This window comes from Sphingomonas sp. CFBP 13720, from assembly GCF_014842075.1.
Taxonomy (GTDB): Bacteria; Pseudomonadota; Alphaproteobacteria; order Sphingomonadales; family Sphingomonadaceae; genus Sphingomonas.
This window is the reverse complement of the sequence record NZ_JACYVA010000002.1, coordinates 338,611-553,911: the sequence shown is the minus strand read 5'-3', so window position 1 is coordinate 553,911 and position 215,301 is coordinate 338,611. Positions and strand designations below refer to the sequence as shown.

The window sequence follows — 215,301 nt, the reverse complement described above, 5'->3', positions numbered from 1 at the left end:
CGCTAGAGTGGGATAGCAGGTGGCGAGGCGTAATTGATCGCGTCGCGGCATCGGCGGTGAAGGCGAAATGCTCGGCCACCGGTTGGTCGAGGTCGATCAGGCCCTCCCGCACCATGTCATGGATTGCGACCGCCAGAACTACCTTGGACAGCGATGCGGCTTCGAACAGAGTATCAGGTATCGCAGGCTCGGCATTGGCCTTTGCATAGCCGATCGCACCGGATGAGATTGCGCCGAAGCTGTCCAGCATTGCCCAGCTCGCGCCCGGGACGGACGCCAAGTCCATCCAGGTTGACAGGTTGGCAAGGGCGCCGGGCGTCGTCGCGGTTGCTGCACCTGCCGCCACGGCTATGGCGAGCGTTCCAAGACACGGGGCAGCGAGCATTGTCCGCCTGGACACCAAATCCATTATCAATTCCTGTCAGCGACCTGCTTACGGACATACAGGTTCGACGCGACGAGGCTAGCCGAGACCACTACAACGGAAGACCCCAACCGATCCGCGAGAGCGACGACCCACAGTCGGACATTCAGACCACCCTACTCGCTTCCCGATTGCGGACCCTTGTTCATGTCACGCGTCGCGGCCGCACAGCGCTTTGAGCATCTCTAACGGCAGGCGACGGGCGATGCGGTTATCTGCAGGCGGAATGCGTTTAAGGCCTGCGCGCCGAGTGGCTAAGCGCGAACAGCGTCGTCCCTGCTCGCTTCATCACGACCCTGCGAGCGCACCGTTTCAGAAAATAATTCCTTTGTAACTTAGTTGGTTGAGCAGGAATCACAGCCGGAGGTATTCGGGTGTGGGGCGGGCGCAGAGACTCGGGAGAGCGCGCATGAAAGCTCTAGTCTGGCACGGTAAGGAAGACGTCCGCTACGACACGGTGTCCGATCCAGAGATCGAGGACGACCGCGACGCCATCATCAAGGTAACGAGCTGCGCGATCTGCGGCTCCGATCTCCACCTGTTTCACAACCTCATCCCGGCGATGCTGCCGGGCGACATCCTCGGCCACGAGACGATGGGCGAGGTGGTCGAGGTGGGTAGCGCAGCCAAGGGTTCGTTGAAGAAGGGCGACCGCGTCGTCATCCCCTTTACCATCCAGTGCGGCGAGTGCGACCAGTGCCGTCGCGGCAACTTTTCGGTGTGCGAGCGGACCAACCGCAAGAAGGAGCTCGCCGACAAGGCGTTCGGCCACGCGACTGCGGGCCTGTTCGGCTATTCGCACCTGACCGGCGGCTATCCCGGTGGACAGGCGGAATATCTGCGCGTCCCCTTCGCTGACACCACGCACGTCAAGGTGCCCGACGGCATCGACGACGAGAAGCTGCTGTTCCTGTCGGACATCCTGCCGACCGGCTGGCAGGCGGCGGTGCAGGCCGACATCCAGCCCGGCGACACCGTCGCGATCTGGGGCTGTGGCCCCGTGGGACAGATGGCAATCCGCTCGGCGATCCTGCTGGGTGCCGAACAGGTGGTCGCGATCGACCACTTGCCCGAGCGGCTGTCGATGGCTGCCGCGGCCGGCGCGATCACGATCGACTTCACGCACGAGAGCGTGGTCGAGCGGTTGAATGAGCTCACCGGCGGCAAAGGCCCGCACAAGTGCATCGACGCGATCGGAACCGAAAGCCACGTCAATTTCGGCCAGCCCGATACGATCCTCGACCGCGCCAAGCAGATGCTGTTGGTGGAGAACGACCGGCCGCACGTGTTGCGCGAGATGATCTATGTCTGCCGCCCGGCGGGTGTCATCTCGATCGTCGGCGTCTACACCGGTCTCGCCGACAAGATCCCGATGGGTCAGGCGATGAACAAGGGCCTGACTTTCCGCATGGCGCAAACGCACGTGCCGCGCTGGACCGGCGACCTGTTGCGGCGGATCGAGGACGGGCAGATCGATCCGTCGTTCGTCATCACGCACAAGGTCGATCTGTCCCAGGGACCCGAGATGTACCGCACGTTCCGCGACAAGGCGGACGCCTGCATCAAGGTCATGCTCCGGCCCTGAACAGGTCCCCCGCATCCGAATTCCGGAAAGGTGTCACCATGTCTCTCACCAATCTGACGCATATCACCCGCTCCGAAGGCGACCCGCGGGTAGAGCGCAAGGGCCCAAGCTCGATGACCGGCGCCGACCGGCTGGCGCGCGCGCTCGGCTGGTTCTCGGTCGGGCTCGGTGTCGCCGAACTGGTCGCGCCGGGCCGGATCGCCCGCACGCTGGGGCTCGACGACAAGCAGAGCCTGATCCGTGCCTATGGCGCCCGTGAACTGGCAAGCGCAGTGCCGACGCTGTCGATCGACAAGCCGATCGGCCTTGCTTCCCGTATCGTCGGCGACGCACTCGATCTCGGTACGCTCGCCACGGGGTTGAAGCGAGACAATCCCCAACGTCGTAACGCGGCGATCGCAACGGTGCTGGTGGCGGGGATCACGCTGCTCGACCTCACCGCCTTCTTCGGCGTCAGGACCGCGCACAAGCGCGAACCGGCAAGCGGACGCGACTATTCGGATCGCAGCGGACTGCCGCGCGGCCCGCAGGCTTCACGCGGATTGGCGCGGCAGGACTTCGAGACGCCCGCCGATTACCGGGCGGAAGGAACGGTGGCGGACGCCGTGCCCGCGCTCGCCGGCTGAGTACGGAGTGTTCGGCCATGACGCTCGAACAGATCGGCGGGGCGGCGCTGATGGCGCTGTTCCTCGCCGACATCTTCCTGACGATCCTCTACGCCCGCGCCGGCACCGGGCTGCTCGCGCCGCGCTGGAACCGGCTGGTCTGGACGATCGTCAGCGCACTTTGCCGCTTCGCCGGCCGTTACCGGCCAACGGTGCTGTCGTTCGCAGGGCCGCTGATCGTCGTTTCGCTGATCGCCTTCTGGGCGCTTGGCCTGACGCTCGCGGCGGCCCTCATCATCCGCCCCGAACTTGGCACAGCGATCCGGCCGAGCAGCGGCGACACGCCCACTGATCTGATCACCGCGTTGCTGGTGGCGGGCAACAGCCTCTCGATCGTCGGCGGCGGAGATTACGCGCCGCATACCACCGGCACCCGGATGCTGTTCCTGCTGAACTCGCTGATCGGCGCATCGGTGCTGTCGCTGGTGCTAAGCTATCTCGTCCAGGTCTATTCCGCGCTGCACGAGCGCAACGCGCTGGCGCTGACCGTCGACCTGATGACGGGAGAGACGGGGGATGCTGCCGAGATGCTGGCGCGCCTCGGTCCCGGCGGGGACTTCAGCGATGCCACCAGCGCGCTCGACAACCTCGTGCGGCCGCTCGCGATGACCAAGGAAGCGCATCATTTCTATCCGCTGCTCTTCCACTTCCGGTTCCGCGAGCCACGCTATGCGGTGTCGCGGATCTGCTTCGTCCTGCTCGACCTCACCGCGCTGATCGAAACCGGGCTCGATCGCGGCAAGTACCAGTCCCTGGTGGATTCGGCGCCGGTGGAGTCGCTGCGCCGCTGCGCCCTGCTGCTCCTGGAAACGCTCGATCGGCATTTTCCGACACGGACAGCACCCGCACCGATGCAATGCCAGCATTTCGAGGAGAGCTATGCCGCGGGCACCCTTACGTTGGCGCGCGTGGGCATCGAGGCACTGCCGGTGTCTGCCGGCTACGCGGAGCATCGCAGCCGATGGGACCCGCTCCTCCGCCGCGTCGGCCCGGCACTGGGCTACACCATCGACGAGATCGAAGCCCGACGGAGCACGCCACTTACTCTCACCTGACGAAACCGTCCTGTCATCAGAAAGGAGCTTTCCATGGAGACTGCCTCACCCGAACCATCGCTGGATGCCGCTGCGCGGGCATCTGTCACGATCGGTCGCTCCGCCGACGAGCTGCGCGCGCTATGGCTGCGACCCGAAACCCAGTCGCGGATCTGGGCCGATTTCGCCGACGTGACCGCGGATGACGACGGCTCCGCCGAATGGACAGCTCGCGGCCCGGCTGGTGGCGAATATCGCTGGCGCACTGCGGCTCAGGACGCAGACGCGACGACGGTACGCTGGTCCTCGCTCGACGGAGCCGACATCGCCAACACCGGTGTCCTCACCTTCCGGCCCGCACCGGGCGACCGCGGCACCGAAGCCCATCTCGACGTACGCTTCGATCCGCCCGGTGGCGTTGTCGGCGAAGCGGTGAGCAAGCTGTTCCACATCGTGCCGCGCGAGATCGTGTCCAAGGCGCTCTATCGGTTCCGCGCGCTGACAACGACCGGCGTGATCCCGACCACCGACCCACAGCCCGCCGCCCGCAACGGCGGCACCGACAAGTAGGAGAAGCCAGATGCGTGCACTCTGCTGGAACGGCGTCAACGACCTGCGCGTCGAAACCGTCGATGACCCCGCCATCCTCAACCCCAACGACGTCATCCTCAAGGTCCGGCTGTCGACTACCTGCGGTTCGGACCTGCACCTGATCGACGGCCTGATCCCGACGATGAAGGCGGGCGATGTCCTTGGCCACGAGTTCATGGGCGAAATCGTCGATGTCGGCCGCGAGGTGACGAAGGTGAAGCGCGGGGACCGCGTGGTCGTACCGTCCTTCATCTCTTGCGGGCAATGCTGGTACTGCCAGCACGATCTCTACTCGCTGTGCGACACCACCCATCCCAAGCCGGAGTTGCAGGAGCCGTTGCTGGGTTATCCCACCGCCGGCATCTACGCCTATTCGCATGCGTTCGGCGGGTACGCCGGGGCGCACGCCGAATATGTCCGCGTACCGTTCGCCGACACCGACTGTTTCGTGGTGCCCGACGGTGTGTCCGACGAGGCGGCGCTGTTCATCTCGGACGCGGCGCCGACCGGCTTCATGGGCGCTGACTTCTGCAACATCCAGCGCGGCGATGTCGTCGCGGTTTGGGGCTGCGGCGGCGTTGGCTTGATGGCCCAGCAGGGTGCGATGATCCTCGGTGCGGAGCGCGTCATCGCTATCGACCGCTACTCCGAGCGGCTGGCGCAGGCCGCGGCATTCGGGGCAATCACACTCGATTATACGCAGGTGGATGTCGTCGAAGCGCTGAAGGAACTGACGGGCGGGCGTGGTCCGGATTCCTGCATCGACGCGGTCGGGATGGAGGCAGGCGGGACCGGGCTTCAGCACGCCTATGATCGGGTCAAGCAGGCGCTGTATATGGAAACGGATCGCGGCACCGCGCTGCGTGAGGCGATGCTGGCGGTGCGCAAGGGCGGCACCCTATCGATCCTCGGCGTCTATGGCGTAATGGACAAGTTCCCGCTCGGGGTGCTGATGAACAAGGGCGTCACCATCCGGACAGCGCAGCAGCATGGCCAAGCCTATGTCCCGCGCCTGCTTGAGCATGCGCAACGTGGCGAGCTGACGCCAGCGGCATTGGCCACCCACCGCTTCTCACTGGAGGAGAGCCCGAAGGGTTACCACATGTTCAAGCACAAGGAGGATAGCTGCCTGCGCGCAGTGTTCGCGCCCTGAAATTTGATCTCAGCCGTCCTCGAACTCACTAAGTGAAAGGCTGCTGCATGGCTTCGTCACCCGACCCTATTGCATTATCGGTTTACGAGAGCCTTTTCGCTCGCCACCACGGGACGATGCTGCGCATCCAGCAAGAGATTGACCGGTGCCGCAACGGTGCGCTCGACCTGCAAAGCGGCAGTGGTGATCCTTTGCTGGAACGTGCTCGACAGGGTGAGCGGGTTGCCTTGAAGCTGATCAATGCGTGGCATCGGGAGGTTACACTCGTCCATGAACATGAGGCCGAGTCACGGCATGCAATACACAGACGCTTCGCGCGGCCGCAGTCAAGGTGACCCAATTGCGGTCACTCGGCCCCCTGTGGCCTCTGCCAGAAACCGGACGTTCGTTTACCGCCGGGGTCTTTCGTGTGCACGATGTTAGCCGGAGTAACAGGATGCTAAAGCCTGACAGGTACGGCCAAAGGCATGTTGTCGTCACTTTCAGCGCGGATCGCCGCGATCGGCCTCGTCGTCCTAATCTCACTGGCTTCGCTGGCAGGGCTCCTCGTGGACGCCTCACGGCAAACCAGCCAAAGCTTTGAGTGGGCTGGACACTCGGCAGAGGTGATTGAGACGACTGAAGCAGCGTTAGGGGATTTACGCGAGGCGGAGTCGGGTCAGCGGGGCTTCATCATTACGCGCAATCCAGCTTACGCTCGGTCGTTTGCCGAGCGGGTGGAGAGTTCTGCGCGCAATATGGCCATTGCGGTCCGGCAGACGAGCGACAACCCTTTGCAGCATGCAAGAGCGCGAGAGATCGCGGTTCTGATGGTACAGCGGGCTGCCTTTCTTCGGCAGCCCTTGATCATGGCACGTCGTGGCGATTTTTCTGCAGCGGTCGTTATCGTCGCCAGTGGTCGCGGGCGTGAGCTGATGGATGCGATCAGCGTCCGGGCTAATGGCTTCCTTGACGAGGAGCGGGCTTTGCAGACCAGCCGTCAAGACGCGGCGGACAAGCGGCTCGCCAGCGGGCGGAGGCTCGCCATTATCGGAGGGGTCGTGGTTGCGCTACTGGTTATCTGCAGCTTCGCACTATTGATCCGCGGTATTCGGCGGCCGTTGGCGACGATGATGCGCGCCATGACGGCGTTGGGTGATGGTGAGCAGGATGCTCGCATTGACACGGCAATGGGATCCGAGGAGTTCAACCGACTTGCACAAGGCTATAACGTCATGGCGGAGAGGCTGAGGAACGCCGTCGCCGATCAGGCGAACAGCGAGCGTCAGCTGCAAACCGCCAATGCCGAGTTGCACCGGAACAGCGAAACCCTGCGCGAACGCGGCTCCGTCATTGGGCTTCTGGGCGGCATGTCGCACCGCATGCAAGCCGCACGCACTGACGATGAGCTAGCGCAGATCATCAAGGTCTTCGTACCGCGCGTACTCCCGAACGTTCCCGGTGCCCTCTACGCGCATAATAACTCGCGCAACTGCCTCGTGCCCATCGCCAGCTGGGGCGGCACCAACGTTCCGCTTGAGGGCTTCGCGCCAGATCGGTGCTGGGCGTTGCGCCGCGGGCAGAGCCACTATGTGGCTGGACCTGGCGGCGACATCGTTTGCGGTCACGTCGGCGAGGACGAGGTGTATCACTGCGAACCCCTGCTCGCCGGCGGTGAGGTGATCGGTGTCCTTTACCTTCAAGGTCAGATCGAGAGCGAGAACCGCTTCCGCATGAACGTGCTGACCGAGAACATCGCTTCAGCATTGGTGAACCATCGTCTCCAGCGCTCGCTACGTGAGCAGACGATCCGCGACCCGCTCACCGGCCTGTTCAATCGTCGATATATGGAAGAGATGCTGAAACTGGAGATCGCGCGTGCCTCCCGCGCTGGCACGCCGCTCAGCCTCGTGATGTGTGACGTCGATCACTTCAAACGATTCAATGACGAATTCGGGCATGATGCCGGCGACGCGGTTCTCCAGGTTGTTGCAGCAGAAATGCGCAGCCGCTTTCGCGACGGCGACGTGGTTTGCCGCTTTGGGGGTGAAGAGTTCACTATCATCGCCCCGGGCACGACCGCGGACGCTCTGGCGGGTCGCGTGGACGTCGTCCGACGCGCTATCGCCGAGCTGAGCGTTCGGCATGGCAGCCGCAGCCTCGGATCAACCAGTATGTCTTTTGGCATCGCGACGTGGTCGAATACGATGGCACGCGACGGCTCGACCCTCATTCAGGCGGCCGATATGGCTCTCTACCAGTCCAAGCGCGAGGGTAGAAACCGTGCGACGATCAGTCTTGTCGCGGCCTGACTGTCAGCGGCTTAACTCTGGCCGCGCCGAAGGACTTTTGTCGATTAACGTTTGGTGTCGGACGGACAATCAACACCTCACCTGCAAAACTGATGACTCAATTATGGACGCTCGCCTCGCTTCAGCCGTGCTCCACGATTGGGCGTTCGTTCATCCGACCTGCGAGGCTGATTCGAGTCACGATGTCGTCGAAGCCGACAGGCGGGGCTTTGCTCATGGCATGCGTTCGCTTAGGTGCCGGATTGTACGCGAGCTCCACGATGGCTGCCGCGTCAAACGACCGCCGCCCTTGGCGGCGCGGTGGCCAGCGACTTGCGGCGATCGTCCGCCTCTTTGTTGGATTTCGTCTTTGCGGTTCTGAAGCTCGTCAGCTCGGCGAGGTCCGCCCGCATCTGCGCCTTAATCGGCGTGTCCACTTGGCGTCCCGCGGCCTGGTCGTGTCCAGAACGCTCGGAAGCGCGGGACATCGCCCGGTGCACGATCAAAAAGTCGTCATCGCTGACGTTCACCCCGCCTAGCCGCAGCGTGCCGACGTTCGGACCAAAGCGGCGGACGACGTCGTTGAGGACGATCTCCTCGACGGCGCGCTCCCAGGTCTCGCGTAGCGCGGCGTAGAACCCAGTGCACCTGCGCCCGTAGTCGTCGGTCGAGACGGCTAGATCGTCGGGAATGTCGTCGATCATCGCCTTGAGCGTCTGCTCTCGCTCCTTCACCTTGCGCGCGACCCACGGCGCGTCGCCCACCGTCACGATGCCGAACTCGCCGCTGCCGCCCTGCTGGATGAGGCAGGGCAACGCGGGCACCGGAACGGCGCGGTCGACGCAGGCCAGCGTCAGCTCGTGGTAGAAGACGAGGTTGTGGGTGAACACGACGATCTGGCGTCCCTTCGCCGCTTCGTCCACGAGCCGGCGCGCGACGCGCCTCACGCGACCGTGGTCAAGGCTAGTGACCGGATCGTCCAGGAGGATGCCGGAGCTCCTGCCCGCCACGTGCGATTCCGCCAGGAAGCAGGCGAGGCTGAGCGCGCGCTGCTCTCCCTCGCTCAGGACGCGCGCCTTCTTTGCCTTCCTGGTGGTCGCCAACGCGACCTCGAAGAAGCTCGTCCCTTTCGAGGTCTCGTCGGAGAAGTGGAAGGGTATGTGCGTCAGCGCAAAGTTGCGGATCTCCTCCTCGATCCGGGTCCTGAGTCCCGGCGTCGTCAGCTCCTTGCGCAGCGACGTCATTAGCCGCGACAAAGGCCCGGTGTTCAGGGCGGCCTCGCACCGCTTCCACATGTGGATGCTCTTCAACTCTTTGCGGCGCGCGACCAGCTCCTCGACCTGGCCGCTCATCTGCCGGCGATCCGTCAGTTCAGCGATCCTCGCCGTCGCCGCCGCAGTCCGGTCGTCGCCCGATCGCAGCGTAGTAGCGTGCTCGCTCAGCTGCGCCGCCCAGGTCCGGAGTTCGATGAGGGGTGAGGCGGGAAGCGGCTCGAGGTCCGCGATCCCGCCGTCATTGAATTGGCGAACGCGCTCGTCACGGCGCGCCTCCAGCCCTGCGCTGAAGGCGGCGGTACGATCCACCATCGCCTGCGCCGGCGCGCCGTGCGTCGCCGCCTCCGCGAGCAGCATCCGAAGCTCGCCCTCGGCCTTGAACGAGAGGTTGCGCAAGGCCGAGATGCGTTGCGCCGTCGCGCCGGCGGCGAGTTCGGCTTCGCGCGTCGCTTGTCCCTCCACATAGGCGTCGAAGGCTGCCAGGCGCACGGCTGCATCCTCGCCGAGCGTCTGCTGGCAGAGCGGGCACGGATCGCCGACGGCAAACGGCTCGCCGTTCGTACGCACCCCGGCCTCGGCTGCAAACCGTCGCGCGATCGCGAAGAGCTCGCGCCAGGTGTCTGAGCCTGTGGCCCCGACCGGCTGCGAGCCGATCTGCTCGGCTGCGAGCGCGTCGGCGACGCGCCGTGTCCGCTGCCTGGCCTCCACGAGCGGTTTGTCCCCCGCTGCAACATCGTCCGACAGGGGCGTCGCTGTCGCCTCGACAGCGGTGGCAACCGTCAGGCACGAACTCGCGATCCGATCGCAGAGGGCGGCGGTCGCCGCCGGTCCCCGCACCAACTCAGCCTGCAAACTGGCAAGTTCCGCCTCGTCGTCGGGGCTCCAAGTCGCTGCGTCGCGGAGCGCGTGCTCGGTGGGCAGGTTCGCCTCCGGCGTTCCCTCCTGCAGCCGAGCGATGAGCGCCGCAGCGCTCGTGCCTTGGGCGTAGTAGCCGCCGAACGCTCCCGCGCATCGCCTGCTCACGTCGTCGATCCATCCACGGTAGCGGCTCGCCGCCGCTTGGTAGAGGTCGGCGAGCCGCCCGACGCACGCGGCCTCCGGAGGCATGTAGAGGATGTCGCTCTTGCCGTTCACGTAGACGCGCAAATTATCTGTATCGAGTAGCGTCACGCCGCCGAGGACCGCTGGCTTCGGGTCTCCCTCGGTCCAGGTCGCAGTGACGGCGTCGACCTTCCCTACCCGGTAGGCGTAGGTGATCGACTTAGAGGGTACGTTTCCCGCCGCAAAGACGTCGCTCTCCAGCGGCGCGTCCTCGCGCACGCAGGTCAGCTGGCGCAGGGCGCGCGTGTAGCCGCTCTTGCCCGATCCGTTGTCGCCGAAAACGATGGTGATGCCGTCCAGCGCGAACTTAAGGACCTGGTCGCCGGCGAGCCTGTCCAAACCCTGCAGCGGACCGACGGAGTGGAGGATGACGTCGTCCGGACTGGCGCCGACCACGACGACGCTCTCCTCGGTGAACGGCTGACAGGGGTGTTCGCCGTCGATGGCGATGCCGTGCGCCAGCCCGATCCGGCAGACGAGCGCATCGACGTCGGAATCGACGTCCTGCGAACACGAAGCCGCCCGCTTCATGGCGTCCACCGCCCAGGCGGGCTGGCCGGCACACCACTCTGTAAGTTTCCCCACAAGTGCTCCCCCCGATATCGCTTTTATGCGTGCGCAGCACAAACTGTAGCATCGGCTTCTGGCGAGTCACTATCTGCGCTGGTCCTCGTAAAAAGACAGGGCGCTCGAAGCGTGCGGTGCCCGCTCCGTCTCGCCTGAACAAGCTACTGCGCCTCGCACCGAACGCGCAAAAGCGTTCAGCGGCATTCCATCAGCGGGCGACATTCTTACGTCTACAGCGCTCCTTGAACGAACGTCCGGTTTTGCCGAATGCCACCCGAAAGCGGACAGGCTGCCATCCACCAAAATCGGCGCTCTGTTGTGCTGGTTGGACAGGCATCCAGTTGGCCACCCTAGGCTAGCGCAGGTTGAAGTTGAACGAAGCACGACAGGCAGCGTGAGTTCGTCTGTAGCTCGATGTCGCTTGCGCGCATGCAGTCCGGTGCCTGGATGCGTTCCCGTCGGCCGATAATTCAACTGCCGACCGAATTCCGCTTTTTTGTCACATTCGACTTGCCTCCGTAGCGAGTTCGAGCAATCTGGCGCTGCTCCCTGTGAAAGCCAGGGGGCGGGGCGTCGAAACCTCTTCTTGCTTACTCGGTCGCAGCTTTGCTGAGGCCGGGTGGCATGCGCGCATGTCCAGCCGGCAACGGTAAAGGCGCATGCGCCTGCCGCAAGACAGGTTTCGAACATCCGGCTTCTGGCCGTCGCCCCGAGAGGACATAGGTGCGACGTATGAGGCAAGCGGGTCGCACCAAGCCGGAGCGACCTAGTTGGACGGTAAGGCAAACAGTGATGATGGTGCGCGGCTGATCCAGCAGGCCGCCTGCGAAATTGCCTTTGGTCAACCGATACTTATGAACACTCTTCGCGCTGTTGTTGCCGAAGCAATCGTCGCGCATGCGCTAGGCAACCATTGGAGACATTGCAGCGCTGATTATCACGCGTATGACTTCGAGCGTTGCGACGGCGTCGCACTTGAGCTCAAGCAGTCAGCTGCACGTCAAAGCTGGGCGACGGGGAGCGACCAGCCTACTAAGAGCACGTTTGATATCGCTGAGCGGACAGGGCGTTTCGTCGGTAGGGACTGGATCGTCCAACGACGACGATGGGCAGACGTTTACGTATTTGCGCATCATCCTCGGACTGATGATAACGCCGATCATCGGCGGCCTGAGCAATGGAATTTCTACGTTCTACCAGCCCGGGATCTCCCAACACAGGCTAGTATTAGCTTGAGCCGCATAAATAAAATGACCGGCTCGACGACATTCGCTCAATTAGCGTCGGTAGTGGATCATGTCGCGGATATAACGCGCGTGGTTCCGCAATAAGAGATATCAAGTATTAATCTATCTGAATGCAAATGATAATTATCGAAGATTATACCTTGTCCGCTTATTAAAGAGAGCGTTTGGTGGTAGAGATGTAAAGTTGGTGTGCGCGCCTCGCTCGTATCAAGTAAGGGAAGCGTTCCTTCACATCTTGGTCGGACATGGATGGGCTGTAGATGGCTTCCCATTCTTCAGCGGTTACCGGCTCAGGCACAATAAGAACTGCGAGGGTATCTTCGTGCTGCGGAGCGAGCTTACGAAGCCACGATTCCTGGAGCCGAAAAGCCTTGGCGTTTCCCTCCGCGGCTTTCTTTTTCAAACTGAGAAGTATGAGTTCAAGCGTCGTTTTGCGACGGCGTTTGCCGTCGATCATGACGCTATGGCGCTCCCTGGCTACCCGTTTGGTCATCGTCCTGATATTTGTCGAGCCACGGGGTCGCCCGCGGCGATTGATTGGCTGTCCCTCGCCGAATCGTACCCCGTGCGGACGTTCCGAAGGTCCATTGTTAACGTCGTCGTCGATGAAGTAGTTAGCGAACTCATTGTCATCGTACTGCATCACGAAGCTCCTGAATTCGGGCGATGCCGTCGTGTTCCAACGGCCAGGGCGGCGGACCATAAACTGTTAAATTTTCGTGCCACTCGTCGGGATCGCAGTCTACCGGTACATATAGTCTTGTCGGCCAATTCGAACCGGGCGTCCGTGCGCTAATAATGTCGTAACGCTCGAATTCATTCATTGATAACTCGATTGCACTCAGATCGCCTTTGATCGCTTTTCTGGCTAGTTGACGAAGACCAAGCTCGTGCGGGTGTATTTTGCGAGACCTATCGCCCTCCTGGACCGTGACCGTTTCGTTCAGCAATGCATATGCGTCCAACTCTGCGCCTGTATTTTTTTGGCGCTTAGGTTGGGGGCCGCCCTTGCGAAAGCGCGAGTGTTTCGGTGGATTACGGTATCCCACAGGACCGTCGGTTTCTTCAGGCATCCAACACCTTCCGATCCTCGCGAACCTCTTCGTACGTCTGGCCCGACGAAGCTAGTATGACCGACATCCCGTGCCGCATCGCGCGGGCGCAGATCACATCAACGTACAGAGGATCAAGTTCCATTAACCGCGCCCGTCGTCCGGTGTCATGACAGGCAATCAGGCTCGTCCCGGATCCTGCGAACGGATCGAGTATGAGGTCGTCCCGGTGACTGGCATCTTTGATCGCTTCAGCGATCATAAGTACGGGTTTAACCGTTGGATGCATTGCCAGCGCTGCGTCCCTCTCCAGACCGAAACTGTTTGCCCCCGCAAATGTCCAGACGTTGCTACGATGACGTCCGTCCACGCCAAGATTAACGTTATTGATGTGTGCGCGCCGGCCTTTTTTGAAGATCGTAACCAGCTCGTGCTGGCTTCTCATAAAAGAACCCATTCCAGCGTTGGTTTTTGCCCAGACGGCTAAGTTAACCATCTGATGGTAAATGCTTTCGCCTAACGACAAAACGTCGCCAAGAATTCGCCAATCGCAGAAAATGTAGTGGAGTGAGCCCGAGCGGCTTACTTTTTCCGCAGATGTCATAAACGCCTCAAGGAAGCGCCGGAATTCTTCGCTTGTCATCTCGCCTGATGCGGCGACAAACTCACGGTGCTTGTGCTTACCCAGTCCGCTGACATGGCCCTGGATCGGGCAGTTCCACGGAGGATCAGTGACGACCATGTCGACTCGCTCGATACCGAGCAACGTAATATAGGATGCTGCAACAGTAGCGTCTCCGCACAGCAATCGGTGACGATCAGCGAAGACCCAGACGTCGCCTTCGCAAGAGATCGCGTCAACCGCCAGTGGTGGGATCTCATCCTCGGCCTTCGGCGTTCTGCTCGATCGAAAATCAACCAAGAGATCGATCTCTTCCAACTGAAAGCCCGTAACCGAAAGGTCCAGCTCTCCGTCCAGGAACTCAATTTCAGCGAAGCTTTGTGCCAACAGTTCCCTATCCCACGTAGCCAGTTCCGCCGTGCGGTTATCTGCTATCATGAAGGCCTTAAGTTGGGACTTGGTAAGATGTTTCAGGCTGATCGTTGGGATGGTTGATAGTTCCAACTCCAACGCTGCTAGAACGCGGCCATGGCCGGCGATAATTTGATCCTGATCGTCGATTAGGATTGGGTGTGTTACCCCAAACTGACGCATGGAGATCATGATCGTCCGAACCTGTTTGCGGCTGTGTACACGGGGGTTATCCGCACGCGCTTTCAGTTCACTGGGCGCACGAAGATGTATCTTGTAGTCGGGCATTTTGCTCATAGCGTATCTCGTCGTCGAGGCGAGACCGGGCTCGCCTTATCAGGGGGAGAAGGCCAGTCTCCGGAGGCGAGAACGCCTACGGACTTCGTGGCCTACGACTGTTTGGAGCGCTCGGGGCCGCATTGCGAAAGTCCGAAATCACAGTGAGATCAGGGCCGCGTTGCGGATCCTTAAGTGACATCCTAGCAGCATTGCTGCCTGTCGACCGGTTCGATCGACAAAGATGCCTAAGCCATTGGCTAATGTGCTTCCGTTAGTGCCTCGCAGCGCAGTAGCCGTCAAGCGCGATTGAACAGCCGGTTTGGAGTAATTAATTCCCGTGACTGTTTTCGCTGCGGGCGCTCGCTAAGCCGCAGAAACACGCGTGCACGGTTATACCGACGAGCAGCATTTGCGGCGGATATTGGCGGTTACCCCAGTATTTTCCCGGAAGTACGGGAAAGCCATTCGAACCGTACTGCCCGCGACTCACGCAGAGATTTTATGCCAGAATGGTCAGATTTGAGTTCACGTAGCGGTCTACGCAGTACCGCCCAGGTCGAGGAAACGCGCAGATTTGGCCCATTTCCCCGCGGGGATATGGTGATTGTGGGAAGCGTCAGGACTAGTTGGCGGAGCGGGAGGCCGCTGTTAGTTGTTCCTGTAAGTTCCTTGATGTGCTCTAACTGTCTGTTTGTTATAGCCTTTTAAACGTTAGGTTCCTGTATCATCCTGCCCGTTCAACGTGGTTCCAATTTTATATGTTGGGCGGTATGTTAGGCGCATGTCAGGCATTAAACCCACCGGACGCCATCAAGAGAAGCGTCTTACACCTGCCGGTGCCCGTAACCTCGGACCGGGGTTCCATGCCGACGGCCAAGGGCTGTATCTAAAGGTGGATGCTTCGGGGGCACGCCGTTGGGTGCAGAGAATTGTTATTCAGGGTAAGCGCCGCGACGTAGGATTGGGATCGGCTGCCCTTGTAACGCTTGGGGAGGCCCGTGAAGCGGCCTTACAGCAACGGAAGCTAGCACGGGCGGGTTATGACCCTCTGGCGGCAAAGCAACGCTCAAAGGCTATTCCCAGCTTCGAAGAAGCGGCGCGGCAGGTTCATGCACATAACGAGGGCGGCTGGCGCAACGAAAAGCATCGTAAGCAGTGGCTTTCGACGATGGAGGCATATGTTTTCCCACACATCGGGGCGCGCAAAGTAGGTGCGGTATCGAGCGCGGATATTTTGCTGGCCCTTGATCCAATTTGGACGAGGCGAAGTGAGACTGCCCGGAGAGTTAAACAGCGTATCGGGACAGTTTTGAAGTGGGCGATTGCGCGCGGGTATCGGACTGACAATCCGGCGGATGTAGTGCAGCAAGCTTTGCTTAAACATGATCGCTCGAATGTAAAGCGTATGACCGCGCTTCATCACAGTGAGGTTCCAAAAGCAATCGCAACAGTGAATGCAAGCAAGGCTTTTACCGCAACTAAGCTTGCTTTCAGCTTTCTCGTCCATACCGCTTGTCGTTCAGGTGAGGTTCGCGGCGCTTTATGGAGCGAAATTGATATTGAGCGGCTGGTTTGGGTTGTTCCGGCAGAGCGTATGAAAGCCAAGAAAGCGCATCGTGTACCCTTGACACCAGCCGTGCTGCGTATCTTGGAACGTGCGAAAGCGTTGCGGCGCGAAGATGCCGACTTAGTATTCCCGAGCGCTCGCGGAACCACGTTATCTGACATGACCCTGTCGAAACTAATGAGGGAACTTGGCATCGCTGCCGTCCCGCACGGCTTCCGATCATCGTTCCGAGACTGGGCAGGGGATGAGACGGGCCACCCCCGCGAGGTTATCGAGTTCGCCCTTGCGCACGGGATTAAAGACAAGGCCGAAGCCGCGTACGCCCGATCCGACCTGTTCGAGAAAAGACGAGTGCTTATGTCCGATTGGAGTGACTTTTTGGACACAGCGACTAAATAACAAGCAAAATCAATGACCTATTATATTAGATGCTTTAAAAGCTGTGTTTTCAGATTTCTTTGGAGCATCGTAAAAAACTGCCCTAGAAATCAGATAGTTAGCGAATTGACGGCTGGGCAAAAGGCGTTTTAGCACCTTCCAACAACGTTTGGAGGAAGCAGTGAGCACAGCAAGGATCATGCGGCGACCGGAAGTGGAAAACACCGTTGGGCTAAGTCGAAGTGCAATTTATGCAGCAATGGACAGGGGTGATTTTCCCCGCCCAATTCAAATTGGTAGGCGTGCCGTTGGATGGCGTTCTAACGACATTGATGCATGGTTGGAAGCACGTCCTATGTCTAATGGGTGGTGAAAAAAGCGGACGCTACCCCCCCCTATGTGAATGTCGCCCTATCGAAGAATCCCTACGCATCTTGGATGACTGACAACGAATTGCATCATTTGATGGCTCGTATGCAGGAACGTGTCGATCGTACACGGGAACGGTTGGATCGATCAAAAGAGCGGCTTCGACGTAGCGAAGTGCTCATAAGGAAAAGAACCCCTTAGTAGGCTCACGTACCGTAATAATTTATGTTATTCGCCGGTAATGCAGATTCTCGATCGCCCCGGCCCGGAGGTTGGAACGCCGGAATTTTTTAACGCCTTCGCGCTGATTATAGCGCGTAGTCGACGCGCTGTTGCCGAGTCGAAGCGTCTACGCAACGAGCTGGATTATGACGCCGAGCGCGCGTAATCGTCTTATGCGAGTAGTAGATGCCGTCGGGCTACCATCCGCGGGACAATGCGTCGCCGCGATGAGGATACGAGCCTGTAGCACACGCGACCATTATATTGTTAGAACTGGCGCAAATGCGGTAGATGCTAGCGATAGTTTAACAATCATTTAGTATCTATTAACATTATTAAACATTAATAAACAAATCTAAACTGTATTATATTATCAGTCTATAACCCATATCCTTCGGACAAGGGTAGACGCACATCTACCCCCGTCGGATTGAAATTTAGGAACTTCGCCTATCATTTCGAAGGGGCGCGCTATTGGCCAATCGTCGAAAATCCGATGCTTGAAGTAGGATGCTATCCTGACCTTCTTTCAAAATGTAATAGACCGCGTCGCCAAATATGGGCTCTACCTCATGCCGGGGAAGATACCACTTAGAATTAGACCAGCATTCGAGGAATACTTTGCGGAACTGATCAATTGTAACATGTTCCGGTCGCCGGATGCAAGAATGTAAATGCATTCGCCCGTCCTGCACCTGCTCCATTACCGATATTCCGCGAATAGTTTTAGAGTTTCTTCTAAACCGTCTGTTGCCGTAAAGTCTCTTTTGCACCGATAAAAGTAGGCCTTTCATCACCCTATCGTATGTCTGATTTGATCCATGCAACACAATTCCGCTATCTGTCATAATACACTGTTTGACAGATAGCGTGACAAATACGTTAGGTCCAATATCTCTACATATTTGATCTGCTAATTTACGTCTTCCTTGTTGTTTATATTTCATATATATCCGTATTAGTTTCGCCTTCTCCCCCTACAAGCTGGCGTCGCATAACGTCTGTACTGATCTGTGTCCAGCGAAATAGGCGATGATATGTGAGGGTTGCTTGAGAAAAGTAGTTCTAAACTCTAAGTACTGTCGTCTATAACTAATTTACATCTAAGACTTCATTGGATAGTGCTGCGTTGGAAGGTCAGTTCCGGCGAAGCGTAAGCGTCGCCTTTAGCGCGACGTGGACGGCTGTAGTGCGCATTGGGCTTACAAGGGTGCTCCAGGCATCACGACGTTCTTATGGCGCTTGATGCGCCGTTCACTCGCAAAGGCGTCCTACGCCCCTCCTAGGGGCCTCTGCGTTGATTCGTAAAAGGTAGTTCGCGCCTTGCGCGATAGTTAAACGCAACGCTTAAACTGATCCGTGCTTGCGCTTTCGCTACAACCATTTCATGGAAGCTGCGTCCTTTCGCCAAATCGAAGGGAGGAGGCTTGGAATCCTCGTTGTCATGTCGCTCGGTCGAATTTCGGCCGGGTGCCGTCGTGCTGTTCAAGGCTCGCCTAAAAGCGACGGGCCTTGTGCGATGTGCAGGGATTCCAACGCCCGGCTTTTTGCCGGGGGCCTCCGTCAAATGGGGGGGGGCGCAAATGAAACGCACTGGTATCGCTGTATTTATATGCGCGATTCTCTTTCTTCACGGGTGCGGGCCCGCTCCGCTAACAGCGCAAGAAGAAGTCGAGCGCAAAAACGCAGCGTTTGAAGAAATTGTGGCAACTTCCGTGAGAGCTGCGATGCTCGATCCGGGATCAACAGAATTGCGCTTCGAATCGGTATTCCCTGACGAGCAAGTCGCTTGTGGAAAGACGAACTCGAAAAACGCCTTTGGCGGTTATGTCGGTTTCTCCGGTTTCTCTTACGATAAAGGCATAGTCTGGTTTGAAACTAGCAATCAAGAGAAATGGTTGGCAGGATTGCGGAAGTGTACCGATGCTTACCTTAATGAAACTCTTGCGAAGAACCGCGTTATTGTTGAGGAACTGAAAAGAAGTAGCGTTAAATCGCCACAAATGGAGCAATCGATCAAGTCTTTGGAGGCCGATATTCAAAAGATAGAACGTACGGCGGCTGAACGACGCCAATAGTTGATCGTGCGTCCCCGTACGACTTGAAAGTTGAATATCGAGCAGCCCGCTGTTACATTAGCTTCAACGCTCGTTGTGGCTAATGGAACGACTCGATATGGCGATTGGTAGGCATGTTGCATACTACAGGGTCAGCACAGCAAGGCAGGGACGGAGCCGGCTGGGGTTGGAGGCGCAGCAAAGTACCGTGCGTGAATTCCTCAATGGTGGGTCGTGGGAACTTGCCGGGGAGGTCGTCGAAGTCGAATCCGGTAAACGCGCGGACAATCGACCGCAGCTACAGGAGGCCTTAAGGCTTTGCCGAACTACCGGGGCGACATTGATCGTTGCAAAGCTAGACCGACTGTCTCGCGATGCCGCTTTCCTTATGGACCTGCAAAATTCCGGTGTGTCATTTGTTGCAGCCGATATGCCAGGGGCCAACAATTTTACGGTTGGGGTGATGGCTTTAGTCGCGCAGCAGGAGCGCGAAGCCATATCCGCTCGGACGAAGGCAGCGCTAACGGCGGCTAAGGCGAGAGGCGTCAAACTTGGCGGAATGCGAGGTCACGTACTTCCATCTAAGAAAGCTGCCGAAGCCAGCGCTAGGAGCCGGTCGGCCGCAGCACGCAAGCGCTCGACAGACGTAATCATTTCGATTCGTAGAATACAGGACGAAGGAATAACGACGTTGAGGCAGATCGCTTTAACATTGGATAAACTTGGGATTTCCGCTCCCCGTGGCGGTAAATGGGGGCCGACGCAAGTTTCGAGGATTATCGATTCCGCCGTACTTGCCGAAACTGCTACATAATTACCTATGATACCTGTCGGCCGCTCACACGTATTATTTCGGTATACAAGAGTGCAAACCAGTATATTAATTCTCTTCCGCACATTCGACAAATTGTCTCGGAGCCGCCAATGCGGTCCCAGTTTATGTTTTTTTCACCAAGTCGGTAATGAAACATTCTATTTCGGATTGTCGCGAAAAACACCGACATTTCGTCAAACGGTACTCGGAATAGAACGTCACCTTCGGTCTCAAATTCTAAGCTTGGTACTGCGGGTTTTACACAGTTCGTAATTTCATTTTTTATGGCTGAAACGCAATCAACGTCAATTCCCTCGACGCAAAAATCGAAGGTAAGATTAGTAAGATTGCCTTGCGCTGACAGGATCGGAATAGTTTTCTCCAAAATCTTCAAGTCGCCTTCCTTTCCATTCAGGGCGATCGATTTTAGAAAATTGTGAGAGCCAACAAAACTTTGATGAGACAGCGCGTATAGCATTGGAAACGCGACGGAAACGTACTCTAAAATTCGATACAGGTATAAGAAGCTTTCCGTATACCGTTTCTGTTTTTTCGCTAATAAGCACAGAACTAATTCTGAACGAACGGTTCTAAAGAACGTTGCGTTACGCAAACCAACAGTATTTAATATCTTAATATAGTCATGGAGTCCAACATCTGGTCCTAAGACCAGATTGACAATCTTTTCTGGACGAGACTTATTAGCTATTTCTGTACGAAATTCGTTCGAACGTAATTTTACGATTTGGTCTGTCGTTGGATTATAAACATCAATAGTCCCTAAAAGCAATCGGAGCACTTCATGCAAAGCGTTGCCATTTTCGTTTACGCTGAACGGCGCAACTTGGTCCGCACTTTCGGTTACGGGTTCACGTAGCTGGTACGGGTTGGCCATTACTCGACCAATGTGGCTCGGAAGAATATTTCGGTAAGTTTGTCTACGTCAGAATCCAAATACTGTTCAATCTTGGATATGAATAAACGTGACAACTCGCGCCGAAATTTTCCGACATTGATCTTCGAAACGTTTAGCGCAGAAAAAGCATCTTCAAACGTCTCTACTGCTTCCTTGAACTTCTCTGGTGTTAATGTGTTTAAGGTATCCTTAGAGTTCTTAAGGCCGACCGAAAATCCAATTAGATTATTTCCTAAACGAAGCCAATCCCTCGATGTTACATCGGCAGAAAACTTATCAACTAGCTTCAAAGCATCTTGGAAACTTACTGTTAATTCAGTGAGATTGGAATCCATTACTTTAGCGACCAGAATCTCGTCAAGCTTGGATTCGATAATTCTGGAATTATCGTTATGAACGCTATTGGTAAGAAATGCGGTATATGCGGCCGCTATATCACCGCGTTTGAACGCCCCCTGTGGCTTACTGGTCTCCGTCTCCTTTTCAGATACGATGCTGATTCCAAGGTGCTCTGTATCAAGCATTCCTTTCGTCAACATTTCTATCTGATGACGAGCAGTCATCGGTTTTTGCCCATTATTCAGAGTGATCATTCGATACAGAAGAAGATCATAGCGCTCTGCAATAATGACATTTACATATAATGGGAGTTGCCCGTTAAAGTTTTCTTCCAGCGACGCATTCTTGAGTGTATTTAATCGCTGCATGCCATCTAAGACGTATCCGTCTTGAATATTCCGCTCAACGAAACGTTGAATATCTTCTATATCTAAGCTTGCAGCATGTTCCGAATCGATAAATGCAAGAGTTAGTGGCGGCATGATGCAGCCACGTACAATGTCTAACCGGAGGCGATCATAAAACTTTCGCCGCTGAACCTTGCGCTGCTCGTCGAATTTATCAATAAGCGGTAAAAGGTTTTCTAGGGCGTAGCGATAATTTGTTAAGCCCAACGATACGGAACTACGAATAACTTCGTCTCGACCGACATTGAACAGAGTTATCATCTTGCGTCCTCGGAACAGTGTGCTGATGCGCACCTTCTTCGAAAGGAGGCTAACGCAGCGTTACGACGTTGACCAGAGCAACTAGCAGATGTTGGGCGTTATGTTGGTTGCGCCGGTCAAATCGCCCCGGAGGGCTTGATAAACAACGACTTTTTTATGAAAGTGGCGGAGCGGGAGGGATTCGAACCCTCGATACGGTTTTGCCGTATACTCACTTTCCAGGCGAGCGCCTTCGACCACTCGGCCACCGCTCCGCATTGCCGGAAGGTTGCGTCCCTAGGGCGTGGCAAGGTTTCGTGCAAGCGACGGTTGCGCATTGTGTCAGGGGCATGCCACGATACGGCATGATTTCGATCCTTGCCCTCGCCGTGCTGCTTCAGGCTGCACCCGTTCCTGTCGCGGCGAAGCCCGCCGATCCGGTCGCGGCGGATTGGCGCGACGTACCGGCGGACGAACTGCTGGTCCTGAACCTTGCGGGCGATCGGCGCGTCGTCATCCGGCTGGCGGCACGATATGCACCGGTACATGTCGCCAACATCCGCATGCTGGCGAAGGCGCACTGGTGGGACGGGACGTCGGTGTACCGTGTGCAGGACAATTATGTCGCGCAATGGGGTGACGTGTCGGGCAAGAAGCCGCTGCCTCCCGGCGTCGTCGCCAAGCCACCCGCGGAGTATCAGGCCCGGTACGACGCGGTCGCGCGACTGGCGCGACCCGATCCCTATGCGGCGTCCAGTGGTCACAGCGCGGATGGCTGGCCGGTCGCGGGGCGGGGCGGGCAGGGCTGGTTGACGCATTGTTACGCGATGGTCGGCGTCGGGCGCGACATGGCCCCCGATACCGGCAATGGCGCCGAACTCTATGCCGTGATCGGGCATGGTCCACGGCACCTCGACCGCAACATCGCGCTGGTCGGGCGCGTGGTCGAGGGGATCGAGCACCTGTCCTCGCTGCCGCGTGGCACGGGCGAACTGGGTTTCTATACCAAGGACGAGGCCCCGACGGCGATCGTGTCGGTCCGTCTCGCCAGCGATCTGCCTGACGCGACGCGACCGCACTTCCAGTATCGCGCGGCCGACAATCCACGATACCGCGCTTGGGTGAAGAGCCGCGAGAATCGCGAACCGCCGTTCTTCAACGTGCCTGCGGGCGGAGCGGACATTTGCAACGCGATGCCGCCGGTGCGGGCTACCCCGGCCGGGTAGGACGGATCGCGACGTTTGGGTGAAGGGGGGCAACCGGTCCGTCACCCGGTTCGGATCGTGGCGGTACGGTTTGACGAATGATTGCGTCCGAAAGGTCGGCAGTTGAGCCGGCCTGCTTCGCCAGCGGGACCGACGCTTCCGATCCGGCGCACGCAGCCACGGGCCGCGACCATGTCGGAGGCACGATACCTCTTGGGCGGAAGGCGGATTCAGCCTCGGCCCCTACGGTGGCGATCAACGGATCAGGACGTCGGTCCCAGATCGATCGGTGAATAAGGGATCGACGGTCGCAGCTTCGCACCATCGCGCCGTGCCGGCCGGATCAACACCGCCATGCTGCGGCAAAACGAGTCCATCTGTCGCAAGAGAACGATCCGCGGCTTGTTGGGCGGTTCGCAGAAGCGGTCCCAATGAACCGGAATCACCAGCGTCGCGCATGTTTTCGCTACGGCCTCATGCCGATATTCTCCGACGAACCGGGGGATCTACCTGCCAAATAAAGCGATGCGAGAAACACGACATCGGCCTTGAGGGTCTTGAACTTGCCCGGAACGTGGTTGCTGACTGTCGAGGCCTTCCGCGCATGGAAGCTTGTGAACACCGAGCGGTGTCCGTTCCTGCTGTCCGACGGCAGTCCGGCCGCTATGCGCGAACATCCCTAGGAGCGGCTGTCCCCTAATCGAACGGAGGCGCCGCCGTCCTCGATCGTCGATGCGGACGGGGCGTTGGCGGCCCTGCGCACGGGGCGTATCTCCGCCGTCTTTAGCCGTGATCAAACCCGCGACGCGAGCAACGCGACGCCGAACCCCATGAATATCCCGCCGGTCACCCGGTCGAACGTCCGTCGCAGCGCAGGGCGCGTCAGATATCGCGCCAGCGATGCGCCGCCAAGGGCGTAGACGGCGTACCACAGGCATTCGATCGCCGCGAAGGTCGCCACGAGGATCGCGAACTGCACCGGTTGCGGACGCGTGTGGTCGACGAACTGCGGCAGGAACGCGGTGGCGAACAGCAGCGCCTTGGGATTGCTGATTCCGACGAGAAACCCGTCACGAAACAGTCGCCCTCCCGCAGGAACGGCAATGGGAAGGTCCAGCGGCGCACCGTGCGACCGCCACGCACGGATGCCAAGATACAAAAGATACGCCGCACCGGCATAGCGTAGCACGCCGAACAGCCCGGGCACTGCCGCCAGCATCGCTGCAAGGCCCGCGGCCGATGCGGTAAGGATCGCGACCAGTGCGGAAAGGCAACCCGCCATCGCGGGCATGCTGCGCCGCCAGCCCAGCGCCACGCTGCGCGTCATCACGTGCAGCATGTTCGGCCCCGGCGTGCCGCACAGCATCGCCACCGCCGCGACGAACAGCAGCCACGTCGTCAGCGTCATGACGATCGTCCGGTTACCGTCCGACCCAGTCGGCGACCGCGGTGGCAACGCCGTTCGCGGCCTGGTTCAGCGCGGGGCCCACTGTGGTAGCGTCGACCGCGCTCAACGGCACGCGCTGTTCGAACCGGCGTTTTTCGAAGCTCGCCGATCCTTCGCGCTGAAGCGTGGCGTCGAACGTCACCACCGCTTCGCTGCGCGTCGCGTCGATGCCGAAGCTGCGCAATTCGCCCGAAAGCTGCGACCCCGGATCGCTGAAGCTCTGTCGGCTGCTCAACACCACGCGACCCGCACGCGTCGTTAGCGTATCCGACATCAACCGTGCGAACAGCCGCGCGGGCGGTTCGACCCACACCGCGTCCTTGACGTACGCGATGCTGGTATCGCTCGATCGCACCGGGACGCGTGTGACCGCCAGCTCCTGCGGGACCACCGGCACCTGTACGGTGATCGACCGCGTACCGGCCGACGTCTGCGTCTGCCCGGCGGGGACCACATTGGTCGCCGCCAGCGTGAGCAGCGCGGGCGGCGGCTCCGCGCCGAAGCGAATGCACGCGGCCAGCGGCAGGAGCATCAGGACCGACAGCTTCTTCATGGCGCTTCTCACTTCTTGGGATCGTAATCGGGCAGCTTCGGGCTGCCGATCAACGAGGATGCTCCGCCGCGATCGACCTTTTCCGCGACCGATGCGAGCGCGCCAGTCATCGCGCGCAGATCGCCGACCAGCTGGTTGACCTCGGGGATGGTCTTCGTGCTGAACGTCTGCAATCCCGGCTGGGCCGCGCCGATCGCCTTGTCGAGGGTTTCGGCGCTGCGTTGGGCGCTGGCGATCGTGCGGTTGAGCTGCTGGATCGTCGGCTGGATATCGTTCGCCAACAAGCCGTTGGTCGTTGCCGCCAGGTCGCCGATCTGTTGCGACGCGATGCCGGCGCGCTGGATCGCCACGCGCGTTTCGGCCAGAGTCGCCGCGATTTCCGGCCCGCGATCGGCCAGCGCGTCGGTCAGGCGGTTGGTGTTGTCGAGGATCGCGGCGATCGAATTCTGGTTGCGATCCGACAGCACGTCGGCCAGCCGTTCGGTCAGCGTCGTGACGCGTTCGAGCAGTTGCGGCGCCGAACTGAGCAACGCGGCGACGCCGCCCGCCTTGGGCGGGATTACCGGCACGCCCATCGGGCAGGATTGTTCGGGATTGGTTTCCGGACACGTGATCGGCGGGGCGCCCTTGACCGCGCCGTCCAGCGTGATCGTCGATACGCCGGTGAAGCTGCCGACGATCGTCGCGGTGGTGCCCAGCAGTACCGGGGTTTCGTCCTTCACCTTGATGCGGACGCGGACGAATTGCGGATCCTTCGGCCACAGGGCGATATCTTCGACCTGTCCCGACGGCACGCCGGAAAAGGACACCGGCGATCCCTTTGCAAGGCCGTCGACGGCTTGTTTGAAGAAGACGTCATACTCCTTCTCGCTGCCGCCGCCGATCCGGGCCAGCCAGACGGTGAACAGCGCCAGCATCGCCAGCAGGATCAGCACGACGGCGCCGACTAGGACGTGGTTCGACCGGGTTTCCATCAGCGCCTCTGGGCTTGGGGCTTGGCCAGCGTCACGCCGGCCTCGCCATGGGCGGCGTCGCGTGCGATGCGGTCCTGTGCATCGGTCGCGGCGCGGCCACGGGGTCCGTTGAAATATTCCTGGATCCACGGATGGTCCAGTGCGAGCAGTTCGTCGATCGTGCCGACGGCGATGACCTTGCGATCCGCCAGCACGGCCACCCGGTCACAGATGGCATGCAGCGTATCGAGGTCGTGGGTGATCAGAAACACCGTCAGCCCCAGCGTCTTCTGAAGCGAGGCGGTGAGTTCGTCGAACGCCGCCGCGCCGATCGGGTCGAGACCGGCGGTCGGTTCATCGAGGAACAGCAGTTGCGGATCGAGCGCCAGTGCGCGGGCCAGCCCGGCGCGCTTCTTCATCCCGCCCGACAGTTCGGACGGATATTTCGGTCCGGCATTGGCGGGCAGGCCGGTCATCACGACCTTGTACCCGGCAATCTGTTCGAGCAGCGCGGGGCGCAGCTTGGGATAGAATTCCTTGATCGGCACCTGCACGTTTTCAGCGACCGTCAGCGTGGAGAACAGCGCCCCGCCCTGGAACAGCACGCCCCATTTCTTGCGGATCTCGGTCGCTTCGGTTTCCTCGCGGCCGATCGTGTTTTCGCCGAACACGTCAATCGAGCCCGCTACCGGCGTCTGCAGGCCGATGATCGACCGCATCAGCACCGATTTGCCGGTGCCCGATCCGCCGACCACGCCCAGAATCTCGCCGCGCCGCACGTCGAGGTCGAGTCCTTCGTGGATGACCTGATCACCGAAGGCGTTCTTCAGGCCGCGGACGCGGATGATCGAGTCGTCGTCGCTCATATCCATCCGATCCATGCGAAGAAGATCGCGAAGAACGCGTCCAGCACGATGACGAGGAAGATCGCCTGCACCACCGCCGCCGTCGTGCGGCTGCCGACCTGTTCGGCGTCGCTTTCGACCTGCATGCCGTGGAAACATCCGGCCATGCCGATGATCGCGCCGAATACCGGGGCCTTGATCAGCCCGATATACAGGTCGGTGATCGGCACGACCTCGCGGATGCGGGTGACGAAGGTGATCGGCGGGATGCCGAGCTGTGCCCAGCTGAGCAGTCCGCCGCCGATGATCGCGATGATCGAGGCATAGAAACCGAGCAGCAGCATCATCACGATCGCCGCGATGACGCGCGGCAGGACCAGCGCCTCCATCGGCGACACGCCGATCGTGCGCATCGCGTCGATCTCTTCGGTCAGCTTCATCGTGCCGAGCTGCGCCGCGAAGGCCGATCCCGATCGCCCGGCGACCATGATCGCGGTCATCAACACGCCCAGTTCGCGGAAGGTCAGTCGCCCGATCAGGTTGATCGTGAACACTTCCGCGCCGAACTGCCGCAACTGTACCGCGCCCTGTTGCGCAATGACCATGCCGATCAGAAAGCTCATCAGCCCGACGATGCCCAGCGCCGATACGCCGACCACCTCGAAACGCTGCACCGTCGCGTTGAAGCGAAAGCGGCTGGGATGCCGAATGACGTTGACGAAGGCCAGAACGGTCGCCCCCATGAACCCCAGCAGGCCGATCAGCGTCCGCCCGCTGCCGGTCACGGCATCGCCGATCTCCTGCAGGACGCGCACCGGCGGGCTGCTTGGCCGTTCCTTGCGCACCACAGGATCGTCGGCGGCCGCGACCTGATCGAACAGATGCTGGCTGTCGGTGCCCAGCCCCTCGATAGGGACGCCGCGTTCGGTGGCGAAGCGGTGGACGATCCATGCGCCGACGGTGTCGATCCGGTCGATCGCCGACAGGTCGATCCGGTCGACCTTCCCATCATAGGCCGACAACCGTTCGGGCAGATCGCCGATCGCGGACAGCGACAGGTTGCCGGTGAATCGCAGCGCATCGCCGCTATCGGTCCGAACGTGCGAAAAATCGGCGGAAGCGCTCATCGATGCCACCCATCGGCGATTTGCCGTGCCGCGGCAAGATGGTACGCGCAATCGATATGCGGCACCGCGACCTCGCCATTTACGATATGGACAAGACGATCACCCGCGTCGCGACGTGGACGCCGTTCCTGCGCCATGCCGCGCGCGAACGCGGGCCGATGGCATGGTGGCTGCTGCCGGTCGCGGGGGCGGCGGTCGCCGGCTATGCGCTGCGGCTGTACGGACGCGACCGGTTGAAGGAGATGACCCATCGCCTGATCCTCGGTCGCGCGGTTGCGGGCGACCGGCTGGCCGACAGTGCGCGCGCGTTCGCGCAGGCGACGGTCGCCGGCGGGCTGCTCGCCGGTGCGCGCGAGCGGATCGAGAAGGATCGGGGGGAGGGGCGGATGCTGGTGATGGCGACCGCGTCCTATCGTTTCTATGCGCAGGAGATCGCCGAACTGCTGGGCTTCGACGCGGTCATCGCGACGGAAAGTGCGCGCTGCGACGCCGGGAACGTGCTGTCGCGGATCGACGGCGAGAATTGCTATGGTGCGGCCAAACTGCGCGCGATCGAGGCGTGGACGACGGCGCAGGGCATCGTCCGCAGCGATGTGGCGGTTCGATTCTATAGCGATCATGTGTCCGACGCCCCGGTGTTCGAGTGGGCCGACGAAGCCTTCGCGGTCAACGCCCATCCGCCGCTGCGCACCCTCGCGAAACGGCGCGGCTGGCCGGTGCTCGACTGGCGGGGATAGGTCAAAGCCAGCGGTCGACCGAATGGATGACCAGCCCGACGAACCCGCCGACCAGCGTGCCGTTGATGCGGATATATTGCAGATCGCGCCCGACCGCATTTTCCAGCCGCCCGGTGATCGTCTGCGCATCCCAGCCGCGCACCGTGTCCGACACCAGCCGCACGATCGCGTCGCCATAATCGGCCACCGCGCCCACCACGGCGCGACGGACGAAGCGATTGACCTTTGCCGCCAGCGCCGGATTGTCCTGCAACGTCGTGCCCAACTGGCGCAGCGCGTCGCCGATCGGCCCAGCCATCGCCCGGTCGGGGTCACGCGCAATGGTCAGCAATCCACCACGGATGCGTTCCCATACGCCCATCCACCACGCGCCCAGCGCAGGATTGTCGATCAGTTCGTTCTTGAACCGGTCGACCTTCGCCTGAAGCTCCGGCGAATGCTGGAGATCGTGCGCGAACAGCGCCAGCCCCTCATTGGCCTTGGCACGCAACGGATGGTCGGGATCGTCCGCGACCTCGCCCAGCATCTTGTGCAGTCCGTTCAGGACCGACGTTGCAAGCGTTTCGTCCAGCCCGGTCCAGCGCAGCACCGCGCCCGCCCGCTTCTGGATCATCGAGCGGACCAGCGCTTCGTTGGCGTCGAGCGTCTTGGCGGTCCAGCGGACGATCGCATCGATCAGCGGCAGGTGCCGATTGTCGGCGATCGCGGTTTCCAGCGTCCGGCCGAGCGCGGGGGCGGCGTTGAGCGTGCGCAGCCGTCCCGCCATCGCACCACGGACCATCGTTCCAAGCTGGTCGGGATCGAGCGCTTCGAGCAAATTGGCCGCCAGCCGCGACGCTCCGCGCCGCAGCCGCCCGTCGCGGTTCAGCGGATTGGCGAGCCATCGCCCCGCCGCGCCCGCCACGTCGAATCGGTGCATGCGACGGGCGACGACATGCGCCGTCAGGAAATTGTCGCGCAGGAACACCGCCAGCGTGTCGCCGATCCGGTCCTTGTTGCGGGGGACGATCGCAGTGTGCGGGATCGGCAGACCCAGCGGGTGGCGGAACAGCGCGGTGACCGCGAACCAGTCCGCCAGACCGCCGACCATCGCCGCTTCGGCGAACGACTGGACGAACCCCCATGCCGGATGCGTTCCTTCGAGCCTGCGTGACGCGAGGAACAGCGCGGCCATCGCCACCAGCATGGCCGTGGCGATCCGCCGCATCCGGCGCAGCTGGGGAGGGACGACGTCGCCCGCCCGAACGACGCCCGCAATACGTGGCATTGGCGGAACAATCGCTGACGCGACGGAAAGTTCAACCCCGTCGCCATTACCGGTCGCAATGCCGCTTCTCGATCGGCATGGGCGCGCCGGTGTCGTTCCGTGTCACGGTCCGTTTCGGGGCGGATCGGGATCGACGTCGATCGTGCCCCTGCGTCCTGCACGTCTGTCACCCCGGATAGGATGTACCGGGGTGACGACATGCGGCGAATGCCGGTCGCGCGACCTTCGCCGGCGGGCGGCGGCTATTCGGCGGCGGGCAGGGGCTTGGGCCGGTCGTCGTGCGGCAGGCGCCCACCCGGACGGTGATCGATCACGGCGACCGCTTCGTCGGCATCGCCGGGGCGATAGGTCAGCAACCGTCGAGACAGGCGCGGTCCGACCCAGCGTTCCAGTCCGACCGCAAGGCTGAATGCGCCCGGTACGATCAGCAGCGTGAGCACGGTCGACACGGTCAGCCCGCCGATCACGGTGATGCCCATCGGTGCGCGCGACGACGCATCGCCCGACAGCGCCAGCGCGGTCGGGACCATGCCCGCGACCATCGCCACCGTGGTCATCACGATCGGCTGTGCGCGCTTGTGTCCTGCGTCGAGGATCGCGACGGTCTTGTCGACGCCCTTCTCCATTTCCTCCAGCGCGAAATCGATCAGCAGGATCGAGTTCTTGGCGACGATGCCCAGCAACATCAGCAGCCCGATATAGACCGGCATCGAGATCGGATTGCCGGTCAGCCACAGCGCCAGCAAGCCGCCCAGCGGGGCGAGCAACAGCGACCCCATGTTCACGAACGGGGGCATCACCCGCTTGTACAGCAGCACCAGCACGCCAAAGACGAGGAAGATGCCCGATATCACCGCGACGATGAAGTTCTGGATCATCTCCGCCTGCCACTTCGCCTGACCGACGGTCAGTTCGCGGACGCCCATCGGCAGGTTCTTCATCGTGGGAAGGTCGTGGATCGCCTTCATCGCGACGCCGGATACGACGTTCGGGGCCAGATCGGCGCCGACGACCAGCCGGCGTTGCTGGTCGATCCGGTCGATCTTGGTCGGCCCCGCGCCGAACCCGATATCGGCGACGACCGACAGCGGCACCGACCCGCCGGTGGCGGTCGGCACGGGCAGGTTCTGGATCGTCGACAGTCGCGACCGGGCATCGCGCGACAGTGCGACGCGGATCGGAATCTGTCGATCGGACAGCGAGAAGCGCGCGCTGTTCTGGTCGATGTCGCCCAGCGTCGCGATGCGGATCGCCCCCGACAGCGCGGCGGTGGTCACGCCGAGGCTGGCGGCAAGGTCGCTGCGTGGACGGATGATGATTTCCGGCCGTTTCAGATCGCCCGAAACGCGCGGTGCGACCACCAGCGACAGCTTTTCCATATCCTTGACCAGCCGGTTCGCCGTGGCGTTCAGCTCGACCGGATCGTCGCCGCCCAGCGTGATCGACAGGTCGCGGCTGTTGCCGCCCCAGCCGAACTGCGACCGGAACGATACCCGCGCGTCAGGGATGGCCGCGAGCTGCGGCGCGAGGTTGCGTTCGAAATCGACGCTTTTGACGTCGCGCTTCTCCGCCAGCTCGGCGGTGACGCGGCCGTTGCCGGCATAGGAGGACGAATAGACCGACGTCACCAGCGGCTGTGCGCGCAACAGGTTCTCGACCCGTTTGACGACGACGGCGGTCTGTTCCAGCGTGGTGCCGGGGACCATGTCGACGCTGGCGGTCACGCGGTCGCGGTCCTGCGGCGGCTGGAACGTCTGCGGGATCACCATGAACATCACGACGGTCAGCGCCAGTGCCGCCGCGCCGCCGACGATCGTCGACCAGCGATGCCGCAGCGTCCAGCGCAGCACACCCATGTACCGATCCATCAGCCAGCCTTCGCCATGCGTGGCGGTGCCATGGGCCTTCAGGAAATAGGCGGCGATCATCGGCGTCAGCAGCCGCGCGACTGCAAGGCTGAGCAGCACCGCAGCGACGACGGTGAAGCCGAAATTCTTGAAGAACTGTCCGGCGATGCCCGGCATCATCCCGACCGGCAGGAACACCGCGACGATCGCCATGGTGGTCGCGAGCACCGCGATGCCGATTTCGTCCGCCGCGTCGATCGATGCCTGATACGCCGATTTGCCCATGCGCATGTGCCGGACGATATTCTCGATCTCCACGATCGCATCGTCGACCAGCACGCCCGCGACCAGCGACAGCGCCAGCAGCGTCATCTGGTTGAGCGTGAAGCCCATCATGTCCATGAACCAGAAGGCGGGAATCGCCGACAACGGGATCGCCAGCGCGGAGATGAGCGTGGCGCGCCAGTCGCGCAGGAACAGGAACACGACCACGATCGCGAGCAACGCGCCCTCGACCATCGCCGCCATCGCCGAATGATACTGGATTTCGGTGAACTTGACCGAATTGGACAGCAGCGCGAAACGGACCTGTGGATTGCGCTTCTGCAAATCGGCCAGCCGCTTTTCGGCTTCGTGGAACACGGTCACGTCCGACGCGCCCTTGGCACGCTTGATATCGAACGCCAGCACCGGACGGCCATTATATTCGGCGAACGAGGTCGGTTCGGCATAGGCGTCGCGCACGCTGGCGATATCCGCCAGCCGCACCGATCGTCCGCCGCCGACCGGCACCTGCGTCTGCGACAGCGCATAGGCGGTGGCAGCATTGCCCAGCACGCGGACCGATTGTTGCGACCCGGCGATTTCCGCCTTGCCGCCCGCCGCGTTCAGATTGACCTGTCGCAGTGCCTGGTTGACCTGCGACGCGGTCAGCCCCTGCGCCTGCAACCGCGCGGGGTCCAGCGTGACGCGGATCTCGCGATCGACGCCGCCGACCCGCTCGACCGTGGCCATGCCCTCGATCGCCAGCAATTCCTTCGACACCGTATTGTCGACATACCAGCTGAGCTGTTCGGCGGTCATGTCGTCGGCGATCGCGGTCCACGACGCCAGATCCTTGTCGGTGGTGTTCGCGCGGAACACCTGTGGTTCCAAAATGCCGTCGGGCAATTCGCTGCGGATCTGGTTCACCGCTTCGCGCACGTCGTTGACCGCGCGATCGATCGGCGTGCCGATGTCGAGCTGGATGACGGTCTGCGACGACCCTTCGTTGACGGTCGATTCGATCTGGTCGATGCCCTGCAACGATCGGACCGCTGCCTCGACCCGCTGCGTCACCTGCGTTTCCAGCTCGGTCGGCGCAGCGCCGGGCTGGCTGATGACGACGATCGCCACCGGGAATTCGATGTCGGGGTCCTGGTTCACGTCCATGCGCATGAACGACACGATCCCCGCGATCGTCAGCGCGAGGAACAGGACCAGCGGCGGCACCGGATTGCGGATCGACCATGCCGAGATGTTGCGGAAGCCCATCGCGCTATTCCTTTCGCGCGGCGGCGGCCGCCGCCCGGACGGGCACCACCTGTTGCCCCGGATTCAGAAACGCGCCCGCGCTGGCGACGACGCGTTCGTTGCCGACCAGACCGGCGGCGATCAGCGCGCCTTCGTCCGATACCTCGGCCACGCGCACGTCGCGACGCACCGCCTTGTCCTGCGCATCGAGGACATAGACATAGCTGCCCTTGTCATCGCTCAGCACCGCCGATTCGGGCAGCAACGGCGCGGATGTTGCGCCCGCGCCGACCCGCGCGCTGGCAAAGCCGCCGGGGCGCAGCGCGGGATCGTAGGACAGCGCGATGCGGGCGATGCCCTGTCGCGTCTGCGGGTCGATCACCGGCGACACCTGCCACACTTCCCCCCGGAACACGCGGGTATCGCCGACCGGCACGACTTCGGCCGGAACACCCGCACGCACCGACGCCAGATCGGCCTCCGACAATTGCGCGCGCATTTCCATCTGGCCGCCCATCGCGATGCGGAACAGCACGCCGCTGCCCGACGACACGACCTGTCCCGGTTCGACTGCGCGGGTCAGCACCAGCCCGGCGGCGGGGGCACGGATGTCGAGCCGGCGGTTGCGCGCCTGCGTTTCCGCCAGCTGTGCCTGCGCCACGCGGACGCGGGCATCGGCAGCGTCGCGCGTCGCGGTCTTGCGGTCGATATCGGCCTTCGACACGAACCCGCGCGCGACCAGTTGGTTCGATCGTTCCAGTTCGGCCTGCGCGATGCGGGCATCGGCGCGCGCCACGCGGACCTGCGCCTCCAGCGAATCGGCGGTCTGCGCCTGCACCGACCGGTCGACGGTCGCCAGCACCTGTCCCGCGCCGACCCAGCTGCCGGGTTCGACCAGTACGCGCGTGACCAGTCCGCCTTCGCCGGCCACGCCGACCGGCATCTCGCGGCGTGCGGCCAGCGATCCCGAACCGGTGACGCTGCGGCGCACGGTTTCCTTGCCCGGCACGACGATCGTGACCTTTGGCAACGATCCGGCGGGTGCCGTCGTCGGCACCGTGGCCGGTGCTGGCGGAGCGCCGCGTCCGAACGCCCACCATGCGCCGATCGCCGCCAGCAACAGGACGACGATGCCGATCACGACCGCGCGCCGCCGCGAACGCCCCGCGCCCACCGGCGCTTCCAGGGCAAGATGTTCGCCCGCAATCGTCGTCGTTTCGTAATTCATCCAACCCATCCCGCTGGCAGCCCCCTGCACGTCGACGCTGTATTATCCGAATATAGCACCGACCTCAAGCACACCATCGCGTTTTTCGATAAGCGCGACAAGGGGCGCATCGATTGCGTTCAGCCTACGTTGTGCTCGCAATCGTACCGATGCGCGATCGCAACGAAAAAGGATTTCAAATGCTTCGCCCCGTTCTGATGCTTGCCGCGACGATCGCCGCACTGCCCGCCGCCGCGCAGACGGTGGCTCCGGTCGGCACGCCGATCCTGACCGACGCCACGCTGCTCGACGTGACGGCGCAGGGCAAGGCGACGCGCGTGCCCGATATCGCGACGATCCGGGCGGGCGTCGTCACCCAGTCGCCGACCGCCGCCGCCGCGCTGTCCGACAATGCCGCGCGCATGACGCGGGTGGTCGCCGCGCTGCGCCGCGCCGGGGTGGCCGAACGCGATCTCCAGACGTCGCAGATCCAGCTTCAGCCGCAATATCGCTATGCCGAGAACCAGCCGCCCGCGATCACCGGCTATCAGGCAAGCAACACGGTGTCGGTCCGGTTCCGGGACGTGGCGAAGAGCGGTGCGATCCTCGACGCGCTGGTGACGCAGGGGGCGAACCAGATTGACGGTCCGACGCTGTCGGTCGACGCCGCCGACGCCGCGATGGATGAGGCACGCACCGATGCGATCCGCCGCGCCCGCGCCCGCGCTGAACTCTATGCGAAGGCGGCGGGCCTGCGCGTCGACCGGATCCTCACGATCGCGGAGGGCAGCGACCAGTTGCCGCAGCCCCCGATGCCGATGATGGCGCGCATGATGGAAAAATCGGCGGACTCGACGCCGGTCGCGGCGGGCGAGCAGGAACTGGGCGTCACCGTATCGGTGCGGTTCCTGCTGCGCTGATGCTCACGGTCGGCCGAGAAAGCGTTCCGCGATTTCGGCCGGCACGCGCACGATGCGGGCGGTGGCGCGGTCGATCATCGCCCATGTCGTCTTCGCCTCTACCTTCACCCGGCCATCGGCCCCGGTGAAGCGCATCATCCGGTCGAACCGTGCCCCGCGCGGCGGACCGGCGACCCATGTTTCGGCAAGGACTTCCTCCCCCGCCGCGACGTTGCCACGATAATCGATCTCGTGGCGCGTCACGACCCAGACATAGGCCGCCTGTTCGTCCGCCGTTGCCAGTGCCGCCCAATGCGCCACCGCCACATCCTGTATCCATCGGACCCAGACTGCGTTGTTGACGTGGCCCAGCTCGTCGATGGCATCGGGGCCGGCGGTGATCGAAAGCGTGAAGACGGTCATGCGGGCGATGTACCGGGATTTGCGCAGGACTGCACGCGGATGCGCGAAGCAGGGACTACCCCACCGGACGGGGTTTCAATCCGCTGTCGGACAGCCGCCACGACCGCTGCTCCACGGTGGCACCGTCGATATCGCCCGTCCGGTGCAACACGACCGGCCCTTCCAATGCGAACCGTCCGCCGTCACGCAGCCGGCCGGTCACGCGTACCGGGATCGTCACGTATCGCTGCCCCGCGCCGGCATCGATCGGGCCGGGCGTACCGATCACGGCATCGTAGCTGGCGAACTTCGCGAAACTGGCGGCAAAGGCATCGGCGTCCATCCCCGACGCGCGCCCGGAATTACCCCACAACGCATAGGCATCGGCATAGCGACCGGCAGAGACCGCCGAGAAATATCCGTCGAGCACCGCCTTCGCCGCCGCCACGCCGTCTTCGGCGACCGGCGACGACGGCGGGGGAGCGCTGACACCGGGAATGCCTTCACCGGCCGGAATGGTGGTGGCGGGTGTCAGCGGCGTCGGCACGGGGGAAGCCGGTGCAGGGGCGGCGACGTTCGCATTGTCCGCGCCGTCCGCCTCGCCGCCGCCACAGGCGGTCAGCAACAACGCGAGCGTCGCTGCCGCCGCCGCCCTCAAGGTTCGATCGCGGTGCGATCGGCGTCGTCGAGGTCGCCGTCCTCGGCCAGATTGTCGTCCTCGAAATCTTCCTGAAGCTCGTCTTCGGCCTGATCGCCGCCGGCGGTGCCGACCGTGTCGTCATCCTCGGCGCCCAGCTCGTCGTCGGCCATGGCGAGTTCGTCCTCGTCCTCCTCGTCCGACTCGCCCAGATCGGGGGCAAGATCGGTCAGGATCGTACCGTCGCTCGGCCCGTCGCGCGTTGCTTCGAGGATCTCGGCACGCTGGCTCTCGTCATAGCCGTCCTCGTCGAAACCGTCGTCGCCCGGCACCTGTCCGCTCACCTGATGACCACCCATCGCCTGCTCCTTTACGGTTGTTCCGTTCCGTCAACCGCCGGACCGGGGAGCCGGTTCCTATCCGCGCCGGAACAACCGGCCATGTTCGGTACGGAACACGATGAGCAGCGCGATCAGGCCGAGCGCGAGGAACCCGCCGTACAGCGGCACGGTGGTCCCGTCGAACGACTGGCCGATCAGCGCGCCCAGCACCGCGCCGCCCAGCATCGATACGAACCCCTGCAACGACGATGCGGTCCCGGCGATCGCGCCCATATTTTCCATTGCCATCGCGGAGAAATTGGACGTCGCCAGGCCGAAACACGCCATCATCAGCGCCTGGAGAATGATGAAGCTGACCAGCGATTCGAGACCCGCCAGCGTGATCGCCAGATGCAGCGCCGCGACCGCGATCAACCCCAGCAGCGCGGCATGCGAGATCAGCCGCGTACCGAACCGCATCACGATCCGCGAATTGAAGAACGACCCGGCGGCCATCGTGCCCGCGACGCAGGCGAAGACGATGGTCAGCAATTTCGGGCGGCCGAACGTCACGTCCATGATCTGCTGGATCGATCCGACGAACCCGAACAGCCCGCCCGATAGCAACGCCGCCGCCAGCGTATAGCCGACGGCATAACGGTCGCGCAGCACTACGCCATACCCCTGCACGATGCGGCGCGGGTCCAGCGTCTGCCGGTCCGTTTCGTGCAGCGTTTCGGGCATGCGTGCGACGAACCACGCAAGGATCGCGACGGTGACGATCGCGATCCCGCCAAAGATCCAGCGCCAAGAACCGAACGCCAGCACCAGTTCGCCGAACGACGGCGCCAGCACCGGCGCGGCCATGAAGAAGATGAAGGCAAGGCTCATGACGCGCGCCATCGCACGGCCCGAATAGCAATCGCGGACCAGTGCGACGGTCACCACCCGCGCGCCCGCCACCGCCGCGCCCGACGCGGCGCGCGCGATCAGCAGCAGGACGAAGCTGCCCGAAATCGCCGCGACCAGATTGGTGATCGCACTGGCCACCAGCGCGAAGATCAGCACCGGACGGCGGCCGAACCGGTCGGCCAGCGGTCCATAGGCGAGTTGCGCGATCGAAAAGCCGAGCAGGAAGGCGGTGATGACGAACTGCCGCGTATTGGGTTCGGCGACGCCCAGCGAATCGCCGATCGCGGGGAGCGCGGGCAGCATCGAATCGATGCCCAGCGCGGTAAGCGCCATCAACGCGGCGATCAGGGTGACGAACTCGCCGAACGGAAGCGGCGCGCGGTCGGCGCTGCCCTCCGCAGGGGCGTCGGCGGCATGGTCGGCGGCAGCGTCCGGACCGGTATCGGCGCGGGCGAGGGGCGGGGAGTCGGGTTCGTGCTGCATTGCGGTATCCCCATGCCGCATCCGTGCGTCCGGGTCACGCACGGGATGACCCTGTTCGTGCGTGTCGGGGCGGGCTATCTTCATCTGCATGTCTTTCGGTGCTTTTCAGGATTCCGCCATGTCCGACACGTTGCTTTCGCAGGTTCCGCTCATTTCGATGGCGCGGGCCGATCACGACCCCGACGGTTTCGCTCAGGCGTTCGGCGATTCGTTCCAACGCTTCGGATTCGCGATGGTGTCCGATCACGGCGTCGATCAGGGCGTGATCGATCGGGCATGGGCGATGACCCGCGCGTTTTTCGACCTGCCGGAGGAGGAAAAGCGGCGCTATTTCGTCGCAGGTGGCGGCGGCGCACGCGGCTATACCCCGTTCAAGACCGAGATCGCGAAGGGCGCCAAATATGTCGATCTCAAGGAATTCTGGCATGTCGGTCGCGAACTGACCAAGGGTCATCGGTACGAAGCGTTCATGGCCGCCAATGTCTGGCCCGACCGTCCCGAAGGATTCCGCCAGACCTTTCTCGACCTGTTCGGTGCGCTGGACGATGCCGGCGACCGGCTGTTGTCGGCGATCGCGCGCTATCTGGGTCTCGCGCCCGACTGGTTCGACCCGGCGGTGAAGGACGGCAATTCGATCCTGCGCTTGCTCCATTATCCTCCGGTCGCGGCCGATGCGCCCGAAGTCCGCGCGGGCGCGCATGAGGATATCAACCTGATCACGCTGTTGCTGGGCGCGGAGGAAGCCGGGCTGGAACTGCTCGACCGCGACGGACACTGGCTTCCGGTCGAGCCGCCTGCCGGCGCGATGGTGGTGAACGTCGGCGACATGCTCCAGCGGCTGACCAACCACGTCCTGCCGTCGACCACGCACCGCGTGGTCAATCCGCCGGTCGAACGCCGTGGCCGGTCGCGATATTCGATGCCGTTCTTCCTGCACCCCGCGCCCGATTTCATGATCGAAACGCTGCCGGGCTGCGTGTCGGCGGAGAACCCGAACCGCTATCCAGAGGCGATTTCGTCCAACGACTATCTGTATCAGCGGCTGGTGGAGATCGGGCTTATCAAGGCGTGACGGGGCGGGGGGCCGGGAGTTTCGGCTCATTGTCCGTTCGGTCCGATCATGTCGAGAACTTGTGGCCTGCTGCACCGCCTTCCCGACAGGCGCGATGGCTAGTCGAGGCGAACGGATCGGGGTTGAAGCGGGCAGGGGGACCCGGGCACCGTCCCCGAACCAACCCTCTTCCCCTTACGCCGCCTGCCGCCTAGAGACACGAAATTGGCCGGACCCCATGTCTGGCCGCAACATTGTTACACAATCGAGGACAACATGACCCAACCGCTCCGCGTCGCCATCGCCGGCCTCGGCACCGTCGGAGCGGGCGTGATCCGGCTGATCGCGACCAATGGCGACCTGATCGCGCGGCGGGCGGGGCGTCCGATCCAGATCGTGGCGGTGTCGGCGCGCGACCGTGGCAAGGATCGCGGCGTCGACCTGTCGGGCTTCGCATGGGTCGACGATACCGCCGAACTGGTGCGGACGGGCGATGCCGACGTGGTGGTCGAACTGGTCGGCGGATCGGACGGCCCGGCGCTCACGCTGGCACGCGCGTCGCTGGCGGCGGGCAAGGGGTTCGTCACCGCGAACAAGGCGATGATCGCGCATCACGGCCTCGAATTGGCAGAAGCTGCCGAACGCGCGAACGTCGCGCTGAAATTCGAAGCGGCGGTGGCCGGCGGGGTGCCGGTCATCAAGGGACTGCGCGAAGGGGCGGCGGCCAACGAACTGTCGCAGGTCTACGGCATCCTCAACGGCACCTGTAATTTCATCCTGTCGAAGATGGAGGCGGAAGGCCGCGACTTCGCCGAAGTGCTGGCGGAAGCGCAGGCACTGGGCTTTGCGGAGGCCGATCCCAGCTTCGACATCGACGGCGTCGACGCCGCGCACAAGCTGTCGATCCTTGCCAGCATCGCATTCGGCACGCGCCCCGCGTTCGGCGAGGTCGCGATCACCGGCATCCGCCACGTGCTGGCCGCCGATATCGCCGAAGCGGCCGCGCTCGGCTATCGCATCCGGCTGGTCGGCATGGCGCAGGCGGGTCCGAACGGGCTGTTCCAGCGGGTGCACCCGCATCTGGTGCCGCTCGACCATCCGCTGGCGCATGTCACGGGGTCGCTCAACGCCGTGGTGGCCGAAGGCAATTTCGTCGGCCGGCTGTTCTTTCAGGGACGCGGCGCGGGCGACGGTCCCACCGCCAGCGCGGTTGTCGCCGACCTGATCGACATCGCGCGCGGCGAATATGGCGCGCCCTATGCCATGCCCGCCGCCGCGCTGACCGCCGCGACGCCGGAAACGCCCGGCGAACGCCGTGGCCGGGCGTATGTCCGGCTGAGCGTAGCCGACCGCGTCGGCGTACTGGCCGAAATCGCGGCGGCGATGCGCGATGCGGGCGTATCGATCGAAAGCCTGATCCAGCGCGGCGTCAGCGCCGATGGCAGCGTGCTGGTGGCGATCGTCACGCACGAAGGGCCGGAACGCTGCGTCGCACAGGCGCTCGACCGGCTGGTCGGGTCGCCCAGCCTGACCGGCAAGCCGATGTGGATGCACGTACTGGGCGGGTGAGGCGCTCGACCGGCGCGGGTCAGTCGGCCAGCGGTCGCTGACCACCCCCGCGCGCGCCGGTGCGCGTGCTGACCGTGGCCCCGACCATGCCGCAGCGTTGCAGGAACGCGCCGACCCCGCATGGCAGTTCGGGCACGCGCAACAACCGCGCGCGTTCCCCGAACGCGTCGACCGCCTTCGGATCGCCGTCGGCGGGTTCGGTTTCCAGCGGCAGGCGGAACCGGTCGGCCTGTCGCCGCCCGCACACGATGATTTCCTCGTCGCTCGGCGCGGCCTGACACGGTATCGCGGCACGGGTGCGTTCGCGCGCCCGCGCCATCGCGGCGGCCATGGTGGTTTCGTCGATCGTCATCGCCATCATCAGCAACATCATCGTCACGAACCTGCCTCCGATCGGTCGATATCCAGGATATCCGTCAAGTTGACTTGCCGGGCAAGGGCTGGTCGCCTATCGCGTGTTTAAACCGTTTAACGGGGAGGAATACCCATGTCGTCCAGCAATACCCTTGCCAGCAATACCCTCGATCGCGTCCTAGTTCTCGAAATGGTGCGTGTCGTGGAAGCGGCGGCGATCGCCGCATCGACGCTCGTCGGACGCGGCGACGAAAAGGCCGCCGATGCCGCCGCAGTCGAAGCGATGCGCGCCGCGCTCAACGAACTCTACATGGACGGCACCGTCGTCATCGGAGAGGGCGAACGCGACGAGGCGCCGATGCTGTTCATCGGTGAGAAGGTCGGGCTGGGCAAGGGACCGGAGATCGACATCGCGCTCGATCCGCTGGAAGGCACCACGATCTGCGCCACCGCCGGTCCCAACAGCCTTGCCGTGCTGGCGATCGCGGAAAAGGGCGGCCTGCTCAACGCGCCCGACGTCTATATGGACAAGATCGCGGTCGGCCCCGGCTATCCCGAAGGCATCATCGACCTCGATCGCACCCCGACCGAAAATGTGAAGGCGGTGGCCGCGGCCAAGGGTGTCGATCCGCACGACATCATGGTGTGCGTACTCGACCGTCCGCGCCACGAAGCGATGATCGCCGAACTGCGCGCGGTCGGCTGTGGCGTGATGCTGATCGGCGACGGCGACGTCGCGGGCGTGATCGCGACCACCAACCCCGACACGACGATCGACATCTATATGGGGGCCGGCGGCGCACCCGAAGGCGTCCTCGCCTGTGCGGCGCTGCGCTGCGTCGGTGGCCAGTTCAAGGGTCGGTTGCTGTTCCGCAACGATGACGAGCGTGGCCGCGCCGCCAAATGGGGCGTGACCGATCTGGACAAGCAGTACGACCTGACCGAACTGGCGCGCGGCGACTGCATCTTCGCCGCCACCGGCGTCACCGACGGTTCGCTGCTCGAAGGCGTCAAGCGCAAGGGCAAGATCATGACCACCGAAAGCGTCGTGATGCGCGCCAGCTCGGGCACGGTCCGCTGGGTCAAGGGCGAACATCGCATCTGATCGGGCCGGGGCGGGGTGCAACCCCAAGGGTTCAGCGGGCGTTCAACCCGCCGATCGCATTCCCGCCCCATGATACGGAGACATTCCATCCGCCCGTTCGTCCCCGCGCTGGCCGTTGCGCTGATCGCCCCGGCCGCCATCCATGCCCAGGCGCCGCAGGGCGACCTTGCCGCCGTGCAGCGTCACCTGGCGGCGGTCGAAACGATGACCGCCAGCTTTTCGCAGACCGATCGCAACGGCCGCGTGCTGACCGGCACGCTGACGCTCAAGAAACCCGGCAAGATCCGGTTCCAGTATGAAAAGAGCGTGCCGATCCTGATCGTTTCGGACGGCAAATCGCTGTACTTCCTCGATTATCAGGTCGGACAGAAACAACGGTGGCCGATCGGCAATTCGCCGCTGGGCATCCTGCTCAACCCCGCGCGCGATGCGTCGAAATATGCGAAGATCGTGCGGTCGAGCGACCCGCGCGTGCTGAGCGTCGAGGCCTATGACCCAAAGCGACCGGAATATGGCCGGATAACGATGATCTTCGCCCGTCAACCTTCCGCTCCGTCCGGGTTGATGTTGCAGGGCTGGGTCGCGCTCGACGCGCAGGCGAACCGGACCACGGTGCGGCTGACGAACCAGCGGTTCAACGTGCCGGTGGCCGACAATGCGTTCCGTTTCAACGAACCGACGCGCGGCGGTCGCTAACGCCGAACGGCATCGACTTCTATCGTCCGGCATGACGCGCTGCGTTCTGCGGCACGGCCGTGGCAGTTGGTACGCGACCGTCATCGGCATATCGCCCCGGATGCGTTGCCCCGCACCACACGGCGATTTCCAGTATTGCCGATCTTACCCCGGACATGCGCTGGGATTGCGATTCGATGCTCTTCCCACGTTGTCGAACTCCGGCAGATCGACGGGCGCGGGGTGGCGGACGTTTTCAGGCGCGCGTACCCTTCTCGCCTGATCGATGGGCCGGTCTGGCGCACCGAACGGACCGCCGTATCGGCCACCCGCCAAATCCGTTGCGAATTGCAACAAATCTGTATGCCTGTTCATGTTGGCGACAGGTTCGCGTCCCTATGGATGGCCTTGCGGTGTTGGGGCGCGTCCGGGATTTTTCCCCCTGTTGCCCGGGTCCTCGACGCCCGCCTGCGTGACGAACGCACGGTCGGCCCTCGTTCCATGCCCCCGGAGCGAGGGCCTTTCCATGTCTGGCGCACCCGCGTCGACGGGGATACAGGCTCCGCCATGGATAGTTTTTCGGTCGCTTCGTGGAACATCAATTCGGTCCGGTTTCGAATCGATATCGTCGAACGTTTCCTACGCGACGCCGCCCCCGACGTGCTGTGCCTTCAGGAAACGAAGGTCGTGGATCAGGATTTTCCCCACGATGCGTTCCGGCGGCTCGGCTACACCCATATCGCGATCAACGGTCAGCGGATGCATCACGGCGTCGCCGTGCTGTCGAAGATTCCCCTTGCGGAGGACGACCGGTTCGACTGGCAGGCGAATGGCGAGGCCCGACACATCGGCGTGCGTCTCGCCAACGGGCTGCGGATCGAGAATGTGTACGTACCGGCGGGCGGCGACGTACCTGATCGGGAAGCGAACCCGAAATTCGGACAGAAGCTCGACTTCATCGATCGCATGATCGACTGGTCCGCCGGGCTGTCGGGCGTACCGACGCTGCTGGTCGGCGATTTCAACGTAGCGCCGCTCGAAAGCGACGTCTGGAGCCACCGCCAACTGATCGACGTGGTCAGTCACACCGCGGTCGAGGTGGCGGCGCTCGCACGGTTGCAGGCGGCGAACGACTGGGTCGATCTGGGTCGCCATTTCGTTCCCGAGCCGCAGCGGCTGTTCACGTGGTGGAGCTATCGCGCGAAGGATTGGGCGGCGTCGGATCGCGGTCGGCGGCTCGACCATATGTGGGCCAGCCGCGACGTGGCCGCGCAGGCGGTGGCGCACCGTGTGCACGAAGATTGCCGCAGTTGGCTGAAACCCAGCGACCATGTGCCGATCGTCACCGAGTTCCGGCGATGAGCATGACGCGCGATGTCGCGCGGGCGATCGACGCGCTGCGCCGGGGCTGGGCGATCGCGATACAGGCGCCGGGCGAACCCGCGCTGACGCTGTTGCCGATCGAAACCGCCGATCCGGCGCGGCTGGCGGCGTTCGATCCCGATGGCACCGCGACGATCCTGTTGTCGTTCGGCCGTGCGGAAACGCTGCGCATCGTCAACCAGCGCGCGGCCGCCGAACCCGATCAGCCGGTGACGATCGTCCGCGAACGCTGGACCGATTTCGCCGCCGCCACCGCACTGGCCGATCCCCAACTCGACCTCGCGACGCCGATGAAGGGCCCGTTTCGCAGCATCGCGACACCCGCACCCCTAGCCGCCGCTGCGGCGCTGCGTCTTGCCCGGATCGCGGGGCTGCTGCCGGCATTCGTGGCGGGCGGCGTGGGCGCGGAAGCGACGATCACCCCGGCGGCGATCGACGCGCACGAGGATGCGAACCGGCTCGCGATCGTCACCCGCGCCCACCTACCGGTCGCGGGGGCGGAGAATGCGGAAATCGTCGCGTTCCGCACCCCCGACGCGGCGGGCGAGCATGTCGCGCTGCTGATCGGTCAGCCCGACGGTCGGCCCCCGCTGGTACGGTTGCATAGCGAATGCTTGACGGGCGACGTGCTGGGCAGCCTGAAATGCGATTGCGGGCCGCAACTCCATGCCGCGATCGCGGCGATCGCCGCCACGGGCTGGGGCATCGTGCTGTACCTGCGACAGGAAGGGCGCGGCATCGGCCTTGTCAACAAGCTGCGCGCCTATGCGTTGCAGGATCAAGGGTTCGACACCGTCGACGCCAATACGCGGCTTGGCTTCGCGATCGACGCGCGTGATTTCGGCGTGGCGGGGCGGATGCTGACGCTGATGGGGCAGACGCAGGTGCGGTTGCTGACCAACAATCCGGCCAAGGTCGCCGGACTGGCGACGGCAGGGATCGACGTCGTCGAACGGGTGCCGCACCATTTGCCGCCCAATCCGCACAACGAACGCTATCTAGCGACCAAGCGCGACCGGACGGGGCACCAGTTGTAGCGTTTGCTTCCGGCGGAAGCCGATCGCCCCGGACCGAACCCGTCTGGACGGACTCCAGCCGACCGGATCTACAGCGCGAGCAGTGCCCGCACATCGTCGAACCCATGCGCGATCTCGGTCACGCCCAGCGCGCGCAGCCGTTCGTCATGGCCGACCGCGCAGTGCGACCCGGCACACAGCCCGATCACCCGAGCGCCCGATGCCACCGCCCCGGTAACGCCGACCGGTGAGTCTTCGAGGATCGCGCAATCGCCGATCGCCACGCCCAGCCGCTCGGCGCCATATAGATACAGGTCGGGCGCGGGCTTGCCGTTGGTGACGTGTTCCTTCCCGCTATAGATATGGTCGCCGAACGCGTCCTCCAGCCCCAGATGGCGCAGATGCGACCGGATCCAGTGCGTCGTGCTGGACGATACGATCGCGCGCGGCAGGTCTGCCGGAAGGGCGCGGACGAAGTCGACCGCACCCGCCACCGCCGCGATGCCTTCGGCAACGACGCGCGCGTCTTCCGCCGCTCGCGCTTCCCAGAAGCCGGCAGGCACCGGCCCGCCGATCCATTTCTCGACCGCCGCCGTGAAGTGTGTGCCCGAAAGCCCCATGAAGTTCGCCATCGAATCGGCCGCCGTCGTGGGATGCCCCGCCTGCGTCAGATATTCGGCGATCTGTCGGTTACCGGCGAACTCGCTTTCGAGCAGCACGCCGTCGAAATCGAACAGCAGAGCCTTGGGTCGGGTCATCGTCGTTCCTGAAAGCAAAGGGAGGGGTTTCAGCCGCGCGCGCCGAACAGCGCCGATCCGACGCGGACGTGGGTCGCGCCCAGCGTGACGGCGGTTTCGAAATCGTCGGACATGCCCATGCTCAGTCCGTCCAGCCCGTGATCGCGCGCCAGCTTCGCAGTCAGCGCGAAATAGGGCGCGGCGTCGACGCCGGCCGGGGGAACGCACATCAGTCCGGCAACGGGCAGTCCGCCGTCCTTCGCCTGCGCCAGCAATCCGGGCAGGTCGCCGATCGCACAGCCGCCCTTTTGCGGTTCGTCGCCGATATCGACCTGAACGAAGCATGCGGGCGCGCGCCCGACGCGGTCGATCGCGCGGGCCAGTGCGGTGACCAGCGATGGCCGATCGACCGAGTGGATCGCATCGAACAGCCGCACCGCGTCCTCCGCCTTGTTCGACTGCAACTGGCCGACCAGATGAAGTGCGATGCCCGGGGTCCCCGCCTGCAGCGCGGGCCATTTTGCCTGCGTTTCCTGTACGCGGTTCTCGCCGAACACACGGTGGCCCGCGTCGATCAGCGGCTGGATCGCGGCGGCGTCGTGCGTCTTGCTGATCGCGATCAGCGTGGTCGCGCCGGCGTCACGCCCGGCGATCGCTTCGGCATGGGCGATCCGGGTGTTGATCGCGGCAAGGCGCGTCGGGGCATCGGTTTGCGTCATTGCGCGCGCTATAGGGGTGGGCATGCGTCCCCGCCACCCCCGCACCCCTGCTTTGCCCCGCCAATGGCTGATGACCGACGAACGGCTGGGCGACGCGCTCCCCGCTATCGTCGCCGCGCTGCCACGCGGCAGCGGTATCGTGTTCCGGCACTATGCGACTCCCGCACGCGAACGGCGGGCGCTGTTCGCGCAACTCCGCCGGATCGCGCGGGCGCGCGGGCATGTGCTGCTGGTGGCCGGGCCGTGGCTGCGCGGCGCGGACGGGGTACATGGTCGCCGGGTGCGCGGTGGCGGACGGATCGCGACGCGCCCGGTCCATTCGCGGCGAGAATTGATCGCGGCCGAACGCGCAGGCGTGGATGCGGTGTTCGCTTCCCCCGCCTTCGCCACCCGATCGCATCCGGGCGGGGATGTTTTGGGTCCGGTCGGTTTCGGGCTGCTGGTCCGCGACCATCGGGTGCCGGTGATCGCACTAGGCGGGATGAACGCCGCGCGCGCGCGCAGACTGGCGGCGTTCGGGATCGCAGGCTGGGCGGCGATCGATGCATGGACGGTGTCGCCTGGCGGTTAGTACGCGATCAATCCGCGTACACCGTTCGTACCGAGTAGCGTTTGAGCGAAGGCCGCTACATCGACTGTCAACGCGCTGTTTCAGCGCGCCCTCAATCAGAAGCGCAGTGCCGTACCCACGTACACCGCCTGGCTTTCGCGCCGGTCGGGTTCGATACGCAGCATCCGGTCGCGTTCGGAACGATAGCGGACACCCGCCGTCACATCGAGGTTGCGCGTCAGGCGATACGACCCGCCCATATCGAGCGAATAGCCCGGAGCGTCCGCAATCAGGCGCGGCTGATCGGCCAGCGGACGATCGCTGCTCGCGCCGACGCGGCCGCTGATCTTGCGACCGGTATAGCTGACGCCGACGCCCATCTGTTCGCGGCTGCCGGGGGCGCCGCCAAGATCGAGTCGCGTCAGATCGCCCGAAACCGCCAGCCGCTTCCAGCCGACCGATACGCCAAGATTATAGGCGACGGGATTGATCGAAGGCGCCGGAGCCGCAACGGCGGCGACCCGTTCGGGCAGGCGACCCGGCCGCGCACCCTGTGCCCGCAACGCGACCTTGATCGCACGCTTGCCGGTGACGCTGCCTTCGGACGGGGTGAAGCGGAAACCGGTCGAATTCAGACCGGTACGTGCCAGTACCGCCGCAAGGCGCGGATCGGCCGATGCCGGCGTGAACGATCCGATGCCGACCAGCGGCATCGATCCCGACTGTGCGGTCCGTTTCAGAACACGCGGCGCACGCTGTTCCTGGGCGAACAGGGCAGGCGACGCACAAAGGCCGGCGGCGATGATCGCCCCCAGTCCAACGCCAGCCAAAGTCTTCCTGCCCGTCATGTTTTCCTCACCCCTCGCAAAGTCGCGCTACCATGATTCGGTTGCAGGCATCCACCGCCCATGGTCGCTTTCCGGCGACCTGTTGCACCGAACCCACATATTTGTCGGACTTCACCGGTCCTGCGGCGATTCAGCGGCGGCCGGAGCTGCCTACCAACTCGCTTGCCGCATCGCCGCGTCCTCCTATAGAAGCGGCCGAACTGCCGTATTGGCTTATCCAAGGAATCCGCCGATGAACCGCCCCCTGCTCCTCGCGATGCTGGCAATGTCTGCCCTGCCGCTTGCCGCATGCGGTGGGGGCAAGGCGCGGATGTCGACCGATCTTGCGGCGTCGAAGGTCACCACGATCGGCGTCAACAGCTATCTGTGGCGCGCCAGCCTCGACACGCTGTCGTTCATGCCGCTGACCCAGACCGATTCGAACGGCGGCGTGATCGTGACCGACTGGTACGTGAACCCGGCCGCCCCGACCGAGCGGACCAAGCTGACGGTGACGATCCTCGACCAGGATCTGCGCGCCGACGCGTTGCGCGTCGCGGCGCTGCGCCAGGTCAGCCAGAACGGCCAGTGGGTCGAGGCACCGGTTCAGGCCGCCACCGTCCAGAAGCTGGAAGACATCATTCTCACCCGCGCCCGCGACCTGCGTCGCGGGTCGGTTTCGGGCTGAGCCGACCGACGATGACCGCACGCTTTTCGCCCGCCGAGGCCGACGCCCGCTGGCAGGCCGCATGGGACGAACGCGCCACGTTCGTCGCCGACGACGCATCGACCAAGCCGAAGCGTTATGTCCTTGAGATGTTTCCCTATCCGTCGGGACGTATCCATATGGGCCATGTCCGCAACTATACGATGGGCGACGTCCTCGCACGGTTTCTGCGGATGACCGGGCACGAAGTGCTCCACCCGATGGGATGGGACGCGTTCGGCATGCCCGCCGAAAATGCGGCGATGGAAAAGAAGGTCCATCCCGGCAAGTGGACCTATGCCAATATCGCAGCGATGAAGGCGCAGTTGAAGCGGCTTGGCCTCGCCTTTGACTGGAGCCGCGAATTCGCGACCTGCGATCCCGAATATTACGGGCACGAACAGGCGCTGTTCCTCGAACTGCTGAACAGCGGCCTCGTCTATCGCAAGGAATCGGCGGTCAACTGGGACCCGGTCGACATGACCGTGCTGGCCAACGAACAGGTGATCGACGGGCGCGGCTGGCGTTCGGGTGCGGTGGTCGAGAAGCGCAAGCTGAGCCAGTGGTTCCTCAAGATCACTGATTTCGCCGACGACCTGCTGGACGGTTTGGGCAGCCTCGACCAATGGCCGGACAAGGTGCGGCTGATGCAGGAAAACTGGATCGGCAAGTCGGAGGGGCTGCAGTTCTCGTTCGCGCCCGTCGCGCCGTTCGCGGACCGGATCGACGTCTATTCGACGCGGCCCGACACGATCTTCGGCGCCAGCTTCGTCGCGATCGCCGCCGACCATCCGGTCGCCCGCGCGCGTGCGCAGGACGATGCGGAAGCGACCGCGTTCATCGAGCTTTGCAAACAGGGTGGGACCACCGCCGCCGAGCTGGAAACGGCCGAAAAGCTGGGCTTCGATACCGGATACCGGATGCAGCATCCGCTGGACCCGGCCGTCACGTTGCCGGTCTATATCGCGAATTTCGTGTTGATGGACTACGGCACCGGCGCGGTGATGGGCGTTCCGGCGCACGACCAGCGCGACCTCGATTTCGCACGCAAATATGGGCTGGAGGTCCGGCGCGTCGTGTCGGACGGCGACACGACCGATCCCGTGTTCGCGGGCGACGAAGCCTATACCGGCCCGGGTCGCCTCGTGAACTCTGGTCCGCTCGACGGGCTGGACGTCGCGGCGGCGAAGCGGTTCGTGATCGACCGTGCCGAGGCGGAGGCATGGGGCAAGGGCACTACCGTCTGGCGGTTGCGCGACTGGGGCGTGTCGCGTCAGCGGTATTGGGGCACGCCGATCCCGATCGTGCATTGCGATGCATGCGGCGTCGTGCCGGTGCCGCGCGCGCAACTGCCCGTCACGCTGCCCGACGACGTGTCGTTCGACATTCCGGGCAATCCGCTGGACCGGCATCCGACATGGAAGCATGTCGATTGCCCGGCATGCGGCGCACCCGCGTGGCGTGAAACCGACACGCTCGATACGTTCGTCGATTCGTCGTGGTACTTCATCCGCTTTGCCAGCCAGCCGAAGGACCGCCCGTTCGACCGCGCCGTCGCCGAAAGCTGGTTGCCGGTCGGCCAGTATATCGGCGGGGTCGAACATGCGATCCTGCATCTGCTGTACGCGCGCTTCTGGACGCGGGCGTTGAATCATGTCGGGCTGATCGACCTGAAGGAACCGTTCGCCGGGCTGTTCACGCAGGGCATGGTCACGCACGAGACGTACAAGGCGGCCGACGGTCGCTGGCTCGCCCCGTCCGAAGTGACCGACGGGATCGAGACGGCAACCGGTGATGCCATCGCCATCGGTCGCGTCGAGAAGATGTCGAAATCGAAGAAGAACACGGTCGATCCCGAACCGATTCTCGACCGCTATGGTGCCGACGCGGCACGCTGGTTCATGCTATCCGACAGCCCGCCCGAACGCGATCTGCCTTGGAGCGAGGCGGGGATCGAAGGCGCGGAACGTTTCGTCCGGCGCGTGTGGAAACTGGTGGCATCGCATGCCGGCGGGCCGGGTAGCGACGCGCTGGCACGGATGCGTCACCGCACGATCGCGGGCGTCGCGACCGATATCGAGACGTTGCAGTTCAACAAGGCGGTCGCCAAGCTCTACACGTTCCTTGGCGAATGCGAGAAGGCCCGCCAAGTCGCCGATGCCGATATCGAGACATTGCTGCTGCTGGTCAGCCCGATGATCCCGCATCTGGCCGAAGAGGCATGGGCGCTGCTGGGCAAGCCCGGGCTGATCGCCGATGCGGCGTGGCCGACGGTCGATCCCGCGATGCTGGTCGACGCCGAATCGACGATCGCGGTGCAGGTGAACGGCAAGCTGCGCGACACGATCGTGCTGCCGCGCGGTACGTCGAAGGACGCGACCGAAGCCGCCGCGCTGGCCGCCGAAAAGGTGGTGCGCGCACTGGAGGGCAAGACGCCGCGCAAGGTGATCGTGGTGCCCGACCGTCTCGTGAACATCGTCGCATGATGCGCGCCGCCGTCCTTGCGCTGGGGCTGCTGCTGGCGGGCTGTGGCCTGCGTCCGCTGTACGGCGGCGGCGAATCGGGGGCGGTGCGCCAGACGCTGTCGGGGGTCGAGGTCGCGCCGATCACCGGACAGAATGGCTGGCTGGTCGCCAATGCGCTGCGCGACCGGCTGCGGCAGGAAGGTCCGGCACGCTATCGGCTGGAAATCCGGCTGGACGACGACATCACCGGCCTTGGCATCCGCCGCGACGATTCGATCACGCGCGAACGCCGCACGCTGCGCGCGCGCTATCAACTGGTCGACCTGTCGAATGGGCAGGTCCGGCTGGACGCGACCGCCGGGTCCGATGCGGGGATCGACGTGGTGACGTCGGAATATGCCACGATCGCCGCTGAACGCAGCGCGCTCGAACGATTGTCACTGATCGTCGCCGACCAGATCGTGACCCGCATCGCGCTGACCACCACGCCGCGTCCATGAAGCTGAAGCCCGAGCAGGTCGGCGGCAAGCTGGACCGGCCCGGACCCGACATCCGCCTGTACCTGTTCCACGGCCCCGACACCGCCGGTGCCATGGCGCTGGCCGCACGGCTGGCGCGGGGGGTGGGCGAGGGGGCCGAACGGGTCGATTTCGATGGTGCGGCGCTGAAGGCCCGGCCGGGCGTCCTGGCGGACGAGGCGGCGTCGCTGTCGCTGTTCGGCGACCGACGGCATATCCGCGTAACCGGCATGGGCGAGGAATCGGTGGAGGCGGTGACGTTGCTGCTGAACGCGGCGACCGCCGGCAATCCGGTTGCCGCGATCGCCCCCACGGTCAAGGGCACCTCGAAGCTGGTCAAGCTGGTCACCGCATCGCTGAACGCGGTCGCGGTCGCGTGCTACGTACCCGATGCGCAACAGGCGGCGAAGCTGGCCGTGGCGATGGCGCGCGACCATGGGCTGCGCCTGCTGGGTGACGTGCCCGATCGGCTGGCTGCGGTGACGGCGGGCGATCGGGCGGTGCTGGCCAGCGAGATCGAGAAGCTGGCCTTGTATCTGGACGCATCGCCCGACCGGCCGCGCGATGCCGACGGGGAAGCGTTCGATGCGATCGGCGCGTCGATCGCCGATGCCGAGATCGGCGGGATCGTCGCGGCGATGATCGCGGGCGACGTGGCCACCGCCGCGCTGCCCGAACTTCCCGGCGGGCCGATCCCCCTGTTGCGGGCGGTCGCGCGGCGGTTGCTGACGCTGGCGGAAATGCGGGCGGACGTGGACGACGGCATGCCGGTCGACCGGGTGCTGGAACGGCATCGCGTGTTCTTCAAGGAACAGGGCGCGACCGGCATGGCGCTGCGCCGCTGGGACGCGCCGCGCATCGCCCGCGCGATCGAACGGGTGCGCGATGCCGAACGCGCGGCGTTGTCGGGCAGCGGGCTGGGCGAAGTGACTGCGGCGGCAGAGGCGATCGCCATCGCGCGCGCGGCGGCACGCGGGCGGTAGCGCGAAAAGCATTTGCGCACGGCCACCGGCGCTGATAGGGGCACCGGCCTACCAGCCACGGGGTTCCGGCTCCACAGGCGATCATGGGCGGCCATGGCGGAATTGGTAGACGCGCAACGTTGAGGTCGTTGTGGGCGAAAGCCCGTGGAAGTTCGAGTCTTCTTGGCCGCACCACCCCCCGGACAGGCTGTCCGGGGTTCCCGACAGCATCATTCGTTGAACAGCGGCTCCATGTCGCGCAGCAGTCGGTCGCCGGTCGCTTCGGGTGCGTCGAGCGCGGCTTCACGCAACGCAATTTCCACCGTGCAGCGATCGGCATCGCTGCGCTGATCGTTCAGCGCGGCGGTGACGGTCTGGATATCGAACCCGCTGCGTCGCGCGATGGCGGGCATCAGCGATGCCGGCAGCATGAAACTGGTGTCGGACGAGGGGCGTGGCGTGTTGCGCGACCGTAGTACGACCTTCTGCAACAACGCTCGCTGCCGCGACGGTAATGGTTCGGGCAGGTTGTCCGATGGCATGGCGACGTTGGCGGATATACAGGAAGTGGGACTGATGGATCGCCGTGCGCGCATGGCGTCGATGGTCCATCGGGCAAGGTCGCGGATCAGTGGGTCGGGCGCATCCGCCATGCCTGCGACGAGCCGCTGGTAGCGTAGTTCGGCGATGGCGCGGTAGACCGATCCGACGTCGGCCGGATCAGCCGGTGGAACCACCGCTCGACGGATCGCGTCGGCCAACCCGGGATTGACCGCCTCGACTTCGCCGATCCGTCGACCCGTCAGCGTCTGCGCCGCCGCGTTCGCGTCGGGCATGACCTGTACGACCGGCACGCGTACCGGTTCGGGCTCGCTACCCCCATTCATCAACAGGCGCAGGATTACGACGACCGCGATGATCGCCCACACCGTGATCTTGCCCGGACTCGTCCTTTCTACGGCGGCGGCGTCCCATTGGGCGACGCGTTCGGGTTCCATCCAGTGTTCGGCGATTGGATAGCGGGTGCGTACCGTCGTCATCACTTCGGCCACGTCGCCGCGTCCGCGCAGCTTGCGTCCGTCGGCATGCGTCAGGTCTTGCCACGCGCGGTGCAGCCGGTGCGACGGGTCGGACAGCAGCGCGACATAGCGCGTCGCCCCGATCCGCTCGACCACCTCCCGCGCCGCCGGCAGCAACGTATAATCGTCGCGTCGGTCGATCCAGCCGAACGCCGCCGCCGCCGGTTCCAGCAACGGGTCCGACCGGGGAACGGCGCTGGCCAGATTGTCGGCGAACCAGCGTTCCGCGCTGGCGGCGAAATCGACCTGCTCCAGCCGCGGATCGGCCAGCAGCGCCCGCCCGTGATGCGCGATCGCGTCGAGTTCCGTTACGGTCGGCGGCGCGTCGTCGGCGAACAGCAGGTCGACCAGCGCACGGTAATGCGCATCGATCGCGGCGGTCAGTTCGCCATCCGCGTCGGCTACAGGCGGTTCGTGGTGCGCGCGGGCGACGTCGATTTCGTCGAACCAGTCCCCGTCGTCGATCCAGTCCGCATCCTCGTCTGGCTCGTCCGCAACCATGACCGTGCCGCTATCCGCCCCCGCCAGCGTCGCGTCGCGCGCGGCGCGCAACCGGGCGAAGCCGTCGGGGTCGGCGTCGACGTCCATCGCCTTAAGCTTCGTCGCATAGGCGCGGCGGATCGCGCTCTTGTCGATCGTCGGATCGATGCCCAGCACCGCCCAGTCGCCGCGTGTCATAGGAACCGCTCGCCTTCGATCGCGTCCAGCGCCGCGCCGAACGCTGCCTGCGCCTCGCGGATAATGCGGTCGTCCTGTGTTTCGAGCGCGTTCTGAAACTGGCCCAGCATGTGGCCGATCGCCTCACGCCGGTCGCCGAGGAACGATTCATACGCGCGCCGCGCCCGCGCCAGCAGCGCCGCATTGACCGCGTCGTCACGCGGGTGGAACTTCATTGCGGCCAGCGCTTCGCGCCGTTTCGCCAGCTCGGCGGGATCGGGTGCGTCCTCCTCGTCGACGATCACCAGATTGCGCGTCACGCCGGTGTCGGGCACCGTCACGTCGATTTCCAGCAGCCCCGAACTGTCGTAGCTGAACCGGCAGTCGATCGACACCGCACCCGCCGGACGGGCTGGCACCGGCACGCGCACCTCGCCCAGCTTCACATTGCCCGAAACGTCGCGTGCCTCGCCCTGATAGATACCGAAATGGACCTGCCGCTGGTCGTTCTGCACGGTCGAGAATTGCGACACGCGGCTGATCGGGACCACCGAATTGCGTTCGATGATCGGGGAAAACAGCCCGGTGCGAAACCCGCCGCGCCCGTCGGGTTCGCTGGTATCGACGCCCAGCGTGAACGGGCACACGTCGGTCAGCCGGATTTCGTCCAATGCGGCGTCGCGTGCCAGCAACCCCGCCTGCACCGCCGCGCCCATCGCCACGGCATGGTCGGGATGCACCGTCGTCGCGGGAAAGCGGCCGAACATCCGGGTGACCGCGCGCCGCACGATCGGCATCCGCGTCGCGCCGCCGACCAGCACGACTTCGGACAACGTGGCGGCGGCGATCCCGCTGTCGCGCAACGACCGGAGCACGGGTTCGCGGATGCGCTGCAACAATGGCTGGGCGTGCGCCTCGAACGCGGCGGCGGTGACCGGAACGCTCAGCGTCACGCCGTCCGCCGTTACCGTCAGATCGGTGCTGTCGCCCTCGCTCAACGCGCGCCGGGCACGTTCGGCGGCCTGTGCCAGCAACGCCTCTGCATGATCGGGTTTCAGCGTCGCCAGCCTGCCGTCGGGGTCGAGCGTAGCGCGGGCAAGGTCGATCAGGCAGGCATTGAAATCGTCACCGCCCAGCCGGTTGTCACCCGCCGATGCCCGCACCTCGACCACGCCGTCGAACATTTCGACGATCGACACGTCGAACGTGCCGCCGCCCAGATCGAAGACGAGGAACGGTTCGTGATCGCCACGCTGCGCGATGCCGAACGCCAGCGCGGCGGCGGTCGGTTCGTTGATCAGCCGACGGACCGGCAATCCGGCCAGCTCGCCCGCGCGTCGGGTCGCCTTGCGCTGGCGATCGTTGAAATAGGCGGGGACGGTCACGACCGCGCCGGACACCGTGGTGCCGGTGAACGCCTCCACATCCGCCTTCAGCGCGCGCAGCACCAGCGCAGAGCAATGTTCGGAATCCAGCGTCTGCCCGGCCAGCGTCACGCTCTCGCGCGTTCCGATGCGGCGTTTGAAGCTGGTGACGGTCCGGTCGGGATGCGTCGCCATCCGGTCGCGCGCCGCACGGCCGATCAGGACCGCGCCATCCTCGCCGATGCTGACCGCCGACGGCGTCAGATACTCGCCCAGCGCGTTGGGCACCATCACGCTCGCCCCGTCGCGCCAGATCGCGACCGCGCTGTTGGTCGTTCCCAGATCGATTCCGACAATCATTCGTCACCCCCGTCGGGGCGGTTTTGTATATCATCGCGCCGTACCGGCAACCGGATCATTCGCGATTCAGGCGTACCGTCACCTGCGGGTCGAGGATCGCCATGATGAAATAGGCACCGGCCTGTTTCATGCGCGTCCACCATCCCGATCGTTCGCGGTTCAATTCGCGCGTGATGCGCCGCGACCGTGCGATCTCTCCATCCATATACGCGCGCAGATGCGCGGCGAACGCGGCGTCCTCCACCCGCAACATCAGTTCCATGTTCAGGAACATCGACCGGATATCGAAATTGGCCGAACCGATATGGACCGCGTCGTCGGCGACGAACAATTTGCTATGCAGCTTGGTCGGGCGATATTCGTACAGTTCCAGCCCGTGGCGCAGCAGGTGGCGATAGGTGAAGCGCGCGGCCAGCAGGGCGATGGCGTGGTCGGTCTTTTCCGGCACGACGATGCGCAGTCGCGTCCGCTCCGCCGCGCGGTCCAGCCGACGTGTCATCAACGGTCCCGGCGCGAAATAGGCGGCGATCATGTCGATCTGGCGTCCGTGGCCGATCTCGTGCTTCACCGTCCGCGCCCATGGCGACAGACGGCGCGATGGTCCGCCCATCAGCCACCGGATCGGGCCGCTATGCTCGCTCCATTGCGCGATCAGCCGCGACAATTTGCGCAGCGGCGCCTTGGGCAGCGCGATCCATGCCTTGAGCGCATCGAAATATCCGGCAAGCCGCCCGGCGGCCGGACCATCGACCAGCAGACCGATGTCGCGCCACGCCTGATCGGCTTCGGTGCCGAAATAGGAATCCTCGATATTGAAGCCGCCGACCATCACCCGCGCTTCGTCCGCCAGCGCCAGTTTCTGGTGATTACGCAACAGATAGCGTCGGCCGATCCGCGGCAGGAACACGCACACGTCGCCGCCCGCCTCGCGCAGCGGCCCGAAAAATCCCCGGCTGGCCGCCGCTTCCGCGCCCAGTCCGTCGACGATCAGCGACACGCGCACGCCGCGCTTCGCCGCCGCGACCAGCGCATCGCGCACCAGCGTGCCCGCGCGGTCTTCGGACCAGATGTAGAACAGCAGCCGCAACGATCGCCGCGCGCCCGAAACCAGCGCGAGCAGCACGTCGAGCCGGTCGGGGCCTTCGGTCAGCAGCGTCAACCGGTTGCCCGCGACGGTGAATACGGGCAGCGTGTCGGTCGTCATCCGTCCTCCGTGGATTACCCTACTACGCAACGGTACGGGGCCGGGGCAAGTTTCATTGACTTTGCGCGACGGGCGGACTAGGCGTCGCGCTTTCCGATACCCTCCGATCAAGTAAGGAAGGCGTTTCATGGCGCGCGTCACCGTCGAGGATTGCGTCGACAAGATCCCCAACCGGTTCGACCTGGTGTTGATGGCCGCACAGCGCGCCCGCCAGATTTCGGGCGGTGCCGAACTCACCATCGATCGCGACCGCGACAAGAATCCGGTCGTGGCGTTGCGCGAGATCGCGGAGCAAACTGTCACCCCGGCCCATCTGCAGGAATCGGTCATCGGTTCGATGCAGAAAGTGCAGATCGACGACGAGGAAGCGCCCGACGAACTCGGCTCGCTGGCCGCGTCGGCAGAGGCGCTGCGCCTCACCGCCGCCGCGCCGCCGCGCAACCAGAATGTCGGCGGGGACTATGACGGCTGAGGCTGTCGGGTCCTGACGCGACGAGGGGCGGTCCTGGGGCCGCCCTTTTTCGTTTCGGGGTGCGGGGGCCGGAGGTTTTGCATCTCGCCCGGCGGGCCGGCAGCGCATGAGCATGAACGCCGATCCGGCCTCGGCCCGCGCGCGCTAATCGTGTGCGCACAGGGTCGTAACCGGTGACGACGATGGAATCCTACGGAGCAACAAAACCGCTCGATCCGTGTCGGTGCAGCCGTGGCGGACTTTCGCTACCTAACCGGCAATTGGGATAATATTCGGAACAGTCGGTCACGCCCGGATTTACGCCAGCCGCCAGCCGCCAGCCGCCAGCCGCCAGCCGCCAGCCGCCAGCCGCCAGCCGCCAGCCGCCGCCCGGCTGAGAGGCTACGCTCCCAGCCAGGCCTTTCGGAACGCCCGCTGCGCTGCCGTCGGCGCCGCACCCGTCGTCTCGGCGGGGACGATTTCCAGCGTGGGGTCGGCCGCGACCGTCAGCGTCGCGTTGCGCTCCATGCCGCGCTGACGATAGCGGATCGCGACCTGCTGCCCCGGCGTCAGCTTCGCCGCCGCCGCCTGCCATGTCGCCATGTCGCCGATCGTCACCCCGCCGAGCGACAGGATCGCATCGCCCCGATCGACACCGGCGGCATAGAGCGGCGTGTTCATCGCGGGCGACTGCGCAAGGACGACCGCGCCGCCTTCGACCGTCATCTGCCCACCGATCCACCCCGACTGCGGTGCCGCCAGACGCAGCGTCAGCCCCGCCTGCGCCAGCAGCGGCGCGAAATCGGGCAGCACGCTATGGTCGATCGACGTGTCGAAGAACCGGTCGGCAAATCCTGCGTCGCCGGTCATCTGCGCCAGCGCCGCACGCAGATCGGCGGGGGTGTACGGCTTTTCGGGGGCGCCATGCGTCCGCCACAACAGCCGCATGTAATCGTCCAGCGACTTTCCGGGAAACCGCTGCCGCAACTGAAGGTCGAGCGCGAGCGCGACGATCTGGCCGTACGGGTAATAGGACGCGAAGATGTTGGGGTTGACCGGATCGATCGATCGCGCGGCATCGACGAACGGCGCACGCAGGCTCATTTCCTGCGGCGACGCGTCGGTCCGTTGCGGGAGGCGGGCGGGATTGTTGACGATGGCGTTCAGCGTCTGGCCCAGTTCGCCCAGGAACGTATCGAGCGTCGACAGCCCCGCGCGGCGGATCGCCAGCGGCCCGTAATAGGAGGTGAACCCTTCGGCCAGCCACAGCGACTGCGTCGGGTTGGCGCGGGTGAAATCGAACGGTTCCAACGAGGCGGGGCGGATGCGTTCGACGTTCCAGCTATGGAAGAATTCGTGGCTCAGCGTGTCGAGCTGGTCGTCGTTCGCCGCCGCCAGCGATCGCGTATCCGAAATGATCGTCGAGTTGCGATGCTCCATGCCATCGCCGCTGATGTGCGGCAGGTAATCGGCGATGAAGGTATAGCTGTCGAAGTCGTACGGCGCGGGCGCACCGAACAGCGCGATCTGTTGGCGGACCACGCGCTTCGCCTTTTCCGCGAACCGGTCGGCATCGGCGGCAGTGCCGGTGTGATGCAGCGCGAGGCGATAGGTCTGCCCGCCTTCCTGCCATTGGCGCAACATATGGTCGCTCAGTTCGGTCGGGCTATCCATCAGATATTGCAGGTTCGGTGCCCAATAGACGCCGGGCGCCGCGGTGGCGGGCAACTGTGTCGCGACCTTCCATGCCGGATCGGCTGCGCGGAACGCGACGCGGATCGGCTGCGCATCATAGCCGCTGGCCCACATCAGCGTCGCGGGCATGTTCAGATGCGCATGCGTCGCGTCGATCTGGGCATAGGTGCCGTCGCCGCGATCGCCGTACAGCGTGTAGGTCACGCTGACCGTGCCGTCATGCCCGGCCACGCTCCACCCATAAGGATCGGTGCGCGTCAGCTTCAGCGGCCGTCCGGCCCCGTCGCGCGCCGTAACGTCGTACACGTTCTTGGCGAATTCGTGGATCGCGTAGCGCCCCGGCGACGACCGCGCCATCTGGACCCGCAACGGCCCGACGGGAACGTTCGACCATGTCGCGGTGATCCGCGCTTCGTGATGCACCGCGTTGGGAAAGCTTACCTCGTATCGGATCGGCGCGGCGGGGCCGGGGTCGCTGGCGACGGGGCGCGGCGCGGGCGCGGTCTGGGCTGTGGCGGGCAACGCGATCAGCAGCGCGATCGAACAGGCGGTGGTACGGAACATCGGATCTTCCCCTTCGGTACGCCCGCGCTTCTATCGGCCCCGCGTCACGCTGGATAGCGGGCACGGCATTGATCGCCCCGGGCCACGCCCCACATCGGACGCGACCGGCATCCCGCCGGACGGCGACGACAGGGACGGCATGGGCAGCGACGATGGACGGGGACGGTCGGTCCCGCGCGGGCGATTGTCGCGGCTGGGCGCGTTCGGACGGATGGCGGGCGGCGTCGCGGGCGGGGTGATGGCCGAAGGGGTCAGGCGGCTGGCCGACGGACAGCGTCCCCGGATTAGCGACCTGTTGCTGACCCCGGCCAATGTCGGGCGCGTCGCCGATCAGCTATCGCATCTGCGCGGCGCGGCGATGAAGCTGGGGCAGATGATATCGATGGATGCGGGCGACGTGCTGCCGCCCGAACTGACCGCGATCCTCGCCCGGCTGCGCGACCGGGCACAGCATATGCCGCCGCAACAGTTGCAGCGCGTGCTGGCGGCCGAATGGGGCAAGGACTGGCGGACCCGCTTCGCACGGTTCGACGCCACCCCGGTCGCCGCCGCATCGATCGGACAGGTGCACCGCGCGACGCTGCCCGATGGGCGCGTGCTGGCGATCAAGGTGCAATATCCCGGCGTCGCCGAAAGCATCGATTCGGATGTCGACAACGTCGCGACGCTGTTGCGCGTGTCGGGGCTGCTGCCCGCCGGGCTGGACCTGAAACCGCTGCTGGCGGAAGCGAAGGCGCAACTGCACGAGGAAGCGGATTACGCCCGCGAAGGTGAACAGCTTACCCGGTTCGGCACGCTGCTGGCGGACGATCCGCGCTTCGTGGTCCCGGCGCTGCACGCCGATCTGACCACCGACCGGGTGCTGGCGATGGACTTCGTCGCGGGTGTGCCGATCGAGACGCTGGCGACCGCGCCGCAATCGACGCGCGACGGCGTGATGGCGACGCTGATCGATCTGGTCCTGCACGAACTGTTCGTGTTCGGATGGATGCAGACCGATCCGAATTTCGCCAATTACCGGTATCAGCCCGACAGCGGGCGGATCGTCCTGCTCGATTTCGGCGCGACCCGCCCGATCGCCGATGCCACTGCCGCCGCCTATCGCGCGCTGTTGCGGGCCGGGTTGGACGGGGACCGCGATGCGGTGCGCGATGCGGCGGTTGCGGCCGGGTTCCTCGGCCCGGCAGCGGTCGAGCGTCACCGTGCGCTGGTCGACCGGATGATCGACGTGATCCTGCACGAACTGGGGCAGGCGGGGCCGTTCGACTTCGGCGACCGCGCGTTCGTGGGCGTATTGCGTGAGGAAGCGACCGCGATGGCGGCCGACCGCGCGACATGGCACGTGCCCCCGGTCGCGCTGCTGTTCGCGCAACGCAAGATCAGCGGCACCGCATTGCTGGCCGCGCGGCTGAAGGCGCGGGTCGATGTCCGTACGATGGCGGAAGACCAGTTGGGCGGGTCCGCGCCCTGAAACGCTAACGTCCCGCCAGTTGCGCGTACAGGTCGCGATACGCGCCGATGATCGTGGGATGATCGTAATCGCGCAGCACGCGCCGCCGCATCGCTTCGCCCATTTCCCACCGTGTCGCCGGATCGGCGGCGATGCGACAGATGCCCGCAGCCGTCGCTGCCGGGTTGACCAGCGGGGTGACGATGCCGCCATGCCCCGGATCGTGCGGCCCACGCCCCTCGATCATCTCACGGCAACTGCCGACGTCCGGCGCCACCACCGGAATGCCGCACGCGCCGCCTTCGAGGATCACCAGCGGCTGCGCCTCCGACAGGCTCGTCAGCACCAGCAGGTCGATCTTCGCCATCCAGTCCTCGATCCGTACCCGCCCGGCAAAGGTCAGCACGTCGCCCAGTTTCAGGTCGGCGACCAGCCGGGTGCATTCGTCGGCATATTCGGGATCTTCGTCCGCCGGTCCGAGCACGACGAAGCGCAGATGCGGCTGTTCGGCATGCGCGATGGCGGCCGCGCGGATAAAGGTCTTGATATCCTTGATCGGCACCACCCGGCCGAGCAGCGCGACCAGCGGATGCGCGGGATCGCGCGCGTCCGCCATGCCTTCGAACCGGCGGGCGTCGATGCCGTTGGGGATGGCGCGCACCCGGTCGGGCGCAGCGCCCAGCCGCCGCTGCACCGCATTGTTTTCGCCGTACAGCGCGACGATCGGATCGCACGCATCGTAACAGGCGGTGGCATAGCTGGTGAAGGCGCGCACCCATAGGTCGCGCAGGTCGCGCACGCTGCGTTCCAGCTCCAGTCCGGTATCGACCTGATCGCCGATCCAGTCGGCCATCATCACCTCGATCTGTCGTTCCAGCAGGTAGATGCCGTGTTCGGTGATGAAGGCGGGCCGGCCGGTCTCGCGCGCCGCGCGGGCCGCCAGCAACCCGGCAAAGCCGGTCGAGATGGTGTGATAGGCGCGGGCGCGGGGCAGCGGCGCGGTCAGTACCGCCAGCAACCCGCCCAGCAGCACGCGCATCGCCCAGAAATAATGATGGAACGACGCCTTGGGCAGCATATCGCAATAATGACGCTGCAACCGGGCGAAGGTGGCAGGATGGCCCAGGATATCGCCCGGCGTCAGCACCCGTCCGGCCGCACCGATCCGGTCGATCAGCGTCGCCAGCGCCGACGACCCGCCAATGCCGACGAACTCGATCAGGGCATCGGCGATGGCCAGCGCATGTTTCGCCGGACAGCCGCGCGGCATCGTCGCCTGCGGGGCCAGCCCGATCTCCACGATCTGGACCACATTGGCGGGCGGGGTCAGGCGGAACGGCATCGCGGCGGCGGTCGGCTTGATCGCGGCGATGGCGAAGCGGACTTCGGGCAGGCTTTCGATCAGGTCCTGCAACCACCCCGATACCCCGCCGACGACATAGGGATACGCGCCCTCGACGATCAGGCAGATGTCGGCGTCCGGCCCGTCGGCGACCGCGTGGCTCATGCCGCCTGCCCCGCGCGCCACCACGCCGTCGCCGCTTCCATCGGATGGCCCGGCGTGGGCCGGCGATCGGGCAGCGTGCTGACCAGCGCGTCGATCGCGGCATAGTCGCCCGCCGCCCACAGCGCCTCGATCCGCGCCGGGTCGGTCGTGTTGGCGGGCATCAGCGCCAGCGCGTCGTCGCGCAGGTGGCTGCGCTGCGTGTCCGACAGCAGCACGTTGGCGCGCGCATGATCGGCCAGCAACGCCGCCAGCGCCGCATAGTCGCCGCTGGTTTCCAGCGCGGTGCGGGCGAGCGCGAGATTCTGTACGACGCGCGCCGACGCGGCGGCGGCCAGAGCGCGGATCGTCTGGTCGCCATCGGTCAGCGCCAGCGCGACCAGCGGCGACAGCGCCGGCTGGAACGAACGCACCACGGTTTCGAGCGCGAGCCGGCGCTGCGCGACCTCGCCGTGACGCATCACCGTGACCAGTGAATCGAGCGTGTCGGGCGCGGCGTGCATCACCCGCCCGTCGAGCATCCGCGCGGCGGCGAGCGTCGCGCCGCGCCGCGCCCGCGTCGGCCGCTGGACGGGTTCGGGCAGGTCGGCCACCGCCTGCGTCCGGTGCGGCAGACGCCGGACGACCTGCGGGACCAACAGCAACGCCACCGGGCCGAACACGCCGAGGATCGCGGTGGCGAAGTCGCGCCGTTGCGTACCGCGCATCCACAGCACGTATCCCGCGATGGCGAGCGCGACGTGCAGCACCGCCACCGGTCCGCGCCCGATCGCCAGCACCGCCACGTCCGCCGCCGCCAGCACGGCGATCGCGCGGGTCATGCGACCACCCGCTCCCGACGGCGTGCCGGTGCCGGCGCGCGTTCGATCGCCAACGGCGCCAGCCATCGCCCGACTTCGGCCATTTCGGCCAGCGCATGGGCATTCAGCGCGGCGAACGGCACGCTGTGCAGCACCACGCACCCGATCACGCGCCCGGTATCGGGATGGGGCAGGGGAATGGCGACGACGCCATGGCCTGCCAGCGCGGCGCGATCCGCCGGGTGCCCGACATGGACCGGTGCGTCGCGTTGCTCGACCAGCGTCATCAGCGTGTCGGGCAGCGTTTCCGCCTGCCCCGCCGCCGCCGGTCCGCGCAGCCATGCGCGCGCCTCGCCGTCGGTGCGTCGATAGCAGGTGAAATCGCCGGTCCGCGTGCCCAGCGCGATCAGTTCGGTCAGCACGGCGGGCCGTTCGGCCGCATCGGCGGTCGCCAGCCGGCTGGCGACGGCGACGACATGGCCGCCGCTGCAGGGATCGATCGCGACCTGCACCTGCAACGCGCGGTTGATATGTTCCAGCCGGTGGAACGCCTCGGTCAGGCGCGCGACGTTGCGCCGGGCAGTCTCGGCCCGCCGGTCGAGCCGGACATAGCGTTGCGTGCGCAGCATCGTCACCTCGCCCACCCCGACCGCCGTGACGAACCACAGCAGCGGCGGCAGCGACAGATGGAACAGATGGTCGAGGTAATCGCGCCCGCTCCCCGACATATCGGCGTGCGCCAGCCACAGGATCGACGCGATCGTCGCCGCGACCAGCGCCGGCCCGGTGCCGTATGCCAGCGCCATGACCATCACCGGCAGCCATAACGGGTTGGGATGCAGCCCGGCAAAGCCGGTCCCGCCGGTCAGCAGGTCGTCGACCAGCAGCAACGCACCGTAACATCCCGCCAGTTCGGCCGCGATCCGCCCGATCCGCCGCCACCGTTCGTTGCCCGCCACGATCATCGTCCGTTGCCCAGTCCATGCGACACCAGCGCGCGCGCGAAAAGCTGTTGTCCAGCAAAGCCGGTCCGCGCCACCGACGTGATCCCGCCGCTCCCCTCGATCCGCCAGCCCGCGCCGATCGGCACGTTCGCGCCGATGCTGGCGTTGGGCCCGTCGCCGCCGAACCGGTCGACCGTCCACCCGGCCAGCGCGGTCACCTGCGCCTCGCCCAACGTGGCGCTGGCCAGCCCCTGCGCGGTATGGTTCTCGCGGTCGACCAGCACGATCGCCGGCCCGCCGCGCTGCACATATTCCGCCTCGAACCGATAGGTCAGGCCGAACGCGATAGCGCCCCGCCGCACGATATAGTCGATCCCGCCGCTGGCGGTCAGCGTATCGCCCACGCCGCCCGACCCGGCCAGCCCATAGCGGTTGCCGCCCAGATCGACCTGCCCGACCAGTCCGGGCGCAAGCCGATAGGTCGCGCCCAGCGCGATGCGCGACAGATGCCCGCCGCGCAGCGCCTGTTCGGCGGTGGAATAGTCCGGCTGGTTCAGCAACAGCGCGGCACGCCATTGCGCCTCCGCCGATCCCGCCTGCACGCGAACCCCGCCGCCGGTGACGTTGCTGTCGATCGCGCTGGCCAGCACCAGTTGCACCCGCGTCGCATCGCTGGTCCGCACCGTTGCGGCCAGATCGACGATCGGCTCGCTGGTGTGCACCCGTCCGCCGGACGTGCGGACCCGGTTGCGTACGATCCTTGCGCCGCCACCGGCCGTGATCCGGTCGTCGATCGCGACGTCGACGCGTGTGGCCCATTCGACCTGGGCCAGATCGCCGCCGTCGCGCGAAGTGACCCCGACGCTCGCCACGCCCGGCGCGAAGCTACGCGCGCGGCGGGCCGTGCGATCCCCGGCCCCCAGCGCGCGATACCCGCGTGCCGCCCCCGCGATATCGCCATCGGCACTGCGGGCGTCGGCCACGATCCGCGCCACGCGTGGATCGGTGGGCCAGCGACGGGCCAGCGCTTCCGCCGCGCGCCGTCCCTGTCCCGGATAGCCGGCGGCGACATCCGCCTCGATCGCCAGCAACTGCGCATCCAGATCGGGGGCAGGGGCTGCGACCGGCACGTCTTCGCCGCGTTGACGCTCGAACACCACCGGCACCTCGTTGGCGTCGCGCCGCCAGCGCAGCGTCCATCCGGGGGCGGCACGCAGTACCAAACTGGTGTCGTTCCACCGCAGGTCGCCGATCCCGTCGCCGCCCGCGCGGCCGAACGCCGCGATCACCGCGTCGTCGACCGGCCGGTCGAACTGCAACACGATTTCGCGGTCGTCCCCCTCGACGCGCAGGTCGGTTCCGGCCGGCCACACCAGCCGCGCGTCGCCGCCGACCACCGTCGTGTCGGCCAGCACCGTGGCCGGAACCCGCAACATCGGCACCGGTCCGACGAACAGCAGCAGCGCCGCGATCATCGCGCCAGCACCATCCGTGCGGCGCCCGGCCTCCCCTCCGCGATCAGCAGGCGTGCGTGCAGCGTCGCCAGCGTCCGGTCGCGCGGCGCTTCGCGGCGCAGCGTCTCTACCATCGCCAGCGCTTCCGCCCTGCGCCCCAGCCGGTCGAGCAGCTCCGCGCGCGCCGCCCCGTCCGTCGGTGTCCGCGCCAGCGCACGTTCCAGCCATGGCCGCGCCGCACGATCGCCGCCGACGCGTGCCTGCGCATCGGCCATCAGCCGCAACGCCGCCACGTCACCGGGCAGTTCCACCAGTGCCGGGCGCAGCAATTCGATCGTCCGCGCCGCATCGCCGCCGTTCCACGCGGTCCACGCCAGATCGATCCGGTCGCGCGGATCGCCGATCCCGTCCGCCACGCGCAGCCGTGCCAGCGCCGCCACCTGCGCCGGATCGGCACGGCGGGGCAGGGCGGCGGTCGCCGTGCGCACCTGCGCCGCCGTAAGCGTCCGCCCGTCGAGCAGCATCGCCATCGCCGCCCGCGCGCCTGCATCGTCGCGCGCGGCATCGGCCAGTTTCAGCCGGGTGAGCAACAGGTCGGTCCGGTCGCCCAGCGGGTGGCGCGCGACGAACGCCAGTGCATCGGCTGCCCGGTCGCGTTCGGCATAGGCGGCGACCCAGCGCACCTGTTCGTCCGCCGGTCCGGTCGCCGCGCGCTGCCGCAACCACGCAAGATCGCGCGCGCCGGGTCGCGGCCCCATCAGGTACAGAAGCCGCTGCGCCGCCGGCGTGTCGGGATCGCCGGTCGCCGCCGCGCGCGCCAGTATGGCGATCGCATCGTCGCGGGCGCCCGCCGCCAGTAACCGTTCGGCGATGGTGCGCAGGTCGCCGCCCGTCTGCGCCTGCGCCAGCAGCATTGCGCGCAGCCCCGCCGTATCGCCCGCCGCAGTCAGGATCGTCTCGCGCGCCGCGTCGCGTTCCGCTTCGGGCAGCAGCATGGCGGCCCGCAGCGCGGCGGCGGTGTCGCGCTGTTTCTGCGCAACGTGGATGGCGGTCCATGGATCGGCCCGCCGCCAGTCGCTGCCCACCCGGTCGAGCGTCGCGATCAGGTCGATCCGTCCCATCGCGTCCAGCCGCCGGGCCAGATCGAGCGACAGCGCGGTATCGGGGCGCGGGATCGCATGCGTCTGCGCCGCCGCGACGAGCAAGTCGGGCCGGTCGAGGGCATAGCTGGCGGCGACGATCGCGGGGGCCGCCACGCCCGGCGCGCGAACCGCCTGTTCCAGCAGCGCCACCGCCCCTGCCGGTCGTCCGGTCTTGCGCAACAGGTCGACGCGCAACGGCCATGTCGCCGCACTCGCTCCGTCGGGTCGCGCCGCCAGATAGGCCAGTGCCACCGCACCGCGCCCAGCGGCGGCAAGGTCGTATGCGACCTGCAATGTCGTCACGGTCGCACCGTCGGCGACCAATACGGCGGTCAGCGCCGCCAGTTGCGCCGCGTCGGCGGTCGGGATCACGGCGGCGATATCGGGATGGACCGGTGGGCGGATCGCGGGGACGACCGGCAATGGTACGGCGGGCGGTGGCACGGCGACTGACGCGCCCGGCTGCGCCCGGCGTTCGACCTGCACGATCTCGCGCGGGCCGGGCAGCAACAGCACCGCCGCCGCCAGCATCGCCAGCCCGGCGACGGCCGGCACCCCGACCGCCATTCCGCGATTCGCCAGCCCACTCATCCGTGCGGTTCCGGCCAAAGCCGGTCGAGCGCCAGCGTCGCGACATAGGGATGGAACCCGGCGGCGCGTTCGCGGGCATAGAGCGCGGCGACCTGTGCCCGGTCGTCGGGCTTCCAGTAATCCAGCGTCATGACGCCCAGCGTCGGGTTGGCCGCCTGTGCCGCGCGCAACCGGTCGGCCTGCCACTGCCAGTCGCTGTCCGACAGCAACTCATACTGTTTGCTCGCGAAGTTCCAGCGCGACGCCATCGCTTCGCCCAGCACGTAATCGATGCGGTCCGCGACCGTCGGCAACGCCGCATAGCCCCGGTTCATCATGATGCGGATCGCGGGGAACGCCGCGCGCACGGCGGCTATCAGCGCCGTGCCCGCTGCGACCATCCCTTTGTTATCGGTTGGGTTCTGCCGTTCCATCGCTTCGGCGTTATCCATCGTATCGATGAAGATTCCGTCATAGCCGAGCGAAAGAATCGCCGGCACGATCGTCGTCACCACCGCCTTTGTCCAAGCGGGGTGGCGCAGGTCGACGAAGCGGGCGTCGGGCCAGTTCGGATTGGGTTTGCCCAGGGCACCCGCGCGGTCCAGCGCGGCGAAATAGGGGCGGTTGCGTTCGACCTCGCCGAAACTGACATAGCCGAGCAACCGGCTGCCTGCGCCACGCAACGGCGTGATCGGCCGGGCATGGTGCGGCTCCAGCACTAGCAGCGAATAGCTGCGTGCCAGCACCGGATCGGTCGCCGCGCCATAATCGACTGCCCATCGCAGCGTATCGCCCGCGCCCGATACCGTTCGCGGCCGCAGCCCCAGCGCGGCGCCCATCACCCCTGCGCCCGCCGCCATGAACCTGCGCCGCCCGATCGTCACAACAATCTTCCCCCATGTCCGACCACCGCCGGATTGTTACCCACGAACAACAGATAGGTCAGGTTGACGCTGGCTTCGGCCACCATTGCGATGCCGACTGTTGCCCCCGCCAGCGCGCCCGCCATGTACCCCCAACCGAACGCGGCGAAGCCGGCGTCCCATTGCGCCAGCGTGGCCAGCGCGCTGCCCAGCGCGAACGCGCCCCATGTCACCAGGATGCGACCGAACAGGTCGTAATAGGCCAGCACGACCGTCGTCGCGATCGTCACCAGATGGAATACGACCCCGGCCGACGTCTGACGAAACGCAAAGATCGCGCGCACGTCCGCGCCGATCAGGTCGAAGAACGGGATCGCCAGCACCCATGCCAGCGCGGCGAACAGCGCTTGCACCAGGATCAGCAACCGCAACCCGTCGAGGATCGTGCGGACCACGTCGCCACGCGCTTCCTCGATCCGCTCCAGCGTGGACGTGCCGGTGCATCGCGCCAGCATGCTGCCGAATACGCGGTCGAACCGCGTTTCGGTGACGATCAGCAACAGCGTCAGCCCCGGCACGATCGTCAGCAGGCCAAGGAAACTTCCCTCGTCGTTGATCGGGTTCAGCCGCAACAGGCCCACGGCGCGCAGGCTGGCCGGGCCGAACCACAGGATCCATTTGTCGATCCAGATCGCGGCGACCCCGGCGACCCCGGCGGCGGCGACGATCCCCGCCAGTCGGGGCGACATCGCGCCGGGCGGCAGCGGCGACGGCGCGCCGACGAAATATCGCCGCAGGACGAATGCGATCGCGCCCAAAGTCACGCCGACCCCGCCCGCAATGACCGTCAGCACCGTCGTCACGCCCGGCGACGGCAATATCAACAGCACGATGGTGGCGGCAACGATGCCCAGTAGATACGCGCCGGGCACGGCGGTGAAGCGTTTGAGCGCGGTCAGCATCGGCGCGGCGATCCAGATCTGCGTCAGCCATGCCAGCGTGATCGTCGCCGCCAGCGCCTGCACCGGCGGCAATCCACCCAGCACGCCGAACAGCAGCGCGCCCGCCGTCAGCCCGAACGCACCGCCGACCGCCAGCGCCAGCAACAGGATGCCCGGAATTCCGGCCGCATCGCGCGCGAACAGCCGGTCGGCGACCATCCGCGTCGCGACGATCCCGATCGGCGCGGCGGCCAGCGCCGACAGGCTGAACGCATAGATCAGCACCGTCTGCACCACCCGCGCGGCATCGGGGGTCAGGTGGCGTCCGGTCCAATGCCCCAACAGCGCCATGGCCGCGGCTGTCACCAGCCACGGCCCGGCACTGATGACCGCCCCATGCGCGGCGGCGGCGGCGATCCCGCCGACGCCCCCTTCGCGCGCCACCCGCGCGAGTTGAAACCCGATCCCGGCCATGTCCGGTGTCTACCCCCGCAAACCCAAGCCGAAGGACCGGTACAGTCGGAATCTTACCAAATTACAGGAAGAAGTCGCTGGCGGTGAGCGTGTGGTGCCCCAGCAGCGCGATCGCGAAGTCGGCGACGCTGCCCGGACCGGTATTGCCCTCGACGACGGTATATTCCTTCCCGTCGACGAACTGGTAGTTGTAGCGGATCTGCGCCGGGCCGCTCAGGCGTGCCGAGCCGATCAGCGAGAATGCCTGATCGCCACGTGCCAGAATGTTGGCGTCGATCGCCGACAGGTCGATCTTGTCCTCCCCCGGCCGGAAATCGGTGATGACGTCGCGCAGCGACGTCAGCGCGAGGGTGTCGAGCGACTTTTCGAAGCGGAAGATATCCGCACCCGCTCCGCCGGTCAGCATGTCGCGGCCCTCGTTGCCGATCAGCACGTCGTTGCCGTCGCCGCCATTCAGCGTGTCGTTGCCCCAGCCGCCGGTCAACCGGTCGTTGCCGCCCAGACCGTTGAGCACGTCGTTGCCCCAGTAACCGTCGAGCACGTCCTGCTCGCTGGTGCCGGTCAGCGTTTCGGCGAAGATCGATCCGGTCCGCGTCACGCCGACCACGTCGGTCACGCCGACCGACAGGACCTGCGTATCGGTCGCGCCGCGCGAATCGGTGGCGACGACCGTCACGACATAGACGTTGTCGCGATTGGCATCGGTCGGCTGCTCGAAATCGGGTGCGGTCAGGAACTTGAGCACGCCGGTCGTGCCGTCGATCGTGAACTTCGCGCCGTCGCCGCCCGCACCGATCGAGAACTTCACCGTGTCGCCCATCGCCGCATTGGCGTCGGTCGCGGTGAAGCTGGTCAGCGCGGCGACGTTCTCGGCGATCGACAGCTTGGCCGTGTCCGCGCCGCCGAACGAGGTCAGGACCGGGCCGCTGTTGGCGATCTGCGTGATCTTGACGTTGTGCGTGCCGATGGCGCCCAGATCGATCGTCGCGATCTCGCCGACCAGCGAGGTCGAGATACCGCCTTCGATCGACACCCAGTTGGTGCCGGGGGCCTTCAGGTCGACCACGACCTTGCCTTCGCCGGCGACCGTGAAGCTCAGGTCGCGTCCGTCGCCGCTCAGCGTCATCAGCGACGCGCGCATCGGCAATGCGGTGATGTGGGTCACATCGTCGGCGGCCGCGCCCATCTTGATCTGGAAATTGCCGCCGGCCATCGGCAGGAACACCTTGTCGTTGCTATAGGCATACCAGCCCGCGACGCTCTGGATCACCTGCCCGGTCTTCTGTCCGTCGACGTCGAGCGCGAACAGCCCGGTGCCGCCCGCCGACGATACGCTTGCGGTGATCGTGTCGCCGCTCACGCTGCTGACGATCTGCGCCTGATCGAACGATGCGATGCGCGCGGCCAGATCGGCCAGCGTCACGAACTCGACGCCCGCCTTCGCCGCGCGTTCGACCCAGTTGGTGAACATCTGCTGCGTGTACGGGCTGACGCCGTCCAGCGTCCACGCGGTGGGGCCGTAATCATGCCACGGCCACACCACCACCGGCGCGTCGCCGTGCGCGGTCAGCTCAGTGAACTCCTTCGCCCACACCGCTTCGGCTTCGGCGACGGTCTTCTTCTGGAACTCGATCAGCGTGAAGTCGAACGACGTGTTCGGCGCGATATAGACCTTGCCGTCGACCGCGTTCTGCGGGGTCATGAACCCGAATGCGTTGGGATAGCCGGCACCGATTCCCGAATAGCCGCCCGACAGATAGGTGACGTATTTCAGGATTTCCTGCGACGTCGCGATCTGTTCGGGCGCACCGGGCACCGCCGCGCCGCCGACCGATACCGGCTTGCCAAGGAAGCTGCTCAGCTGCTGCTCCAGCTCGGCGCGGTTCTGACCGAATTCGAACTGGATCTGTTCGTCGGTCAACAGGTTGGTGTCGTGCGGGTGGGTATAGCTGTGCGACCCCAGCTCGTTGCCCATGTCGAGCAACGCCTTGTAATAGGGCAGCGACACCGCCCAGTCGGTCGACTGGCCGTTGGCCGCGTCGTTGCCGATGTTGACGTAATAGCTGCCGACGAAATTATACTTCGCCTTCCAGTCCGCAAGGATCGGGATCATCTTGTCATAGATGCCCGGCGCACCGTTCTCCGGGTTGACCTCGTCGCGCTCCTGGCTCTGGTCCATGTCGTTGCGCGCCGCGACCATTCCGGTGTCGCGCGTCATCTGCAACCCGACCGACAATCCGCCGCCATGGACCGAATAATCGATCGCCTTCTGCAGCATATTGTCGTCGGCCATTACCGCTTCGCTGGAAAACAGCACGTTGCGGCCACCGGTCTGCGTGGCGAGCGCGGCGGCATAGGTCTGTCCGCCGACCGTTTCGGTCGCGATCGTCGTACCCTTGCCGCTGACGCTCGTGAACGCGTTCCAGCCCACGGCGGTGTACTGATGGATCACCTCGCCATCGGCATAGCCGTCGAGCACGAGGCCGGCGGCGTCGGTCACCTTGACCGTGACGTCGGCGGGGAAGCCGCCGGTCACGCGGGTCGCGTCGAACAACAGCTTCATCCGCGAATAGCTGTCACCTGCCAGCGCGCTGCCATCGGCGGCGTTGGTCATGAACTCGCCCGCCGCGACCAGCCCGATGCCGTACTGCTTGGTCGCCAGCTCCAGCGTCTGCGTGATCTTGTCGACCATTGCGGCATCGACGTTGCGGAACGACGGGAACACGATCGTGTCGTATTTCGCCAGCGTGGTCAGGCTGGTCAGGTCGGATTCGGTCAGGATGTCGAACGGCACGCCCGACTGCATCGCCTGGCTCTGCGCCGCCATGAACAGCTGCGAATAGGCGGTCTTGCTGAAATAGGCGTTGGCGGTGCTTTCCGACCACACGATCGCGATGCGCTGCGCCGGATCGGCGGGCGTGGTGGCTTCGTTGAACACGGTGAAGGCCGGGCCGGAATAGTCGCCGGGCAGGAACGCGCCGTCGTTGACGTCGTACAGCGTGTCGATCGCCTGCGGGTCGCCGATCGCGGCTTTGGGAACGCGGAACTCGACGGTGGTGCGGTCGGCCGACCACGCCGCCTGAAGGTTCGCGGCGACCAGCGTCTCGCCCGCGCCGCCGGTGTACAGCGACACGGTGCCGTCGGCGTTGAAGTTGACGTTGTATTCGGCCCCTGCGGCGAACCCGAACACCTGATACCCGGTCTTGGCGTTGCGATCGGTGTTGAGCCACGCGGTGGTGTTCGCACCGATCGCCGTGGGGGCGGTCATCGCGAACGCGAAGCTGTCGCCGTCGCTGCGCGCACGGATCGCATAGCCTTCGCCCAGACCGCGATCGATGCGGTCGACGGCGTTCCAGTCGGCCAGATTGCCGTCGATCAGCACGGGGTTCACGTTCGCCATTTGCCTTCAGTCCCTGTTCGGTTGCGCCGTCGGGGCCGGTCGGGCCAGCGGCTGACCGGGCGCTTCGCATCGCAGTGGAACAGGGGCAAGGCCGGACGACGCGTCCGTACCATCAGCACATAGTTAATTTGTATCAGTCCGGAACGTGGGGTTTCGAAACGGGACGAACGGCGAAGATATGTCGATTTTTTCTGAAACTTCGCCGCGCAAATCCGGCCGCGGCCGACCCGGCTTTCGCCGAAACGGCCGCAGCGATCTTAACCAGATTCGGTATGAACCGGCCGCCGCAGCCACTGCCGCAACAGCATCGTCACCTCGCCCGGCCGCTCCATCGGCGACAGATGCCCGCACGATCGCAGCACGTGAAACACTGCCCCCGGTATCCGGTCGGCCAGCGCCCGTGCATCGTCGGGGGTACAGATGCGGTCCCGATCGCCGACCGCGACCAGCGTCGGCACATGGATGGCGCCGATCGCGTCGCTGATGTCGGGCCGGGCCAGCAATGCACGCTGCTGGCGTTCGAACACCGCCTGCCCCACGCGCTCCGCCATCGCCTGCGCCGGGCCGGCGACGATCGCCGTCAGCCGCGGATCGGCATGCGGGGCGGTGGCCAGCAACCCCTGTCCGACGACGGTGCGCGGACGGATGTCCATCGTCGCGCGGGTTCCGAACAACGCGACGCGCGTCACCCGTTCGGGGGCCTGCCGCACCATCTCCATCGCGACGTACCCGCCGAGGCTGACGCCGGCGACCGCGAAGCGCGGCGGACATTCCGACAACACCCGCGTCGCCATGTCGGACAACGTGTCGTCCTGTGCCAGATCGCTGAACTCGGGTGCCGCCCGGTCGCCCAGATCCATGATCTGGCGTGCCCATAGCTGGCCGTCGCATCCCATGGCGGGCAACAGCATCAACGGTTCGGGGGAATGATCCATGCCGGGCGCTCCTTATGCGACGAACGGAAAGGCGAGGGCGATCATGCCGACGATCGTCATCACCACGCACACCCCGATCGCGGGCAGCAGCGTGAAGCGCTGGTGATCGGCCAGGTCGATTCCCGCCAGGCTGACCAGCAGATAGGTCGACGGCACCAGCGGGCTGAGCAGATGCACCGGCTGTCCCATCAGCGACGCGCGCGCGATCGCCATCGGTTCGACCCCGTAATGCGATCCCGCCTCGGCAAGGATCGGCAGCATCCCGAAATAGAAGGCGTCGTTGCTGATGAAGAAGGTGAAGGGCAGGCTGAGCAGCGCGGTGATCGGCGCCATGTACGGCCCCAGCACCGGCGGGATCATGCCCACGACTTCCTTGCTCATCGCCTCGACCATGCCGGTTCCGCCGAGGATGCCGGTGAAGATGCCGGCGGCGAAGATCAGCGACACGACCGACAGCACGTTGCCGGCATGCGCGGCGATGCGTTCCTTCTGTTCGGCGACACCCGGATAGTTGACGATCATCGCGATCGCGAACGCGATCATCATCAGCACCGACAGCGGCAGGATGCCCCATACCAGCAGCGTCAGCAGGGCGACGACCAGCAGGCCGTTGAACCAGATCAGGTGCGGGCGGCGCGCTTCGGGATATTGCGACACCGCCATGCCGGTGAATTCGACCGGCTGGTTCGCCTTCACATGGCCGATGCGGTGGCGTTCCTTGCGTCCGAACCACACGGCCAGCGCCAGCAGCGCGGCAAGCCCGGCCAGCATGCCGGGGATCAGCGGCAGGAACAGCGTGGCGGGATCGAGCTTCAGCGCGCTGGCGGCGCGTGCGGTCGGCCCACCCCATGGCGTCAGGTTCATGATGCCGCTGGTCAGCATCAGCAGGCAGCACAGGTACAGCCGGTTCATGTCGTAGCGTTTGTACAGCGGCAGCAGCGCGGCGATGGTGATGATGTACGTCGTCGATCCGTCGCCATCGAGGCTGACGACCGCGCACAGCGCGACCGTGCCCAACAGGATGCGCATCGGATCGCCATGCACCAGCCGGATCAGCCGCCCGACCAGCGGATCGAACAGTCCCGTGTCGGTCATGGTCGAAAAGAACAGGATCGCGAACAGCAGCATCACGCCGGTGGGCGCAAGGTTCTTGATGCCGTCGATCATCATCGGACCCAGCCCTGCGGCCTGTCCGGCGATCACGCCGAAGATGGTCGGAATGACGATCAGCGCGACCAGCGGCGTCATCTTCTTCGTCATGATGAGCGTCATGAAGACCGCCACCATCGCGAAGCCAAGCAATGCGAGACTCATGTTCGTGGTTCCTTGGATGATGGGATCAGAAGGTGACGGCGACGCGGCCGCTGACGGTCTGCCCGGCATCGCCGCCGGTGTACGCCCCGGCGCGATTGTCGGTGTCCCAATGGATCGCGTTGAGCTGGAACCGGGTGAAGCTGTTGAGATACCAGTTCACGCCGATCGTCCCGGCCCAGCCTTCGCCGCCGGTCAGCAGGTCGGTGTAATCAAGGCTTTCGTAGCGCGCGGTCAGTTCGATCGCGCCCGGCCCGCCGTCGAACGTCGGGCGCTTGACCTTGGGCTGGCCGAAACTGCCCAGCCGCGGATTGTACGGCGGAAGGTCGCCGGTCAGGAAGAACCCGCCGGACACGCTCCACGCCTTGCTGTCGAAATCGCCGTTGGCGACCGTGCGTGCCTCGCGCCGGCCCGCTTCGGCCATCAGCCACAACGGCCCGCGATAGCCGCCCAGTTCGAGCCCGTATCCGGTGGTGCCGGTGCCGCCCAGCAGCGTGCCCGACGATACGCGCAGGCCACCGTTGAACCGTCCGCCGATCACCGTGTTGCGCGTCAGCGCGGTATTGGCGGGCGATACCGCCTCGTCGAAACCCCATGCGCCCAGATGCAGGACGGCATCGTCGGTCTTGATCGGGTTCCAGTGGGCACGCGCCAGGACGGTGCGCCCGTCGCCGACGGTCTGCGATCCGTCGACCCGGTCGCCGGTGACGGTCAGCGATGCGTGGCCGGTCTTCCAGAACACGCGCGGCATGACGCCCAGACCATAGAATCCACGCTGCGGGATGATCGCGGTGGCGACGACGGTGCGTTCGAGGAACGGCGTCGAATCCGATCCGGTCGATCCTTCGAATCCGCGATCGTTGAACAGGTGCCCGACGCGCACGTCGTAATCGATCCCCGGCGCGATGCGGTTGCGCCAGCCCATGAACGCGGTGACGACATCGACTTCGTTTTCCGAAAAATCGGCCTCGAACTGATAGAAGAAATGCGTGCCGACCCCGCCTTCTAGGCCAAGGCGCAACGCGCGCATGCCGGTGGTGGTCAGGTTGCGTCCGGCATAGTCCGAACCGAAGGTCGTGCTGACGTCGGTCAGGATGCGTCCGCGCGGCTTGAACGTGTACACCCCGTCGGCCGAATGGAAGACCGGCAGACCCGCGCCCCATTCGGTGGTCAGCCCCGACGGATTGTCGCGCGCCGCCTCCGCCTGTGCGACGTTGCGGTCGGCGGGACCGGGCGGGGCGAGCTGCGGTGCGAACGGCACGGTGCGGCGCGGTTGGGTGCCCTGTACCGGCGGCGCGACCTGCGCGACCGCGACGGGGGGAGCGGCGACCGAGGGTGCCGGAAGTGCGGGAGCGGCGGCGGTCACGGTGGACCCTTCGATCCGGTCCAGCCGGGCCTTGAGCACGGCGATCTCCGCCGCCTGTTGCCGGACCAGTTCGGCCAGATCGGCCGGGGTCGGCGTCTGTGCCAGCGCCGGGGTGGCGGTGACGAGCGCGATCAGCGCGCAACTGCCATGCAGGAATGTCATGAAATGGCTCCGGTAAGGATCGCCCGCCATTCGCGCAGGAAGCGCTGACGGGAGATGCGGTCGAGATTGACGAGAAGCTGCGGCCCGACGCGGATCGGGCGGGCCTGTGCGGCGGCAAGGCGGCGTGCGGGTACGTCGGTGCGTACCGGCCACAGGCTGCGCTGCGCCAGCAACGCCTGTCCGCGCCGTGACAGCAGGAAATCGAGGAACAGCTTGGCGGCGGCGGGCGACCGCGCGTCGCGGGCGATGAAGGCGATGCGCGACGTGACCAGCGTGTAATCGGTCGGAAACACCACGCCGATGCGGCGGTCGGCCTTCGCCTTTTCCAGCGCGTACGATCCGATGACGTTGTACGCGATCGCCTGCCGCCCCGCCGCCACCGCCGCCAGCATCGGTTCGGTATTGGCCGCCAGCACCGGCTTGGTCGCCGCGATTGCCGACAACAGGCTGCGCGTGTCGCGCGTGATCGCCATGTCCTGCGTCAGGTACAGATATCCGACGTTGGACCGCGCCGGGTCGAACGTCGTCACCCGCCCGGTAAAGATCGACCGCCGCGTGCGCAGCAGCGCCTCCAGCGCGGCATGGCTGCGCGGCATTTTCGCATCGGAGATCAGGCGACGGTTGTACACGATGCCGATCGGCTCGGCGGTGACGCCATAGCCCATGTTCTTCCACACCGACTGCGGCGGCAGCGCGGGCTTTTCGGGACTGGCATAGCCCTGTGCGAACCCGTCGTTGATCAGCTTGACCTGAAGGTCCATCGCCGACGACCAGACGATGTCGGCCGACGGCCGCCGCGCGCGGGTCTCGCCGACGACGCGGCGATAGATCTCGACGGATTGCAGGTCGACATAGCGTACCGCGATCCCCGGATAGGTCCGGCGGAACGCGGCGACCATCGGCACCAGCTCGGCGGTGTCGGCATTGCCATAGACGGTGACGATCCGTTCCGCCTTCGCCGCCGCGACCAGCGCGTCGTACGACCGGGGATAGCCCGCCGGACGCTGCGCCGCCGCCGGGGTCGCCAGCGCACCGAACGTCATCGCCAACAGAAATAGGATCTTTCGCATCCCGGCTCCTCTCGCTTTTCCGCTTCTTCGATCGGATAAGCTGTGATGGTGCGATACCCGCGAACCCTGTCAGCAACCTTTCACCCCGAAGGGCCGTCATGCGTATCCTGATGATCGAGGACGACGCCGCGCTGGCCCGCAGCATCGCCACGCTGCTGCGCGTCGGCGGCCATGCGGTCGACCACAGCGCCAGCGGCGAAGAGGCGCTGGAACTGGTGTCGGGCGAACCCTATGCGCTGGTGATCCTCGACGTCGGGCTGCCCGATATCGACGGCTTCACCGTGCTGGAACGCATGCGGCGGCGGGGGGACCGGGTGCCGGTGCTGATGCTGACCGCGCGCGACGCGCTGGACGACCGGGTGCGCGGGCTGGACCTTGGCGCCGACGATTATCTGCGCAAGCCGTTCGAGCCGGAGGAGCTGGAGGCACGGGTCCGCGCGCTGGGACGCAGGCGCGGCGGCGATCCGGTGCCCGAACTGGTCGTCGGGACGCTGTGCCTGCACCGGTCGTCGGGCGTGGCGGAGGTTGCCGGGCGTCCGCTCGACCTGCGCCGTCGCGAATGGGCGGTGCTCGACACGCTGGCGACCCGCGCCGGACAGGTGGTGACGCGCGAGCTGCTGCTGGCCGAAGTGTTCGGGTATGACGAACCGGTCGGCCCGAATGCGATCGAGGTCAACGTCACCCGCCTGCGCACCAAACTGGCCCCTGACGGCCCGCAGATCCGTACCGTGCGCGGCGTCGGCTATATGCTGGACGCGGGATGAGGGCGCGAAGTCCCGGCGTACCGCCCCATGCCATCGCGCTGCGCACCCGCCTGCTGATCGCGATGCTCGGCCCGTTGCTGGGCGTCGCAATCGTCGTCGGGCTGGTCGGCGCGACGCTGATCGCCGATGTCGTGCGCCGCGCCAACGACCGGGTGCTGGGCGGGGCGCTGGGCGCGATCGCCGAAACGGTGCAGGTCGAACGCGGCGAGGTGACGCTGGACCTGCCGCCCGCCGCGTTCGGGATGCTGGAGAATAGCGAGCGCGACAATGTCTATTACCGCATCGCGGTCGGTGGCGAGTTGCTGACCGGCTATGCCGATCTGCCCGCGCCCGATCCCGCCACATTGCCGATCGACGTGCCGCGCTTCCGCTTCGCCACCTATCGCGACCAGCGCATCCGCATCGGCGAGGTTCGCCGCGCGCTGCCCGCAGTCCGTTCGCCGGTGGTGGTGCAGGTCGCGGAAACGCTCGACAATCGGCGCGCGCTGACGCGGCAACTGCTCGTGGCGCTGCTCGTCGGCGAACTGGCGCTGGTCGGGATCGCCGTCCTGCTGCTGCGCCCGGCACTGGGATGGAGCCTGCGTCCGCTCGCCCGGTTGCGCGGCGCGGTGGAGGCGCGGGACGGACGCGCGCTGCCCGATCTGTCGCCGCTCGATACCGGTCCGCTGCCGCTCGAACTGCGGCCGCTTGCCGGGGCGTTCGACCGGCTGCTGGCCCAGCTCGACACCGCCACCGCCGCCACCCGCCGCTTCACCGCCGACGCATCGCACCAGATGCGGACGCCGCTGTCGGTGCTGAAGCTTCAGGTCGCGCTGGCCCGGCGGGGATCGCATGGCGCGCTGGACGAGATCGGCGACGCGGTCACCCGCCTCGAACGGCTGCTGACGCAATTGCTGTCGCTCGCCCGGGCGGAGGAAGCGGGCGCGTCCGCCGCACTGGAACAGGTCGACCTGCGTGAAGTCGCCGCCGCCGTCATCTCGCGCCGCATCGCGCAGGCGATCGAGGGCGGGGTCGAACTGCAACTCGATGCCGTCGCCGACCGTCGCTTCGCGGTCGCGGGGCATCGCACGCTGATCTTCGAAATTCTCAGCAACCTGATCGACAACGGCATCCGCTACAACGCGTGCGGCGGGACCGTCACCGTCGCGCTGGCGCGGACTCCCGATGCCGTGCTGCTGATCGTGCGCGACGACGGCCCCGGCATCGCCGAACACGACCGGACGCGCGTGTTCGACCGGTTCGTCCGGCTCGGCCCCGCCGACGGCCCCGACGGCAGCGGCCTTGGCCTCGCCGTCGTCCGGTCGGCGGCGCAGCGCATGGGCGCGACGGTCGACCTGCGCGACGCGCAGCCGGGACTGGCGGTCACGCTGCGCTTTCCGGCGGCGGCGTGACGCCTATTCCCACACCCGGTTCTTCGCCACCACGCCCGCCAGCGCATCGGCGATCATCCGGTCGTCGGCCGCCGATGGGTGATAGTCGCATCCCGTCATCGCCAGCCCGGTGACGGGTACATAGGCCAGCCGCCGTTCGCCCGCCGCGTGCAGCCGGTCGGCGACCTTGCGGACTTCCGCATCGATCTCGCCATTCGCCAGATCGGTCGCCCACAACACGAAGAACGCCTTGGGATGCCGCGCGCGCAGATCGCGCACGAACGTGACATAGCGTTCCTCATACGCCGCATGCAGCGCCGCGCGATCCTTCCACGGCTCGCCGGATTTCAGCGGCGTGGTGAAATCGTTGGTGCCCAGCGCGATGACGATCAGCTGCGGCGACCATCCCCGGTCGGCGGCGCGCGTCCGCCGGTCGAACAGCGTGTAGGGATAGGCGACCGGCAGCGTATCGGCGGCGAACCCGTCGTAATTGCGCACCACCCCACGCCCGGAAATCGCATGGACGCGTACGTCCGCGCCGTACTTCCGGCCGAGCAGCCCGGCGATCCCCGCCGACATATCGGTCGTCTCCCAGATCTGCGCCGCCGTACAACTGCGCGTCGGCGACAGGTTGCCATAGCCAACGGTATGCGAATCCCCGATGAACTCGATCGCGCGGGACGGGGAGGCGACACGCAATGCGCGCGTGCCCCGGTCGGCGTGGAAGCCGCCGAACGCGGTCGGTCCCGACTGGCTCTCGCTCACCACCTCCACCCGGACGCGATGATTGCCCGCGCGCAGCCCACCGATGCGATACCAGCCGGGGGCGGGGCGCACCATCCTGACCGGCGGCGCGTCGTCGGTCGTCACCGACAGGATCACCTCGCCCGCACCGACGCGGAACAGGATCGCGGTCCCGCGAAATGCGGTCTCGAACCGCGTCCCCGGCCATTGGCGGCGCAGCTCGTCGCCCGCCGGTTCGACCCGCCCGACGATCCGCATCGGCACCGGCCGGGTATCGGCGGGTGCGGGGGCCGGTGCAGCGACCGGCACCGGCTGCTGGAACGCGGCAAGCATCAGGATCAGGGGTGTCATGCGCGTCTCGCTTTTCGTTCGGGGCTATCCTGCTGCATAATACCGCTTATCCCCGGTCGAACAGCACATTCCCCGCACGGACCATATCCCCGGTCGTCAGTTTATCCGCCAGCCGGAACGGTGCGGGCGCGAGCATCACGATCGTCGATCCTTGTTCGAACCATCCCATTTCGTCCCCCTGCGCCAATGCCGCGTCGCAATCCGCCACCGGTTCCGCCCGGTCGCGCAGCAACGCCACGGTGTCGAGGAAGGTCAGCCGGATCGCCGCGACGAGGATCGCGGCGACCGGCACCAGCAGCACCGGCGTCCCGTCGTTCAGCCGCAACCGCACCGTCGCGCGCTCGTTGCGGCAATATAGCCGGTCGACCCGCTTGAGCGCGGGCGGATTGACGTTGAAACAGTCGCCCGGAAAGTACCGTACGCGGTCGACCGTCCCGTCCTGCGGCGCATGAAAGCGGTGATACATTCCCGCCGTCAGCCGCAACGTCACGAAACTACCGCCGATATAGGCGTCGCCTTCACCCCCGGTCAGCTCGGCGATCGAATAGCGTCGGCCCTTGGCCTGCACGATGCTGTCGCCCGCGATCGCGCCGCTGGCGACGACGATCCCGTCCGACGGCGACGCCAGCTGATCCCGGTTCGCCACGAAGGTCCGCGCGCCGGGTGTCAGTTGCCGGATGAAACAGGCGTGCATCGATCGCCATGCGCCGTCGCGCGCGTCGGACAGATCGACCGCGCTGAACGTCTTCCACACCGCGATCGACGCCCGCGCGACCCATGGATGCTCGATCTTGCTGAACCGTCCCATCGCGCGGGTCAGCGTGCGGCGCGGCAGCCAGTTGGTCGCGACATAGTTCAACCGTTCGTTTGCGGCCAATGCCGCGATGCTTCGTGCCAGCGTCATCAATGTTTCCCCGAAAGGCCATAATCGCGTAAGTCATGTCCACGCTCGCATTCGCGCTCGCCGCCGCCGGCACTGCCGGTCTCGCCGCCACCAAGGGTCGCGCCCGCCTCGCGCTCAGCCGCGCCAAGCACGGCTCGCTCGCCGGGCACGTCCGTTGGGGACAACGGATCGCGCGCCAGATCGCGTTCTACGACTATGACGATATCCGCTTCTTCGCCGCCGACGGCGCGTCCGACGATATCGCGGCGCGCCGCCGTGCGGGCTTCGAACGCCTGTCGGGCGTGTACGCGACACGCTTTCCGAAAACGCTCGCCGCCACCGCCAACCTGCGCGACGGGTTGTCCGATCTGAAATTCACCGGGCGATATCGCGTCCCGTTCCAGTTCGCGCGGCTGGTCCGCGAGCGCCTGCCGGTCGGCGCGTTCTATGCCGCGTCCGATGGCGTGACCGTCACCGATCTCGACGGCAATCGCTTTTTCGACCTTGCCGGGTCGTACGGCGTCAACCTGTTCGGTCATGATTTCTACAAGGATTGCATCGCCGACGGCGCGGCGCGCGTCGCCGCGCTTGGCCCGGTGCTCGGCAACTATCATCCGGTGATCGCCGACAACGTCACGCGGCTCAAGGCGATATCGGGCATGGACGAGGTGTCGTTCCACATGTCCGGCACCGAAGCGGTGATGCAGGCGGTGCGGCTTGCCCGCTATCACACCCGCCGCCCGCGTCTGGTCCGCTTCGCCGGCGCCTATCATGGCTGGTGGGGCGACGTGCAGCCGGGGATCGGCAACCCGACCCCGGCGGACCGGACGCTGACGCTGGCCGACATGTCCGACCGCACGCTGCGCGTGCTGGCGACGCGCCGCGATATTGCGTGCGTGCTGGTCAACCCGTTGCAGGCGCTGCACCCCAATCGCGGTGCGCCGTCCGACGGCACGATGATCGACAGCAGCCGGTCCGCCGCGCTCGACCGCGCTGCCTATCGCGACTGGCTGGTCCGGTTGCGCGACGTGTGCACCAAGGCGGGAATCGTGCTGATCTTCGACGAAGTGTTCATGGGCTTCCGCCTCGCCAAGGGTGGCATGCGCGAAGCGTTCGGCGTGACCCCCGACATGGTGACTTATGGCAAGACGCTGGGCGGCGGGTTGCCGGTCGGGGTGCTGGCCGGGCGCAGCGACCTGATGGCGCGGTTCCGGGCCGATCGCCCCGCCGATATCTGTTTCGCGCGCGGCACCTTCAACGCGCATCCGTACGTGATGGGCGCGATGAACGCCTTTCTCGAACGGCTCGACGGGGCGGAGGTCGCGGCGCTCTACGCCGGTGTCGATGCGCGCTGGGATGCGCGGCTGGCGCAGTTCAACGCCGCGATGGAACGCGCCGGACTGCCCGTCCGCGCGGCGGGCATGCAGACGGTGTGGACGATCACCTATGCGGTGCCGTCGCGCTACAACTGGATGCTGCAATATTATCTCCGCGAAGCCGGTCTGGCACTGAGCTGGGTGGGCACCGGGCGACTGATCTTCAGCCTGAACTATGACGACGACAGCTTCGCCGGGGTGATCGACCGGTTCATCGTCGCCGCCTCCGCGATGCAGGCGGATGGCTGGTGGTGGACTGCACCCGGCACCACCAATAAAATGCTGCGACGTCAGGTGCTGAAGGAAACGCTGGCGCGGCGGTTCGGGAGGGGCTGAAGAACCGCTTTCCTACACGATCGCGATCGGGCAGGGCCGGGCGGCTTTTTCGCATCGTCGACAGGATTGGCGGTCGGGGGGGCGGGCCGGCTCGCCACGGACCCTGCCGAACCGGAACGCGGTAGCACCCGCCACATCCGCTCGTGCCGAATAGGGGGCTGAGCGAAGCCGAAGTCCCGTATCGAAGCATCCGTGACGGTCCTTCGATACGCCGTTTCGGCTTCGCGCAACGGCTACTCGGGATGAGCGGTCGTGCCGGATGCACCCCCTTTGCCAAAACCGCACGAGTGTGACTTTCGTGACCTTTGGCCGGTCAGTGCCGCGCGGCGTCCTGCAATTCGGTGTCGATCCGCGCGCCTTTCAGCAACTGGACCGGTGCCTTGCGGTACAGCACGAAATCGTTGAACGGATCGGTCACGATCTTGGCCGCCCACACGATGCCGGTCTGCACGTCGCGCTGTACGAACAGTTGCAGCACGCGGAACAGCAGTCCGCCGACCGCCAGCGCCAGCCAGATCAGCGCGACATGGCGCAGGAACCCGAGGAAGCCGACATGCGGTTCGAAGATGCCGAACAGCGTGGGATCGATCAGCAGCGGGATCGGGCATGCCGCCCAGATGCCCATGAAGATGACCTTGCGGAACAGGTTGTACCCGACCTTGATCTCTTCCTTATGTTCGTGCGTCGCCTGGTTGACGTGGTCGTACGTCTTGGGTTCGAAAAAGAAATGTCCCGATTGCCGCGCGGTCATTGCGACCAGCCAGCCGAGCAGGCTGGCGACCGCCGGGTCGATCCACACCACGACATAGGCGATCAGGAACGTCGTCGCGCTGATGAAGTGCAGCGACTGGTTGATGATGCTGTGGTGGTAATATCGATGGTCGTCCCACCGCTGTTCTTTCAACGCTTCCTTGAAACCGGGCATGGGTCGTCCACCTTTTCGGGGTAAGATCAAGCGCTTGCGGCGTGCGCGAGCGTCGGGTGATTGTCCTGTCCCGCCGGAACGCGGCGGAAACAGACCAGCGAGAAATGGCCGAGCGGGGGCAAAGGCCGGCGTTCGACCAGCTGCGCGGTCGGGTGGCGGTCGGCCCAGTCGCCATAGACCGACCATGGGAAATCGGTGCGCCAGCCCAGCCGGCTGGTGACCGGCATCAGCGCGCGTTCGATCTTCGCGCGCATGCCCGCTTCCGCGCCCAGCCGGGTGGTGATGACGATCAGCCCGCCGGGCCGCACCACGCGCAGGAATTCGCTCAGCGCGCGGTCGGGATGGGGGACCGCCGACACGACATATTGCGCGACGACCACATCGAACGACCCATCCGCGAAATCCAGCGCCTCGGCATCGCCGATCGCGATCCGCTCGACCTGGGTCAGCTTCAGCCGTTTCACCCGGTCGCGCGCCTTGTCCAGCATCTGGTCGGCGATATCGATGCCGGTGATCCGGCTGTCGGCGCTGTATTGCGGCAGGCTGATGCCGGTGCCGACGCCTACCTCCAGTATCCGCCCACCGACTTCCTCCGCCGCGTCGATCGCGGCACGGCGACCCCGGCGAAATACGGGGCCGAACACCAGGTCGTACACCGGTGCCCAACGGTCATAGGCGCTTGCCACGCCCATGCGGTTCATATCCTGCGACAACTCGACCTGTCCCCAGTCTGCGCCAAACGGCCCGGTGGACAAGGGTGACGGGTTTCGATGACAAGCCGATGGCGATACGAAGACGCGAAGGTTTCAGTTTGATGAGACACCGCGTCATCAAGAAGAAACACAATTGTCGCGTCCGCACGCTACACGCCGGATCATCGCATGGACAAATGTCCGGTCCGCTCCGCCGGGAGGATAACGATGACGACGACCGATATATCCCGTCTGCCCGAACGTTCGCACAACGACAGTTCGCGGCAGTCGATGATGAAATCGCTGGCGCGCAAGGTGCCGGACTGGATCAACGATCCCCAATCCTATCAGGCGGATGGCCCGCGCCGGTCGTATCGCACCGTCTTCATCTCCGACGTCCATCTCGGTACGCCGGGATGCAGCGCGACGCAGCTGGTCGACTTCCTCCACGCGATCGAATGCGAAACGCTGTATCTGGTCGGCGACATCGTCGACGGGTGGCAGATCCGCAAGGGATGGTACTGGCCGTCCAGCCATAACGACGTCATCCGATCGATCCTGAAATTCGCGCGGCGCGGCACCCGCGTCGTCTATATCCCGGGCAATCACGACGAAGCGTTTCGCGACTATGTCGGTCTCGAATTCGGCGGCGTCGAGATGCTGGAAGAAGATATCCACGAAACCGCCGACGGCCGCCGGCTGCTGGTGTTGCACGGCGACAAGTTCGACGGCGTGGTGCTGTACGCCAAATGGCTCGCCTTCCTCGGCGATTATGCCTACACCGCGCTGCTCAAGGCGAACAGCGTGTGGAACTTCGCACGGCGCAAGCTGGGTCTGCCCTATTGGTCGCTGTCGGCCTATGCCAAGCATCGCGTCAAGAACGCGGTCAACTTCATCGGCCGGTTCGAGGAAACGGTGGCGCATGCCGCCGCTGAACATGGCGTCGACGGCGTGGTGTGCGGCCACATCCACACCGCCGAGATCCGCCGGATCGGCGACATCATGTACTATAACGATGGCGACTGGGTCGAAAGCTGCACCGCGCTGGTCGAGGACCATGCCGGCGTCATGTCGTTGATCGACTGGCGCGCCGAAACCTGGGGCAAGTCGTCCGCCGACCGGCAGGGCGTCGTCGCCGCGTGAGGATCGCGATCGTCAGCGATGCGTGGAGTCCGCAGGTCAACGGCGTCGTCCGCACGTTGCAGACGACGATCGCGCGCCTCCAGCATCGCGGCCATGTGGTAGAGGCGATCACGCCCGACGCCTTCGCCACCCGTGCCTGCCCCGGCTATCCCGAAATCCGCCTCGCGCTCGGCTGCGGCTCCGAAATGGCGCGGCGGATCGAGGCGTTCGCCCCGAACGCGATCCACATCGCGACCGAAGGGCCGCTCGGCTGGGCGGCCCGGCGCTGGTGCGTGACGCACGGCGCGCGCTTCACCACGTCGTTCCATACCAATTTCGCCGAATATCTCGCGCTGCGCACGCATCTGCCCGCCGCATTGTTCTGGCCGTTCCTGCGCCGGTTCCACCGCCGGGCCAGCGGCGTGATGACCGCGACCGAACGCGTGGCGCGGACGCTGGGCGATCACGGCGTTGCCGGCACCCGGCGCTGGTCGCGCGGCGTCGACCTGTCGCTGTTCAAGCCCGACGGTGCGCAACTCGATCTCGCCACGCTGCCGCGCCCGATCCTGCTCCATGTCGGCCGGATCGCGATCGAGAAGAACATCGAAGCGTTCCTCGCGCTCGACGTGCCGGGCACCAAGCTGCTGGTCGGCGACGGCCCGGCGCGCGCCGATCTGGAGCGGCGCTATCCGCTGGCGCGTTTCGTCGGGCTGAAACAGGGTGCGGCGCTCGCTGCGGCCTACCGCGCCGCCGACGTGCTGGTCTTTCCCAGCCGGACCGACACGTTCGGGCTGGTGATGATCGAGGCGCTGGCGTGCGGCACGCCGGTCGCGGGATATCCCGTGCCGGGGCCGCTCGACATCGTCGGCCTCGATGGTCTGGGTGGCGGCAGCGAACGGATCGGCGCGCTCGACGACGATCTGGGCCGCGCGGTCGCATCGGCGCTGACGGTCGGTCGCGACGCCTGCGCACGCGCCGGGGCCAGCTATTGCTGGTCGCGCTGCACCGACCAGTTCGTTCGCAACCTCGTCGACGCGGGGGTCGCGCGCCACTGAACGCCGTTATGCCGCACGCTTTTCATGGCGTTGCAGCATCGCGCCCGCTACGACCCGCTGCGACTGACAGGGGGAATTGGCGATGGCCGGTGGATTGGTGGCACTGCTCGACGACATCGCGGCGATCGCGAAGCTGGCGGCGGCGTCGCTCGACGATGTGACCGCCGCCGCCGGGCGCGCGGGGGCGAAGGCGGCGGGCGTGGTGATCGACGATGCCGCGGTGACGCCGCGCTATGTCGTCGGCCTGTCGCCCGCGCGCGAACTGCCGATCATCGGCAAGATCGCGCTGGGATCGCTCAAGAACAAGCTGCTGATCCTGCTGCCCGCCGCATTGTTGCTCAGTGCCTTCGCGCCTTGGGCGATCACCCCGATCCTGATGCTCGGCGGCGCGTTCCTGTGCTATGAGGCGATGCACAAGATCGTCGGTTCGCTGACCGGCGACCACCATGCCGACGATGCCGCGACGATCACCGACCCGACCGAACTGGAAGCGCGTCAGGTCAGCGGCGCGGTCCGCACCGACCTGATCCTGTCGGGTGAGATCATGGCGATCGCGCTGGCCGAACTGCCCGAAATGTCGATCGGGATGCAGGCGGTGGTGCTGGCGGCGGTCGGCATCGCGATCACCGTCGGCGTGTACGGCGTCGTCGCGCTGATCGTGAAGATGGACGATATCGGCCTCGCGCTAAGCCGTCGCGCCAGCACCATCGCACAGGCGGTCGGCCGCGGACTGGTCAAGGCGATGCCGGTGCTGCTGAAGGCGCTGGCGCTGATCGGCACGGCGGCGATGATCTGGGTCGGCGGCGGTATCATCCTGCACGGCATGGAGGAATTCGGCTTCACCGCCGTGCCGCATCTGGTCCACGACGCCGCGCACCATGCCGGCGCGGCGCTGCCCGCGGTCAAGGGGATCGCCGAATGGATCGTGACGGCGGCGGGATCGGCGGTCATCGGGCTGATCGTCGGCGGCATCATCGTCGGTATCCTGCACTTCATCCCGACGAAGAAGCACGCCTAGAGCGTTACCCGACAGGGTTGGATCACGGCTGCGCAGCGGTCGTCGGCAGGGCGATGACGGCGGTTCGACCTGGTCCGGTACCGGCCCAGCTATTCCCCGCGCGCCAGCCGTTCCTCGGTCGGCGTGAAGGCGGAGCGCGGCGACGGCGCGACCGCAACGTCGGTCGCGAAATAGGCGACGCCGGTGCTCGCCGCGCGGTCGATCCACAGCCCCGATCGCAAGCCATAGGCGTCGCCGGCATGACCGAACCGCCGCCGCCCGTCGCCGAACGGGTCGTCGCGGCACCCGTTGCCCGGCGTCGCGAGGAAGGTGACGGCAAGGCCGTAGCGGCACAGGAACCCGGCCTGGGCCGTGCCCGTCGTCGGGTCGCTGCCGGTATCGCCGTTACTGCCATCGAACGTCCAGAGTGGCCGTTCGAGCATCGCCGCCGATCGGCGCGACAACAGCCGCACCCCGTCGACCTGTCCACGCCCCAGCAGCAACCGCCCGATCCGCGCCAGCCCGCGTGCCGAGATGCGCAGGCCCCCCTGCGGCGAAAAGATCGCGCCGTTCGCACCGGCGCGCCATGTCGACAGGTCGCAACTGCCGTCTCGCGCGGGTTCGACCGGGCAGGGCGGGGCGCCGCCGCGATGATCGTCCTTCGTCGCGATTCGGTCGCGATACTGGACCACCGCCCGCGCGGCGAAGGCGGGCGAACAACCCGCCCAGTTGTAACAGGCGTCGATACCCAGCGGGGCGAACACCAGCCGCTGCATCGCGTGGTCGAACCGTTCGCCGGTCGCGCGCTCGATCACGCTGGCGACGACCGGAAAGTTGAGATTGGCATAGCGGAAATACCGCCCCGGCGGATGCGCCGCGTCCCACGCCTTCGGGTCGGCGATCGCCTTGCGTAGCGACGCGTCGAGCGGCAGGACATAGTCGACGCCGTCGGTCACCCCGGCACGATGCGACAGCAACAGCCGCAGCGTGACCGGCACGTCGGGAAAGCCGGGGTGCCGCAGCCGCCAGCCGAGCCGGTCCGATACGTCGGCGTCGAGGTCGAGCACGCCGTCATCGACCAGCCGCAGCACCGCGATCGCCACGACGAGCTTCGAGATCGAGGCGACGCGCACCGGATCGTCGGCCGTGACCGGACGTCCGGCGGCGATATCCGCCAGACCGTCCGCCTGCACCCGCGTCTCGCCCTGCCGGTCGAACGCGATCCGCACCTCCGCCACCGGGCCGGGCTGGACCGCAGCGACGATCAACGCGGCGGTCAGCACGACATACTCTCGCCGTTCCACCGCGCCGCGCCACGGCGGAAGGACAAGGGCATTCTCACGCCGCCTAGAACTTCACGTCCGCCTGCACCGTGAACGCCCGCCCGCGCGGATCGGCGACGCGCGGTTCCCACGACCCGCCGGCACCGGTGTTGGAATCATAGGTGATCGCGAACGGCGGGTCCTGATCGAACAGGTTCTTGACCCCCAGCGTCAGCCGCGCCCCGCCCATGTCGAGGAAGCTGACCGCAAGGTTGTAGGTCACATATTCCTTCACATATTCGTTGAAGCCTTCGCGCACGACGGTGCCGGCAAGGATGCCGGGCAGCGCCTGGTTGCGATATCCGTCGCGGTACAATTGCGTCAGCGATACCGAAATAGCGTCGGTCGAATAGCTGACGAACGCGTTGTGCTTCCACTTGAGGCCGAGGTCGCCGGCAAAGGTGAACACCCCGATCAGGCTGGGACCATAGTCCGATGCAGGGGTAAGCTTTTCGCGCTTCTTGAGCAGATAGGTGCCGTCGATCCCGGCAAGGAAGCTGCCGCCCAGCGCATCGAAGCCACCGCGTCCGGCGATTTCCAGCCCCTGCGTCCGCCGCGCGCCGGCATTGATCCACGTCCGGTCGATGAACGCGATCTCGCCGGTCGCGGGGTTGGGTATGAACCGGTCCGAGAACAGCCCGGCATTGTCGATCAGCTCGCGTTCGGTCAGCAACTGGATCGTATCGTCGACATTGATCGCCCAGAAATCGACCGACAGGCTGAACATCCGCGCCGGTTGGAACACCACGCCCGCGCTGAACTGCTTGGCGGTTTCCGGCCCTAGACCGGGGTTGCCGCCGGTGACGATCGTCGGCTGGATCGCCGCGCAGGCGGGGTTGGTGGTGTTGGGAATGCCGCCCGGGCAACGCACCGGATCGGCCAGATCGCGCCCGGCATAGGGCGACTCGGTCAGTCCGTTGAAGATCTGGTTGAACGTCGGTACGCGAAATCCGGTGTTGAACGATCCCCGGAACATCAGTGGTTCCCACGGACGATATTTCACCGACACCTTTGGATTGGTCGAACTGCCGAAACCGCTGTAATCGTCGATCCGCACCGCGCCGGTGACCTCGAACCCTTCGAACAGCGGCACGAGCAATTCGGCATAGGCCGCCTTCACTTCGCGGTTCTTCTTGCGCAGCGCGTTGACGTTGTCGAACGCCGCGAGGAAGATCACCGGCGCGGCCGCCGCCGCCGCATCCGATCCGTTGAAGCTGTAGGTTTCGCTGCGATAATCGATGCCCGCCGCGACCTGTACCTTGCCGCCGGGCAGGCGGAACAGCGGGCCGGAGATCGAGTAATCGATCTGCTTGACCTCATATTGACCGCCATACAGCGTCGCGCCTTCTGCCGACACGGCGTCTAGCCCGGCCAGCGCCGCTTCGGACTGGTTGACGCTGAACGGGTTCAGGATGCCGCTGTTGAGCAGGCCGGCCAGCCCCGCGCCGGTGGCACCCGGCGCGGTCGGGGCGGCGGGGTCATAGGCTCCGCTGGCCAACGTGCCGCGATAGAAATAGCCGCTGCCGAGCTGCGACGAAGACTCGCTTTTCGCATAGGAGCCGCCCGCCTGATAATCCCATCCTTCCCACAACGGCCCTTCGGCGGCGAGGGTGACGCGGATGGTCTTGGTATCGGTGGTATATTCGCGCTCGCCGCACGCGATGCAGCGCCACCGGAACGCGATCGGCTTGCCGTAATTGGCCGCGACCGCCGGGAAGGTGCCAAGGATGGCGTTATACACCGCGTTGTACGTCGGTGCGGTCAGCGGGTTGAGCGGATAGGCGACCTGGAAATTGGTCGTGTTGCTCGAAACCTGCGCGTTCGAAAAGCTTTTGGCCGAACTCGCGTCCGATCCGGTGACTTCCAGCGAAATGCGATGATCCTCCGCCACGCGCGCGACGGCGCGGGCATAATAGGTCAGCGTCTGGATCGGCTGCTGGATGACCGCCGCGCGGCCGGTATCCCATGCGCAGGCATAGCGGGCCGACGTGTTGTTCCACAGCGCGTCGTCATACGCCATGCCGCCGTCCATCGATTCACACCCCGCCCCGCCGGGAAGGTCGAGCGGATTGATGCCGCCGGCCGCCGCTACTGTCGTGCCGGGAATGACCAGCCCCGCCAGCGCCTGCGCCGCAACGGTCCCGCCCAGCAGGGTTCCGGTCGGAAAATATCGCGTCGACAGGTTCAGCGGAAAGGCGGTGGCAATCGGCGTGCCGCGCGTGTCGACCGACAGTCCGCGCTCCGGCTGGTTGCCGTTGACGAAGTCACGGTCCGATCCGCGCAGCGCCTGGTTCCAGCGATAGGCGACCGCGCCCATCACGTTGAACCCGTCGCGGTCCAGATCGCCATAGCCGGCGATTCCCGACACTCGATAGATGTTGCCGTCGCCCTGTTCGGTGACGTCGGTCGCACCGGTCGCACCTACGCCCTGATAATCGGTGCGGGTGATGAAGTTGATGACGCCGCCGATCGCATCGGTGCCATAGATCGCCGACGCGCCGTCCTTCAGCACTTCGACCCGCTCGATCGCCGCGAACGGGATCTGGTTCACGTCGACTGCCGATCCCGACAATCCGTGCGCCGCGACGCGCCGTCCGTTGAGCAGCACCAGCGTCGATGCCGAACCCTGTCCGCGCAGGTTCGCCGCCGACAGCCCGTTGGTGCCGCGCTGCGCACCCGACGTGACGTCGGAATTTGACGCCAGATTGTCCGCGCCCGATCCGTTGGTAGTCAACAGTCCGATGAGCTGTTCGGGGCTGGCGATGGCGTTGCGCTCGATCTCGGCATTGCTGATGATCTGAAGCGGCAGCGAACTGTCGTTCGGATCGCGTTTGATGCGCGATCCGGTGACCAGTATCTCGCCTTCGTCGGTATTGGCGACCGGCCCGGGCTGTACGGCGACGCCGGTCGGGGTGGCCGCTTCCTGCGTCGTCACGCCTTCGGGCGGCTGGGTCTGCGCGTTGGCGGTGCCGGCCGCGACCAGCGTCGCGAGCATCGATCCGCCGAGTAGAATCGTCCTGTACGTACCGCGCATGATGTTGCCCCCTTGTCGCCGGCCGTTCCCGGCCATGTCGACGACCATAAGCAACAAATTTGTCATGCAGTGAAAGGGGGTATCTTGCGCGTCGCAACATTTCGCCCGACCGTAGCGCGATGGTGACACCGAGGCGTCGCCCGACGAAGGATCAGGATGACCGCACGCACCGCCGATCTCACTATCGCCGCCGTGCCGTCGTCCGCTGTGCCGCCGCTGGCCGGGCCGGCGTTCGATCGCCGGCTGCTGCCGATGTTCGGGATATTGGGCTTCGCGGCGGGACTGCCTTTCTACATGTTCTCGACCGTGCTGGCGCTGCGGTTGCAGGCGCATGGCGTCGCGCTGGTCGTGATCGGGTTCTTCGCATGGGTCCAGTTGCTGCCGACCGCCAAGTTCCTGTGGGCACCGCTGGTCGACCGCTACGACGTGCCGGGGTTCGGCCGGTATTGGGGCAAGCGGCGCGGGTGGATGCTACTGTCACAGCTCGGTATCTTCGGTTCGATGGTGGCGATGGCGCTGACCGCGTCGGACGGCGATTTGTGGGTGACGGCGTGGTTCGCGGTACTGCTCGCGTTCTGGACCACCACGTTGGAGGTCGCGGCGGATGCGTGGCGGATCGAGTTGGGGCCGACCCCCGAAACGCAGGGGCCGATCGCGGCCGCGAACCAATGGGGCTATCGCTCGGCGATGGTCGCGGCGGGCAGCGGCGCGCTGATCCTCGCCGATATGGGCGGGTGGAGCGGGGCCTATCTGGCGATCGCGGCGGCGGCGTTCGTGCCGTTTCCCCTGATCGCGGCGACGCGCGCGGATGGCGCGCATGGCGGTGGGCGCGCCGTCGCGTTGCTGACCGGGGCGGCGGCCAGTGTCGTCATCCTCGGGCTGTTTGCCCTGATCGTTGCGGCTCTCGGCTATGCGCTTCTTTCGGCAGGGGCATGGGCCGGGATCGATGGCGGCACCAACGTCACTCCCTATGTCCTAGGGTTGTGCATGCTGCCCTTCGTCGCGATGGCGCTGGCACTGCCGCGTATTCGCCGCGCGCCGCCCACTTCGCGGTTGCGCGCATCGGCGGCGATCGGGCCGTATGTCGACTTTTTCTGGCGCTATGATCGCGGCGCGATCGTGCTGCTCGCGTTCGTATCGCTCTATCGCATGGGCGACGTGCTGGCGCTCAACCTCAGCAAGCCGATGATCCGGGGGCTGGGGTACAGCCTGACGCAGATCGGACTGGCGGACAGCTATATCGCGCTGGGGGCGGGCATCGTAGGGGTGACGACCGGCGGATGGATGGTCACGCGCTGGCCACAGGCGTGGACGCTGGTCGTCGGCGCAGTCTTCGCGGCGTTCGGCAATTTCGGCTTCGTCTGGCTTGCGCATCAGCCAGCGACCGAATTGTGGCTGTATCTCGCCACCGGTGCCGACCAGTTCGGCAACGGCATGGCCGGGGCGGTGTTCGTCGTTTACCTGTCGATGCTGGTCAATCCGCGCTTCCCGGGGGCGCAATATGCGTTCCTGTCGGGCTTCGCGTTCCTGTTGCCGCGGTTGCTGGCGGGGGCGGGTGGGGGGATGGTGCTTGCGATCGGCTATGACGGGTTTTTCTTGCTGTCGGGGGTGGTGAGTCTGGCCGCGCTGGCGTTCGTGCCGGTGCTGGGCCGTATCCGTGCGAAGGATGACGCGTGATCGACCGCATCGCCGATGCCGGCTTCGCGCCTGCCGCCGCCGCCGTCGAAAGCGGCGCGATCCCGTGCGCGGCGCTGGGCGTGGTGGACGCCGCCGGTCGCCGCGCGGTGCGCCTCACGGGCCACGCCGCGCTGTTTCCCGCGCCCGATCCGCTGACACGCGACCATTGGTTCGATCTCGCGTCGGTATCGAAGGTCGTGGCGACCACGACGATGATCCTGACGCTGGCCCGCGCGGGGCGGATCGACCTCGACGCGCCGCTGGCCAGCGCCATCCCCGACCTGCGCCAGTATGACATCGACGGCGCGCCCGAACGACGCCTGACCTTTCGCGACTGCCTGTCGCACCGCACGCATCTGCCCGCCGTTCATCCGGTCTATACCTATGGCGACGATCCGGCCCGGCTGCGCGCGTTCGTGCTGCAACGCGCATGGCCGGCAGGACCGGCGGTCTATTCGGATATCAACTTCATCCTGCTGGGCATCGCGATCGAACGGATCACCGGGCAGGGGCTGGACGCATGGCCGCTGGGGCCGGGCCTGTCCTATAGCCCCGCCGGGCCAGCAGTCGCCACCGAAGCCTGTACGTGGCGCGGGCGGATGCTGTGCGGGGAGGTGCATGACGAGAACGCCTTCGCACTCGGCGGCGCGGCGGGGCATGCCGGCCTGTTCGGCACGGTCGACGGCGTGCTCGACTTCGCCGCCGGGTTGCTAAACGATCCCGACGCGCATCGCGACATCCGCACGCGACAGGCGGGACACCGCACGCTCGGCTGGGAACTGCGCCACCCCGGCTGGTCGGGGGGACAGGCGTGTTCGTCCGACACGATCGGCCATACCGGCTTCACCGGCACCGGGCTGTGGATCGACTGGACGCGCGGGCGGGCATGGACGCTGCTGACCAACCGCGTTCACCCGACCCGCCACCGCGACAGCGGCATCTTCGCGCTGCGCCCGGCGGTGGGCGACGCAGTGGCGGGCGGATAGCTACTCCGCCGCCACCGCCTGCGGCTCGGGAATGGCGAAGCCGAACCGCGCCTCCACTTCCGGGTCCAGCCATGCGTGGATGTGATCCAGATCGGCGGCCGACAGCGGCGGATAGACGGTCGGCGTGAACGGGCGGTGGCCCTGCCCCTTGTAGCTGTCCTGCGGCACATAGGGCTGGGCATGTGCCAGTCCGGTGGCGGCGGACAGGTCGGCGATCACCCCGGCCGGATCAGCGCAGAACGCATCATGCCCCAGCAGCGCGACATGGTGCGCCCGGTCGTGCAGCCCGCTCCAGTGGCGCAGCTTTGCAGTCCGCTTGGCCAGCGCGTTGGCGAACCGCCGCCCGGTCGCGGGACAGCGTTCGTGCAGCATCTCGCGCCCCAGCACCGGGTGATCATGCTCCACGCCCCAGAATTCGGTATCCCAATAGCTGTGCCATTCCGCGCGGATGAAATCGGAAAAGCCGAGCGTCTTCAGATCGGGATGCGCGTGCCATGGCTGGCGGTGCAGGCTGCGCACCCAATCGACCGGATCGCGCGCGACCACCAGCACCATGACGTCGCGCGGGAACAGCACCTGTTCGGGCACGAACCAGTGTTTGAACCCGCACGTCTCGGTAAAGGCGTCGCAGCCCATATTCGCCTCGATCGCGCGGATCAGCACGTTGGTGCCCGAACAGCGCTGGCCATAGACCTGGATGCGGCGCACCGGTTCGCTGCCCCGGCGCAGCATCGTCAGGCCCGGGCGCGGCAAGGTCCAGCGATCAAGCGTCGGCATCGGCGTCTATTCCTATTAGAATCATCGGAAATCATTGCAATAGCGTAATAAATTGCGTCATGCCGCGTCGGGGCGGAGCCTGCAACGGGTGCGCGGCGTTGCAGCGCGAACGTTCGGAAAAATACTCGCGGGGGCGTATGACGACACAGCCGATGACCTTTTTCATCCATCATCAGGGGCGCGGACATGCCAACCGCGCGATGGCGATCATCCGCGAACTGCCGCCCGAACGCCGCGTCACCGTGCTGTGCGCGCGCCCCGACCTGTTCGACGGATTCGAACTACCGATCGAACGGATCGCACTGCCCAACATGATCGGCGCACCGGTGCCGACCCGTGCGCTGTTCGACCAGCCGACGCCCGAAGTGCTGCACTGCGTGCCGTTGGGCGTCGATGCGACGCGGCGGACGATGCGCACGATCCTCGATCATCTCGACGACGTGTCGCCCGCGCTGTTCGTGATCGACGTGTCGGCAGAGATCGCGCTGCTGTCGCGCATCGCTAGCGTGCCGGCGGTCAAGATCCGCATGCATGGCGATCGCACCGATCCGGGACATCTCGGCGCCTATCAGGCGTGCGTCGGGTTGCTCGCACCGTTCGACGAGGCGATCGAGCAGGACGACTTCCCGCCCGCGATGCGCGCGAAGACCTGTTATACCGGTGGACTGTGCACCACGGTCGACCCGGTTCCGACCCGCGAAGCGGCGCGCGCGCGGCTGGGCATCGATCCCGATCGGGAAGTCGTGCTGGTGCTGACCGGCGGCGGCGGGGCAGGGACGCCCTATGCCCCGCTGACCATGGCGGCGCGGGCGGTGCCCGACGCACTGTGGCTGGTGGTCGGACCGGTCCATCGCGAAGGGCACGAGACCGATTTCGGCAATCTGGTCGAACGCGGCTGGGTCGACGGCGTGACCGATCACATCGCCGCTGCCGATGTCGTCATCGCCTCCGCCGGCGACAATACGGTGCACGAGATCGCCCGGGTCGGGCGACCGTATATCTGTGCCCCCGAATGGCGCTATTTCGCCGAACAGACGCGCAAGGCCGACCGGCTGGCCGATGTCGGCGCAGCGATCGCACTGCATCAATGGCCCGGCTCGCTGGCCCCGTGGCGCGGCCTGCTCGACGCGGCGAAAGCGTTGGACCCGGCGGCACTCGCCGCCCTGTACGATCCGGGCGCGGCCAAGGTGGCGGCGGACTATCTGGAAGGGCTGGCCGTGGACCTGTGGGCGTAAGCCTCGATCGAACACCCGTTGATGACGTATCGAGGCATGTGTGGCATCCTTCGATACGCCACTTCGACAAGCTCCGTGGCTACTCAGGATAAACGGGTCTTATCCTATGGCCGAGCTTCGGCCTTCTTTCCGCGCCTCCGCGCCTCCGCGCCTCCGCGTGAACCACCTTCTCCGTGCCTTCGCGCCTTCGCGTGAAAATCTCCGACCCGAAGACCGGCCCCCTAACTGAACCGCGCATCCTCGCAAAAACTCGCCGCTACTTCCGCCGCAAAAGGTCGACGCAACACCGCGATTGCCTCCGCCGTATCCGACCATTCGATCAACCCGGCCGCAGCAAACTGCCCCAGCCAATAGTCCATGCACCACCGCCCCCAGCGCGCGCGGAACAGCGTCGCGTTGCGCAGGATCGCGTCGAACTGGTGCAGCGGCGGGATATGGACCGCGTGATGCTGATGATACGCTACCGCGCCGCCGACCCATGCCATCGGCACCCCCGCCGCCGCCAGTCGCGCGCCGAAATCGGTTTCCTCGCCGCCATAGCCGACATAGGTCTCGTCCATGCCGCCCGCCGCATCCCATGCCGTGCGGGGCAGCGCGAACGATAGCCCCCACAATTCGCCATGGCTCGGCACCGCACGGATTTCCTCGTCCGCCAGCGCAGGCTTGGCGGGATGCCGTTCGCCGATTGCCGTCAGCATCGCGGGGTCGATCGGCCCGTCGATCGGTGGCAGATAGCGCACTTCGCCCAGATACACTGCGGGCTCTTTCGCCAGCACCGCACCATAGCGCGCGACCAGCGTCGGCGACGGGATGCAATCCACATCGAGGAAGATCAGCATGTCGCCGCGCGCCGCCGCCGCCGCCGCATTGCGCGCCCGCGCCAGCGGCATCGGGTCACCCGGCACGAACAGTTCGCGCACCGGCACGCTCGGATCGGGCAGTCCGGCGGGCGCGGCATCCTGCATATACGCGATCAAGACCTCGTCGGGTCGTACGGTCTGGCCCGCGATCCCGGTCAGCAGATTGGCGAGATGCGCGGTCCGGCCGCGCACCAGCGTACAGACGCTGATCACGCCGACAGGCGCTGTACCGGCCGCGCGCGGAAATGCGCGACGCCTTCCATGATGCCGAACGCATAGCCGGTCCGGGCGACATAGCTGTGGGCAAGATCGGGGCGCTGGGCCAGCCCATCCGAATAATTGCCGACGATGATCGCATGGGCACAGGTGCGCAGCATTTCGACGTCATTGCCGCTGTCGCCCGCGACGATCACCTGATCGCGACGCAGTTCGAAATACTGGCGGACATATTCGACCGCCGTCCCCTTCGATGCGGCCAACGGCAGGATATCCAGATAGCGGCCATGGCTGTGGATCACCGACGCGGTCAGCCCGGCGGTGCTGAGCGCGTCGCGCACCCGTTGCGCGATATCGCTGTCGCCATCGGTGAAATAGCTGAGTTTGTGCCGACGCTGTTCCAGCGGACTTTGCGGACGCAGGCCGGGCAGCGTGTCGAGCAGCGTGCCGATCGCCTCACGGTCCCATCCGGCGTCGATGATCGCGCTCCATGCGTCGTCGCGGGTGTAAACCCCGCCATGCGCACGGTGATAGATCTCCGACCCGACCGACGTGATCATCACCGCAGGCGGCGCGACCAGATTCTGCGACAGGATCGCCAGCGCGCTGTGCAGGCTGCGTCCGGTCGCGATGCCGAACGCCATGTCATGCTGGTCGCCGTGCCACAGGTTGAACGCCTGCGCCGCTTCCGCCTCGCCCAGTAGCGTGTTGTCGATATCGGATACCAGCAACAGGCGCGGTGGTTCGACCGGAACGGGGGCGGGCGGGGCGATCACCGCCTGCGCCAGTTCGACATAGCGTTCGACATGTCCGTCCCAGTCGTACAGCCGGGCCGCCATCGCGCCCGCCGCCGAATACCGGTCCCACAGCGCGTCGTCGGACAGGATGGTCAGCACCGCCTGTCCGATCGCGTCCGGGCTGCGCGGGTCGACGAGGATGCCGTTGCCGCATCCTTCGATGATGTCGTTCGGCCCGCCGCTGTCGGTCGCGACCAGCGGCAGGCCAGACGCCGCCGCCTCCAGCAGCGTCAGCCCGAACGGCTCGTTCAGCGCGGGATTGACGAACACGCCGCGCCGGACGCGGGCATGGGCATAGATCGACGGCACTTCGTCGGGCGAATGGCTCTTGGGCAGCGCGACCGATCCGTACAGGTCATAGCGATCGATCAGTTCGAGCAGTTCGACCATGTTGCCCGCCAGTTCGGGTTCCAGCGTGCGCAGATCGTCGCGCGTCCCGGCGACGATCACCAGATTGGCGATGGCGCGCAGGGCGGGGCTCCGGCCATAGGCATGCACCAGCGCCGCAAGGTTCTTCTTGCTGACCGGCCGGGCGATGGCGAGGATCACCGGCTTCGACGGATCGGCGAGGAACCGATCGATGCGCGCGTCCACGGCCGGATCGGTGCGGTCCCCGGCGAACAGCGTCAGGTCGCTGCCCGGCGGCACGATGCGGATGCGGCCGGGATCATAGGCGGGATAGCCGGCGAACTGGATCTCCGCCTCGTCGCGCGACGATGCGATGATCGCATCGGCGGCGGCGATGGCGCGGTCCTCGATCGCGATCCGACGATCCAGCCCGCGCGTTTCCGCACGATCGGTGCCGAACGCCTTCTGTTTGACCAGCCCCAGCGAATGCGCGGTGAACAGATACGGGATGCCCAGCCGTGCCCTGATCTCGGCGGCGATCGCGCCGGCATCGGCGTAATGGGCGTGGATCAGGTCGGGACGGCGGTCGAGCGCCGCAAGGTGCGCGACCAGCGCGTCGACGATGCCGTCATGCTCGCGCCACAGCGCTTCCTTCGGCAGATAGTCGTTAGATGGGCTGGACAGGCGGACGATGCGTGTCGTGGCGTCGATCGTTTCGATCGGCTGTGCATAGGCATCACCATGCCCGCTGCCGCGAAAGGCGCGGGTAACGATCTCGATCCGGTCGATCGCCGGATGCCGGCCGCTGGCGGCGACCAGATCCAGCAGATAGCGGATGTGGCCCCCCGTATCGGCGTTCACACCATATTCGACCTCACGCGCACGAAGACAGCCCTGCAACGCGAGGTGTAGGATGAACATTACGGAACTTTCCCGTTCGATTACACGATCTTGGGATCGCAGGGGCGGAACCGTTCGCGTCGCGCATGGTTCCGGTGGCGATGACGCTCCCCCTCCGTATCGCGCAACTCGCCCCCGTCATCTATCCCGTGCCGCCCGGCGGGACCGGTGGGACTGAACGGGTGGTATCCGACCTGACGGAGGCGCTGGTGGCGATGGGGCATCAGGTGACGCTGATCGCGCCCGCCGACAGCGTCACGACCGCCCGGCACCTGTTCGCACATCCCAGTCTGAAGGCGCTGGAAGCACGGCACGGGCGCGTCGCACCGGGCGTGCCCGCCGCGTTGGAAGCCGCGCAACTGGGGTTGCTCCGGCAGCATCTGGACGAATTCGACATCGTCCACTGCCATGGCGAATTCGCGCATGCCGCCGTGCTGGGCGATCGCATCGGGTGCAGCCTGACGACGGTTCACTGGCGGCTGGACGAACTGGACCGGCAATTGTTCTTCCGCAGCTTTCCCACGTTGCCGGTCGCGGCGATATCGGCGGCGCAGGCACGTGACCTGCCGCCGTCGAACCTTGCCGGCATCGTCCATCACGGCATCCCCGTCGATCGTTTTCGTGCCGGTCCCGGTGGGCGCGGGGTCGCGTTCATCGGCCGGATGACCGATCAGAAGCGCCCCGACGTCGCGATCCGCGTCGCGCGTGCCGCCGCGCGTCCGATCCGGCTGGCGGGCGGGATCGATGTCGGCAATCCCGGCTATTTCGACCGCGCGGTCGCGCCGCTGCTCGGCGACGATGCGGTGCATGTCGGCGAAGTCACCGACCGTCAGAAACAGGCGCTGCTCGGCGAGGCGGCGGCACTGCTGTTCCCGATCGACTGGCCCGAACCGTTCGGACTGGTGATGATCGAGGCGATGGCCTGCGGCACGCCGGTGATCGCATGGGACCGAGGCAGCGTGCGCGACGTGATCGAGCAGGGCGTGACGGGTTTCGTGGTGGCGAGCGAGGCGGAGGCGGTCGACGCGCTCGCCCGGATCGAGACGCTGGACCGCGCGCGGGTCCGAGAACGCTTCGCCGCGCGGTTCACCGCGACGCGGATGGCGGCCGACTATGTCGCGCTGTACCGGCAACAGATCGCGCTGCGATGAGGATCGGGCTGCTCAGCTGGGCCTATCCGCCGGAGAAAAGCGGCCTGTCGCGTGCGGCGGGTGAGATCGCGCAGGCGTTGGCAGGGGCGGGGCACGACGTCCGCGTCGTCACGATGGACCGTGCCGACCGGTCGTTCGACGGCGCGGTGGAGGTGATCGGCGCCGCATCGGACGGGGTGCTGGCGCGGCTGCGACGCTGGCCGGGGATCGGTCATGCGGCCGGACCGGCGATGATCGCGCGGACGGTGCGTCGGCTGCATGCCGAACGCCCGTTCGACGTGATCGAGGCGACGAACTGGTACGCCCCCGGCCTGTGGGTCGCGCTGACCGGTCCCGCCCCGCTGGTCACGCGCAACTCGACCCCTGCCGCCGCCAGCGTGCGGCCCGGCGGCACGCTGCGCGACCGGATCGACCGCCGCGCCGCGACCTTGATCGAGGCGCTGTCGGCCCGCGCTTCCGCCGGGCTGATCTCGAACACCCATGCGCATGGCGCGAAGGTCGCGGCGCTATACGGCACCGCACGGCCCGGCCCCGGCCATGCGGTGATCGGCCTCAGCCTGCCACCTGCGCTGGTCGCTGCCGGCCGTGCGGCATCCTATCCGCCGGACAACGCCGTGCCGCACATGCTGTTCGTCGGTCGCAACGAACCACGCAAGGGCACCGACGCGCTGCTCGGCGCGCTGCCCGATCTCGCGGCGGGGGCGGATGCGGGGACCGGTCCCGATTTTCGGCTGACCATGATCGGCCTGCATCGCCACGAGCTGGATGGGCTGCCCGCCGCCGTGCTGCGGCGGGTCACGTCGCATCACCGGGTCGAGGACGACGCGCTGTATGCGGCGCTGGCCGGTACGGACATCGTCGTCGCACCGTCGCGTTACGAGAGTTTCGGACTGGTCTATCAGGAAGCGATGACCTTCGCCCGCCCCATTGCCGCGTGCGCCGAAGACCCCAGCGCGCGGCAGTTCGTCGGCGACAGCGGGGCCGGATTGCTGGCGGAGCATTGCACCCCGGCCGCGCTCGGCGCGGTCCTGACGCGGATGCTGGCGGACGCCACCCTGTGCGCTACGCTGTCGGCGGCGGCGCGGGTCGCATCCGGCCGCTTCACCCGCGCCGGCCTCGCCAGCGAAACGCTTGTAGCCTATGGTGCCGCATCGAAGGGGCGCAGCAGCGCCGCCTCGTCGCCCGGTCGCCCGGCCCCCGCCGACATCGCTTCATAGACGCGCGACCGCTCGATCACCCGCGCCCGCTCCAGTCGGTGCTCGATCGCACCTGCCAGTGCCAGCGAGGTCCGCTCGAACGGCACCACCGGACGTTCATGAACCGCCCCGGCAAAGCGCACCTCCGCCCGGTTGAGCCGATACTGGATATCGGGCCACAGCGCCGATGCCACGCCGTCGACCAGATTGCGTCGCGGCAACCCCAGCGACCGCAGCCCCGCCCGATCCGCCGCCGCCGTGATCCAGCCGAGCGCCGCCAGCAGCGCCGCGTCCGGCCGTTCGTCGGTATCGAGTTGCAGCACCCATCCGTCCGCCATCGCCTGCACCCGGTTGCGCTGTGCCGCGAAGTCGCCGTCCAGCGGATGCGCGACCGCCTGCAGGCCGGAATGCGCCTGCGCCAGCGCGGCGGCCTCACCGGGCGTCCCGTCGATCAGGACGATCGCCTGCGCGAAATTCTGCCCGACCGTGTCCAGCATCGCCGACACCGCCGCACGCTCGCTGCCGCGTGCGATGATGCCCAGCGTGACCGCATGTGTCCGGCGTTCGGCGCGCACCCATCCGTACCTATCCTCGACCAGCCCCAGCGCCCATCCGGCGTTGCGCGCCGCATGCGGCGACAGCGTGATGCCCGGCGCTTCGCATCCATCCGCCAGATATGCGGCGATCGCGTCGCGCACCTGCGCGGCATCGAACCGCAGCTCGGCCACCGCCAGTCCGCAATGCGTGCATTCGGGCAGGATCCGGTCGTGCCAGCGGTCGTTGCCACAGATCGGGCAGCGCGGCCCCGCGAGTATGACGTCCATTCACGTCGTAACGCATCGGTCCGCCAACGGTTCGCGCGGGGCGGACCGCCGATGGCCGACCTTCGTCACGGACGGCGTCATCGGGCGGAATGGCGGGACGCGCTGTCACGCCGGTGTAACGCGCACGTAACGATCCTGCCACCAATGTCGGGCACGGCCCCGTCCCAAGAAGGAAGCGCTTAGCTTTCCCAAGGGGTAATGAACATGGTTGGATTCTGGTCGCGGTCCGGGCGGGCCGTCCTGCTGCGCGCGCTGTTGAGCGGAGTGGCGCTGACACCGCTGGCCGCGCACGCGCGGGACGACGTGCCGGTCGTGGCGGCCGATCCGGTCGTCGTCGCCGATCCCGGCGATGCGCCGGAAGAGGAACAGGAAATCGTCGTGCGCGGCACGCGCCCGATCGCCGAATCCGAATCCGCCGCGTTGCAGATCCAGCGCAATTCCCCCGCGCTCGTCTCGGTCATCGCGTCCGACGCGGTCGGCCGTCTGCCCGACCAGAACATCGCGCAGGCGATCAGCCGCCTGCCCGGTGTCGGCGTGGAACGCGATCAGGGTCAGGCGCGCTACGTCAACCTGCGCGGCGCGCCCAAGCGGTGGACGACGCTGTCGTTCGACGGCATCAACGTCGTCAGCCCCGAAGGCCGCGCGGCGCGCTTCGATTCGATCCCGTCGGCGATCGCGTCGCAGATCATCGTGCGCAAGGCGGTGACCCCCGACATGCCGGGCGAGACCATTTCGGGCAATGTCGACATCATCACCCGGTCGGGTTTCGACCAGACCGGCTTCCATATCGCGGGCAAGGGCAGCGTCGGCTATGTCGAGCTGGGCGAGCGTACCGAATATGAAGGGTCGCTGGTCGTGTCCGACCGGTTCGACACCGGCATCGGCGAATTCGCCATCGCATCGTCGGCCAGCCTGTACCGGCGCGGCATGGTGACCGACAATTTCGAGACCGACTGGGAAGCGGTGTCGCAGGACGCCCGCCCCGGCTTCGCCGATCGCATCTGGGCGCGCGAGACCGAGAACAAGCTGTATCGGCTCGTTCGCAAGAACTATTCCTTCTCGACCCGGCTCGACTGGCGCCCGGCCGACGGCCACCGCGTGTTCGCCGAAACCATCTATTCGGCGTTCCAGGACGACGAACAGCGCAACAACTACATCTTCGATCTGGACGATCAGCAGTCGCGCACCCCGAACGGGACCGCCGCCTGCGCGGTGAACGCAGCCCCGGCGGCGAACACCACCGGCTATGCCGACACCTGCACCGGCAATACCCCGCTTCAGGGGACGGTGTATGGCGTCGATCTGAACTCCAACTTCACCGTGCGTGCGTACAAGCAGTCGGTGTTCACCAACACGCTGGGCGGCGACCATGATCTGGACGGCTGGCGCGTGTCGTGGCGTGGCAATTTCTCCCGCTCGATCGACGACCGGACGCAACCGGCACAGTTGAACTATGACAGCCCGTCGTTCGGCACCAACGGTGCGAACGCGATCAATCGTCTGACGGTCGGCTACGACCTGCGCGATCCGCAACTGGCCCGGGTCGAACTGTACCGCACGCTGCGCGCCGCCAACGGTACGCTGTCGCGTGGCGACCGGGTGACCGCGATCGAGGATTTCCCGCGGACCCTCGTCCGGCTGCGCTCGCTCTATGCGCAGGATACGACCGAAGCCTATTCGGCGCGGATCGATCTCCAGCACGATATCGACTTCCTTGGCGGAACGACGGTGCTTGCCGCCGGGCTGCGCTATGACGACCGGACGAAGTCGGTCGACGAACGGCTGCTCGACCTGACCACCGCCGCGCAATTCGCCGCCGCCGGCATTCCGACCGGCTATTCGACGATCGGCATTCCTGGCGCGTTTCAGGGGCAAATCCCGCTGGGCTACCAGTTCCAGTATTTCAGCCGCGACGCGGTCATGGATCTGGTCGACAAGGCGAAAACCGTCGGCAGCTATGTCGAGCAGACCGCCAACCTGTATGACGTGAACGAACGCGTCTATTCGGCATACGGCATGGCGACGGTCGCCACCGGATGGGGCAACATCGTCGGCGGCGCGCGGATCGAGCATATCCGCAACGATTCCGCCGCGTTCGGCACTGGCCCGGGCCGGATCGAGGTCAAGAGCGAACAGACGCTGGTCTATCCCAGCCTGCACATCAATTACGACGTGACGCCGGAAATGAAGGCGCGCCTGTCGTTCAACACCGGTGCCGCGCGGCCCGATTACGACCAGCTTCGCCCCAACCTGACCTTCAACGACGGGAACCTGACCGTCGACGGCGGCAATCCGAACGCGAAGCCCGAAAAGGCGAAGGGCATCGACGCCTATGTCGAATATTACACCGCGCCGCGCGGCTTCCTGTCGTTCGGCGTCTTCTACAAGCATCTGAGCGGCGTGCTGTTCGACACCGCGCGCACGTTCGGCAGCGATCTGCTCAATTCGGACGGGGTGGACCGGTCGCAATACGCCTACTCCACGATCGACAATGGCGGCAGCGGATCGATCTTCGGTATCGAAGGCGCGATCCAGCAACAGCTCGAACCGTTCACCGCCATGCTCGGCCTGCCCGACTGGACCGGCGGGTTCGGCGTCCAGTTGAACGCCACGCTCAACCGCAGCCGCGCCGAAACGCCCGACGGCCGTCGCGTACCGCTGCCCGGTGCATCGGACGCGGTCTATAATCTCGGCGTCTATTACGAACGCTACGGCTTTTCCGCGCGGGTCCAGTATCAGAACCGCTCGCGCTGGCTGGACGAAATCGGCGCGTTCGACACGATCAACGGCGTGGTTCGCGGCGTCGATGGCGGCGACTTCTACTGGGCGAAGGACGACGAACTCGACGCATCGGTCCGCTATGCGATCAACGGCAACGTCGAACTGTTCGGCAATTTCTCGAACCTGCTGAACGGCCCCGGTCGCCGTTATGTCGGCGATGCCCGCTATACGATCGAACACGAAACCTTCGGTCGCCGGTATACCGGCGGCGTCCGGGTCAGCTTCTGATGCGCTGCATCGTGATTGCGGCGGCATTGCTCGGCGGGTGCGCGACGCTGCCCCCGCCGGTCGCGACCGCGCCCGTCGTACCGGCGGTCGCGGAAAGCGAACCCGTCGACTCCAGCGCCGATGCCGCCGACGATCCCGCGATCTGGCGCAACCGTCGCGCGCCCGCGAGCAGTCTGGTCATCGGCACCGATAAACGGGCGGGCATCCACGTCCATGACCTGTCCGGCAAACGGTTGAGCTTCACGCCGGCCGCGCGGCTGAACAATGTCGATCTACGAGAGATCGCCGGGCGGGTGATCGTCGCGGCCAGCGACCGCGCGGATGAAGCGACGGCGCATGTCGCGCTGTTCACGCTCGACACGGCGACCGCGAAGCTGGTGCCGATGGGGCGCTTTCCGGTCGGGCCGGGCGAAGCCTATGGCATGTGCCTGTGGACGCGCGCCCGCGACAGGGCGCTGTTCGGTTTCGTCGTGCTGAAGGACGGGCGGATCGATCAGGTGTCGATCGATCTGCGGCCCGGTGCCGCCCCGATCGTGCGTACGGTGCGATCGATGAAGCTGGGCACCCAGTCCGAAGGCTGCGTCGTCGACGACCGCACCGGGCTGCTCTATGTCGCCGAAGAGGATGTCGGGCTGTGGCGGTTCGATGCCGATCCCGCCGCCCCGGTCACGGCGACCGCGATCGCAAAGGTCGACGGCACCACGTTGGTCGCCGATGCCGAAGGGCTGGCGATCGTACCGGCGGGGCGCAGCGGCGGCTATCTGATCGCCAGCAGCCAGGGCGACAATGCCTACACGCTCTATCGCCTGCCGGGCGTGACCTATGCCGGACGCTTCCGTATCGGCGGCGGCGCGATCGACGGGACCAGCGACACCGACGGTATCGAGGTGATTAAGGGGGACTTCGGTCCCGGCCTGCGCGGCGGACTGATGGTCGCACAGGACGGCGACAATGCGCCGGCGACGCAGAACTTCAAGTTCGTGTCGTGGGACGCGGTACGACGGGCGCTCAAGCTGCGCTGACGGTCGGGGGCGGGGGCACGTTGCACTCGGGCGTCTTTCCCCAAAGGCCGGGCGGCATCATCGGTATCGGGCCTGTCGCCGTCAGGGACCGGGCGGAAGCGTCGTCCGGTCAGAACCGCGCTGCGACCGCCAGCAACGCCGCGTCCATCGCCGGCGTTGCCGATACCCCTTCGGGTATGTCGTTCGCATAGAAGGCGAAGGTCAGGACCTGCCCGCTGGCCGCGCGCATCGTCCCGGCAAGCGCGCTGGTGCCGCTGAGCGATCCGGTCTTGGCGGACAGCTTGCCCGCCAGCGCGGTGCCCCGGAACCGTCGCGCGAGCGTTCCGTCGACGCCCGCGACCGGCAGCGTCGCGTGCCACGCCGTGCCCCATGGCTGGCGATCGATCCATTGCAACAACCGCACCATCGCCCGGGGCGTGATGCGGTTATAGGTCGACATGCCCGACCCGTCCGACACGTCCCACGCGGTGCGCGGTACGCCTGCGGCGGCCATCATCGTCGCGACCTGTCGCACCCCGTCGGCGATCGACCCCGTACCCGCGACCGCACCGGCCCGGCGGAGCAACAGTTCGGCATGCAGGTTCTGGCTGCGCTTGTTGGTGATGGCGACGTCGTCGGACAGGGGGGCGGGCTGCGTCGTCGCCAGCATCGGCGGCGCGGAGGGTCGTGCCACGACCGCGCCATCGTCGGTGCTGCGATAGGGGCGGTGCCGCGTCCCGACCGTCCCGGTCACCCGGACGCCGCGTTCGCGCAGCAACCTCGCCAGCGTCCATGCCGCGAAATGCGCCGGGTCGTCGATCCCGACACGGATTTGCTCCGGCGCCGGGCCGATGCTGCCCCACAGCCGCAATCGGTCGCTGCCCGGCATCCGGTCATACGCGATCGCGGTACGGCTGCCGGACGCGATGCGGTTGTCGATGCGGTTGTCGATGCGGTAATAGTCCGGCCCGTCGACGCGCACCCCGCCGCCCGGCGCGCGCGATACCGTCAGCACCAGCTCGTTGTCGTCGACGGTCAGGGCCGATACGCCCGTACCCGACCGCGTCGGAATGTTGTTCCACCCCATGCCGGGCGACCAGCGCTGGTCGGGGAACAGGCTGTCGTCGCCGATCACGTCCGCGACGACCCGCGTCCGCCGCGCGACCGCATCCGCCAGCGTCGCCAGACAGTCGACGACGCAATCCCTCGCGCCCGACAGCCGGGCATCCCCCGCGCCGTGCAGCACCACGTTGCGACCCTCGATCCGTATCCCGGTCGCGGCACGATCGTGGTCAGTCATCGGCAGCGTGGCATATGCGGCGGCGGTCGTCAGGATCTTGGTGTTCGATGCCGGCACGAACCGGTCGTCCGGGGCGATCGCGATCCGCTCGACTCCCGCCGCGTCGGTCACGACCAGCCCGAACCGGGTGTTCGGCACGGCGGCCAGCATCGCGCGGATCGCCGTTCCCGCCTCCGCCGCGTCGTCCGTCGCGGCGGGGCCGGCAACCGCGCCCGCCAGCATCCATGCCAGAACCATCGTCATGTCCGCATCCTACGATCCCGTCGCTGCCGTGCAACATGCTTGTGGCGGCGCGATGCGTCGATACAGTCGCTGCCATGATGCTGCGCCTTCTGCTCGCCCTTGCCGGACTGCTGCTCGTCGCCGCCGATCGACCGGCAGGCGACGGCGCGATCCTGATCCGTGGCGCACGGGTGTTCGACGGCACCGGCGCGGCGGCGCGCATCGGCGACGTGCTGATCGTCGGCGACCGGATCGTCGCGGTCGGGACGGGGTTGCGGCGGCCTGCTGGCGCGCGCGTGATCGATGCACGCGGCCTGACGCTGCTGCCCGGGCTGCACGACCTGCACACCCATCTGCGTGCGCCCGCCTATTCCACGCCCGACGATCTGGGCAAGGCGTGGGCCAGCCACATCGTCAACGGCGTGACCGCCGCCAGCGACTTTTCGCTGTCGGGCGAGATGCTGCCGCCGATCCGCGCGATAGCGGCCAGCGGAGAGGGCGGCATCGCCACGCCCAACCTGAACCTTGCGATCCGGCTGGGCGTGCCGGGCGGGCATGGCACCGAATATGGCTGGGGCAGTTTCTTCACGTTGACCGCTACCACGCCGCGCGCCGCGCATGTCGCGATGCGCACCGCGCTGTCGTACCGCCCCGACGTCATCAAGGTGTTCGCCGATGGCTGGCGCTATGGCCGCTCGCCTGACCTTGCCAGCATGAACGTGCCGACGCTGTCCGCGATCGTGCAGGACGCCCACGCCGCCGGACTGCCGGTCGTCACCCATACCGTGACGCTGGCGGGCGCGAAGATCGCCGCCGCCGCCGGGGTCGATGCGTTGGGCCACGGTATCGGCGACGCCCCGGTCGATGCGGAGCTGATCGCGCTGATGCGGGCGCGCAACGTCGCCTATATCCCGACGCTGGTCGTGTACGAACCGCAACAGGACCGCAATTTCACGCCGCTGGAGTGGCGGCATCTCGCCGCCCTCGAACGCGCGGCGGAGGCGGCGCGCACGGCGACGCGGATCGATCCCGAACCGATCCCGGAGCCGGAAGCGCGGCGCTGGGCGATCATGCTGGCCAACGTCCGCGCGCTGCACGCGGCGGGCATCCGCTTCGGCGTCGGCACCGATGCCGGGATCGGCGGCGTGTATCACGGGTCGAGCGCGGTGCGGGAGACGCGCTGGCTGACGCGGTCGGGCCTGACCCCGGCACAGGCGCTGGTCGCCGCAACCAGCGGGGCGGCCGCGATCCTGCGACAGGACGGGCATGGCCGCATCGCGGCGGGGCAGCGGGCCGACCTGTTGCTGACCGGCGGTCGGCCGGACCAGTCGATCGACGACCTGCACGACGTGCGCCGGGTCTTCGTGCGTGGGCGGGAAATGCCGATCGACCGGCTGCGCGCGCGGATCGACGGTGCGGCGATGACCCCGATGCCCGTCCACCGCATGACCGGCCCGATCGACACCGGCCTGCGCGACGACGGCCGGACCGATCTGGACACGTTGCCGGTCGAAACCACCGAACCCGGCACCGATCACAGCCGGCTGGATATCGTGCGGCCCGACCGTCGCCTGTTCGCGGTCGCGCGGCTGGGCGCGGCGGACCGACCCTTTGCCGCGCTGGTCCTGCCGCTGACCCGCGGCGCGATCGACGTCGCCGATGCGCAGGGCTTCACCGGCATCGCGTTCGAAGCGCGCGGGGCAGGGAGCTATACCGTCACGCTCGACAGCTATGGCCTGACGCCCGCCCGGTTCTTTCGCGCCGGCTTCGCGGCGGATACGGAGCGGCGCGCGATTCGTATCCCATTCGCCGCCTTCGCCAGCACCGATCCGGGAACGTCGCTGGACCCGACCCGGCTGCGCAGCGTCAGTGTGCGTCTGGAGGGGACGCCGGGTGGTCGGGGGTGGCTGGAACTGGCGCAGGTCCGCTTCTACCGCTGAGATAGCGGTCGCGGTCCAGCGCGTCCTCCAGCCGCGCGACGGTGGTCGCGACCGCAAGGTTGGCGCTGGCCGACGGGACGGTGCGCGTCATGTCGAGCAACCGGTCGAACGGCAGGACGAAGCCCACCACCAGCGCGGTCTGTTCGGGTGCGACGCCCACCGCCGACAGCACGGCGGCGAGCATGAACAGCGATGCGGACGGCACCGGCGCAGTCCCGAACGCGGCCAGCGCGCCGGTCAGCAACACCGTGCCCAGCACCAGCGGGGTCGTCGCCACCCCGAACGCCTGCAACGCGAAGACCGACAGCAACCCGACATACATCGCGGTCCCGTCCTTGCCGATGCTGGCTCCCAGCGGCAGCACGGTCGAATAGACCGGCCGCGCGATGCCCAGCCGATCACCCGCCACGCGCATCGCCACCGGCAGCGTCGCCGAAGACGACGCGGTCGAGAACGCCACGACCAGCGCGTCGACGATGCCGGCATAGAAGGGCCGCACCGGCAACCGCGCGACCAGCCGCAGCAACAGCGCATGCACCACGCCCAGTTGCGCCAGCGACCCGAGCACCACCGCCACCGCCAGCCATCCGACATGGACGAACACCGCCAGCCCGTGCGTCGCCACCGCGCCCGCGATCAGCGCGAACACCCCGAACGGCGTCGCCTCCATCACCAGCGCGACGATGCGCAACAACACCGCCGACAGCGATTGCAGCAGCGCGGCGAACGGCCGCCCCGCCTCCCCCGCAAATACCGTGCCGACCCCGGTCAGGATCGCGACGAAGATCAGCGCCAGCATGTCGCCGCGTGCCAGCGCCTCCACGATGTTCAGCGGTACGATGCCGACCAACTGGTCGTACGGCGTCACCGGCGTGCCCAGCGCATGCGGCTGCGCACTGCCCAGCGCCGCATCGATTCCCGGACGGACGATCAGCGCGACGGCGATGCCGACCGACACCGCGACGAAGGTCGTGGCCGCGAACAGCGCGATCGTCCGCCCGCCCAGACTGCCCAGCCGCTTCGGATCGGCCAGCGCAGCGATGCCGGCCGCAATCGTCACCAGCACGATCGGGGCGACCAGCATGCGGATCGCACGGACGAACAGGTCGCCGATGAACGCGACCCATGGCGCGGCCTGCGGCCACAGCAGCCCCAGCAACAGCCCGAGCGCGAGGCCGCCCAGCACGCGTTTCCACAACGGGATCGCGAACCAGCCACTCATGGGCAGGAACCGCCGGTGCGGTGGAGCAGGGCGCGTCCCGCCGCGACGCCGGTCGCCCGCCCGCCATCGACCGCGATCCGGCCGTTGACCAGCACGGTGCGTACGCCGATCGCCGGTCGTGTCGGATCGGCATAGGTCGCCTGCGCCGCATAGGTCTTTGGATCGAACACGACGATATCGGCGAAGCGTCCCGGCGCGATCCGTCCGCGTCCGGTCAGACGGAATGTGTCGGCGGCCAATGTCGCGCTGCGATCGATGAACTGGCGCAGCGTCAGCACGCGGTCGGCGCGGACATATTTCGCATATTTGCGCGCGAAGCTGCCATAGACGCGCGGATGGCCGGGCGATGCGTCGGAACCGGTCATGACCCATGGTTGCCGCATGAACGCGGCGATGTCGTCCTCGCGCTGGTTGAACGACGCGACCGCCGGGTCGGCGACGCGGATCGTGGCGATGGCGGCGGCGACCGGATCGATCCGCATCCGCGCCGCGACGGCGGCCAGCGTGCGGTCCTTTTCCGCGCCCTCGGTAATCAGCAACCTGTCCGCTCCGCCGCGCTTGCGCAGGTTTTCGACCATGTCGGTGCGTAGCCGTGCGTCGCCCAACCGGCTCAGCAGCGCCTGTCGCCCGCCGTCCTGCGCCCATAACGGCACCAGTGCCGCGACCAGGCTGGTGCCCGATGCCGACCATGGATATTGATCGGCGGTCACGTCCTGCCCCCGGGCGCGGGCGGCGGCGACCTTTGCGATGATCGCCGGTGCCTGTCCGTGCACGTCGACGCCCAGCGCCTTGATATGGCTGATATGCGTCGGCATTCCCGCCTGTCGTCCGATCGCGATGGCTTCGTCGATCGCTGCCGACAGCCCGACGGTATAACTCGATTCGTCGCGGATATGGCTGTCATACCACCCGCCGCGCTTCCCCGCCTCGCGCGCGACCGCGACGACTTCGTCGGTCGTGGCGAAGCTTTGCGGGGCATAGAACAAGCCGGTCGACAGGCCTATCGCACCGCCGCACATCGCCTTCGCAACGATGCGCTGCATCCGGGCCAGTTCGGCGGCGGTCGGCGCGCGGCGGGCAGTGCCGATCACCTGCGACCGGATCGCGCCGAACCCGGCAAAGGCGGCATAGTTGATCCCGACCGGGCGCGTCGCCGCGCTGCCCAAAATCTTGGCCATGTCAGGATCGCCGCCGCCGTCATTGCCGATGAACGTCGTCGTCACCCCCTGCATCAGGAACGGCAGCACCAGCCGCGTGCGGGCTTCGGGCGACGCCAGCATGTCGCCGACATGCGCGTGCGGATCGATGAAGCCCGGCGCGACGATCATGCCGGTCGCGTCGATCGTGCGCCGCGCGGACAGCGTCAGCCGGCGACCGGTGGCGACGATCCGGTCGCCGCGTACCGCCACGTCGCCGGTGAACGGTGCGCCGCCGCCGGGATAGACGGTGCCGCCACGGATCAGCACGTCGACCGGCGCGGGCGCGACCCCCAGCAACAGCAACGCGGCAAGGATGCGCCGGCTCACCCCCAGAATCCCGGTTCGGGCGCGCACAGCCATCCGCCATCGTCGCGCACGCCACCCGTCCGGTCCTGCGCCAGCCATAGCGGACCGTCCAGATCGACATAGTCGCTCAGCGCCGCGATGCGCAGCGCGGGGGCGATGCCCAGCGACGATGCGACCATGCACCCCGTCATCACGCCCAGCCCGCGCGCCCGCGCCGCCGTCGCCAGGTCCAGCGCAGCGGTCAGCCCGCCCGCCTTGTCCAGCTTGACGTTGACCACCGCATAACGCCCGATGATCCGGTCGAGATCGGCGGCGACGTGCGCCGCCTCGTCGGCGCATAGCGGAACGCCGGCATCATATCCCGCCAGCCACGCATCGTCGCCGGCGGGCACCGGCTGTTCGATCAGCGCCACCCGCGCGTCGATCAGCACCGGACGCATCGCGTCGAGCAGGGAGCGGTCCCAGCCTTCGTTCGGGTCGACGATCAGGTCGGGGCCAGGCGCGGCGGCGCGTACCGCGCGGATCTGTGCGGCGGGATCGCTGGCGTCGACCTTGACCTTCAGCAACGGGACATGCGCGACGCGCGCGGCGGCGGCATGCATCGCATCGGGCCGGTCGATGACGATCGTGATCGCGCTCGCGACCCGTGCGGGGGCGGGCGGGGCGGCCCCGTCCCGATCCCACAGCGCGCAGTCGATCGCGTTGCGCGCGGCACCGGGCGGCAGCAACGTCGCGAGCGCGGCCCGGTCCGCCCCCGCCTCGATCGCCGCGCGGACGCCGTCGATCTGCGCCAGCACGTTCGCGATCGTCTCGCCATAGCGGGCATAGGGGACGGCCTCGCCCCGTCCGGTGCGGCCATCGCCCGTGATCGTCGCGACGATCACGTCGGCCTGCGTCTTGACCCCGCGCGAAATGCGGAACGGACTGTGCAGCGCCAGCGCCTCGTGGACCGCCGACAGCGTGACCGTCATCGCAGCATGTCGACGACCGTCGCCACCCCGAAACGCACCGGATCGGTGCAGGGCAACCCGATCTCGCCCGCCACCCGATCGCACAGCGCGCGGGCCGCACTTTCGGCCAGCGCGGAGGTGTTGAGGCATATGCCAACGCCGCGCACCTGCGGGCTGGTCAGCCGCGCCAGTTGCAGGTTGAGCGCCAGCGTTTCGGCCAGACCGGGCAGGGGCTGTCCGGGCAGGCCGCGCATGTGCGCGCGGCCCGGTTCGTGGCACAGCACGATCGCGTCGGGCTGGCTGCCGTGGAGCAGCCCCAGCGACACGCCGGCGAAGCTGGGGTGGAACAGCGATCCCTGCCCCTCGATCACGTCCCAGCCTTCGGTGCGGGGCGGGGTGATCCGCTCGATCGCGCCCGAGATGAAGTCGGCGACCACCGCGTCGATCGGCACGCCGTCGCCCGCGATCAGGATGCCGGTCTGTCCGGTCGCGCGGAAATCGGCGGGGATACCGCGCGCCTGCAACTCGCGGGCGATGGCCAGCGTCGCGTACATCTTGCCGACCGAACAATCGGTGCCGACCGTCAGCAGCCGCTTGCCCGCGCGGTGACGACCCGTCCCGACCTTCAGGTCGGCGGGCGGATCGCGCACGTCGAACAGCATGACGCCCGCTTGCCGTGCCGCCGCGACGAGGCGCGGATCGTCGCGCAGCCGCTGGTGCAGCCCCGACGCGACGTGCATCCCGCACGCGATCGCGGCCAGCGCATCGTCGACCAGCGCGTCTTCCAGCACGCCGCCGGCATTGGCGATGCCAAGGACCAGCGTCCGCGCACCCCGCGCCGCGCCCTCCGCCATCGTCACCCGGTCCAGTCCCAGCGTCAGTACGCAATCGTCGTGGCGGAACTCGCCGACGCAGGCATCGGGCCGGAATACCGCCAGCCCGCGCGAGGTCTTGATCCCGATCGCGTCGTTGCAATGGCCAAGATAGAGCAGGAACGGCGACGGGATCATGTCAGGCTCCGGTTGGAATCGACCGATGCTAGGGGCGGGCGACGCCATGCGCCAGAGCGGATCGACCCATCGTGCGCGCGAACAGCAGGATCACGACGAACGCCACCGTCGGCACTAGCATCGCGGTCTGGATCGTCAGTATGTCATGGCTCAGCCATCCCATCAGCGGCGGAAACACCGCGCCGCCGATGATCGCCATGACGATCAACGGTGCGCCCAGCGTCGCCCGTTCGCCCAGATCGCGGACGCCCAGCGAAAAGATCGTCGGGAACATGATCGACATGAAGAAGCTGACCAGCCCCAGCGCGCCGATCGCGACCCAGCCCGATGCGAACGCCGCGACCAGCGTCAGCACGATGCACGCCTGCGCACACCATGCCAGCAGGCGCGTTCCCGACACCTTCTGCATCAGCGCGGTGCCGACCAGCCGCCCGATCAGGAACAGCGCAAGGCTGACCGACAACAGATACGCCGCCTGCCGTTCGGGGGTGGCGGGGCTGATCGCCTTCACGAAATCAACGAAGAAGCTCCACACGCCGACCTGTGCCCCGACATAGAAGAACTGCGCGACCACCGCGCCGCGCAGCGCGGGGACGCCGATCACCGACCGCAGCCCGGCCAGCGTACCGCCACGCTCGCCGCGTACGATGTCGGGCAGCCGCACCACCGCCACCGCCGCCGCGATCAGCAGCACGACGCCGGCCAGCACCAGATAGGGCAACTGCACCGTCTGCGCCTCCGCGATGCGATAGGCTTCCAGCGTCGCGGGCGTCATCGCGTCGATGGTCGCGCGGTCGTGTTCGACCCCCGAAAAAATGAACAGCGCGCCGATGCTGGGGGCCAGCGATCCGCCGAGGCCGTTGAACGCCTGCGCGAGGTTCAGCCGCTGTTCCGCACGCGCCGGATCGCCGAACGCGACGATATACGGATTGGCGGCGGTTTCGAGGAACGCCGCGCCGGCCGCGATAACGAACAGCGCGCCGAGGAACGCGCCATACACCCGAATCTCCGCCGCCGGATAAAAGAGCAGCGCGCCAACCGCATAGAAGCTCAGGCCCGCCAGAATACCCGCGCGATAGCCGAAGCGGCGCATCACCATGCCGGCGGGCAGCGCCATCACGAAATAGCCGAGGTAGAAGACGAACTGGATGAAGCCGGCTTCCGCCCGGCTGAGCGCCAGCGACTTCTGAAACTGACGGATCAGGATGTCGTTGAAGTTATTAGCAATCGCCCAGAGGAAGAACAGGCTGACGATGACCGCGAAGCCCGCCTTGTAGCCCGGTGCGATGAACGGGTGGCGGCCGTCGCCGGGTTGGGGCGAGGGCGTATCGGCAAGGATCGGGATCGGCATGGCTTCCTCTCGACCCGGCAATTTCCGGGTTCATTATTGGTCGTGATAGCAGGGTAATCGCCCGATCCTGCGGCAATTGCCGTTCGGGCCGCCCGTTGGCGGGGGTGGTAGAACCGGCTGCGAAGCAACGCCGGGGAGGTGCCCGAAGGTTCAGGCACCGGTGGATCACGCGTGGTCGGTCAGGCGAAAGATCGCGGCCATCGGCGTCCAGCGACTGCCGTCCGGCGCGTGCGGCAACGCGCGCTGAAATGCGCCCATCCTCGCTTCCCATGCGACGACGTCGGGGTCGGCGGCATCCGCCGCCGCCTTTGCCGCCGCGTCGAACGTAGCATCGGCGGTTACGACCATCGCCAGACGGGCGCCGGTGCGGAAAATCTCCATCTGCGTGATGCCGCTCGACCGGATCGACGCCAGCACCGCCGCGGGCACGTTGCCCGGCCGGTGCCAGCGTTCATATTCCGCGATCGCTGCGGTATCGTCGACCAGATCGAGCGTCAGCACGCGGATCATGCGTTGGACCAGCCGCCGTCGATCACGTGCACCGCGCCGGTGGTATAGGACGATGCGTCGGACGACAGGTACAGCGCGAGTTCCGCGATCTCCTCCGCCCGGCCCAGCCGACCCATCGGCTGGCGCGCGGTGAACGACGCGCGGGCTGCCTCCGCATCGCCGGTCGCGGCCATCCGTTCCTCCAGCGACGGCGATTGCACCGTACCGGGGCAGATCGCGTTGCAGCGGATACCCTGCGCCACGTAATCGAGCGCGACCGATTTGGTCAGTCCGATTACCGCCGCCTTCGACGCGGTATAGACGAAGCGGTTGGGCACCGCGATCACATGGCTGGCGACCGACGACATGTTGACGATCGACCCACCGCCGCGTTCGATCATCGCGGGCAACAGCGCGCGGATCAGTCGGTATTGGGCGCGGACGTTCAGATCGAACGAGAAGTCCCAGTCGCTTTCGTCGGTCGTCAGGATCGTGCCCGCATGGACGAAGCCCGCGCAGTTGAACAGGCAGTCGACCCCGCCTGCTTCGGCAGCGAAGGCGACGATCGCGGCGGGATCGAGCAGGTCGACGACATGCGGCTCGCATCCGTCCAGCGTCGCGAGCGCGTCGCCGTTGCGGTCCAGCGCCAGGACGCGCGCGCCTTCGCGCGCGAACAGTTCGGCGGCGGCGCGGCCGATGCCTTGCGCGGCGGCGGTGACGATGGCGGTCTTGCCGTTCAATCGGGACATGAAAACTCCGGGGATGGGACGGGGGCGTCGGGGCGCACCAGTCCGGCATGGATCAGATCGGCCCACAGGCCGGGTGGAACGGGACAGGACGCCAGCGCCACCGCCTGCGCGACCTCTTCCGCATCCGCCATGCCGGGGATGACGGCGGACACCGCAGGATGGGCGAGCGGGAATTGCAACGCGGCGGCGGCCATCGGCACGCCATGACGGCGGCATAGATCGGCGATCGCGTCGACCCGCCGGACGATATCGGCGGGCGGCGGCGCGTAATCGTAATGCGCGCCGGGGACGACGCCGGTGGCGAGGATGCCCGAATTATACGGGCCGCCGACGATCACCTCCACCCCCAGCGCCGCGCAACGCGGCAACAGCCGGTCGAGCGCCCCCTGTTCGAGCAGGGTATAGCGGCCCGCCAGCAGGATCGCGTCGAGTTCCACCCGGTCGAGCAGTTCCTCGCAGATCGCGATCTCGTTCACGCCGATACCGATCGCGCCGACGGCCCCGGCATCGCGCAGATCGCGCATCGCGCGGTAGCCGCCGTCCAGAAACGTCGCGAGGTGCGCGGGATGGTCGTCGCCATGCGTCGCACGGCCCAGATCGTGCGCCAGCAACAGGTCGATACGATCGCGCCGCAACCGCGACCGGCTGGCATCGAAGCTGCGTGTCACGCCGTCCTGCGAATAATCGAACATGCTTTCGACCGGCTCGGGCGATATGAAACCCTGTCGCTCGGCGGTCAGGTCGCGATCGGCGACCGGGGCCAGTACCCGGCCGACCTTGGTCGAGACGAAGGCGTCGCCGGCCGGATCGAGTTCAGCCAGCGTCGCACCCAGCCGCCGTTCGGACAGGCCGAACCCGTAATGCGGTGCGGTATCGAAGCGGCGAATGCCCGCGTCCCAAGCGGCGACGATCGTCGCGCGGGCGGCATCGTCGCCGACCGGCCGGTACAGGTTCCCGATCGCTGCCCCGCCGAAGCCCAGCTTCGCCGGAGCGTGCCCTTGCGTCATACGCCTATCCTCTCCGCGCCGTGTATCTGCGAAGATGTTTCACCTGTCAAAACCCAATACGCGACGCCCGCTTCACTTGATACGGTAGGTCGCGCAGAGCTTGTTCCCAGCGGGATCGCGAAGATAGGCAAGGTACAGCACACGCCCGCCGGTAGCATTGCGCGGGCCCGGCGGATCCTCGATCGCCGTGCCGCCATGCGCCAGACCGGCGGCATGCCATGCATCGACCGTGTCGGGCGAGCTGGCGAGGAAGCCGATCGTTCCGCTATTGGCGCTGCTTGCCGTCCCGCCGTCGATCGGCCGGGTGATGACGAAACGTCCGCCATCATACTGATAGACCAGCAGCCCCCGTTCATCGACTACGCCTTCGTCCGTTCCCAACGTGCCGAGCGCGGCATCGTAGAAGCGTTTCGCGGCGGCGATATCGTTGCTGCCCAACATCACATGGCTGAACATCAGTACACCACCACCGAGCGGATGCTTTCGCCCGCGTGCATCAGGTCGAAGCCCTTGTTGATCTCCTCCAGCGAGAGGACGTGGGTAATCATCGGGTCGATCTCGATCTTGCCGTTCATGTACCAGTCCACGATCTTCGGCACGTCGGTCCGCCCCTTCGCCCCGCCGAACGCGGTGCCGCGCCAGTTGCGACCGGTTACCAGCTGGAACGGGCGGGTGGCGATTTCCTTGCCCGCTTCGGCGACGCCGATGATGATGCTGGTGCCCCAACCGCGATGGCATGCCTCCAGCGCCTGTCGCATCACGTCGGTATTGCCGGTGCAATCGAACGTATAGTCCGCCCCGCCATCGGTCAGCGCGACGAGATGCTGGACCAGGTCGCCCGACACGTCCTTCGGATTGACGAAATGGGTCATGCCGAACCGGCGGCCCCATTCTTCCCGGTCGGGATTGATGTCGACGCCGACGATCATGTTCGCGCCCGCCATCCGCGCGCCCTGCAGCACGTTCAGCCCGATGCCGCCCAGGCCGAAGACGATCACATTGTCGCCCGGCGCGACCTTGGCGGTGTTCACCACCGCGCCGACGCCGGTGGTGACGCCGCACCCGACATAGCAGCTCGTCTGGAACGGGGCGTCGGTGCGGATCTTCGCCACCGCGATTTCGGGCAGCACCGTAAAGTTCGAGAAGGTCGAGCAGCCCATGTAATGGAAGATCGGCTGCCCCTTGTAACTGAACCGGGTGGTGCCGTCGGGCATCAGCCCCTTGCCCTGAGTCGCGCGGATCGCGGTGCACAGGTTGGTCTTGCCCGACAGGCAGCTTTTGCACTGGCGACATTCGGGCGTGTAGAGCGGGATGACGTGATCGCCGACGGCGACGCTGGTCACGCCCGCCCCGACCTCGCGGACGATCCCCGCACCTTCATGGCCCAGCACGCTGGGGAACAGCCCCTCGCTGTCCAGCCCGTCGAGGGTATAGGCATCGGTATGGCAGATGCCGGTCGCCATGATCTCGATCAGCACTTCGCCCGCCTTCGGGCCTTCCAGATCGAGTTCGACGATTTCGAGCGGGCGTTTCGCTTCGAACGCAACGGCGGCGCGGGTCTTCATCGGGTGTCTCCTAAGCTGACGACGGGGTAGCGGCGCAGGACGGGGATCGGCAAGGGGGACGCGGCGTTCGGGATGCGTTAGAGCGTCCGCCATGTCGCTTCGTCCGTTCGCTGCCGGTGCCGCGCTGCTCCTGTCCGCCTGTGCCGGCGGTTCCTATCGTCCGGTCAGCGACGACATGGTCAAAATCGGTCCGCCCTACCGCGTCCGGGGCGTCGCCTATGTCCCCGCCGCCGATCCCGCTTATGACATGCTCGGTCTGGCCAGCTGGTATGGCAGCGAATCCGGCAACCGTACCGCCAATGGCGAGCGGTTCCGCGCACGATGGGTCACCGGCGCGCATACCACGCTGCCCCTGCCCAGCTATGTCGAAGTGACCGCGCTCGACACGGGGCGACGGATCGTCGTGCGGGTCAACGATCGCGGGCCGTTCACCGGCAGGGGGCGGATCCTCGACCTGTCGCGCGGGGCGGCGGAGGCCTTGGGCGTGCGCGGTGCCGGGGTAGTGCCGGTGCGGGTGCGCGTGGTGTCGCCCGACGAACGCGACCGTGCACTGCTGCGACGGGGCAAGCCGGCGCGCGACCTGCCGCCGGTGGACGAGCGAACGCGGGCGAACTTGCGCGAGCAGTTGCGGGCGGCGGGGCTTTGACTGCGGGATGACGGTCATACCGGTGTGTCCTGCGGCGGCGCACGGCGTTCGGAGATTCCGGGTTCTAGTTCGGATTATTGGATTAATGGCAGGTGTTTGCAGGCGGCAGGGCGGCCGTCGATGTGCCAAAGGTCACAAAAGTCACACTCGTGGTGCGAAATCGCCTTCGCTCCTTTCATGCCGGTTGGCGACCGGACGAGGGCGACGGAGGGCCGGATCGGATCGTTGCCCGGGCGATCCTGCTGCACGGTTCATCCGGTCGGTAGCGAAGTATGCTGGCCGTCCTGCGATACACCATTCGGCTGGTCAGACGGTCATTCGGGATGCGCGGGTTTCGCCGCATCGGGCGCGGCGTGGAGTCCGGCAGCGGGGCATGGGGTCCGGCGAGGTCAAGGAGCAGGGTCGCAGGACGGCCCGGTGCGGATCATGGCGCGGTGCGGCGGTGTAGGAAAGCGGTGATTGCCGGTCGTATCGGGGCGGTGCAGGCAGCGGCGACGCGAAAAGGGCGGCCCGTTGCGGGGCCGCCCTTTTGCTTTCTGTCAGCGCCATGGGCAAAGCCCATGTCGTCGGTCGCTGCCTTGGGCAGCGCCGGCCGCTCGCGCCGAGTATGGCCTTGGTCCAGCTTCGCTGGACCTTGGCTCAGCGCGAGTAGAACTCGACCACGAGGTTCGGTTCCATCTTCACCGGATACGGCACTTCGTCCAGCGTCGGCACGCGGGTGAAGGTCACCTTTGCAGCACCCTCGGTGGCGACGTACTCGGGAATATCGCGTTCGGCCAGCGTCTGTGCTTCGAGGACCAGCGCCATTTCCTGCGCCTTGGTGCCCAACGTGATCTCGTCGCCGACGAAGCAGCGGCGCGATGCGATGTTGCACTTCACGCCGTTGACGCGGACGTGGCCGTGGCTGACCAGCTGACGCGCCGACCACACGGTCGGGGCGAACTTGGCGCGGTACACGATCATGTCGAGACGCTGTTCGAGCAGGCCGATCAGGTTCTGACCGGTATCGCCCTTCATGCGCGACGCTTCTTCATAGGTGCGCTTGAACTGCTTCTCGGTCACGTCGCCATAATAGCCCTTGAGCTTCTGCTTGGCGCGCAGCTGGATACCGAAGTCCGAGATCTTGCCCTTGCGGCGCTGACCATGCTGGCCGGGACCGTATTCGCGCTTGTTGACCGGGCTCTTGGGACGACCCCAGATATTCTCGCCCAGGCGGCGATCGAGCTTGTACTTGGCGCTGGAGCGCTTCGACATCGTAAATCCAATGCAATTGCAGTAACGTTTGACCTTGCCCGACGGAGATAGTCCGGCGGACAGGATCGCGGCTCCCGGTATTCGCTTCCGACATGTCGCGAGGGACAATGCAGGGCCGCCGCTTCACCGGGAATGCGGAGCCGATTGCGAAGGGGCGCGCCTAGCCGCCGGCCGGGCGCGAGTCAAGGCGGTGGGCGATCAGTAGTTCTGCTGGCGGCTGCTGCGGCGACGCATCGCGTCCACGTCGCCGTCGTTCACCTTGTCGACCGCCGACCATTCCGCCGCGGTATGACACACGCGGCGAACGGCGACGCGCGATCCGGTCGGTGGCGACAGACGGTCGACAGCGCGGGCGAACGCGCTAAAGCGGCGGCATGACGACCAAGGCTCCGCTCGATCCCGCCGATTGCACCACGATGATGGAGGTCCGTGCCGGGGTCGACCATGTCGATCGCGACCTGATCGCGCTGCTCGCCCGCCGCTTCGGCTATATGCGGGCGGCCGCGCGCATCAAGCCCGACCGGAATGCGGTGCGCGACGAGCCGCGCAAGGCGCAGGTGATTGCCAACGTCCGTGCCGCCGCTGCCGATGCGGGGGTGCCCGATGCGATCGTCGCCGATCTATGGGAACGGCTGGTCGAGGCGTCGATCGCGTACGAACTGGTGACGTTCGACCGCACGCGGGGATAGTCGGAACGTCGGTCGGGTTCGGGGGCGAACGGCGTGTTCGCAACGGATGCTTCCCGGTTTTGCAGCAAGCTGCCCACGCCGCCGCTGCTACCGCCGTCGCTTGGCACCATCCAGCGCCGACAGCACGCCGCGCATCGTGCGGACTTCCTGCGACGTCCAGCCGGGCTTGGTCAGCAGCGTGCGCAGTGTCCGGCGCGAGGTCGTGGCGCGTTCGGGCGGGAAGAAGAAGCGTGCAGCCTCCAGCATCTCGTCAAGCTGGCGGATCATGCCTTCCAGCTCGTCATGCGGTGCGGGAATACCGAGGTCGACGGTGGGCGGACTGGCCAGCCCTTCGCCCTTCGACCATTCATACGCGACGAGGATCACCGCCTGCGCGAGGTTGAGCGATCCGAATTCGGGGTTGATCGGCACGGTCAGGATCGTGCGGGCGAGCGCCACGTCGTCGGTTTCCAGCCCCGAGCGTTCGGGTCCGAACAGGATCGCGGATCGGCCCGGTTCGCTGCGGATCGCGCCGGCGGCGGCTTCGGGCGTTACGACCGGCTTGGTGATGCCGCGCTTGCGGACCGTCGTCGCATAGACATGCGCGCAGTCGGCCACCGCCTCCGCGACGCTGTCATAGACGACCGCGTCGCGTAGCACCCGGTCCGCGCCGCTGGCCGCCGGACCGGCCTCCGGATTCGGCCAGCCGTCGCGCGGCGCGACGAGGCGCAGTTCGGTGAGGCCGAAATTGAGCATCGCCCGCGCGGCCTTGCCGATGTTCTGGCCGAGTTGCGGGCGGACGAGGACGATGACCGGCGGGGGGGATTGCGGACCGCGTTCGTCCATCTCCACTCCGTCCGTCCTGAGCAGGGGCTGAGCCCGTCGAAGACCGGTATCGAAGGACTTGCGCGCCAGTGCCTGTGCCGTATCCCAGTCGCCCGCGATCAGCGCTTCCTTCTTCGCACGCGACCAGCCCTTCAGCTGCTGTTCGATCGCCTGTGCCTGTTCGCGGGTCGGCACCGTTTCGCTCCATGCCAGCGCGATCGGACGGCGCGCCTGCGTGAAGCCTTCGATCTCGCCCGCCTGATGCTGCGCGACGCGCCGTTCGAGGTCGTCGGTGTGACCGACATAATATTTCCCGTCGGAACAGCGCAGGATATAGGCGGCGAAACTCATCTCGGTCCTTCGATACGCGTCTTCGACTACGCTCAGCCGCTACTCAGGATGGACGGCAAGGGGAAGGGGGCAGGGCGGATGAGAAGAAAGTGGCGGCAGGTTTCGGGCGAACGGATCGCCAAGGTATGCGGTCCTCTACGGCTACATGCCGACAGGCTCGATGCCGCCCGAACCTGGCCGAACGCAATGACGCAGTCGTTCCAGACGGGAGGCCGGGTAGCATTGCGTTATCTCACAGCCCTGCATCAGGGCTCGGCGCGGGTTCTCGACGGACGCATCGCGACGGGCTCGATGCTGCTCGAACCGAACGGGGGTCGCGGGGTGCGGGTGGGTAAGGGGGGGCGCTATTCCCGTCCCGCCTCGCCGACATTGCCCGCGAAATCCTCGAAGTCCTTTGCCTCGCGGAAGTCCTTGTAGACGCTGGCGAAGCGGATGTACGCGACCGGGTCCAGGCCGCGCAGCCCCTCCATCACCAGTTCGCCGATGCGTTGCGACGGGGTCTCGCTCTCGCCGGTCGTTTCCAACTGGCGCTGGATGCCGGAGACGAGCCGTTCGACCTGGACCGGGGTGATCGGGCGCTTGCGACACGCGGTCGCGACCGAACGGAGCAGTTTCTCGCGATCGAAGGGCTGGCGGCGATCGCCCGACTTGACGACGGTCAGGTCGCGCAACTGGATGCGTTCGAACGTGGTGAAGCGTGCGCCGCAGGCCGCACATTGCCGCCGCCGCCGGATCGCCGCGCCGTCGTCGCTGGGGCGGCTGTCCTTTACCTGGCTATCGTCATGGGCGCAGAACGGGCAGCGCATCGAGGTTCCTGTCGGTTCGCGGATCGCCGCCCGGACGGTCGCGGCACCATGTCGGCGGCCGCGACCGGGATTGGGTCAGACGCGCTTCTTCGCCTTGAAATACGCATAGCCGGCACCCGCCGCCGCGCCGATCAGCGGGCCGACGAACGGCACCGGGATCGCGACGACCGCGCCCAGCGCACCCCATTTCGCCATGCTCTTGCCGAGCGTCTTGTCCTTCATGTCCATGATGATCCTTACAGGCCGGGGTAGATCGGGAAGCGTTCGCACAGCGTGCGGACACGGGCCTTAACGTCCGCCTCGACCGCTTGATCCCCCGTTTCGCCCTTGGCGCGCAGGCCGTCGAGCACGTCGGCGACCATATTGCCGATCTCGCGGAACTCGGCGGTGCCGAAGCCGCGCGTGGTGCCGGCGGGCGATCCGACGCGGATGCCGCTGGTCTTGACCGGGGGCAGCGGGTCGAACGGAATGCCGTTCTTGTTGCAGGTGATCGCGGCGCGCTCCAGCGCTTCGTCCGCGTCCTTGCCGGTGACGTCCAGCGGGGTCAGGTCGACCAGCGCAAGGTGGGTATCGGTGCCCCCGGCGACGAGGTTCGCACCGCGTTCCTTGAGCGTGGCGGCGAGGATCTTCGCATTCTCCACGACGGCGGCGATATAGTCCTTGAACTCGGGGCGCAGCGCTTCGCCGAACGCCACTGCCTTGGCCGCGATGACGTGCATCAGCGGGCCGCCCTGCAATCCGGGGAACACCGCCGAATTGATCTTCTTGGCGATCTTTTCGTCGTCGGTCAGCACCATGCCGCCGCGCGGGCCGCGCAGCGTCTTGTGCGTGGTGGTCGTCACGACGTGCGCGTGGCCGAACGGCGTGGGGTGCAGCCCTGCCGCGACGATGCCGGCGAAATGCGCCATGTCGACCATGAAGGTCGCGCCGACTTCATCGGCGATCGCACGGAATTTCGCGAAGTCGATATGGCGCGGATAGGCAGATCCCCCCGCGATGATCAGCGTGGGGCGATGTTCCTTCGCCAGCCGCTCGACCTCCGCATAGTCGATCAGATGGGTTTCGCGGTCGACGCCATATTGGATCGCGTTGAACCATTTGCCCGACATCGCCGCCCGCGCGCCGTGCGTCAGATGGCCGCCCGCGTCGAGGCTCATGCCGAGGATCGTGTCACCGGGCTTGGTCAGCGCCAGCATCACCGCACCATTGGCCTGCGCGCCCGAATGCGGCTGGACGTTGGCGAAGCCGCAGCCGAACAACTGCTTCGCACGCTCGATCGCCAGCGTCTCGACCTCGTCCGAGGGATGGCAGCCCTGATAATAGCGCTTGCCCGGATAGCCTTCGGCATATTTGTTGGTGAAGACGCTGCCCTGCGCCTCCAGCACCGCCTTCGACACGATGTTCTCGCTCGCGATCAGTTCGATCTGATAACGTTCGCGTTCCAGTTCGTGCGAGACGCCGGCAAAGACGGCGGGGTCGACATCGGCAAGGCCGCGATCGAAGAATCCGTCGGGACGAAACTGGTCGAGGATCTGGGGGCTGGTGCTCATCGGGGCGGCTCCACGGGAAAAACATGATCGCGCGCGCTGTAGTCCCGCCGTCCTCAAAACGCCACCCGTTGCGGGGTTTCGCGCTGGACCGTGGCGTTCGGGGCGGGGCTCTCGCACGAAACCGGAAGGCTTTGGCGGGAAAACCATGTCGAGCGAGTAGTTTACGGCGAGGATCAGATTATTTGCAATAGACGCAAACTCTAATCATGTATTGGTTCATATCGCTGTCAATTGGCAGTTGGTTGACGCCAAGATGCATCCGTCCGTATACGGAGTTCATTGGAGGCCCGTCATCAGGGTCGACAATCGGCCGGGGGGCCGAACGGGGGTTGGCGAATATGGACACTGGGACCGGGTCCGGCCGTCCGGTCGGACGCGCGGCATCATCGGCGCGTGTGCGCGGACATATCGCACCGCTGGACGGGTTGCGAGGATTCGCGGCATTGCTGGTCGTGCTGGCGCACCTTCCGCAACTGGGACTGATTGACACGAAATTGCCGCAGGCCGGCACGTTCGGCGTAATGATCTTCTTCGTGCTCAGCGGGTTCCTGATGGGCCATCTGTATCTGTTCAAGCCGTTCGATGCTGCATCCGCGTTCCACTACATCGCGGCGCGCCTGTCGCGTGTCGTGCCGGCCTATTATCTTGCGATCATCGGCTGTTACCTGTTGTCGCGGTATATCGGGCAGGATTTCGTCTACTATCTGGATACCAGCGGATTCGTGGAACACATGCTGTTCCTCGGCAGCGACTATGTCTTCTGGTCGATCCCGCCCGAGATCGAATTCTATTTCGTGTTCATCGGCATCTGGTTCCTGTTCGCGAGCCGCAACGTCGTACGCATCGCGCCGCTGCTGGCGATCGTCACGGCGCTGCTCATCGTCGCGCATCCGGCGTTTCCCGGCGGTACGGTGCTGAACAAGCTCCACATCTTTCTGGTTGGCGTGGCGGTAGCGGTGCTGCGAAACGCGATCGGCGTCTCGCGGATCAGCAAGTTCGCGGCGTTCTGCACGCAATCGACCGGGATCGGCCTGATCGCGCTGGTCCTTGCCGGCGTAGTGCCGGTCGACAAGACCGCTACCGCCTTCGGATGGGAACTCGGCCGCGTCTATGGCAGCCTGCCGATGGCGCTGGCTTTCGGGGCCATCGTCCTTGCCTTCACGGTCGAGACCCGTTTCGCGGACGCGGTATTCGGCAATCGCTTCGCTCGTGCGTTGGGGGCGTATAGTTTCTCGATCTACCTGCTGCACGTTCCGGTGATGGCCGGCGTCCGAAACCTGCTCGTCCCGCTCGACACGCCGCATGCGGTGCAGATCGTCGCGGCACTGGCAGCGACGGTGGTGGTATCGTTCGCCAGCTTCCACTGCATCGAAAGGCCGTCGCAGAAGATCGTACGCCGGATCATCGTGAGTACAGGGCGCGCGGGACGCAATGTGCTGCGCCGTTTGAACATCGCGCCGGTATGGATGACGGCCGCGCGCAGCGGTACTGCGGCGTAGCGCGGCCAGCCGCCTGTCCCGGGTTGCCGGAGGGTCAGGCGGGCGGCGTGCCCAGCTTGTCGACGCGACGCTGGTGGCGATCGCCGCCGAACGGGGTGGCAAGGAATGCCGATACGCACGCCTTCGCCATTTCCGTACCGATCAGCCGCGCGCCCATCGCAAGGACGTTGGCATCGTTATGCTCGCGGGCCAGCGCCGCCGACAGCGGTTCGGCGACCAGTGCGCAGCGGCAGGCGGCGACGCGGTTGACCGCGATCGAGATGCCGATGCCCGATCCGCACAATGCGATGCCGAACGTGGCATCGCCGCGTTCGACCGCCTGTGCCAGCCGATAGCCATAGTCGGGATAGTCGACGCTGGCCCCGTCATGCGGGCCGAGATCGGCGACCTCGTGCCCCTCATCCTGCAGCCATGTGGCGAGGTCGGACTTGAGCACGAGTGCGGCGTGGTCGGATGCGATTGCGATGCGGGCCATGTCGGCGCTGTAGCCGCAGGGAACCGCGAGCGCTAGGCCGGCATTGGGGGCAGCGAGAGGAACGCGGATGTTGGGCAAGCGAATGATCGTCGGGGTGGCGCTGCTGGCCGCGGGGTGCAGTGCGAACGAGCGGCGCGACGAAGGCCGCGCCACGCAGGCGGCGATCGACAACAGTGCGGAGGCGACGCTGGTGCCCGCTGCCTCGCCGACGCCGACGCCCAGTGCGAGCGCCAGCGCGACGCCGACGCCGGGTCCATCGGCCAGCGGGACGTCGGTCGATGCGACACCCTATCTGGGTCGATGGATCGGCGTCGAGGGAATGGTGCTGAACGTCGCCGCGGTCCCCGCCGGGGTCACGCTGGACATGCAATACGACCTCGACAATCGGGGGACGTTCGCGGGGACGGTCGGTCCGCAGGGCATCGCGTTCACCCGCAACGGTCTGGCGGAAATGTTGAAGCCGGGCGATGGCGCGGCGACGGGGCTTAAATATCTGGCGGACAAGCGCGATTGCCTGATCGTGAAGAGCGGCGAGGGATATTGTCGTGACTGACGTTGCCGCGACCGATCCGGCCGCGCCCCTCGAGCGCCCACGCCTTCCGGCCACGGCGGCGCTGCTCGGCTATGCCGGACTATTGCCGCCGCTTGTCGCCATCGGGATCTGGATGTTCGACCCGATACGCGGCGGCATGGCACTGGCGCTCGCGCTGTTGTACGGCGCGCTCATCCTAAGTTTTCTGGGCGGTATGTGGTGGGGTGCGGCGGCGGCGCGCGTTGCCGGTGCGGCGCTGACATTCTGGCTGACGATCGCGGTGATGCCGAGCCTGATCGCGCTGGCGGCGGGCATGGTGTTTTTCGCGTCGGTCGTGTCGGGCGCCGCGATCCTTGCCGCCGGGCTGTTCGCCTCGCTGCTCGTGGACCTCGCGCTGCTGCGCGCGGGGCATGTGCCGGCGTGGTGGATGCGGCTGCGGGTGCCGTTATCGGTCGGGCTTGGGACATTGACGCTGATCGCCGGGCTGCTTGTGGACCGGTACTAAGCGGTCAGAACCGGCGAAGAGCTCCGACGGTTCGACGCTGGTCGGTCTAGCCGGTAGCACGGAGGCGTTAGAGGGCTATCGCGCCCGGTTGCGGTGCGGATCAGTCGCTACCCGAGCGGGGTGCAACTCGATCAAAACCGGGCCAGCGACGCTTTGGACGATGCCGTCGAACGCTATCCCGCTCAGGCCGCCTTGCGCAGTTCGAGCCGGCCCCAGATTTCGACCAGCGCCTGGGTCAGGTCGCGCATCATCGCCGTGTCGTGCGCCGGACCCGGTGTGAAGCGCAGCCGCTCGGTCCCGCGCGGGACGGTCGGATAATTGATCGGCTGCACGTACACGCCATATTCGCGCAGCAGGATGTCGCTGATCCGCTTGGCCTTGACCGGGTCGCCGACCATCAGCGGCACGATATGCGTCGTGGTATCCATCACGGGTAGCCCGGCATCGGCGAACATCCGCTTCAGCATCGTCGCTGCCGCCTGTTGTCCGTCGCGCTCCGTGCTCGACGCCTTCAGGTGCCGCACGCTGGCGAGCGCGCCCGCGACCAGCACCGGCGACAGGCTGGTGGTGAAGATAAAGCCCGGCGCATAGCTGCGGATCACGTCGATCACCGTGCGATCGGCGGCGATATAGCCGCCCATCACGCCGAACGCCTTGCCCAGCGTGCCTTCGACGATGGTGATGCGCGACGCCGCGTCATCGCGTTCGGAAATGCCGCCGCCGCGCGCGCCGTACATGCCGACGGCGTGGACTTCGTCCAGATAGGTCAGTGCGTTGTACTTGTCGGCAAGGTCGCAGATCGCATGGATCGGCGCGACGTCGCCGTCCATCGAGTACACGCTTTCGAACGCGATCAGCTTGGGAAGTTCGGGATCCTCGGCGGCCAGCAATTCTTCGAGATGCGCAAGGTCGTTGTGGCGGAAGACGCGTTTTTCGCAGCCCGAATGCCGGATGCCCGCGATCATCGACGCGTGGTTCAGTTCGTCCGAAAAGATCACGCAGCCCGGCAGGATTCGCGCGATCGTCGACAGCGTCGCCTCGTTCGAGACATAGCCCGAGGTGAACAGCAACGCGGCCTGTTTGTCGTGCAGGTCGGCCAGCTCGTTTTCGAGATCGATATGGTAGTGCGTGTTGCCGCCGATGTTGCGCGTGCCGCCGGAACCCGCGCCGACGTCGTGCAACGCGTCCTCCATCGCCGCGATGACGGCGGGATGCTGCCCCATGGCGAGATAGTCGTTGGAACACCACACCGTGATCGGCTTCGGCCCGTTATGCCCGGCGAAGCACCGCGCATTGGGGAACTGTCCCTTGTTGCGCAGGATGTCGATGAAGACGCGGTAGCGGCCTTCTTCGTGCAGGCGGTCAATCGCCTGCGCGAATACACGGTTATAGTCGACCGAGCGGGCCGGACTTGCGTCGATGCTCATGGGGCGTGTGTGTATCGTCACACACCCCCGGTTGCCAGCGGATAAAAGCGGTTAGTGTCATCGGGCGGCTGGACAAATTGTCCCAGGGGCGGGGGGCGGTAGTTGTGTGTGGGGGAGGGACCTTCTCGATACGCGCGCTCGGCTACGCTCGATCGCTACTCGAAGCGAACGGGGAGGGGGCGGACGGCAGAAGCTTCGCCCTGCCCGCCCTACAGCGCCTCGAGTCGCCCGAACCCGTACGACCCGAGCGCCGCCGCCAGCGTCCGTTCGCGTTCGCCCAGCCGGGTGAAAACCAGCGTGCCGGGAACGGCGGCGTCCGGGAACGCCTGTCCCGCCGTCAGTACCGCGATCCGGCGGGCGATGCCGGGGCCGCCGTCGACGAAGCGGACATGCGGCGCGATGGCGGTCATGTCGGCTTCGAGCAGTGGAAAATGGGTGCAGGCGTTGACGATGACGTCGATCCGGTCGCCATCGGGCTGCGCGAACAGTCCGGCGAGTTCGGCGGCGATACGGTCGGGCGGCGGTGGGGTGCCGGCCAGCGCCGCCTCCGCCAGTTCGACCAGCGCCGCCGACCCATGGCGCAGGACGGTGCAGTCGCCCGCGAACCGTTCGGCCAGATCGTCGACATAGGGCTGACGGACCGTGGCGTTCGTTCCCAGCACGCCGATGACGCGCGTATGGCTGATCGCGGCGGCCGGGCGGATTGCCGGCACGGTGCCGACGACGGGCAGGTCGAGCGCGGCGCGCACCGCGCCCAGCGCGATGGTCGACGCGGTGTTGCATGCGATCACCACCAGACGCGGTCGATAGCGTTCGACCAGCCGTCCGAGCAGCGCAGGCACCCGGCCGGCAATCTCCGCTTCGGTTTTCGTCCCATAGGGAAATCCCGCCGAATCGGCGACATGGACGATCGGCACGGTCGGCAGCAACCCGCGGGTCGGCGCGACGACCGACAGCCCGCCGATCCCCGAATCGAAGAACAGGATCGGTTGATCGGAAGCGGGCATTTTCGGGCTTTCGCTGGGGCTGCGTTGCATGCGGTCCGCTTACCCCTTACCCTGTGTCCCTTGGACGGCAAGCATGCAGGGGGCCATTCTGCCGAGCGACATTTCCTCGTTGCCGACCGTTGCGGCGGTGCTGATAGGTTATCTGCTGGGTTCGGTGCCGTGGGGCATCCTGCTGACCCGCGTCGCCGGGGCGGGCGACCTGCGCACGATCGGATCGGGCAATATCGGCGCGACCAACGTGCTGCGCACCGGGCGCAAGGGGCTGGCGGCGGCGACGCTGCTGCTCGACCTGTTGAAGGGGGCGGTCGCGGTGTGGATCGCCGCCGCGCTGTTGCCGGGCCACGAACTGGCGGCGGGCGTCGCGGCGTTCATCGGGCATTGCTACCCGGTGTGGCTGCGGTTCCGTGGCGGCAAGGGCGTCGCGACGATGATGGGCGTGGTCGTGGCGCTGCACTGGGAAAGCGGCCTGGCCTATGCGGTCGTGTGGATCGGGTTGCTGGCGTCGCTGCGGATATCGTCGGTGGCAGGGATCGCGGCGGCGATCTCCGCGCCGATCGTCGCGGCATGGGCGGGCCGGTTCGATCTGGTGCTACCGTTCCTCGGGCTTGCCGCGGTCCTCGTGTGGAAGCATCGCGCGAATATCGAGCGGCTGATCGCCGGGCGAGAGCCGAAGATCGGCCGCCCGGGTGCGTGACACGGGCGAGCGACTGGCGGCGTTGCGGCTGATTCGGTCGGCGCGGATCGGCCCGGTGACGTTCCGTCAGTTGATCGCGCGCTATGGCGATGCGGCCGCGGCGATCGCCGCGCTGCCGGGACTGGCGGCGCGGGGTGGCGGCCGCGCACCGACGCTGGCGGACGAGGCGCAGGTGCGGCGCGAGATCGCGACGGTCCGCGCGCTGGGCGGCCGGTATCTGCTGATCGGTGACGCCGGATATCCATCGCTGCTGGCGGAGATCGACACCGCGCCCCCCGCGCTGATCGTGCGCGGCGATGCCGGGTTGCTGGCGCGGCCATGCGTGGCGATGGTCGGCGCGCGCAACGCATCGGCGGCGGCATGCCGGTTCGCGCGCGAACAGGCCGACGAACTGGGCGCGGCGGGCTTTACCGTGGTGTCGGGGCTGGCGCGCGGCATCGATACCGCCGCGCATCAAGGATCGATCGCGCACGGCACGGTCGGCGTGATCGCCAGCGGCATCGACGTGACGTTTCCGCCGGAAAACGCAGGGTTGCAGGAGGACGTAGCGGTACGCGGCCTGCTGGTCGCCGAACAGCCGCCGGGGACGCAGCCGCTGGCCCGCCATTTCCCGTCGCGCAACCGGATCATCGCCGGCATGGCGCTGGGCACGGTAGTGGTGGAGGCCGCGCCGCGATCCGGCTCGCTCATCACCGCACGGCTGGCGGGAGAGGCGGGGCGCGAGGTGATGGCGGTGCCCGGATCGCCGCTCGATCCGCGTGCGCAGGGGTGCAACCTGCTGATCCGCGACGGTGCGACGCTGGTGCAGTCGGCAGCCGACGTGGCGGAGATGCTGCGCCCGATCGATCCGCGCGCGGTACGATCGACCGGCGGCGGCTATGCCGGCGAACGGGTTGCGGCGGATGCGGGCGACGGCGACCGCCGCAGGATCACCGGATTGCTGGGGCCGGTGCCGGTCATCGTCGACGAACTGATCCGGCAGGCGGACTGCGCGCCGGCAGTGGTGCAGACGGTGCTGCTGGAACTGGAGTTGGCCGGGCGGCTGGAGCGGCATGCGGGGGGAAGGGTGGGGTTGATCGGCTGACCGATGCTTACCGCACGCCGCGCCCGAAGGTGTAGGTCAACGCCAGCCCGCCCGAAAGCTGGTTGCGCGAACCGAAGGTGCGGACGACCGGCGATCGGGCGGGATCGCCCGCCAGCCGGTCGTACCGGGTATAGCCATAGACGCCCCAGCGCGACGTGAACTGGCGCAGCAGGCCCGCCGTTGCCCCGATCGCCTGTACCCCGCCATCGGCACGAAAGGCGGGCAGGCCCGATGCCGCCGCGTCGACCGGGACCACGCCGAAATAGGCACGGTGGTAGCGGGCGTCGGCCAACGTCACGCGCGGCCCGATCGAGAACAGCCAGCGGTCCCCGTCGCGCGCGATGTAATCCGCCCCGACATTGGCGATCAGCCCCTTGTGCCCGCCCAGCCCCTGTCGCGCCTCTACCCGGACGCGTAGCGAATCGCCGATCGCATATTGCGCGAAGCCGCCCAGCTCGACGGTAAACCCGACCGAGGGCAGCGCGCCGCCGACCTCGCCGCTGCGCCGCCGTCCTTCGAACCCGAAGGCGGGGCCGAACTGGAACCCGCGCGTGGTGACGACCGGCAGCCCGGCGCTCTCGTCGGGGGCCTCGAACGCGAAGGGGGTGTCGCCGCGCGTGCGCGATACGTCGATGAACGGACGCAGGCTGACCGAATCGGCGCCGGGATAGCTCGGCACCAGTTGCGGTCCCAGCCCGATCCGGGTGCGACGGGGTTCGCGCGGCGCGCTGTCCTGCGCAATGGCGGGGGACATGCCGAAGCCGAGCGAGAGGGCAAGCGCGATCGCGGCCGGGCGGGTGGATATCATCCCGCGAACAAAGCATTTATCGCGCGGTTTGGCAAAGGACGCGGTGGGCATGGGAATGTCATGACAATGTATCGTGCATCCGCCATCGACCCTTGTCGCTTGACGCCCCCCGTTCCGGCTCTCCACTCTCGCGCGTACACGTAAGGGACTTTCGCACCGTCATGCAGCTCGTCATCGTCGAATCGCCCGCCAAGGCGAAGACCATCGAAAAATATCTGGGCGGCGATTACCGCGTCCTCGCTTCCTACGGCCATGTCCGCGACCTGCCGGCCAAGGACGGATCGGTGCATCCCGACGACGGGTTCGCGATGGATTGGGAAACCTATGCGGACAAGACCAAGCAGCTGAAGGCGATCACCGACCTGGCCAAGACCGCCGATCGACTGATTCTCGCAACCGATCCCGATCGCGAGGGCGAAGCGATCAGCTGGCATGTTCAGGAGGTTCTGAAAAAGCGCAAGGCGCTGCCCAAGGAGGTCGAGCGGGTCACGTTCAACGCGATCACCAAGCCCGCGATCCTTGCCGCGATGAAGGCGCCGCGCGAGCTGGATACCGATCTGATCGACGCGTATCGCGCGCGGCGGGCGCTGGATTATCTGGTCGGGTTCACGCTGTCGCCGGTGCTGTGGCGCAAGCTGCCCGGTGCGAAGTCGGCCGGGCGCGTCCAGTCGGTCGCGCTGCGCCTGCTGGTCGAGCGCGAGCGCGAGATCGAATCGTTCGTCGCGCAGGAATACTGGTCGGTCGTCGCGAAGATGGAGGCCGACGGCACGCCGTTCGACGCACGTCTGGTCAAGCTGTCGGGCAGGAAGCTCGACCGGCTGTCGCTGGGCGAGGCCGGCGCGGCGGAGGCGGCGAAGCAGGCGGTGGTCGACGGACGCTTCACCGTCGTCAACGTCGAGACGAAGCCCGCGACCCGCAATCCGCCGCCGCCGTTCACCACGTCGACCCTGCAACAGGAAGCGGCGCGCAAGCTGGGCTTTTCGGCCAGCCACACGATGCGGGTCGCGCAGTCGCTGTATGAGGACGGCGCGATCACCTATATGCGGACCGACGGCGTGCAGATGGACGGATCGGCGATCGATGCCGCGCGCGGCGCGATCGCGAACCGCTATGACGGGTCGTACGTCCCCGACAAGCCCCGCCAGTATCAGACCAAGGCCAAGAACGCACAGGAAGCGCACGAGGCGATCCGCCCGACCGATTTCGGCAAGGACAAGGCGGGATCGGGCGATCACGGCCGGCTGTACGACCTGATCTGGAAGCGGGCGCTGGCCAGCCAGATGGCGTCGGCGCGGATGGAGCGCACCGCCGTCGAGATGGAGGACCAGACCGGGCAGACCGGCCTGCGCGCCACCGGACAGGTCGTGCTGTTCCCCGGATACCTTGCCCTGTACGAGGAAGGGCGCGACGATGCGGCGGACGAGGACAGCCGTCGCCTGCCGTTGTTGCGGTCGGGCGATGCGCCCGCCAAGAAGGACGTCGTCGCCGAACAGCATTTCACCCAGCCGCCGCCGCGCTTTTCGGAAGCGTCGCTGGTCAAGCGGCTGGAGGAACTGGGCATCGGGCGGCCGTCGACCTATGCGTCGATCATCCAGGTGCTGAAAGATCGCGGCTATGTCCGCGTCGAGAAGAACCGGTTCTTCGCCGAGGAAACCGGGCGGTTGCTGACCGCGTTCCTCGAACGATTCTTCGAGAAATATGTCGGCTACGACTTCACCGCCGGGCTGGAGGAGGAGCTGGACGACGTATCGGGCGGGCGGGCCGAATGGCAGGCGGTGCTCGAAGCGTTCTGGCGCGATTTCAAGCCGCGCACCGCCGATGTGATGGAACAGCAGCCGAGCGCGATCACCGCAGAGCTGGACCAGTTTCTGGGCAGCTATCTGTTCCCCGACAAGGCGGACGGCACCGATCCGCGGCTGTGCCCGAATTGCGGCGAAGGGCGGCTTGCGCTGCGCGGCGGCAAGTTCGGTGCGTTCGTCGCCTGCTCCAACTATCCCGAGTGCAAATATACCCGTCGGTTCGCGCAGCCGGGCGGCGAGGGCGATGCCGGACCGGAAGGGCTGGGCAAGGACCCGGCGACCGGGTTGGAGATCGAGCGGCGGTCGGGACGCTTCGGCCCGTATCTCCAGCTGGGCGAGGGCAAGGAGGCCAAGCGCGCGTCGATCCCGAAGGATATCGGCGACATGACGCTGGAATGGGCGCTGAAACTGCTCAGCCTGCCGCGGACGATCGGCAATCACCCCGAAACGGGTGAACCGATCATCGCCGCGATCGGGCAATATGGCCCCTATCTGAAGCATGCCGGCAAATATGCGCGGTTGCAATCGACCGCCGACGTGTTCGAAACGGGCATGAACGCGGCGGTGGTCAAGCTGGCCGAGGCGGCGGCAGGGGGCGGGCGCACGCGTGGCGCGGCGAAGGAGCCGCTCAAGGTGCTGGGCGTGCATCCACGCACCGAGGTCGAGCTGAAGCTGATGGAGGGGCGCTATGGCCCCTATGTCACCGACGGCACGACCAACGCGACGCTGCCCAAGTCGATCGACCCGCAGGCGCTGACGCTGGAGGAAGCCGCGCAGCTGATCGACGATCGCGCGGCGGCGGCACCGGCCAAGGGCAAGAAGAAGCCCGCTGCGAAGAAGGCCGCACCGAAGACAGCGGCGGCGAAGAAGGCGCCGGCGGCGAAGACTGCGGCGAAGAAGGCTCCGGCGAAGAAGCCTGCTGCGAAGACGGCGAAGGCGGCGGATTGAGGCGTTCCCGCCCCCTCCCGTCGGCGGGAGGGGGCGGGGTCCGTCCTATCGTGCGGCGACGCGCAGGCCGCCGCCGGTGACTTCGGTGGAGGCGAGCAGGATCGCCGGATCGACCTGCAACACCGGCTGCTGCCGGCCCTGCCATGCCGCCAGGTCGGTGCGATAGCGGTCATAGGCGCGGAAGAAATCGACGAAGGGCTGGTCGAGCGAGGCGATGCCGGGACCGGCGAACGCATCGATCCCTCCCGCCGGTATCTCCGCGACCTGCGTCAGCATCGGAAGCGCGGTGGCGCAGAAGTTCGCGCGCACCGGCGGCTGGGCGAAATAGTTATACACCCGCGTCATCGCGTCGTCGAACCGGTCCTGCCAGTCGCCGCCGCCGCGTCGATACTCCGCCTCCAGCGCGCGATGCGCAGCGGTGAAGCGCGCGCCATGGACCTTCAGCAGGCGATTATAATGCGCCACGCCGGCCGGATCGCTCACGTCGCATTGCAGCGCCGCGACGTTCAGCGCGGACCGCAGATGCCACAGCGCGGCATCGGTCGACAGCGCACGATTGGGCGTCGCATAGCCGCCGTCCGGCAACATTGCGGGGATGGTGAGATGCGCGGCGGCCCCCATCGGCGGCGTCGGCATGGGCACGGGCGCAGCGGCGACCGCAGGCGGCGGCGGCGCGGCGGCGATATCGGGCGTCTTGCGCGCGCATCCGTTCAGCAGCGCAGCACCGGCGGCGCAGAGCAGGAGCAGGCGTGTACGCATCGAACATCCCCGTTTTCGTCAGGTCCGCAGCATCGGGGAATATGGTTAGCGAGAGGTTAACGTGGAGCGGCGGTTCGGATAGGGGGAGGCGTTCAGGCGGTCGTTAAGTCGGTGCTGCCCGCGCGCCGCAACTGGAATACCGCATGTTCGGCGCGGAAATTCGCCGCCGCCGCCGAGGTGCGCCGTCCGCCCGACAGGAACCACGCATCGACCACCGTAATGCCGCGTTTCGCGACATAGGCGCGAAAATCGTCGATCGTCAGATGGTGGATGTTCGGCGTTTCGTACCATTCCATCGGCAGCAGCGTCGTCACTGGCATCCGCCCGCCCCACAATAGCGAAGCGCGTACCCGCCAGTGCGCGAAATTGGGGAAGGAGACGAACGCCTGCGCCCCGATGCGCAGCAGATGGTCGAGCACGACGTGCGGGCGGATCGCGGTCTGGAGCGTCTGGCTGAGGATCGCGTAGTCGAAGCTGGCATCGGGATAGTCGGCCAGATCGCGGTCGGCATCGCCCTGCATTACTGACAGGCCGCGCGCCATCGCGTCGGCGACATTGTGCGGATCGATTTCCAGCCCGCGTGCATCGACGCCGCGTTCGTCGCGCAGCGCCGCCATCAACTGACCGTCGCCACAGCCGACGTCGAGCACGCGTGTGCCCTTTGCCACGTTCGCGGCGATGATCGCCAGATCGGGACGCAGCGTCATGCCCGTGCCTCGATGAAGCCGCGCATCACCCGGTCGAGTTCGGGCGAATCGAGCAGGAACGCGTCGTGGCCGAACGGCGACGACAGTTCGACGAAGCTGGCGGGGGCACCGGCCGCGTTGAGCGCATGCACGATGTTGCGCGATTCGCCGGTGGGATAGAGCCAGTCGGTATCGAAGCTGACCACGCAGAACCGAGCGCGCGTGGCCCGGAACGCGTTGGCCAGGATGCCGCCATGTTCCTCCGCCAGATCGAAATAATCGAGCGCGCGGGTGATGTAGAGATAGGAATTGGCGTCGAACCGGTCGGTGAACGCCAGCCCCTGATGCCGCAGATAGCTTTCCACTTGGAAATCGGCGTCGAAGCCGAACGTCTTCGATCCCGCCTGTCCATCGGGCCGTGCCTGCAACTTGCGGCCGAACTTCGCGGTCAGCCCCGCTTCGGACAGATAGGTGATGTGCGCGGCCATCCGCGCGACCGACAGGCCGGCGGCGGGGGGCAGGCCGTCGGCATAATAACTGCCGCCGCGCCATGCGGGGTCCGCCATGATCGCCTGTCGCCCGACTTCGTGGAACGCGATGTTCTGCGCCGAATGCCGCGCGGTCGATGCGATCACCACGACCGCGTCGACCCGGTCGGGCAGGGTGGCGGCCCACGACAGCGCCTGCATGCCGCCCATCGACCCGCCGACGACGGCGCGCAGCCGTTCGATGCCAAGATGATCGAGCAGCAGACCCTGCGCACGCACCATGTCGCGGATGGTCAGCACCGGGAAGCGCATCGCCCACGGCGTCCCGGTCGCGGGATCGAGGCTGGCAGGACCGGACGATCCCATGCAACTGCCCAGCACGTTCGAACAGATCACGAAATGGCGGTCGGTATCGATCGGCTTGCCCGGCCCGATCATCCGCGCCCACCATCCGGGCTTGCCGGTGCGCGGATGCGACGATGCGACATGCTGGTCGCCGGTCAGCGCGTGACAGATCAGGATCGCATTGTCGCGCGCAGGCGACAGCGTGCCATAGGTTTCATAGGCGATGTCGATCGTCGGCAACGTCGCGCCGCCGTCGAGCGGCAGCGGCGTTGTCAGCGTGACGCGGCGATCGGGACCGAAACGGGAATCCATCGCCGCCCGGTATAGGCGCGGGCGTCCGGGTTCAAGCATCGGGTCCCCCCGGTCCGTTCTCCCACCGCCCTGCCCCTCGCGCTTGCGTTCGCGCGCGCGTTGCGTCAGTGCCCGCGCCATGAACGCGCCCGTGCCCAAGCCGTGGATTCTCGGCATCGCCCCCTATGTCCCCGGCCGGTCGAAGGCCGATGACGGGCGACAGGTCGCCAAGCTGTCGTCGAACGAAAACCCGCTCGGCACCTCGCCGCACGCGCGTGCCGCGTTCGACACCGCCGACCGCAGCCTCGAACGCTATCCCGATCCCGCCGCCGCCGATCTGCGCACCGCGATCGCCGACGCGCATGGGCTGGACCCCGCGCGGATCATCTATGGCACCGGATCGGACGAGGTGCTGCACCTTGCCGCCGGTGCCTATGCCGGGCCGGGCGACGAGGCGATCTTCGTCCGGTACGGCTTTGCGGTGTATGAAATCGCGGTGCGGCGCGTCGGCGCGACGCCCGTCGTCGCGCCCGATCGCGACCATGCGACCGATGTCGACGCGATCCTGGCGTGCGTGACCGAACGGACCCGGATCGTGTTCGTCGCCAACCCGAACAACCCGACCGGCACGTTCACGGCGCGTGCGGAAATCGCGCGGTTGCACGCTGCATTGCCGCCGCACGTGCTGCTGGTGCTGGATCAGGCCTATGCCGAATATCTGGATGCGGCGGACGACGATCATGGGCTGGAACTGGCGCGGCAACATCCCAACGTGCTGGTCACGCGGACCTTTTCGAAGATCCACGGGCTGGCGGCGGAACGGATCGGATGGGGCTATGGATCGGCCGAGGCGATCGACGCGATGCACCGTATCCGCGCACCATTCAACGTGACCACCGCCGGCCAGCTGGCGGCGATCGCCGCGATCCGCGACAAGAGCTTCGTCGCCGCCAGCCGCGCGCACAATCTGCAATGGCGGACATGGTTCGAAGGCGAGATCGCGGCGCTGGGCAATGCCGGGCTGCGCGCCGTGCCGTCGAAGGCCAATTTCGTGCTGGTACTGTTCGAAGGACCGGTCAGCGCGGGCGATGCGTATCAGGCGTTGATGGACCATGGGTTCATCGTCCGCTGGCTGCCCGGACAGGGACTGGCCAACGGCCTGCGCATCTCGATCGGGACCGAGGCGGAAGTGCGCGGCGTCGCAGCGGCGCTGCGCATGATCGTGGGCGGCTGATGCTGCCGTTCGCCCGCGTCGCCATTATTGGGCTGGGGCTGATCGGATCGTCGATCGCGCGGGCGGTGCGTGCCGACATGCCGGGCGTGCGGTTGACGGGGCACGACGCCGATCCGCAGGCGCGCGACGTGGTGCGCGCGCTGGGCATCGTCGACGACGTGGCGGACCATGCCGGCGCGGCGGTGATCGACGCCGATCTGGTGATCCTGTGCGTACCGGTGGGCGCGATGGGCGCGGTCGCGGCGGAGATCGCTGCCGACCTGCCGGCCGACGCGATCGTCAGCGACGTCGGGTCGAGCAAGGCGGGCATCGCCGCCGCGCTGCGCGAGGCGTTGCCGAACGCCACGATCGTGCCGGCGCATCCGGTCGCTGGGACCGAGCGCAGCGGACCCGACGCAGGCTTCGCGACGCTGTTCAAGGGACGCTGGTGCATCCTGACGCCCGCCGCCGACACCGATCCGCTGGCGGTCGAGCGTGTTGCGGAGTTCTGGCGGCGGATCGGCGCAGATATCGAGATGATGGCACCGGATCATCACGATCTGGTGCTGGCGATCACCAGCCACCTGCCGCACCTGATCGCCTATACCATCGTCGGCACCGCGTCCGATCTGGAGGAAGTCACCCAGTCGGAAGTCATCAAATATTCGGCGGGCGGGTTTCGCGACTTCACCCGCATCGCTGCGTCGGACCCGACGATGTGGCGCGACGTGTTCCTTGCGAACAAGGATGCGGTGCTCGAGATGCTCCAGCGGTTTTCGGAGGACCTGTCCGCGCTGCAACGCGCGATCCGATGGGGCAAGGGCGATGAACTGTTCGACCTGTTCACCCGTACCCGCGCGGTACGCCGATCGATCGTCGAGCAGGGTCAGGACGATGCACGGGAGGATTTTGGGCGCGGGCGGGGGTAGGGCGGGGGTGTAAGCGTGGGACGTTCGGTCGGGTCGGGGCGCTCCTTGCGTCGTTACCCTGTCGGAGACGTGATCCCGACTTGCGTCGTCATTCCCGCCACTGCCGTCAATCCCGTCACTAACGCCTTCCGCACCATCAACGTCGTTCCTGCGCCGAAGTTGTCATCACGACCAAGGTTGTCCCTACGACCAACGTCTTCGCCACGATCAACGTCGTCCCCGTCAACGACGTCCCTGCCGCCATCTTCATCCCAGCGGAGGCTGGGATCTCCCGCGGTTGTCGTGCCGCGTCCAACGGGGAGACCCCAGCTTTCGCTGGGGTGACGTCTATGGTGTGCGGTGCATTCTATCGCGTGGCGAGGGTGACGTCGGTGGTGGGTGGTGTGTCCCTCGCGTAGACGTCGGTGGTGGGCGGTGCGTCCTTTCACGTGGCGAGGGTGACGTTGATGGTGCGTGTTGCGTTCTCTCGCGTAGCGATCGGTGAGGTTCGCGGGCGGGGTGGCGCTTCTCTCCGGTTGGCTGTCCTCTCGCACCAAGGTCGGCGACGTTCGGCACCGTAGCGGCTAGCGCGGCAACGCCGCCCTACTCCTCCGCCACCACCGGCAGCCACACCGCGCTGGGCGTCTTGCCGCCGCGTTCGATCGTCACCGTCGCCTTGCGATACGCTTCTTTGGGCGCGAGGAAGATGTTGGGGACGAAGGTCTGCGGATTGCGATCGTACAGCGGGAACAGGCTCGACTGTACCTGCACCATAATCCGGTGGCCCGGCAGGAACACATGGTTCACTGTAGGCAGGCGGAACCGGTAGCGCTGCGTCCGGTTCGCGGGGATCGCGGTCGGCTTCGCCAGATCGTTCCGGTAGCGGCCGCGGAAGATGTCGAGGCTGATCGGTAGCTGATACCCGCCCTTGGCCGGTTCGCCGGGGACGTTTTCCGGATAGACGTCGATCACCTTGACCACGAAATCGCCGTCGGTACCGGTCGTCTTGGCAAAGATGTCGGCGATCGGCGCGCCCGATACGCGCACCGGCGCGGTGAGCACCGGCGTCTGATAGGTCATCACGTCGCCGCGACCGTCGACATGGCGCTGGTCGCTGACCAGCCACGCCTTCCACCGGCCGTCGTCGAAATTGACCGGGCGCGGCAGATGCGGGACCGGCTTGGCCGGATCGGAGACATAGGCGTCGCCGCCCGGCGTCGCCGCCGAAAAGCCCAGCCCGCCGTCCGCCGACAGATAGATCGGCTTCAGCGGCGACGGGCAGCCGCTTTCGCACGCCAGCGGCCATTGCGGCAGCTTGTCCCAATGGTTCTCGCCGGTGTTGTAGATCAGCGCCTGGGGCGGGTTGAACGCCGGGCGACCCTCGCGCAGATACTGATCGAAGAACGGGAACAGATATTGTTCGCGCCACTGCGTCGCGGTGTCGCCGTCGAACTTGAAGTCGCCCAGCGACGACCCGTCGTAATTCGCGCCGCTGTGCCGCCACGGACCCATGACGAGGAAGTTGTTGCCGCCCTTGCCCTTCGCCTTCAGCGCTTCCCATGCGGTGATCGCGCCGTACATGTCCTCCTGGTCCCACAGCCCCTGTTCCCACATCGTGGGCACGTTGGACGGGTTAGCGGCGAGCAGCCGGTTGAGCGCCTGCCCCTGCCAATAGGAATCATAGGCGGGGTGCGCGACCATGCGCTGCCAGAAGGGCAGTTGGGCATAACCCGACGCTTCCGCCCACGCACCGGCCGATCCGATGCGGCGGAACTGGTCGTAATCGTCGTAGATGCCCGACGGCGGCATTCCGCCATTACCCTTGTAGCCGGTCTGTCCGCCGATCCAGCCGATATTGGCGAGCCGGAACGCGCCGTTGTGGAACCAGTCGTCGCCGCGCCAACCGTCGATCATCGGGCTTTCGGGGGCAGCGACCTTCAGCGCGGGATGCGGGTTCAACAGCGCCATGACGACGGTGAACCCTTCGTACGACGATCCCAGCATGCCGACCCGGCCGTTGCTTTCGGGCAAGTTCGCCTTGTTCACCAGCCAGTCGATCGTGTCGTACGCGTCGGTGACGTGATCGGTCGTGGTCGGGTTCAGCGGCCCGCGCACCGGGCGAGTGACGACATAGTCGCCCTCCGACCCGTATTTGCCGCGAATATCTTGGAAGATGCGGATATATCCCGCGCGGGTGAACACCTCGTCCCCCTGCGGCAGCGCGGCGACATAGCTGGGGCTGTCCGCGCGCGCGACGCGGCCCGACGCGTTGTACGGCGTGCGCGTCAGTAGGATCGGGGCATTGGTCGCGCCCTTCGGGATCATGATGACGGTGTGCAGCTTTACCCCGTCGCGCATCGGGATCATCACTTCGCGCTTCACATAGTCGTATTTGTCGCTGGGCGGCACGAAGTTCGGCGGGATGTCGCCCTTCGCCGGCCAGATGTCGGGGCCGGGCTGCGCCGGGGCGGCGGCGGCGAGCGCGAGGGTGCAGGCAAGCAGCAGGGGACGAAGGCGCATGGGAACTCCCGCGGAGACAGGCCGCCGGATGGCGGTATGCAACAATGTCACATTGTCGGGTGGGGGGTTGTCAAGGGGCAGGCGCGTCGCCAACGCAAGATACGCCGCACAGGTTGACTTTCCGTAGTCGTGCCATGATGTTAGCCCTATGGACGCTTACGCGACATATCAGCGGTTCCGCAACCACGCCGGCCAACTCGCCGCACGCGGTTAGCCCGGACTCGCGGCGTTCGGCCGTTCGAGTCCGGGCCTTATTCGATACGACGTCGAGGACGCGATGGGCGCGCCGACGATCCCGAGTAAACGGAATCCGCATCATGACAGACCCTGTTGCAAGGCCGGACCACGCACGTCCGCCGGACGAGCCCTCCGTATCGCGGCCGTTCCTGAAAGTACGTCCGCAGCGCTTCTTTTCCAACCGTTTCGAATTCGATGTCGTCGACGAAGATCACGATGTCGAACAACGGCGTCCGCCCAGCGGATTGCGGCGCGTCGTCGATGTCGATCTGATCATCATGATCCTGATCATCGGCGTACCGTTGTTGTTGTACTGTGTGTTTGCAGCGCTGCGGTAGACTGTACCGTAAAAGGAAAGCGGCGCCGCACCGGAGTGCGACGCCGCTGTTTCCTGCTATCCGGCGGTTATGCCCCTTGCGGGGTCGGCGATCCGAACGGCCCGCGCGGACGGCGCGTTTTCGGGATCGACGTCCCGCCCGCCGCCAGGGGCGTGGTCGGCGTGCCGATGTCGCGTCCGATATCCTCACCCGCGATCAGGCGCTTGATCTCGTCGCCCGACAGCGTTTCGAATTCGAGCAGCGCGCCGGCCAGCATATGCAGCTGATCGACATGCTGGGTCAGCAGGTCGCGGGCGCGTTGCAGGCCACCCTCGACGATCCGCTTGATCTCGCTGTCGATCAGTTCGGCGGTCTTGTTCGACATGCGCGACGGTGCGGACGACGAATAGCCGAGGAACGATTCACCCTGCGGCTCGCCATATTCGACCGGACCGACCGCGTCGGACATGCCCCAGCGCGTGACCATGTCGCGCGCCAGCGACGTCGCCTGCTGGATATCGCCCGATGCGCCCGACGACACCTTGTCATAGCCGAAGATAATTTCCTCGGCGATGCGGCCACCCATCGCGACCGAAAGGTTCGCGTACATCTTGTCACGATGATAGCTGTACGAATCGCGTTCCGGCAGGCGCATCACCATGCCCAGCGCGCGGCCGCGCGGGATGATCGTCGCCTTGTGGATCGGATCGGATGCCGGTTCGTGCATCGACACGATCGCATGGCCGGCCTCGTGATAGGCGGTCATCCGCTTCTCATCGTCGGTCATGACCATCGAGCGCCGTTCGGCCCCCATCATGACCTTGTCCTTCGCCTCTTCGAACTCCTGGTTCGCGACGAGACGCTTGCCCTTGCGCGCTGCCGTCAGCGCCGCCTCGTTGACGAGGTTGGCGAGATCCGCACCGGAAAAGCCCGGCGTGCCGCGTGCGATGACGCGCGGATCGACGTCGGGGGCCAGTGGCACCTTCTTCATATGCACCTGAAGGATCTTGATCCGGCCTTCGATATCCGGGCGCGGGACCACGACTTGACGATCGAAGCGACCTGGACGCAGCAGCGCGGGATCGAGCACATCGGGACGGTTGGTCGCCGCGACGATGATGATTCCTTCGTTCGCTTCGAACCCGTCCATTTCGACCAGCAGCTGGTTCAGCGTCTGCTCGCGTTCGTCGTTGCCGTTGCCCAGGCCTGCACCGCGATGGCGGCCGACCGCGTCGATTTCGTCAATGAAGACGATGCACGGCGCGCTCTTCTTCGCCTGTTCGAACATGTCGCGCACGCGGCTGGCACCGACGCCGACGAACATTTCCACGAAGTCCGAGCCGGAAATGGTGAAGAACGGCACGCCAGCTTCGCCCGCAATCGCGCGGGCGAGCAGCGTCTTGCCGGTGCCGGGCGATCCGACCAGCAGCGCGCCCTTCGGAATCTTGCCGCCCAGCCGGGCGAAGCGCGTCGGGTCCTTCAGGAAGTCGACGATTTCGGTCAGTTCCGCGCGTGCCTCATCGATGCCCGCGACATCGTCGAACGTGACCTTGCCTTCCTTCTGCGTCAGCATCCGCGCGCGCGATTTGCCGAAGCCCATCGCACCGCCGCCGCCGCCGCCCTTCTGCATCTGGCGCAGTACGAAGAACGCGATGCCGAGGAAAAGGAGAAATGGCAGCGAATTGTACAGCATCAGGAGCCACAGGTTCGGCCCCTCTTCGGGGCGGGCATCCATGATGACGTTCTTCGCACGCAGCCGTTCGATCAGATTGGGATCGTTCAGCGCGTTGGTGCGGAACTTCTCGTCATTGGTGTAGGTGCCGGTGATCGTGTTGGTTGCGATCTTGACGTCGCGCACCGATCCTTCGTCGACCTTGTCGAGGAAGGTCGAATAGGGGACCGCCTGACCCGCCGTCTGGGGCGAGCGCCCTTCGAACAGCGTCACGAACATCGCGAGCGAAACGAGGATGCCGACCCAGATCAGCAGGCTCTTCATCCACGGATTGCCGCCGCCGCCATTGTCGGGGCCGTTCTGCTTGTCGTTATCGTTCATGCCGAAGTGCTACCTCTCAGTCGCTCCAAGATAGGCGCGTGGAGGTTAATGGCAATGGAACAACGGCGATCAGGACCGTCGCGGCGGTGAATTGCGGAACTGCCACACCGCACCGTGCGGAATCACGAGCACGCCGGCGTGCGTCGCCGGACGCCCGGCATCGAGCGTCGCCAGCAGCGGTTCGATATTGCTACCGTCCGACCAGCGTCCTTCGGTAATTCCGGCGACCCGACGGATATCGCCGATCGCGGTGCGGCACAGGCGGCGGCGCAGCTCGCGCGGCAGGTCGGTGACGTCGATCCGGTGTTCGCCAGCCGCCGACGGCAGGCGACGGGTACGCCACAACCAGTCGACGGTTTCGGTGAGCGCCTCATCGGCCTCGCGACAATGTGCGGCAGCCGCCGCGAGCGCCACGGGGTCGAGGTCGGCGTTAGCGAGCAGGGCGCGAAACACGGTGCGATCATGGCGTGGATCGGCGTTGGCGGGATCGTCGACGAACGGCAGGCCGGTCGCGATCGCACGCAACTCGCTGCGTCGCCAGTCGAGCAACGGGCGGATGACGGTGAGGGGGGCTGCGTCGTCCGCAACGCTCGTTTCATGCACCGCGCCCCCGTCGCTACGGAGCGGACCGGGGTCTTCCGGTGTGGTGCCGTGGCGCTCCGAGGCGGGCGATCCCGGCGTTCGCCGGGATGACGTTGGTGGAATGGGCGGAAGTGAGGTTCGGGGTGGGGGCGGCGTGCCGGGTAGGGCGGACGAAGGTGCGTCCCACCGCGCGGCATCGAATGCCCATAGCGGTCGGATGCCTGCCAGCCCGGCCGGTCCCGATGCGCGGGCGGCGCGCATGAGAAAGGTTTCGGCCTGATCGTCGGCATGATGCGCGGTCGCGAGCGCCGTCGCGTCGGTATGGAGCGCCCAGTCGCCGAGCAGGGCATAGCGCAGCCGCCGCGCCTGCGCCTGCAGACTGGCCCCGGCGGGCGGACGATCGGCGGTCAGCGTCGCATGGGGTACCGCGTGCGCGGCGCACCATCGCGCGACCATCGCCGCTTCGTCGGCCGCATCGGCGCGCAGGCCGTGATCGACGGTAGCGGCAACGATGCTGCCGGGAAAGGCGGCGGTGGCCAGCGCGAGCATCGCCATCGAATCGGGACCGCCCGATACCGCCAGCGCCAGTGGGCGATCGGGCGTGGGCGGATCGACCAGCCGGGTGACGGCGCGCATGAACCGGTCGATCCCGGCGGGAGTCACGGGGTCAGGCGGTGCATTTCGCCGCCGTGCGGCCCCGGACGATATCGGCCTTCATCGTCGGCGCGATCCGGTCACCATAGACTTCGGTCAGCTCGCCATAGACGTCGCAGGCTTCCTTCGTCTTCTTCAGCTTCACCAGCGCGTCGGCAAGGTAGAACAGGCTGTCGGGCGCGCGTTCGCCGTCGGGCATCTTCTTGTAATTGTCATAGAATGCCATCGACGCCAACGACGGCTTGCCGTCGTCGAGATAGGCCCGGCCGACAAGGTTCTGCGCATAGCTGGCGCGGCGGTGCTGCGGATATTTATCGACCACGGGTTTCAACGCGGCGATGGCTTCGGGATACAGCTTCGCGCTCCACAGGCGGAAGCCGTAGAGATAGCCGTCCTCCGCCGCATCGCCCGATGCGGGGCGTTCGATCGCGGCGATGCGCGCGGCGCGGGCCGGATCGGCGGCAGGGGTCGTGGCCGACGCTGCCGGGCGGGTGCCGCCGAGCGTACCGCCGCCATTGCCCGGACCACGTACGGCGGGCGGCGCGACCGACGTGTCACCGGTCGCAGCGACCGCGCCGGGCGTTGCGGGCGCGATGTCGGCGGTTGATCCGGCCTCGATCGTCTTCAACCGCGCGTCGGTCGCGGTCTTGTAGGCGTTGAACGCCTCTTCGAGCTGGCGCTGTCTGAACTGTGCCTGCTCGATCTGGCCGGTCAGTGCCTGCTGCTGCGATTCGAGCGCGTCCACCCGGGCGGTCAGCGTCGCCAGCGGTCCGCTGGACGGCGACCCCGGGATCGCAACCGGCTCGACCGGGGCGGTGATCTGTGGTTCGACCTGGTTGGGCGTGCCGCCGGGAAACACCTTGCGCTGTACGGCGCGCATTTCACGCTCCAGCTTGTCGACACGGCCGTTGATCGGGGCGCTCTGCGCGGCGGCGGGCACGGCGAAGGCTAGGCCGAGCGCCAGCAGCGGAAGCGCGGAAAGTCGATGCATGGATACACCCCCCGGTGCGATACTGTGAATCATGGACATGGCGTACCGCCGTCCACCTGAACCCGTCATTGCGCGGATGCGGCGGACGACGGTGCCGGGGTCGGCGTGGCGTTGCCGCGCGCGCGGATGACGTCGGCGCTGATCCCGGTGGTGATCGCGCGTTCGGCGGTGCCCAGCGGCGGGACGTTCGATCCGTTGAGCGTGACGGTGATGAGGTCGGGGCGACCGGTGCGGATCTGCGGGTCGCGCGCGGTCATTGGCACGTCGTACCGTTCGCCCGCTGCCATTTCCTTGTTCACCAGCGTGCCCGACGCGTCGAAGATTCGCACCCATACCGGGCCGGTCGCGGTCAGCGTGACCTGTCCGCCCGTACCGGCGGGGGCGGCGGCGACCGGCGCGCTGACGGCGGCGGCACCCGTCGGGGTGGCGGGCGGCAGCATGCCCAGATCGCCCGCGACGGTCGCCTGTGGCGATGTCACCGGTTCGTCGTTGCGGAACAGCGACGTGCCGAACCACAGCCCGACCGCAAGCAGGATGAGGATCGCGATGGCGGCGGCGGCGGCGACCACGCCGGTCGACGGACCGCGCCGGGTGTCGAACGGCTCCAGATCCTGCAACGGTTCGGGCCGCTGATAGCTGACCGCCAGTTCGGCGCGCAGCGCGCGTGCGATCTCGGTCTCGTCGACCCCGACCGCGCGGGCATAGGCGCGGCCAAAACCCATCGAATAGGTGATCGAGGGCAGCGACTGGAAATTGCTTTCCTCGACCGCTTCGAGATGGCGCAAGGGGATGCGGGTCCGCTGTCCGATGTCGGACAGTGACAGTCCCTGCGCCTCGCGCGCGGACCGCAGCATCATCCCGGCGGTCCGGGGCGTCCCCGCGTTGCCGTCGCCTTCACTCATCGAAAACCCTTCCAAGCCGGTATCGGCCGCGTCGACCCTGTCGCGGTTTCCGCTACCGTCACGCGGGTGTCAACGCCGCAGCACGTCGATCGGTCATCCTATCAGGCCAGTTCGACGCCGTTGTCGCGCGCCCATTCCTCCAGCGCGGGGCGCAGCGTGCGCGCGGGTTGCGTCAGCAGCGCGTCCATATGCGCCATCGCCGCCCCGCGATCGAGCGAGCGGATCATCGCCTTGACCGGGCCGACCGCCGCCGGGGTGATCGACAGCCGGTCGATGCCCAGCGCGATCAGCGCCATCGCCTCCAGCGGACGCCCGCCCATCTCTCCGCACACCGCCACTGGCTTGCCCGCCTCGTGCGCCGCGCGCGTCACCCGGCGCAGGAAGCGCAGGATCGCGGGGCTGAGCCAGTCATACCGGACGGCCAGCCGGGGATCGGCGCGGTCGGCGGCGAACAGGAACTGCGTCAGGTCGTTGGTGCCGATCGACAGGAAGTCGAGGCGCGGCCACAGGAAATCGAGCACGTCGGCCAGCGCCGGCACCTCCAGCATCGCGCCATAGCGGATGTCGACCGGCAGCGACTTGCCCCGTCCGCGCAGCCATTCGCGCTGTTCCTCGAACAGGGTCCGGGCTTCCTCGAACTCCCATGGTTCGGATACCATCGGGAACATGACGTTCAGCGTGCGGCCCGCCGCCGCCTCGATCAACGCGCGGGCCTGCGCCTTCATCAGCCCCTCGCGACCGAGCGCGAGGCGTAGCGCACGCCAGCCCATCGCCGGGTTTTCCTCGTCATGCCCTTCCGAATGGTCGAGATAGGGCAGCGCCTTGTCCCCGCCGATATCGACGGTGCGGAACACGACCGGGCGATCGCCCGCGACCTCCAGCACGTCGCGGTACAATCGCTGCTGACGCTCGCGCTGCGGCAGGGTGGCGGAAACCAGAAACTGGAATTCGGTGCGGAACAGGCCGATGCCGTCGGCCCCGGTCAGGTCGAGCGCGGCGACATCGTCGCGCAGGCCGGCATTGACCATCATGTTCACCCGGTGCCCGTCGCGCGTCACCGGTGGTTCGCCCTTCATCGCGGCGAACGCGGCACGGCGCTTTTGGGTCAGCGCCAGCTTCGCCTCGAACGCTTCCTCCATCGCCACGGTCGGGCGGATGACCAGCAGATCCTCGAACGAATTGAGCAGTAGCCGGTCGCCTTCGGCGATCAGCCGGCGGATGTCACGCACGCGGCCCAGCACCGGCACGCCCATCGCCCGCGCGACGATGACGACGTGCGCGGTCAGCGATCCTTCCTCCAGCACTACGCCTTTCAGGCGGCGGCGGTCATATTCCAGCAGCTCGGCCGGACCGAGGTTGCGCGCCAGCAGGATGGTGTCCTGCCGCAGGCCCAGTTGCGCGGCAGTGCCCATCTGACCCGACACGATCCGCAACAGCCGGTTCGACAGATCCTCCAGATCGTGCATCCGGTCGGCCAGCAACGGATCGGCGATCTCGCGCATCCGCATCCGCGTGCGTTGCTGCACGCGTTCGATCGCGGCCTCCGCCGTCAGCCCGCTGTCGATCGCCTCGTTGATGCGGCGGCCCCAGCCTTCGTCATAGGCGAACATCTTGTAGGTCGCGAGCACCTCGTCATGTTCGCCGCCGCCGCCGAATTCGGCCTGGTTCGACATGCGTTCGATCTGGTCGCGCATCTTGTCGAACGCGGCATAGACGCGGTGGCGTTCCGCCTCCACGTCTTCCGCCACGGTGTGTTCGATCGTGATGCGCGGCTGATGGAACACCGCGACGCCCGCCGCCATCCCCTCGACCAGCCGAAACCCGTCGACGCGCATCGCGCCGGTCGCCTGTGGCCGGGTGGACGTGCCGCCGGTCGCGTCGATCAGGTCGGCATTGGCGATCAGTTCGGACAGCACCATTGCCACCGTCTGCAACGCCTCTATCTCGACATCCGCATAGCGGCGTGGATCGGCATGCTGCACGGCAAGCACGCCGACGGCGCGCTCGCGGCGGATGATCGGTACGCCGGCAAAGCTGTGGAAGCGTTCCTCCCCGGTTTCGGGGCGGAAGACGAAGTCGGGATGCGTCGCGGCTTCGGCCAGATTCAGCGTCTCGACATTGGCGGCGATCGTGCCGACCAGCCCCTCGCCCGGGGCCAGCTTGGTCACATGGACCGCTTCCTGCGACAGCCCGACCGTGGCGAACAGTTCCAGCACACCTTCGCGCAGCAGGTAGATCGAGCAGACTTCGCTATCCAGCGCGCCGGCGATGATCTGGACCACCGAATTGAGTTTGGCCTGCGCCGGACTTCGCGACGCCATCACGTCGTGAAGGTTGGTCAGAATTTCGCGGGCGGAGGCGGCGGCCGAGACGGGCATGGTTACCGGCTACCACGCCAAGCGCGGGGCGTCACGACGCTTCGGGCATGACGGGACAAATCAAAGATTCCGTACCAGGCGTTCGGCGACGGCGATCCATGCCGGCCGGGGGGTAGTGACCATCCGGGCCGATCCGCCGGGGGGCAGCAGCTGCAACGCATCGTGCCCCGCCGCCAGCAGCCGCCCGAACACGAACCCGCCCGCACCGGCGGGCACGAGGATGTCGCGATTGACCGCCGCCGCGAAGCGTTCCGGCGGGACGCGGCGGCACCAGATCGAATCACCCGCGCGGTAATCGCCGACGCCGACGGTGACGGTGATCGCGACCAGTTCGGGTTCGGCGCGCGGCGGCACGACGGTGGCGGCGCGATGCGGCGCGACGACGCGGCCGTCGTCGAGGATCGCCGCCACCGCGATGTCGGGCCGGTCGGGCAGGCGAACCAGATCGGCGGCCTCCACCTCCAGCGCCGCAGCGATGCGGTTGAGCCACGCCACCGATACGGTCCGCGTGCCGGTTTCCAGTCGGCCGATCGTCTGCGCAGTGGTCGGGGGGGCGCAGCGGGCGGCGACTTCCTCCAGCGTCAGGCGGCGCGCGCGGCGGACTTCGCGGATGGCGGTAATCATGGGCGACGGTTCCCGAACCTATCTGGTTGTTCCGCTTTCCTACAACCATGCGTCCGTGGCAACCCCGCGCCGATCTGGACGAAGGAGTGGCGGCATGCGCGAACTGGTGGAACGTGGACTGGTCGACGGACGGATCGTCCCGGTCGAAGGCGCGCGGCGGCGGGTTCGCGTCAACCTGAACGAATCGCCGCTGGCGTGGCTGCGGTCGCGTGCGCTGGTCGATGCCCGGCAATATGATGCGGGCGAGCGGCTGCGCGGCGATTTTGAACGCGCGTCGCTGGGACCGCGCGTGACGATGCGGTGGGACGAAGGGCCGCGCAGCAGTCGCACGACCGGGCCGATCGATCCTTCGGGCGGGCAACTGGCGGCCAAGGCCCGGTTCGACGCGGCGGTGGCTGCGGTCGGGCCGGGGCTGTCGGACATTTTGTGGCGGACGGTATGCGCCAACGAAGGATTGCCGGCGGCGGAAAAGGCGCTCGGCTGGCCCGCGCGGGCCGGGCGACTGGTGCTTACGCTGGCGCTGGACCGGTTGGCGACGCACTACCGGTTGCCGTGACGGGCGCGATGAACCGGCGATAGGCCCAGCCGATCGCGATCAATGCGACACCCAGCCCCATGAACGACAGGATGCGCAACACGCCGGTCAGCGCTGACGCATCGACGATGAACACCTTGGTCGTGGTCAGCGTCAGCAGCGTCAGCCCCAGACGCCGAAGATCGGCCGCCCCCGTGGCAAGGCCGCGCCACAGCCATAGGATCGCCAGTGCCAGCATCGCCGCCGAATACCCCCAGTTTTCGGCGAGGCCGACCGGGCCGGTCAGGACGCTGCCATGCGCGATCTGCCGGACGGTGGCGAACAGAGCGGCGAGGGTGAGGGTGGCGGCGATCCAGTGGCGCAGGGGCAGTCCCCGCAACCGCCATACAATCGCGGCGGCCAGCCCGAGGTGCAGCGTCGCCGCGTTCAGGACTGGCAGCGATCCGACCTGTTGCGCGACCAGCGCAGGGTTCAGTCCTATCGCGTCGAACCAGACGATCCGCGCAAGCGAGAGCAGCACCAGCCCCAGTGCGACGGCGCGCACGCGGTGCCACAACAGAAAGGCTGCGATCAGCGCCAGATCCGTCAGGATCGCGCGTTCGATAAAGCCCAGTGCCACGAACCGGTCGGGGGTGCCGATCGCCAATGGCACCTTGAGCAGCGCATAGGTGCCGAGGATCGCGACGACGGTCTGGATCGACAGGACGAACGGTCGCAACGCGTCGAACAATGTACGCCGCCACATCGCCGCCGCGAGGACGGCGATGGCGGGCAGGACGATGGACCACGCGGTCTGTGCCGGTGGGGGGAGATAGCGCCATGGCAGGGGATCGAACGTGACCGAGGCGGCGATCGCCGTGCCGATCGCGAACAACGGCACCGCCGCGATCCCGAGGAGCAACCCCCATGGTATCGCGGCCAGCCGTCCGATCGCGGCGGAGTCTGCCGACAGGGCAGCGAGCAACACCGCGCCAGCCGCCAGCGGGGCGAGCGCGATCCATGCCGGGGGCACGACCGCCGCCACGGCCAGCCCGACGCCGAGCGCGGCGACCGCAACGCCGCCGACGAGGGCGACGTCGCTGTCGTCCCTGCGGTCCCGGTGCATCCATGCCAGCGCGGCGGCGGCGGCGGCCAGCAGCAGATCGGCGGCGAGCCAGCCCGCCGGTGCCAGCAATCCGGGCGCGACGATCTGTGCGGCGAGCAACGGCCCTGCGCCGCCGGTCAGCGCGATGACGGCCCAGCCATGCCCCCGTCGCGACAGCGCGCCGCCCGTACCAGCGAACAGCAGCATCGCGACCGGTAGCGCGACCGGCGTGGCGTTGTCGCCCGCGATCAGTCCGGCGGCGACCAGCAGCGTGACGAGCAGGCTGGCCCCCTGCGCCGCGCGCAGCAGCGTGGCGTCGCGCGAGGCGAGGAACAGGGCGGCAGCCGACAGGACGAGGTAGAAGCTCCACGCCAGGCCGTCGAAATCGATGACCGGGGCCAGCGCCAGCAACTGGACCAGCGCCGCCAGTAACGGCAGCCCGCGCAACACCGGGTGCGACACCCCGGCGCGTGGCACGGCGAGCGTGCCCGCCACCCCCAGTGCGACGATGAATACGCCGACCCCGCCCAGACGGTCGGCGGGCAACAGCGCGATGAGCAGCGCCGCCCAACCGAACGCTGCCGCCATCGCCGACAGCGCCAGCCACGCCCAGCCGCGCACGATCGCCAGCGCCAGCAACGCCGCCACGAACACCGCCAGATATCCGAGCAAAGGTCCGATCCCGGCGGCATCATATCCCGCAACCATCGGTGCCACGAACCCGCCGATCAGCGCCATGACGGCGGTCGGCGGGCCGTGGCGCAGCGCGAGAAACAGGCCCAGCGCGGTGATCGCCAGCATCACGGCGAACCCGACCGACGGTCCGGCAAGGTGATAGAGCGCGACCGCCAGATACAGGGTGGCATAGGCCGACGCGATACCCGCCCCCGCCAGCACCTGTCCCACGCGGGCGTCGTCGCGAGTCGCCGGCAATCGCCGTGCGACTTCGCTGCCGGCCAGAAGCGCGGCGGCGAAGACGGCGGCAAACGCGGTGCGGATCGCCGGCGTGAGCCATCCCGCCTCGATCGACAGCCGGACAAGGAAAATGCCGCCGATGACCAGCGCCAGTCCGCCGATCCAGATCGGCAGACGCCCGCCGACCAGCGATTCGAAATCGAGTGGGGGACGCGCCGGCGCGCGGACGTCGGTTTTGGCGACGTCGATCGGGGCGTGCAGCGGCGGACGCGATAGGACGGGCGGGGGTGTAGGTGTGGGTACAGGGACAGGGACCGGGAGTGGCGGTTCGTGCGGGGGCATGCCGTGCACGACCGGTTCGGCGTATGTCGTCGCCGCGTGCAACGCCCGTTCGAGTTCGTCCACCCGTCCTTTCAGACGGGAAAGCGCGATCGCCAGTGCGATCGTTGCGAAAAACAGGAGCGCGGTCACGCCGCTGGCTTCTGCCACAGCCCTGCCACCGGTGTCGCGCCGATTCGGGCGGGATGCAGCGTGTTAACCGCCGAATTGTTGTCGACGGGGTTTCGCTGCGGTCATGTCGTCAGTCGTTCGCACCATGGCGGAGCGCGGAAGATCGTTCATCGGCCGGACGCCCGACCGGCCGACATTCGGTGCGCCTGGCCTGCATCAGGTTTTTAAACCCTAACTCCAGACCCGTAACGGCAATCGCCCGCTCGAAATTGCTTGCACGCAGAAGGCGCGGAACGGGGCCGGGGAGCCGATAGCAGCGAGAAAACCCGTGAACGTCGATCGCCGCTGGTTCGCGCGGGTGCGCAGTTCGATCGGTCGCCGGCCTAGTCGCTGGTGACCGGGCGCGTTACAGGGCGGCATTCCGGCAGGAGAAGGTGCGTGCGGTTCGAATTCGTCAAATGTCATGGCAGCGGCAATGATTTCCCGTTGATCGACGCGCGCTCGATCACGCTCGACGACGCCGCATGGGCACGGGTGGCGCGGGCACTGTCCGACCGGGCGGGCGATATCGGCGGGGATGGGCTGTTGCTGCTGACGGCGGGCAATGCCGGGCATGCGTTCGGCATGCGGATGTTCAATCCCGACGGATCGGAGGCGGAGACGTGTCTGAACGGATTGCGCTGTACCGCGCGGCTGGGGTTCGAACGGCAGGCGTGCGACGCGGCGTCGGTGCAACTGAAACAGAGCGACGCGCAGGCGCGCATTGTGGCGCAGATCGCGCCGGGGGTGACGACGATCGAGACGCGCGTCGGGCCGGTGTCGCTGACGCCGCGCGATGTCGGGCTGACGGTCGGCGATGCGCCCTATGTCGATGCGAGGATACCCGGATTGCCGACTGAGCGGACGTTTACGGCGGTGGCGATGCCCAACCCGCATCTCGTGACGTTCGTCGACGCGGTCGATGATGCCGAACTGGTCGCGCTGGGCGACTGGTGCGAAGCGGCACCCGCGTTGATCCCCGGTCGCGCCAATGTCAGCTTCGTCGAACTGCGCGAACGCGGACACGCCCCCGCGCTGTTCGTCCGCACCTATGAACGCGGCGTCGGCCTGACCGACAGTTGCGGTAGCGCGATGGCGGCATCGACACATGCGGCGGCACGCACCGGACGGATCGGATGGGGCGTAGCGACGCGTGTGTTCAACCGCGGCGGTATGGTGCGCGCGCGGGCGGATGCGGACGGCATCGTCACGATCGCAGGCAACGCGACCTTCGAATGGGACGGCGCGGTGGAGATCGATCCGGCCACCGGAACAACCGGAAGTCTGACCATCGCCGGTCGGCGCGACGCGGAAGTCGCGGCATGGGCGGCGATGCTCGCGGGGCTGTAGGTCCCGCCAACGACGCCGCCCAAGCGCGATCAGCGCATCAGGCCGGCGGCTCGCAGCGCGCGTTCGATCGTCTGCTGCACGCCCGGCGTTTCCGTCGGCACCGTTTCGACGACGGGTTCCAGCCGGCGGGCGGGGCGGGGCGCGAGGGTCGGTTCGGTCGTGGTGGTCGCGGCCGCCGCCGCCGGTTCGGCGCGGGGCGTCGACGCCGCTTCGCCGGTCAGTCCCCACGACGCCGCGATGGCATGGGTGCTCGACAGGCCGACGTCGAGCATGAACGGTCCCGCCGCCCCGACACCGTCGGTCGCGCCGGGATCGATCGGCACGCCATGCCCCATGCCGGCGATGCGCCATTCCTCAACCAGCGTGACGCCATCGGCATCCCAGCTGCGATGTTCCCAGCCGGTCCCGGACCGCGTCGCGGTGGGCGCGTCGGGCAGCCCATGAACGCCGCGCCACTGGCCGATCAGCCGATCCAGATTGGCGACGACGACCGTGGTGTCGGCCGTCCCGTGCCATACGGACACGCGCGGCCGCCCCGTCGCGCCCGCGCCGGCTGCGCGAGCCGTGGCGGCGGCGGCGGCATCGCCCGGTGCGCCCGCGCCGCGCATCCGGTCGAGCGCCTGCGGCACGCCGGTCGCGCCGCCATAGGGAAGCCCGCCGATGATCGCGCCGCCCGCCAGCTTGTCGGGCCATGTCGCCAGCATCACCGCCGCCATCGCGCCGCCTGCCGACAAGCCTGTCACGAACACCCGTGCGGGATCGATGCCATGCGCCGCGATCGCCGCGTCGATCATTGCCGCGATCGATTCCGCCTCGCCGCCGGTGCGCGCGATATCGGCGGATTCGAACCAGTTGAAGCACAGGTTGGCGTTGTTCGACCGTTGCTGCTCAGGAAACAGCACCGCAAAGCCTTCGCGATCGGCCAGTGCGGACCAGCCGGTGCCATGGTCGTATCCCGCCGCAGTCTGGGTACAGCCATGAAGCGCCACGACCAGCGCGGCACCGGGAGCCAGATCCGCCGGTACATAGATCCGCGCGCGCAGTGCGCCGGGATTACGCGCGACACCGGGCAGGTCGGCCAGCCGGTCGGGAACGGATTGTATGCTGCCCTGCGGCATCTGCATGCGCGACAGGCGGGCAATGGTATCGGAAATCGGCCGCATGTTCGGCGCCTTCTTCTGCGACGTCGCGGGCGGGGACGTCCTCAAGCCGAAGATATGGCGTTTATGTTGCGGTGCACAATAGTCCGCTTGATCGAGTTATCGGTTTCCTGCAGCGGGTTCGCGCCGGCCATGGGGTTCGGAAACCGTGGTGGCGGGTTGCGGCGGGGGTTCGAACCGGGGGCGGTAGAAGCGATCGGTCGAATAGAGCCACGTACCGTCGGAAAGTCGCTGGATCTCGAACCACACCGTACCGGCAGGTCCCAGCCCTGCGGTCTGGCCGGACGACACGATCCGGCCCGGAGTTTCGCCTGTCAGACGATGAATGGTGGTAACAAGTTCGCGCATGATTTTCTGACTATCGCGCTAGCACAACGTTTTATCGTTGGTAATACCGCTTTTTCAGCACGATTGTTCCGGTTCGAGGCGATCCGTTACATCTGTATCTAAGACTTTGGGGGGGCGCCTGTTCGGCGTAATTGATCGATTGTATCCAATGGTCGGGGAGAGAGGATTCGAACCTCCGGCCCCTGCCTCCCGAAGGCAGTGCTCTACCAGGCTGAGCTACTCCCCGACGGAGTTCCGGCGGACCGTCAACGGCCGGCCGGCAAGCTTGGAGGCGCGCCTATAGCGGGGGTGTCCGGGGTCCGCAAGCGCGATTTAACGCGCGGCTGTTTGGCTTTGGCGGGGAAGCTGCTAGGGCGCGGACGACCCATTCCCCTTACCGATTGTGTGACCGTGGCCACTCCGCTCGACAAACTGCGCAACTTCTCGATCATCGCCCATATCGACCATGGCAAGTCGACGCTTGCCGACCGGCTGATCCAGCGGACCGGCGGCCTCGCCGAACGGGAAATGTCGGCACAGGTGCTCGACAACATGGATATCGAAAAGGAACGCGGCATCACCATCAAGGCGCAGACGGTGCGCCTCGAATGGAAGGGCCATGTCCTGAACCTGATGGATACGCCGGGCCATGTCGACTTCGCCTATGAAGTGTCGCGATCGCTGGCGGCGTGCGAAGGCGCGCTGCTGGTCGTCGACGCGGCGCAGGGTGTGGAGGCGCAGACGCTGGCCAACGTCTATCAGTCGATCGAGCACGATCACGAAATCATTCCCGTCATCAACAAGATCGACCTGCCCGCCGCCGAACCGGAACGGGTAAAGACCGAGATCGAGGATCTGATCGGGCTGGACACCACCAACGCGGTGCTGGCGTCGGCCAAGTCGGGGATCGGCATCGACGAGATCCTCGACGCGATCGTCGCGCATATCCCGCCGCCGAAAGGCGACGCGGCCGCACCGTTGAAGGCGATGCTGGTCGATAGCTGGTACGATCCGTATCTGGGCGTCGTCATCCTGATCCGGGTGATCGACGGATCGATCCGCAAGGGTCAGCAGATCAAGTTCATGAATGCCGACACGACGCATCTGGTCGACCGGGTCGGCGCGTTCCGGCCGAAGATCGAGCAGTTGCCCGACCTGGGTCCCGGCGAGATCGGCTTCATCACCGCGCAGATCAAGGAAGTGGCGCAGACGATGGTCGGCGACACGATCACCGATGCCAAGCGTCCGACCGCCGAGGCGCTGCCGGGGTTCAAGGAAGTGCAGTCGGTGGTGTTCTGCGGCCTGTTCCCGGTCGACGCCGCCGAATTCGACAAGCTGCGCGAATCGATCAGCAAGCTGCGATTGAACGATGCCAGCTTCACGTTCGAGATGGAAAGTTCGGCGGCGCTCGGCTTCGGCTTCCGCTGCGGGTTCCTCGGTCTGCTGCATCTGGAAATCATTCAGGAGCGGCTGACCCGCGAATACGACCTCGACCTCATCACCACCGCGCCGTCGGTGGTGTACCAGATCGAGTTGGCGCATCCCGATCCGGCGGGGGTCACGCAGATCGAGCTTCACAACCCGGCCGACATGCCCGACGTCAACAAGATCAAGACGATCAGCGAACCGTGGATCAACGCCACCATCTATGTCCCCGACGAATATCTCGGGTCGATCCTGAAACTGTGTCAGGACCGGCGCGGCATCCAGCAGAACCTGACCTATGTCGGCGGGCGCGCGCAGGCGACCTATGAACTGCCGCTCAACGAAGTGGTGTTCGACTTTTACGACCGGCTGAAATCGCTGTCGAAGGGCTATGCCAGCTTCGATTACACCCAGATCGGATATCGCGAGGGCGATCTGGTCAAGATGAGCATCCTGGTCAACGAGGAGCCGGTCGACGCGCTGAGCATGATCGTCCACCGCGGCACCGCCGAAGTCCGTGGACGCGGCATGGTCGAACGGTTGAAGGAACTCATCCCCCGCCACCTGTTCAAGATTCCGATCCAGGCGGCGATCGGCGGCAAGGTGATCGCGCGCGAGACGATCAGCGCGATGCGCAAGGACGTGACCGCGAAATGCTATGGCGGCGACGCGACCCGCAAGCGCAAGCTGCTGGACAAGCAGAAGAAGGGGAAGGCGAAGATGCGCGAATACGGATCGGTCAGCATCCCGCAGGAAGCCTTCATCGCCGCGCTCAGAATGGGTGACGACGCCTGATCGATCGGATCGGTCGGCGCTTCGTCGTCGGGCCGAACGTGCCCCCAACGAAAACGGAGCCTGCGCAGGGGTCGCAGACTCCGTTGTATCGTGCTTGCGCCGGTTAGTGGCGTTCAGGCAACGACATTGATGACGAGCTGGACGACCAGAGCCACCCCTGCCCAACCAATCGCGCCGAGCCCGACCCAGGACGCGATTGCGGTACGGCCGGAATAAGTTCTGTGCATCCTCTACTCCTGTCTTCTTGTTGGACCCATGATTGTTCCAAAAGAAGACAATTGCAAACCCTGTTTTCGAATATGTGTGATCGTTAATTGCCAAGGCCGAACCGCATATGCGGATTGGTTCCCTGCATGCTGCCTTGCAACATAGGTTTGTCCTTAAACGATACGGATATGCGCGGGATTCCTTCGCAGTCGCGGCATGGCTATCCCGTCCGATCCGACGCGTAAATTATTTTCGCGCCCTGCCGGACAGGGCGGGGCTTGCTGCACGGAAGCACGTTTTGCGGACAAATGCGCGAATCACACGTCCCCGAAACGGTCCGGAACAAACCCGATCTTCGAACGTCGCATTTGCATGCCCGCCGACGACCGGCGCGCCAGCAGGAGGAACAGCCCATGGCCGACCAGACCCCGAACAACGGAATGCCCGGCTTCGATGCCGATACCGCCAGCGCATCGATGCGTGCGGCCGGCGAGCGGATGCAGGCGGCGGGCAGCGCGATTGCCGGCCAGGGATCGCAACTGGGGCTGAAGGTTCTGACGCAGGCGGAAGCGAATACGCAGGAAGCATTCCGCGCGATGCGCGCCGCCGCGCAGGCAAGCGACCTGAACGATGTGATGCGCATCCAGTCCGAATATCTGCGCGAACAGGGTAACCGGTCGATGGCGCAGGCGCGCGAGATCGGCGAATTGATCGCGGAGTTCGGACGCAACGCCGTTGGACAGATGACCGGCGGCAAGTGACCCGCTGACGGGGCGGACGCGCCTGCCGACCCGGCGGGCGGTCCGGTCCCGACCGGGACTGTTCGCGGAAGGATCGCTTTTCGGTCTTGTTTTTCGTTGATCGGGTATGGTCAGAAGCGCCATCCGAATTTCCGTACGCCGACCCGGTCATTGCCCGTGGACGCTGGTGCGTTCTATACGGGCTGCGACCGGCTGGAGCGTGCGATGATCCGACTGCTGCTGAGCATTGCCCTGTGGCTGGGCCTGACCATGCCCGCAATCGCGCAGGGACGCCGCGCGGCGGTCGTGCTGGCCGCTGCCAGCCTTCAGGAATCGATGAACGCCGCCGCCGATGCATGGGCGCGTTCCGGGCACCCGCGTCCGGTCGTGTCCTTCGCCGCAAGCTCTGCACTGGCACGACAGGCGGCGGCGGGCGCGCCCGCCGACCTGTTCGTGTCGGCCGACGTCGAATGGATGGACGATCTGTCCCGGCGCGGACTGCTGGCGCCGGGGACGCGCGCCGACCTGCTCGGCAACCGGCTGGTGCTGGTCGCGCCCGTTGGCAGCGCAACGCGAGTGGCGTTGCGGCCCGGCGTAGACGTGCGTCGGGCACTGGGCGGCGGGCGGCTCGCGATGGCCGATCCCGACGCGGTGCCGGCAGGGCGATATGGCAAAGCCGCGCTCGAACGGCTGGGCGGCTGGCGGCAGGTCGCACCGCTGGTCGTGCGGGCGGAGAATGTCCGCGCCGCGCTGGCGCTGGTCGAACGCGGTGCCGCGCCGCTGGGCATCGTCTATGCGACCGACGCCCGCGCTTCGGCGAAGGTGCGCGTGGCTGGCGTGTTCCCGGCGGGCAGCCATCCCCCGATCGTCTATCCCATCGCACGGCTAAAGGCGTCGCGTAACCCGGAAGGCGAAGCGTTCCGGCGGTTCCTGACGTCGCGGGCGGGCAAGGCGATCTTCGTGCGATACGGGTTCACCGCGCGCTGATGCTCGACGCCGCCGAATGGGGGATCGTCGCGCTGTCGCTCAAGATCGGGTCGGTGGCGATGCTGGTCACGCTGCCGGTCGCCTATGCGCTGGCATGGCTGCTGGCGCGGGGGCGGTTTCCCGGACGGGTCGTGCTGGACGCGATCGTCCATCTGCCGCTGGTGCTGCCGCCCGTCGTCACCGGATGGCTGTTGCTGCTGGCGTTCGCGCCCGCAGGTCCGCTGGGCGGGCTGCTGGACACATGGTTCGGCGTCGGCGTGCTGTTCCGCTGGACCGGGGCCGCGATCGCGGCGGGGGTCATGGCATTGCCGCTGATGGTGCGCGCGATCCGGCTGTCGATCGAGGGCGTCGACCGCCGGCTGGAAAGCGCGGCGCGGACGCTGGGCGCTGGACCGGCGCGGGTGTTCTGGACCATCACCGCGCCGCTCAGCCTGCCCGGCGTGCTGGCGGGGATGGTGCTGGGTTTCGCCCGGGCACTGGGCGAATTCGGCGCGACGATCAGCTTCGTGTCGAACGTGCCGGGCGAGACGGAGACGTTGCCGCTGGCGATCTACAGCGCGTTGCAGGTGCCGGGAGGCGAGGACAGCGTGGTGCGGCTGGCGGCGATGTCGGTCGCGCTGTCGTTGATTGCGCTGATCCTGTCCGAATGGCTGGTCCGGCGCGGGGGGCGGCAGGTGCATGTCCTTTGACCTGAACGTCACGGTGCGGCTGGGCGAGGCGATCGTCGGCGTGGTCGTGGGCGATGACGGTCGCGAAGACGGGCTGACGGTGCTGTTCGGACCGTCCGGGGCCGGCAAATCGAGCGTGCTCAACATGGTCGCCGGGTTGCTCCGCCCCGCCGCCGGGCATGTCCGGGTAGGGGGTACGACGCTGTTCGACGCGGCGGCGGGGATCGACGTGCCGACGCGGCATCGCCGGTGCGGCTATGTGTTTCAGGAACCGCGCCTGTTCCCGCACCGCCGGGTCGCGGCCAATCTGCGCTATGGCATGGGGCGGGGCGATCCGATGATCGGGTTCGACGATGCGGTGGCGCTGCTGGGGCTGCGCAGGCTGCTCGATCGATGGCCGGCGACGCTGTCGGGCGGAGAGGCGAAGCGGGTCGCGATCGGCCGGGCGCTGTTGTCGGGCGCGCGGTTCCTGTTGATGGACGAACCGCTGTCGTCGCTCGACCGCGCGCGGCGCGAAGAGGTGATGGCTGCGATCGAACGGCTGCGCGATGCACTGCGCGTACCGATCCTGTACGTGACGCACGACGCGGCGGAGGCGGAGCGGCTGGCGACGCGGATCGTCGCGATGTGACCATCGTTCAGCCGCAATCCACGGTGTATTTCGCATGCGAAACGATCGGGAGCGCGGCGATGCGGATAGGTTGGTTGGTCTGGGCGGTACTGGTTCCGGCAGTTCCGGCAGCGGCACAGGAAACCGACGCCGACCCCGACGGATCGGAGATCGTCGTGACGGGGCGCAGGCCGCTGCGCATCGACGCCAAGGTTCTTCGCGCGGCGCAGGCACGGTTCGCGGCCGATCACGCCGAACTGTCGCCGCAGGGCGTGCTGCGGTTCGAACTGTGGCGCAGGGGGAAGCGGGTGCGGGCCGACGGGCTGAACCTCGCCCTCACCGATTCGGCCGGGCGGCAGGTTCCGGCGACGATCGATGGCGACGGGCGCGCGGCCTTCGCACCGGTGCCCAAGGGTCGCTGGTTCCTGACCGCGCCCGCGCAGCCATCCGGAATGTCGCTGCGCCCGATCGTGCTGTCGGGCAGGACCGGCATCAATGACCGGCGGCTGGGCGACCTGCGCCTGCAATGCCGGATCGTGGTGTCGATGGCCAAGGCGAAGGCGTCGGTGCTGGCGATGCCAGTGATCGGCGTGTTCGATGCGATCGGCGGCTGTGCAAGCAAGTCATTCGGCTTCTACCACTGGGCCGAACAGCCGCTGGCGGGCGCAGTCGCCGTGGCGGCGGACGGCGGCCCCCCGACAGTCCTGCCCCTGTCGGCCACGCGTGACGCCTATCTCCCGCCGCTTTCCAACCGGAAGTTGGGCAACGAGACGCGCATCCGCACCACCTATCAATAGGGTCGGGTCACTCGCCGCCGGGCACGGCAACGCGGGCGGTCTGTCCGCCGCGGGTAAAGTAGGCCGCGTCGATCGCGAGGCTGCGGAGCTGCCAGCCGTCGATCGCGTCGCCGGGGGCCAGCGACCGCGTGCCGGCCGCACCGCGGACCAGCGCGACGGCGTCGCGGCCTAGCCGCCCGACCACGCCCAGCAGCTGCGGTGCGTCGGCGGGCGCGGCATCGGCCGGGGGCGGGGCGAACAGCGGGCGGGCGAAGGCGGCGCGCAACGGCGGCGGCGCGGTTGGCGGGCTGAGCGGGCGCGCGTCGCGATCGACGTCGACCGGTACGGTGGGGGGCCGCAACAGCCACGCCGGCAGCGCGATCGCCGCCAGCGCGGTGAGCGCCAGCACGACGCGGTCGCTTGCCGCTATCCCCGCCACGGTGCGATGACCCTTGCATCGATTCGTACGCCGCCGGGGGTGGGCGTCATCCGCCATTGCGCCATGCGCACGGGGCGGGGGCTGCGTTCGAGGGCGTCGACGAACGCGACCACCGCCTTTTCGGGACCGGACGCGCGCAGCGTCAGCACGGCCAGAGTCGCGGGTGCGGCGGGATCGCTGACCAGCGATTCGATCAGCACGCCGCCGCGCGCCGCATCGCCGCGCAGGCGGGCGGCAAGGCGTGCGCGAGCATCGGCCGCGTCGTCGGCGGGGAACGCGCCGGCGATGGCCACCGGGCCGGGCATTCCCGCCATTACCGTCGCCCGCGCCTTCGCATGGTCGACCCGCGCGCGGGCAAGGGCGTCGAGCGCGCGCGCGGCGGGTATGGACAGAAGGACTGCGACCAGCGCGCCGACCAGCGGAAGCCGGGGACTCATCGCGGCTGTTCCAGCGTCACGCGCATGCCGCCGTCGCCCGGCGTCTGCGACACGGCGCGCAGTCCCGCCAACGCCGGATCGCGGCGCAGCGCGGCACTTACCCGGTCGGGATCGGGTGCCGCGACCTCGATCGACAACAGGCCGGTCGTGCGGCGTTCGACGCGCAGCAGCGCGGCATCGGCGGGCAGGGCACGGGCGATCGCCTCGATCGTCGTGCCGGTCGTCGGCTGCGTCCATGCCGTGCCCAGTTGCTGGCGGGCGAGGGTGGCATCGGCACGGGCGGCGGCGATCGGCGCGGCCTGTCGCGACAGCGTTTCGGTCGCGGTGCGTGCGCGCTGCGTCAGCCATGCCGCATCGATCCAGACGGCGAGCGGGGCGGCGATCAGCATCAGCGCGACCGCTGCGCCGACACGGTCGATCGGCGTGCGCTGTTCCGCACGCGGCGGGGACTTTGCGGGAAATGTCGCATCGACTCCGGCAGTTGGCGCCAAACCGCGCGACCGGCGTGCGGCGGCAACGATCTGCCCGACCAGACTGGGGCCGGGTTGGGCCATATCGTCGGCGGGGCGGGGATCGGCGACCATCGCCATCGCCCTAGCCCCGCGCGCCGGGGCGGCACAAGCGAGTCATCGAACCGTCTTCGATCCGCCATCGAACCGTCGCGGAAACGCAATCCGGTTGTCGCGTCGATACGCCAACGCGGACGGCGGAGGGACGACCGACACAGCCGGCGTCCGCAAGCACGGGGTATTTCATGGCGAGCAACGACCTGACCATCGGCTATGACGATGGCGATATCGAAACCAACCCCAGCCAGGGGCTGAGCCTTCAGGATCTGGTCGATCAGCGTTATTCGCGGCGGCAGGCGCTGCGCGGTGGTGCATCGACCGCAGCGGTCGCGGTGTTCGGCGGCGCGCTGCTGGCGGCATGCGACGACAAGGCCGACGGGATCGACAACACCCCGCCGGTGGTCGCAGGGACGTCGACCGGCGCGACCAGCGCGGGCCGCGTCGTGACGCTGACCGGGACGGTGACCGACGACAATGCCATCGTCAGCCAGGCGTTCACGCAGGTATCGGGACCGACCGTCGCACTGTCGGGTGCCAATACCGGGACCGCAACGTTCATCGCGCCGTCGGTGACCGCGACGACCAACCTCGTCTTCCGCTATTCGGCGACCGATGCGAAGGGTGCCGCCAGCACGACCGATCTGACGGTGGCCGTATCGCCCGCGACGCTGGGCTTCGCCGCCGTGCCCAAGAGCCTAGCCGACGCGCTGACCGTGCCGGCGGGCTATACCGCCACGGTGCTGTACCGCCTTGGCGATCCGCTGAACGCCGCGACGCCGGCCTATGCCAATAACGGCACCGACACCGGGTTTTCGGCGCGGGCCGGCGATCATCATGACGGCATGAGCTTCTTCGGCCTCGCCGCGACCGGCACCACGCCCGATGCGACCAATTCGACGCGTGGCGTATTGGTGATGAACCACGAGAATATCTCGGAACAATATCTCCATCCCAATGGCGTGACGGACGGTCCGGTCCGCGTCACGGCGGAAGTCGTGAAGGAAATGGAGTGCCACGGCGTGTCGGTGGTCGAGGTCACCCGTGCTTCGAACGGCACCTGGAGCTATGTCCAAGCATCGCCCCTCAACCGTCGCGTTACCCCGTTCACGCCGATGGCGTTCAGCGGCCCGGTGAAGGGTAGCCCGTTGCTGTTCACCGCCTATTCGCCCGACGGCACCGCCGGGCGCGGCACGATCAACAACTGCGCCAACGGCATGATGCCGTGGAACACGTATCTGACTTGCGAGGAGAATTGGGCGGGGTACTTCCGCCGCGACGCGGGCGACAATGCCCGCCGCACGGCGGCACTGGGGGCGAAGGCGGTGCAGGCGTTCACGCGCTACGGCCTGAACACCGGCGGCGGCGATGCACTGCGGGCGGGCAATTACCGGTGGACCACGGCGGCAGAAGCGGCGGCCGGCCAGACGCTGATCGGCAAGCTCAACGCGACCACCAACGCATCGCAGCCGGCGAACGGCACCGGCGACTTCCGCAACGAACCCAATCAGTATGGGTGGTGCGTCGAGATCGATCCCTATGATCCCGCCGCGACCCCGCGCAAGCGTACCGCGCTGGGCCGGATGAACCACGAAGGCTGCTGGCCGGGCCGCGTGTTTGCCGGGATCAAGCCCGCCTTCTACATGGGCGACGACGCGCAGAACGAATATATCTACAAGTTCGTGTCGAACACCGCATGGGCCACCGCCGATGCGACTGCGGCGAACCGCCTTGCGATCGGCGACAAGTATCTTGATGCCGGCACGCTGTACGTGGCGAAATTCAACGCCGACGGATCGGGCGAATGGATCGCGCTGGTCCATGGCCAGAACGGACTGAACGCATCGAACGGGCTCTATCCCTTCGCCGATCAGGCCGACGTGCTGACGCATTGCCGGCTGGCGGGCGATGCCGTCGGGGCGACGCGGATGGATCGTCCCGAATGGACGGCGGTCAATCCGGCGACCGGCGAGATGTACTGCACGCTGACCAACAATTCGTCGCGTGCGCCGGCACAGGTCGATGCGGCCAACCCGCGTTCCTACATCGATCCGCGGATCAACAGCACTTCGCGGTCGACCGGCAACGCCAACGGCCACATCGTCCGCCTGCGTGAACGCGGCGACACGACGGAAGCGACCGCCTTTACGTGGGACGTGTATGCGTTCGGTGCCGGTTCGGACCTCGATGCCGCCAACATCAACCTGTCGTCGCTCGACGCCACCAACGATTTCTCCAGCCCCGACGGGCTGTGGTTCGGACGTGCGTCGAACGCCAGTGGGCAGGTGACGCCGGTCCTGTGGGTTCAGACCGACGACGGCGCGTTCACCGACGTGACCAACTGCATGATGCTGGCGGCGATGCCGGGCGTCGTCGGCGACGGCGGCACGCGGACGATCACCAACACCGGCGTATCGGCGACCAGCACCGCCACCACCCGCGTCGGCAAGGCACCGGGCACGACGCTGCGCCGCTTCCTCGTCGGTCCCGCCGGGTGCGAGATCACCGGCGTGGATTCGACACCCGATGGCCGGTCGCTGTTCGTCAACATCCAGCATCCGGGTGAGAATGGCAATCTGAGCAACATGACCAGCATCTGGCCGGCAACGACGGCGGGAAGCCGTCCGCGATCGTCGACGGTGGTGATCACCAAGAACGACGGCGGCGTGGTGGCGCTGTAAAGGCACGAACGCTTCGGCGGAAAGCGGCGGGCGGCGGTCGACAAGACCGCCGCCCGTTGTCGTTCCTGTGGCAGGAAATGCGTGAACACGACGCTTGCCGGCTGGATACGCCGTGCCCTGATGAACCCGAGAGGGACGACGGAACGGTAGGCTGACGATGCGACCGAAACGGTTGGAAGGGCGGTATGAAACCCGGCGTCCCGAACGCCACGACATCGCCGTTGACTCTTAAATCTACATATGTTTATTTTTGCGGATGGCCCGTAATCGTCGCCCTTCCAAACAGATGCGCAGCCTGCTGGCGCTGTTATCGGCGCAACCGGTCCGATGGCGATATGGCTATGACCTGATGAAGGAGAGCGGGGTGTTGTCGGGAACGCTCTATCCGCTGTTGATGCGGATGTGCGATCAGGGGTTGGTCGAGGCGGAATGGCATGCGCCCACCCAGCCGGGCCGGCCGCCGCGTCACGCCTATCGCCTGACCGGCGCTGGACTGGCGCTGGCGCGGACGATCGAACCCGATGCACCGCAACCCAATGCGATGCCGGTGACGGCATGAGGATCGTCGTCGCCCGCGCGATCATGAGGTTGAGCGAACATTGTCTCGGACCTGCGCGCCGCGAATGGGCAGCGGCGATGCGCGCGGAGTTTTTCGTCGCGGCCGATGCCGGCAAGCCGCTGGGCTTCGCCGCCGGCTGCCTGCTGGCGGCAGGACGCGAGCTGGTCGCGCAGCCGGAGGGACGCTTCGCGCTGGCGGCGCATATCCTTGCGGTTGGTGTGGTGGTGCCGATGGCGGCGTTGCTGGTGTGGAGTGCGGCGCTGGGGTATCCCTATCTGACGCTCGACGGGATCAGCGGTTGGCCGGTCACGCCGGTCAACGACGCCAACCGGGGCGGGCTGTCGTGGCTGGTGTTGCTGACCGGGCTGCTGGGCGGCGGCCATGTCGCGATGGCGTGGGGGATGCTGGAGCGTGACTGGGCACGGGTGGCGATGCTCGGGCGGCTCGGCGCGGCGATGATGGCGACGATGATCGCCTTTACCGGCATCCTGTTCCTCTACGACCCCTGTGCGCTGCCGCAGGCGATCGCGATCGGCATCGAACTGGCGACGGTCACGATCCTCGTCCGGTGGCATGGCGAACTGCCGGACGAAGCGGAGGACAGGTCGCTGCATCGACATTGATCGTGTGGCGTCGACCACGCGGCATGATGAAATCGACAGGAGGGAAGCATGATCGGCAGAACGGCATTCGTCGTGGCGTTGTGGACAGCGGTTTCGCCGGGCGTCCAGCCGGTATCGGCGCGACCGGTGACATCGGTTGCGCCCCGTATCGAACAGGTTCGCATCGCGTCCGATCCCGGCGTCGTGCTCGCCGGAGAACTGCAACTGCCCCCGGCGGACACACAGCGGCCGCCGGTCGTGCTGCTGCTGGGCGGGGGCGGGCCGTCGCCGCACGGCATCTACCCGTTGCTGGAAAAGCGGTTGCTGGCGCGCGGCATCGCGACGCTCAGCTTCGACAAGCGCGGCATCGGCAAGTCGACCGGCACGTTCGTGGATGCGATGGACGTGGCGCAGCGTGATGCGGGTGCGGTGCTTGCCTATCTACGTTCCCGACAGGACGTCATCGATCCGGCCCGGATCGCCGTTCTGGGGGTGAGCCAGGGCGGGGTGATCGGTCCGGCGCTCGCCGTCGATGGTCCGCCGATCGCTGCGGTCGTGACGATGTCCGCCCCCGCCGGGGAACGAGGGGTGCTGTTCCTCGACGAAATGCGGGAGAAACTCGCGACATCGGGCATGCAGGGCGACGCCATTCCACCGATCCTCGATGCGACCCGCCGCTATCTGGGTGGATTGACCACCGCCGCCCCGCCGGAGTCGATCGCTGCCGACCGGATCGCGGTCGGCGAAGCGTTCATGGCCGCCGGATGGTCCCGCGAACAGGCCGATGGCGCGGTACGCACGTTGGGCGACCCGGCAACGTCGTCGCTCTACACGGTCGCGGCGGGTGATGTGTTGGCGCGGGTCAAGGCGCCGGTACTGGCCGTCTTCGCCGCCGACGATACGGTCGTATCCAGCCGACTGGCGATGCCCGCCGCACAGGTCGCGCTGCGCGGCAACGCCGATGCGACGATCGTTCAGATGCCCGGGGTCGAACACGCCTACAAACCGCTGGTGACGACCGCGGCGGGCAAGCGCGAATATCAGGGCTGGCCGATATCCGATCCGGCGACGATCGACCTGATCGATCGGTGGCTGACGCCCCGGCTGTCACCGGGAAAGACGCCCCGTCAATAAATCCCGTCGATCTCCAGCGTCAGGCGCGGGGCGGGGGGATTGAGCAGCAGGCTGCGCTTTTCGCCCTGCAACACTTCTTCCCCGCGCAGGCGGTCGTAGCGGCTGCGGGCGGCCGCCGCCGCGTCGGCACCGTCGCGCAGGATGGTGGGTTTCAAGAAGACGAACAGCGTACGCTTCTGGCGCGATTCGTTGCGGCCCTTGAACAGTTCGCCGAGGATCGGGATGCTGCCGAGGATCGGCACCTGGCTGCGCGTGCGGTTGTAATCGTCGCTGGTCAGGCCGCCCAGCATGATCGTCTGGCCATTGTCGGCAAGCACGGTGGTGCTGGTCGACCGCTTCTGGGTGATCAGGTCGGCGGCGGCGTTGAGCTGGGTCGGGGACAGCGCCGACGCTTCCTGGCTGACTTCCAGCCGGATGGTGTCGCCCGCGTTGATGCGCGGGATGACGCGCAGCGTAATGCCGACGTCCTTGCGCTCGATCGTGGTATAAGGGTTGGCGGTGCCGTTGCCGGTCAGGATCGATCCGGTGACGAACGGCACTTCCTGTGCCACCACCAACTCGCCCAGCTTGTTGTCGAGCGTCGTGATCTGCGGCGTCGACAGCAGGTTCGCCTTGGTCGAGGTGCTGAGCGCCTGGAGCAGGATCGAGAAATCATTGCCGATGGTGAAGTTGCCCGTCAGGCCGCCGGTCAGCAGGCCCGCAGCGGGAACGCCGAGCACGTTGAGGATCTGGCCGAGCGATGCGCCGCCGTTGGTGAACGAGGTGCCGACCCCGCTGACCCGGTTGAGCGCCGCGCCCGCCGTGCCGATCTGTACCGCGAGCTGTTCGGCGTCGGTCCCCGATATCTCAACGATCGCCGCCTCGATCAGCACCTGCGGCCGGCGGACGTCGAGGTCGGGGATCAGCCGTTCGATCTGCGCGATCGCGGTCGGCGTGCCGCGCACCACCACGGCGTTGATGTCGGGCGCGGGCTGGACCGTGATGTCGGGCGCGGTGAACCCTTGCGGCGTCGCCGTCGGCTGGTTCTGGCCGATCGGCGTGATGCCTGCCGTGCCGCCCACACCCGATCCGCCGAGGCCACCGGACACGGCGGCGAGGCCCGCCGCGCTGGCCCCGCCATTGGCGATCAGCCCCGACAGCGCGGCACCGGCATTGTTGCGCTGCGACGTCGTCGACAGGCTGCGCGCGACCGGGTTGGATGCCGATTGCTGCTGTCCGAGGATGCCGCGCAGCACTTCGGTCACGCTTTCGGCATCGGCATAGTTGAGGCGGAAGACGCGGGTGGCGGTGGTGTTGCCGCCGCGCGCGTCGAGCGACTGGGCGATGCGCCGTGCCTCCGCGACGGCGGCGGGGGTGCCGCGCACGAGGATGGTATTGCTGCGCGCATCGCCCGCGACGCGCGCGCCGCCTTCGCCCAGCACGCCCTGCATCGCGGTCGCGATGTCGGCGGCATTGCCGTTCTGGAGCGTGATGGTGGTGAAGGTCGATCCCCCGCCACCGTCGAGCGAACGGGCCAGCGCCTCGATCCGGCGGACATTGTCGGCATAATCGGTGACGACGATGGCATTGGGCTGGGTCAGCGGTTCGACGCTGCCGAAACTGGCGACCAGCGGGCGGACGATGCGCGCGGCATCAGCGGACGGGACGTTGGACAGGCGGACCATGCGCGTCGTCAGTTCCTGTCCGCCCACGCCGCGCGCGCGCACCCCGCCGTCGCGCACCGCATTCGCCTGCGGAATGATGCGCCATGCCGATCCCGACCGGACGGCGGCGAACCCGTTGGCGCGCAGCACCGACTGGAACAATTCCCATACGCCCGCCGGGCTGAGCGGTTCGGCGGAGGTCACCGTCACCTGTCCCTTGACCGACGGGTCGAGGATCAGCGTGCGGCCGGTGATGCGGCTGATCTGGTCGGCGACGTCAGCGATCTCGACGCCGCGCATGTTGACGACGATGTCGGCCGCCTGTTGCGGCTGCGCCGACAGCGGGGAAAGGCTGGTGGCGGTGAGGATCAGGGGCAGGATCGCGGAACGGATCGGATGGCGCACGTGCAAAAGCCTCAACGGATGGGGACGGTGACGGTGATCGGCTTGCCGTCGCGAAGAATGGTGACCTGTGCCTGTCCGGTCATCCCGGCGCTGGCGATAGCGGCGTTGACCGCCGACTGGTCGGTCATGGCCGCGCCGTTGACCGATTGCACGACGTCGCCCGCGCGCATGCCGGGCGGCGGGTTGGCCCCGACCGCATAGCCGCCGGGCACCTGTGTAGCATTGAGCCGCGACAGCACCGCCTGCGCGCCGGGCGGGGTGGCGGCGGCGGGCTGCGGCTGCGGCGGCGCGGGCTGGCCCGGTGCGGGCGGGGCGGCGGTGCCCGGCGCGGGCGTCGCCAGACCGAACGGATCGGGGAAGGCCAGATATTCCAGCCGCCCGCCATTGTTCAGGATGATGCGGTCGCGACGGATTTCGGTGATCGTCGCGCCAGCGACCGCGTCGCCCGCCCGGACCGGTTTGGCAGGTTCATTGCCGATCGCGACGAACGCGGTCGACAGTTCGGCGGGACGCGCGAAGACGACGCCTTTCAGCACCGCCTGGATCGATGTCGCGGCAGTTGCGTCGGCGGCGGTCGGGCTGCCGAACGGGCTCCATGCCAGTGCGGGGGCGGGGTCGATCGCGACGCTGCGCGCACGGGCCGCCGACGGCACGGTGATCGCCCCGGTATCGGCATGGCCGGCCATCCGCCACACCAGCCCGGCCAGCGCGAACGCGACCGAGACGATCGCCACGCCCGCCAGCAGGTCGATCGCGCGGCCCGGCGAGCGCAGCCGTTGCAGCACGATCATGCGCCGTCCCCGCGCAGGAATCCGTCGAGCCGGGCGAGCGGCGCGGTTTCGCCGGTGGCGGCGACCTCGATCGTCACCCGGTCGAGCGCGGGGTCGGACGTGGCGATGCGCCTCACCGCCACGGTCCAGTTGCGCCCCAGCATGTCGACCCGATCTCCATTCGCTTCCGGCGTCCCCACTTCCAGATCGGCGAGCCGGTTTTCGGCCACCCACATCGCGATCGCACGCCGTTCGACGCCACGGGTCGAATCGATATGCTGCTCCACCGCGCCCATCAGCCCTACCGTGGCGATCGCCAGCACCGCCAGCGCCACCATCGCCTCGATCAGCGAAAAACCCGCATTCGATTCGCCGTCCCCGCAGCATCGCCCGAGCGGGGTTGCCGCTTCGGGCGGTACGTGGCGCGGGGGCCGCCCCGTCGACGGTCCACCATGCGCCGGATCGTCCACGGTGCCAAACGAAGTCATGGTCACGCCGCCACCTTCGTCGCGAGCGCGGTCACGCCGTCATAGTCGACACGCCACGACTGGTCGCCGCCCACGATCGTCGCGGACATCGCCTGTCCGGTGCCGTCGACGCCGAGGATGACCGGCGCGGGGATCGACAGCGTCATCGTCATGCCGCCGGGCAGGGTGTGGAACGCCAGCGCGTCGTCGGTGCGCGGAACGAGACCCTTCGCGCCCATCTGGGCAAAGCCATAACCATGCGGTTCGATGGTCAGCGCGATCAGCTGGTCGCCGAGCATCGCGTCGTCCGCCGCCGCCTGCAACCGCGTCGCCAGCCGCCGCGCCTCCGCCTCGACATTGGGCGCGCGCGTGGCGGCGCCGATGCCCAGCGTCACCGCCCCCGCCGCCACGCCGATGATGGCAAGGACGATCAGCATTTCGATCAGGGTCATGCCCCGTTGCGATACGGGCACGCGGCGGGGGGATTGCGTCACCTCAGCGTGTCTGTCCGTCGATATCCGCGTCCAGATCGGTGCCGCCGGGCTTGCCGTCCTTGCCGAGCGACTTGATCGCGAAGCGGCCGCCGGTCGATTCGTACACATAGGGGTTGCCCCATGGGTCCTGCGGCATCTGCGACAGATAGCCGTCAGGCGGGTAGGCGCCGGGCAGCGGTGGCGACGTCGGCTTTTCGACCAGCGCCTTCAGCCCCTGTTCGGTCGTCGGGTAATCGCCATTGTCGAGCCGGTACATTTTCAGCGCGCCGCCGATCGATCGCAGGTCGGTGCCTGCGGTCGTCACCCGTGCCTGATCGGGCCGGTTGATGACGTTGGGCACGATCAATGCGGCGACCAGTGCGATGATCGCCAGCACCACGATCATCTCGACCAGCGTCAGCCCCGCCTGATCGTCGGGGACAGAAACCTTGCGGGCAGCGCGGTTGGCTGCGAAGGTGTCATGAAACTTTCGGAATAAGATGCGCATCCACGCCCCAATGCGTCCACACGATGAAGCCATTGTGACAGTCGAACCCGCTTCCGCCGGTTCGCCCGCCCCCGCCGCCGGCGTGTGGGCGATCGCGGGCGGTCGTGCGATCATAGTCGATGCCGCCGGACCCGCAACCTTGCTCGTGCCGGCAGAGGCGGTGCTGCTGCTCGGCGTCGACCTGCCGCTGCCCAGCCGGGCGAAGCGGCTGGCGGCATTGCCGTTCGCGGTCGAGGACCGGATCGCCGATCCGGTCGATGCCGTACACCTGACGCTGGGCGATGCGATCGGCGACCGGCGCTATCTGGTCGGGGTGGTCCGCCACGCACGGATGGTCGAATGGATCGCGATCGCCGATGCGGCGGGGATCGGATCGGCGGCGTTCGTTCCCGACGCGCTGGCGCTGCCCGCGCCGGTCGAGGGCTGGAGCGTCGAGGTGACGGGCGCGCGCGCGCTGGTCCGCGCCGCCGACGGTACGGGCTTTGCCGTGCCGTTGCCGATGCTGGTCGCGGCGTGGGAGGCGGCGGGGCGGCCGCCCGCACAGGCGGTGGGCGATCCGTTGCCGCTGGTCATGACGGGGAGGGGGGCCGCATTCCCGCCCGTGCCGGTGTCGGAACGCGTGGCCGCCGCGCCGATCGACCTGCGGCAGGGCATATATTCGCGGCGGCGCGGCGCGTGGCCCAGCACGGCGCGCAAGGTCGCGATGATCCTGGCGCTGGCGGCGGTAGCGCATGGCGTGATCGCGGTCGGCGATACGCTGATGCTGCGGCGGATCGCCGACCGGCGGCAGGCGGCGCTCCAGCAACTGGTGGTAACGACGGCACCGGGCGTACCGACCGGTGGCGACGATTTCACGACGCGCGTCGCCGATCTGTTGCCGCGCCCGACCGGCAGCAACCGATTCGTCCCGCTGCTGGCGCGGGTATCGGGTGCGCTGGCCCCGATCGGTCCCGCATTGGCGGTGCGGACGATGGCATTCGAAGGGGAGGCACTGACGATCGATCTCGATTCGCCCGAAACCGGCATCGCCGACCGTCTGCGCGCGGCACTGTCGGCGGCGGGCGTCGCGGCGCAGGTCGCGCCCGCGCCCGGCGGCGGGCTGCGCATCACGGCGCGCGGCGCATGAACCGCATGCGGATCGAGCGGGCGCTGGCCCGGTTCGACACATGGTGGCAGGGGCTGTCGCAGCGCGAACGCGTGCTGGTCGGTACGCTCGCCGCGCTGCTGGCCGGGGTGGTGCTGGTCTATGGCGTGGTCAAACCGGTACAGGCATCGCGCGCGCAGGCGCGCGCCGATATCCGGCAGGCGGAAACGTTGATGGCGCGCATCCGTGCTGCCGGTCGGCTGGAAACCGCGCCGCCTGTCCAGGCCGCCGGCCCACCGCAGACGATCGTCGCCACCGCCGCGACCGCTGCCGGATTGCAGCCGACGCTGGCCGCGACCGGCGGCGGCGTCACCGCGACGCTGGTCGATGCGCCCTATCCGGCCGTGGTCACGTGGCTGAACGACGTCGCGCGGACCAGCACGCTGGGGGTGCGTCGAGTGACGCTGCAACGCGGATCGGCATCGGGCCGCGTCAACGGCACCGTCGAGTTCGGCGCATGACCGACACGCTGCTGCGCGCCGAACCGGTCCGTCTGCCCTATGGCTATGCCCGGCGCGGCGGGGTGCTGATCCGTCAAGGCGCGGGCGGGATGGAGTGCGTCCACCGCCCCGACGCGACGCTCGACGCGATGCTGGAGGTACAGCGGATCGCGCCGGGCATCGCGTTCGTCGCGGTCGACGATGCGGCGTTCGATGCGGCGTTGCAGTCCGGCTATGGCGGCAGCGCCAGCACCGCTGCCGATATCGAGATCGCCGAGAACGATCTGGCGGCGCTGGCCGACAGCGCGGCGGCGGTCGACGACCTGCTCGACGCACGCGACGACTCGCCCGTCATCCGGCTCATCAACGCGCTGCTGCTCGAAGCGATCAAGGAAGGCGCGTCCGACGTGCATGTCGAGACGCAGGAAAAGCGGCTGGTCGTCCGTTTCCGCATCGACGGCGTGCTGCGCGACATCGTCGAACCGCCGCGTGCGCTCGCCCCGCTGCTGGTCAGCCGGATCAAGGTGATGGCGAAACTCGACATCGCCGAACGCCGCACGCCGCAGGACGGCCGCGTGACGTTGCGCATCGGCGGGCACGACGTCGACGCCCGCGTATCGACCATGCCGACGCAGCATGGCGAACGGGTGGTGCTGCGGCTGCTGGAGCGCGGCGGGATGACGCTCGACCTCGCCAGCCTCGGCATGAGCGAGCGGGACGAAGGGGTGTTCACGCGGCTGCTGGAACGGCCGCACGGGTTGCTGCTGGTCACCGGACCGACCGGATCGGGCAAGACGACGACGCTGTACACCGCGCTTACCCGACTGAACGATCGCCGTCGCAACGTGATGACGGTGGAAGACCCGATCGAATACGAACTGTCGGGAATCGCGCAGACACAGGTCAATCCGCGCACCGACATGACCTTCGCCCGCGGCCTCCGCGCCATCCTGCGGCAGGACCCCGACGTCATCATGGTCGGCGAAATCCGCGATCAGGAAACCGCGCAGACGGCGGTGCGGTCGTCGATGACGGGGCATTTTGTGCTGTCGACGCTGCACACCAACACTGCGATCGGATCGGTCACGCGTCTGATCGACATGGGGGTCGAACGCTATCTGCTTGCGCCGATGGTGGTTGGGTTGGTGGCGCAGCGGTTGGTGCGTCGATTATGCGGTCAGTGCCGGTGGCAGGATCGCGCGACGGAGGCGGACGCGGTGCTGCTGGGCGGGGCGATCCGGGCGGGCAAGAAGCTGTGGCGGCGCGGTGCGTGCGAGGCGTGCCATAACGAAGGCTATCGCGGGCGCGCGGGCGTGTACGAAGTGATCGCGGTCGACGACCGGTTGCAGGCGATGATCCACAACGGCGCGTCCGAAGCCGATCTGGAACGCGCGGCGCGGCTGGCGAACCCGTCGCTGCTGGACGACGGCGTGGCGAAGGTGAAGGCGGGGGTCACGACGGTCGAGGAAGTCGCGCGCGTCGTGCGGGACGAGGGGTGAGCGCGCTTTTCCTTTCTCCGACTTCGTTCGGTTCGAGCCTGTCGGGAACGGGGTTCCGCCGGGCGAGCCGTTCTCGACACGCGGTCTCGACTACGCTCGATCGCTACTCGAACCAAACAGGATGGATCGACGGGGGTAGCGGGCAGTGACCGCCTATAGCTATCGCGCCGCGTCGCGCACCGGTGCGACCGTGAAGGGCGTGATCGAGGCGTCCAGCCCCGCCGATGCTCGTGCGCGATTGCGCGACCGGGGGGAATTGCCGCTGTCGGTCGAGGAAACCGGCGAAAAGGGGCCGAAACTCGGCAGTATCCAGCTTCCCCGGCTGTTCCGGCGGGGCGTGTCGGCCAAGGCGCTGGCGACGCTGACGCGGCAGATTTCGACGCTGGTCGGATCGGATATCTCGATCGAGGAATCGCTGCGGCTGGTCGCGAACCAGGCGGACAGTCCGGCGGTCAACGCGCTGCTGCTCGACGTGCGCGCCGCGATTCTCGACGGGCGCAGCTTCGCACAGGGGCTGGCGCGGCATCCGAAGGCATTCCCCGAATTCTACCGTGCATCGGTGGCGGCGGGCGAACAGTCGGGGCGGCTACCCGACGTGTTGAGCCACCTCGCCAACTTCGTCGAGACGCGGCAGGCCAATGGCCAGAAGATGCAACTGGCGCTGCTGTATCCCGCGCTGCTCGCCACCGTCAGTTTCGGCATGATGGTGCTGCTGATGGTGTATGTCGTGCCCGATATCGTACGTGTGTTCGTGTCGCGCGGGGCGGAACTGCCATTCCTAACGCGCGCGCTGATCGCGATTTCGGCATTCGTCCAGAATTACGGGCTGTACGTGCTGGTCGCCGGGCTGATCCTGTTCGTCGTGGCGGGGCGCTGGCTGCGCGTGCCGGCCAACCGGCTGCGGCTCGACCGGCGGCTGGCGGAGCGCGCGCCGTTCCGCCGGTTCAGCCGTCAGCATAACGCCGCGCGCTTTGCCGGCAGTCTGGCGACGCTGGTCGGCAGCGCGGTGCCGCTGGTCGAGGCTCTGCATGCCGCCGCCGCCGTCACGCCCAACCGCTTCGTCCGCGACAAGGCGCTGACCGTCGCTGCACGGGTACGCGAAGGATTGTCGCTGCGAGCGGCGATGGCCGAGGCGGAGGTGTTCCCGTCGATGCTCGTCGCGATCGTCGCCAGCGGGGAAACGTCGGGACGGCTGGCCCCCGCGCTCGACCGCGCGTCGGGGGAACTGGAACGCGAGCTGGACGCACTGGTCGCGACGCTGGTCGCGCTGGTCGAACCGATGGTGCTGTTGTTGATGGGCGGGCTGGTGCTGATGATGGTGCTGGCGATCCTGTTGCCGATCATCAACCTGAACAATCTGGTATCGGTCTGACGGATCGGCACGTGGTGACATACGGTGTGACCGCGTATCGTGCGTGCCATCGCGCTTGTCGAAATGCCGTATCGAACGACTGCCACGATGCTTGATACGGACCGGGTAAACCGTGCGCCGCATGATTCGGGATCGTCCGGGGGACGATCCGACCCGATCATCTATCGACGTCGCTCCATCGCGGTTCGGCACGAACGGGTGGCCCCAGCCGCATGATATCGTAGCGGACGCCGCGCGGTCCCCGAACGAAAACCGCCCCGTCCGGCGTTGCGGACGAGGCGGCCTGTACCTTCGGACCGATGCGCAGCCTTACTTGGGCGCGAGCACCATCAGCATCTGACGGCCTTCCATGCGCGGATAGGCTTCGACCTTCGCAACTTCGGTCACGTCTTCCTGCACCCGCTTGAGCAGGTTCATGCCGAGCTGGCCATGGCTCAGTTCGCGCCCGCGGAACCGCAGCGTGATCTTGACCTTGTCGCCCTCGCCGATGAAATCATGTACCTTCTTCATCTTCGTATCATAATCATGATCGTCGATGTTCGGACGCATCTTGATCTCTTTGATCTCCTGCGTCTTCTGGGTCTTGCGAGCGAGGTTCGCCTTTTTCTGCGCCTCGTACTTGAACTTGCCCACATCGAGGAACTTCGCGACCGGCGGATCGGCGTTCGGCGAGACTTCGACAAGGTCGAGGCCCACGGCAGCGGCCTGTTCGATCGCCTCTCGCGTGAACAGCACACCCAGATTCTCGCCGTCCTGGTCGATGACGCGGACCTTCGGCGACTGGATGAATTCGTTGAATCGGGGGCCGTTCATCGGCGGCGGCGCATTGGGGCGACGCATCATGGGCGGACGGATAGGTGGTGCTCCTGTAGTTGACCAAAGGTCTATATAGGCAATTCAGCGAAATAGTGAAAGGTCAGTCGATCGAATCCAGCGTGATACGCACGCCGGGCAGCAGCAATGCAGGCACCGTGACGTCGCCGTCATATTCCTCGACATCGCGGTACGTGCCGTCGACCGGATCACGATGCACGCGGATCGTGCGGCGAATCGCATCGACCACCCAATAGTCGCGTACGCCGTATCGGGCATAAAGCGGTGCCTTTACCCGCAGGTCGTAGGCGAGCGAGCTGTCCGACACTTCGACCACCAGCAACAGATCCGGGCCGCGCATCTCCCGCGAGTTGCCACCCTTCACCCACACTGCCAGATCGGGTTCGACCAGCGTCGCGCTCGACAGCGTTACCGAAGCCTCGACGAACAGCCGTGCATCGTCTGGCAGCGACAGGACCAGCGCCCGGGTAAGCGCCGATTTCATCTGTTCGTGCCAGTTCGCCTTTGCCGCCGCCATCGGCACGACCTCTCCGTCGATCAGTTCGATATTCTCGCTTTCGGCCACCAGGCCGGCTTCGGTCAGCGCGTAGAGTTCGTCCACGGTCAGCCGCGCAGGGATCAGGCCGTTACGGATATTCTGAAAGACGGTCATTGCGACAAACTATCAGATTCGTGCGCGCGACTCCATCACGTCACCGTGCCCGTGCAAGATCCGGGGCCAGCGCCTCGCCCGCCAGCATCGCGACCAGATCGTCCAGCGCCAGCACCTGCTGTCCCTGACTGCCCAGCCGGCGCAGCGCGACGGTGCGTTCCTCCGCCTCGCGCTTGCCGACGACGACCAGCGCCGGGACTTTCGCCAGCGAATGTTCGCGCACCTTGTAGTTGATCTTTTCGTTGCGAAGGTCGGTTTCCACGCGGATGCCGGCGGCTTTCAGCGCGGCGGCAACCTCGTGCGCATAGTCGTCGGCGTCGGACACGATCGTCGCGACCACCGCCTGTACCGGCGCCAGCCACATCGGCATGCGGCCCGCATGATGTTCGATCAGGATGCCGAGAAACCGTTCGAACGTGCCGAGGATCGCACGGTGCAGCATCACCGGGCGGTGGCGGTTGCCGTCTTCGGCGACATAGCTGGCGTCGAGCCGGTCGGGCAGCACGCGGTCCGACTGGATCGTGCCGACCTGCCATGTCCGGCCGATCGCGTCGGTCAGGTGAAACTCCAGCTTGGGCGCATAGAATGCACCTTCGCCCGGCAGTTCCTCGAACCCCGCCTTGACCGTGTCGGACAGGTTGGCGGACAGCACCGCCTCGCGCAGTTCCGCTTCGGCCTGGTCCCACATCGCGTCGCTGCCGAAGCGCTTTTCGGGGCGCAGCGCCAGCTTCACCGCATAATCGGTGAAGCCCAGATCCTCGTACACCGAATCGAGCAGTTCGCAGAAGTCGCGGACTTCCTGCACCAGCTGATCCTCGCGGCAGAAGATATGCGCGTCGTCCTGCGTGAATTGCCGCACGCGCATGATGCCGTGCAACGCGCCGTGCGGTTCGTTGCGGTGGCAGCAGCCGAATTCGGCCATGCGGATCGGCAGGTCGCGATACGATTTGATCCCCTGTCGAAAGATCAGGACGTGCGCCGGGCAGTTCATCGGCTTCAGCGCCATCAGGTCGGCATCGCCCGACAGGACCGCGCCCTCATCCTCGGTATTGGGCACCTCGTCGGGGACGACGAACATGTTTTCGCGATATTTGCCCCAGTGGCCCGACTGTTCCCACTGGCGCGCGTCCATCAGCTGCGGGGTCTTGACCTCCTGATAGCCGGTCGCATCCAGCCGGCGGCGCATATATGCCTCCAACTGACGCCACATCATATAGCCCTTGGGGTGCCAGAATACCGACCCCTGTGCTTCGGACTGTAGGTGGAACAGGTCCATTTCCTGCCCCAGCTTGCGATGGTCGCGCTTGGCGGCTTCCTCCAGCCGGGTCAGGTGCGCGTCGAGCTGCTTCTTGCTCAGCCAGCCGGTGCCGTAGATACGGCTGAGCATCGCGTTCTTCTGGTCGCCGCGCCAATAGGCACCCGACACGCGCGTCAGCTTGAACGCGGCGGGATCGAGCTTCGCGGTCGATTCGAGGTGCGGGCCCCGGCACATGTCGAGCCATTCGCCCTGACGATAGATCGTCAGTTCCTTACCCTCGGGCAGTTCGGCGGCCCATTCGGCCTTGAACGTCTCGCCCTGCGCGGTCCAGCGGTCGATCAGTTGCTGGCGCGTGACGACCTCGCGCACGAATTTCTCGCCGCGCGCGATGATCCGGCGCATCTCCGCCTCGATCAGCGGCAGGTCCTCGTCGGTGAACATGCCGCGACCGGGGGCCGGCGCGAAATCGTAATAGAAACCGTCCTCGGTCGCCGGACCGAAGGTGATCTGCGTGCCCGGGAACAGCGTCTGCACCGCCTCGGCCATCACATGGGCAAAGTCGTGGCGATGAAGCTCCAGCGCGTCGCGCTCGTCCTTCGCGGTCAGCAGCGCCAGCGCGGCATCGCCGTCGAACGCGCGGTTCAGATCGCGCACCTGTCCATCGACGCGGGCGGCGATGGCTGCCTTGCGCAGCCCCGGCGAGATCGCGGCGGCGATATCGGCCGGGGTAGTGCCCGGCGTCACCTCGCGGACGGAACCGTCGGGCAGGGTGATGCGGAACAGTGCGGACATGAAGAAACCTGAGCGAAGAGGGAAAACGACTGCCGAATAGGCGCTGGGGCAGGACAGGGCAAGGCGCTCGCCCCTCACTCGCCTGTCACTCGATTGCGGCACCCCGGTCGCTATAGGTGATGCGGATACGGACCCATGTTCCCACCATCGGCCGCCCGCCGACGCGCGGCGGCACGATCCGGAACTGCCACGCCGCCTGCCGCACCGCGCCCGCCAGTCCCGATCCGCGCGACGACTGCCCGATCTCGCGGCAATCGGTCACTTGGTTGTTGGGGATGGTGCGGCACGCGACCTCGCCCCAACCGGGTTGCGCGCGACGCGGCAGATAGGTCGACAATTCGGCATGGGTCGGGCGGCGATACCAGTCCGCCGCGTAGAGCCGTTCCCCGCCGCCGCTGCCACCACCCGCGTCGGATGGCGAATCGCCGTCGCCGCTGTCGCCCGCCGCATCGCCCGCGCCGGCATTGCCGTCCGCCGGCGCCTTCGCGCCGGGGGCGATCGCGGCGCGGGCGAAGTCGCGGCCGGTCATCGGGATCACGCGCGACCATGCGTTGGACGACGGTGCGGTCGGCACCGGCGGCGGTGGCGGAATGTCGGGCGGCGGTGCGGTGCGCGCGACCGGCTGCGGACTGCTGGCGGCACCTGCGGCGGCCTTGCGCTGCGCCTTTTGCGCGGGCTGTGCGGCGGGCGCGACCCGATCGGCAGGCAGCATGTCGACGACCAGCGCGTCTTCGGGGCCGGGCGGGGGCGACATGATCGCGGGCGCGATGTGCAGCATCAGCCACAGGATCGCGGCATGGATCGCGATCACCAACGCCAGCGTCGCCGCGCGCCGCGACAGGGGAACGGGACGCTGCGCCGAAAACCGTTCCTGAATCACCTGCGTCGCCACATCGTCGCCCTAGCGCAGCCGGTGCCGCCACGCGACGGGTAATCGGCGGAACGAAACCCGTGCTGAGCAGTTTGGCTCCCTACCGGTAGTTATTGCCCCGCAAGCATAGCTGGTTTGGTACTTGACCCCGCTGCCCCCGGCAGCGGGGTTTTTTCTGTTCAAACGGCGTTCGGTTTTTATCGACTGTCGCCTTCGGAACGCGTCGAAGGCATTCAGCGCCCTGCGCTTGGCGACAATCGGACGACTGTGGTAATTTGAAGTTTGCGATCGGCGGCAGCGTTACCGCCAGCCGCGCAATCCAAAACCGGGTGCGGGCAGGCTACCGGCAGGCTCGAAAATCCGCTGGTTTGGCAATTGCTTGAGAGCGATCCGTCGCAAATGACTGACTGGTCGCGCGCGCGCCACGTTTCGCCGCGAAGGACTCGACTGACGGCATTAACCATGCTGATCGATCTGAAGAAGGCCATCGTGCAAATTCCAAGCGTTAGACCTCATCTGTTTCCTGTAGATACAAGCCTGCCCAATCTTACCGATCGAAGGTCGGCGAGTTGCTGTCGACCGCGGAAAGGTGGCCGGCAGCAAGCGCATGGCCTGCCAATCTGAAATTGCTGGAGAGAACATGTCAGTTAGTAGCGGCGTAGCAAATGGCGAAGTCTTTCTGCAGGGGAAGTATCTCAGCATCGGGATCAACGTCGACGGAACTTTGGGAACGATGTACAATGCTGCGAAAGGCATTGAGACCGACATCGACACCGGCCTTCGCCGTGTCGGTTTGTTTGCCGACTTCGACGGCTTTGGTCAGGGCAAGGAAACGACCCTGAACGACGTGCTGTTGCAGGGGCGCGCGATCGAAGGCTTCAACGTCGGATACAAGCTTGACGGGGACACCGTCGTGCGCAGCAATCAGAAGTNGATCACGCTGGCCGACGATGCGAAGTATATCCGCATCGACGTCACGCTGACCAACAATTCCTCGGCAACGATGAACGACGTGCGGTACATGCGGACCGCCGATCCCGACCAGTCGGACAAGTTCGCCACGGCGAACAAGATCGAACGTCAGGGCGACAATGGCGCGCTGGTGACGGCGCAGGTCGCACCGTCGACCCCGTTCTTCCTCTACACCCCGGATCAGCGCGCGGTCGCATCCTTCTACGGCTTCGTGAACACCGATCCCTATGCCGCTGCCGCCTATGCGACCGAACAGGCGGTCGGATATGCCAAGACCGTCGACCAGACGCTGAACCTGACCTTCGGCCTCGGCGCGCTCAAGCCCGGTGAATCGACCAAGATCACCATGTATCTGGGCGTAACCGACAATCTCGGAGCCACACTGTCGCAGATCGACTCGGGTGTCGTCACCGAGCCCAAGCCGCCGAAGCCGGTGAACCTTGCGCCGGTCGTTGTCGCCGACAACTTTTCCGGCAAGGAAGGTTCCGACGTCGCCGGCAACGTTTTGGCCAACGACCGGGATCCTGAAGGTGCGGCGCTGACTGCCAAACTGAAATCGGGCCCTGCCAATGGCACCATCGAATTTTCGAAGGATGGTTCGTTTATCTATACCCCCGATGCGGGGTTCAGCGGTTCGGACAGCTTTATCTATGTCGCGTCGGATGGCGTGAACAATAGCGGCAACGGCATCGTCCGCCTGTCCGTATCCAAGGCGCCGGTCGACACGGTCGACCCTCTGCTGGATTTGCTCAAGCTGCCCGGCCTCGTCAACGGTTCGTCCGCCGCCGATCAGGTGCTGTCCGGTGTCGGTGGATCGAACGTCTTCTATTTCGCATCGGCGGCCAACACCGGCAACGATCGCGTCACCAACTTCGGGCATTCCGATCTGCTGGTCGTGGACGACAAGCTACGCGACAGCAACGATGACGGCATCATCAAGCTCGCGGGCGGTCGACTTTCGCTCGACGCAGTACGCGAGGGCGATACCGTACAGTTCGACGGCGTAAGCGCACTTCGCTTCCTTGGCACGGACGGTGCCGGACGGTCGGTTTATGCCGATGCCAGCGTGCGGCCCGGAAAGGCGCAGGAAGGTACGTTCGCAAATGACACGTTCGGAAACAGCCGGAATGAAAATTCGAAAGATATTTTCTTTTTCGACACCGCACTCAATCTGGACCTCGGCCAGGATGCGATCGTCAATTTCGGCGTCCGAGATCGCGTCATTACGACAAGCAAGCTGAGCGACGGCAACAACGACGGAATCGTCAACGGAACATCCGGCAAGTTCGCGCTGCCGGACGACACTGGCACTTTGTCGCTGAGCGATCAGAATGGAGCAACGGTCGACTCCCTGATGCTCGAACGATCCTTTGAACGCGATGACGTCGCATATTATGTCTACGCAGCCGTTGCGGAGACGAACTACGCCTATAGCGAGATCGTATTCTAACCAGTCGCCCGGCACCATATGGTCGTTCGCAACGTTGCTGACGGCTATATGGTGCCGCATCGCTGGCCGCGTCGGCACGCGTCGGCGTCGTCCATCGACCTGCAAGCAAAGCTTTGGACGGACCGCCGGACCGTCGTGAAGATCGTGCATGCATATGGCAGGCCGATCCGTCCCGCGCGACGATCGCCGGACATGCGGGGGTTCATTCACCGCTACCACGGCGCTGTCCGCGATTTTGCGCGGACCGGACGACCGTCATCCCGCATCGTCCGACACATTGCTCACGTCTGGAGCCGTCCGGAACTGTCCTGTAGTAACCAGAAGCGGGTGTATCGTTGCAGGCGGGGAAGGATGATCCATTGTAGCGTTGCTGTCAGTATCAGCGATGATGGCAGTAGCTGAAGTGGTAGCGGGACATCCTTCAGAACCGTGCGGACGATCGTGCTGATACCCAGAAGTATCGGAAAGACAGTCAACCACGTCGTTATGAAACGCTTCGACTTGCTGGCACTTGCATCGCTGGGCAGATCGAATGCGACTGCGTCGCCCCGGGCAGTTTGACGCAGCACCGTCGAATACGCGTCGGCGACCGCGGCGTGGGCGCTTAGAGCATCGTCGGCCTGCCATGCATCGACGGCGTCCTGGTCATCGAAGCGGAACAGCAGATGCTGGAAGCCAGCGGTCTGCCCGAGCCGGATAGCGGCACGGTACCCCGGGGCTGCACGAGCAAGGCGGTTGAGTTCCTGTACCCACTGTTCGAAGTCCTCTTCGTGACCGGCACGAATTGCCCGGCTGGTAACGATGGTAACGGTCTGATCTGGATCTGCTGGCATGGAGCGGGAACGTATCGCCGATGCCGTTGGTGCCGGCTGGCCACCGGCAGCCGGTAGCACCGAGGCATCTGTCCCGGTACGTATCCGGTCGGCTACGGTCACTTCGACCGCCGTGATCGCCGAAAACGTCACCCGCAGCACAGGTGGCAAGGCTGGCGGCACCGTGGCCCCGGTGTCTCGCTGCGATCCCTCTGCTATCCGTCTTTCTCGTGCGGAAGCGGCGGTCACGGATCGAACCGTGCCGCGCTTCGCTGAACACCCGTATCGGTAACAAGGGACGTTCAATGAACGCTGCGGACGTATTCACGACTCTCGATCTGGAGCTAAAGCCAGATCCGGCGCGCACCGTCATCCGTCCATTCGGCTTCCGCTATCCGTCCGCCTTTGCCGAGGGACGGCCCAGCCGCTCCGAAGCGGTGGCGGCGCGCCTGATGGCACTGGCGCCCGAAATGCGTCAGCGGATGCTCGAACTCCTGCACGGCGCAATGCAGTCGCGGCATCGCAATGTCGACGGCGTCTTCCTGCGCCGCTTTTCGGAAGTCAGGGACGAACTGGGTGTCGCGGTAGAGGCCGAGCGCGATCAGTTGCTCATCGGGGCCTACTTCAGTCAGGAATATGCGTTCGAGAGCGCTGCGCTATTCAACCCGTCGATCGTGACCGTGCCCGATCAGGATCGAGCCGATGACAGCATCGCCTTCATCCTGTCGCTACGGGGCGTCGGAGAGGGGCACATTTCGTCGGTCACGTTCCGCTCCGGCACATGGGACGGTGCCGATGGTCTGGTGGTCAATCCCCCCAGCGCGCAGGGAGTCCCCCCACGGATCGAACACGACGACGCGGCCGGCTGGGTGCGGCTCCGGTCCGATGACAGCAAGGATATCTCGGAAACGGTGATCTTCCCGACGCTGCCCAGCCAGCGCCAGGGGGTCGAGGATGTCCGGCTGGTCCATTTCACGGACGACGATGGTACCGAAAGCGTGATCGGCACCTATACGGCCTTCGATGGCCGCGACGCGCGTGCGGAGCTTCTTCGCGGGATCGATCTGCGCACGTACGAGATGCGGCCGCTGACGGGCAGGATGGCGGCATATAAGGGCATGGCATTGTTTCCGCGACGGATCGACGGGCAGTTCGTCATGCTCGGCCGGCAGGACAACGAGAATATCTGGCTGTTGCGTTCCGACGATCTGCATCACTGGGACACGGGCGAAATCATCATGGGGCCGCGCTACCCATGGGAGTTCGTCCAGATGGGCAATTGCGGGTCGCCGATCGAGATCGACGAGGGGTGGCTGGTGTTCACCCACGGCGTCGGGCTGGTCCGGGGCTATTGCGTGGGCGCGTGCCTACTGGACAAGGCCGATCCCCGAAAGGTGCTGGCGCGAACCCCATCGCCGTTATTGTTTCCGAGCGGCGAACAGCGCGGTGGCTACGTCCCCAATGTTACGTATAGCTGCGGGGCATTGCTCCACAAACGACGCGTGCTGCTGCCATACGCGATTGCCGACGAATACTCTGCGTTTGCGGTCGGCAGCGTCGACGACATATTGTCCGTGATGGAATAGCTGCTCCACCCATCCGCAACCGAAGGGACGAGCATGGACGATTTCGCGCGCATGATGAGAATGGAGGGCGTGCGCCCTCTGGACCAACCGAAGAAGAAGTCCCGCCCTCCGGCGAAATCAGCACGGTCGGCGGTTGTGCAAGACACCGTCGCGATACCGGCATTGGAGCCGGGTGGCTACGCGTGGGTGACTGGCCCACGCGCGCGCACCGCGCTCGAAACGGCGCTCGAGCGCCTTGCCACCGAGATCCGCGAGGGACGGCGTGGCTGGGCCACCGGCATTCGTCAGGATGGTACGACCGTCACATTGGCCGCTTCGTCCGGCGCGGCATCGTTGCTTGGCAGCGCAGATCGCCAGTTGCTGCGGCTGATGATCGTCGGCGGCGATGGCTGGACCTTCGTCATGCATCCGCTGATGGGCGTCGCCACGCTCGATGAGGATCCTGCCAGTCCGGAATGAACGCGGGTCAGAAGCGTGGCCGCAACCGGATCGATCGGCATATCATTGTCGATCGCCACCGCCCGTGATCGTCGTACGGTAATCGTTACCGAACCACGTTCCGGTTACGCAAAGTTGCCCAGCTTTTCCGCATCTTCATCCGGCAGATCATGTTCCTCCGTCGGATCGTTCGGCACGCCGGTCTGCGGCTCTGTGGACATATCGCCGGGATCGGGCTCGTTGCCGGGAATGCTTGCAGGACTCATGATCGTCTCCTTTGTCATGTCGTCCGAACGCACGAAGCGGCAGAAATGGCAGCTGTGTCGTCAAACGCGTCTGACCGGTAAGTCGATACTCCTTCCGCTGCCATCGGCGCGACCGAACGATCCGGTTCCGGTTGACGGAACTACTGCAAATTACGCCGTTGCCCGTAATGCAGTGCTGCCATCGCCGGTCCGATCCTGCTACCCGCCGGTAATGCTCAGAACACGGATCAGGAAAAACGCCGCCGCCGCTGATCACGCCGTCAGGCTGCTCGCGGAAGTATCAACGTCGATCGAAACACTTCACGATGAAGACCTGCTCGATCTCGCGGACATATTCTCGAGTAACGCCGATAGTATTCTGGCCAAGATCGCATCGGCCGAGATGCAGAAGCGCAAGATCAGTTTGTAAACGGACCATCCGCCCATGGCGATCGGGTCGGGGCGGGTGCATGATGAACAGCGCCAGTCGGTCTTTGCTCCCTCGCCGCGAGGCCCGTTGTCGATAATCGCGCTGCGACCAATCCAGGCGGTTGCTTTGGTGATCTTTGGTGCGGGTCTGGTCGCGTACCACCGATCCGTGTAACCTATGGCAAGGGTGTCTAGGCAGGCGGTGGGCGCAAGCCGGGACCCGAACTACGGAGCAACCAACATAGCACGTAAACCCAATTACGACTTCGAGCGCCGCGAGCGCGACAGGATCAAGCAGGCCGAGTCCGCCAAGAAGGCGCAGGCCAAGTCGGACAAGCGAGCCGCCGAACAGGCATTGGCGGCTTCGGATCCTTCGGGCGGATCAGACGTCGGCTGATGCGATGACGGATCTGGTCGATCCTGTCCTTGCGCAGCTGGGCTGGAGATCCTTTTTCAGTGCGCAGGTTTCGGCGGAGCAGCTTGACAGTTGTTGGCCGGTTCGCGTCCTGTCGGTTCACCGGGGGCGGGTAACCGTCGCGGGGCAGGGGTTCGAGGACTCGGTTCCGTCCGGCTTGCCCGCGCAGGGGGGAGCGGAAGACCGACCCACCGTCGGCGACTGGTTGCTGATCGACCGGGACACCCGAAGCATCGTGCGCATTCTGGATCGGACGAGCCTGGTCAAGCGCCCGTCACCGGGCGACGACCGGCGGGTCCAGCTTGTCGCTGCCAACATCGATACCCTCTTCATCGTCACGTCCTGCGACCGGGATTTCAACGTCGCGCGGCTCGAACGCTATCTGGTGCTGGCGCGCGAGGTTCGCGTCCGGCCGGTGATCGTCATCACCAAAGCCGACATGTCGCCGACCGCCGGGGAACTGGTCACCGCAGCACGCGCCCTTCAGTCGGGGTTGCCGGTCGAATTGATCGACGGGCGCGACCCGACAAGCGCTGCCCGGCTCGCGCATTATTGCGCCTTCGGGCAGACGGTCGCGCTGGTAGGGTCGTCGGGTGTCGGCAAGTCGACGCTGGTAAACACGCTGACGGGGTCGGACAGCATCGCGACACAAGCCGTTCGCGAGGATGACGGCAAGGGTCGCCACACGACGACCGTTCGCGAGATGCATCGGCTCGCTATTGGTGCGGATGGGGGCGGCTGGCTGGTCGATACGCCGGGTATGCGCGAACTTCAGATGTCGGAGGTCACGTCCGGCGTCACCGAGGTCTTTGACGATGTCACCGCGGTGGCGCTCGCGTGCCGTTTCGCCAACTGCACGCATGTCGACGAGCCCGGATGCGCGATCAGGACCGCGATGACCGAAGGAAGTCTTGACGCCGCACGCGTTCAACGCTGGCGCAAGCTGGCGCAGGAGGATGCTGAAAACAGCGGCACCGCGGCGGTCCGCCGCGCCCGCATCGGTAATCGAAGAAGGAGATGACCATTGGCTGACGTCGGTCTGCGGGCGCTGGAGTCCGAGCGCAAACGGTTATGGGCGGAGTGCCGTCTGAAGGGGCTTGCGAAGGGCACGCCGGAGCGCCTTCGGATCGAGGAACTCGATATCCTTTTGGCGGAGCGGCGAACGAACACGGCTGGCTAGTGGGATAGGCACCGACGATCCTTCTGACCGGTGCCTTCTGACGCTAGCTAATGCTTGCGGGGTACTTCCCTAGTGACGCGGAGCAACTCGCCGCGCCGTTCGGAAAGACGGCTGTCTGCATTCGACGGCAAAACGCGGATTGTGTGTCGGATCAGCCCTTGGGCGTGACCCATACATAAATCGGCGTGATCGACTTTCCCGGTGCCGGCTTGCCGATATCGACGCGGTCGGCCTTGACCATCTCGCCCGTCTGGAGCGTGAAGGATTCCCATGGTTTCGGCATCCGTCCGAAGATATGCTTCTGGATGGGCTGACCGGTGGTCGAGTTCATGATCGTCGTGGCTATTGGCATCGCGTGCCGATACCGGCGTCGGTGGTTTCGCGTCCACCCCCTGATCGTCGAATTTGCGACGGAACCACCACCGGGTTCATCGGCGCGTCCGATGAATCGCCTTCGTCGCCACGATTTCAATACTCGGAACAGGTCCGTCGGTATCGGCCATGACGTTGACCGTGCGCGACGACGCACAGGCGGAAGGGGGATCAAGATCGCGCAATGCCGAACGAGCGTCCGCTTTCGGGTAGCGCGACTTGCCACGTGGATGCCGGATGCGGGGCCTTCTGGTCGCCGCCGACTATCGCGCGCAGGTCGAACCCATCGACGAGACGCTGGCCGATCCCGTCGCCCGGCTGGAGGCGACCCGGCGCCGCGCGAACTGATCGACCGCATCGTCCTTACGTCCAAGCCGGACGGGGGGGCGACGTAGTGCTGGGAGTCGAGGGACGACGCGCCGCGATCACCGATCCTGCCAGCGGCAAATCGGTTTTGGAGGAACGGCTGTTTGTCATGGAGCGGGTGAAGGGAATCGAACCCTCGTCGTAAGCTTGGGAAGCTTCTGCTCTACCATTGAGCTACACCCGCATATCAACGACTTAGCGTCGAAAAGACCGTTGCTGGGTCCCGGTTTACAGTCCGGTTTACATCGGCGACGCCAGCCAATGCCATGAGCATCATCCTGCCGTCAACACGTATGCCGATACCGACGTTCGATAACGGAGGCGAAACGCGACCCAGGCGGTCAATCCGCGATGAGGCCACGCGCGATGCGTTTGCCCAACGCGATCTGACGGGCGGTATCGTCGACGTAGATGCGGCGGATGCGTTCGACCTCCGCTTCGGACCAGCCCATGATGCTGGCGATTTCCGCGTCCGTAAGGTCGGTCGTGGTCATGAGGTAGGTGGCAAAGGTGCCACGGGCATCGTGCAGATGCTTGTGCCGCCTGTCGGACTGGCCCGCCTGATCGACCTCGACATGAAAGATGCCGGCCAGCTTGGCGATACGGGAAACCTCCTTGGTAAGCGTATCGAGGTTCCACGGCTTTCCCTTCGGGTTGACCAGCACCGTGTCCACACCTGACGCACGCGGATGGTCCTTCAGCCTCGCGAGGACCGCGTCGAGTTCCGGGATCCGCGGGACCGTCGCGAAGTGACGGCGCCCTCGGCTGGTCTTCTTCGCCTTCCTGACGTTCGCGAACTCGCCGACCGACGCCCATGTCAGGCGCGCGAGATCCTCTCTTCGAAGTCCGGTCACAGAGCATAGAAGCACGGCGTAATAGACACAGCGATCCTTTTCTCCTGCGGCCTTTTCGAACGCGAGCAGGTCAACCTTCGTCCACACGATCTCCGCACGCTGCCCGTTGACGTAGATCTTCCCGATTTTCTCGGCGACGTTGATCCGCAATGCACCCCGCTGAATGCCGTACTTCAGCAGCGCTCGTAGCACGGTGACGCCGTTATCCGCCGCCCGCGGCGTGGCGGCACGAGCATCGCGCCAGTCGACGACTTTCTCGATCATCCGCTCATCGTTGAAGATCGCGAGCGGAACCTTGCCCCATTTCCCCTCGATCGCACGCACGATCGACCCCCAGGTCTTCTTCGTATTGTCGCTCAGCCGCGACCATTCCGGGCTCGCCTGCCACTTGTCGATGAGCGTCTGTAGCGTCGTGGGGTTCGGCTGCCGTGCTGCGTCCCGATCCCTCCTCGCGCCGGTAAGGCTTTCCAGCGCCTCGGTCGTCAGGATCAAAGAGTATCCAAACTCCACTCCGCTCCACGCGTTTCACGTCCTCCTCGACATTGACATTGGCTCATTCAACGCTGGCTCTGCCGTTCCAACTTTAAATCGGAATCACATCCACAACTTGCTAGTTGTAAAACCGCCCATGCCAGCGATACTCGCCTTCGATAAGATCGCCAGCGACTTGTATGCGAGGCGCAATGCCAATCTCATTGAATCCCGCACCCTCGCCGCCACCCGCGACGCCTTGCTCCCCAAGCTGATGTCCGGCGAACTCCGCGTCCGCGAGGCCGAGGCGCTGGCGGCATGATCCGCACCCCCGGCACCCCCGCCTGATGGCAAGGTTCACCGAATCCGTCGTCGAGGACGCCGCGCTCGCCTGGCTGGCCGAGCAGGGCTGGCAGGTCGCCTATGGCATCGACGCCTCGCCCGACGGCAGGGCGCCGGAGCGTGCCGCCAACAGCGATGTGATCCTGACCGCGCGCCTGACCGCCGCGGTCGATCGGCTCAACCCGCACATCCCCGCCGACGCCCGCGCCGATGCGATCCGCAAGGTGCTGGCGGTCGAGATGCCGGGACAGGTCGAGGAGAACCGGCGGCTTCACCGGCTGATCGTGGAAGGGGTGCCGATCGAGTACCGCGCGGCAGATGGCGCGATCCGTGGGGACCGCGTGCGGCTGGTCGACTTCACCGAATCTTCCGGCGGACTCGACATGAACGACTGGCTGGCGATCAACCAGTTCACCGTCATCGAGCGGGGCCACACCCGCCGCCCCGACATCGTGCTGTTCCTCAACGGCTTGGCCGTAGCGGTGATCGAGCTGAAGAACCCCGGCGACGAGAACGCCACCTTCACCGGCGCGTACAACCAGCTCCAGACCTACAAGCGCGAGATCGGATCGCTGTTCCGCACCAACGCGCTGTTGATCGCGTCGGACGGCATGACCGCGCGGATCGGCTCGCTGACCGCCGACCAGGAACGCTTCATGCCGTGGCGCACCGTCGATGGCGAGGACATCGCGCCTAAAGGGCTGCCCGAGCTGGAGGTGATGATCGCCGGCGTGCTGGATCGGCAGCGCCTGCTGATGCTGATCCGCGACTTCACCGTGTTCGGCGATGGCGGGCGCGGCATCGTGAAGATCATCGCCGGCTACCACCAGTTCCACGCTGCCCAACGCGCCGTCGCCGCGACGCTGCGCGCGGTGCCCGGTGTCGCGGCAGACAGCGCGATGCGGGAAAGCCCGTTGCGCTACGGCCTGCCCGACGCCGCCGCGCACCCCGATGGCGACCGCCGGATCGGAGTGATCTGGCACACGCAAGGCAGCGGCAAGAGCTTTCTGATGGCCTTCTACGCCGGGCTGCTGGTGCGCGAACCAGCGCTGGAAAATCCGACGATCGTCGTCATCACCGATCGCAACGACCTAGACGACCAGTTGTTCGCGACCTTCTCGATGTGCGCCGACCTGATCCGCCAGACCCCGATCCAGATCGACAGCCGGGAGGATTTGACCGATCGGCTCGATCGCGCGTCCGGCGGGGTGATCTTCACGACCATGCAGAAGTTCGCGCCGCCGCCGGGGACTAGCGACTATCCCGCGATCAGCGACCGCCGCAACGTCATCGTCATCGCCGACGAAGCTCACCGCTCGCAATATGGCTTCCGTGCGCGGATCGATCGCAAGACCGGCGAGCTGGCCTATGGTTTCGCCAAATATCTGCGCGATGCGTTGCCCAACGCCTCATTCATCGGCTTCACCGGAACGCCGATCGAAAAGGACGACGTCAACACGCCCGCCGTGTTCGGCGACTATGTCGACGTCTACGACATCAGCCGCGCGGTCGAGGACGGCGCGACGGTACCGATCTATTACGAGAGCCGGCTGGCCCGTATCGAGCTGCCGCCCGAGGAACTGCCGGTCATCGATGCCGAGATCGACGGCCTGACCGAGGACGAGGCGACCAGCGAGCAGGAGCGGCTGAAGCAACGCTGGTCCGCTGTGGAGAAGCTGGTCGGATCGAAGAAGCGACTGGAGCTGGTCGCCGCCGATCTGGTCGCGCATCTCGAAAACCGGCTGGCGGCGATGGACGGCAAGGCAATGGTCGTCTGCATGAGCCGCCGCATCTGCGTGGCGCTCTACGACGAGATCGTCGCGTTGCGGCCCGACTGGCATAGCGAGGACGACAAGACGGGGGCGGTGAAGGTCGTGATGACCGGCTCCGCCGCCGACGTGCCCGCGTGGCAGCCGCACATAGGCAATAAGGCGCGGCGCGACCTGCTGGCCAAGCGGGCGAAAGACCCGGCCGACCCGCTGAGGCTCGTGATCGTCCGCGATATGTGGCTGACCGGCTTCGACGCGCCGTCGATGCACACGATGTATATCGACAAGCCGATGCGCGGCCACGGCCTGATGCAGGCGATAGCGCGCGTGAATCGCGTGTTCCGCGACAAGCCGGCCGGGCTTGTCGTCGATTACATCGGCATCGCGCAAAACCTGAAGAAGGCGCTGGGCCAGTATTCCGCATCCGACGCGGCCGAGACGGGCATCGACGAAGCGCAGGCCGTCGCGGTGCTGCTCGAGAAGTTCGACGTCGTGCAGGCGATGTTCCACGGCTTCGACTGCACGCCCGGTATATCCGGCACCCCGGTCGCGCGGCTGAAATGTCTGGCCGAGGCGATCGAATTTATCCTCGCCCGCCAGCATCAGGCAGCCGCGAAAGAGGCGACCGACGAGCCTCGCAAGGCGGCAAATCGTCGCTTTCAGGATGCCGTGTTGGCCCTGACCAAGGCCTTCGCATTGGCCGCCGCCAGCGATGAGGCCCGCAAGATTCGCGATGACATCGTCTTCTACCAGACGGTTCGCGCCGCCCTCGCCAAGACCGGCGGCGGTGGCGGCTCAACCGGCGACCGCGATTTCGCCGTGCAGCAACTGATCGACAAGTCGGTGGTGTCGACCGAGATCGTCGACATCCTGCGCGCCGCCGGGCTGACCACGCCCGACATCTCGATCCTGTCCGACGATTTTCTCGCCGAGGTGAAGGCGATGGAGCGCCCGAACCTGGCGCTGGAGGCGCTGAGGAAGCTGCTTGGCGACCAGATCCGCTCCCGCAGCCGCACCAACGCGGTCGAAAGCCGTCGCTATTCCGAACGGCTGACCGACGCCATCGCCCGCTATCACACCAATGCTGTCAGCACGGTCGAGGTGCTGCAGACGCTGATCGACCTCGCCAAACAGATCCGGGCCGAACAGGCCCGCGGCGAGGCGGAAGGGCTGACCCCGGAGGAGATCGCGTTCTACGACGCGCTCGCCGACAATGAGAGTGCCGTCGACATCATGGGCAACGACAGCCTGAAGGTGATCGCCGCCGAACTGGTCAACAACCTGCGCGCCAACGCCACCGTCGACTGGTCCCACCGCGAGAGTGCGCGGGCCAGGATGCGTGTGCTTGTGAAGCGGATTCTGCGCAAATATGGCTATCCACCCGACCTTCAGGACGCAGCCGTCCAGACCGTGATCCAGCAGGCCGAATTGCTGGCAGGCGCATGGTGATTGGGTGCTTAGCCAAGGCGGAAACCCGCTTCGGGCGGTTTACAGGGCCCCGGCTAAGCTATTGATTTTACGATAGCCGATTTTGCCTAGTTTACAGCGGAAACGGCAGATTTCAGCCATTTCCTGTAGCTTGGGAAGCTTCTGCTCTACCATTGAGCTACACCCGCAAGGCGCTCCGTCGGAGGACGGTCTGTCGCGTTGGCCGGCGCTTATCGTGTGGGGCGTGCGGGTGCCAGGGGGCGTCAGGTACGTGCGATGCGGATCGCCGTGCCCGCGACCCATGGTCCGCCGGCGGTCAACAGCAGGCTGGTCGCCGCCAGCAGCTTCCATGCGCCGGGCCCGCCGTCGATCGCGCCCGCGCCGAAGATCACGATCGGCAGCGCGAAAGGCAGCATGACCAGTCCGGCGACCGCGCCCGCGCCGCGCAGTCCGGCAACCAGCGCGGCGGTTGCGACGGCCAGTGCGGCCAGACCCGGCGTGCCGAGCAGCAGACCCGCCTCCAGCGCCCACAGCGTTGCCGCATCTAGGCCAAGCAGCGCCGCAGAAAGCGCCGCCGCCAGCATCATGGCCGGCGCGAAGCCGAGCCAGTGGCCGATGGTCTTGGCCAGCGCGATGCCCGCGCCGCTCCATCCGCGGATCGCCAGTTGATCGATCACGCCGTCGTCGAGATCGGGGCCGACCAGCCGTTCGATCGGCAATAGTGCGGCCAGCAGCGCCGCCGCCCATGCGACCCCGCCGCCGATCCTTGCGAGCAGCGCGGCGTCCGGCCCGATGGCAAAGGGAAACAGCGTCGCGACGAGCAGGAAAAAGGCGACCGGCAGCATGATCCCCCCGCCGCTCCACGCCCGCCGGACTTCGCGCAGGATCAGTGCGATCACAGCGCGATCTCCGCTGCGTCGGGCAGCGCGACGGGGACGTGGCTGGCGACCAGCACCGCGCCGCCGTTCGCGCGGTGCCGGGCGATCGCGGTTTCGAGCAGCGCGAGCGACGCCGCGTCCAGCCCGTTGGCAGGTTCGTCGAGCAGCCACAACGACGCACCGCCCGCGATGACGCGGGCGATGGCGGCGCGGCGCTTCTGTCCGGTCGACAGCATCCGCACCGGCACGGGCGCCAGCGGTTCGATCGCCATCGCCGCCATCGCCGCCGACACGGCGTCGCTGCCGTCGATCCGCGCCCAGAAGCCGAGCGCCTGTGCCAGCGTCCGTTCGAGGTCGAGTGCGGCGGCATCGGCCAGCAGCCCGCATCGCTCCGGCCGCACCACCGTGCCGGCATCGGGCGGCAGCAGTCCGGCGGCGATGCGGACCAGCGTCGATTTGCCGACGCCGTTGGGGCCGCGCACCAGCAGCGCGTTGCCGCGATCGAGCGTGAACGACAGATCGCGGAACAGCGTCGTACGCCCGCGCGCACCGGTCACGTGGTCGAAGGCGAGGATGCTCAACCGGCGGCTTCGAGCGCGTGCATATCGTCGTCGGACAGGCCGAAATGATGCCCGACCTCATGCACCACGACATGACGGATCAGATCGGTCAGATCGACCCCGGTTTCGCACCATTCGGCCAGCAGCGGCTGGCGATACAGATGGATGCGGTCCGGCATCCGCATGCCGTCGAACGCCGATTTGTCGCCGATCGGCTGGCCGTGATACAGGCCGGTCAGTTCGAACGGATCGTCAAACCCCATCGCGTCGAGCGTTTCGTCGTCGGCGAATTCCTCGACCAGCAGGACGATATCGGACAGGTGGCCGGCGAACGGTTCGGGAATGCGTGCCAGCGCGGCGCGGGCGATCGCCTCCATCTCGGCGGCGGTAGGGGCGGTTCGCGCTTGATCGGACATGGCCTTGGGCATAGGCCCGCGCGGGTATCGGAGACAAGGGAGGGTATATGGAACCGCTGAGCCAGGCCGAACGCGCGGAGGCGCTCGACGGCTTGCCCGACTGGGACCATGATATCGGCCGCGATGCGATCGTGCGCAGCTTCACCTTCGACAATTTCAGCCAAGCGTTCGCGTTCATGACGCAGGTCGCGTTGCTGGCGGAGAAGGCCGATCATCACCCCGAATGGTCGAACGTGTACAACCGGGTCGACGTCCTGCTGACCACGCACGACGCCGGCGGCATGTCCGAACGCGATATCGACATGGCGCAGGCGATCGACGCGCTGGTGGAGTAGGGGCCGGCGGTCGCGCGCCACCTGCCGTTCAGTCGATCATCGCCTCCAGCACCCCGCGCACCTTCGCCAGCCGTTCGGCCGGATCGTCGATCCGCGCGGCGACGATCCACCGGCCGTTCTTTTCCGTCAGCGCCTCCACGGCGGGCGTATCGACCGGGTGGCGCGGGGTCAGCGCGATCGCGGCGGGACCGGCATCGACCTTCGCGACCTGTGCCGTCGCCGCGAGCAGCCGTACGCGCGCGGTGTCGAGCAGCGGGCGGGCCGCGTCGGGGATTTCGCCGAACCGGTCTTCCAGCTCTTCCTCGAACGCGTCGAGCGATGCCTCGTCCTCGATTCGCGCTAGCCGGGCATAGAGGGTCAGGCGCAGCTCGACTTCGGGTATCCATGTTTCGGGCAGGCAGCCCGACAGGCCGAGATGGAGTTCGGGCACCCAGCGATCGACGTCCTCGCCGCGTGCCGCACGCAGCGCGCGGCCGAGCAGGAACTGGTAGAGGTCGATGCCGATCAGCTTCATGTGGCCCGCCTGCGCCTCACCGATCAGGTCGCCCGCGCCGCGCATGTCGAGGTCGCGTGCGCTGATCGCAAAGCCTGCGCCCAGCCGGTCGAACGCCTGAAGGGTACGCAGCCGCTTCGCAGTCGCCTCTGCGACGGTACGATCGGGATCGGTGGTCAGCAGCACCTGTCCACGCCGTCCGCCGCGTCCCACCCGGCCGCGTAACTGGTGGAGCTGCGACAGGCCGAATCGGTCGGCGTGGTGCACGATCATCGTATTGGCGCGCGGAACGTCCAGTCCCGCCTCGATGATATTGGTCGCCAGCAGCACATCGCCGTCACCGGCGGCGAACGCGACCATCGCGTCGTCGATGTCGGCTGGCGGCATCTTGCCATGTGCCACCACCAGGCCAAGCTCGGGCGCCAGTTTGCGCAGCCGTTCTTCCAGCGGCGCGATATCCTCGATCCGGGGGACGACGACGAAGCTTTGTCCGCCGCGTGCCCGCTCGCGCAACAAAGCGGTGCGGACGGTGATATCGTCGAACGAGTCGATCGTCGTACGGATCGGCTGGCGTCGGGCGGGCGGGGTGGCGATGACCGACAGTTGCTGCAACCCGATCAGCGCGGATTGCAGGGTCCGCGGGATCGGCGTCGCCGACAGCGTCATCACGTGATCGCCAAGTTCGCGCAGCCGCGCCTTGTCCGCAGCGCCGAACCGCTGTTCCTCGTCGATCACCGTCAGCGCAAGGTCGCGATAGGCGACGCCCTTGCCCGCCACCGCGCCCGTGCCGATCACGACCCCGATGCTGCCGTCCGCCAGACCGGCCTTCACCCGCTTCTTGTCCGCAGCGCTGGACAGGCGCGACAGCCCGGCGACTTCGATGCCGGTGCCGTCGAAGCGGCGGCGGAACTGTTCGAGATGCTGGCGGACGAGGACCGTCGTCGGCGCGGCGACGACCACCTGACGCCCGGCCAGCGCGGCGAGTGCGGCGGCGCGCAGCGCGACCTCGGTCTTGCCATAGCCGACGTCGCCGATGACCAGCCGGTCCATCGGCCGGCCCGATGCCAGATCGGCCCGGGTGGCGGCGATGGCGCGTGCCTGATCGGGGGTTTCGGTGAAGGCGAACCCGGCCGCGAAGCGTTCATAGGCTCCGGTATCGGGCGCGATCGGATCGACCGTCACTTCCGCGCGGGCGGCGGCGATCGCGGCCAGTTCGCGCGCGCTTTCGGCGATGGCGGCATCGATCGCGCCACGCCGCTTCTGCCAGCTGGTGCCGTCGAGCGAATCGAGCGTCACCGCGTCGGCATCGGCGCCGTAGCGCCAGATGCGGTCGGCCTCCGCCACGGGCACCAGCCGACGCGCGCCCTTGGCATATTCGAGGATGATCGCGTCTCCCTCCGCCGGGAGCATTTCCAGTCCGGCGACGCGGCCGATGCCGAAATCCTCATGCACCACCACGTCGCCGACGCGCAGTTCGCTGGCCTGTGCGAACATCTGGGCCTGTGACCCCGACCGTTCGTCGCCCATCGCGCGTCCGCCGAGCAGATCGCTGCTGGCGACGACGGTCACGCCGTCCATCGTGAACCCGCGGTCCAGCGGCGCGACCAGCAGCATCGCGGTGCCGGGTTCGGCGCTGGTCGCCGCTTCCCAGCAGTCGATCGTCACCGGATCGGTCCGGCCGAGCGCCGCCAGTCGCCGCCCGAGAAAACGCAGGTCGCGCGGTGATCCGACCAGAAGCAGCCGGCCGTCGGCCAGCACGCCGCGGGCGAATTTCCCGAAAGCGCGCGTCGGGCTGTTGCCCGTGACGAAGCGTGGCGGCGGTGCATCGGCATCGGGAAGTTCGATCCGGTCGCACGTCGCCAGTGCCGCCTGCCATGTCGTCGCATCTACCAGCGCGTCGGCACCGCGGCGCCGCCGCCGGGTCGCGTCCTGCGCCAGATCGAGGAAGCGTCGCCGCCGCCGGTCGACATCGGCATCCATCGCGACCGCCGCGTCCACCAGATGGTCGGTCAGGGGAACGCCGTCGCCGGTTTCCGGTTCGGCGGCACGACCGATCACTATTTCGGACAGGTCGGCATCGCCGCGCTGCGTGACGGCGTCATAGGTGCGAATCCATTCGATCCGGTCGTCGGCGATGCCGATCCGGGCCGGACATTCGGCGTCGGCGGGAAAGATATCGATCACCCCGCCGCGCACCGCGACCTCGCCCGGCTCGTCGACGCGGTCGTCGACGATATACCCCAGATCGATCGCGCGATCGGTGAACGCTGACACGTCGATCGCATCGCCGACACGCATCAGCGGCGGCGCGATGTCGAATGCGGCAGGGGCGGGCAGGCGCAGCGCCGTCGCCTCCGCCGTCGTCACGCACACCACATGGTCGCCGGCAGTCGCCGCCTGCCGCAACCGGCGCAACGCCGCCACGCGCTGTCCGACGTTGGCGGGCGATGCGGGGGCATCGTCGCCGGGCAGCGCATCGGTCGACGGCAGATGGACGACGCATCGGTCGGGTGCGAACGCCGCCAGCGTCGCGACGATCGCGGCGGCGCGCGCTTCGTCGGACGCGACGAACAGGACCGACCGGCCCGACGCCCGATCCGCCAGCATCGCGGCGACCGGGCCGGGCGCGACACGCTCCTGCTGCGCGGTAAGAAGCTGATCTTGCGAAGGTTTTGCGTGGAGCATGCGGAGATCCCGATAAGCCGTTCAGGCGTCATTGGGTCAACGAAGCGTGATCGCACCGCGTTCCGCAGCCCGTCGCACGCTGGCATTTATCGAAAAACGGAAAGTTTCAACCGGTCCGGCTACCGTTGGAAAGACGGCGATGCTATCCCCGGCCCGATGCCGGCGGGGGCCGGTCGACTGGAGATGACGATGTCGAAAAACTGGTTGCGCATCGGTGCCGCGCTGTCGCTGCTGGCGGGCGTTCCCGTTCATGCACAGGTCGCGGAGACGCCGCCCGCGCCCGCGACGCAGGCCGAACCCGCCACCGCCCCGGCGACGCGCGACGCCGATCCGGCATTGTGGGTCGTGAAGGACAAGGACACCACCATTTATCTGTTCGGCACGGTCCATGTGCTGAAGCCCGGCCTGTCTTGGTTCGACGATGCGGTACGCACCGCGTTCGACAAATCGTCCGAAGTCGTGATGGAGATCGTATCGCCGACGCCGGAGCAGGCGCAGGCGGCGGTGATGAAGTCGGCCGTGAACATGACCGGACCGCGACTGAGCGAGAAGCTGCCCGAAGCGGAACGTCCGGCCTTTGCCAAGGCGGTGGCCGACGCCGGGTTGCCCGCCGGCGCGCTGGAACCGCTCGACCCGTGGTTCGCGGCGTCGACGCTGACGCTGCTGACGTTGCAGAAGGACGGCTATGACCCTGCCAGCGGCGTCGAACAGGCGATCACGCAGGCGGCGAAGGCGGCGAACAAGCCGGTGACCGGGCTGGAGACGATCGACCAGCAGTTCGGGTTCTTCGATTCGCTGTCGGATGCGGCGCAGGTGACGTTCCTGACCGAAACGCTCAAGCAACTGCCCGAAGCTGGCCCGATGATCGAAACGATGGTCGATCAATGGGCGAAGGGCGATCCCGCCGCGCTGGCCGAAACGGTCAACAGCGGCATGACGACGACGCCGGAGCTGAAACGCATCCTGCTGACCGATCGCAACACCGCATGGGCGAAGTGGATCGAACAGCGCATGGCGCGGCCGGGCACGGTGTTCGTGGCGGTGGGGGCGGGGCACCTTGCCGGTGCCGGCAGCGTGCAGGAGGCGCTGAAGCGTTACAAGCTGCGTGCGGTGCGGGTGAAATACTGACCGGGGGCGGGCGGGCGCGCATCGTGCGCGTCCGCCCGCTCACATCCGGTACGTGCGGGGAGCAATGCGCTGCGCCGCTCCCCGCATCGGGATCAGGCGGTGCAGCTCTGCGAAGCCTTGCCCGGCTGGGTCAGCGTGATGCTCTTGGGCGTACCGGTCAGCTTGTACCCGCCCTCGGCGACCAGCGGCTCACCCTTGGTTTCGGTCTTCAGGCGGACGGGGGCATCCCCCTGCTTCGCGCGGAAATTGGCCTGCAGATCGCCTTCGAAGAAGTCGATATAGACGAGGCTGTTGTCCTTGCATCGGAACGTGACGCTCGCCTTGACGGGGGGCGGAAGTTCGACCGGCGCGCGGTTCGCAAGCTGCGAAGCGAGCGGATCGGGCGCGCGGGTGTCGAGCTGTTCCGGCTGCTGCTGCCCGCAGGCCGAAAGGGCGAAGGCCGCGACGGTGGCGGCGAGGAGAAGGGGGTGCTTCATGGTGAGAGGCGTTCGCAAAGCGGGACGGCTTCGTCAAGCCGACTTGCGTGCTTTGCAGCATCGCCCTGCCGCAACGCAACAATCATGCGTCATTATGGCACGTCGAACCGGTATTCGATCACGCTTCGCCACATCTGGTTCGGGTCCAGCCGGGCGCTGGGGAAATCGGGCCGGTTCGGACTGTCCGGGAACGCCTGTGGCTCAAGACAGATGCCGTCGCCCTGTCGATACAGGCGACCGTCCTTGCCCGGCTGCGATCCGTCGAGGAAATTGCCGGCATAGAGTTGCAGTCCGGGCGCGGTGATCGCCACCCGCATGACGCGACCCGATGCCGGATCGCGCAGCACCGCCGCCGGGCGCAGCGTGCCGGGCGCACCATCGACGATGAAATTATGGTCGTATCCGTGACCGATGACCAGTTGCGGGTCGCGGCCGTCACGAACGCGATCGCCGATCGCATGGGGCCTCCGAAAATCGAAGGCCGTTCCCGCGACCGCGCGGCGCTCCCCGGTCGGAATCGACGTGACATCGACCGGGAGGAAGGCGGCGGCGTTCAGCGTCAGTTCCTGGGCCAGCGCATCGCCCCGCCCGCCCAGATCGAAGAACGCATGGTTGGTCAGATTCACGATCGTCGGTGCGTCGCTGACAGCGCGGTAATCGATCGTCAGCACGTCCGGCCCGAGCGTGTAGGTCGCGGTCGCACGCAGCGTCCCCGGATAGCCGCCGTCGCCATCGGGACTGACCAGCGCCAGCGTCACCCGGGCGCGGTCGGCGTCGGCCGACACGTCGGTCACGTCCCACAATCGTTTGTCGAACCCGTCCTCTCCGCCATGCAGATGGTTGGGACCGTTATTGGTTTCGAGGCGGTATTCGCGTCCGTCGAGGGTGAAGCGCCCGCCCGCGATGCGATTGGCATAGCGTCCGGCAGTGACGCCGAACCATGCCGGGCGGGTGCGATAGGATTGCACGTCGTCATAGCCCAGCACGACGTCGCCCGGCGTCCCGTCACGATCGGGGACCGTCAGCGACTGCAACGTCGCGCCCAGCGGCAGGATACGCGCCGACAATGCCCCGTTGGTGAGTTCGATCGCGTCGGCGGGCGCACCGTCCAGCGTGCCGAATGCGATGCGGGTGGCGGTGGGCGTCGGCATGAACATGGTCTTTCGTTGGACCGTCGACCGGCCCGGAGGACGAACGGCGGATGCCCCTATCGGCTCCACCGCGCGAAGATCGCGGTCGGCAAGGTCAATCCGCGCGTTTCCTCACGCACGCCCAGTTCGCCGCATTCGATCCGCCCGCCCAGATCGCCGAGCGACTGGTTCAGCAGTTCGCCGATCGCGAGCGCCGACATGCGCACGGCATAGACCGTCAGAAACAGGAACCGCGATTCGCCGTCGAGCAGCCGGCGGCAATCGGCGATCAGGCCGGGAAGATGCTCCTCCAGCTTCCACACCTCTCCGCCCGGGCCGCGGCCCCATTTCGGCGGGTCGAGAATGATGCCGTCATATCGCCGGGCGCGCCGGACCTCGCGCGCGACGAACTTGCCGGCGTCCTCGACCAGCCATCGTACCGGCTTGTCGGCCATGTCCGACAATGCGGCGTTGGCGCGCGCCTGCTCGACCGATTTCTTCGACGCATCGACGTGCACGACGCGCGCGCCCGCCGCCGCCAGTGCGAGGCTGCCGACTCCGGTATAGCCGAACAGGTTCAGGCATTCGGGGTTCGTGGCGCCATCGATCCGCCCGCGCATCCAGTCCCACACCGGTGCCATGTCGGGAAAGAACCCCAGATGGCGGAACGGCGTGTTGCTGGCGGTGAAGCGTACCTCCCGCCATGTCAGCGGCCAGTCGCGCGGGGGCTGGTCGACAAACTGCCAGCGGCCGCCGCCATCCTCGTCCGATCCGGGGACGAATTCGCCATGCGCGTCCCATTCGGACAGGGCGGGCGCCCACATCGCCTGCGGCTCCGGCCGGATGAATCGATAGGGGCCATAGCGTTCCAGCTTGCGGCCATGCCCGCAGTCGATCAGGCCGTAATCGGCCCATGGCTCGCCGATGAGTGCGATCGGGTCCATCAGCCGCGCGGCGTCGCCCGTTCGGCGATCCATGAAGTCACCGCGTCGAACGTCGCGGGCAGCGTGACATAGCGTTCCTCGCGATCGAACAGGTCGCCGACCCGTGCGGGCAGCGTGGCGTGCGTGCCGATCGCCGCTTCGACGGCATCGGGGAATTTGGCCGGATGCGCGGTCGCCAGCGTGACGACCGGTCCGTCGATGTCCGATTCCAGTGCGGCGGCCAGCGCGATGGCGGTGTGCGGGTCCAGCGTCTGCGCGGCATGGTCGTGCGCCCAGCGCATGGCGTGCGCCATCCCGTCAGCATCGATGCGCGCGCTGGTGAACAGTCCGGCCGCGCCCTGCGACTGGGCATTGGTCAGCCGCATCGCGCGGCTCGCCTCGAACCCCTGCATCTGCTGCGCCAGCGCGAGGCCGTCGCGCCCGCCCAGATCGTGGAGCAGACGTTCGAAGTTCGAGCTGACCTGGATGTCCATCGACGGGGTCGCGGTCGGCGTGACGCTGGCGCTCGAATAATCGCCGTTGGTCAGCGCGCGGTGCAGGATGTCGTTGACGTTGGTCGCGACGATCAGCCGCGTGATCGGCAGGCCCATGCGCGCCGCGACATAGCCCGCGAACACATCGCCGAAATTGCCGGTCGGCACCGAAAAGGCGATCGGTCGGTCGGGGCAGCCCAGCCGGACGGCGGCGTAGAAATAATAGACGATCTGCGCCATCAACCGCGCCCAGTTGATCGAATTGACCGCCGACAATCGGAAGCGTCCCGAGAAACCGGGATCGTTGAACATCGCCTTCACCAGCGCCTGCGCGGTGTCGAAGTCTCCGGCGATCGCGATGTTGTGGACGTTGGTGTCCAGCACCGTCGTCATCTGCCGCCGCTGAACGTCGGAGACGCGACCCGCTGGGTGGAGCATGAAGATATCGATATTGGTGCGGCCCGCCACGGCGTCGATCGCTGCCGATCCGGTGTCGCCGCTGGTCGCGCCGACGATCGTCAGCCGCTGATCGGTGCCGTGCAGGAATCGTTCGAACAACAGCCCCAGCAATTGCAGCGCCACGTCCTTGAACGCCAGCGTCGGCCCGTGGAACAGTTCCAGCAGCCACTGGTCGTGATCCAGCTGGACCAGCGGGGTGACGGCGGCATGGCTGAACCGGCCATAGGCGGCGCGGCACAGCGTGCGCAGTTCATCCTCCGACAGGCTGTCGCCGACGAAGGGCAGCATCACCCGCACCGCCGTTTCGGCATAGTCCAGCCCGGCCAGCGCCGCGATCTGGTCGCGCGTCATGGTCGGCCATTCGGCGGGGACGTACAGCCCGCCATCGCTCGCAAGCCCGGCCAGCGTCGCGCCGGCGAAATCGAGGTCGGGCGCGCTGCCCCGTGTGCTGTGATACCGCATGGCCCGCCCGGTTAACGACTGCGGCGACGAAGCGCCAGCAGGTAGATGACGATCGCGGCAATGGCGAAGGCGAACCACTGCACCGCATAGGCAAGGTGGTTGTTCGGCAGCGATGCCGGGTCGGGGCGGCGGCTGGCTTTCAGTCCGGGGGCGGGGGTATCCGCAACGATCAGCGGTTGCGGCGGGGTGGCGTTGCCGGTCAGCCGGTCGAGCAGCGACGTGCTGCCGGGCGCGTGGCTTAGGGTGCCGGTGACGGGTCCGCCCGCCCAGACCGGCTTGATCGCGAAGTCGGTGGATACGCCCTTGTCGACCGGTACGATGCGGCCATCGGTCGTGCGGCAGGCGACGATGTGGCGATATCCAGTGCTGTCGTCGACCGCGCGCCCGGCTGCCATGGTCCATGCGCCCGTCGATGCACAGGTGGCGGACACGCGGGCGAACAGCAGCGCGTCGGTGATCTGTGCGGGCAGCGGTACCGTTGCGCGGTCGAGATTGGCGGCGGCACGGGCGAGCAATGTTTCCTTTTCCGCCCGCCGCTGCAACTGCCACGCGCCCAGCCAGACCATCGTCGCGACTGCGAGCAGGACGACCAACGTCGGCAGGACGGGTAATTTCCTCATCGGCGGGTATCGATCCGGCCCTCGCGCGCAGCGTTGCGGAACTCCAGCGCGAGCAGCACGCCCTTGGCGATGCGCAGTGACCCGACCACGCCCGCCACGGTCAAGGGCAGCCACAGCGCGACATGCACCCACCATGGCGGCCCGACCGAAAGCTCCAGCCAGATGGCGAGGATAGTGATGATCGTGCCGATGCCGGTCGTCAGAAAAGCCGCAGGCCCGTCGCCGACGTTGAACTGCGTGAAGTCGAGATCGCAGGCGGAGCAGCGATCGGCGAACGCGACGAACCCGCGGAACAGTGTCGGCGCGACGCATCGCGGGCACAGTCCCCGTACGCCGCAATCGAACGGCGCGGGACCGCCGCCCGCGCCTGGTATCTCAGTCATCAGCCGCCATGGATCGGCGCGCCCCAGCCGCCCCAGACATAGATGACGACGAACAGGAACAGCCACACCACGTCTACGAAATGCCAGTACCACGCCGCCGCTTCGAACCCGAAATGTTGCTTCGGGGTGAAGTCGCCCTGATAGGCGCGCAGCAGGTTGACCGCGAGGAAGATCGTGCCGACCAGCACGTGGAACCCGTGGAAGCCGGTGGCCATGTAGAATGCGGCACCGTAATTCAGGCCGGCGAACGGCATCGGCGCATGGATATATTCATACGCCTGGATGCACGAGAACAGCGCGCCGAGCAGGACGGTGGCCCACAGCCCCTTCTTCACGCCGTCATTCTCGCCCACGCCGATCGCGCCCCACAGACCCTTCAGCGCGCCACCGCGCTGGTTGTGGATCAGCGCATGATGCGCCCACGTCACGGTCGTGCCCGACAGCAGCAGGATGAAGGTGTTGAGCAGCGGCAGCTCGAACGCGTTCAGCACTTCCAGCCCGGCAGGCGGCCATTGTGCAGCCACGGCAGTCGAACCCGCCTCGATCAGCGAGACGCCTTCCTCATGGTTATACTGGACGGCGGCGGGGAAGAGCGCGAAATCGAACCACGACCAGAACCAGCCGACGAAGAACATCACTTCCGACGCGATGAACAGGATCATGCCGTAGCGCAGGTGCAACTGCACCACCGGCGTATGGTCGCCTGCCTTCGCTTCGCGGATCACGTCGACCCACCAGAACGCCATGCACGCCAGCGTCGCGATCAGGCCAAGTCCGAAGACCAGCCCGCCCAACGCCGCCTTGTTCATCCACATGACGCCGCCCGCCGCCAGTGCGAACGCCGACAGCGAACTGGCGAGCGGCCAGATGCTGGGGGGCAGGATATGGAAATCGTGGTTCTTCGCGCCTGCCATCATCCGTCCCTGTACGTGCCGGCCCCTTGTCCGGGGCATGTCTGCATTGATCCTATCCGTTCGTCTTGCCCGAATCCACCGGGTAAAACGTATAGGACAGGGTGATCGCGCGGATATCGCGTGCGTCGGGGTCCGCCAGCATCTTCGGATCGACGAAGAAGACCACCGGCATCCGCACCTTCTCACCGGGTTGCAGCGTCTGCTGCGTGAAACAGAAGCACTGGATCTTGGTGAAATATTTGCCCGCCTGGCTGGGCGTCACGTTGAACGTCGCGGTGCCGGTGACTGGCCGGTCGGACAGGTTCTTTGCCGTGAAGAACGCCATGTCGCGTGCGCCGATATCGACGGTTTCGGACGCGCGTTCGGGACTGAATTGCCATCCCAGCGCCGGATTGGCGTTGGCGTCGAACCGAACCGTCACGCGGTCGCCCACGCCGCCGGGCGCGGATTGCCCGCGCTGCGTCGTGCCGTTGAAGCCGGTGACCTGACAGAACATGCGGTATAGTGGCACACTGGCGAAGCCGACGCCGGTCATCCCGGCAACGCCTGCCACGGCGAGCAGTGCGGTGCGCAGGTTGCGGGTCACGATCCCATGCCCGCCTGTATCTTCACGATCGTGATCGCGAACATCAGCACGACGAACCCGCCCAAAAGCCATGCCATGACGGTGGCGCGGGCGCGTTGGCGTGCGCGGATACGATCATCTTCCTCAGGCATGGGGCATCCACCGGTCGGCAACGAGTGCACCGAACATCGCGAAAAGATACAGGATCGACCATGCGAACAGCCGCTTTTCGGGCTTCATCGCATCGTCGGGTTGCGTGGTGCGGGTCGCCACGCGCAGCGCCAGCACGCCGAACACGGCGGTCAGGACGATGGCCGAAACGCCATAGACCGCGCCGGTCAACCCGAGCGGCCACGGCAGGATCGCCACCGCCGCCATCGGCAGCGTGTACAGCCCGATCTGCACCCGCGTCGTCCGTTCGCCCGCCACGACCGGCAGCATCGGTACGCCGGCATTGGCGTAGTCGGTCTTCACGAACAGGGCGAGCGCCCAGAAATGCGGCGGCGTCCACAGGAAGACGAGAGAGAACAACAGGAACGGCAGCAACGCGATGTCACCGGTCGCGGCCGCCCACCCGATCAGCGGCGGAAACGCGCCCGCCGCACCGCCGATCACGATGTTTTGCGGGGTCCGGCGCTTGAGCCACACGGTATAGATCAGGACATAAAACAGGATCGACACCGTCAGGATCGCGGCGGCGGGCAGGTTGACCGCCAGTCCCATCAGCAGGACGGAAAAGATCGCGAGACCGACGCCGAAGTGCAGGGCGGATTGCCGGTCCATCCGTCCGGCGGGCAGCGGACGACCGCGCGTCCGCTTCATCTTCGCGTCCAGATCGGCTTCGTACCACTGGTTCAGCGCCCCGGCCGCCCCCGCGCCCAGCGCGATGCAGAGCACAGCGGTGAACCCCAGCACTGGATGGATCGTCACCGGCGCGGCCAGCATGCCGCATAGGCCGGTGAACACCACCAGCGTCATCACACGCGGCTTGGTAAGCGCGAGGAAGTCGCGCCAGTCGGCCGGCAGGGTCATCGTCTGCGCATTCATCGCCGTCATATAGTCGGTTGTGTGCGTTGGGGAAAGCGGATGTGACGTACGCCGCGTCGTTCGAAAATGCGGCAGTAATCCAGACGCGGGCGGACCGCTTGTGGGAGATTGCCGTGCCTTGGACCCGCGCCCAACGATGATGCGCTGTTCCGCAATTACGGCCGTAACGGGGTGCGTGCCAACCCGGGCCATCGGGTTGTACGATCCCGCCTCGTATGGAGGCGTTCAGCGCGCAGGCCGGTGGCACGCGCGTGTCGCACATCGCCGCGTAACCGGTTGCTGCACAAACCGGGCGTTAGTTTCAGCACCGGTTCCCCGTTCTGCTCGGCCTCGACGCACTACGCTGCGCCTTGGCCCCCAACGACAAACGCCCCGGATTTCTCCGGGGCGTCGTTCGGTTCTGGATCGGTGCAACCCGGTCAGTCGACCTTGGGCAGCGTTTCGAACTGGTGGAACGGCGGTGGCGACGACAACGTCCACTCCAGCGTCGTGGCACCTTCGCCCCATGGGTTTCCCGCCGCCTTGCGGCCGGCCATCAACGAGATCACGATGTTGACGAAGAAGAACACCATGCCGATCGCCATGATGACATAGCCCATCGAGGCGATGTGATTGTAGAAGGCATAGGCGTCGGGATAGTCGGGGTAGCGTCGCGGCATGCCCTGTGCACCGAGGAAGTGCATCGGGAAGAACATCACGTTCACGCCGATGAAGAACACCCAGAAGTGCAACTGGCCGAGCAGTTCGTTGTACATCCGGCCCGACATTTTCGGGAACCAGTAGTAGAAGCCGGCGAACAGCGCGAACACCGCGCCGAGCGACAGCACATAGTGGAAATGCGCCACGACGTAGTAGGTGTCGTGCAGCACGTCGTCCACGCCGCCGTTCGCCAGCACGACGCCCGTGACGCCGCCGACGGTGAACATGAAGATGAACCCGATCGCCCACAGCATCGGCGTGGGGAAGCGCAGCGAGCCGCCCCACATCGTCGCGATCCAGCTGAAGATCTTGATGCCGGTCGGCACCGCGATGATCATCGTGGCGGCGGTGAAGTACATCTTGGTGTTCACCGACAAGCCGGTGGTGAACATGTGGTGTGCCCATACGACGAACCCGACCGCGCCGATCGCGACCATGGCATAGGCCATGCCGAGATAGCCGAACACCGGCTTGCGGCTGAACGTCGCGACGATGTGGCTGACGATGCCGAAGCCCGGCAGGATCATGATGTACACTTCGGGATGACCGAAGAACCAGAACAGATGCTGGTACAGGATCGGGTCGCCGCCGCCGGCCGGATCGAAGAAGGTCGTACCGAACTTGCGATCGGTCAGCAGCATGGTGATCGCCGCCGCCAGCACCGGCAGCGACAGCAGCAGCAGGAACGCGGTGACCAGCACCGACCACACGAATAGCGGCATCTTGTGCAGGGTCATGCCCGGCGCGCGCATATTGAAGATGGTGGTGATGAAGTTGATCGCACCGAGGATCGACGACGCGCCCGCAAGGTGGAGCGACAGGATCGCCATGTCCACCGACGGTCCGGGTTCGCCATAGGTCGACAGCGGTGCATAGACGGTCCAGCCCGTGCCCGCCCCGTCGCCGAACATCGTGCTGCCCAGCAGCAGCGCGAAGGCGGGGATCAGCAGCCAGAACGAGATGTTGTTCATGCGCGGGAACGCCATGTCGGGTGCCCCGATCATGATTGGCACGAACCAGTTGCCGAAGCCGCCGATCATCGCCGGCATCACCATGAAGAACACCATGATGAGGCCGTGCGCCGTGATGAGCACGTTCCAGAAATGTAGCGCCTGATCGCCTTCGTGACCCGACAGCCATGGCAGCCACTGGATGCCCGGCTGCGCCAGTTCGAGACGCATGATGCCCGAAATCGCGCCGCCGATGATCCCGGCGACGATCGCGAAGATCAGATAGAGGGTGCCGATATCCTTGTGATTGGTCGACATGAACCAGCGCGCGAAAAAGCCGGGCTTGTGATCGGCATGATCGTGATGCGCGTCGTGACCGTGTCCGTGCGCGTCGAACGCATGGCCGGCAGGAAGGGCGGTATCGGTCATCTTACTGGTCCACGTTGCCGACGCCGCCGCCGTTGCCGGTAGCGCGTTGGGTGGAGGGAGAGGCGGCTTCGGTGGCGTTCACGACCGGGGTGCC

At 66.6% G+C, this 215,301-nt stretch carries 193 protein-coding genes and 4 tRNA genes (1 of these 197 only partly in view); 79 read left to right on the top strand and 118 right to left on the bottom strand.

Going from position 1 to position 215,301, the window contains the following annotated elements; translation table 11 throughout:
* The coding region (locus IFT55_RS07705; RefSeq protein ID WP_192090660.1) for a serine hydrolase domain-containing protein at positions 1-409 on the bottom strand (409 nt) is incomplete at its 3' end.
* Positions 410-833: 424 nt separating this feature from the next.
* On the opposite strand from IFT55_RS07705, the gene IFT55_RS07700 reads away from it, so the two are divergent.
* The 5 genes from IFT55_RS07700 to IFT55_RS07680 are packed head-to-tail and all read left to right on the top strand — an operon-like array spanning position 834 to position 5,452.
* A complete protein-coding gene (locus tag IFT55_RS07700; RefSeq protein WP_192090780.1) occupies positions 834-2,009 on the top strand; it encodes a zinc-dependent alcohol dehydrogenase in 1,176 nt (391 codons plus the stop codon).
* A gap of 38 nt (positions 2,010-2,047) precedes the next feature.
* Complete coding sequence (locus tag IFT55_RS07695; RefSeq protein ID WP_192090658.1) at positions 2,048-2,635, top strand: hypothetical protein; 588 nt, start codon at positions 2,048-2,050, stop codon at positions 2,633-2,635.
* A gap of 17 nt (positions 2,636-2,652) precedes the next feature.
* Positions 2,653-3,729, top strand: a complete 1,077-nt coding sequence (locus IFT55_RS07690; RefSeq protein ID WP_192090656.1) for an ion channel — start codon at positions 2,653-2,655, stop codon at positions 3,727-3,729.
* Between the two features lie 33 nt (positions 3,730-3,762).
* Complete coding sequence (locus tag IFT55_RS07685) at positions 3,763-4,278, top strand: SRPBCC family protein (protein ID WP_192090654.1); 516 nt, start codon at positions 3,763-3,765, stop codon at positions 4,276-4,278.
* 10 nt (positions 4,279-4,288) lie between these two features.
* Entirely contained in the window at positions 4,289-5,452 is a 1,164-nt protein-coding gene (locus tag IFT55_RS07680) for a zinc-dependent alcohol dehydrogenase (protein WP_192090652.1), read from the top strand.
* Positions 5,453-5,526: 74 nt separating this feature from the next.
* Here the strand turns inward: IFT55_RS07680 and IFT55_RS07675 are convergent, their stop codons facing one another.
* Positions 5,527-5,703, bottom strand: coding sequence for a hypothetical protein (locus IFT55_RS07675; RefSeq protein WP_192090650.1), 177 nt, complete (start codon positions 5,701-5,703; stop codon positions 5,527-5,529).
* 216 nt (positions 5,704-5,919) lie between these two features.
* Between IFT55_RS07675 and IFT55_RS07670 the strand changes: the two genes are divergently transcribed.
* On the top strand, positions 5,920-7,743 hold the full coding sequence (locus tag IFT55_RS07670) for a diguanylate cyclase (RefSeq protein ID WP_192090648.1): 1,824 nt from the start codon (positions 5,920-5,922) through the stop codon (positions 7,741-7,743).
* A 272-nt stretch (positions 7,744-8,015) separates the two neighbouring features.
* Here IFT55_RS07670 and IFT55_RS07665 read toward each other — a convergent pair whose 3' ends face one another.
* Entirely contained in the window at positions 8,016-10,628 is a 2,613-nt protein-coding gene (locus IFT55_RS07665; protein ID WP_192090641.1) for an AAA family ATPase, read from the bottom strand.
* A gap of 806 nt (positions 10,629-11,434) precedes the next feature.
* Between IFT55_RS07665 and IFT55_RS07660 the strand changes: the two genes are divergently transcribed.
* The gene (locus IFT55_RS07660) at positions 11,435-11,995 is read left to right on the top strand and encodes a hypothetical protein (RefSeq protein WP_192090638.1); all 561 of its coding nucleotides are present in this window, start codon (positions 11,435-11,437) and stop codon (positions 11,993-11,995) included.
* Between the two features lie 67 nt (positions 11,996-12,062).
* On the opposite strand, the gene IFT55_RS07655 is transcribed toward IFT55_RS07660, so the two are convergent.
* The 3 genes from IFT55_RS07655 to IFT55_RS07645 are packed head-to-tail and all read right to left on the bottom strand — an operon-like array spanning position 12,063 to position 14,293.
* Positions 12,063-12,554: a DUF5681 domain-containing protein gene (locus IFT55_RS07655; protein WP_192090636.1), complete on the bottom strand. Its 492-nt coding sequence runs from the start codon at positions 12,552-12,554 to the stop codon at positions 12,063-12,065.
* Entirely contained in the window at positions 12,541-12,984 is a 444-nt protein-coding gene (locus tag IFT55_RS07650) for a DUF5681 domain-containing protein (protein WP_192090634.1), read from the bottom strand. The genes IFT55_RS07655 and IFT55_RS07650 overlap by 14 nt, the downstream gene beginning before the upstream one ends.
* On the bottom strand, positions 12,977-14,293 hold the full coding sequence (locus IFT55_RS07645; protein ID WP_192090632.1) for a site-specific DNA-methyltransferase: 1,317 nt from the start codon (positions 14,291-14,293) through the stop codon (positions 12,977-12,979). The genes IFT55_RS07650 and IFT55_RS07645 overlap by 8 nt, the downstream gene beginning before the upstream one ends.
* 763 nt (positions 14,294-15,056) lie before the next feature.
* Here IFT55_RS07645 and IFT55_RS07640 point away from each other — a divergent pair.
* From IFT55_RS07640 to IFT55_RS07625, 4 genes are all read left to right on the top strand, one after another.
* On the top strand, positions 15,057-16,241 hold the full coding sequence (locus IFT55_RS07640) for a tyrosine-type recombinase/integrase (RefSeq protein WP_192090630.1): 1,185 nt from the start codon (positions 15,057-15,059) through the stop codon (positions 16,239-16,241).
* A gap of 178 nt (positions 16,242-16,419) precedes the next feature.
* The gene (locus tag IFT55_RS07635; protein ID WP_192090628.1) at positions 16,420-16,593 is read left to right on the top strand and encodes a helix-turn-helix transcriptional regulator; all 174 of its coding nucleotides are present in this window, start codon (positions 16,420-16,422) and stop codon (positions 16,591-16,593) included.
* A 1,801-nt stretch (positions 16,594-18,394) separates the two neighbouring features.
* The gene (locus IFT55_RS07630; protein ID WP_192090625.1) at positions 18,395-18,889 is read left to right on the top strand and encodes a hypothetical protein; all 495 of its coding nucleotides are present in this window, start codon (positions 18,395-18,397) and stop codon (positions 18,887-18,889) included.
* A gap of 82 nt (positions 18,890-18,971) precedes the next feature.
* Positions 18,972-19,682, top strand: a complete 711-nt coding sequence (locus IFT55_RS07625; RefSeq protein WP_342029253.1) for a recombinase family protein — start codon at positions 18,972-18,974, stop codon at positions 19,680-19,682.
* Between the two features lie 4 nt (positions 19,683-19,686).
* On the opposite strand, the gene IFT55_RS07620 is transcribed toward IFT55_RS07625, so the two are convergent.
* From IFT55_RS07620 to IFT55_RS07610, 3 genes are all read right to left on the bottom strand, one after another.
* Positions 19,687-20,577, bottom strand: a complete 891-nt coding sequence (locus IFT55_RS07620; protein ID WP_192090621.1) for a hypothetical protein — start codon at positions 20,575-20,577, stop codon at positions 19,687-19,689.
* On the bottom strand, positions 20,577-21,605 hold the full coding sequence (locus tag IFT55_RS07615; protein ID WP_192090619.1) for a hypothetical protein: 1,029 nt from the start codon (positions 21,603-21,605) through the stop codon (positions 20,577-20,579). Before IFT55_RS07615 ends, IFT55_RS07620 begins: the two co-directional genes overlap by 1 nt.
* A gap of 163 nt (positions 21,606-21,768) precedes the next feature.
* Positions 21,769-21,859: transfer RNA gene (locus IFT55_RS07610), tRNA-Ser, on the bottom strand.
* A 90-nt stretch (positions 21,860-21,949) separates the two neighbouring features.
* Here IFT55_RS07610 and IFT55_RS07605 point away from each other — a divergent pair.
* Positions 21,950-22,810: a peptidylprolyl isomerase gene (locus IFT55_RS07605; protein WP_192090617.1), complete on the top strand. Its 861-nt coding sequence runs from the start codon at positions 21,950-21,952 to the stop codon at positions 22,808-22,810.
* A gap of 772 nt (positions 22,811-23,582) precedes the next feature.
* On the opposite strand, the gene IFT55_RS07600 is transcribed toward IFT55_RS07605, so the two are convergent.
* Genes IFT55_RS07600 through IFT55_RS07580 form a run of 5 tightly spaced genes read right to left on the bottom strand, consistent with a single transcriptional unit; the run spans position 23,583 to position 27,714 of the window.
* Positions 23,583-24,197 (bottom strand): LysE family translocator, encoded by a 615-nt coding sequence (locus IFT55_RS07600; protein ID WP_192090615.1) that lies wholly within the window; start codon positions 24,195-24,197, stop codon positions 23,583-23,585.
* Between the two features lie 13 nt (positions 24,198-24,210).
* Positions 24,211-24,789 carry an ABC-type transport auxiliary lipoprotein family protein gene (locus IFT55_RS07595; RefSeq protein WP_192090613.1) on the bottom strand — a complete coding sequence of 193 codons (579 nt, stop codon included), beginning with the start codon at positions 24,787-24,789 and terminating at the stop codon, positions 24,211-24,213.
* A gap of 8 nt (positions 24,790-24,797) precedes the next feature.
* Complete coding sequence (locus IFT55_RS07590) at positions 24,798-25,763, bottom strand: MlaD family protein (RefSeq protein ID WP_192090611.1); 966 nt, start codon at positions 25,761-25,763, stop codon at positions 24,798-24,800.
* Complete coding sequence (locus tag IFT55_RS07585; RefSeq protein WP_192090609.1) at positions 25,763-26,608, bottom strand: ABC transporter ATP-binding protein; 846 nt, start codon at positions 26,606-26,608, stop codon at positions 25,763-25,765. The genes IFT55_RS07590 and IFT55_RS07585 overlap by 1 nt, the downstream gene beginning before the upstream one ends.
* Positions 26,605-27,714 (bottom strand): ABC transporter permease, encoded by a 1,110-nt coding sequence (locus IFT55_RS07580; protein WP_192090607.1) that lies wholly within the window; start codon positions 27,712-27,714, stop codon positions 26,605-26,607. Before IFT55_RS07580 ends, IFT55_RS07585 begins: the two co-directional genes overlap by 4 nt.
* Positions 27,715-27,770: 56 nt before the next feature.
* Between IFT55_RS07580 and IFT55_RS07575 the strand changes: the two genes are divergently transcribed.
* Positions 27,771-28,451: an HAD family hydrolase gene (locus IFT55_RS07575; protein WP_192090605.1), complete on the top strand. Its 681-nt coding sequence runs from the start codon at positions 27,771-27,773 to the stop codon at positions 28,449-28,451.
* A gap of 1 nt (position 28,452) precedes the next feature.
* Here the strand turns inward: IFT55_RS07575 and IFT55_RS07570 are convergent, their stop codons facing one another.
* The 3 genes from IFT55_RS07570 to IFT55_RS07560 form a co-directional block, all read right to left on the bottom strand.
* Entirely contained in the window at positions 28,453-29,718 is a 1,266-nt protein-coding gene (locus IFT55_RS07570; protein WP_249403653.1) for a DUF445 domain-containing protein, read from the bottom strand.
* Positions 29,719-29,960: 242 nt separating this feature from the next.
* Positions 29,961-33,098 carry an efflux RND transporter permease subunit gene (locus IFT55_RS07565; protein ID WP_192090603.1) on the bottom strand — a complete coding sequence of 1,046 codons (3,138 nt, stop codon included), beginning with the start codon at positions 33,096-33,098 and terminating at the stop codon, positions 29,961-29,963.
* Between the two features lie 4 nt (positions 33,099-33,102).
* Complete coding sequence (locus IFT55_RS07560; RefSeq protein WP_192090601.1) at positions 33,103-34,305, bottom strand: efflux RND transporter periplasmic adaptor subunit; 1,203 nt, start codon at positions 34,303-34,305, stop codon at positions 33,103-33,105.
* A gap of 179 nt (positions 34,306-34,484) precedes the next feature.
* Between IFT55_RS07560 and IFT55_RS07555 the strand changes: the two genes are divergently transcribed.
* Positions 34,485-35,204 (top strand): SIMPL domain-containing protein, encoded by a 720-nt coding sequence (locus IFT55_RS07555; RefSeq protein ID WP_192090599.1) that lies wholly within the window; start codon positions 34,485-34,487, stop codon positions 35,202-35,204.
* 3 nt (positions 35,205-35,207) lie between these two features.
* On the opposite strand, the gene IFT55_RS07550 is transcribed toward IFT55_RS07555, so the two are convergent.
* Genes IFT55_RS07550 through IFT55_RS07535 form a run of 4 tightly spaced genes read right to left on the bottom strand, consistent with a single transcriptional unit; the run spans position 35,208 to position 38,021 of the window.
* Entirely contained in the window at positions 35,208-35,606 is a 399-nt protein-coding gene (locus IFT55_RS07550) for an acyl-CoA thioesterase (protein WP_192090597.1), read from the bottom strand.
* 55 nt (positions 35,607-35,661) lie between these two features.
* The gene (locus tag IFT55_RS07545) at positions 35,662-36,243 is read right to left on the bottom strand and encodes a hypothetical protein (protein ID WP_192090595.1); all 582 of its coding nucleotides are present in this window, start codon (positions 36,241-36,243) and stop codon (positions 35,662-35,664) included.
* Positions 36,240-36,581: a DNA primase gene (locus tag IFT55_RS07540; protein ID WP_192090593.1), complete on the bottom strand. Its 342-nt coding sequence runs from the start codon at positions 36,579-36,581 to the stop codon at positions 36,240-36,242. The genes IFT55_RS07545 and IFT55_RS07540 overlap by 4 nt, the downstream gene beginning before the upstream one ends.
* Before the next feature lie 57 nt (positions 36,582-36,638).
* Entirely contained in the window at positions 36,639-38,021 is a 1,383-nt protein-coding gene (locus tag IFT55_RS07535; RefSeq protein WP_249403652.1) for a multidrug effflux MFS transporter, read from the bottom strand.
* Positions 38,022-38,055: 34 nt separating this feature from the next.
* Between IFT55_RS07535 and IFT55_RS07530 the strand changes: the two genes are divergently transcribed.
* Positions 38,056-39,009 (top strand): isopenicillin N synthase family dioxygenase, encoded by a 954-nt coding sequence (locus IFT55_RS07530; RefSeq protein WP_192090591.1) that lies wholly within the window; start codon positions 38,056-38,058, stop codon positions 39,007-39,009.
* Positions 39,010-39,264: 255 nt separating this feature from the next.
* A complete protein-coding gene (locus IFT55_RS07525) occupies positions 39,265-40,557 on the top strand; it encodes a homoserine dehydrogenase (protein ID WP_192090590.1) in 1,293 nt (430 codons plus the stop codon).
* Between the two features lie 19 nt (positions 40,558-40,576).
* Here IFT55_RS07525 and IFT55_RS07520 read toward each other — a convergent pair whose 3' ends face one another.
* The gene (locus tag IFT55_RS07520; protein ID WP_192090588.1) at positions 40,577-40,936 is read right to left on the bottom strand and encodes a hypothetical protein; all 360 of its coding nucleotides are present in this window, start codon (positions 40,934-40,936) and stop codon (positions 40,577-40,579) included.
* Positions 40,937-41,044: 108 nt separating this feature from the next.
* Between IFT55_RS07520 and glpX the strand changes: the two genes are divergently transcribed.
* The 4 genes from glpX (at position 41,045) to ribA (ending at position 45,111) form a co-directional block, all read left to right on the top strand.
* Positions 41,045-42,016 (top strand): class II fructose-bisphosphatase, encoded by a 972-nt coding sequence (gene glpX / locus IFT55_RS07515; RefSeq protein WP_192090586.1) that lies wholly within the window; start codon positions 41,045-41,047, stop codon positions 42,014-42,016.
* Between the two features lie 69 nt (positions 42,017-42,085).
* Positions 42,086-42,712 carry a LolA family protein gene (locus tag IFT55_RS07510; protein WP_192090585.1) on the top strand — a complete coding sequence of 209 codons (627 nt, stop codon included), beginning with the start codon at positions 42,086-42,088 and terminating at the stop codon, positions 42,710-42,712.
* A 546-nt stretch (positions 42,713-43,258) separates the two neighbouring features.
* Positions 43,259-44,053 carry an exodeoxyribonuclease III gene (locus tag IFT55_RS07505; protein ID WP_192090584.1) on the top strand — a complete coding sequence of 265 codons (795 nt, stop codon included), beginning with the start codon at positions 43,259-43,261 and terminating at the stop codon, positions 44,051-44,053.
* A complete protein-coding gene (gene ribA / locus IFT55_RS07500) occupies positions 44,050-45,111 on the top strand; it encodes a GTP cyclohydrolase II (protein ID WP_192090583.1) in 1,062 nt (353 codons plus the stop codon). Before IFT55_RS07505 ends, ribA begins: the two co-directional genes overlap by 4 nt.
* A gap of 68 nt (positions 45,112-45,179) precedes the next feature.
* On the opposite strand, the gene IFT55_RS07495 is transcribed toward ribA, so the two are convergent.
* Positions 45,180-45,848, bottom strand: coding sequence for an HAD family hydrolase (locus IFT55_RS07495; RefSeq protein WP_192090582.1), 669 nt, complete (start codon positions 45,846-45,848; stop codon positions 45,180-45,182).
* Between the two features lie 29 nt (positions 45,849-45,877).
* Entirely contained in the window at positions 45,878-46,546 is a 669-nt protein-coding gene (locus IFT55_RS07490; protein ID WP_192090581.1) for a YggS family pyridoxal phosphate-dependent enzyme, read from the bottom strand.
* A gap of 22 nt (positions 46,547-46,568) precedes the next feature.
* Between IFT55_RS07490 and IFT55_RS07485 the strand changes: the two genes are divergently transcribed.
* On the top strand, positions 46,569-47,117 hold the full coding sequence (locus IFT55_RS07485) for a thiamine phosphate synthase (protein WP_192090580.1): 549 nt from the start codon (positions 46,569-46,571) through the stop codon (positions 47,115-47,117).
* A 95-nt stretch (positions 47,118-47,212) separates the two neighbouring features.
* Here IFT55_RS07485 and IFT55_RS07480 read toward each other — a convergent pair whose 3' ends face one another.
* Positions 47,213-47,926, bottom strand: a complete 714-nt coding sequence (locus tag IFT55_RS07480) for a hypothetical protein (RefSeq protein WP_249403651.1) — start codon at positions 47,924-47,926, stop codon at positions 47,213-47,215.
* Between the two features lie 250 nt (positions 47,927-48,176).
* On the opposite strand from IFT55_RS07480, the gene IFT55_RS07475 reads away from it, so the two are divergent.
* The 5 genes from IFT55_RS07475 to IFT55_RS07455 all read left to right on the top strand — a co-directional run bounded on the left by IFT55_RS07475 (position 48,177) and on the right by IFT55_RS07455 (position 52,769).
* The gene (locus IFT55_RS07475) at positions 48,177-48,611 is read left to right on the top strand and encodes a DUF3576 domain-containing protein (protein WP_192090578.1); all 435 of its coding nucleotides are present in this window, start codon (positions 48,177-48,179) and stop codon (positions 48,609-48,611) included.
* Positions 48,612-48,622: 11 nt separating this feature from the next.
* Positions 48,623-51,115 (top strand): leucine--tRNA ligase, encoded by a 2,493-nt coding sequence (gene leuS, locus IFT55_RS07470; protein ID WP_192090576.1) that lies wholly within the window; start codon positions 48,623-48,625, stop codon positions 51,113-51,115.
* The gene (gene lptE, locus IFT55_RS07465; RefSeq protein WP_192090569.1) at positions 51,112-51,594 is read left to right on the top strand and encodes an LPS assembly lipoprotein LptE; all 483 of its coding nucleotides are present in this window, start codon (positions 51,112-51,114) and stop codon (positions 51,592-51,594) included. The genes leuS and lptE overlap by 4 nt, the downstream gene beginning before the upstream one ends.
* The gene (holA, locus tag IFT55_RS07460; RefSeq protein ID WP_192090567.1) at positions 51,591-52,595 is read left to right on the top strand and encodes a DNA polymerase III subunit delta; all 1,005 of its coding nucleotides are present in this window, start codon (positions 51,591-51,593) and stop codon (positions 52,593-52,595) included. Before lptE ends, holA begins: the two co-directional genes overlap by 4 nt.
* An 87-nt stretch (positions 52,596-52,682) precedes the next feature.
* Positions 52,683-52,769, top strand: a tRNA-Leu gene (locus tag IFT55_RS07455).
* Between the two features lie 35 nt (positions 52,770-52,804).
* On the opposite strand, the gene IFT55_RS07450 is transcribed toward IFT55_RS07455, so the two are convergent.
* Genes IFT55_RS07450 through IFT55_RS07440 form a run of 3 tightly spaced genes read right to left on the bottom strand, consistent with a single transcriptional unit; the run spans position 52,805 to position 57,238 of the window.
* Positions 52,805-54,331 carry a hypothetical protein gene (locus IFT55_RS07450; protein ID WP_192090565.1) on the bottom strand — a complete coding sequence of 509 codons (1,527 nt, stop codon included), beginning with the start codon at positions 54,329-54,331 and terminating at the stop codon, positions 52,805-52,807.
* Complete coding sequence (locus tag IFT55_RS07445; protein WP_192090563.1) at positions 54,328-56,034, bottom strand: Hsp70 family protein; 1,707 nt, start codon at positions 56,032-56,034, stop codon at positions 54,328-54,330. The genes IFT55_RS07450 and IFT55_RS07445 overlap by 4 nt, the downstream gene beginning before the upstream one ends.
* Positions 56,035-56,089: 55 nt before the next feature.
* Positions 56,090-57,238, bottom strand: coding sequence for a phospholipase D-like domain-containing protein (locus tag IFT55_RS07440; protein WP_192090561.1), 1,149 nt, complete (start codon positions 57,236-57,238; stop codon positions 56,090-56,092).
* Between the two features lie 127 nt (positions 57,239-57,365).
* Between IFT55_RS07440 and rpoZ the strand changes: the two genes are divergently transcribed.
* Entirely contained in the window at positions 57,366-57,710 is a 345-nt protein-coding gene (gene rpoZ / locus IFT55_RS07435) for a DNA-directed RNA polymerase subunit omega (RefSeq protein ID WP_192090560.1), read from the top strand.
* Positions 57,711-58,091: 381 nt separating this feature from the next.
* On the opposite strand, the gene IFT55_RS07430 is transcribed toward rpoZ, so the two are convergent.
* Complete coding sequence (locus IFT55_RS07430) at positions 58,092-59,948, bottom strand: M61 family metallopeptidase (RefSeq protein WP_192090558.1); 1,857 nt, start codon at positions 59,946-59,948, stop codon at positions 58,092-58,094.
* A 139-nt stretch (positions 59,949-60,087) separates the two neighbouring features.
* On the opposite strand from IFT55_RS07430, the gene IFT55_RS07425 reads away from it, so the two are divergent.
* Positions 60,088-61,419, top strand: a complete 1,332-nt coding sequence (locus IFT55_RS07425; protein WP_192090556.1) for an ABC1 kinase family protein — start codon at positions 60,088-60,090, stop codon at positions 61,417-61,419.
* Positions 61,420-61,423: 4 nt separating this feature from the next.
* On the opposite strand, the gene pelF is transcribed toward IFT55_RS07425, so the two are convergent.
* The 12 genes from pelF to IFT55_RS07365 form a co-directional block, all read right to left on the bottom strand.
* Positions 61,424-62,905, bottom strand: a complete 1,482-nt coding sequence (gene pelF / locus IFT55_RS07420; RefSeq protein ID WP_192090554.1) for a GT4 family glycosyltransferase PelF — start codon at positions 62,903-62,905, stop codon at positions 61,424-61,426.
* Positions 62,902-63,723: a hypothetical protein gene (locus IFT55_RS07415; protein WP_192090552.1), complete on the bottom strand. Its 822-nt coding sequence runs from the start codon at positions 63,721-63,723 to the stop codon at positions 62,902-62,904. The genes pelF and IFT55_RS07415 overlap by 4 nt, the downstream gene beginning before the upstream one ends.
* Complete coding sequence (locus IFT55_RS07410; protein WP_192090550.1) at positions 63,720-64,667, bottom strand: hypothetical protein; 948 nt, start codon at positions 64,665-64,667, stop codon at positions 63,720-63,722. Before IFT55_RS07410 ends, IFT55_RS07415 begins: the two co-directional genes overlap by 4 nt.
* The gene (locus IFT55_RS07405) at positions 64,664-66,121 is read right to left on the bottom strand and encodes a hypothetical protein (RefSeq protein ID WP_192090548.1); all 1,458 of its coding nucleotides are present in this window, start codon (positions 66,119-66,121) and stop codon (positions 64,664-64,666) included. The genes IFT55_RS07410 and IFT55_RS07405 overlap by 4 nt, the downstream gene beginning before the upstream one ends.
* Positions 66,118-67,833, bottom strand: a complete 1,716-nt coding sequence (locus IFT55_RS07400) for a hypothetical protein (RefSeq protein WP_192090546.1) — start codon at positions 67,831-67,833, stop codon at positions 66,118-66,120. Before IFT55_RS07400 ends, IFT55_RS07405 begins: the two co-directional genes overlap by 4 nt.
* Positions 67,830-68,696 carry an endo alpha-1,4 polygalactosaminidase gene (locus IFT55_RS07395; protein ID WP_342029252.1) on the bottom strand — a complete coding sequence of 289 codons (867 nt, stop codon included), beginning with the start codon at positions 68,694-68,696 and terminating at the stop codon, positions 67,830-67,832. Before IFT55_RS07395 ends, IFT55_RS07400 begins: the two co-directional genes overlap by 4 nt.
* The gene (gene pelG, locus IFT55_RS07390; protein ID WP_192090544.1) at positions 68,693-70,090 is read right to left on the bottom strand and encodes an exopolysaccharide Pel transporter PelG; all 1,398 of its coding nucleotides are present in this window, start codon (positions 70,088-70,090) and stop codon (positions 68,693-68,695) included. Before pelG ends, IFT55_RS07395 begins: the two co-directional genes overlap by 4 nt.
* Before the next feature lie 61 nt (positions 70,091-70,151).
* Positions 70,152-73,490: a M10 family metallopeptidase C-terminal domain-containing protein gene (locus IFT55_RS17565; RefSeq protein ID WP_192090542.1), complete on the bottom strand. Its 3,339-nt coding sequence runs from the start codon at positions 73,488-73,490 to the stop codon at positions 70,152-70,154.
* A gap of 257 nt (positions 73,491-73,747) precedes the next feature.
* Complete coding sequence (locus tag IFT55_RS07380) at positions 73,748-74,425, bottom strand: alpha/beta fold hydrolase (protein WP_192090541.1); 678 nt, start codon at positions 74,423-74,425, stop codon at positions 73,748-73,750.
* Positions 74,426-74,437: 12 nt separating this feature from the next.
* Complete coding sequence (locus tag IFT55_RS07375) at positions 74,438-75,739, bottom strand: CitMHS family transporter (protein WP_192090540.1); 1,302 nt, start codon at positions 75,737-75,739, stop codon at positions 74,438-74,440.
* 25 nt (positions 75,740-75,764) lie between these two features.
* Positions 75,765-77,264: an OprO/OprP family phosphate-selective porin gene (locus tag IFT55_RS07370; protein ID WP_192090539.1), complete on the bottom strand. Its 1,500-nt coding sequence runs from the start codon at positions 77,262-77,264 to the stop codon at positions 75,765-75,767.
* Entirely contained in the window at positions 77,261-78,334 is a 1,074-nt protein-coding gene (locus tag IFT55_RS07365; protein WP_192090538.1) for an ABC transporter substrate-binding protein, read from the bottom strand. Before IFT55_RS07365 ends, IFT55_RS07370 begins: the two co-directional genes overlap by 4 nt.
* 98 nt (positions 78,335-78,432) lie before the next feature.
* On the opposite strand from IFT55_RS07365, the gene IFT55_RS07360 reads away from it, so the two are divergent.
* Together IFT55_RS07360 and IFT55_RS07355 are read left to right on the top strand one after the other, a co-directional pair.
* On the top strand, positions 78,433-79,098 hold the full coding sequence (locus tag IFT55_RS07360; RefSeq protein ID WP_192090537.1) for a response regulator: 666 nt from the start codon (positions 78,433-78,435) through the stop codon (positions 79,096-79,098).
* Positions 79,095-80,489 carry a sensor histidine kinase gene (locus IFT55_RS07355; protein ID WP_192090536.1) on the top strand — a complete coding sequence of 465 codons (1,395 nt, stop codon included), beginning with the start codon at positions 79,095-79,097 and terminating at the stop codon, positions 80,487-80,489. Before IFT55_RS07360 ends, IFT55_RS07355 begins: the two co-directional genes overlap by 4 nt.
* A gap of 3 nt (positions 80,490-80,492) precedes the next feature.
* On the opposite strand, the gene IFT55_RS07350 is transcribed toward IFT55_RS07355, so the two are convergent.
* Together IFT55_RS07350 and asd are read right to left on the bottom strand one after the other, a co-directional pair.
* Positions 80,493-81,563, bottom strand: a complete 1,071-nt coding sequence (locus IFT55_RS07350; protein ID WP_192090535.1) for an SGNH/GDSL hydrolase family protein — start codon at positions 81,561-81,563, stop codon at positions 80,493-80,495.
* Between the two features lie 46 nt (positions 81,564-81,609).
* Entirely contained in the window at positions 81,610-82,467 is an 858-nt protein-coding gene (gene asd / locus IFT55_RS07345) for an archaetidylserine decarboxylase (RefSeq protein ID WP_192090534.1), read from the bottom strand.
* A gap of 35 nt (positions 82,468-82,502) precedes the next feature.
* On the opposite strand from asd, the gene IFT55_RS07340 reads away from it, so the two are divergent.
* The gene (locus IFT55_RS07340; RefSeq protein WP_192090532.1) at positions 82,503-84,158 is read left to right on the top strand and encodes an aminotransferase class III-fold pyridoxal phosphate-dependent enzyme; all 1,656 of its coding nucleotides are present in this window, start codon (positions 82,503-82,505) and stop codon (positions 84,156-84,158) included.
* A gap of 313 nt (positions 84,159-84,471) precedes the next feature.
* Here the strand turns inward: IFT55_RS07340 and IFT55_RS07335 are convergent, their stop codons facing one another.
* Positions 84,472-85,083 carry a hypothetical protein gene (locus IFT55_RS07335; protein WP_192090530.1) on the bottom strand — a complete coding sequence of 204 codons (612 nt, stop codon included), beginning with the start codon at positions 85,081-85,083 and terminating at the stop codon, positions 84,472-84,474.
* Between the two features lie 26 nt (positions 85,084-85,109).
* Positions 85,110-85,775 (bottom strand): class I SAM-dependent methyltransferase, encoded by a 666-nt coding sequence (locus IFT55_RS07330; RefSeq protein ID WP_249403650.1) that lies wholly within the window; start codon positions 85,773-85,775, stop codon positions 85,110-85,112.
* Between the two features lie 294 nt (positions 85,776-86,069).
* Between IFT55_RS07330 and IFT55_RS07325 the strand changes: the two genes are divergently transcribed.
* From IFT55_RS07325 to IFT55_RS07315, 3 genes are all read left to right on the top strand, one after another.
* A complete protein-coding gene (locus tag IFT55_RS07325; protein WP_192090770.1) occupies positions 86,070-86,918 on the top strand; it encodes a UDP-2,3-diacylglucosamine diphosphatase in 849 nt (282 codons plus the stop codon).
* Positions 86,915-87,952: a glycosyltransferase gene (locus IFT55_RS07320; RefSeq protein ID WP_192090528.1), complete on the top strand. Its 1,038-nt coding sequence runs from the start codon at positions 86,915-86,917 to the stop codon at positions 87,950-87,952. The genes IFT55_RS07325 and IFT55_RS07320 overlap by 4 nt, the downstream gene beginning before the upstream one ends.
* An 82-nt stretch (positions 87,953-88,034) precedes the next feature.
* Positions 88,035-88,970: a DUF808 domain-containing protein gene (locus IFT55_RS07315; RefSeq protein WP_192090526.1), complete on the top strand. Its 936-nt coding sequence runs from the start codon at positions 88,035-88,037 to the stop codon at positions 88,968-88,970.
* Between the two features lie 89 nt (positions 88,971-89,059).
* On the opposite strand, the gene IFT55_RS07310 is transcribed toward IFT55_RS07315, so the two are convergent.
* On the bottom strand, positions 89,060-90,253 hold the full coding sequence (locus tag IFT55_RS07310) for a serine hydrolase domain-containing protein (protein ID WP_342029251.1): 1,194 nt from the start codon (positions 90,251-90,253) through the stop codon (positions 89,060-89,062).
* A 43-nt stretch (positions 90,254-90,296) separates the two neighbouring features.
* Complete coding sequence (locus IFT55_RS07305) at positions 90,297-93,305, bottom strand: TonB-dependent receptor domain-containing protein (RefSeq protein WP_192090525.1); 3,009 nt, start codon at positions 93,303-93,305, stop codon at positions 90,297-90,299.
* Positions 93,306-93,461: 156 nt separating this feature from the next.
* Here IFT55_RS07305 and IFT55_RS07300 point away from each other — a divergent pair, with 156 nt between their 5' ends.
* A complete protein-coding gene (locus tag IFT55_RS07300) occupies positions 93,462-94,982 on the top strand; it encodes a permease (protein WP_249403649.1) in 1,521 nt (506 codons plus the stop codon).
* Positions 94,979-95,968 carry a serine hydrolase gene (locus IFT55_RS07295; protein WP_192090523.1) on the top strand — a complete coding sequence of 330 codons (990 nt, stop codon included), beginning with the start codon at positions 94,979-94,981 and terminating at the stop codon, positions 95,966-95,968. Before IFT55_RS07300 ends, IFT55_RS07295 begins: the two co-directional genes overlap by 4 nt.
* Here the strand turns inward: IFT55_RS07295 and IFT55_RS07290 are convergent, their stop codons facing one another.
* Positions 95,969-96,745 carry a hypothetical protein gene (locus IFT55_RS07290; protein WP_192090521.1) on the bottom strand — a complete coding sequence of 259 codons (777 nt, stop codon included), beginning with the start codon at positions 96,743-96,745 and terminating at the stop codon, positions 95,969-95,971.
* A gap of 152 nt (positions 96,746-96,897) precedes the next feature.
* Between IFT55_RS07290 and IFT55_RS07285 the strand changes: the two genes are divergently transcribed.
* A complete protein-coding gene (locus tag IFT55_RS07285) occupies positions 96,898-97,980 on the top strand; it encodes a glycosyltransferase (protein WP_249403648.1) in 1,083 nt (360 codons plus the stop codon).
* 221 nt (positions 97,981-98,201) lie between these two features.
* On the opposite strand, the gene IFT55_RS07280 is transcribed toward IFT55_RS07285, so the two are convergent.
* Entirely contained in the window at positions 98,202-99,053 is an 852-nt protein-coding gene (locus IFT55_RS07280) for a galactosyltransferase-related protein (RefSeq protein ID WP_192090517.1), read from the bottom strand.
* Entirely contained in the window at positions 99,050-101,122 is a 2,073-nt protein-coding gene (locus tag IFT55_RS07275) for an HAD-IIB family hydrolase (RefSeq protein WP_192090515.1), read from the bottom strand. Before IFT55_RS07275 ends, IFT55_RS07280 begins: the two co-directional genes overlap by 4 nt.
* A gap of 80 nt (positions 101,123-101,202) precedes the next feature.
* Here IFT55_RS07275 and IFT55_RS07270 point away from each other — a divergent pair, with 80 nt between their 5' ends.
* Together IFT55_RS07270 and IFT55_RS07265 are read left to right on the top strand one after the other, a co-directional pair.
* On the top strand, positions 101,203-102,252 hold the full coding sequence (locus IFT55_RS07270; protein ID WP_192090513.1) for a glycosyltransferase family 4 protein: 1,050 nt from the start codon (positions 101,203-101,205) through the stop codon (positions 102,250-102,252).
* Entirely contained in the window at positions 102,249-103,469 is a 1,221-nt protein-coding gene (locus IFT55_RS07265) for a glycosyltransferase family 4 protein (RefSeq protein ID WP_192090511.1), read from the top strand. Before IFT55_RS07270 ends, IFT55_RS07265 begins: the two co-directional genes overlap by 4 nt.
* Here IFT55_RS07265 and IFT55_RS07260 read toward each other — a convergent pair.
* Positions 103,391-104,272, bottom strand: coding sequence for a hypothetical protein (locus IFT55_RS07260; protein WP_192090509.1), 882 nt, complete (start codon positions 104,270-104,272; stop codon positions 103,391-103,393). The two genes, IFT55_RS07265 and IFT55_RS07260, sit on opposite strands and share 79 nt — an antisense overlap.
* A 204-nt stretch (positions 104,273-104,476) precedes the next feature.
* On the opposite strand from IFT55_RS07260, the gene IFT55_RS07255 reads away from it, so the two are divergent.
* Positions 104,477-107,281, top strand: a complete 2,805-nt coding sequence (locus IFT55_RS07255; RefSeq protein ID WP_192090507.1) for a TonB-dependent receptor — start codon at positions 104,477-104,479, stop codon at positions 107,279-107,281.
* A complete protein-coding gene (locus IFT55_RS07250) occupies positions 107,281-108,303 on the top strand; it encodes a phytase (protein WP_192090505.1) in 1,023 nt (340 codons plus the stop codon). The genes IFT55_RS07255 and IFT55_RS07250 overlap by 1 nt, the downstream gene beginning before the upstream one ends.
* A 109-nt stretch (positions 108,304-108,412) precedes the next feature.
* Here the strand turns inward: IFT55_RS07250 and dacB are convergent, their stop codons facing one another.
* Positions 108,413-109,825: a D-alanyl-D-alanine carboxypeptidase/D-alanyl-D-alanine endopeptidase gene (gene dacB / locus IFT55_RS07245; RefSeq protein WP_249403646.1), complete on the bottom strand. Its 1,413-nt coding sequence runs from the start codon at positions 109,823-109,825 to the stop codon at positions 108,413-108,415.
* A gap of 74 nt (positions 109,826-109,899) precedes the next feature.
* Between dacB and IFT55_RS07240 the strand changes: the two genes are divergently transcribed.
* Complete coding sequence (locus IFT55_RS07240) at positions 109,900-111,744, top strand: amidohydrolase family protein (RefSeq protein WP_192090503.1); 1,845 nt, start codon at positions 109,900-109,902, stop codon at positions 111,742-111,744.
* Here the strand turns inward: IFT55_RS07240 and IFT55_RS07235 are convergent.
* The 10 genes from IFT55_RS07235 to IFT55_RS07190 form a co-directional block, all read right to left on the bottom strand.
* Positions 111,671-112,966, bottom strand: a complete 1,296-nt coding sequence (locus IFT55_RS07235) for a dicarboxylate/amino acid:cation symporter (RefSeq protein WP_192090494.1) — start codon at positions 112,964-112,966, stop codon at positions 111,671-111,673. The two genes, IFT55_RS07240 and IFT55_RS07235, sit on opposite strands and share 74 nt — an antisense overlap.
* The gene (locus IFT55_RS07230) at positions 112,963-114,492 is read right to left on the bottom strand and encodes an N-acyl-D-amino-acid deacylase family protein (RefSeq protein WP_342029250.1); all 1,530 of its coding nucleotides are present in this window, start codon (positions 114,490-114,492) and stop codon (positions 112,963-112,965) included. Before IFT55_RS07230 ends, IFT55_RS07235 begins: the two co-directional genes overlap by 4 nt.
* Positions 114,489-115,442: a dipeptide epimerase gene (locus tag IFT55_RS07225; RefSeq protein ID WP_192090490.1), complete on the bottom strand. Its 954-nt coding sequence runs from the start codon at positions 115,440-115,442 to the stop codon at positions 114,489-114,491. The genes IFT55_RS07230 and IFT55_RS07225 overlap by 4 nt, the downstream gene beginning before the upstream one ends.
* Positions 115,439-116,431, bottom strand: a complete 993-nt coding sequence (gene dgcN, locus IFT55_RS07220; RefSeq protein WP_192090488.1) for an N-acetyltransferase DgcN — start codon at positions 116,429-116,431, stop codon at positions 115,439-115,441. Before dgcN ends, IFT55_RS07225 begins: the two co-directional genes overlap by 4 nt.
* Before the next feature lie 28 nt (positions 116,432-116,459).
* On the bottom strand, positions 116,460-117,782 hold the full coding sequence (fucP, locus tag IFT55_RS07215; protein WP_192090486.1) for an L-fucose:H+ symporter permease: 1,323 nt from the start codon (positions 117,780-117,782) through the stop codon (positions 116,460-116,462).
* A gap of 165 nt (positions 117,783-117,947) precedes the next feature.
* Positions 117,948-118,292 (bottom strand): L-rhamnose mutarotase, encoded by a 345-nt coding sequence (locus tag IFT55_RS07210; protein ID WP_192090484.1) that lies wholly within the window; start codon positions 118,290-118,292, stop codon positions 117,948-117,950.
* The gene (locus IFT55_RS07205; RefSeq protein ID WP_192090482.1) at positions 118,289-119,020 is read right to left on the bottom strand and encodes an SDR family oxidoreductase; all 732 of its coding nucleotides are present in this window, start codon (positions 119,018-119,020) and stop codon (positions 118,289-118,291) included. The genes IFT55_RS07210 and IFT55_RS07205 overlap by 4 nt, the downstream gene beginning before the upstream one ends.
* The gene (locus IFT55_RS07200) at positions 119,008-120,027 is read right to left on the bottom strand and encodes an aldo/keto reductase (RefSeq protein ID WP_192090480.1); all 1,020 of its coding nucleotides are present in this window, start codon (positions 120,025-120,027) and stop codon (positions 119,008-119,010) included. Before IFT55_RS07200 ends, IFT55_RS07205 begins: the two co-directional genes overlap by 13 nt.
* A gap of 72 nt (positions 120,028-120,099) precedes the next feature.
* The gene (locus IFT55_RS07195) at positions 120,100-120,483 is read right to left on the bottom strand and encodes a VOC family protein (protein WP_192090477.1); all 384 of its coding nucleotides are present in this window, start codon (positions 120,481-120,483) and stop codon (positions 120,100-120,102) included.
* Positions 120,483-121,592: an S-(hydroxymethyl)glutathione dehydrogenase/class III alcohol dehydrogenase gene (locus IFT55_RS07190; protein ID WP_192090475.1), complete on the bottom strand. Its 1,110-nt coding sequence runs from the start codon at positions 121,590-121,592 to the stop codon at positions 120,483-120,485. Before IFT55_RS07190 ends, IFT55_RS07195 begins: the two co-directional genes overlap by 1 nt.
* 91 nt (positions 121,593-121,683) lie before the next feature.
* On the opposite strand from IFT55_RS07190, the gene IFT55_RS07185 reads away from it, so the two are divergent.
* On the top strand, positions 121,684-122,238 hold the full coding sequence (locus IFT55_RS07185) for a septal ring lytic transglycosylase RlpA family protein (RefSeq protein WP_192090473.1): 555 nt from the start codon (positions 121,684-121,686) through the stop codon (positions 122,236-122,238).
* A 639-nt stretch (positions 122,239-122,877) separates the two neighbouring features.
* Here the strand turns inward: IFT55_RS07185 and rpsD are convergent.
* Complete coding sequence (gene rpsD / locus IFT55_RS07180) at positions 122,878-123,492, bottom strand: 30S ribosomal protein S4 (RefSeq protein WP_192090471.1); 615 nt, start codon at positions 123,490-123,492, stop codon at positions 122,878-122,880.
* 374 nt (positions 123,493-123,866) lie between these two features.
* Between rpsD and IFT55_RS07175 the strand changes: the two genes are divergently transcribed.
* Entirely contained in the window at positions 123,867-124,181 is a 315-nt protein-coding gene (locus IFT55_RS07175; protein ID WP_192090462.1) for a chorismate mutase, read from the top strand.
* 87 nt (positions 124,182-124,268) lie between these two features.
* On the opposite strand, the gene IFT55_RS07170 is transcribed toward IFT55_RS07175, so the two are convergent.
* The 4 genes from IFT55_RS07170 to glyA form a co-directional block, all read right to left on the bottom strand.
* On the bottom strand, positions 124,269-125,336 hold the full coding sequence (locus tag IFT55_RS07170) for a TrmH family RNA methyltransferase (RefSeq protein WP_192090460.1): 1,068 nt from the start codon (positions 125,334-125,336) through the stop codon (positions 124,269-124,271).
* 344 nt (positions 125,337-125,680) lie between these two features.
* Positions 125,681-126,142: a transcriptional regulator NrdR gene (gene nrdR, locus IFT55_RS07165; protein ID WP_192090458.1), complete on the bottom strand. Its 462-nt coding sequence runs from the start codon at positions 126,140-126,142 to the stop codon at positions 125,681-125,683.
* A gap of 75 nt (positions 126,143-126,217) precedes the next feature.
* Positions 126,218-126,370: a hypothetical protein gene (locus IFT55_RS07160; protein ID WP_192090456.1), complete on the bottom strand. Its 153-nt coding sequence runs from the start codon at positions 126,368-126,370 to the stop codon at positions 126,218-126,220.
* A gap of 8 nt (positions 126,371-126,378) precedes the next feature.
* Positions 126,379-127,692 carry a serine hydroxymethyltransferase gene (gene glyA, locus IFT55_RS07155; protein ID WP_192090454.1) on the bottom strand — a complete coding sequence of 438 codons (1,314 nt, stop codon included), beginning with the start codon at positions 127,690-127,692 and terminating at the stop codon, positions 126,379-126,381.
* 338 nt (positions 127,693-128,030) lie between these two features.
* On the opposite strand from glyA, the gene IFT55_RS07150 reads away from it, so the two are divergent.
* Positions 128,031-129,191 carry an acyltransferase family protein gene (locus IFT55_RS07150; RefSeq protein ID WP_192090452.1) on the top strand — a complete coding sequence of 387 codons (1,161 nt, stop codon included), beginning with the start codon at positions 128,031-128,033 and terminating at the stop codon, positions 129,189-129,191.
* A gap of 34 nt (positions 129,192-129,225) precedes the next feature.
* Here IFT55_RS07150 and rpiB read toward each other — a convergent pair whose 3' ends face one another.
* Positions 129,226-129,666 carry a ribose 5-phosphate isomerase B gene (rpiB, locus tag IFT55_RS07145; RefSeq protein WP_192090450.1) on the bottom strand — a complete coding sequence of 147 codons (441 nt, stop codon included), beginning with the start codon at positions 129,664-129,666 and terminating at the stop codon, positions 129,226-129,228.
* A 67-nt stretch (positions 129,667-129,733) separates the two neighbouring features.
* Here rpiB and IFT55_RS07140 point away from each other — a divergent pair, with 67 nt between their 5' ends.
* The gene (locus IFT55_RS07140) at positions 129,734-130,219 is read left to right on the top strand and encodes a hypothetical protein (RefSeq protein WP_192090448.1); all 486 of its coding nucleotides are present in this window, start codon (positions 129,734-129,736) and stop codon (positions 130,217-130,219) included.
* The gene (locus tag IFT55_RS07135) at positions 130,212-130,703 is read left to right on the top strand and encodes a DUF3429 domain-containing protein (protein WP_342029249.1); all 492 of its coding nucleotides are present in this window, start codon (positions 130,212-130,214) and stop codon (positions 130,701-130,703) included. The genes IFT55_RS07140 and IFT55_RS07135 overlap by 8 nt, the downstream gene beginning before the upstream one ends.
* A gap of 182 nt (positions 130,704-130,885) precedes the next feature.
* Here the strand turns inward: IFT55_RS07135 and hemA are convergent, their stop codons facing one another.
* Positions 130,886-132,130 (bottom strand): 5-aminolevulinate synthase, encoded by a 1,245-nt coding sequence (gene hemA / locus IFT55_RS07130; RefSeq protein WP_192090446.1) that lies wholly within the window; start codon positions 132,128-132,130, stop codon positions 130,886-130,888.
* A 209-nt stretch (positions 132,131-132,339) separates the two neighbouring features.
* A complete protein-coding gene (murI, locus tag IFT55_RS07125) occupies positions 132,340-133,167 on the bottom strand; it encodes a glutamate racemase (RefSeq protein WP_249403644.1) in 828 nt (275 codons plus the stop codon).
* Between the two features lie 43 nt (positions 133,168-133,210).
* On the opposite strand from murI, the gene plsY reads away from it, so the two are divergent.
* Both plsY and dprA read left to right on the top strand, forming a co-directional pair.
* Positions 133,211-133,831, top strand: coding sequence for a glycerol-3-phosphate 1-O-acyltransferase PlsY (gene plsY / locus IFT55_RS07120; RefSeq protein WP_192090444.1), 621 nt, complete (start codon positions 133,211-133,213; stop codon positions 133,829-133,831).
* A complete protein-coding gene (dprA, locus tag IFT55_RS07115; RefSeq protein WP_192090442.1) occupies positions 133,824-134,915 on the top strand; it encodes a DNA-processing protein DprA in 1,092 nt (363 codons plus the stop codon). The genes plsY and dprA overlap by 8 nt, the downstream gene beginning before the upstream one ends.
* Positions 134,916-134,922: 7 nt before the next feature.
* On the opposite strand, the gene IFT55_RS07110 is transcribed toward dprA, so the two are convergent.
* Positions 134,923-135,723, bottom strand: coding sequence for a MipA/OmpV family protein (locus IFT55_RS07110; protein ID WP_192090439.1), 801 nt, complete (start codon positions 135,721-135,723; stop codon positions 134,923-134,925).
* A gap of 161 nt (positions 135,724-135,884) precedes the next feature.
* Between IFT55_RS07110 and topA the strand changes: the two genes are divergently transcribed.
* Complete coding sequence (gene topA / locus IFT55_RS07105; protein WP_192090438.1) at positions 135,885-138,470, top strand: type I DNA topoisomerase; 2,586 nt, start codon at positions 135,885-135,887, stop codon at positions 138,468-138,470.
* Positions 138,471-138,515: 45 nt separating this feature from the next.
* On the opposite strand, the gene IFT55_RS07100 is transcribed toward topA, so the two are convergent.
* The 3 genes from IFT55_RS07100 to metX form a co-directional block, all read right to left on the bottom strand.
* Positions 138,516-139,229, bottom strand: a complete 714-nt coding sequence (locus IFT55_RS07100; protein ID WP_192090437.1) for a hypothetical protein — start codon at positions 139,227-139,229, stop codon at positions 138,516-138,518.
* Between the two features lie 92 nt (positions 139,230-139,321).
* The gene (gene metW / locus IFT55_RS07095) at positions 139,322-139,936 is read right to left on the bottom strand and encodes a methionine biosynthesis protein MetW (protein WP_192090435.1); all 615 of its coding nucleotides are present in this window, start codon (positions 139,934-139,936) and stop codon (positions 139,322-139,324) included.
* Complete coding sequence (gene metX, locus IFT55_RS07090; protein ID WP_192090433.1) at positions 139,933-141,060, bottom strand: homoserine O-acetyltransferase MetX; 1,128 nt, start codon at positions 141,058-141,060, stop codon at positions 139,933-139,935. The genes metW and metX overlap by 4 nt, the downstream gene beginning before the upstream one ends.
* A 118-nt stretch (positions 141,061-141,178) precedes the next feature.
* Here metX and hisC point away from each other — a divergent pair, with 118 nt between their 5' ends.
* Both hisC and IFT55_RS07080 read left to right on the top strand, forming a co-directional pair.
* Positions 141,179-142,273, top strand: coding sequence for a histidinol-phosphate transaminase (gene hisC, locus IFT55_RS07085; protein WP_192090431.1), 1,095 nt, complete (start codon positions 141,179-141,181; stop codon positions 142,271-142,273).
* The gene (locus IFT55_RS07080) at positions 142,273-143,181 is read left to right on the top strand and encodes a prephenate/arogenate dehydrogenase family protein (RefSeq protein WP_192090429.1); all 909 of its coding nucleotides are present in this window, start codon (positions 142,273-142,275) and stop codon (positions 143,179-143,181) included. The genes hisC and IFT55_RS07080 overlap by 1 nt, the downstream gene beginning before the upstream one ends.
* 582 nt (positions 143,182-143,763) lie before the next feature.
* On the opposite strand, the gene IFT55_RS07075 is transcribed toward IFT55_RS07080, so the two are convergent.
* The gene (locus IFT55_RS07075) at positions 143,764-145,680 is read right to left on the bottom strand and encodes a CocE/NonD family hydrolase (protein WP_192090427.1); all 1,917 of its coding nucleotides are present in this window, start codon (positions 145,678-145,680) and stop codon (positions 143,764-143,766) included.
* A 134-nt stretch (positions 145,681-145,814) separates the two neighbouring features.
* Between IFT55_RS07075 and IFT55_RS07070 the strand changes: the two genes are divergently transcribed.
* Positions 145,815-146,255, top strand: coding sequence for a hypothetical protein (locus IFT55_RS07070; protein WP_192090425.1), 441 nt, complete (start codon positions 145,815-145,817; stop codon positions 146,253-146,255).
* A 67-nt stretch (positions 146,256-146,322) separates the two neighbouring features.
* Here IFT55_RS07070 and ftsH read toward each other — a convergent pair whose 3' ends face one another.
* The 6 genes from ftsH to IFT55_RS07040 all read right to left on the bottom strand — a co-directional run bounded on the left by ftsH (position 146,323) and on the right by IFT55_RS07040 (position 154,418).
* Positions 146,323-148,287 (bottom strand): ATP-dependent zinc metalloprotease FtsH, encoded by a 1,965-nt coding sequence (ftsH, locus tag IFT55_RS07065; RefSeq protein WP_274604025.1) that lies wholly within the window; start codon positions 148,285-148,287, stop codon positions 146,323-146,325.
* A gap of 69 nt (positions 148,288-148,356) precedes the next feature.
* Positions 148,357-149,505 (bottom strand): tRNA lysidine(34) synthetase TilS, encoded by a 1,149-nt coding sequence (gene tilS, locus IFT55_RS07060; protein WP_197976342.1) that lies wholly within the window; start codon positions 149,503-149,505, stop codon positions 148,357-148,359.
* 31 nt (positions 149,506-149,536) lie between these two features.
* Complete coding sequence (locus IFT55_RS07055) at positions 149,537-150,514, bottom strand: tetratricopeptide repeat protein (RefSeq protein WP_192090423.1); 978 nt, start codon at positions 150,512-150,514, stop codon at positions 149,537-149,539.
* A 65-nt stretch (positions 150,515-150,579) separates the two neighbouring features.
* Positions 150,580-151,416, bottom strand: a complete 837-nt coding sequence (locus IFT55_RS07050) for a helix-turn-helix domain-containing protein (RefSeq protein ID WP_192090421.1) — start codon at positions 151,414-151,416, stop codon at positions 150,580-150,582.
* Positions 151,417-151,517: 101 nt separating this feature from the next.
* A complete protein-coding gene (gene ptsP, locus IFT55_RS07045) occupies positions 151,518-153,794 on the bottom strand; it encodes a phosphoenolpyruvate--protein phosphotransferase (RefSeq protein WP_192090419.1) in 2,277 nt (758 codons plus the stop codon).
* Positions 153,795-153,854: 60 nt separating this feature from the next.
* On the bottom strand, positions 153,855-154,418 hold the full coding sequence (locus IFT55_RS07040) for a helix-turn-helix domain-containing protein (protein WP_192090417.1): 564 nt from the start codon (positions 154,416-154,418) through the stop codon (positions 153,855-153,857).
* 94 nt (positions 154,419-154,512) lie between these two features.
* On the opposite strand from IFT55_RS07040, the gene IFT55_RS07035 reads away from it, so the two are divergent.
* Positions 154,513-154,974: a DUF6456 domain-containing protein gene (locus IFT55_RS07035; protein WP_192090415.1), complete on the top strand. Its 462-nt coding sequence runs from the start codon at positions 154,513-154,515 to the stop codon at positions 154,972-154,974.
* On the opposite strand, the gene IFT55_RS07030 is transcribed toward IFT55_RS07035, so the two are convergent.
* Positions 154,928-157,423 carry a DUF2339 domain-containing protein gene (locus IFT55_RS07030; protein WP_192090413.1) on the bottom strand — a complete coding sequence of 832 codons (2,496 nt, stop codon included), beginning with the start codon at positions 157,421-157,423 and terminating at the stop codon, positions 154,928-154,930. The two genes, IFT55_RS07035 and IFT55_RS07030, sit on opposite strands and share 47 nt — an antisense overlap.
* Before the next feature lie 417 nt (positions 157,424-157,840).
* Between IFT55_RS07030 and dapF the strand changes: the two genes are divergently transcribed.
* The gene (dapF, locus tag IFT55_RS07025) at positions 157,841-158,791 is read left to right on the top strand and encodes a diaminopimelate epimerase (RefSeq protein ID WP_192090411.1); all 951 of its coding nucleotides are present in this window, start codon (positions 157,841-157,843) and stop codon (positions 158,789-158,791) included.
* A gap of 29 nt (positions 158,792-158,820) precedes the next feature.
* Here dapF and IFT55_RS07020 read toward each other — a convergent pair whose 3' ends face one another.
* The 3 genes from IFT55_RS07020 to IFT55_RS07010 form a co-directional block, all read right to left on the bottom strand.
* Entirely contained in the window at positions 158,821-159,954 is a 1,134-nt protein-coding gene (locus IFT55_RS07020; protein WP_192090409.1) for an extracellular catalytic domain type 1 short-chain-length polyhydroxyalkanoate depolymerase, read from the bottom strand.
* A gap of 96 nt (positions 159,955-160,050) precedes the next feature.
* Positions 160,051-160,299: a hypothetical protein gene (locus tag IFT55_RS07015; RefSeq protein WP_192090407.1), complete on the bottom strand. Its 249-nt coding sequence runs from the start codon at positions 160,297-160,299 to the stop codon at positions 160,051-160,053.
* Positions 160,300-160,448: 149 nt separating this feature from the next.
* Positions 160,449-160,525 (bottom strand) — tRNA-Pro (locus tag IFT55_RS07010).
* A gap of 164 nt (positions 160,526-160,689) precedes the next feature.
* On the opposite strand from IFT55_RS07010, the gene lepA reads away from it, so the two are divergent.
* The 6 genes from lepA to IFT55_RS06980 all read left to right on the top strand — a co-directional run bounded on the left by lepA (position 160,690) and on the right by IFT55_RS06980 (position 166,507).
* Entirely contained in the window at positions 160,690-162,498 is a 1,809-nt protein-coding gene (lepA, locus tag IFT55_RS07005; RefSeq protein ID WP_192090405.1) for a translation elongation factor 4, read from the top strand.
* A gap of 620 nt (positions 162,499-163,118) precedes the next feature.
* Positions 163,119-163,466, top strand: coding sequence for a phasin family protein (locus IFT55_RS07000; RefSeq protein WP_249403643.1), 348 nt, complete (start codon positions 163,119-163,121; stop codon positions 163,464-163,466).
* A gap of 204 nt (positions 163,467-163,670) precedes the next feature.
* Complete coding sequence (gene modA / locus IFT55_RS06995; RefSeq protein ID WP_192090404.1) at positions 163,671-164,432, top strand: molybdate ABC transporter substrate-binding protein; 762 nt, start codon at positions 163,671-163,673, stop codon at positions 164,430-164,432.
* A complete protein-coding gene (modB, locus tag IFT55_RS06990) occupies positions 164,432-165,121 on the top strand; it encodes a molybdate ABC transporter permease subunit (protein ID WP_192090402.1) in 690 nt (229 codons plus the stop codon). Before modA ends, modB begins: the two co-directional genes overlap by 1 nt.
* The gene (locus IFT55_RS06985; RefSeq protein WP_192090395.1) at positions 165,111-165,731 is read left to right on the top strand and encodes an ATP-binding cassette domain-containing protein; all 621 of its coding nucleotides are present in this window, start codon (positions 165,111-165,113) and stop codon (positions 165,729-165,731) included. Before modB ends, IFT55_RS06985 begins: the two co-directional genes overlap by 11 nt.
* Positions 165,728-166,507, top strand: a complete 780-nt coding sequence (locus IFT55_RS06980; protein WP_192090392.1) for a hypothetical protein — start codon at positions 165,728-165,730, stop codon at positions 166,505-166,507. The genes IFT55_RS06985 and IFT55_RS06980 overlap by 4 nt, the downstream gene beginning before the upstream one ends.
* Positions 166,508-166,514: 7 nt before the next feature.
* Here IFT55_RS06980 and IFT55_RS06975 read toward each other — a convergent pair whose 3' ends face one another.
* The 3 genes from IFT55_RS06975 to IFT55_RS06965 are packed head-to-tail and all read right to left on the bottom strand — an operon-like array spanning position 166,515 to position 167,952.
* Positions 166,515-166,925, bottom strand: a complete 411-nt coding sequence (locus tag IFT55_RS06975) for a hypothetical protein (RefSeq protein WP_342029248.1) — start codon at positions 166,923-166,925, stop codon at positions 166,515-166,517.
* Positions 166,913-167,362 carry a hypothetical protein gene (locus tag IFT55_RS06970; RefSeq protein ID WP_192090389.1) on the bottom strand — a complete coding sequence of 150 codons (450 nt, stop codon included), beginning with the start codon at positions 167,360-167,362 and terminating at the stop codon, positions 166,913-166,915. Before IFT55_RS06970 ends, IFT55_RS06975 begins: the two co-directional genes overlap by 13 nt.
* Positions 167,359-167,952, bottom strand: coding sequence for a hypothetical protein (locus IFT55_RS06965; protein WP_192090388.1), 594 nt, complete (start codon positions 167,950-167,952; stop codon positions 167,359-167,361). The genes IFT55_RS06970 and IFT55_RS06965 overlap by 4 nt, the downstream gene beginning before the upstream one ends.
* A gap of 164 nt (positions 167,953-168,116) precedes the next feature.
* Here IFT55_RS06965 and IFT55_RS06960 point away from each other — a divergent pair, with 164 nt between their 5' ends.
* The 4 genes from IFT55_RS06960 (at position 168,117) to IFT55_RS06945 (ending at position 172,904) form a co-directional block, all read left to right on the top strand.
* On the top strand, positions 168,117-170,609 hold the full coding sequence (locus IFT55_RS06960) for a PhoX family protein (RefSeq protein WP_192090386.1): 2,493 nt from the start codon (positions 168,117-168,119) through the stop codon (positions 170,607-170,609).
* A gap of 286 nt (positions 170,610-170,895) precedes the next feature.
* A complete protein-coding gene (locus tag IFT55_RS06955) occupies positions 170,896-171,168 on the top strand; it encodes a PadR family transcriptional regulator (protein ID WP_192090384.1) in 273 nt (90 codons plus the stop codon).
* On the top strand, positions 171,165-171,791 hold the full coding sequence (locus IFT55_RS06950; protein ID WP_192090382.1) for a hypothetical protein: 627 nt from the start codon (positions 171,165-171,167) through the stop codon (positions 171,789-171,791). The genes IFT55_RS06955 and IFT55_RS06950 overlap by 4 nt, the downstream gene beginning before the upstream one ends.
* 48 nt (positions 171,792-171,839) lie before the next feature.
* Positions 171,840-172,904, top strand: a complete 1,065-nt coding sequence (locus IFT55_RS06945; RefSeq protein ID WP_192090380.1) for an alpha/beta fold hydrolase — start codon at positions 171,840-171,842, stop codon at positions 172,902-172,904.
* Here the strand turns inward: IFT55_RS06945 and gspD are convergent.
* Genes gspD through gspG form a run of 5 tightly spaced genes read right to left on the bottom strand, consistent with a single transcriptional unit; the run spans position 172,898 to position 177,170 of the window.
* Entirely contained in the window at positions 172,898-174,952 is a 2,055-nt protein-coding gene (gene gspD, locus IFT55_RS06940; protein WP_342029247.1) for a type II secretion system secretin GspD, read from the bottom strand. The genes IFT55_RS06945 and gspD overlap by 7 nt on opposite strands.
* Positions 174,953-174,963: 11 nt before the next feature.
* A complete protein-coding gene (locus tag IFT55_RS06935) occupies positions 174,964-175,743 on the bottom strand; it encodes a type II secretion system protein N (RefSeq protein WP_192090378.1) in 780 nt (259 codons plus the stop codon).
* Positions 175,740-176,210 (bottom strand): type II secretion system minor pseudopilin GspI, encoded by a 471-nt coding sequence (gene gspI, locus IFT55_RS06930; RefSeq protein ID WP_192090745.1) that lies wholly within the window; start codon positions 176,208-176,210, stop codon positions 175,740-175,742. The genes IFT55_RS06935 and gspI overlap by 4 nt, the downstream gene beginning before the upstream one ends.
* Before the next feature lie 2 nt (positions 176,211-176,212).
* Positions 176,213-176,662 (bottom strand): prepilin-type N-terminal cleavage/methylation domain-containing protein, encoded by a 450-nt coding sequence (locus tag IFT55_RS06925; RefSeq protein ID WP_342029257.1) that lies wholly within the window; start codon positions 176,660-176,662, stop codon positions 176,213-176,215.
* A gap of 22 nt (positions 176,663-176,684) precedes the next feature.
* Positions 176,685-177,170, bottom strand: coding sequence for a type II secretion system major pseudopilin GspG (gene gspG / locus IFT55_RS06920; protein WP_192090374.1), 486 nt, complete (start codon positions 177,168-177,170; stop codon positions 176,685-176,687).
* 34 nt (positions 177,171-177,204) lie between these two features.
* On the opposite strand from gspG, the gene gspL reads away from it, so the two are divergent.
* From gspL to IFT55_RS06900, 4 genes are all read left to right on the top strand, one after another.
* Positions 177,205-178,296 (top strand): type II secretion system protein GspL, encoded by a 1,092-nt coding sequence (gspL, locus tag IFT55_RS06915; RefSeq protein WP_342029246.1) that lies wholly within the window; start codon positions 177,205-177,207, stop codon positions 178,294-178,296.
* Positions 178,293-178,775: a type II secretion system protein GspM gene (gene gspM, locus IFT55_RS06910; protein WP_192090372.1), complete on the top strand. Its 483-nt coding sequence runs from the start codon at positions 178,293-178,295 to the stop codon at positions 178,773-178,775. Before gspL ends, gspM begins: the two co-directional genes overlap by 4 nt.
* Positions 178,772-180,253 carry a GspE/PulE family protein gene (locus IFT55_RS06905; RefSeq protein WP_192090370.1) on the top strand — a complete coding sequence of 494 codons (1,482 nt, stop codon included), beginning with the start codon at positions 178,772-178,774 and terminating at the stop codon, positions 180,251-180,253. Before gspM ends, IFT55_RS06905 begins: the two co-directional genes overlap by 4 nt.
* A gap of 145 nt (positions 180,254-180,398) precedes the next feature.
* On the top strand, positions 180,399-181,625 hold the full coding sequence (locus tag IFT55_RS06900; RefSeq protein WP_192090368.1) for a type II secretion system F family protein: 1,227 nt from the start codon (positions 180,399-180,401) through the stop codon (positions 181,623-181,625).
* A gap of 309 nt (positions 181,626-181,934) precedes the next feature.
* Here the strand turns inward: IFT55_RS06900 and infC are convergent, their stop codons facing one another.
* The 4 genes from infC to IFT55_RS06880 form a co-directional block, all read right to left on the bottom strand.
* Positions 181,935-182,468 (bottom strand): translation initiation factor IF-3, encoded by a 534-nt coding sequence (gene infC / locus IFT55_RS06895; protein ID WP_192090364.1) that lies wholly within the window; start codon positions 182,466-182,468, stop codon positions 181,935-181,937.
* A gap of 73 nt (positions 182,469-182,541) precedes the next feature.
* Positions 182,542-183,111 carry a Uma2 family endonuclease gene (locus tag IFT55_RS06890; RefSeq protein WP_192090362.1) on the bottom strand — a complete coding sequence of 190 codons (570 nt, stop codon included), beginning with the start codon at positions 183,109-183,111 and terminating at the stop codon, positions 182,542-182,544.
* A gap of 40 nt (positions 183,112-183,151) precedes the next feature.
* Entirely contained in the window at positions 183,152-185,161 is a 2,010-nt protein-coding gene (gene thrS / locus IFT55_RS06885) for a threonine--tRNA ligase (protein WP_192090360.1), read from the bottom strand.
* An 85-nt stretch (positions 185,162-185,246) separates the two neighbouring features.
* The gene (locus IFT55_RS06880) at positions 185,247-186,053 is read right to left on the bottom strand and encodes a hypothetical protein (RefSeq protein ID WP_192090358.1); all 807 of its coding nucleotides are present in this window, start codon (positions 186,051-186,053) and stop codon (positions 185,247-185,249) included.
* A gap of 982 nt (positions 186,054-187,035) precedes the next feature.
* Between IFT55_RS06880 and IFT55_RS17775 the strand changes: the two genes are divergently transcribed.
* Positions 187,036-188,454 carry an Ig-like domain-containing protein gene (locus IFT55_RS17775; protein WP_446740709.1) on the top strand — a complete coding sequence of 473 codons (1,419 nt, stop codon included), beginning with the start codon at positions 187,036-187,038 and terminating at the stop codon, positions 188,452-188,454.
* A gap of 281 nt (positions 188,455-188,735) precedes the next feature.
* On the opposite strand, the gene IFT55_RS06870 is transcribed toward IFT55_RS17775, so the two are convergent.
* Positions 188,736-189,437 (bottom strand): antibiotic biosynthesis monooxygenase, encoded by a 702-nt coding sequence (locus IFT55_RS06870; protein ID WP_192090353.1) that lies wholly within the window; start codon positions 189,435-189,437, stop codon positions 188,736-188,738.
* 134 nt (positions 189,438-189,571) lie between these two features.
* Between IFT55_RS06870 and IFT55_RS06865 the strand changes: the two genes are divergently transcribed.
* Together IFT55_RS06865 and IFT55_RS06860 are read left to right on the top strand one after the other, a co-directional pair.
* Entirely contained in the window at positions 189,572-190,852 is a 1,281-nt protein-coding gene (locus IFT55_RS06865) for a glycoside hydrolase family 130 protein (RefSeq protein ID WP_192090351.1), read from the top strand.
* Between the two features lie 33 nt (positions 190,853-190,885).
* Positions 190,886-191,311, top strand: a complete 426-nt coding sequence (locus tag IFT55_RS06860) for a hypothetical protein (RefSeq protein WP_192090350.1) — start codon at positions 190,886-190,888, stop codon at positions 191,309-191,311.
* Positions 191,312-191,415: 104 nt separating this feature from the next.
* Here IFT55_RS06860 and IFT55_RS06855 read toward each other — a convergent pair whose 3' ends face one another.
* Entirely contained in the window at positions 191,416-191,556 is a 141-nt protein-coding gene (locus IFT55_RS06855; RefSeq protein ID WP_192090349.1) for a hypothetical protein, read from the bottom strand.
* Between IFT55_RS06855 and IFT55_RS17380 the strand changes: the two genes are divergently transcribed.
* The 3 genes from IFT55_RS17380 (at position 191,555) to rsgA (ending at position 193,400) form a co-directional block, all read left to right on the top strand.
* Positions 191,555-191,965 carry a hypothetical protein gene (locus tag IFT55_RS17380; protein WP_249403642.1) on the top strand — a complete coding sequence of 137 codons (411 nt, stop codon included), beginning with the start codon at positions 191,555-191,557 and terminating at the stop codon, positions 191,963-191,965. The two genes, IFT55_RS06855 and IFT55_RS17380, sit on opposite strands and share 2 nt — an antisense overlap.
* A 201-nt stretch (positions 191,966-192,166) precedes the next feature.
* Positions 192,167-192,361 carry a hypothetical protein gene (locus tag IFT55_RS06845; RefSeq protein ID WP_192090788.1) on the top strand — a complete coding sequence of 65 codons (195 nt, stop codon included), beginning with the start codon at positions 192,167-192,169 and terminating at the stop codon, positions 192,359-192,361.
* Between the two features lie 4 nt (positions 192,362-192,365).
* Positions 192,366-193,400 (top strand): ribosome small subunit-dependent GTPase A, encoded by a 1,035-nt coding sequence (rsgA, locus tag IFT55_RS06840; protein WP_192090348.1) that lies wholly within the window; start codon positions 192,366-192,368, stop codon positions 193,398-193,400.
* A 310-nt stretch (positions 193,401-193,710) separates the two neighbouring features.
* Here rsgA and IFT55_RS06835 read toward each other — a convergent pair whose 3' ends face one another.
* From IFT55_RS06835 to IFT55_RS06825, 3 genes are all read right to left on the bottom strand, one after another.
* Positions 193,711-193,911, bottom strand: coding sequence for a hypothetical protein (locus IFT55_RS06835; protein ID WP_192090344.1), 201 nt, complete (start codon positions 193,909-193,911; stop codon positions 193,711-193,713).
* A 496-nt stretch (positions 193,912-194,407) separates the two neighbouring features.
* Positions 194,408-194,481 (bottom strand) — tRNA-Gly (locus tag IFT55_RS06830).
* A gap of 157 nt (positions 194,482-194,638) precedes the next feature.
* Positions 194,639-195,643, bottom strand: coding sequence for a tyrosine-type recombinase/integrase (locus IFT55_RS06825; protein ID WP_192090342.1), 1,005 nt, complete (start codon positions 195,641-195,643; stop codon positions 194,639-194,641).
* A 136-nt stretch (positions 195,644-195,779) separates the two neighbouring features.
* Here IFT55_RS06825 and IFT55_RS06820 point away from each other — a divergent pair, with 136 nt between their 5' ends.
* Both IFT55_RS06820 and IFT55_RS06815 read left to right on the top strand, forming a co-directional pair.
* On the top strand, positions 195,780-195,944 hold the full coding sequence (locus IFT55_RS06820; RefSeq protein ID WP_192090340.1) for a hypothetical protein: 165 nt from the start codon (positions 195,780-195,782) through the stop codon (positions 195,942-195,944).
* A 25-nt stretch (positions 195,945-195,969) separates the two neighbouring features.
* Entirely contained in the window at positions 195,970-199,182 is a 3,213-nt protein-coding gene (locus IFT55_RS06815; protein WP_192090338.1) for a type I restriction endonuclease subunit R, read from the top strand.
* A 242-nt stretch (positions 199,183-199,424) separates the two neighbouring features.
* On the opposite strand, the gene IFT55_RS06810 is transcribed toward IFT55_RS06815, so the two are convergent.
* Genes IFT55_RS06810 through IFT55_RS06800 form a run of 3 tightly spaced genes read right to left on the bottom strand, consistent with a single transcriptional unit; the run spans position 199,425 to position 201,015 of the window.
* A complete protein-coding gene (locus tag IFT55_RS06810; RefSeq protein WP_192090336.1) occupies positions 199,425-200,060 on the bottom strand; it encodes a heme exporter protein CcmB in 636 nt (211 codons plus the stop codon).
* On the bottom strand, positions 200,057-200,620 hold the full coding sequence (ccmA, locus tag IFT55_RS06805) for a heme ABC exporter ATP-binding protein CcmA (protein WP_192090335.1): 564 nt from the start codon (positions 200,618-200,620) through the stop codon (positions 200,057-200,059). Before ccmA ends, IFT55_RS06810 begins: the two co-directional genes overlap by 4 nt.
* Positions 200,617-201,015 carry a metallopeptidase family protein gene (locus IFT55_RS06800; protein WP_249403640.1) on the bottom strand — a complete coding sequence of 133 codons (399 nt, stop codon included), beginning with the start codon at positions 201,013-201,015 and terminating at the stop codon, positions 200,617-200,619. Before IFT55_RS06800 ends, ccmA begins: the two co-directional genes overlap by 4 nt.
* A 47-nt stretch (positions 201,016-201,062) precedes the next feature.
* Here IFT55_RS06800 and IFT55_RS06795 point away from each other — a divergent pair, with 47 nt between their 5' ends.
* Positions 201,063-201,350: a 4a-hydroxytetrahydrobiopterin dehydratase gene (locus tag IFT55_RS06795; protein ID WP_192090331.1), complete on the top strand. Its 288-nt coding sequence runs from the start codon at positions 201,063-201,065 to the stop codon at positions 201,348-201,350.
* Between the two features lie 28 nt (positions 201,351-201,378).
* Here the strand turns inward: IFT55_RS06795 and IFT55_RS06790 are convergent, their stop codons facing one another.
* The gene (locus tag IFT55_RS06790; RefSeq protein ID WP_192090329.1) at positions 201,379-204,528 is read right to left on the bottom strand and encodes a TRCF domain-containing protein; all 3,150 of its coding nucleotides are present in this window, start codon (positions 204,526-204,528) and stop codon (positions 201,379-201,381) included.
* A 189-nt stretch (positions 204,529-204,717) separates the two neighbouring features.
* Between IFT55_RS06790 and IFT55_RS06785 the strand changes: the two genes are divergently transcribed.
* A complete protein-coding gene (locus IFT55_RS06785) occupies positions 204,718-205,656 on the top strand; it encodes a TraB/GumN family protein (RefSeq protein ID WP_249403639.1) in 939 nt (312 codons plus the stop codon).
* A gap of 92 nt (positions 205,657-205,748) precedes the next feature.
* Here the strand turns inward: IFT55_RS06785 and IFT55_RS06780 are convergent, their stop codons facing one another.
* The 12 genes from IFT55_RS06780 to coxB all read right to left on the bottom strand — a co-directional run.
* Positions 205,749-206,132 (bottom strand): hypothetical protein, encoded by a 384-nt coding sequence (locus IFT55_RS06780; RefSeq protein WP_192090325.1) that lies wholly within the window; start codon positions 206,130-206,132, stop codon positions 205,749-205,751.
* A 92-nt stretch (positions 206,133-206,224) separates the two neighbouring features.
* Positions 206,225-207,283: an aldose epimerase family protein gene (locus IFT55_RS06775; RefSeq protein WP_192090323.1), complete on the bottom strand. Its 1,059-nt coding sequence runs from the start codon at positions 207,281-207,283 to the stop codon at positions 206,225-206,227.
* A 56-nt stretch (positions 207,284-207,339) separates the two neighbouring features.
* Positions 207,340-208,206: a class I SAM-dependent methyltransferase gene (locus IFT55_RS06770; RefSeq protein ID WP_192090739.1), complete on the bottom strand. Its 867-nt coding sequence runs from the start codon at positions 208,204-208,206 to the stop codon at positions 207,340-207,342.
* The gene (gene thrC / locus IFT55_RS06765; protein ID WP_192090321.1) at positions 208,206-209,600 is read right to left on the bottom strand and encodes a threonine synthase; all 1,395 of its coding nucleotides are present in this window, start codon (positions 209,598-209,600) and stop codon (positions 208,206-208,208) included. The genes IFT55_RS06770 and thrC overlap by 1 nt, the downstream gene beginning before the upstream one ends.
* Before the next feature lie 11 nt (positions 209,601-209,611).
* Positions 209,612-210,220, bottom strand: a complete 609-nt coding sequence (locus IFT55_RS06760; protein WP_192090319.1) for an SURF1 family protein — start codon at positions 210,218-210,220, stop codon at positions 209,612-209,614.
* Positions 210,217-210,603 carry a DUF983 domain-containing protein gene (locus IFT55_RS06755; protein ID WP_192090317.1) on the bottom strand — a complete coding sequence of 129 codons (387 nt, stop codon included), beginning with the start codon at positions 210,601-210,603 and terminating at the stop codon, positions 210,217-210,219. Before IFT55_RS06755 ends, IFT55_RS06760 begins: the two co-directional genes overlap by 4 nt.
* A complete protein-coding gene (locus IFT55_RS06750; RefSeq protein WP_192090315.1) occupies positions 210,603-211,517 on the bottom strand; it encodes a cytochrome c oxidase subunit 3 in 915 nt (304 codons plus the stop codon). The genes IFT55_RS06755 and IFT55_RS06750 overlap by 1 nt, the downstream gene beginning before the upstream one ends.
* 52 nt (positions 211,518-211,569) lie before the next feature.
* Complete coding sequence (locus tag IFT55_RS06745; protein WP_446740707.1) at positions 211,570-212,103, bottom strand: cytochrome c oxidase assembly protein; 534 nt, start codon at positions 212,101-212,103, stop codon at positions 211,570-211,572.
* A complete protein-coding gene (locus IFT55_RS17560; RefSeq protein ID WP_274604023.1) occupies positions 212,100-212,234 on the bottom strand; it encodes a hypothetical protein in 135 nt (44 codons plus the stop codon). Before IFT55_RS17560 ends, IFT55_RS06745 begins: the two co-directional genes overlap by 4 nt.
* Positions 212,227-213,129, bottom strand: a complete 903-nt coding sequence (locus IFT55_RS06740; RefSeq protein WP_192090737.1) for a heme o synthase — start codon at positions 213,127-213,129, stop codon at positions 212,227-212,229. Before IFT55_RS06740 ends, IFT55_RS17560 begins: the two co-directional genes overlap by 8 nt.
* A gap of 419 nt (positions 213,130-213,548) precedes the next feature.
* Positions 213,549-215,207: a cytochrome c oxidase subunit I gene (gene ctaD / locus IFT55_RS06735; RefSeq protein WP_192090311.1), complete on the bottom strand. Its 1,659-nt coding sequence runs from the start codon at positions 215,205-215,207 to the stop codon at positions 213,549-213,551.
* Between the two features lies 1 nt (position 215,208).
* A protein-coding gene (coxB, locus tag IFT55_RS06730) for a cytochrome c oxidase subunit II (RefSeq protein ID WP_249403637.1) crosses the window boundary here: on the bottom strand, positions 215,209-215,301 show its end. It continues 1,101 nt past the right edge of the window; only the last 93 of its 1,194 coding nucleotides appear in the window; its start codon lies beyond the right edge, outside the window; it ends in the stop codon at positions 215,209-215,211.

Excerpts from the sequence above, each read along its gene's own strand:
- IFT55_RS07700 (WP_192090780.1), top strand. The coding sequence starts at position 834 with ATGAAAGCTCTAGTCTGGCACGGTAAGGAAGACGTCCGCTACGACACG.
- IFT55_RS07695 (WP_192090658.1), top strand. The coding sequence starts at position 2,048 with ATGTCTCTCACCAATCTGACGCATATCACCCGCTCCGAAGGCGACCCG.
- IFT55_RS07690 (WP_192090656.1), top strand. The coding sequence starts at position 2,653 with ATGACGCTCGAACAGATCGGCGGGGCGGCGCTGATGGCGCTGTTCCTC.
- IFT55_RS07685 (WP_192090654.1), top strand. The coding sequence starts at position 3,763 with ATGGAGACTGCCTCACCCGAACCATCGCTGGATGCCGCTGCGCGGGCA.
- IFT55_RS07680 (WP_192090652.1), top strand. The coding sequence starts at position 4,289 with ATGCGTGCACTCTGCTGGAACGGCGTCAACGACCTGCGCGTCGAAACC.
- IFT55_RS07675 (WP_192090650.1), bottom strand. The coding sequence starts at position 5,703 with ATGCCACGCATTGATCAGCTTCAAGGCAACCCGCTCACCCTGTCGAGC.
- IFT55_RS07670 (WP_192090648.1), top strand. The coding sequence starts at position 5,920 with ATGTTGTCGTCACTTTCAGCGCGGATCGCCGCGATCGGCCTCGTCGTC.
- IFT55_RS07665 (WP_192090641.1), bottom strand. The coding sequence starts at position 10,628 with ATGAAGCGGGCGGCTTCGTGTTCGCAGGACGTCGATTCCGACGTCGAT.
- IFT55_RS07655 (WP_192090636.1), bottom strand. The coding sequence starts at position 12,554 with ATGCAGTACGATGACAATGAGTTCGCTAACTACTTCATCGACGACGAC.
- IFT55_RS07650 (WP_192090634.1), bottom strand. The coding sequence starts at position 12,984 with ATGCCTGAAGAAACCGACGGTCCTGTGGGATACCGTAATCCACCGAAA.
- IFT55_RS07645 (WP_192090632.1), bottom strand. The coding sequence starts at position 14,293 with ATGAGCAAAATGCCCGACTACAAGATACATCTTCGTGCGCCCAGTGAA.
- IFT55_RS07640 (WP_192090630.1), top strand. The coding sequence starts at position 15,057 with ATGTCAGGCATTAAACCCACCGGACGCCATCAAGAGAAGCGTCTTACA.
- IFT55_RS07635 (WP_192090628.1), top strand. The coding sequence starts at position 16,420 with ATGCGGCGACCGGAAGTGGAAAACACCGTTGGGCTAAGTCGAAGTGCA.
- IFT55_RS07630 (WP_192090625.1), top strand. The coding sequence starts at position 18,395 with ATGAAACGCACTGGTATCGCTGTATTTATATGCGCGATTCTCTTTCTT.
- IFT55_RS07625 (WP_342029253.1), top strand. The coding sequence starts at position 18,972 with ATGGAACGACTCGATATGGCGATTGGTAGGCATGTTGCATACTACAGG.
- IFT55_RS07620 (WP_192090621.1), bottom strand. The coding sequence starts at position 20,577 with ATGGCCAACCCGTACCAGCTACGTGAACCCGTAACCGAAAGTGCGGAC.
- IFT55_RS07615 (WP_192090619.1), bottom strand. The coding sequence starts at position 21,605 with ATGATAACTCTGTTCAATGTCGGTCGAGACGAAGTTATTCGTAGTTCC.
- IFT55_RS07605 (WP_192090617.1), top strand. The coding sequence starts at position 21,950 with ATGATTTCGATCCTTGCCCTCGCCGTGCTGCTTCAGGCTGCACCCGTT.
- IFT55_RS07600 (WP_192090615.1), bottom strand. The coding sequence starts at position 24,197 with ATGACGCTGACGACGTGGCTGCTGTTCGTCGCGGCGGTGGCGATGCTG.
- IFT55_RS07595 (WP_192090613.1), bottom strand. The coding sequence starts at position 24,789 with ATGAAGAAGCTGTCGGTCCTGATGCTCCTGCCGCTGGCCGCGTGCATT.
- IFT55_RS07590 (WP_192090611.1), bottom strand. The coding sequence starts at position 25,763 with ATGGAAACCCGGTCGAACCACGTCCTAGTCGGCGCCGTCGTGCTGATC.
- IFT55_RS07585 (WP_192090609.1), bottom strand. The coding sequence starts at position 26,608 with ATGAGCGACGACGACTCGATCATCCGCGTCCGCGGCCTGAAGAACGCC.
- IFT55_RS07580 (WP_192090607.1), bottom strand. The coding sequence starts at position 27,714 with ATGAGCGCTTCCGCCGATTTTTCGCACGTTCGGACCGATAGCGGCGAT.
- IFT55_RS07575 (WP_192090605.1), top strand. The coding sequence starts at position 27,771 with ATGCGGCACCGCGACCTCGCCATTTACGATATGGACAAGACGATCACC.
- IFT55_RS07570 (WP_249403653.1), bottom strand. The coding sequence starts at position 29,718 with ATGCCACGTATTGCGGGCGTCGTTCGGGCGGGCGACGTCGTCCCTCCC.
- IFT55_RS07565 (WP_192090603.1), bottom strand. The coding sequence starts at position 33,098 with ATGGGCTTCCGCAACATCTCGGCATGGTCGATCCGCAATCCGGTGCCG.
- IFT55_RS07560 (WP_192090601.1), bottom strand. The coding sequence starts at position 34,305 with ATGAATTACGAAACGACGACGATTGCGGGCGAACATCTTGCCCTGGAA.
- IFT55_RS07555 (WP_192090599.1), top strand. The coding sequence starts at position 34,485 with ATGCTTCGCCCCGTTCTGATGCTTGCCGCGACGATCGCCGCACTGCCC.
- IFT55_RS07550 (WP_192090597.1), bottom strand. The coding sequence starts at position 35,606 with ATGACCGTCTTCACGCTTTCGATCACCGCCGGCCCCGATGCCATCGAC.
- IFT55_RS07540 (WP_192090593.1), bottom strand. The coding sequence starts at position 36,581 with ATGGGTGGTCATCAGGTGAGCGGACAGGTGCCGGGCGACGACGGTTTC.
- IFT55_RS07535 (WP_249403652.1), bottom strand. The coding sequence starts at position 38,021 with ATGAAGATAGCCCGCCCCGACACGCACGAACAGGGTCATCCCGTGCGT.
- IFT55_RS07530 (WP_192090591.1), top strand. The coding sequence starts at position 38,056 with ATGTCCGACACGTTGCTTTCGCAGGTTCCGCTCATTTCGATGGCGCGG.
- IFT55_RS07525 (WP_192090590.1), top strand. The coding sequence starts at position 39,265 with ATGACCCAACCGCTCCGCGTCGCCATCGCCGGCCTCGGCACCGTCGGA.
- glpX (WP_192090586.1), top strand. The coding sequence starts at position 41,045 with ATGTCGTCCAGCAATACCCTTGCCAGCAATACCCTCGATCGCGTCCTA.
- IFT55_RS07510 (WP_192090585.1), top strand. The coding sequence starts at position 42,086 with ATGATACGGAGACATTCCATCCGCCCGTTCGTCCCCGCGCTGGCCGTT.
- IFT55_RS07505 (WP_192090584.1), top strand. The coding sequence starts at position 43,259 with ATGGATAGTTTTTCGGTCGCTTCGTGGAACATCAATTCGGTCCGGTTT.
- ribA (WP_192090583.1), top strand. The coding sequence starts at position 44,050 with ATGAGCATGACGCGCGATGTCGCGCGGGCGATCGACGCGCTGCGCCGG.
- IFT55_RS07495 (WP_192090582.1), bottom strand. The coding sequence starts at position 45,848 with ATGACCCGACCCAAGGCTCTGCTGTTCGATTTCGACGGCGTGCTGCTC.
- IFT55_RS07490 (WP_192090581.1), bottom strand. The coding sequence starts at position 46,546 with ATGACGCAAACCGATGCCCCGACGCGCCTTGCCGCGATCAACACCCGG.
- IFT55_RS07485 (WP_192090580.1), top strand. The coding sequence starts at position 46,569 with ATGCGTCCCCGCCACCCCCGCACCCCTGCTTTGCCCCGCCAATGGCTG.
- IFT55_RS07475 (WP_192090578.1), top strand. The coding sequence starts at position 48,177 with ATGAACCGCCCCCTGCTCCTCGCGATGCTGGCAATGTCTGCCCTGCCG.
- leuS (WP_192090576.1), top strand. The coding sequence starts at position 48,623 with ATGACCGCACGCTTTTCGCCCGCCGAGGCCGACGCCCGCTGGCAGGCC.
- lptE (WP_192090569.1), top strand. The coding sequence starts at position 51,112 with ATGATGCGCGCCGCCGTCCTTGCGCTGGGGCTGCTGCTGGCGGGCTGT.
- holA (WP_192090567.1), top strand. The coding sequence starts at position 51,591 with ATGAAGCTGAAGCCCGAGCAGGTCGGCGGCAAGCTGGACCGGCCCGGA.
- IFT55_RS07450 (WP_192090565.1), bottom strand. The coding sequence starts at position 54,331 with ATGACACGCGGCGACTGGGCGGTGCTGGGCATCGATCCGACGATCGAC.
- IFT55_RS07445 (WP_192090563.1), bottom strand. The coding sequence starts at position 56,034 with ATGATTGTCGGAATCGATCTGGGAACGACCAACAGCGCGGTCGCGATC.
- IFT55_RS07440 (WP_192090561.1), bottom strand. The coding sequence starts at position 57,238 with ATGACGACCGACACGCTGCCCGTATTCACCGTCGCGGGCAACCGGTTG.
- rpoZ (WP_192090560.1), top strand. The coding sequence starts at position 57,366 with ATGGCGCGCGTCACCGTCGAGGATTGCGTCGACAAGATCCCCAACCGG.
- IFT55_RS07430 (WP_192090558.1), bottom strand. The coding sequence starts at position 59,948 with ATGTTCCGTACCACCGCCTGTTCGATCGCGCTGCTGATCGCGTTGCCC.
- IFT55_RS07425 (WP_192090556.1), top strand. The coding sequence starts at position 60,088 with ATGGGCAGCGACGATGGACGGGGACGGTCGGTCCCGCGCGGGCGATTG.
- pelF (WP_192090554.1), bottom strand. The coding sequence starts at position 62,905 with ATGAGCCACGCGGTCGCCGACGGGCCGGACGCCGACATCTGCCTGATC.
- IFT55_RS07415 (WP_192090552.1), bottom strand. The coding sequence starts at position 63,723 with ATGACCCGCGCGATCGCCGTGCTGGCGGCGGCGGACGTGGCGGTGCTG.
- IFT55_RS07410 (WP_192090550.1), bottom strand. The coding sequence starts at position 64,667 with ATGATCGTGGCGGGCAACGAACGGTGGCGGCGGATCGGGCGGATCGCG.
- IFT55_RS07405 (WP_192090548.1), bottom strand. The coding sequence starts at position 66,121 with ATGATCGCGGCGCTGCTGCTGTTCGTCGGACCGGTGCCGATGTTGCGG.
- IFT55_RS07400 (WP_192090546.1), bottom strand. The coding sequence starts at position 67,833 with ATGAGTGGGCTGGCGAATCGCGGAATGGCGGTCGGGGTGCCGGCCGTC.
- pelG (WP_192090544.1), bottom strand. The coding sequence starts at position 70,090 with ATGGCCGGGATCGGGTTTCAACTCGCGCGGGTGGCGCGCGAAGGGGGC.
- IFT55_RS17565 (WP_192090542.1), bottom strand. The coding sequence starts at position 73,490 with ATGGCGAACGTGAACCCCGTGCTGATCGACGGCAATCTGGCCGACTGG.
- IFT55_RS07380 (WP_192090541.1), bottom strand. The coding sequence starts at position 74,425 with ATGGATCATTCCCCCGAACCGTTGATGCTGTTGCCCGCCATGGGATGC.
- IFT55_RS07375 (WP_192090540.1), bottom strand. The coding sequence starts at position 75,739 with ATGAGTCTCGCATTGCTTGGCTTCGCGATGGTGGCGGTCTTCATGACG.
- IFT55_RS07370 (WP_192090539.1), bottom strand. The coding sequence starts at position 77,264 with ATGACATTCCTGCATGGCAGTTGCGCGCTGATCGCGCTCGTCACCGCC.
- IFT55_RS07365 (WP_192090538.1), bottom strand. The coding sequence starts at position 78,334 with ATGCGAAAGATCCTATTTCTGTTGGCGATGACGTTCGGTGCGCTGGCG.
- IFT55_RS07360 (WP_192090537.1), top strand. The coding sequence starts at position 78,433 with ATGCGTATCCTGATGATCGAGGACGACGCCGCGCTGGCCCGCAGCATC.
- IFT55_RS07355 (WP_192090536.1), top strand. The coding sequence starts at position 79,095 with ATGAGGGCGCGAAGTCCCGGCGTACCGCCCCATGCCATCGCGCTGCGC.
- IFT55_RS07350 (WP_192090535.1), bottom strand. The coding sequence starts at position 81,563 with ATGACACCCCTGATCCTGATGCTTGCCGCGTTCCAGCAGCCGGTGCCG.
- asd (WP_192090534.1), bottom strand. The coding sequence starts at position 82,467 with ATGACGCTGGCACGAAGCATCGCGGCATTGGCCGCAAACGAACGGTTG.
- IFT55_RS07340 (WP_192090532.1), top strand. The coding sequence starts at position 82,503 with ATGTCCACGCTCGCATTCGCGCTCGCCGCCGCCGGCACTGCCGGTCTC.
- IFT55_RS07335 (WP_192090530.1), bottom strand. The coding sequence starts at position 85,083 with ATGCCCGGTTTCAAGGAAGCGTTGAAAGAACAGCGGTGGGACGACCAT.
- IFT55_RS07330 (WP_249403650.1), bottom strand. The coding sequence starts at position 85,775 with ATGGGCGTGGCAAGCGCCTATGACCGTTGGGCACCGGTGTACGACCTG.
- IFT55_RS07325 (WP_192090770.1), top strand. The coding sequence starts at position 86,070 with ATGAAATCGCTGGCGCGCAAGGTGCCGGACTGGATCAACGATCCCCAA.
- IFT55_RS07315 (WP_192090526.1), top strand. The coding sequence starts at position 88,035 with ATGGCCGGTGGATTGGTGGCACTGCTCGACGACATCGCGGCGATCGCG.
- IFT55_RS07305 (WP_192090525.1), bottom strand. The coding sequence starts at position 93,305 with ATGCGCGGTACGTACAGGACGATTCTACTCGGCGGATCGATGCTCGCG.
- IFT55_RS07300 (WP_249403649.1), top strand. The coding sequence starts at position 93,462 with ATGACCGCACGCACCGCCGATCTCACTATCGCCGCCGTGCCGTCGTCC.
- IFT55_RS07290 (WP_192090521.1), bottom strand. The coding sequence starts at position 96,745 with ATGCCGACGCTTGATCGCTGGACCTTGCCGCGCCCGGGCCTGACGATG.
- IFT55_RS07285 (WP_249403648.1), top strand. The coding sequence starts at position 96,898 with ATGACCTTTTTCATCCATCATCAGGGGCGCGGACATGCCAACCGCGCG.
- IFT55_RS07275 (WP_192090515.1), bottom strand. The coding sequence starts at position 101,122 with ATGTTCATCCTACACCTCGCGTTGCAGGGCTGTCTTCGTGCGCGTGAG.
- IFT55_RS07270 (WP_192090513.1), top strand. The coding sequence starts at position 101,203 with ATGACGCTCCCCCTCCGTATCGCGCAACTCGCCCCCGTCATCTATCCC.
- IFT55_RS07265 (WP_192090511.1), top strand. The coding sequence starts at position 102,249 with ATGAGGATCGGGCTGCTCAGCTGGGCCTATCCGCCGGAGAAAAGCGGC.
- IFT55_RS07260 (WP_192090509.1), bottom strand. The coding sequence starts at position 104,272 with ATGGACGTCATACTCGCGGGGCCGCGCTGCCCGATCTGTGGCAACGAC.
- IFT55_RS07255 (WP_192090507.1), top strand. The coding sequence starts at position 104,477 with ATGGTTGGATTCTGGTCGCGGTCCGGGCGGGCCGTCCTGCTGCGCGCG.
- IFT55_RS07250 (WP_192090505.1), top strand. The coding sequence starts at position 107,281 with ATGCGCTGCATCGTGATTGCGGCGGCATTGCTCGGCGGGTGCGCGACG.
- dacB (WP_249403646.1), bottom strand. The coding sequence starts at position 109,825 with ATGACGATGGTTCTGGCATGGATGCTGGCGGGCGCGGTTGCCGGCCCC.
- IFT55_RS07240 (WP_192090503.1), top strand. The coding sequence starts at position 109,900 with ATGATGCTGCGCCTTCTGCTCGCCCTTGCCGGACTGCTGCTCGTCGCC.
- IFT55_RS07235 (WP_192090494.1), bottom strand. The coding sequence starts at position 112,966 with ATGAGTGGCTGGTTCGCGATCCCGTTGTGGAAACGCGTGCTGGGCGGC.
- IFT55_RS07225 (WP_192090490.1), bottom strand. The coding sequence starts at position 115,442 with ATGACGGTCACGCTGTCGGCGGTCCACGAGGCGCTGGCGCTGCACAGT.
- dgcN (WP_192090488.1), bottom strand. The coding sequence starts at position 116,431 with ATGATCCCGTCGCCGTTCCTGCTCTATCTTGGCCATTGCAACGACGCG.
- fucP (WP_192090486.1), bottom strand. The coding sequence starts at position 117,782 with ATGCCGATCCCGATCCTTGCCGATACGCCCTCGCCCCAACCCGGCGAC.
- IFT55_RS07210 (WP_192090484.1), bottom strand. The coding sequence starts at position 118,292 with ATGATCCGCGTGCTGACGCTCGATCTGGTCGACGATACCGCAGCGATC.
- IFT55_RS07205 (WP_192090482.1), bottom strand. The coding sequence starts at position 119,020 with ATGTCCCGATTGAACGGCAAGACCGCCATCGTCACCGCCGCCGCGCAA.
- IFT55_RS07200 (WP_192090480.1), bottom strand. The coding sequence starts at position 120,027 with ATGACGCAAGGGCACGCTCCGGCGAAGCTGGGCTTCGGCGGGGCAGCG.
- IFT55_RS07195 (WP_192090477.1), bottom strand. The coding sequence starts at position 120,483 with ATGTTCAGCCATGTGATGTTGGGCAGCAACGATATCGCCGCCGCGAAA.
- IFT55_RS07190 (WP_192090475.1), bottom strand. The coding sequence starts at position 121,592 with ATGAAGACCCGCGCCGCCGTTGCGTTCGAAGCGAAACGCCCGCTCGAA.
- IFT55_RS07185 (WP_192090473.1), top strand. The coding sequence starts at position 121,684 with ATGTCGCTTCGTCCGTTCGCTGCCGGTGCCGCGCTGCTCCTGTCCGCC.
- rpsD (WP_192090471.1), bottom strand. The coding sequence starts at position 123,492 with ATGTCGAAGCGCTCCAGCGCCAAGTACAAGCTCGATCGCCGCCTGGGC.
- IFT55_RS07175 (WP_192090462.1), top strand. The coding sequence starts at position 123,867 with ATGACGACCAAGGCTCCGCTCGATCCCGCCGATTGCACCACGATGATG.
- IFT55_RS07170 (WP_192090460.1), bottom strand. The coding sequence starts at position 125,336 with ATGAGTTTCGCCGCCTATATCCTGCGCTGTTCCGACGGGAAATATTAT.
- nrdR (WP_192090458.1), bottom strand. The coding sequence starts at position 126,142 with ATGCGCTGCCCGTTCTGCGCCCATGACGATAGCCAGGTAAAGGACAGC.
- IFT55_RS07160 (WP_192090456.1), bottom strand. The coding sequence starts at position 126,370 with ATGGACATGAAGGACAAGACGCTCGGCAAGAGCATGGCGAAATGGGGT.
- glyA (WP_192090454.1), bottom strand. The coding sequence starts at position 127,692 with ATGAGCACCAGCCCCCAGATCCTCGACCAGTTTCGTCCCGACGGATTC.
- IFT55_RS07150 (WP_192090452.1), top strand. The coding sequence starts at position 128,031 with ATGGACACTGGGACCGGGTCCGGCCGTCCGGTCGGACGCGCGGCATCA.
- rpiB (WP_192090450.1), bottom strand. The coding sequence starts at position 129,666 with ATGGCCCGCATCGCAATCGCATCCGACCACGCCGCACTCGTGCTCAAG.
- IFT55_RS07140 (WP_192090448.1), top strand. The coding sequence starts at position 129,734 with ATGTTGGGCAAGCGAATGATCGTCGGGGTGGCGCTGCTGGCCGCGGGG.
- hemA (WP_192090446.1), bottom strand. The coding sequence starts at position 132,130 with ATGAGCATCGACGCAAGTCCGGCCCGCTCGGTCGACTATAACCGTGTA.
- murI (WP_249403644.1), bottom strand. The coding sequence starts at position 133,167 with ATGCAACGCAGCCCCAGCGAAAGCCCGAAAATGCCCGCTTCCGATCAA.
- plsY (WP_192090444.1), top strand. The coding sequence starts at position 133,211 with ATGCAGGGGGCCATTCTGCCGAGCGACATTTCCTCGTTGCCGACCGTT.
- IFT55_RS07110 (WP_192090439.1), bottom strand. The coding sequence starts at position 135,723 with ATGATATCCACCCGCCCGGCCGCGATCGCGCTTGCCCTCTCGCTCGGC.
- topA (WP_192090438.1), top strand. The coding sequence starts at position 135,885 with ATGCAGCTCGTCATCGTCGAATCGCCCGCCAAGGCGAAGACCATCGAA.
- IFT55_RS07100 (WP_192090437.1), bottom strand. The coding sequence starts at position 139,229 with ATGCGTACACGCCTGCTCCTGCTCTGCGCCGCCGGTGCTGCGCTGCTG.
- metW (WP_192090435.1), bottom strand. The coding sequence starts at position 139,936 with ATGACGCTGCGTCCCGATCTGGCGATCATCGCCGCGAACGTGGCAAAG.
- metX (WP_192090433.1), bottom strand. The coding sequence starts at position 141,060 with ATGGATTCCCGTTTCGGTCCCGATCGCCGCGTCACGCTGACAACGCCG.
- hisC (WP_192090431.1), top strand. The coding sequence starts at position 141,179 with ATGAACGCGCCCGTGCCCAAGCCGTGGATTCTCGGCATCGCCCCCTAT.
- IFT55_RS07080 (WP_192090429.1), top strand. The coding sequence starts at position 142,273 with ATGCTGCCGTTCGCCCGCGTCGCCATTATTGGGCTGGGGCTGATCGGA.
- IFT55_RS07075 (WP_192090427.1), bottom strand. The coding sequence starts at position 145,680 with ATGCGCCTTCGTCCCCTGCTGCTTGCCTGCACCCTCGCGCTCGCCGCC.
- IFT55_RS07070 (WP_192090425.1), top strand. The coding sequence starts at position 145,815 with ATGATGTTAGCCCTATGGACGCTTACGCGACATATCAGCGGTTCCGCA.
- ftsH (WP_274604025.1), bottom strand. The coding sequence starts at position 148,287 with ATGAACGATAACGACAAGCAGAACGGCCCCGACAATGGCGGCGGCGGC.
- tilS (WP_197976342.1), bottom strand. The coding sequence starts at position 149,505 with ATGCGCGCCGTCACCCGGCTGGTCGATCCGCCCACGCCCGATCGCCCA.
- IFT55_RS07055 (WP_192090423.1), bottom strand. The coding sequence starts at position 150,514 with ATGCATCGACTTTCCGCGCTTCCGCTGCTGGCGCTCGGCCTAGCCTTC.
- IFT55_RS07050 (WP_192090421.1), bottom strand. The coding sequence starts at position 151,416 with ATGAGTGAAGGCGACGGCAACGCGGGGACGCCCCGGACCGCCGGGATG.
- ptsP (WP_192090419.1), bottom strand. The coding sequence starts at position 153,794 with ATGCCCGTCTCGGCCGCCGCCTCCGCCCGCGAAATTCTGACCAACCTT.
- IFT55_RS07040 (WP_192090417.1), bottom strand. The coding sequence starts at position 154,418 with ATGATTACCGCCATCCGCGAAGTCCGCCGCGCGCGCCGCCTGACGCTG.
- IFT55_RS07035 (WP_192090415.1), top strand. The coding sequence starts at position 154,513 with ATGCGCGAACTGGTGGAACGTGGACTGGTCGACGGACGGATCGTCCCG.
- IFT55_RS07020 (WP_192090409.1), bottom strand. The coding sequence starts at position 159,954 with ATGCGGCCGATTTCCGATACCATTGCCCGCCTGTCGCGCATGCAGATG.
- IFT55_RS07015 (WP_192090407.1), bottom strand. The coding sequence starts at position 160,299 with ATGCGCGAACTTGTTACCACCATTCATCGTCTGACAGGCGAAACTCCG.
- IFT55_RS07000 (WP_249403643.1), top strand. The coding sequence starts at position 163,119 with ATGGCCGACCAGACCCCGAACAACGGAATGCCCGGCTTCGATGCCGAT.
- modA (WP_192090404.1), top strand. The coding sequence starts at position 163,671 with ATGATCCGACTGCTGCTGAGCATTGCCCTGTGGCTGGGCCTGACCATG.
- modB (WP_192090402.1), top strand. The coding sequence starts at position 164,432 with ATGCTCGACGCCGCCGAATGGGGGATCGTCGCGCTGTCGCTCAAGATC.
- IFT55_RS06985 (WP_192090395.1), top strand. The coding sequence starts at position 165,111 with ATGTCCTTTGACCTGAACGTCACGGTGCGGCTGGGCGAGGCGATCGTC.
- IFT55_RS06970 (WP_192090389.1), bottom strand. The coding sequence starts at position 167,362 with ATGAGTCCCCGGCTTCCGCTGGTCGGCGCGCTGGTCGCAGTCCTTCTG.
- IFT55_RS06965 (WP_192090388.1), bottom strand. The coding sequence starts at position 167,952 with ATGGCGATGGTCGCCGATCCCCGCCCCGCCGACGATATGGCCCAACCC.
- IFT55_RS06960 (WP_192090386.1), top strand. The coding sequence starts at position 168,117 with ATGGCGAGCAACGACCTGACCATCGGCTATGACGATGGCGATATCGAA.
- IFT55_RS06955 (WP_192090384.1), top strand. The coding sequence starts at position 170,896 with ATGCGCAGCCTGCTGGCGCTGTTATCGGCGCAACCGGTCCGATGGCGA.
- IFT55_RS06950 (WP_192090382.1), top strand. The coding sequence starts at position 171,165 with ATGAGGATCGTCGTCGCCCGCGCGATCATGAGGTTGAGCGAACATTGT.
- IFT55_RS06945 (WP_192090380.1), top strand. The coding sequence starts at position 171,840 with ATGATCGGCAGAACGGCATTCGTCGTGGCGTTGTGGACAGCGGTTTCG.
- IFT55_RS06935 (WP_192090378.1), bottom strand. The coding sequence starts at position 175,743 with ATGATCGTGCTGCAACGGCTGCGCTCGCCGGGCCGCGCGATCGACCTG.
- gspI (WP_192090745.1), bottom strand. The coding sequence starts at position 176,210 with ATGACTTCGTTTGGCACCGTGGACGATCCGGCGCATGGTGGACCGTCG.
- gspG (WP_192090374.1), bottom strand. The coding sequence starts at position 177,170 with ATGCGCATCTTATTCCGAAAGTTTCATGACACCTTCGCAGCCAACCGC.
- gspM (WP_192090372.1), top strand. The coding sequence starts at position 178,293 with ATGAACCGCATGCGGATCGAGCGGGCGCTGGCCCGGTTCGACACATGG.
- IFT55_RS06905 (WP_192090370.1), top strand. The coding sequence starts at position 178,772 with ATGACCGACACGCTGCTGCGCGCCGAACCGGTCCGTCTGCCCTATGGC.
- infC (WP_192090364.1), bottom strand. The coding sequence starts at position 182,468 with ATGATGCGTCGCCCCAATGCGCCGCCGCCGATGAACGGCCCCCGATTC.
- IFT55_RS06890 (WP_192090362.1), bottom strand. The coding sequence starts at position 183,111 with ATGACCGTCTTTCAGAATATCCGTAACGGCCTGATCCCTGCGCGGCTG.
- thrS (WP_192090360.1), bottom strand. The coding sequence starts at position 185,161 with ATGTCCGCACTGTTCCGCATCACCCTGCCCGACGGTTCCGTCCGCGAG.
- IFT55_RS17775 (WP_446740709.1), top strand. The coding sequence starts at position 187,036 with ATGAACGACGTGCGGTACATGCGGACCGCCGATCCCGACCAGTCGGAC.
- IFT55_RS06865 (WP_192090351.1), top strand. The coding sequence starts at position 189,572 with ATGAACGCTGCGGACGTATTCACGACTCTCGATCTGGAGCTAAAGCCA.
- IFT55_RS06860 (WP_192090350.1), top strand. The coding sequence starts at position 190,886 with ATGGACGATTTCGCGCGCATGATGAGAATGGAGGGCGTGCGCCCTCTG.
- IFT55_RS17380 (WP_249403642.1), top strand. The coding sequence starts at position 191,555 with ATGATCGTCTCCTTTGTCATGTCGTCCGAACGCACGAAGCGGCAGAAA.
- IFT55_RS06855 (WP_192090349.1), bottom strand. The coding sequence starts at position 191,556 with ATGAGTCCTGCAAGCATTCCCGGCAACGAGCCCGATCCCGGCGATATG.
- rsgA (WP_192090348.1), top strand. The coding sequence starts at position 192,366 with ATGACGGATCTGGTCGATCCTGTCCTTGCGCAGCTGGGCTGGAGATCC.
- IFT55_RS06835 (WP_192090344.1), bottom strand. The coding sequence starts at position 193,911 with ATGCCAATAGCCACGACGATCATGAACTCGACCACCGGTCAGCCCATC.
- IFT55_RS06820 (WP_192090340.1), top strand. The coding sequence starts at position 195,780 with ATGCCAGCGATACTCGCCTTCGATAAGATCGCCAGCGACTTGTATGCG.
- IFT55_RS06815 (WP_192090338.1), top strand. The coding sequence starts at position 195,970 with ATGGCAAGGTTCACCGAATCCGTCGTCGAGGACGCCGCGCTCGCCTGG.
- IFT55_RS06800 (WP_249403640.1), bottom strand. The coding sequence starts at position 201,015 with ATGTCCGATCAAGCGCGAACCGCCCCTACCGCCGCCGAGATGGAGGCG.
- IFT55_RS06795 (WP_192090331.1), top strand. The coding sequence starts at position 201,063 with ATGGAACCGCTGAGCCAGGCCGAACGCGCGGAGGCGCTCGACGGCTTG.
- IFT55_RS06790 (WP_192090329.1), bottom strand. The coding sequence starts at position 204,528 with ATGCTCCACGCAAAACCTTCGCAAGATCAGCTTCTTACCGCGCAGCAG.
- IFT55_RS06785 (WP_249403639.1), top strand. The coding sequence starts at position 204,718 with ATGTCGAAAAACTGGTTGCGCATCGGTGCCGCGCTGTCGCTGCTGGCG.
- IFT55_RS06780 (WP_192090325.1), bottom strand. The coding sequence starts at position 206,132 with ATGAAGCACCCCCTTCTCCTCGCCGCCACCGTCGCGGCCTTCGCCCTT.
- IFT55_RS06775 (WP_192090323.1), bottom strand. The coding sequence starts at position 207,283 with ATGCCGACGCCCACCGCCACCCGCATCGCATTCGGCACGCTGGACGGT.
- IFT55_RS06770 (WP_192090739.1), bottom strand. The coding sequence starts at position 208,206 with ATGGACCCGATCGCACTCATCGGCGAGCCATGGGCCGATTACGGCCTG.
- thrC (WP_192090321.1), bottom strand. The coding sequence starts at position 209,600 with ATGCGGTATCACAGCACACGGGGCAGCGCGCCCGACCTCGATTTCGCC.
- IFT55_RS06760 (WP_192090319.1), bottom strand. The coding sequence starts at position 210,220 with ATGAGGAAATTACCCGTCCTGCCGACGTTGGTCGTCCTGCTCGCAGTC.
- IFT55_RS06755 (WP_192090317.1), bottom strand. The coding sequence starts at position 210,603 with ATGACTGAGATACCAGGCGCGGGCGGCGGTCCCGCGCCGTTCGATTGC.
- IFT55_RS06750 (WP_192090315.1), bottom strand. The coding sequence starts at position 211,517 with ATGGCAGGCGCGAAGAACCACGATTTCCATATCCTGCCCCCCAGCATC.
- IFT55_RS17560 (WP_274604023.1), bottom strand. The coding sequence starts at position 212,234 with ATGCCTGAGGAAGATGATCGTATCCGCGCACGCCAACGCGCCCGCGCC.
- IFT55_RS06740 (WP_192090737.1), bottom strand. The coding sequence starts at position 213,129 with ATGAATGCGCAGACGATGACCCTGCCGGCCGACTGGCGCGACTTCCTC.
- ctaD (WP_192090311.1), bottom strand. The coding sequence starts at position 215,207 with ATGACCGATACCGCCCTTCCTGCCGGCCATGCGTTCGACGCGCACGGA.